The following is a 228,746-nucleotide window of genomic DNA, read 5'->3' on the forward strand; positions in this document are numbered from 1 at the left end:
GGTCCGGTGGGTGGGGGTGGTGCCCCTCCGGGGCGTCTCCTCGAAAATGGCGTGTTCACCCGGGTACGTGAGGGACCCGGGTCGTACGCCATTTCCTGCGGGGACTCCCCTGCACGTCCCCACCCCAGCATCGTGCGCGTCTGAACACCGGCGAAACGACTGTCGCAGACGCGCGACGAGTGGGTCCGGGGGCGTGCAGGGGAGTCCCCGCAGAAAATTGGCGTACTACCCGGCCCCCGCTACGTCTCCGGTCGCCACGCCAGTTTTTGAGGAGACGCCCCGGAGGGCCCCCGAACCCCCACCCACCGTGCAGGCGCACCCCGCACCCGGCGGAGCCCCCGCACCACCCAAGCCCGTCCGGCGATTGAGGACAAAACCCGCGCCAAGGAGAAGCGGCAACGTCACGCCGTCACCCGATGTCCGGCGGGTCCACCCTGATCCGTACCGGACCCCCGCCTCCCCCACGGGACATCCGCGCCGCCTGCGCGGACTTCAGCGCGGCCGCCAGCGCCGCCCCGCTGCCCGGACGCACCCGGACCAGGGCCCGCTCCCAGGTCTCCCCCGGCGGCGCGTCGAACGGCCTGCGGGGCCGTCCGGGCTCGGCGGAGGGGACCGGCACCGGACCGAGCACCTCCGCGTCCGCCGGCAGCTCCGCGGTGGCCAGGAACGCGGCGAGTGCCTGCGGCTCCCCCGTCACCGACGCCATCCGGGACACCGGCGGAAAGCCCAGCTCGGCCCGTTCCGCCAGCTCACGGCGGGCGTGACCGACCGGGTCCCAGCGCACCAGGGCCTGCACCGGACGCAGCGTCGGCTCCGCGACGATCACCACCGTGCCGCCCTCCGGCTGCCCCCGTACCAGCGCGGCGGCCGCCGTCCAGCGGCGCAGCGCCTCCTCACCGGCCCGCAGATCGGGGCGGCCGACCATCGCCCAGCCGTCCAGCAGCAGCGCGGCCGCGTACCCGCCCTCCGCGACGGGTTCTGCGCCGGGGGTGCTGACCACGAGCGCGGGCTGATCCGGCACCGAGTCCAGCACGTGGTCGCGTCCTGAGGTCCGCACCGGTACGGCGGGAAACGCCCGGCCGAGCTCCTCCGCCGTGCGGCGGGCCCCGACGATCTGGGCGCGCAGCCGGCGGCCCCCGCAGGCCACGCAGTGCCAGGACGTCTCGGGCAGGCCGCACCAGGCGCAGTTCAGGTCCCGCTGGTCGGGCGCCTCCAGCGGTCCCGCGCAGTGCCGGCAGCGCGCGGGCTCCCGGCAGCGCTCGCAGGCCAGCCGCGGGGCGTACCCGCGACGCGGCACCTGGACGAGCACCGGGCCGCTGCGCAGTCCGTCCCGGACGGTCTGCCAGGCGAGGCTCGGCAGCCTCGCGGCCCGTGCGGCGCCGTCCCGCGCGAGCTCGCCGTCCCCGACGGTACGCACCAGGGGCGCCGCGATCCTGGTCTGCTCCCGGTCGGCGCGCAGCGGCAGCGCCCAGCCGCTCTCGACCAGCTGGGCGGCCTCCACGGTGCAGTTCGTACCGCCGAGCAGGAAGCCGCACCCGCTGTGCGCCGCCCGCAGTTCGAGGACCTCGCGGACGTGCGGGAAGGGGGCGTTGTCATCGCTGTGGCTGGAGTCCCCGTCGTCCCAGACGGCGACCAGGCCGAGGTTGGCGACCGGGGCGAACATCGCGGCCCGCGTACCCACGACCGCCCGGACGGACCCGCGCCGCACGGCGAGCCACTCCCGGTACCGCTTCTCCGGGCCGGAGCCGGCGGTCAGCAGGGCGTGGCGGCCCTCACCGAGGATCCCGGTGAGCGCGGTGTCGGCCCGTGCCGCGGTCCGTCCGTCGGGGACCACCACCAGTGCGCCGCGTCCGGAGGCGAGGGTCGCGCCGACGGCCCTGGCGATCTCCTCCGGCCAGTGCGGTCCCGGCAGGGCGGTCCACACGGCCCTGGGCGCGCCGCCGGAGGCCAGCGCGTCCAGGAACGCCGCGCCCTGCCCGTAGCGCGCCCAGCTCCCCGGAGCGGGGGCCGGGGGCGGCGGCAGGGGTTCGGGAGAGGGCTTGGACTCGGCGCGGGCGTTCCTCGGCGGCACCGCGAGCTGCAGGACGTCCGCGAGACTGCCGGCGTACCGGTCGGCCACGGCTCGGGCGAGGCCGAGCAGCTCGGGCCCGAGGACCGGTTCGGGTGACACGACGGAGGCGAGGGCGGCCAGCGCCCCGCCGTAGTCGGACTCGGCCAGCCGCTCGACCAGGAATCCGTCGATCAGGCCGCCGCCCTCGCGCCGCCCGCCCCGGACATTGCGGCCGCCCGCGCCGAAGCGCACCCGCACCCGCACCCCGGGCTGCGCGACGGCGTCGAGCTCCTCGGGGACGGCGTAGTCGAAGTACTGGTCGAGGTGGAGCGCGCCCTTGTTCACCAGGACGCGGGCGACGGGCAGCTCACCGGCGAGGGCGGCGCCGCGCCAGGTCCTCGGTTTGGCGCGGGGCACCTTGGCCTGCCGCACCGTCTCCCGAATCAGCGCAAGCTGCTCCGGAGCCCCGGTGCCGGGCTCGTCGGACCCCTCGTTGTCGCTGCTCACAGCCAAATTCCTACCAGACGCCACTGACATTCCGGCCGGCTCCGAGCCCGGACGCAACGCCGGAGCCCGGACACCGATGGGGCGTCCGGGCTCCGGCGAAAGGGTGCCCGCTGGGCGGGGCCGGCCTGGGACCTACAGGCCCGCGGCCCCCCGCAGTGCCTCCACCCGGTCCGTGCGCTCCCAGGTGAAGTCGGGGAGCTCACGGCCGAAGTGGCCGTACGCGGCGGTCTGGGCGTAGATCGGGCGGAGCAGGTCGAGGTCCCGGATGATCGCGGCCGGGCGGAGGTCGAAGACCTCGCCGATGGCGTGCTCGATCTTCTCGGTCTCGATCACGGCGGTGCCGAAGGTCTCGACGAAGAGGCCCACCGGCTCGGCCTTGCCGATCGCGTAGGCGACCTGGACCTCGCAGCGGGCGGCGAGCCCGGCGGCGACGACGTTCTTGGCGACCCAGCGCATCGCGTAGGCGGCCGAACGGTCCACCTTGGACGGGTCCTTGCCGGAGAAGGCACCGCCGCCGTGACGGGCCATGCCGCCGTAGGTGTCGATGATGATCTTGCGGCCGGTGAGACCCGCGTCGCCCATCGGGCCGCCGATCTCGAAGCGTCCGGTCGGGTTCACCAGCAGGCGGTAGCCCTCGGTGTCCAGCTTGATGCCGTCCTCGATCAGCTGCGAGAGCACGTGCTCGACGACGAACTCGCGGATGTCCGGTGCGAGGAGCGAGTCGAGGTCGATGTCGCTGGCGTGCTGCGAGGAGACGACGACCGTGTCGAGCCGGACGGCCTTGTCACCGTCGTACTCGATGGTGACCTGGGTCTTGCCGTCGGGACGCAGGTACGGGATGGTCCCGTTCTTGCGGACCTCGGACAGCCGGCGCGACAGCCGGTGCGCGAGGTGGATCGGCAGCGGCATCAGCTCGGGCGTCTCGTCGCAGGCGTACCCGAACATCAGGCCCTGGTCGCCGGCGCCCTGCTTGTCGAGTTCGTCCTCATCGCCCTCGACCCGCTTCTCGTACGCGGTGTCGACGCCCTGCGCGATGTCGGGCGACTGCGCGCCGATGGACACCGAGACGCCGCAGGAGGCGCCGTCGAAGCCCTTCTTGGAGGAGTCGTAGCCGATCTCCAGGATCTTGTCGCGCACCAGCTGGGCGATCGGGGCGTAGGCCTTGGTCGTGACCTCACCCGCAACATGCACCTGACCTGTGGTGATCAAGGTCTCGACGGCAACGCGCGACGTCGGGTCCTCTCGGAGGAGTGCATCGAGAATGGTGTCGCTGATCTGGTCAGCGATCTTGTCGGGGTGACCCTCGGTAACGGACTCCGAGGTGAAGAGACGGCGGGACACATCGCTCCCTGGGGTTGCAGCGGCTGCTGGCTGATCATTGGCGGACGGGCCCGGGAGCTGCGCCCGGTACGGTCCTGGACCAGTTTATCGGTCGGCTCCGGCCGGTGGACAACGTGTCTCGCCCTTTGGGAGTTCTGTGACATGTGGCACGGCCGTCCGAAGGCCCCTCGGCGGCGTCTCCGGACGCCGTCCGGTGCCGTGTTCCCGGGGGACCGGGCCGTCGGAGCGGCGTCACGGGAAATTCACGCAAGTCGTGGCGACACGAGGTCCCAGACCGTGTCGGCGAGCGCCTCCTTGGGCCCGAACGGCACCGGGGTCTCGCCGCCGTCGGCCGCCAGCACCACCGCCTCGTTCTCCTCCGCGCCGAAGGTCCTGCGCTCCCCCACCTCGTTGACCACCAGCAGGTCGCAGCCCTTGCGGCGGAGCTTCTCGCGCCCGTTGGCCAGGACGTTGTCGGTCTCGGCGGCGAATCCGACGACGATCTGTTCCGGCCGGGCGCGCCGCCCGGCGACCTCCGCGAGGATGTCCGGGTTGCGGACGAGCGCGATCGGCGCGGGCTCCTGGCCGTCCTTCTTCTTGATCTTCCCGGCGGCGTACTCGGCCGGGCGGAAGTCGGCCACCGCCGCCGCCATCACCACGACGTCCGCGTCCGCCGCCGCCTTCAGCACGGCCTCGCGCAGCTGTGTCGCGGTGCCGACCCGGACGATGTCGGCCCCGGACGGGTCGGGCAGGCCGGTGTTGGCCTCGACGAGCGTGACCCGCGCGCCGCGGGCGACGGCGGTCCGGGCGAGCGCGTACCCCTGCTTCCCGGAGGAGCGGTTGCCGAGGTAGCGGACCGGGTCGAGCGGTTCGCGGGTGCCGCCCGCGCTGATCACCACATGGCGGCCCGCCAGATCGGGGGCGGCGGGCCCGCGGGCCAGCACGCGGCGGCAGACCTCGAAGATCTCCCCCGGATCCGGCAGCCTGCCCTTGCCGGTGTCGACGCCGGTGAGCCGGCCCACGGCGGGCTCGATGACGACGGCGCCCCGGCGGCGCAGGGTGGCGACGTTCTCCCGGGTGGCCGGGTGCTCCCACATCTCGGTGTGCATGGCGGGCGCGAAGACGACCGGACAGCGGGCGGTGAGCAGTGTGTTGGTGAGGAGGTCGTCGGCGAGCCCGTGGGCGGCCCTGGCCAGCAGGTCGGCGGTGGCGGGGGCGACGACGACGAGGTCGGCGTGCTGCCCGATGCGTACGTGCGGGACCTCGTGGACGTCGTTCCAGACCTCGGTCGAGACCGGGTGGCCGGAGAGCGCCGACCAGGTGGCCGCGCCCACGAAGTGGAGCGACGCCTCGGTCGGGACGACCCGTACGTCGTGGCCGGACTCGGTCAGCCGGCGCAGCAGCTCGCACGCCTTGTACGCGGCGATGCCGCCGCTGACGCCCAGAACGACCTTCGGCTTCTCCACTGCGTCTCCCCGCACTCGGGTACGTACTCGGATACGTACGCCTCCATGCTGCCTCACCGTCGCGGACGCCGGTCCGCCGCCCCGGACACACCACGGGCCCGGCGGTGGTGACCGCCGGGCCCGTGGTGAAGGTGCGTTCTCCTGCTACTGCGCGGGGCCCTCGATGGCCTCGGAGGTGAGCAGGCCCGCGTTGATCTCGCGGAGCGCGATCGAGAGCGGCTTCTCGTGGACGTGGGTGTCGACGAGCGGACCGACGTACTCGAGGAGTCCCTCACCGAGCTGCGAGTAGTACGCGTTGATCTGGCGCGCGCGCTTGGCGGCGTAGATCACGAGGCTGTACTTCGAGTCGGTTGCTTCGAGGAGCTCATCAATCGGCGGGTTGATGATGCCCTCGGGCGTGGTGATGGAAGAGGACACTCTCTGCCTTCCGAAGGGGGTGAAGATCAAAGAAATCTTTGACAGTCAGGGGCTGTGTGGTGCGGTCCCGTACCGGTGCGACCCGTTCGTTCAGTCGCCGGCGGCACGGTGGCCGGAAGCCTCCAGCATCAAGGCTAGCAGCTCACGTGCCACATCCTCGACGGAGGTATTGACGAGCGTCGTATCGAACTCGGATTCGGCGGCCAGTTCGATCCTGGCCGCGGCGAGCCGTCGGTCGATCACGGCGGGCGCCTCGGTGCCCCGGCCGGTGAGCCGGCGCACCAGCTCGTCCCAGCTCGGCGGTGCCAGGAAGACCAGCTGGGCGTCGGCCATCGACTGCCTGACCAGCCGGGCGCCCTGGAGGTCGATCTCCAGCAGCACCGGCTCGCCCGCCTCAAGACGCTCCTGCACGGCGCGGCGGGGCGTGCCGTAGCGGTTGCCCGCGAACTCGGCCCACTCCAGCAGCTCGCCGTTGGCGATCAGCTTGTCGAACTCCTCGTTGTCCACGAAGAAGTAGTGGACGCCGTTGCGTTCGCCGGGGCGGGGCTTGCGGGTCGTCGCCGACACGGAGAGCCAGACCTCGGGGTGGACCTTGCGCATATGCGCGACGACCGTGCTCTTGCCGACCCCCGAGGGGCCGGAGAGCACGGTCAGCCGCGGACGTGCGTCCGGGGGTACGGGGGACGTCCCCCGGGATGTTGCAGCCATGGAGCGATTATCCAGGTTCTCAGGAGTGCCTGAGAACGTCAGGCGGGACTGCCGCCGAACTCACGCTCCAGGGATGCGATCTGGTTGGAGCCGAGACCCCGAACTCGGCGGCTCTCGGAGATGCCGAGCCGTTCCATGATCTGTTTGGCGCGGACCTTGCCCACGCCGGGCAGGGACTCCAGCAGGGCGGAGACCTTCATCTTGCCGATGACGTCGTTCTCCTGGCCCGACTTGATGACCTCGTGGAGGGAGGCGCCGGAGTGCTTGAGTCGATTCTTGACCTCGGCCCGCTCCCGGCGAGCCGCGGCGGCCTTTTCGAGCGCGGCTGCGCGCTGTTCAGGGGTAAGGGGCGGAAGAGCCACGCCTACGTCACCTCGGATGTCGATCTGTCGGATACGGACCGGTGAGGCAGCGGGATCGCCCCTCACCTGGTGAGCAACGAACAACCTGTGTGCGTTGGCTCTCGACGGAGACTAGCGGCCAGGGCCGCCGGAGTCAGCGAGAACAGACGAAAAGTCCTGGTCAGCCTTTGCCGACCAGGACATTCCTGGCATAACAACCGAGTTTTTTGGTCAGGATTACGTCAACACGCTGTTACGTGGGATGGTCAGCCCTCCGAGACGGCCGCGCGGACCTCGTCCGCGAACCGCTCGGCGGCTTCGCGCAGCCCTGCCGCGTCCGGACCGTGGCGCAGCACGCCCCGGCTCACGCTGGGCAGCACCTCGCGTACCGCGTCCCCGAAGACCCCCGGCAGATCCGCGGGGGTCGCCCCCTGCGCGCCGATGCCGGGCGCGAGCAGCGGGCCGTTGATCGCGAGGTTCACGCCCGCGTCCCCGAGGGTGGCGCCGACGACCGCGCCGACCGAGCCGAGCGGGGTGGCCCCCTCGTTCTCCGCGGCCATGTGGTCGAGCATCAGCTGGGCCAGTGAGCGGCCGTCGGCCGCGGTGGCGCGCTGTACCTCGGCGCCCTCCGGGTTGGAGGTGAGGGCGAGCACGAAGACGCCCGCGCCGGAGATCGCCGCCGCGTCCAGCGCCGGCCGCAGCGAGCCGAAGCCGAGGTAGGGCGAGACGGTGACCGCGTCGGAGAACAGCGGCGAGTCCTTGTCCAGGTAGGTGGCGGCGTAGGCGCCCATGGTGGAGCCGATGTCGCCGCGCTTGGCGTCCATCAGGACCAGCGCGCCGGCCGCCCGTGCCTCCTCGACGGCCTTCTCCAGGACGGCGATGCCGCGCGAGCCGAAGCGCTCGAAGAACGCCGACTGCGGCTTGAGGACGGCGACCCGGTCCGCCAGCGCCTCGACGACCGTACGGGTGAACCGCTCCAGGCCCGCGATGTCGTCGTTCAGCCCCCAGGAGGTGAGCAGGGAGGCGTGCGGGTCGATGCCGACGCAGAGCGGGCCACGGGTGTCCATGGCGCGGCGCAGTCGTGCGCCGAAGGGTTCCGGGGTCATTTCACGGCCTTCCGGGTTTCCGCGCCGACCGCGTCGGTGAGGGTGGCGTACGGGGAGGCGGCCAGGCGCGCGGCCAGGCCCTTGTGGATCGACCGGGCGTAGAACGGGCCCTCGTAGATGAAGGCGCTGTAGCCCTGTACGAGCGTGGCGCCGGCCAGGATGCGCTGCCAGGCGTCCTCGGCGTTCTCGATGCCTCCGACGCCCACCAGGGTGATCCGGTCCCCCACTCGCGCGTAGAGGCGGCTCACGACCGCCAGGGAGCGTTCCTTGAGGGGTGCGCCGGACAGCCCGCCTGTCTCCCCGGTCAGGGACGGCGAGGAGTTCAGACCCAGGGTGTCGCGGGCGATGGTGGTGTTGGTGGCGATGATGCCGTCCAGGCCCAGTTCGACCGCGAGGTCCGCGACCGCGTCGATGTCCTCGTCCGCGAGATCCGGGGCGATCTTGACGAGCAGCGGGACCCGGCGCCCGGTGACGGTCCGGTCCGCTGCCTCGCGCACGGCGGACAGCAGCGGGCGCAGCGACTCGGTGGCCTGGAGGTTGCGCAGTCCGGGCGTGTTGGGCGAGGAGACGTTGACGACGAGGTAGTCGGCGTGGGCGGCGAGCCGCTCGGTGGACTTCACGTAGTCGGCGGCGGCCTCGGCCTCCGGGACGACCTTGGTCTTGCCGATGTTGACGCCGACCGTGGTCCGGAAGACCGGCACGCGGGCGGCCAGGCGCTCGGCCACGGCGGCGGAGCCCTCGTTGTTGAAGCCCATGCGGTTGATCAGCGCGCGGTCCGCGACGAGGCGGAACAGCCGCTTCTTGGGGTTGCCCGGCTGTGGTTCGCCGGTGACCGTGCCGATCTCGATGTGGTCGAAGCCGAGCATCGACATGCCGTCGATCGCGACGGCGTTCTTGTCGAAGCCGGCGGCGAGTCCGAAGGGGCCGTGCATCCGCAGGCCGAGGGCCTCGGTGCGCAGCTCCCGGTAGCGGGGTGCGAGCGCGGCGGCGACGAAGGTGCGCAGGACGGGCACGCGGGCGGCGAGGCGGATCCAGCGGAAGGCCAGGTAGTGGGCCTGCTCCGGGTCCATCCGCTTGAAGACCAGTTGGAAGAAGAACTTGTACATCACGGTGTCCTCATGAAGAGGGGGACACCGTTTCCGGTGTCCCCCTGCTGGGCTTCTCTAGTCGCGGGCCGCGGTCAGATGTTCCGCGTGTTCCTGGAGGGAACGGACCCCCACGTCGCCGTGGTTGAGGGCGTCGATGCCCTGGACCGCCGCGGCGAGCGCCTGGACCGTGGTGAGGCACGGTACGGAGCGGGCCACGGCGGCGGTGCGGATCTCGTAGCCGTCGAGCCGGCCGCCCGTTCCGTACGGCGTGTTGACGATGAGGTCGACCTCGCCGTCGTGGATCAGCTGGACGATGGTCTTCTCGCCGCCCGGGCCCTCGCCCTCGGACTGCTTGCGCACCACCGTCGCGTTGATGCCGTTGCGCTTGAGGACCTCCGCGGTGCCGGAGGTGGCCATCAGCTCGAAGCCGTGGGCGACCAGCTCGCGGGCCGGGAAGATCATCGAGCGCTTGTCGCGGTTGGCGACGGAGATGAAGGCGCGGCCCGAGGTGGGCAGCGGGCCGTACGCGCCGGCCTGCGACTTGGCGTACGCCGTGCCGAAGACCGAGTCGATGCCCATGACCTCGCCGGTGGAGCGCATCTCCGGGCCGAGGACCGTGTCGACGCCGCGGCCGTGGATGTCGCGGAAGCGCGACCACGGCATGACGGCCTCCTTGACGGAGATCGGCGCGTCCAGCGGCAGCGTGCCGCCGTCGCCGTGCTTCGGCAGCAGGCCCTCCGCGCGCAGCTCCGCCACGGTCGCGCCCAGCGAGATGCGGGCGGCGGCCTTGGCGAGCGGCACGGCGGTCGCCTTCGAAGTGAAGGGGACGGTCCGGGAGGCGCGCGGGTTGGCCTCCAGGACGTAGAGGATGTCTCCGGAGAGCGCGAACTGGATGTTGATGAGCCCGCGTACGCCGACGCCCTTGGCGATGCCCTCCGTGGAGGCGCGCAGCCGCTTGATGTCGTAGCCGCCGAGGGTGATCGGGGGCAGTGCGCAGGCGGAGTCGCCGGAGTGGATACCGGCTTCCTCGATGTGCTCCATGACGCCGCCGAGGTAGAGCTCGGTGCCGTCGTAGAGCGCGTCGACGTCGATCTCGATGGCGTCGTCGAGGAAGCGGTCGACCAGGACCGGCCGGGTGGGGCTGATCTCGGTGGACTCGGAGATGTACGAGGCGAGGCGGGTCTCGTCGTACACGATCTCCATGCCGCGGCCGCCGAGCACGTACGAGGGGCGTACGAGGACGGGGTAGCCGATCTCGTCGGCGATGGCCTTGGCCCCGGCGAAGGTGGTGGCGGTGCCGTGCTTGGGTGCGGGCAGTCCGGCCTCGGCCAGGACCTGGCCGAAGGCGCCGCGGTCCTCCGCTGCGTGGATGGCCTCCGGCGGGGTGCCGACGACGGGCACGCCGTTGTCCTTGAGCGCCTGGGCCAGGCCGAGCGGGGTCTGGCCGCCGAGCTGGACGATGACACCCGCGATCGGGCCCGCGAGGGACTCCGCGTGCACGATCTCCAGCACGTCTTCCAGCGTCAGGGGCTCGAAGTACAGGCGGTCGGAGGTGTCGTAGTCCGTGGAGACGGTCTCGGGGTTGCAGTTGACCATCACGGTCTCGTAGCCGGCGTCGCTCAGGGCGAAGGAGGCGTGGACGCAGGAGTAGTCGAACTCAATGCCCTGGCCGATGCGGTTGGGGCCGGAGCCGAGGATGATCACCGCGGGCTTGGTGCGGGGCGCGACCTCGCTCTCCTCGTCGTAGGAGGAGTAGAAGTACGGCGTCTTCGCGGCGAACTCGGCGGCGCAGGTGTCGACCGTCTTGTAGACCGGGCGGATGCCGAGCGCGTGCCGGACCTCGCGGACGACGTCCTCGCGCAGACCGCGGATCCCGGCGATCTGGGCGTCGGAGAAGCCGTGCCGCTTGGCGTCGGCCAGCAGTTCGGGCAGCAGCTTGTCGGCGGCGGCCAGCTCGTCGGCGATCTCCTTGATGAGGAAGAGCTGGTCGACGAACCAGGGGTCGATCTTCGTCGAGTCGAAGACCTCCTCCTGGGTGGCGCCGGCCCGGATCGCCTGCATGACGGTGTTGATGCGGCCGTCGGTCGGGCGGACCGCCTCGGCCAGCAGCTCGGCCTTGTCGCCGGGCTCGCCGGTGAAGGTGAACTGCGAGCCCTTCTTCTCCAGGGAGCGCAGCGCCTTCTGCAGTGCCTCGGTGAAGTTCCGGCCGATCGCCATGGCCTCGCCCACCGACTTCATGGTGGTGGTGAGGGTGGAGTCGGCGGAGGGGAACTTCTCGAAGGCGAAGCGCGGGGCCTTGACGACGACGTAGTCGAGGGTCGGCTCGAAGGAGGCCGGCGTCTTCTCGGTGATGTCGTTGGGGATCTCGTCGAGCGTGTAGCCGACGGCCAGCTTGGCGGCGATCTTGGCGATCGGGAAGCCGGTGGCCTTCGACGCCAGCGCGGAGGAGCGGGAGACGCGCGGGTTCATCTCGATCACGATGACCCGGCCGTCGACCGGGTCGATGGCGAACTGGATGTTGCAGCCGCCGGTGTCGACGCCGACCTCGCGGATGATCGCGATGCCGATGTCGCGCAGCCGCTGGTACTCGCGGTCGGTGAGGGTCATCGACGGGGCGACGGTGATCGAGTCACCGGTGTGGACGCCCATCGGGTCGAAGTTCTCGATGGAGCAGACGACCACGACGTTGTCGTTCCGGTCGCGCATCAGCTCCAGCTCGTACTCCTTCCAGCCGAGGATGGACTCCTCCAGGAGCACCTCGGTGGTCGGGGAGAGCGTGAGGCCCTGTCCGGCGATGCGGCGCAGCTCCTCCTCGTCGTGGGCGAAGCCGGAGCCGGCGCCGCCCATGGTGAAGGAGGGGCGGACGACGACGGGGTAGCCGCCGAGCGTGTCGACGCCCTTCATGATGTCGTCCATGGAGTGGCAGATGACCGAGCGGGCGGACTCGCCGTAGCCGATCTTCGCCTTGACCGCCTCGACAACACCCTTGAAGAGCTCGCGGTCCTCGCCCTTGTTGATGGCCTCGACGTTGGCGCCGATGAGCTCGACGCCGTACTTCTCCAGGACACCGTTCTCGTGCATGGAGATCGCGGTGTTCAGCGCGGTCTGGCCGCCCAGGGTGGGGAGCAGCGCGTCGGGGCGCTCCTTGGCGATGATCTTCTCGACGAACTCGGGGGTGATCGGCTCGACGTAGGTGGCGTCGGCGATCTCCGGGTCGGTCATGATCGTCGCCGGGTTGGAGTTCACCAGGATGACGCGCAGGCCCTCGGCCTTGAGGACGCGGCAGGCCTGGGTGCCGGAGTAGTCGAACTCGGCGGCCTGGCCGATGACGATCGGACCGGAGCCGATGACCAGGACGGACTGGATATCGGAGCGCTTAGGCACGCTGGCCCTCCATCAGGGATACGAAGCGGTCGAAGAGGTACGCGGCGTCGTGCGGGCCGGCGGCCGCCTCGGGGTGGTACTGGACGCTGAAGGCCGGCCGGTCGAGGAGCTGGAGGCCCTCGACGACCTGGTCGTTCAGGCAGACGTGGGAGACCTCGGCCCGCCCGTAGGCGGTGTCGGAGACCTTGTCGAGCGGGGCGTCGACGGCGAATCCGTGGTTGTGCGCGGTGACCTCGACCTTGCCGGTCGAGCGGTCCTGCACGGGCTGGTTGATGCCTCGGTGGCCGTACTTCAGCTTGTAGGTGCCGAAGCCGAGCGCGCGGCCCAGGATCTGGTTGCCGAAGCAGATGCCGAAGAGCGGGGTCTGCCGCTCCAGGACGCCCTGCATGAGGGAGACCGGGTGGTCCGCGGTGGACGGGTCGCCGGGGCCGTTGGAGAAGAAGACGCCGTCGGGGGCGACCGCGTACACCTCCTCAAGGGTGGCGGTCGCGGGCAGGACGTGCACCTCGATGCCGCGTTCGGCCATCCGGTGCGGGGTCATGCCCTTGATGCCGAGGTCGATCGCGGCGACGGTGAACTTCTTGGTGCCGATCGCGGGGACGACGTACGTCTCCTTGGTGGCGACCTCCGCGGACAGGTCGGCACCGCTCATCTCGGGGGCCTGGCGCACCCTGGCGAGCAGGGCGCCCTCATCCGCGATGGCGTTGCCGGAGAAGATGCCGACGCGCATCGCGCCGCGCTCGCGCAGGTGGCGGGTGAGGGCGCGGGTGTCGATGCCGCTGATCCCGACGACGCCCTGGGCCGTGAGCTCCTCGTCGAGCGAGCGCTTCGAGCGCCAGTTGGAGGGCGTACGGGCGGGGTCGCGCACGACGTAGCCGGAGACCCAGATGCGCTTCGACTCGGGGTCCTCGTCGTTCACACCGGTGTTCCCGACGTGCGGGGCGGTCATCACGACGACCTGGCGGTGGTACGAGGGGTCGGTCAGCGTCTCCTGGTAGCCGGTCATGCCGGTGGAGAACACCGCCTCGCCGAAGGTCTCCCCCACAGCCCCGTAGGCGCGGCCGCGGAAGGCGCGGCCGTCCTCCAGGACGAGTACGGCGGGAGCTTTGGCGGCTCCCCGGGTGGAGATCGTCATCGTGCGGTGCCTTCCGTAGAGCTGGTGAGGTGGTTGACGGCTTCGACCCAGGCAGCGTGTTCTGCCGAGTGGTCGGAGCGGAATCCGGAGTCGATCAGCTGGTCGCCGAGCGCCCAGGTGATGACGAGCAGGCCGCCCTCGGGGAGGACCTTGCCGGCGAGTGCCTTGTCGGTCCGGGCCTCGCGCAGGTCGGCGGCGGGGACGAAGAAGTCCGCCGCGCCGGGCCGTACGACGTCGAGGCCCTGCTCGGTGAGGGTGAGCTCGACGCGGCTGCGGGTGCCGAGGCCGTGGGCGACGATGCGGTCGAGCCACTGCCCGGCCGTCGTCGAGGCGTGGTAGCGCCCGGTCAGGGTGAGCAGTTGCTCACCGTCCGCGAAGCCGTCCGGGCGGGTCGCGAGGTCCGACAGTCCGGACTGGAGGCTGCCGCGCCACTTCCATCCCTGGCGCATCAGCCAGTAGACGAAGGCTACGAGGACGGCCAGTCCGATCACCCAGCTGATCCGGGCGGACCAGTCGGTGACCTCGGCCGACTTCCGCTCGGCGGCCAGTTGGTACAGCTGGAAATTGGGGCTGAGTGTTGTCACGCGAGCTTCCCGTCGACGACCGTGGCACGGCCCCGCAGGAATGTGTGGGTCACTCGGCCCGGCAGCTCGCGTCCCTCGTACGGAGTGTTGCGGCTGCGGGAGGCGAAGCCCGCGGGGTCCACCGCTCCACGGTATGCCGGATCGACCAGGGTGAGGTTGGCGGGTTCGCCGGCGGCGACGGGGCGGCCGTGGCCTTCGAGGCGGCCGATGGCGGCCGGGCGCAGCGACATCCGGTCCGCGACGCCCGCCCAGTCCAGGAGTCCGGTCTCGACCATCGTCTGCTGGACGACGGAGAGCGCGGTCTCCAGGCCCACCATTCCCATGGCGGCCGCGGCCCACTCGCAGTCCTTGTCCTCGTGCGGGTGCGGGGCGTGGTCGGTGGCGACGCAGTCGATGGTGCCGTCGGCGAGGGCCTCGCGCAGCGCCATGACGTCGGCCTCGGTGCGCAGCGGCGGGTTCACCTTGTAGACGGGGTTGTAGGAGCGCACGAGCTCGTCGGTGAGGAGCAGGTGGTGCGGTGTGACCTCGGCGGTGACGTTCCAGCCCTTGGACTTGGCCCAGCGGACGATCTCGACGGATCCGGCGGTCGACAGGTGGCAGATGTGCACCCGGGAGTCCACGTGGGCGGCGAGCAGCACATCGCGGGCGATGATCGACTCCTCCGCGACGGCGGGCCAGCCGCCGAGGCCGAGCTCGGCCGAGACGACGCCCTCGTTCATCTGGGCGCCCTCGGTGAGGCGGGGCTCCTGGGCGTGCTGGGCGACGACCCCGTCGAACGCCTTCACGTACTCCAGGGCGCGGCGCATGATCACGGCGTCGTCGACGCACTTGCCGTCGTCGGAGAAGACCCTCACTCCGGCGGCCGAATCGTGCATGGCGCCGAGTTCCGCGAGCTGCTTGCCCTCCAGGCCGACGGTGACGGCGCCGATGGGCTGCACGTCGCAGTAGCCGGACTCCTTGCCGAGCCGCCAGACCTGCTCGACGACTCCGGCGGTGTCCGCGACCGGGAAGGTGTTGGCCATGGCGTGCACGGCGGTGAAGCCGCCGACGGCCGCGGCCCTGGTGCCGGTCAGGACGGTCTCTGAGTCCTCGCGGCCGGGCTCGCGCAGGTGGGTGTGGAGGTCGACCAGGCCGGGCAGCAGGACCTGGCCCGCCGCCTCGACGACGGTGGCGCCGGCGGCGTCGAGGCCGGTGCCGACCGCCGCGATGGTCTCGCCGTCGATCAGGATGTCCTGCGGCTCGCCGCCGAGGACCTTCGCGCCGCGGATAAGGATCTTGCTCATGGTTACTTGTTCTCCTCGGTACGGGCGGCGGGCGACGGGTGGGACGGGGCGGCGGGTCCGGAGCCGCCCAGCAGCAGGTAGAGCACGGCCATCCGGATGGAGACCCCGTTGGCGACCTGCTCGACGACCGTGCAGCGGTCGGAGTCCGCGACCTCGGCGGTGATCTCCATGCCCCGGACCATCGGGCCGGGGTGCATGACGATGGCGTCCCCGGGCATCTTCGCCATCCGCTCGCCGTCCAGGCCGTAGCGGCGGGAGTACTCCCGCTCGGTCGGGAAGTACGCGGCGTTCATCCGCTCACGCTGCACACGCAGCATCATCACCGCGTCCGACTCCGGCAGCACCTTGTCGAGGCTGTAGCTGACGTCGCAGGGCCACTGCTCGACGCCGACCGGGACGAGGGTCGGCGGGGCCACCAGGGTGACGTGGGCGCCGAGGGTGGTCAGCAGGTGGACGTTGGAGCGGGCGACCCGGCTGTGCAGGATGTCGCCGACGATCGTGATCCGGCGTCCGGCGAGGTCCTCGCCGAGTCCGGCGTCCGCCCCGACCAGCCTGCGGCGCATCGTGAAGGCGTCCAGCAGGGCCTGGGTGGGGTGCTCGTGGGTGCCGTCACCGGCGTTGACGACCGCGCCGTCGATCCAGCCGGAGGTGGCCAGGCGGTAGGGGGCGCCGGAGGCGCCGTGCCGGATGACGACGGCGTCCGCGCCCATCGCCTCCAGGGTGAGGGCGGTGTCCTTGAGCGACTCGCCCTTGGAGACGGACGAGCCCTTGGCGGAGAAGTTGATGACGTCGGCGGACAGCCGCTTGGCGGCCGCCTCGAAGGAGATGCGGGTGCGCGTCGAGTCCTCGAAGAAGAGGTTGACGACGGTACGGCCGCGCAGGGTGGGGAGCTTCTTGATCGGCCGGTCCGCAACCCTGGCCATCTCCTCGGCGGTGTCGAGGATCAGGACGGCGTCGTCGCGGGTGAGGTCGGCGGCCGAGATGAGGTGACGCTTCATCTGGGTGTTCTCCGGGTGGCTGGAGGGTTCAGGCGTGCGGGCGTGCGGAAGCCGCCGTACGGCGGGTGAGCCGTACGTGAGGTGCGGTTACCGCTCGCCCGACGGGGCGGTCCGCCCGGCACCGAGCAGGACGGCGTCGCGGCCGTCCTCCTCGTCGAGCTGGACCTTGACCGTCTCCCGCAGCGACGTGGGGAGGTTCTTGCCGACGTAGTCGGCGCGGATCGGGAGTTCGCGGTGTCCGCGGTCGACGAGGACCGCGAGCTGCACCGCGCGTGGCCGGCCGATGTCGCCGAGCGCGTCGAGCGCGGCGCGGATCGTACGGCCGGAGAAGAGGACGTCGTCGACGAGGACGACCAGGCGGCCCTCGATGCCCTCGCCGGGGATCTCGGTGCGGGCCAGGGCCCGTGCCGGGTGCATCCGCAGGTCGTCCCGGTACATGGTGATGTCGAGGGAGCCGACCGGCATCTTCCGGCCGGTGATCTCTTCGAGCTTGTCGGCGAGCCGGCGGGCGAGGTAGACGCCCCGGGTCGGGATGCCGAGGAGCACCACGTCGTCGGCGCCCTTGGCGCGTTCGACGATCTCGTGGGCGATACGGGTCAGTACTCGGGCGATGTCGGGAGCCTCGAGAACGGGGCGTGCCGCATTGCCGGTGGCGTCGTGCTGTGCGTCCATAAGAAACGGACCTCCTTCTCCGCCTCACCGGACGGATCTTAAAGGACGTCGAAATTGCGTCATCCACGTTACCAGGGCTTGTGCAGGGCCCTCGACGCACCCCCGGGAGGTACCGGTCGGAACCTTTCAGCTTGACGCACCCAAGTAACGCTGCGTAACCTCACAGTGAGTTACCAGCCACGCGGCGGAGCCGCGAAATGTTCCAGCGTCCCGGGAGCCTTATGTCCAGCGAATACGCAAAGCAGCTCGGGGCCAAGCTCCGTGCCATCCGCACCCAGCAGGGCCTCTCCCTCCACGGAGTCGAGGAGAAGTCCCAGGGCCGCTGGAAGGCCGTCGTCGTGGGGTCGTACGAGCGCGGTGACCGTGCCGTGACCGTGCAGCGCCTCGCCGAGCTGGCCGACTTCTACGGTGTCCCCGTGCAGGAGCTCCTGCCCGGTACGACGCCCGGCGGCGCTGCCGAGCCGCCGCCGAAGCTCGTCCTGGACCTGGAGCGCCTCGCCCACGTCCCGCCGGAGAAGGCCGGACCGCTGCAGCGCTACGCGGCAACGATCCAGAGCCAGCGCGGTGACTACAACGGCAAGGTGCTCTCGATCCGCCAGGACGACCTGCGCACGCTCGCCGTGATCTACGACCAGTCCCCGTCCGTGCTCACGGAGCAGCTGATCAGCTGGGGTGTGCTGGACGCGGACGCGCGCCGCGCCGTCGCCCACGACGAGGGCTGAGCGCCCCAGCAGAAACGTACCGCCGGATCGGCGGGGCCCTTTCCCGGACGCCCCGCCGCTCCGGCGTTCCTGTTTTTCCGGCAGTCCGCCTTCTCGGGCGGGCCGCTCAGTACGACGAAGGGCCCGCGGTCTGCTGACCGCGGGCCCTTCGTCGTACTGAGCGGCGCCGGTGGCTACTGCTCCCGGCGGAGGTTCGGCTTGAGGTCCTTGAAGCGGGCCAGCAGGCCGTTCACGAAGGACGGGGAGTCGTCGGTGGAGAACTCCTTGGCGATCTGCACCGCCTCGTCGATCACCACCGCGTCCGGGGTCGCGTCCACCCAGATCAGCTCGTACGCACCGAGCCGCAGGATGTTTCGGTCGACGACCGGCATCCGGTCGATCTCCCAGTCCACGGCGTAGGTGACGATGAGGTCGTCGATGCGGTCCGCGTACTGCGCGTACCCCTCGACGAGCTCCATCGTGTACTCGGTGACCGGCGGCTGACGGGTGTCGGACCGCGAGTGCCGCACCCAGTCCGCGAGGACCGTCTGCACGGACTCACCGCGCTGGTCGGCCTCGAAGAGGATCTGGAAGGCGCGCTTGCGGGCCGTGTTCCGGGCAGCCACGGTTAGCTGTTCACCCGGCCGAGGTAATCGCCCGAGCGGGTGTCGACCTTGATCTTCTCGCCGGTCGTGATGAAGAGCGGGACACCGATCTCGTAACCGGTCTCCAGTGTGGCGGGCTTGGTGCCGCCGGTGGAGCGGTCGCCCTGGACGCCCGGGTCCGTGTGCTGGATGACGAGCTCGACGGCGGCCGGCAGCTCGACGTAGAGCACCTCGCCCTCGTGCTGCGCGACGGAGGCGGTGAAGCCCTCGATCAGGAAGTTGGCGGCTGCGCCGACGGACTTGCGGTCGACCATCAGCTGGTCGTACGTGTCCATGTCCATGAAGACGAAGTACTCGCCGTCCATGTACGAGAACTGCATGTCGCGTCGGTCAATGGTGGCCGTTTCGACCTTCACACCGGCGTTGAACGTCTTGTCGACGACCTTGCCGGAGAGCACGTTCTTGAGCTTGGTGCGCACGAAGGCGGGGCCCTTGCCGGGCTTGACGTGCTGGAACTCGACGACGGACCAGAGCTGGCCTCCGTCGAGCTTGAGCACCAGGCCGTTCTTGAGGTCGTTCGTGGAAGCCACGGTTGCGGAATCTCCTGGACTGAAGCTGGTGGAACGACCGAGGATGCGCGCTAGAGCGCGAGCAGCTCCTTGGTCGTAATGGTGAGTAGCTCGGGTCCGCCGTCCGCCTCGGGGCGCACGACGAGCGTGTCATCGATCCGGACCCCGCCCCGGCCCGGGAGGTGGACCCCCGGTTCGACGGTGACCGGCACACAAGCGTCCAGTTTACCCATGGCCGCAGGTGCCAGTTGCGGGTCCTCGTCGATTTCGAGCCCGACCCCGTGCCCGGTCCGGGTCACAAGGCCCTCACCATGGCCTGCGGAGTCCAGCAGGTGGCGGGCCGCGCGGTCCACGTCGCGGTAGGCGGCGCCGGGCACAAGTGCCTCCCGTCCAGCCCTCTGAGCGGCGAAAACCAGGTCGTAGAGCTCGATCTGCCAGTCGGCCGGAGCGGTGCCGATGACGAAGGTGCGGCCGATCTCGCACCGGTAGCCGCGGTAGTTCGCGCCGAGGCAGACGGAGAGGAAATCCCCTTCCTCCACCCTTCGGTCCGAGGGCCTGTGACGGCCCCGGCCGGAGTTGGGACCGGTGGCGACGGACGTGGTGAAGGCGGGGCCGTCGGCGCCGTGGTCCACCAGCCGGCGTTCCAGTTCCAGCGCGAGGTGCCGCTCGGTGCGGCCGACCAGGATCGATTCGAGGAGTTCACCGAGCGCCTGGTCGGTGATCTCGGCGGCGATCCGCAGGCAGCCGATCTCCTCCTCGTCCTTGACGATGCGCAACTGCTCGACGGTGACCCCGAGGTCGGCCAGCCGGAGCTTCGGGGCGACCGCGCCCATCGCCCGGTGCCGGGCCACGGTCAGATCGTGCTCCTCGACGGCCAGCGACTCCGCGCCCGCGGAGGTGGCCAGAGTGGCGGCGGCGACCACCGGATCGCCGCCGGTGACCGACAGCAGGTCCACCCGGAGCTGTTCGTCGGTACGTCCGTCGGCCGGGTCACCGGTCGGCGGACGGGGGCAGAGCAGAACGTCCTCGTCGGGGCCGAGCAGCAGCACGGCGCCCGGCGGCGCTCCCCCTGCCAGATAGCGGACATTGGCGGGGCGGGAGACCAGGGCGGCCGCGGATCCGACGGCGGCGCACCGGTCGCGGAGCAGCCCGCGTCGGACGGCGTACACCTCTGACATGCATCGAGCGTACGAGCGCGGCCCCGGGCCCGCGCGGTCAGCGCACCCGACCGGGGGGCGGTGCCCGGCGAGGAGGTGGGCCCCGGGCCCGGCTACCAGGCCGGGGGGCTGGCTATGGAGCGGGCGAGTATGTCGTCCAGGACGCGGGCGGTGGTCTCCACGTCGTACGTGGAGTTGTCGATGATCGGCAGCCCGGAGCCGTACCAGCCGGCCATCCGGCCGTGGATGCGGGCGACCTCCTCGTCCGAGAGGCGGCGGTTGCCGCTGCGGGCGGCGTTGCGCTCCAGGACGACCTCCAGGCCCGGCAGCAGGACGACGGGCAGCAGCCCGGGGCCGACGTGGCGCTTCCAGCCGCCGAGGCCGACCACGGGGCGGTCCGGGAAGACCGCGTCGTCGAGGATGCAGGAGATGCCGTTGGCCAGGAAGTTGCGGGCGGAGAAGCCGCAGGTGCGGCGCGCCAGCCGGTACTGGGCCTCCGACTGGTCGTTCCACCCCGCCTGCGGGTCCGCGAAGCCGGAGCAGACCCACTCCCGGACGTCGTCGAGGCTGACGTGGGCGGTGGGGACCCGGCGGCGGCTGGCCCAGAGCTTGGCCACGGTGGTCTTTCCGGCGCCCGCGGGGCCGATCAGGAGCACGGCGAGGGTCGCGGTACCGGTCCCGGGCTCTGCGGGCGGCGCGGGCAGCGGTACGGGCCCGCCCGGCGGCAGCTGGATGTGCCCGGTGCTCTCCCGGGAGACCGGCGCCGGTGCCTGGTGCGGTGCCGGTCCGCTCCAGCCCTGGCCCTGCGCCTGCTGGGCGGGCGGGGCCTGCGGCGGCGCGGCGGGGCGCCCGGCCGGCGGCGGGGGGGCGGGGCGGCTCGACGGGGGCGGGCCGGGGGGACCGGCCGGTGGCGGGACCGGCGGGCCGGGGTGGCCGGGGTGCTGGGCCTGCTGCGACCATCCGACAGGCCCGGTCCCGGGCCCGTGGGGCGGCGGCAGCGGTGCCCCCACTGCGTGCTGCATCCGGTGGCACTCCGTCTCGTACAGGCAACTGGCGCTGGTGGAACGGCAACCGTACAGTCCCCGGCCGCCACACAGGGAACGGCCGGGGACCGTACGAAGTGCCCCGATGGCCGAGTCGGGCCACGTCGGCCGTGCGGTGCGACGGTCCGTCAGTCCGTCAGCTCGTCCGCCAGGGCCCGCAGCGCGAGCCGGTAGGAACCGATGCCGAACCCCGCCACGGTCCCGGTGGCAACCGGTGCGACCACGGAGTTGTGGCGGAATTCCTCGCGCGCGTACGGGTTCGAGATGTGCACCTCGATCAGCGGGGCGGTGCGCTGGGCGGCAGCGTCCCGCATTCCGTACGAATAGTGCGTGAAGGCGCCCGGGTTGAGAACGACCGGAATCGAACCGTCCGCGGCCTCGTGGAGCCAGCGGATCAGCTCCCCCTCGTCGTTGGTCTCCCGGACGTCGACGTCGAAGCCGAGCTCCTTGCCGAGCGTGCGGCAGGCCTCGACGAGCCCGGCGTACGAGGTGGCCCCGTAGACGTCGGGCTCACGGGAGCCCAGCCGGCCGAGGTTGGGCCCGTTGAGGACGAGGACCCGTCGGGTCACGCCGACACCTCCCCGTAGGCGGCGAGCAGAACGGCCGGGTCGGGACCCTCCAGGACGGTGGGCTTGCCGAGGCCGTCCAGGACGATGAAGCGCAGCAGGTCGCCGCGGGACTTCTTGTCGACCTTCATGTTCTCCAGCAGCTTGGGCCACTGGTCGCCGCGGTAGGTGAGCGGCAGCCCGACGGACTCCAGGACGGCGCGGTGCCGGTCGGCGGTCGCGTCGTCCAGGCGCCCGGCCAGCCGGCCCAGTTCGGCGGCGAAGACCATGCCGACCGAGACGGCCGCGCCGTGCCGCCACTTGTAGCGCTCGTTCTTCTCGATCGCGTGCGCCAGGGTGTGGCCGTAGTTGAGGATCTCGCGCAGCCCGGACTCCTTGAGGTCGCTGGAGACGACCTCGGCCTTGACCCGGATGGCGCGTTCGATCAGCTCGGAGGTGTGCGGTCCGGCCGGTGTGCGCGCGCCCTGCGGGTCGGCCTCGACGAGGTCGAGGATGGCCGGGTCCGCGATGAAGCCGGCCTTGATGATCTCGGCCACGCCGCTGACGTAGTCGTTGACAGGCAGCGAGTCGAGGGCGGCGAGGTCGCAGAGCACTCCGGCGGGCGGGTGGAAGGCGCCGACGAGGTTCTTGCCCTCCGCGGTGTTGATGCCGGTCTTGCCGCCGACGGCAGCGTCGACCATGGCGAGCACGGTGGTGGGTACGGCGATCCAGCGCACTCCGCGCAGCCAGGTCGCGGCGACGAAGCCCGCGACGTCCGTGGTGGCGCCGCCGCCCACGCCGACGATGACGTCGGTGCGGGTGAAGCCGGTCTGGCCGAGCGCCTTCCAGCAGTAGGCCGCGACCTCGACGGTCTTGGCCTCCTCGGCGTTCGGCAGCTGGATCGCGATGGCCTCGTAGCCCTGGTCCGCGAGGTCCTGGCGGACGGCCTCGCCGGTCTCCGCGAGCGCCTCGGGGTGCAGGATCGCGACGCGCTTGACGCGGTCACCGATGAACGCGGGGAGCTCGCCCAGCAGTTGCCGGCCGATCACCACCTCGTACGGGTCGGTGCCCGCGCTGCCGGCGATCTGGATTCGGGTGGGTCCCTGCTCGGTCATCGTTGCGTTCTCCCGGCCGGACGACGGCGCGTCCGGCAGTTCCAGTGCTTCGAGGACCGCCTGGGCGACCTCGTGCGGTGTGCGCTCGTCGGTCGCGACGACCGCGCGGGCCACATCCGTGTAGAGGTGGCGGCGGGCCTCCATGAGTTCGCGCCACTGCCGGCGCGGATTCACGGCGAGCAGCGGGCGCGCGGTGTTCAGCCCGACCCGCTTGACCGCTTCGTCGACGTCCATCGAGAGGTAGACGACGGCGTGGCCGGCCAGCAGGTCGCGCGTCGCCTCGTCGAGGACGGCGCCGCCGCCGAGCGAGAGGACACCCGTGTGCTCCGCGACCGCGTCGTGCACGGCCCGGCTCTCCAGTTCGCGGAACCGCTCCTCGCCCTCGTCGTAGAAGATCTCCGCGATCGGTTTCCCGGCCGCGGCGACGACGTCCGCGTCGGTGTCCCGGTAGGTGGTGCCGAGCCGTTCGGCGAGCAGCTCGCCGACGGTGGACTTGCCGACGCCCATCGGGCCGACCAGGACGATCAGCGGGGCGCTCATCGGATCTGCAGGTGGTCGAGGTACGACTGCACGTTGCGGTGGGTCTCGGGGACACTGTCGCCGCCGAACTTCTCCGCGACCGCGTCGGCGAGCACCAGCGCGACCATCGCCTCCGCGACGATCCCGGCGGCCGGGACCGCGCAGACATCGGAGCGCTGGTGGTGGGCCTTGGCGGGCTCGCGGGTCACCACGTCGACGGTGGCCAGGGCGCGCGGCACGGTCGCGATGGGCTTCATCGCGGCCCGCACGCGCAGCAGCTCGCCGGTGGTGAGACCGCCCTCGGTGCCGCCGGAGCGCCCGGAGGCGCGCTTGATGCCGTCCTCGGTCACCAGGATCTCGTCGTGCGCCTGCGATCCCGGCACCCGGGCCAGATCGAAGCCGTCCCCGACCTCGACGCCCTTGATGGCCTGGATGCCCATGAGCGCGGCGGCGAGGCGGGCGTCGAGCCGGCGGTCCCAGTGCACGTGCGAACCGAGGCCGACCGGCACCCCGTACGCCAGCACCTCGACCACACCGCCGAGCGTGTCGCCGTCCTTGTGTGCCTGGTCGATCTCCGCGACCATCTGCTTGCTCGCGTCCTCGTCGAGGCAGCGCACCGGGTCGGCGTCGAGCTTCTCGACGTCGGCCGGCGTCGGGTAGACCCCGTACGGCGCCTTGGCGGCGGCCAGCTCGACGACATGGCTGACGATCTCGATGCCGGCCGTCTCCTTGAGGTACGACCGGGCGACCGCTCCGAGGGCGACGCGCGCCGCGGTCTCCCGGGCGCTGGCGCGCTCCAGGATCGGCCGGGCCTCGTCGAAGCCGTACTTCTGCATGCCGGCGAGGTCGGCGTGGCCGGGCCGGGGGCGAGTCAGCGGGGCGTTACGGGCCTGCGCGGCCAGCACGTCGGGGTCGACCGGGTCGGCCGACATGACCTGCTCCCACTTGGGCCACTCGGTGTTGCCCACCATCACGGCGACCGGCGAACCCATGGTCAGGCCGTGCCGGACCCCGCCCAGGAAGGTGACCTCGTCCTGCTCGAACTTCATCCGGGCGCCGCGGCCGTATCCGAGCCGTCGCCGGGCGAGCGCGTCCGCCACCATCTCCGTGGTGACCGGGACACCGGCGGGAAGACCCTCCAGCGTCGCCACCAGTGCGGGGCCGTGCGACTCCCCCGCGGTCAGCCAGCGCAACCTGCTCAACGGTGCTCCTCATGCTCGCGCCTGAAATCCGAACGGCGCGACCGGGTGCGCGGCCCTGGCCCGCCGCCCCCGATCCTCCCACGGACCGGACGGCCGACCCGCCGCCGGTCCAGCAGACGGACGGATCGAGCGGCGAGTAACGCGGTCAGCGAGCGGCCAGTGCCTGCTCGCCGGCCTGCCGCATGGCGGCCAGCGGCGCGGGCGTACGGCCCGTCATCTGCTCGACCTGGAGGACCGCTTGGTGCACCAGGAGATCGAGACCTCCGATGACCGCGCCGTCGTGGGCCGCCCAGGCGGCTGCGAGCCCGGTGGGCCAGGGCTCGTACAGCACGTCGAAGAGCGTGCCCGGAGCCTTGGGCAGCGCTCCGGTCAGCGCGTCCGTGGCTCCGGCCGGGGTGGTCGCGATGACCAGCGGGGCCCGCAGCGCCTGCTCTGCCTCCGCCCAGTCGGCGATCCGGACGTCGACGCCGAGCCGTTCGCCCCAGCCGCGCATCTCGTCACCGCGTTCCCGGCTGCGGACGTAGGCCGTGACCGGTCCCGTACAGATCTCGGAGAGGGCGGCGAGGGCGGAGGAGGCGGTGGCTCCGGCGCCGAGGACGGCCGCGGACTCCGTCTTCTCGACGCCCCGCTCGCGCAGCGCGGCGATCATGCCGGGGATGTCGGTGTTGTCGCCGGCCCGCCGGCCGTCCTCGGTGAGGACGACGGTGTTGACGGCCTCGACCGAGGCGGCGGTCTCGCTGATCTCGTCCAGCAGCGGGATGACCGCCCGCTTGAGCGGCATGGTCAGCGAGAGCCCGGCCCAGGTTCCGTCCAGGCCCTCGACAAAGCCGGGCAGCGCGGCCTCGTCGGTCTCGTACCGGTCATAGGTCCAGTCGTCGAGGCCGAGTGCGGTGTACGCGGCCCGGTGCAGGACCGGGGAGAGCGAGTGGGCGATGGGCGAGCCGAGAACGGCAGCCCTGTGACGCCCGTCAGTCGATGCCATGAATTTTATTGAATTTCTCTGTGAGTTTCGCGTGCTCTGCGGCCGTCTTCGTGAAATCGGTCTTCTTGCCGTCGAGCGAGATAAAGAACATCCACCCATCACCGGTGGGACTGAGCGTCGCACGCAGAGCCTCGTCCCCGGGATTACTGATGGGGCCCGGCGGAAGACCGGCGTGGTAATAGGTGTTGTACGGATCCGGGTTGGTACGGATCTCGGACAGGTTGATCTTGATCTTGCTCTGCTTGTTCAGGTAATTGAACGCGGAGTCGAATTCGAGCTTACGGTTCGTTGCCGTGTTGTCCGGCTTCAGGCGGTTGTAGACGACTTCGGCCATCTTGCGGAAGTCCTCATGCGTGAGACCTTCCGCCTGGACCAGGCTGGCCACGGTGAGCACCTGCCACGGGCCGTCCAGCTTGTACTTCTTGGCGGTTCCTTCGAGGTCGAGCTTCTTGTACTCGTCGTCGGACCGCGAGACCATCTTCTCGAGGATCGCCTCCGGCTTGGTCTCCTTCGTCACCGGATACGCGGCCGGGTAGAGGAAGCCTTCCAGCGGGTCCTTGATGTCCTTGCTCTTGCTCGCCCAGCCGGGCAGGCCCAGATCGGACTTCTTGGACTTGGCGATGCCCTCTGTCGTGCCCGCCTTGAGGCTCAGCTTCTTGTCGATCAGCGCGTAGACGGCGGCATTGCGAGAACCCTCGGGAATCACCAGCAGGTTCTGGCTCTTCGGGTCGAGCATCATCTTCAGGGCCTCGGACGCGGCCATCTTCTCGTGCAGGAGATAGACACCGGCCTGGATCGACTTGCCCTTGGGCTCCTCGCTCTGCGCGGAGACGAAGGCGTCGACGCTCTTGACCACACCCTGCTTCTTCAGGATGTTGGCGATGTCGTACCCGTACGAGCCCTTGGGGATCTCGATCTCGACGGACCCGGAGCCGCTGCCCGCGTAGTCCTCCGCCGGGCCGAATTTGTCCTGGTAGTACGAGTAGCCGAAGTAGCCCACTCCGCCTACGCCGCCGACCAGGACAAGAGAGATGACCAGGCAGGCGCAGCCGCTGCGGCCCTTCTTCTTCTTGCCCTTGCCCCGGCGCTCGTCCCCGCCCCCACGGCGGGAGTCGCGGGGGTCATCGTCGTCGTCGTAGTCGTCGTCCTTGCCGTCGCTGTCGTCCACACCCGTGAAGAAGGGGTGGGTCTCCTCCGGCTGGACCTCGGGGTCCCAGTCGGGGTTCTGCGCAGGCGTCTGTTCGGGTGCGTGTTCGGCCACTTGCTCGGGCGCCGCCCGGCGGCGGCCGGGGGGCTGCGGCGGCGGGTAGGCCTCGGGGGTGCCGTAGTAGTCGTTCGTCTCGCCGTAGCCGTACCCGGCGGCGGGCTGACCCTCGTACGGCATCGCGGCCGGCTGCTGCCCGGTGTCCCAGCCGCCGTTATAGGGAGGCTGCTGGGCGTACGGGTCCTGCTGGGCGCCGTACTGGGGCTGCTGCTGGTACTGCTGCTGCGCGTACGGGTCCTGCTGCTGTTGCTGGTGCTGCGGCTGCTGCGCGTACGGGTCGTGCTGCTGCTGCGGCTGGGCGTACGGGTCGTGCTGCTGTTGCTGCTGCTGTTGTTGTTGCTGCTGCTGCTGCGCGTAAGGATCCTGCGGCTGCTGGTGCTGCTGCGCGTACGGGTCCTGCGGCTGCTGCTGGGCGGCGTACGGGTCCTGCGGGTAGGGCTGCTGCTGGCCGCCGTACTGGCTCTGGCCGTGGGCAGGCTGCTGGCCTCCCCATCCCTGGTCCCCGTACAAGGGGTCCTCGGGATGCCACGGTTCGGAGCCGGGGCCCCGGCCATACTCAGTCATCGATCCCCTTGAGCCGCGAGACGACGTTCCGTCTCTTTGCTGTGCGGTGTTTGTTCGAACACCGCCGCATCGCGCGGAACGTTACCGTATCGCGATCAGACCACCACTTCGACGCCCTCGCCGGGAGGATTGCCCGAAGCCCGTTCGGACTCCAGAGCGTTCTGAAGGATCACCACAGCGGCAGCCTGGTCAATGACGGAACGGCCTTTTTTGGACTTCACGCCCGATGCGCGCAGGCCCTGACTCGCCGTCACTGTGGTCATCCTCTCGTCCAGCAAACGCACCGGAATGGGTGCGACCGCGCGGGCGAACACATCCGTGAAGGCGCGGACCTTGGCCGCGGCCGGCCCCTCTCCCCCACCGAGGGAGCGGGGCAGGCCGACGATGACCTCGATCGGCTCGTACTCCGCGACGATCTGGCCGAGCCGCCGGTGGGCGGCCGGGACATCGCGTCCCGGCACGGTCTCCACCGGCGTGGCGAGGATCCCGTCGGGGTCGCACGAGGCGACCCCGATCCGGGCGTCCCCGACGTCGATCGCCAGCCGGCGACCGCGGCGCATCCCCGTCATGTCCGGCGTCACGCCGTCTCGGTGACGAGGCGTTCGACAGCGGCGACGGCGTCACCGATGGCGTCCGGGTTCGTACCGCCGCCCTGGGCGACGTCAGGCTTGCCGCCGCCTCCGCCGCCGAGCGTCTTGGCGGCGGCGCGGACCAGGTCACCGGCCTTGAGGCCCCGCTCGCGAGCGGCCTCGTTGGTGGCGATGACGGTCAGCGGGCGGCCGTTGGCCGTGGTGAACAGGGCCACGACGGCCGGCCGGCCGCCCTGGATGCGCCCGCGCACGTCGAGGACGAGCCGGCGCAGATCGTCGGCCGAGGTGCCGTCCGGGACCTGGCCGGTGACCAGGGCGACGCCCCGGACGTCCTGGGCGGAGTCGACGAGTCCGGCGGCGGCCTGGAGGACCTTCTCCGCGCGGAACTTCTCGATCTCCTTCTCGGCGTCCTTCAGCTTGCCGAGCATCCCGGCGATCTTCTCCGGAAGCTCCTCGGGACGGCCCTTGACGAGCTCCTGGAGCTGGGCGACGACCGTGTGCTCCCTGGCGAGGAAGTTGTACGCGTCGACGCCGACGAGGGCCTCGATGCGGCGCACGCCGGAGCCGATGGACGACTCCCCGAGCAGCTTGACCAGACCGAGCTGGGCGGTGTTGTGGACGTGCGTTCCGCCGCACAGCTCCTTGGAGAAGTCCCCGATGGTGACGACCCGGACCCGCTCGCCGTACTTCTCACCGAACTCCGCGATGGCGCCCTGCTTCTTGGCCTCGTCGATGGACATGACCTCGGCCTGGACGTCGAGCTCGCGGGAGAGCACGGTGTTGATCTTCTGCTCGACGTCGGTGAGGACCGTGCCGGGTACGGCGGCGGGCGAGCCGAAGTCGAAGCGGAACCGGCCCGGGGAGTTCTCGGAGCCGGCCTGGGCGGCCGTCGGGCCCAGCGCGTCGCGCAGCGCCTGGTGCGTGAGGTGGGTGGCACTGTGGGCGCGGGCGATGGCCCGGCGGCGGGTGTTGTCGATGGAGGCGAGGGCGGCGGCACCGACCGTGACCTCACCGACCTGGACGACGCCCTTGTGGACGTGGACGCCGGGGACCGGCTTCTGGACGTCGCGGACCTCGATCACCGCGCCGGTGTCGAGCCGGATCCGCCCGGTGTCGGCGAGCTGGCCGCCGCCCTCGGCGTAGAACGGGGTGCGGTCCAGGACGACCTCGACCTCGTCGCCCTCCAGGGCGGCGGGCGAGGGGACACCGTCGACGAGGAGGCCGACGATCGTCGACTCGCCCTCGGTCATGGTGTAGCCGGTGAACTCGGTGGCGCCGGAGTTGTCCGCGACCTCGCGGTAGGCGGACAGGTCGGCGTGACCGGTCTTCTTGGCGCGGGCGTCGGCCTTGGCCTTGTCCCGCTGCTCCTGCATGAGGCGGCGGAACCCGTCCTCGTCCACGGACAGGCCCTGCTCGGCGGCCATCTCCAGGGTGAGGTCGATCGGGAAGCCCCAGGTGTCGTGGAGCAGGAACGCCTTGTCGCCGGCGATGACCCGGCCGCCGGCGGCCTTGGTCTCGGTGACGGCGGTCTCAAGGATGTTGGTGCCGCCCTTGAGGGCCTTGAGGAAGGCGGCCTCCTCCGCGAGGGCGACGGTCTCGATGCGCTTGCGGTCGGTGATCAGCTCGGGGTACTGGAGCCCCATCGTCTCGATCACGACGCCGACCAGCTCGTTGACGACCGAGCCGGTGGAGCCCATCAGCCTCATGTTGCGGATGGCGCGGCGCATGATGCGGCGCAGCACGTAGCCGCGGCCCTCGTTGCCGGGGGTGACGCCGTCACCGATGAGCATGACGGAGGTACGGATGTGGTCGGCTACCACCCGGAGCGAGACGTCCGTGCTCCGGGCGGCGCCGTAGCGCACCCCGGTCAGCTCGGTGGCCTTGTCCATGACGACGCGCAGGGTGTCGGTCTCGTACATGTTCTGCACGCCCTGCAGGATCATCGCGAGGCGTTCGAGGCCGAGGCCGGTGTCGATGTTCTTGGAGGGCAGGTCCCCAAGGATCGGGAAGTCGTCCTTGCCGTCGCCGGCGCCGCGCTCGTACTGCATGAAGACCAGGTTCCAGATCTCCACGTACCGCTCGTCGTTGACGGCCGGGCCGCCCTCGACGCCGAACTCGGGGCCTCGGTCGTAGTTGATCTCGGAACAGGGACCGCAGGGGCCGGGGACGCCCATGGACCAGAAGTTGTCCTTCTTCCCCAGGCGCTGGATGCGCTCGGCGGGGACACCGATCCTGTCGCGCCAGATCTGCTCGGCCTCGTCGTCGTCCAGGTAGACCGTGATCCACAGACGCTCGGGGTCGAGGCCGAAGCCGCCGTCCGCCACGGAGCCGGTGAGCAGCTCCCAGGCGTAGTCGATGGCGCCTTCCTTGAAGTAGTCGCCGAAGGAGAAGTTCCCGCACATCTGGAAGAAGGTGCCGTGCCGGGTGGTCTTGCCGACCTCTTCGATGTCCGGCGTACGGACGCACTTCTGCACGCTGGTGACGCGCGGGGCGGGCGGCTTGACCTCACCGAGGAAGTACGGCTTGAAGGGCACCATGCCGGCCGGGACCAGCAGCAGAGTCGGGTCGTCCGCGATGAGCGACGCCGAAGGGACGACGGTGTGACCGCGCTCCTCGTAGAAGCTCAGCCAGCGGCGGCGAATTTCAGCCGACTCCATCAGTGGTCCTCATTCCGGTTGTACGAGTTGTAGGGGAGCGTGCGGTTGCGGGCGGGCGCCCCGCGCCTGCCGGGCGGCGCCGCCTCGACGGCGAAGTGGGGCTGTACCGGGAGCTCCGGGTCGACCGGGGCTTCGAGCCCCAGCGCCTCGCCCAGCTCGGCCTCGCGCCTGACCATGCCCTCGCGGACGTCCAGCGCGAAGTCCTTGAGCTTGTGACCGGCCATCACCGCCTTGTCGGCGGCCTGCGCCGCGAGGCTCTCCGGGGTCAGCTGCTTGATCTTGCGGTTGACCTTGGCGGTGGCCCAGACCCCGGCGGCTGCGCCGGCGGTGAACCAGAACGTACGGCGGAACATCGCTGCGTCAGTCCTTCGATCCGCGGGAGTTTCTGCCGTTGCGCTTCCTGCCACGCGCGGACGGCACGGTCCGGCCGACGATCACCGATCGCCGGGAACGCGCTTCCGGTTCGGGGGCGGTCTTGCGGCCGATGGCCTGCCGGACCCCGTAGCCGAACGCGGCGACCTTGACCAGCGGGCCGCCGAACGTGGAGGCGACGGTGGTGGAGAGCGCAGAGGCGTTGGAGGTGACCTCCTGGACGTCCGTCGCGATCGCGTCGACCTTGTCGAGCTGGGTCTGCGCGGAACGTACGGTCGCGGAGGCGTCAGCGAGCAGCGGGACGGCCTGTTCGGTCACGTCCGCCACGAGTCTGGTGGTCGCCCTGAGCGTCTGCGCGAGCCTCACCAGTACGACGGCGAGGAACGAAACCAGGATCGCCCAGAAGACGGCCACCAGGATCCCGGCCACCTCACCACCGGACACAGTGCACCGCTCTCTCTGGCTTGTCGTCTGTCTCTGCGTTGTTCAGCGCGGTTACGCGCTGTTCCGCAGTGTTCTGCGTTGTTCTGCGTTGTTCTCTGCTTCTTCGGCGGCGGCCCGCGTCGCGGCCGTTCACCGCCTCCGAGCCTATCGCGCCGGGGCTCGCGCCCTGTACCGCATTACCGCCTGGCACGGCGGGAGTTCCCGCAACGAGATTGTACGGAGCGCTTTCGGGCCAGTACTCTGCGTGTTTCATGCGACGCTCTCAGCGCCCCTTCCCCTCCTCCGACGGTCCGGATACACCGCCCTCCGCCCGTGGCGGACCCGCACGCGGCCTTCCGGGCAATCTCCCGGCGGAACTGAACAGGTTCGTGGGACGTGACGACGAGTTGGCCGAGCTCACCGGACTCCTGGAGGAGTCCCGGCTGGTCACCGTCGTGGGCGTGGGCGGGGTCGGCAAGACCCGGCTGGTCACCAGGGCCGCGGCCCTCCTGGAGAAACGGTACTGCGACGGGGTCTGGCTGCTGGAGCTGTCCGACGTCCACGATCCGGAGCTGCTGGAACACGCACTCGTCGACGCGCTGGGCCTGACCGACCACACCAACAGGCCGCCGCGCGCCACGCTCCTCGATTACTGCGCCGGGCGCCGGCTCCTGCTGGTGATCGACGGATTCGAACATCTCGTGGACGCCTGTGCGGAGTTGGTACGGGACCTGCTGCGCCGGGCCCCCCGGCTGCGGGTACTGGCGGCCGGCCGGCTGCCGATGGAACTCGACGGCGAGGCCACCTATCCGCTCGCGACCATGACCGACCGGGACGCGCTCCGGCTCTTCGCGGAGCGGGCCACCGCGGTGCAGCCGGAGTTCCGGCTGACCGAGCACACCCGGGGCGCGGTCCAGGAGCTGTGCCGGCGGCTGGACGGGATTCCGCTCGCGCTGGAGCTGGCGGCCGGGCGGCTGCGGGCGCTCTCGGCCGAGCAGGTGCTCGAACGCCTCGACGACCGCTTCCGGCTGCTGACCGGCGGCAGCCGCAGCGCGCTGGCCCGCCATCAGACGCTCCGCACGGCCATCGGCTGGAGCCATGAGCTCTGCGTCCCGGAACAGCGGCTGCTGTGGTCACGGCTCTCGGTCTTCGCCGGGCAGTTCGACCTGGAGGCGGTCGAGTACGTCTGCAGCGGCTCCGAGCTGCCGGCCGACTCGGTGCTCGACGTGCTCTCCGGGCTGCTCGCCCAGTCCATCGTGCTGCGGGAGGACTCGGCGGCCGGCACCCGCTACCGGATGCTCGACACGGTGCGCGAGTACGGCGCCGAGTGGCTGGCGGCCACCGGGGAGACGGAGCGGCTGCGACGGCGTCACCGCGACTGGTTCCTGGGGCTGGCGACCTGGTGCGAACTGGACTGGTTCAGCCCTCGGCAGAGCGAGGTGGCGGCCCGGGTGGAGAGCGAACTGCCCAATCTGCGGCGGGCCATGGAGTGTTCGCTGGAGTGCCCGGAGGAGGCGCATCTCGCCCAGTACCTGGCGGGCACGCTCTGGTTCCTGTGGGTCGGCTGCGGGCGGCTCTCGGAGGGGCGGCACTGGCTGGACCACGTGCTGGAGGAGGAGACCCCGTACGACTCCTCAAGGCTGAAGGCGCTGTGGGTGCTCGGCTATGTCGCGGTGCTGCAGGGGGACCCGGTGGGGGCGATCTCGGCGCTGACCGAGTGCCGGGAGGAGGCGGAGGCGGCCGGTGACGCCACGGCCTCGGCGTACGCGCTGCACCGCACCGGCTGCCTGGCCCTCGTCACGGACGACACGGCGCGGGCGCAGGAACTGCTGCATGAGGCACTCGGCCGCTACCGGGAGCTCGGGGAGCTGAACAGCAACGTGCTGATGGCCCAGGTCGAACTGGCGATGTCGGTCGGGTTCCGGGGCGAACTGGACCGCGCGGTCACGATCTGCGAGGAGGTCCGGGAGATCTGCGAGGACCACGGGGAGCGATGGGCCCTCAGTTACGCGCTGTTCGTCCTGGCCTTCGCCGCCCTGGAGCGGGGCCGCCCTGCACGGGCCAGGGAACTCCTCGGGGAGTCGCTGTCCATCAGCCACGCCTTCCACGACCTGCTCGGCACCGTGCTCTCGCTGGAACTGCTGGCGCTGGTCACGGTGGTCGAGGGCGATGCGGACGAGGCGGCGCTGCTACAAGGGGCCGCCGAACAGATCTGGCCATCGGTGGGGCTGCCGCTGTTCGGCTCCGAGCACTACGGGGCGCCCAGGGTCCGGTGCGAGGAGCTGGCCCGCCGGGAGCTGGGCGAGGAGCGGTACGCCTCGCGGCGGCGGGCCGGCGCGGTGCTGGGCACCGACGCGGTGGTGGCCAGGGCGCTGGCCGGTCGCCCCGGGGAGCCGCCGGGCGACGCGGACACCGGCGCACCGGAGGTACCGGGGCCGCTTCCGGAGACCGGGAAGACGCGAAAGCCCGCCGCCTCCCCGGCTTCGGGAAGGGGCGGGCCTGAGCGCTGGTGAAGAGCGGCTACGCCTGAATCAGCGGGCGTAGTACTCGACGACGAGCTGCTCGTCGCAGATCACGGGGATTTCCTTGCGGTTCGGGTCCCGGTCAAGGCGGAAGGCCAGGGCCTTCAGGTTCACCTGCAGGTAGCGCGGGGTCTCACCGTCGGTGTCGTAACCACCCTCGCGGGCAACCTGGAAGGGGTACTTCTCGCGGCTGCGCTCGCGGACCATCACGATGTTGTCGGGACGGACACGGAAGGACGGCTTGTCCACCTTGTGGCCGTCGACCTCAATGTGACCGTGCACGACCATCTGGCGCGCCTGGTAGATCGTCTTGGCGATGCCCGAGCGCAGGACCAGCGCGTCGAGGCGGCGCTCCAGCTCGACGACGAGAGCCTCGCCCGTCTTGCCTTCGGCCTTCTTGGCGCGGTCGTAGGCGCGGGCCATCTGGCGCTCGCTGATGTCGTACTGGGCGCGCAGACGCTGCTTCTCCAGCAGACGGACCTTGTAGTCCGAGTTCTGCTTGCGGCCGCGGCCGTGCTCGCCCGGCGGGTAGGGGCGGGCCTCGAAGTACTTGACGGCCTTCGGCGTCAGCGCAATGCCGAGCGCGCGGCTCTTCTTGACCTTGGGACGCGACTGATTAGGCACGTTCTCCAGACCTCCGTTGTAGGTTAGGTTAGGCTCACCTTACTCAAGGAGATCGCATGTCTCGCCCTGGGAACACCACACACGTCACGGACAGCACAGACAGCGGCAGCACACATGAAAGTGCTGCTACGACGGAAGGCCGATCTGATCGTGGTCAGCCGCGTCCCAGCGGGCTTGAAAACACTCGGATGCCGTCAGCAGCCGAGCGCACACGAACTCTCGTACAGAGTACCTGCTCCTCGGTACTGCTCATCCCCGGCCTCGACTCGGCGGGCTCGGACCAGCTGATGCCGCTGTCCCGCAGCGTGGGCCCGGACGGGGATCTCTTCCTCGAATTCCCCGCGGAATCCCCGGCGGTACGGGCCGCGACACACGCCCAGGACGACGAGCTGACAGCTGTGCTGGAGATCACCGACGTGGCCCCGGTCTCCGTGCCGCACCGCATCCGCGGCCGGGCCCGGGTCTTCGGCTGGCTCACCACCGTACCGGGCATGGCGGGACCCGGCCGGATGCTCCTGCGGCTGGAGACGGGTGAGGCGTACGTCGACGACCTCTGGGGTGCGCAGAGCGTCGAGCCGGAGGAGTTCCGCGACGCGTCCGCCGACCCGCTCGTCATCCACGAGGCGGAGCTGCTGCAGCATCTGCACGCGGCGCACGGCGAACAGCTGGGCACGCTGTCCGGGCTGCTCGGCGAGCGGGCCGCGGCCGGCTGCGCCGCGCACCGGCCTGCCGTCGTACCGCTCGCGCTGGACCGGCTTGGGCTGCGGGTGCGGGTGTGCGAGCGGGACGGCCGGTGCTTCGACGCACGCTTCGAGTTCCCCGAACCGGTGCGTGATGTGAACGAGCTGCGGCACGCCATGCACACGCTCTTCGACGCGGCCGCACGCTGAGGGGCCGGGCCCCCGCTAGGTACCGGACGGGCCCGCTTCGCCGTCGCCGCCGGTACGGCCGAGCCGCTCGCGGACCCGGTCCGCCACGTCCGCGTAACGCGCCTCCGCGCCGTACCGGGTGGGCTGGTAGTAGCGCTTGTCGCGCACCGCGTCCGGGGCGTACTGCTGGGCGGCGATACCGCCGGGGACGTCATGCGGATAGACATAGCCCTGCGCGTGACCCAGCTTGGCGGCGCCCTTGTAGTGGCCGTCGCGCAGATGGGCCGGGACGGGTCCCGCCAGGCCCTTGCGCACGTCGTCCTGGGCGGCGGAGATCGCCAGCGTCGCCGCGTTGGACTTGGGTGCGAGCGCCAGGGCGATCGTGGCGTGGCTGAGGGTGAGCGCCGCCTCGGGGAAGCCGATCATCGCGACGGCCTGGGCCGCCGCGACCGCCGTGGGCAGCGCCGTGGGGTCCGCGAGGCCGATGTCCTCGCTGGCCGAGATCATCAGCCGCCGGGCGATGAACCGGGGGTCCTCCCCGGCCTCGATCATCCGGGCCAGATAGTGCAGCGCGGCATCGACGTCCGAGCCCCGGATGGACTTGATCAGGGCGCTCGCCACGTCGTAGTGCTGGTCGCCGTCCCGGTCGTACTTCACCGCGGCGCGGTCGACCGTCTCCTCCAGGGTCAGCAGGGTGATCTCCGGCTCCCCCTTGGACAGTGCCGCACCGGCCGCCGCCTCCAGCGCCGTCAGCGCACGGCGCGCGTCACCGCCCGCGATGCGCAGCAGATGCTCCTCCGCGTCCTCCGGCAGCGTCACCGCGCCGCCGAGTCCGCGCTCGTCGGCCAGGGCGCGGTGCAGCAGGTCGCGCAGGTCGTCGTCGGTCAGCGATTCGAGGGTCAGCAGCAGGGAACGCGAGAGCAGCGGCGAGATGATCGAGAAGTACGGATTCTCGGTGGTGGCCGCGATCAGCGTCACCCAGCGGTTCTCGACGGCCGGGAGCAGTGAGTCCTGCTGCGCCTTGGAGAAGCGGTGGATCTCGTCCAGGAAGAGGACGGTCTCCTTGCCGTAGCCGCCGGTGGCGCGCCGGGCGCCCTCGATGACCGCCCGCACTTCCTTGACGCCCGCGGTGATCGCGGAGAGCTCGACGAAGCGTTTGTTGGTGGCCTTGCTGACCACGTAGGCCAGGGTCGTCTTGCCGATGCCGGGTGGGCCCCAGAGGATCACGGACGAGGGACCGGCCGGTCCCCCGCTCCCCTCTCCGACGAGGCGGCGCAGCGGTGAGCCCGGTTTGAGCAGGTGCTGCTGGCCGACGACCTCGTCGAGGGTACGCGGACGCATCCGGACAGCGAGGGGGCTGCTGGACGGGTCCTTCTCCTGGCGGTCTTCGGCTGCTGCGGTAAAGAGGTCGGGCTCCACGCTTTGAAGCCTATGTCACCGGACTGACAACCCTGCCGGGCCCGGGTGGAGCCGCAGCGCGTACGGGTCGCTCAGCTGGTCCAGAAGTCCCACCAGCGGGTCAGGATGAGCATGCCGATGATGCCGACCCACAGGACCGGCGGCACCCAGTGGAACTCGGTCAGTCCGTTGCGCAGCCAGCTGGGCGCCGGAATGATCCGGTGCTTGATGTTGTGCGTGGTGACGTAGCAGAACATGAAGATCGTGGCGACCCAGGCCAGGCAGCACCACAGGCACAGGGAGTTGATGTTGTACAGCGACTGGTACTGGAGCCAGGTGCAGAAGCCGACACCGAACAGGGTGCCCGCGTTCATCCCCAGCCAGTACCAGCCGCGGAAGCGCGCTCCGGCGAGCAGCGCCAGGCCGATGCCCATGATCACGGGGTAGGTGGCGAGCCCGAGCCACGGGTTCGGGAAGCCGAAGGCGGCCGCCTGGTCGCTCTTCATGATGTTGCCGCAGGACACCACCGGGTTGAGACTGCAGCCCGGGACGAAGCTGGGGTCCTCCATCAGCTTGAGCTTGTCGAGCGTGATGACCCACGCGGCGAGGAGTCCGGCAGCGCCCGTGATCACCAGCAGCAGCGCGAACGCACGACTGCCGCCGATGGTCCTCTTCCCGCCGTCCTCGTCCTGGTCGGAGGAGGGATGGTCAACCGCTGCAGTCGTCATATCGCCATTCCGTCACTGAGTAGCCTGCTGGGCACGGTCATTGTGCCGCACCTGCGCGCCGGTCCTCCGTTCGATGAACATAAAGATGCGCGCGAAATCAGCGTGCGGTTCCGGGTGCGGAAGGCGTCGACGGCACTGAGGGCAGGCGCTCTTGGGCCCGGCCGGGCTGTCGGCCGCCAGGTGCCGGCACCGGCTCTCCCCGGCCGGAACCCCCCGGCAGTATGAATCCAGCTGCACCGAGTTGACGCGACGGGGCCGGGGCGCGGTGTCCCCGGCCGCGGGCGGACGGGGACACCGCCCGCCCGCGACCCGTGCGGGACCTACGCGAGGCGCGCCTTGATCGCCTCGGTCACCTCGGCCAGCGCAACGGCCGTCTGCTCACCGGACTCCATGTCCTTGAGCTGCACGACGCCCTCGGCCAGATCGCGCTCGCCGGCCACGACGGTGAACCGCGCACCCGACCGGTTGGCGCTCTTCATCGCGCCCTTGAGACCGCGGCCACCGAACGCGAAGTCCGCGGCCACCCCCTCGCGGCGCAGCCGCGTCACGACGGCGAACAGCTTGCGCCGGGCCTCCTCGCCGAGCGGGACGGCGAAGACGCTGGTGGTCGAGGGCAGTTCGAGCTCGATGCCCTCCGCCTCCAGGGCGAGCACCGTGCGGTCCACGCCGAGCGCCCAGCCCACCGACGGGAGCGCCGGTCCGCCGATCACCTCGGAGAGGCCGTCGTACCGGCCGCCACCGCCCACCGCGGACTGCGAGCCCAGTCCGTCGTGGACGAACTCGAAGGTGGTGCGGGTGTAGTAGTCGAGGCCCCGGACGAGCTTCTCGTCGTCCTCGTACACCACGCCCGCCTCGTTGAGGAGGTCGCGGACCTCCTCGTGGTACGCCTTGCAGGCGTCGCAGAGGTAGTCGCGCAGCACCGGGGCGCCGGTCAGCTGCTTCTGGACCTCGGGGCGCTTGTCGTCGAGGACCCGGAGCGGGTTGATCTCGATGCGGCGGCGGGTCTCCTCGTCCAGGTCGAGCTCGCGCAGGAAGCCCTGGAGCGCGTCGCGGTAGACGGGCCGGCACTCCTTGTCGCCCAGCGAGTTCAGCAGGATGCGGAACTCACGCAGGCCCAGGGTGCGGTACGCCTGGTCGGCCAGGATGATCAGCTCGGCGTCCAGCGCCGGGTCCTCCGCGCCGATGGCCTCGGCACCGACCTGCGAGAAGTGGCGGTAGCGGCCCTTCTGCGGGCGCTCGTAGCGGTAGTAGGAGCCGGAGTACCAGAGCTTCACCGGCAGGTTGCCGAGCTTGTGGAGGTTGGCCTCCAGCGCGGCACGCAGCACGGAGGCGGTGCCCTCGGGGCGCAGCGCCAGCTGGGAGCCGCCCTTGGTGGTGAGGGTGTACATCTCCTTGCTCACGATGTCGGTGGACTCGCCGACGCCGCGGGAGAAGAGGGCCACGTCCTCGAAGCCGGGGGTCTCGATGTAGCCGTAGCCGGAGTTCTTCAGCGGTGCGGAGATCGCCTCACGCACCGCGAGGTACTTCGCTGAGTCGGGCGGGGTCAGGTCGTACGTGCCCTTGGGGGCCTTGAAGGTGCTCACGATTTCGCTCTCGTCACATTCCTCGTCGGGGCGCGTCCATACCGTGCAGATACGGGTTGGTGGCGCGCTCGCGGCCGATGGTCGTCTGGGGGCCGTGGCCGGACAGCACCACGGTCGAGTCGTCGAGCGGCAGGCACACGCGGGCCAGCGACTCGAGGAGCTCGGCGTGGTCGCCGCCGGGCAGGTCGGTGCGTCCGACGGAGCCGGCGAAGAGCAGGTCGCCCGAGAAGAGAACCGGCGGAACCTCCGCGGCCTCGGGCATCCTGAACGTCACCGACCCCTTGGTATGGCCGGGCGCATGCGAGACACCGAACTCCAGACCGGCCAGCGTGAGCCGGGCGCCGTCGCCCAGCTCCTTGACGTCGTCCGGCTCCCCCACTGTCAGCTCGCCCATGAGCGGCATCCCGATGGAGCGGCCGAGGGCCTTCTCCGGGTCGCTCATCATGTATCGGTCCTCAGGGTGGATCCAGGCGGGGACATCGTGCGCGCCGCACACCGGGACGACCGAGGCGACGTGGTCGATGTGGCCGTGGGTGAGCACGACGGCGACGGGCTTCAGCCGATGCTTGCGCAGTGCTTCCTCGACGCCTGACGCGGCCTGGTGGCCCGGGTCGATGATCACGCACTCCTCACCCGCGGCGGGGGCGACCAGGTAACAGTTGGTCCCCCAGGCCCCGGCGGGGAACCCGGCAATGAGCACGATCGTCCTTAATGGTCGTCCGACGAGGGGTGGCGGCTGCACGGTCGCAGCAGTTCAGAGCCTACCGGCGCTCCTCATTCCACAGCTAACCCATATACGGTACGGGGCAACTCAGGCCCGAACACACGACGTACAAGGAGATCACCCGGTGGTCAGCAGCGATCAGCGGCGGCGGCAGCTCGCCAGGGAGAAGTTCGAGCGGCAGCAGCAGCGCCGGGAGGAGGCCCGTCACCGGACCCGGCGGCTGACGGTCATCATCACCTCCGCGGTGGCCGCGGTGGCCGTCATAGGCGGTATCACGTACTTCGCCACCGGCGACGACGGCAAGAAGGACAAGACCGACGCGGCGGCGAGCGCCAACCCGTCGGCGTCCCCCTCGGCATCTCCCTCGGCGAGCGAGAAGAGCGCGCCCGAGCCGGCGATGAAGATCGACAAGAAGGCGAAGTACACCCTGTCGCTCAAGACGAGCCAGGGCGACATCGCGTTCACGATGGACGCGGCGAAGACCCCGCACACCACGAACTCCTTCAAGTCGCTCGCGGACAAGGGCTTCTTCGACGGCACCAAGTGCCACCGTCTGACCACGCAGGGTATTTTCGTCCTGCAGTGCGGTGACCCCAAGGGCGACGGCACCGGCGGTCCGGGCTACACGATCCCGGACGAGAACCTCACCGCGCTGGGCAAGCCGGGCAAGGACAGCGCGGTGACCTACCCGGCGGGCACGGTGGCGATGGCCAACACGGGCCAGCCGCACACCGGTGGCAGCCAGTTCTTCCTGGTCTACAAGGACACCAAACTGCCGCCCACCTACACGCCGTTCGGCACGATGGACAAGGCGTCGCTGAAGGCCGTCGAGGCCATCGGCAAGGCGGGGGTCACCGGCGGCGCCGCCGACGGTGCGCCGAAGAAGGCCGTGAACATCTCGAAGGCCACCGTCGACAAGGCGTGAGCACCGCGGGCCCCGGCATGATCCGCACGGCGGCACCGGACGCGGGCCGGATAATTTCGGCCGCGCGGAGTGCGGACAGCCGGGTGGCCCGTCGCCTAGATTGGCGTTGTGCAGGGCGGGCGCTGCCCGCCCCAGGAAACTGTGGACGATGCCAGGGGGGTGAACCCTCTCGCGGGCATCAGGTGGAGGAGGCGCTGTGAGCAGCGACCCGTGGGGCCGTGTCGATGAGACAGGCACCGTGTACGTGCGTACCGCCGACGGCGAGCAGGTCGTCGGATCGTGGCAGGCCGGTTCTCCGGCGGAGGCCCTGGCCTACTTCGAGCGCAAGTACGAGGGCATTGTGGTCGAGATCGGCCTCCTGGAGCGGCGGGTGAAGACCACCGATCTGTCCGCGAAGGACGCGACGACCGCCATCGAGCATCTGCGTGCGCAGGTCGACGAGCACCACGCCGTCGGGGACCTGGACGCGCTGCGCAAGCGGCTGGACGCCCTGGTGGCGACGGTCGACTCCCGGCGGGAGGAGCGCAAGGCCCAGAAGGCGAAGCAGACCGACGAGGCGAAGCACGCCAAGGAGGCGCTGGTCGTCGAGGCCGAGGAGCTGGCGCAGAGCGAGCAGTGGCGCTCGGCGGGCGAGCGGCTCCGTGCGCTCGTCGACACGTGGAAGGGCCTGCCCAGGCTCGACCGCAAGTCGGACGACGAGCTGTGGCACCGCTTCTCCCACGCGCGCTCGGCGTTCTCCAAGCGCCGCAAGGCCCACTTCGCCTCGCTGGACGCCCAGCGCGAGGAGGCCCGCAAGGCCAAGGAGAAGCTGGTCGTCGAGGCCGAGTCGCTGTCCCGCTCGTCCGACTGGGGCACGACGGCCGCCCGCTACCGCGACCTGATGACGGAGTGGAAGGCCGCCGGCCGTGCCCAGCGCGAGGCGGAGGACGATCTGTGGAACCGTTTCCGCGGTGCCCAGGACGTCTTCTTCGCCGCCCGCAGTGAGGTGTTCGCGGAGCGTGACGCGGAGCAGGGCGAGAACCTCAAGGTCAAGGAGGAGCTCGCGGTCGAGGCCGAGAAGCTGCTGCCGGTGAAGGACCTGAAGGCCTCCAGGGCGGCGTTCCGGGCCATCAACGAGCGCTGGGAGGCCATCGGCCACGTACCGCGTGACGCCCGCCCGAGGATCGAGGCGCGGATGCACACGGTGGAGCGTGCGCTCCAGGAGGCCGAGGAGTCGGAGTGGCGCCGGACCAACCCGGAGGCCCGTGCCCGTGCCGCGGGTCTGACCGGGCAGCTCCAGTCGGCCGTGGACAAGTTGCGCACCCAGATCGACACGGCGCGCGCCTCGGGCAACAACGCCCGTGCGGACAAGCTCGCCCGCGAGCTGGAGGGCCGGCAGGCGCTCCTTGACCAGGCCCTGAAGGGCCTTGAGGAGTTCGGCGGCTGAGACCGGCCCGCCGGTTTCCGTAGGTGAAGGGCCCCTCCGCCGGTGGCGGAGGGGCCCTTCCACGTCACGCGCGGGGCTGTACGGCCCGTCGGGCGGCCCGGGTCAGGGCCGGCGGGCCGAGGTGACCCGGTAGACGTCGTAGACGCCCTCGACGCCGCGTACGGCCTTCAGGACGTGTCCGAGGTGCTTCGGGTCGCCCATCTCGAAGGTGAAGCGCGAGGTGGCCACCCGGTCGCGGGAGGTCTGCACGGCCGCGGACAGGATGTTGACGTGCTGGTCGGACAGGATCCGGGTGACGTCGGAGAGCAGCCTGGAGCGGTCCAGTGCCTCGACCTGGATGGCGACGAGGAAGACCGAGGACTGGGTGGGCGCCCATTCGACTTCGAGGATCCGCTCCGGCTCCTGCGAGAGCGAGTCGACGTTCACACAGTCCGCACGGTGGACGGAGACTCCGCTGCCCCTGGTCACGAAGCCGATGATCGGGTCACCGGGAACGGGCGTGCAGCAGCGGGCCAGCTTGACCCAGACGTCCTCGACTCCCTTGACGACGACGCCCGGGTCGGCGTTCGCCCGGCGCTTGTTGCGGCCGTGCGAGGGCGGGGAGCTCTCCGCGAGGTCCTCGTTGGCCTCGTCCTGGCCGCCGAGCGCCTGGACCAGCTTCTGCACGACACCGGCCGCCGCGACATGTCCCTCACCGATCGCGGCGTACAGGGACGAGATGTCGGGGTAGCGCATCTCGTGGGCGAGTGTGACCAGGGAGTCGCCGGTCAGGATCCGCTGGATCGGCAGGTTCTGCTTGCGCATGGCCCGCGCGATGGAGTCCTTGCCCTGCTCGATCGCCTCGTCGCGGCGCTCCTTGGAAAACCAGGCGCGGATCTTGTTGCGTGCCCGGGGCGACTTGACGAACCCGAGCCAGTCTCGGGAGGGACCCGCGCCGGCCGCCTTGGAGGTGAAGACCTCCACCAGGTCGCCGTTGTCGAGCGTGGACTCCAGCGGTACGAGCCGTCCGTTGACCCGCGCCCCTATCGTCCGGTGGCCCACCTCCGTATGGACGGCGTACGCGAAGTCGACCGGTGTCGCCCCTGCCGGGAGCGCTATGACGTCGCCCTTGGGTGTGAAGACGAAGACCTCGTTGCGCGAGAGGTCGAAGCGCAGGGACTCCAGGAACTCGCTGGGGTCCTCGGTCTCCTTCTGCCAGTCCAGGAGCTGGCGCAGCCACGCCATGTCGTTGACGGTGTCCTGGCCCCGGCCGGTGTTCCTGGGGACGTCGGTGCGCACCTTGGAGGCGCCCGCGACGGCCTCCTGCTTGTACTTCCAGTGCGCGGCGATGCCGTACTCGGCGCGGCGGTGCATGTCGAACGTACGGATCTGCAGCTCGACGGGCTTGCCGCTGGGCCCGATCACCGTGGTGTGCAGCGACTGGTACATGTTGAACTTGGGCATCGCGATGTAGTCCTTGAACCGGCCGGGGACCGGATTCCACCGCGCGTGGACGGTGCCGAGCGCCGCGTAGCAGTCGCGGACGGTGTCGACGAGGACGCGGATGCCCACCAGGTCGTAGATCTCCGCGAAGTCCCGGCCTCGCACGATCATCTTCTGGTAGACGCTGTAGTAGTGCTTCGGCCGGCCGGTGACGGTGGCCTTGATGCGGGCGGCGCGCAGGTCGGACTGCACCTCGTCGGTCACTATGGCGAGGTATTCGTCGCGCTTGGGCGCCCGCTCCGCGACGAGACGGACGATCTCGTCGTACATCTTCGGGTAGAGGATCGCGAAGGCGAGGTCCTCCAGCTCCCACTTGATGGTGTTCATGCCCAGGCGGTGGGCCAGCGGGGCGTAGATCTCCAGCGTCTCGCGGGCCTTCTTCTCCTGCTTCTCCCGCTTGAGGTAACGCATGGTGCGCATGTTGTGCAGCCGGTCGGCGAGCTTGATGACCAGGACGCGCGGGTCCTTGGCCATCGCGACGACCATCTTGCGCACGGTCTCGGCCTGCGCGGCCTCGCCGAACTTGACCTTGTCCAGCTTGGTGACGCCGTCGACCAGCAGGGCGACCTGGTCGCCGAAGTCGCGGCGCAGGGTGTCCAGGCCGTACTCGGTGTCCTCGACGGTGTCGTGCAGCAGCCCGGCCATCAGGGTGGCCGGATCCATACCCAGCTCGGCCAGGATCGTGGTGACGGCGAGGGGGTGGGTGATGTAGGGGTCGCCGCTCTTGCGCTTCTGGCCGCGGTGCCAGCGCTCCGCGACCTGGTAGGCGCGCTCGATCTGGCGCAGCGTGGAGGTCTCGATCTTGGAGTCGTTGCTCCGGACGGTACGCAGCAGCGGTTCCAGCACCGGGTTGTACGGGCTGGAGCGCTGGACGCCGAGCCGGGCCAGCCTGGCCCGGACCCGGTTGGAGGAGCCGCCGCCCGTACGGGCCACCGGGCCCGCGGGCGCCGCCGCGGGCTTGGCCGGGGGCTTCGGCGCCGTCGGGGGCGGCGAGGCGGGTGCGGCCGGCTGGGCGGGGGAAGCGGGCGCGGGCCCGTTGGCCTCCGCGGGGGCCGGGCCCGTGCCGGGCTCGGGCGCCGGAGGCTTCGGCTTCTCCGCGGGCTGCTTCTCCGCGGGCTGCTGCTTCGCGGGCGTGGCTGGGTCCGCCGCGGGCTGGTCGGGCTGCGGGGCGGCGACTGGCTGGGCCTCGTCTGGCAAGAGCGCTCCTCGTGCGGATCCGGACACCCGGAAAGGCCATCGTAACGACCCTGCGGCCGCTCCTCCCCCGGGGACCGTGAGAGCCCGCACAACGCGAAGCGGGCACCCGGTTGTTCCCGGGTGCCCGCTTCGGTGCCTGTCATGCGGTGCGACGTGCGGCCCGCAGGGGGTTCAGACCGTGATCAGGGCGTCCAGCGGAGCGCCCTTCAGGCTCTCCTCCAGGCGCGCCCGGCCGGCCAGGAATCCCAGCTCCATGAGGACGGCGACGCCCGCGACACCGGCTCCGGCCCGCCGGATCAGCTCCAGCGAGGCTGCGGCGGTGCCACCGGTGGCCAGCACGTCGTCGATGACCATGACCCGGTCCTCTGCGGACAGGTCCTCCGCATGGATCTCGATCTCGGCGCTGCCGTACTCCAGCTCGTACGTCTGGGCGAGCGTGGCACCGGGCAGCTTGCCGGCCTTGCGGACCGGGACGAAGCCGAGCCCGGCCCGTACCGCGACCGGTGCGGCCAGGATGAAGCCGCGGGCCTCCAGACCGACGATCTTCGTGGCGCCGTGCCGTACGCACAGCTCCGCCAGCGCTTCGGTGAGCGCGGTGAAGGCCACCGGGTCCGCCAGCAGCGGGGTGATGTCCTTGAACATCACCCCCGGCTTCGGGTAGTCGGCCACGTCACGGATCCGGCTGAGCAGGAGGTCCCTGGTGCTCGCGGTCGTGCTGCTGGTCATCGGCGCTTCCCCGGGGTCCGGCCATGGCCCCTGGGGGGCTCCTGGCGCTGTCCGACGACGGCACCGGCGGGTGCGGCGTCCTGTGCGGCGTCCTGTGTGACGCCCCGGTCCGCCCGGTCCGACTGCTCGGCCTCGGAGAGCTCGCCCTTGGCGGCGGCTGCCGCGCGCTTGGCGAGAACCCGCTTCTTCAGGGCCTTCATCTGCGGTTCGCGTTCCTTGAGGTCGGCGACGAGCGGAGTGGCGATGAAGATCGAGGAGTACGCACCGGCGGCGAGGCCGACGAAGAGCGCCAGGGAGATGTCGTTCAGCATGCCCGCGCCGAGGACACCGCCACCGATGAACAGCAGACCGGCGACCGGCAGCAGCGCGACGATCGTGGTGTTGATCGAACGGACCAGCGTGCCGTTGATCGAGCGGTTGGCGATCTCGCTGTACGTCCACCGGGTCTGCTTGGTGATCCCCTTCGTGCCCTCCTTCAGGCTGTCGAAGACGACGACCGTGTCGTAGAGGGAGTAACCGAGGATCGTCAGCAGACCGATCACGGTGCCCGGGGTGACCTCGAAGCCGACCAGGGCGTAGATGCCGACCGTGATGGTGATGTCGTGGATCAGCGCGACCAGGGCCGCGATGGCCATGCGCCATTCGAAGGCGATGGCCAGATAGATCACGACGAGGACCATGAAGACGCCGAGGCCGGTCCACGCCTTGTTGGCGATCTGCTCACCCCAGCTGGGGCCGACCAGGTCGGCGGCGATCTTCTCCTCGGGGACGCTGAGGCCCTTGGAGAGGTCGCCCTTGATCGCGTCCGACTTCGAGGTGTCCACCTCGGTGATCTGGATGCGCAGGCCGCCGTTGCCCAGCTTCTGGACGATGGCCTGGTGACCCGAGGACGTCGACGCCAGGTCTTCCGCCTTTTCGACGGAGACGCTCGTCTTCGGTGTGGTGAAGACGGCGCCGCCCTTGAACTCGATGCCCATGTTCAGGCCGCTGACCGCCAGGCCGACGATGGCCGTGATGGTGATCAGGATCGAGATGCCGTACCAGATCTTGCGGTTGCCGATGAAGTCGTAGCCGACCTCGCCGCGGTAGAGACGGGCGCCGAGATTGCCGAGTCGCGACATCTCACGCCTCCTTCGGGTCGGTGGGGGCGTTGACACGGCGTGAACGGCGCAGCGGCGGCTTGGCGCCGAGCCGCTTCGGGTCCAGACCGGACCACGGGTGACCGCTCGCGAAGAACTTCTTGCGGGCCATCAGCGTCATGACGGGCTTGGTGAAGAGGAACACCACGACCACGTCGAGCAGAGTGGTGAGCCCCAGCGTGAACGCGAAGCCCTGGACCTTTCCGACGGTGACGACGAACAGCACCGCCGCGGCCAGGAACGACACGAAGTCAGAGACCAGGATGGTGCGCCGGGCCCGCGGCCAGGCCCGCTCGACGGCGGGACGGAGCGTGCGGCCCTCGCGGATCTCGTCACGGATGCGTTCGAAGTACACGATGAACGAGTCCGCGGTGATTCCGATCGCCACGATGGCGCCGCAGACAGCGGGCAGGTTCAGCGCGAATCCGATGGCCGGGCCGAGCAGCGACATGATCGTGTACGTCAGGATGCCGGAGACCAGCAGGCTGAGGAGCGCGATGAGCGCCAGTCCGCGGTAGTAGGCCACCAGGTAGATGACGACCAGGGCCAGGCCGATGGCACCGGCGATCAGGCCCGCCTTGAGCTGCTCACCGCCGAGCGCGGCGGTGACGGTGGTGACGCTCTGCTCCTGGAAGGAGAGCGGCAGCGCACCGTAGGAGAGCACGTTGGCCAGGTCCTCCGCGGACTGCTGGGTGAAGCTGCCGGAGATCTCGGCGTCGGCGCTCAGCGCCTCCCTCACGGAGGGCGCCGAGACCACTTCGCCGTCGAGCGCGATGGCGAACTGGTTCTGCGGCTCCTGCTGCTGCGCGAGCGTGCCGGTGATCTTCTGGAACTTCTTGGCGCCGCCGCCGGTGAAGCCCATCTGGACGATCCACTGACCGGACTGCTGGTTGATCGCAGCCTTCGCACTGTCGACGTCCGTGCCGTCGACAGCGGCCGGGCCGAGCACGTACTTGGCGGAGCCGTCCTGCTCGCAGGCGACGACGGTGTCGGTGGCCTTGGAGCCCTGGGCCACCTTGGACCGGCCGGCCTTGGTGGAGCAGTCGAGCGCCTCGAACTTCTTCTGCAGCTTGGCGGCGGCCGCCTGCTCCTCGGCGGACGGCGTCGGCGTGCCGTTCGCCTTCGGGGTCTCGCTGGCGTTCGGAGTGGGCGTGGAGTCGGCCTTCAGGGCGCCGGTGACCGCGCGGCCCTGGGTGGTGGCGCTCGCGCTCGGCTTCCCGGACGGGCTCGACGCCTTGTCGGAGGCGGTGGAGCTCGGCGACGGAGACGGGCTGCCCTTGCCGGAGGACGAGGCGCTGGGCTCAGGGGTGGGCGTTCCCTGGGCGACTGTCAACACCGGCCGGAAGTACAGCTTGGCCGTCGTACCGACCTGCTGCCGGGCCTGGGCGGAGTTCGTGCCCTTGGGGATGTTGACGATGATGTTGCTCTTGCCCTGGGTCTGGACCTCGGCCTCGGAGACACCAAGACCGTTGACGCGGCGTTCCATGATCTGGACCGCCGTGTCCATGTTGGTCTTGTTGATCGCCGATTCCTGGCCGGGCTCGGCCTTCGCCTCTAGCGTGATGGACGTGCCACCCGCCAGGTCGATGCCGAGTCGCGGCGTCGGCTGATGGGCCAGGAACATCCCGCCGGTGAGCGCGACCATGGCGATCAGGATCAGAGCCAGGGCACGCCCCGGCCTGCCCTGACCGCCGGCCGGACCTCGGCCCTTCTTCGGTGCTGCCACCTTCTCGTTTCTCCCTGTCCAACCGCCACGCGCCGGTACGCGCCCAAGCGGCCACGAAGTGTAGTGGGGACCCGCCCCGCAGAAGACCGCACGGTCCGGGGACTGCCGGATGCCTGTGGGCTCACGGCATCCCCGGGTCGTGTGCTACTTCGCGTCGGCCTCGCCGTCGGACTTGCCGTCGGACTTCTTGTCGGCCGGCTCCGTGTCGTCCGCCTCGTCCTTCTTGCCGAGGTCGATCTTCGCGACGTCGTCGTCCGCGGCAGTGTCGTCGGCGTCGTCGAGCTCGGTCAGCGAGGAGGCGTCGTCGGGCACGACCGCGCCGTCGACGTCGAGCTCTTCCTCGTCACCGTGGACGATGCGGTTGTACTCCGCGTCGTCGAGGACGGCACCGATCGAGTTCTTGGCATAGACGGCGTGGACGCCGGGAGCGATCTCGAGGAGGACCGAGTCGTCGTGAAGCTCCTTGACGGTGGCGTACATGCCCCCGATCGTCCGGACGCCGGTACCGGGCTGCATTTCATTGCGCATGTTCGCAGCCGCCGCCTGCTTCTTCTTGGCGGACCGCGTCATCAGGAACATGGCCCCGATGAGCACGATGAAGGGGAGGAGAGTCACGGGATTCACGGGACGAGTTTCCTTCGCACGACCGCACTGGAGAGCGGCCTGGTCTACGGGGGTGGGTACACCGACCTTTAAGGGCGGCATCGGCGGAGTCTAAGCGAGTCCGCATCGATGGAACAACGCCCAGCATGGCACCCGGGTTCCGCTGCGGGCCAACCTGTGACTCATCACGCCCCGAACAGGCCCTGTTGTCCCTTTCCGCCCTGCTGCGGCGGAACCAGCCCGAGGTGGGCCCAGGCAGCCGGTGTGGCGACCCGGCCCCGCGGCGTCCTGGCCAGCAGTCCCTCGCGCACCAGGAAGGGCTCGGCGACCTCCTCGACCGTCTCGCGCTCCTCCCCCACGGCGACCGCGAGCGTGGACAGGCCGACCGGACCGCCGCCGAAGAGCTTCATCAGGGCGCCGAGCACCGCCCGGTCCAGCCGGTCGAGACCGCGGGCGTCGACCTCGTACACCTGGAGGGCGGCTCCGGCGATGTCCCGGTCGATCCGGCCGTCGGCCTTGACCTGGGCGTAGTCCCGGACGCGGCGCAGCAGCCGGTTGGCGATCCTGGGCGTGCCGCGGGAGCGGCCGGCGATCTCCGCGGCCCCCTCTGCGTCTATCTCGACGTCGAGGAGCCGGGCCGAGCGATGAATCACCCTTTCCAGTTCGACCGGCGTGTAGAACTCCATGTGCCCGGTGAAGCCGAAGCGGTCGCGCAGCGGGGGCGGCAGGAGTCCGGCCCTGGTGGTGGCGCCGACCAGGGTGAAGGGCGGCAGCTCCAGCGGGATGGCGGTGGCCCCCGGCCCCTTGCCGACGATCACGTCGACCCGGAAGTCCTCCATCGCCATGTAGAGCATCTCCTCGGCGGGCCGGGACATGCGGTGGATCTCGTCGAGGAAGAGGACCTCGCCCTCCTGGAGGGAGGACAGGATCGCCGCGAGGTCGCCCGCGTGCTGGATAGCGGGCCCCGAGGTGATCCGGATCGGGGCGCCCATCTCGGCGGCGATGATCATGGAGAGGGTGGTCTTGCCCAGTCCGGGGGCGCCGGAGAGCAGTACGTGGTCGGCGGTGGCGCCGCGGGCGCGGGCCGCCTTGAGGACCAGGTCGAGCTGTTCGCGCACCGTCTCCTGGCCGACGAACTCGTCGAGGTCCTTGGGGCGCAGTGCCGCCTCCACGGCGGTGTCCTCGCCATCCGCTCCGGCGTCGACGAGGCGCTCGTCGAGCAGCTCGTCGGTGTCGGGTCCGGTCTCGTCCCAGTTCATCTCGTCAGTCCCGCCTCGGGTGTCTCTGTGCCGGGCCGCGCGGTGCCCGGCCCGGGGTGGCGAAGGTGCCCTCGGGGTCCGCTCAGCGCGTGCGGTTGAGGGTCTGCAGGGCGGCGCGCAGCAACTGCGGCACCGGCGGCTGGGCGCCCTCCGCGAGGGCCGCCTCGGCCTGCGGGGCCACGGCGGAGACCGCTTCGTCGGCCTCGCGGGTGGCGTAGCCGAGGCCGATCAGGGCGGCCTGCAGCTGGTCCCTCCAGGAGGAGGAGACCGCGGTGCCGATGCCCTGCTGGCCGATGTGGGCACCGACCGGCTCCCCGAGCCTGTCCTTGAGTTCGAGCAGAAGCTTCTGCGCGCCCTTCTTGCCGATGCCGGAGACCGCGGTGAGCGCCTTCTCGTCGCCGGTGGACACGGCGATGCGCAGGGCGTCCGGGCTGTGCGTGGCGAGCATGGCCTGGGCGAGCCGGGGGCCGACCCCGCTGGCGGTCTGGAGCAGCTCGAAGGTCTGCCGCTCGTCGTCGTCGGCGAAGCCGTAGAGCGTCAGTGAGTCCTCCCGTACGACGAGGGAGGTGGCGAGCCTGGCCTCCTTGCCGATCCGGAGCGCGGCGAGGGTGTTCGGCGCGCACTGGACGGCCATGCCGATGCCGCCGACCTCGATCACGGCCGTGGTGGGGGCGATCGCGGCCACGGGGCCGGTGATGAAGGCGATCATCGGGGGACCTTCCGGACGGGGACTGCTGCGGTGCGCGGAACGCGCGGGATACGGGCCGCGGCCGCTGCCGCGTGCGCCTGCTGGAGGCGGTTGACGGCCGGGGCGCGCCAGATGTGACAGATGGCGAGGGCCAGCGCGTCGGCGGCGTCGGCCGGTTTCGGAGGGGCGTCCAGCCGCAGCAGCCGGGTGACCATGGCCCCGACCTGGGCCTTGTCCGCGCGGCCGCTGCCGGTGACGGCGGCCTTGACCTCGCTGGGCGTGTGCAGGGCCACCGGGATGCCCCGGCGGGACGCGCAGAGCATGGCGACCGCGCTGGCCTGGGCCGTGCCCATCACCGTACGGACGTTGTGCTGGGCGAACACCCGCTCGACGGCGACGTATTCGGGGCGGTGCTCGTCGAGCCACTCCTCGATGCCGCGCTCGATGGCCACCAGCCGGTGTCCGAGCTCCGCGTCGGACGCGGTGCGAACGACTCCGACACCGAGCATGGTCAGCGGGCGGCCCGCGACTCCTTCGACGACTCCGACACCGCACCGGGTCAGCCCGGGGTCCACACCGAGTACCCGCACGGGTCGCCCCCTCCCTGCCGATCGGTCAACTGTTCTGGCAGGCTATCGGCTCGCACTGACAATGCGACGGGCCGACAGGGGTGTGTCCCCGTCGGCCCGTCCGCGAAAGCTGCGCCGGTCAGCGGCGGTCGCTCAGGCGTCGACCTTCTCCATGACCTCGTCCGAGACGTCGAAGTTGGCGAAGACGTTCTGCACGTCGTCGCTGTCCTCCAGCGCGTCGATCAGCTTGAAGATCTTGCGGGCGCCCTCCTCGTCGAGGTCGACCTGCATGGTGGGCAGGAAGTTGGCCTCGGCCGAGTCGTAGTCGATGCCCGCCTCCTGGAGTGCGGTGCGGACCGCGACCATGTCGGTGGCCTCGCTGACGACCTCGTACGTCTCACCGAGGTCGTTGACCTCCTCTGCGCCCGCGTCGAGGACCGCGCCCAGCACGTCGTCCTCGGACAGCTCACCCTTGGGGACGATCACGACGCCCTTGCGGTTGAACAGGTAGGAGACCGAGCCCGGGTCGGCCATCGAGCCGCCGTTGCGCGTCATGGCGACACGCACGTCGGACGCGGCACGGTTGCGGTTGTCGGTGAGGCACTCGATGAGCACCGCGACGCCGTTCGGGCCGTAACCCTCGTACATGATCGTCTGATAGTCGACGCCGCCCGCTTCGAGACCGCCACCGCGCTTGACCGCGGAGTCGATGTTCTTGTTCGGGACCGAGCTCTTCTTCGCCTTCTGGATCGCGTCCACAAGGGTCGGGTTGCCCTCGGGGTCCACACCGCCGGTGCGGGCCGCGACCTCGATGTTCTTGATCAGCTTCGCGAAGAGCTTGCCGCGCTTGGCGTCAATCACGGCCTTCTTGTGCTTCGTCGTAGCCCATTTAGAGTGGCCGGACATCTGCCTTCTCCTTCGCGTCACCAAATTCCGTACGAACCCGAGAGATCCTACCGGGATCGAGTCAGCCCGATGCGCGCACCATGTCGACGAAGTACGCGTGGAGCCGGTGGTCACCGGTCAGTTCCGGATGGAATGACGTGGCAAGGGCGTTTCCCTGCCGTACCCCCACGATATGGCCGCCGTGCTCCGCCACGACCTGGGCCCGCGCCCCCACGGATTCGACCCAGGGGGCCCGGATGAAGACGCCCTCGACCGGTCCGCCCTCGATCCCGGCGACGTCGACGGCCGCCTCGAACGACTCGTTCTGCCGCCCGAAAGCGTTACGGCGCACGATCATGTCGATGCCGCCGATGGTCTCCTGGCCCGAAATGGGGTATCCCCTGCTCGAACGGAGTTGAGAGCTTGGGGAAGGGTCGAGGATCTTGTCCGCGAGCAGGATCATCCCGGCGCAGGTGCCGTAGACCGGCATCCCCGCGGCGACCCGCTCGCGCAGTGGTTCCAGCATCCCGAACAGGACGGCCAGTTTGGACATCGTGGTGGACTCGCCGCCGGGGACGACCAGTCCGTCGACCTCGGCGAGTTCCTCGGGCCGCCGGACCGGCCTGGCCAGGGCGTCCGCCGAGGCCAGGGCGATCAGGTGTTCCCGTACGTCGCCCTGGAGAGCCAGGACTCCGATCACAGGGGTGTCGCTCATCAGTGACTACCAGCCGCGGTTGGCGTAGCGCTCGGTCTCGGGCAGCGTGTCGCAGTTGATGCCGACCATGGCCTCGCCCAGGTTGCGGGAGGCATCCGCGATGATCTTCGGCTCGTCGAAGAACGTGGTGGCCTTCACGATGGCGGCGGCGCGCTTGGCCGGGTCGCCGGACTTGAAGATGCCGGAGCCGACGAAGACGCCCTCGGCGCCCAGCTGGCGCATCAGCGCGGCGTCGGCGGGGGTGGCGACGCCGCCCGCGGAGAACAGGACGACGGGCAGCTTGCCGAGCTCCGCGACCTCCTTGACCAGCTCGTACGGGGCACGGAGGTCCTTGGCGGCGGCGTACAGCTCGTTGTTGTCGTAGCCGCGCAGCCGGGCGATCTCGTTCTTGATCTGGCGCAGGTGGCGCACCGCCTCGACGACGTTGCCGGTGCCGGCCTCGCCCTTCGAGCGGATCATGGCCGCACCCTCGGCGATGCGGCGCAGGGCCTCGCCCAGGTTGGTGGCGCCGCAGACGAACGGGGTGGTGAAGGCGAACTTGTCGCTGTGGTTGACCTCGTCGGCCGGGGTGAGCACCTCGGACTCGTCGATGTAGTCGACGCCGAGGGACTGCAGCACCTGGGCCTCGACGAAGTGTCCGATACGGGACTTCGCCATGACCGGGATGGAGACGGCCTCGATGATCTCCTCGATCATGTTCGGGTCGGACATCCGGGCCACGCCGCCGTCCTTGCGGATGTCGGCGGGCACCCGTTCCAGGGCCATGACGGCCACGGCGCCGGCGTCCTCGGCGATCTTCGCCTGCTCGGCGTTGACGACGTCCATGATCACGCCGCCCTTGAGCTGCTCGGCCATGCCGCGCTTGACACGGGCGGTGCCGGTCGCCGGGGTGTCAGCGGACTGCGGGGTGGTGGGAAGCGTGGACACGGATCGACCTCACTGGGAGAAGGGGCGCTGAGCGTGCGGGGGTGACGCACTGCTGAGCAAACTCTCCGGAGCCGGTCCACAGCAAGGGCCAATAGCAGGCCGGTGGATCGTTTTGGCCCCGCCGACGCCCCGCCGACGGCCGCGTCGCGGGGCCTGAGTGCGCGGGTGTCAGCTGACCGGACGGGCGGCGAGGGCGACCGGCGGCTCGTCGTCCATCTCGAAGGCGAGCGGGAAGGGGGCGTGACCGGCCAGCCGGAACCAGCGCACCGTACGGTGGCGGCGCAGCGCGCGGGCGGCCCGCACCGCGTCGTTGTGGAACCGGCGCGCCATCGGGACCCGACGGACGGCGGCGGCCAGTTCGGACGCGGCCTCCTCACCGCCCGGGACCTCCTGCACCGCCGCCACCTGCGCCGGCTCACCGAACACCGCGCGCAGGGCGGTGCTCAGTTCGCTCTCGGCGACCTCGCGATGCTCCTCCTCCGCCTGACGGGCGGCGTGCGCGGCCTCGTACAGGACGATGGACGCGGCCGGGTCGAGGACTCCGGACGTGGCGAGTTCCTGGGTGACCGAGGCACGGCGCAGCAGTTGCGCGTCGAGCGCGGCGCGGGCCGCGTCGATGCGGGTGTGCAGCCGGTCGAGCCGGCCGGCGGTCCAGCTGAGGTAGAGGCCGATCGCGACGAGCACGACGACGGTCCAGATGAGGGATTCGGTCACGGGCCGAAGGCTACCGGTGACCGGGCACCGTCCGGCCCCGGTCACCCGCGTCGGCGTGGACAGCCGGACACGGCGTTCCACACTTCAGGAGCGTGTCCGTGGCCGGACCGCTCCCGCACCGAGGACGCCGAGCGCCGCGCACGCGAGAAACGCGAACGCGGTGCCCATGCGGTCGGCGAGCGCGCCGACGGCGGGGGAAGCCACGGCCTGTCCCGCGGAGATCATGAGGAAGCCCAGTGCGACCGCGGCAGCGGTGGTCCCGGGGTGCATGCGGGTGATCCAGAAGAAGATCACGGTGGTGAGCGTGACGTACCCGGCCCCGAAGACAGCGATCCCGGCGAAGGAGGCGACGGGGAGGCCCGGCAGCAGTCCGATCACGGCGCTCGCTGTTCCCAGCAGGGCGAGGGCGACGGTCCAGACGCGGCGGAGTCCGTGGCGTTCGATCAGGTCACCGGCGGACAGGCCGACTAGTTCGGCCGCGCCCAGGACCACCCACAGCAGCACGGAGACAGTGGTACTCGCCCCTCCGGCGTCCATGACATGTTCCCGGCCGAAGCTCCAGGTGGCCGAGCTCGCCGCTCCGAACAGTGCCGCCGCGCCCAGCGCCGGCCAGGACCTGCGGTCACGCGCCACGGCTGCCAGTGCGCCGAGCGGACGCACCGCGTCGGTGTCCGCGCCGGAGGCACCTCTGCCCGGCAGCAGCAGAGTGACCCAACACGTCACCACGACAGCTGTTACGGCGAAGGCCGCCCACGCGATGCGCCAGTGCCCAAGGGCGGAGAGCGCCACGAAGCCGGAAGCCACGATGCCGGCGGCGGGACCCGCGTTGACGATGGCCTGGGCGCGATCGTGATGGTGTCGCGGACCCCAGCGCCCTATCGCCTCGGCCAGTGGCGGGGATGCCACCCCGGTGCTGGCTCCTGCTATCAGCACGCCCACGGCCAGCATGCCCGCGTCCGTCGCGGCAGCGACCAGCGCCATACCCGCTGCCGCGGTCAGTCCGGCGGCAGCGGCGACGGGGCGCGGCCCGAAGCGCGTGACGGCCGCGGCCGCGGCGACGACGGTGACGCAGTACGCCGCGAAGCTGCCGCCGGCGATCACGCCGGACAGCGTGCCGCCCAAGTGGAAGGCGTCCTTGAACGCGGGCAGGAACAGTCCGTAGGCGAAGCGCGCGAGCCCGTAGCAGACCGCGATCAGAGCCAGCCCCGAGACGGTCAGTCCCCACGGGCGTACCACCGTCGACGATGGCGTCGCCATACCCTCACCTCAAAGAGGTAGAACGGTCACTCTCATTTGTAGAACGGTTGGTATCGTAGCCGATGTGGACAACGTGACGATCGACGGGCGCTCGGCCCGCAGCCGCCTCCTGGATGCCGCCGACCAACTGTTCTACGCCCACGGCATCAACGGCACGGGGGTGGACGCCGTCATCGAAGCGGCCAAGGTGGCCCGCATGACCTTCTACCGGCACTTCGGCGGGAAGGACGCCCTCGTTGCGGCCTACCTCCAGGCTCGCGATGCCCGCTGGCGGGCCACCGTGGAAGAGTCCGTCACCGCCGCCGGCGAGGACCCCGACGCCCGCCTCCTCGCCGTCTTCGACGCCCTGCGCACATGGCATGCGGACCCGCGCTTCCGCGGCTGCTCCTTCGCCAACGCCGCCGCCGAGCTCACCACGCCCGACCATCCGGCTCGCGCCGTCGTCACCGCCCACAAGCAGGCACTCCGCGTCCGCATCACCGAACTCGCCGGAGCCACCGCACATCCCGCACCCGACCGGCTGACCGATCAGCTGCTCCTCCTCATCGAGGGCGCCACCACGACCCAGGCCCTGGGCACTGTCAGCAACGCGGTGGACGAGGCCCAAGCCATGGCCAAGGATCTGGTCGATGCCCACGCGGCGACGCCGCAGAACGCCGGGCCCCTGCGGTAGACCCATGCGTTCACCTGCCCCTCAGCCGTGGCGCCGAGCGCGGTGGCGCGAACCGCGTCGGGAGCGGTACCTGGGGGTGGCGCGGGACGGCGTATCGCGCGGACACGGTCGAAGGGCGGCCTCTCCAGCCATCAGAACTCATTGGCCTAGACCTGTTGTGCGACCGGTGGGTGGCCGCTAGGTTCGTCCCGGCTGCGCAGCCGATATCACCGGAAAGGCCAGCACGACCCGTACATCACGCACCGACATGCTCTGCGTCGGAACTCCGACGCCTCTAGGAGGGCTTGCCATGTACCGTCGTATCGCCGCAGCCGCCGCCACCGTAGTGGCCGCATCCGCGCTCGCACTCGGGGGCGCGGCCACCGCAGAAGCCGCCCCGCCCGGGTTCTACGCCCGCAGCCACCACGCCTCACTCGCCGAGTGCAACGCGGCAGGCCAGGCGGGTCACGATGTCTGGGGCGCCCTGTACTTCTGCGAGCCGTTCGGCCCCTCGCGTCCGGACGTCTACGTCCTGTGGGTCCGCCCCTGACGTCCGACCCCGCGAGCGCCCGGAGTCCGCGAGGCGGGCTCCGGGCCCCGGACCGGGCGGTGACCGCCGAAAGGCCCTAGTCCCGCGCCAGCCCGAACCTGGCCCGCAGCCCCGTGCGTTCGTCCGCGGCCACCGATGCCGCGCCGTCCGCCACCGTCTCGTACACCGCGAGGATGTCCGCGCCCACCGTCGACCAGTCGAAGCGCCGCACATGTGCGCTGCCGCGCTCCCGCAGTTCCGCGCGCCGCTCCGGGTCGCCCAGCAGCCGGACCGCCGCCTCCGCCAGCGCGTCCGCGTCCTCGTTGGCGAACAGTTCGCCGGCCGCCCCCAGGTCCAGGACCTGTGCGAACGCGTCCAGGTCGCTGGCCAGGACCGGTGCGCCCGCCGACATGGCCTCGACCAGGATGATGCCGAAGCTCTCGCCGCCGGTGTTGGGCGCGACGTACACGTCGACGCTGCGCAGCAACCGCGCCTTGTCCTCGTCGCTGACCATGCCGAGGAACTCGACGCGCTCGCGCATCTCCTTCGGCAGCGAGGCGACGGCCTCCTCCTCGTCGCCCCGCCCTGCCACCAGGAGCCTGGTGTCCGGGCGGGCGGCCAGGATCGCGGGCAGCGCCCGCATCAGGACGGGCAGGCCCTTGCGGGGCTCGTCGATGCGCCCGATGAAACCGATCGTGCCGCCCTGCCACTCGGGCCTGGGCTCGGCCGAGGCGAAGAAGTCCACGTCGACACCGTTGGGAATGACCACCGCGTCACCGCCCAGGTGTTCGACCAGGGTGCGGCGCGCGTACTCGCTCACCGCGATGCGCGCGCTGATCTTCTCCAGCGCCGGCTGGAGGATCGGGTACGCGGCGATCATCGCCCGGGAGCGCGGATTGGAGGTGTGGAAGGTGGCGACGATCGGCCCCTGCGCCGCCCAGCAGGTCAGCAGCCCGAGCGACGGCGAGGTCGGCTCGTGGATGTGGATCACGTCGAAGGTGCTGTCGTGCAGCCAGCGCCGCACCCGCGCCGCGGACAGGAACCCGAAGTTCAGCCGGGCCACCGAACCGTTGTACCGGACGGGCACGGCCCGGCCCGCGGAGACCACGTACGAAGGGAGCGGCGTCTCGTCGTCCGCCGGGGCGAGCACGGACACCTGGTGGCCGAGCCGGATCAGGTGCTCGGCGAGATCGCGGATGTGGAACTGCACGCCGCCCGGGACGTCCCAGGAGTACGGGCAGACGATGCCGATTTTCACCCCTGGGCTCCAAGGGGTTCGAGGTCGGCGAGCCAGAGTCGTTGCAGCATGTGCCAGTCCTCCGGGTGCTCGGCGATGCCCAGGGCGAACGCGTCTGCCAGGGCCTGTGTCATCACAGACGTCCTTTCCGCACGGTTGCCTGAGCCGGGAACCTCGACGGGCGGATGGATCCGCGCCCTCATCACCGGCGTGTCGTCGTAGTTGAGCGTGACCGGCAGCAGCAGCGCCCCGGTCTGCTGGGCGAGCAGCGCCGGTCCGGCGGGCATCCGGGCCGTGTCACCGAAGAACGAGACCTCGACGCCGGAGGCCGACAGATCGCGGTCCGCGACCAGGCAGACCAGGCCGCCCGCACGCAGCCGCTGGGCCAGCGTGCCGAAGGCGGTCCCACCGTTGTGCGCCAGGACCTCCATGCCCAGTCCCTCGCGGTACGCGACGAACCGGTCGTACAGCGACTCCGGCTTCAGCCGTTCCGCGACCGTGGTGAACGGGACCTTCAGATCCGTGGTGACCCAGGCGCCCGCCAGGTCCCAGTTCCCCAGGTGCGGCAGGGCGAGGATGACGCCGCGGCCGGCGTCGAGCCCCTCGGTCAGCCGGTGGGCGTCCGTCACGTCGATGGAGTCCTTGATCCGCCGCGCACTCCAGGTGGGCAGCCGGAACGACTCCATCCAGTACCGCATGTACGAGCGCATCCCGGCCTTGGACAGCGCGGCGAGGCGGGCGGGGCTCGCGTCCGGCACGACCCGCGCCAGGTTCGACTCCAGCCGCAGCACGCTCTTGCCGCGACGCTTCCACACCTGGTCGGCGATGGTGCGGAAGAGGGCCCGTGCGGCCGGTTCCGGAAGTGTCTTGACCGCGGCCCAGCCGAGTCCGTACAGGGCGTCGCTGATCCGTTCCCCGGTGCCGGGCTTCGGGTCCCCGGTTGCGCGGCTCACTAGGCGGCCTCGCTCCCGGCCGCGTCGGCGGCCGCGGACTCGCGGCGCACCGTCACCACGCGCTGCACCAGCGTCACCAGGCTGCCCGCCGCGACGATCCAGAGCGCGATCGGCAGGAGCACCTGGATGCCGGGCACCCCGAACGTGTGCAGACCCGCCAGACCGGCCGCCACCAGCGAGATCACCAGCCGCTCCGCGCGCTCCACGAGCCCGTTGACCGCGACCGGCAGACCGATCGACTCACCACGCGCCTTGGTGTACGAGACGACCTGGCCGCTCGCGAGGCAGAAGATCGCGACGGCGCACAGGACGTTGTTGTCGCCGCTGCCCGCGTACCAGAGGGCGAAGCCGGCGAAGATCGCGCCGTCGGCCACCCGGTCGAGCGTCGAGTCGAGGAACGCGCCCCACCGGCTGGAGATGCCGGCCTGCCGCGCCATGTTCCCGTCGACGAGGTCGGAGAAGACGAAGATCGTGATGACGATCGTGCCCCAGAAGAACTCCCCCATCGGGAAGAAGACCAGCGCACCTGCCATCACGCCGGCCGTGCCGATCAGAGTGACCGCGTCCGGGCTGACGCCGAGACGGAGCAGCAGTGCGGCGAACGGTGTGAGGACACGCGTGAAGAATGCACGCGCGTACTTGTTCAGCATGGCCTTCCCGAGGGTTCGGTGGGCCGAGCGGCCCCATCGGCCACCGGCTGACCCATCGTAGTCACGACAGCCGCACTCCACCGTCCGGGCACCCCCGGCCTCCCGCGGCGGGCCGACCCGGTCGTGGAGCGGCGCGCGACGTATGGACGGGACCCCGACACAGTGGAAAGCTCGGAAGTACCGCGGGCGTCGCCGAAGCCGCCGCGGCGGCTCCCCTCTGCCCGTGCACACTCCCCACCCCGCGCCCGGCGGCTCTCCCGCCCCGCGCCATCACCTGGGAGGAACGCACCATGGGCGACAAGACACACGCACACACCGGGGCCGCCGCAGGAGTACCGACGGCCGGCCACCCCTCCTCCATACGGAACGTGGTGCTGGTCGGCCACAGCGGCTCCGGCAAGACCACCCTCGTCGAGGCCCTCGCACAGACCGCGGGCGCGGTCAACCGGGCGGGCCGGGTCGAGGACGGCAGTACGGTCTCCGACCACGACGGGATCGAGCACCGCTCGCAACGCTCCGTACAGCTGTCCCTGGTCCCGGTCGAATGGGGCGGGGTCAGGATCAATCTGCTGGACACCCCGGGATACGCGGATTTCGTCGGGGAACTGAGGGCCGGTCTGCGGGCGGCGGACGCGGCCCTCTTCGTCGTCTCCGCGGCCCAGGAGGCCGACGCGGTGGCCGGGGCCACCCGCGCCGTCTGGGAGGAGTGCGCCGCCGTCGGCATGCCGCGCGCCATCGTCGTCACCCACCTCGACACCGCCCGCACCCCGTTCGACGCCATGACGCGGATCTGCGGCGAGACGTTCGGCGGCGATGACCCGGACGCCGTGCTCCCGCTCTACCTGCCCGTGCACGGGCCCGAGGGCCCCGACGGACACGCCCCGCTGACCGGACTGACCGGGCTGCTCTCCCAGCGGGTCCTGGACTACTCCGGCGGCGAACGCGCGGAGAACCCGCCCGCGCAGGACCAGCGGGCCGCGCTCGCCGGCGCCCGCAACCGGCTCATCGAAGGGATCATCGCCGAGAGCGAGGACGAGACCCTGATGGACCGCTACCTCGCAGGCACGGACATCGACATCAGGACACTCGTCGACGACCTGGAGCGCGCCGTCGCACGCGGCACCTTCCACCCCGTCCTGACCGCCGCACCCGCCGCAGAGGGCGCCCGCCAGGGCATCGGCACCGTCGAACTCCTCGACCTGATCACCGGAGGCTTCCCGACCCCGCTCGAACACCCGCTGCCCGCCGTCACCACGTTGCACGGCGCCCCGCTCCCCGCCCTCGGCTGCGACGCCGGGGGCCCGCTGCTGGCCGAGGTCGTGAAGACGTCCTCCGACCCCTACGTCGGCCGGCTCTCCCTGGTCCGCGTGTTCTCCGGCACCCTGCGCGCCGACGACACCGTGCACGTGTTCGGCCACGGGCTCACCGGTCCCGGCCGCGAGGACCGCCCCTTCCACGAGGCCGAGGCCCGCGTCGGCGCGCTCTCCGCACCGTTCGGGAAGCAGCAGCGCCCCCTCACCGAGTGCATCGCCGGAGACCTCGCCTGCGTCGCCAGGCTGGGCACCGCGGAGACCGGCGACACCCTGTCGGACCCGGACCGCCCCCTGCTGATGGAACCCTGGACGATGCCCGATCCGCTGCTGCCGCTCGCCATCGAGGCACACGGCAAGGCGGACGAGGACAAGCTCTCCGAGGCCCTGGCCCGGCTCGTCGCCGAGGACCCCACGATGCGCCTGGAGCAGAACCCGGACACCCATCAGATGGTCCTGTGGTGCCTCGGGGAAGCCCATCTGGACGTGGCGCTGGACCGGCTGCGCAGCCGGTACGCGGTCCAGGTCGACGCCGTCCCGCACCGCGTCGCCCTGCGCGAGACGTTCGCGGGGCGCTCCACCGGACGCGGCCGGCACGTCAAGCAGTCCGGCGGCCACGGGCAGTACGCCATCTGCGAGATCGACGTCGAACCGCTGCCGCCGGGGTCCGGCATCGAGTTCGTCGACAAGGTGGTCGGCGGCTCCGTACCGCGCCAGTTCGTCCCGTCCGTCGAGAAGGGTGTCCGCGCGCAGGCCGCCCGGGGCGTCGCCACCGGTCACCCGCTGGTCGACCTGCGGGTCACCCTGCGGGACGGGAAGGCCCACTCCGTGGACTCCTCCGACGCCGCCTTCCAGACCGCCGGCGCCCTGGCTCTGCGCGAGGCGGCCTCCGACACCCGCGTCCAGCTGCTCGAACCCGTCGCGGAGATCAGCGTCCTCGTCCCCGACGACTGCGTCGGCCCGGTGATGAGCGATCTGTCGGGCCGCCGCGGCCGGGTGGTCGGCACCGAGCAGTCCGGTCCCGGACGCACCCTCGTACGGGCGGAGGTACCGGAGCTGGAGATCGGCCGGTACGCGGTCGACCTGCGCTCCCTGTCGCACGGCACCGGCCGCTTCGACCGCGTGTACGCCCGCCACGAGGCCATGCCCGCACACCTGTCGGACCGGATGAGCGGGCAGCGGGACAACACCGCGGACGATACGTAGCTCCCCGCCCCCACGGTTGTCCACAGGGCCGGACACCGTATCGATCCGGACGATACGCTGTGGTTCCAGCTCAGAAAGTGTGCCGGGCACGGCAGTTGGGAAACAGCCGCAGGAGCGGTTTCTCGGCAGGCGAGTGGGGGCGACAGTGGCCAACGACGGATTCGATTTCTCTCCCGGAGCGCAGATTCCACTCCAGGGAGCTGCGGGAGCGGCGGTGGCGACCAACGCCCTCGCCTCCGCGGCGTACCGCGATACTCCGGTGGACGAGATCCTCAAGGCCAACAGCGAGTGGCACAAGTCAGAGGTGAAGGCCGGCCGGTCCAAGTTCCTCAAGTCCGACTACTTCAAGCCCAACTTCGGCGAGGCCTTCTCCCGCGCCGTTCAGGAACGCACGCTGGGCGGCGCCCGCAAGGCTCTCATCCAGTCCTTCGGCAGCGATCCGCAGACCGTCGTCGAGCACTGCCTGTCCGCCTCGCGGCTCCGCAAGGCGCGCGACACCAAACTCACCGCCGTGACCGCCGTCTTCGGCTTCCTCTTCCTGCCCGGAATGCTGCTGTGGATCATCGCCTTCCGGCTGCGCGACATCCTCGCCAAGACCAAGGACAAGGCGCTCTCCGGCCTGGGCATGATCCTTTTGCCGGTCATCGGGATCGCCGCCGTGTACTTCCTGATCAAGATGCCCCTCACCGGATTCCTGGGGCTCTACCTACGGGCGGCGGCCATCGCCCCGGTCATCGGGTGGCTGATCGCCAAGCGGATCGCGGAGACCTCCGCCCAGGACCTGCGCGTCCGCTGGGAAGGGCTCCTCTCCGGCGGCGGTGTCATCGCCAAGATCCCCGAGGCCGTGCCGAAGAACCCGAGCGAGACCGCCCGGGAGGCACTCCGCCAGGGCCTGGAGAAGCTCTCGGCCGAACAGCAGTCCAACTCCGTCTTCTACGCGGGCCCCAAGGGCATCCTCGGCATGGGCACCCGCTGGGGCAGCTGGCAGCTCGCCGAGGATCTGGTGGCCAAGGATCCCGGCAAGGAGTTCCACCAGTTCCGCAGCTGGGACCTGATCCGCGTCATCCACGACCAGCTCAAGATGCTGGAGCGCGGCCCGCTGAACACCGGCGGCTTCCCGAAGCCCTCGGTCACCCACTGGATCGTGTCGCCCGTCGGTGAGAACGCCGACTCGGTCTCCCGCCCCGAGGGCGAGGACGTCGCCACCTTCCAGGTGAAGCCCCACGAGATACAGCGGATCTGCAACCACCAGCAGTTCGGCGGCGGCGACCGCCACTATCTCGGCGTCCAGTTCACCCTCTGGGACGGCCAGCTGGTCATCACCATGATGATCACCGTCACCGTGCTCTTCGAGACCCTGCGCATCGAGGTCACCGGACACGCCCTCGGACCGGTCCACTCGCTGTTCACCAGCAAGCCCTCCGCCAAGAAGAAGACGGTCAACAAGACCGTCAAGTTCTGGGAGACCCGCGACATCACGCTGGCGCTGGTCGAGTCCAGCGAGGTGGTCCGCCTCGCCCTGCGCGCCCCGTTCACCTGGTACCCGCCGCTGCTCGACTACCTCGGCGGCAAGATCGCGCTGCCGGAACCCTTCGGGCTCCGGCACGCCTGGGCCGAGAAGCCGTGGCGCCACCGCTTCATGGCGGACGACGCGATGCGCGCGGCCACACCCGTCCTGCGCGTGGTGCACAGCGCCGTCATCAAGGTGCTCGACGAGAACGGCGTCGACACCGAACGCTTCGGCAACCGCTCCTCGATACTGAGCGGAATGGTCCAGGACCCCTCCCCGCGCAAGGCCGACCTGTACGACGCTTAGCACACGTGTGGGGCGCCCCGGATTCCCCCGGAGCGCCCCACACGGATCAGACCGGCCACACGGATCAGACCGATCAGACCGATCAGACCGGCCAGGCGTCGGCCAGCATCTTCCGGGTGTCCGCCAGCAGCTGCGGCAGCACCTTGGTGTGGCCCACCACCGGCATGAAGTTGGTGTCACCGCCCCAGCGGGGCACCAGATGCTGGTGCAGGTGCGCGGCGATACCGGCACCGGCCACCGCGCCCTGGTTCATCCCGATGTTGAAGCCGTGCGCGCCGGACGCCGCACGCAGCGCGGTCATCGCCCGCTTGGTGAAGTCAGCGAGCTCGGCCGTCTCCGGACCGTCCAGCTCGGTGTAGTCCGCGACATGCCGGTACGGCACCACCATCAGGTGCCCGCCGGTGTACGGGTACAGATTCAGCACGGCGTAGACCTGCTCACCGCGCGCGACGACGAGCCCGTCCTCGTCCGACATCGGCGGAATGGCGCAGAACGGACAGCCGTCGCCGGCCTCCGGACCGGTCGGCTTGTTCTCACCCTGGATGTACGCCATCCGGTGGGGCGTCCACAGGCGCTGGAACGCGTCGGGCGTCCCCACTCCGATCTGCTGCTCCGGCTCACTCGTCATGCCGATCAGCATATTGCTTACCCCGCGCGGCGCGTGTCGCCGGGGCCGGACCGCTTCCCGCACCGCGATGCTTGGCCGATGAGCGACCGCACCCGGGCCCAGGCCCCGCCCGCCCTGACCCGATGGGAGCAGCGCACCGAGGTACCGCTCTTCGCCGCGTCCCTGCTGTTCCTGCTCGGCTACGCGGTCCGTGTCCTCGCCCCGCACGACGCCCAGCCGTGGCACGACATCTCCCTGGTCCTGGTGGGCGCCACGTGGCTGATCTTCGCCGTCGACTACGCCGTCCGCGTCCGGCTCAGCGGCCTCGGCCACCGCTTCGTCCGGGTGCGCTGGCTCGACACGGTCGTGCTCCTGCTGCCGCTGCTGCGACCGCTGCGCCTGGTGAAGGTCTACTCGGCCGTCCAGCAGCGCCGCGACGAACCCAGGCTGGGTCTGTACGCGCGCGTGATGACGTATGCGGGCCTGACGTCACTGCTGCTGGGCTTCTCGGCGTCGCTCGCCGTCTACCGGGTGGAACGCGACGCGCCGGGCGCCTCGATCCGGACCTTCGGCGACGCGGTGTGGTGGGCGTGCGCCACGCTCACGACGGTGGGGTACGGGGACGCCGCACCGGTCACGCCGACCGGCCGGGTCGTGGCGGCGGGCCTGATGGCCTGCGGACTGGCCCTGCTGGGTGCGGTCACGGGTTCGTTCTCGTCCTGGCTGATCCAGACGTTCCGCCGCGAGGGCGAGGAAGGGCCCCCGACGGGCCGATAGCTCACCGGGGGCCCTTTGCTCTGACCGGTCAGACCTGGACGCGGTCCTCGACGACCTTCGCGATCTTGGCGATGGCGTCCTCGACGGGGATGCCGTTCTCCTGCGAACCGTCGCGGTAGCGGAAGGAGACGGCACCGTTGGCCATGTCCTCGTCACCAGCGATGATCATGAAGGGCACCTTGGCCTTCTGCTGGTTGCGGATCTTCTTCTGCATCCGGTCCGACGAGGCGTCCACGTCGACCCGCAGCCCCTGCTTACGGGCCTTGGCCGCGAACTCCTGGAGGTACGGGATGTGCGCGTCGCCGATCGGGATGCCGACCGCCTGGACGGGCGCCAGCCACACCGGGAAGGCACCCGCGTAGTGCTCCAGGAGCACCGCGAAGAAGCGCTCGATGGAGCCGAACAGGGCGCGGTGGATCATGACCGGGCGCTGCTTGGTGCCGTCGGGGCCGGTGTACTCCAGGTCGAAGCGCTCCGGCAGGTTGAAGTCGAGCTGCACGGTCGACATCTGCCAGGTCCGGCCGATGGCGTCCTTGCACTGCACGGAGATCTTCGGGCCGTAGAACGCGGCGCCGCCCGGGTCCGGGACCAGCGGCAGGCCCTGCTTCTCCGCGACCTGCTGCAGCGTCGCCGTGGCCTCTTCCCAGGCCTCGTCCGAGCCGACGAACTTCTCCGGGTCCTTTGTGGACAGCTCCAGGTAGAAGTCGGTCAGGCCGTAGTCGCGGAGCAGGTTCAGGACGAAGGTCAGCGTCCGGTCCAGCTCCTCGGCCATCTGCTCCTTGGTGCAGTAGATGTGCGCGTCGTCCTGCGTGAAGCCGCGCGAGCGGGTCAGACCGTGCACGACGCCCGACTTCTCGTACCGGTACACCGTGCCGAACTCGAACAACCTCAAGGGCAGTTCACGGTAGGAGCGGCCGCGGGCGTCGAAGATCAGGTTGTGCATCGGGCAGTTCATCGGCTTGAGGTAGTAGTCCACCCCGTCGTCGAGCTGCATGGGCGGGTACATGCCGTCGGCGTACCAGTCCAGGTGGCCGGACTTCTCGAAGAGCTTGCCCTTGGTGGCGTGCGGCGAGTAGACGAACTCGTAGCCCTCCTCCTCGTGGCGGCGGCGCGAGTAGTCCTCCATGGCCCGGCGGATGACGCCTCCCTTGGGGTGGAAGACGGCGAGGCCGGGGCCGATCTCGTCCGGGAAGGAGAAGAGGTCCAGCTCGTTGCCGAGCTTTCGGTGGTCGCGCTTGGCGGCCTCCTCCAGGAACTCCAGGTGCGCCTTCAGCTCGTCCTTCGTCGGCCACGCGGTTCCGTAGATGCGCTGGAGCATGGGATTGCGCTCACTGCCCCGCCAGTACGCGGCCGCGTTGCGCATCAGCTTGAACGCCGGGATGAACCGGGTGGTCGGCAGGTGCGGGCCCCGGCAGAGGTCCTTCCAGCAGAGGTCCCCGGTCTTCGGGTCGAGGTTGTCGTAGATGGTCAGCTCGCCGCCGCCCACCTCGACGTCCGCGCCGTCGTCCGTGGAGGCGGAGCCCTTGATGCCGATGAGCTCCAGCTTGTACGGCTCGTCGGCCAGCTCCTCGCGGGCCGCCTCGTCCGTCACGACCCGGCGGGAGAACTTCTGGCCCCGCTTCTGGATCTCCTGCATCTTCTTCTCGATGGCCTTGAGGTCCTCGGGCGTGAACGGCTTCTCGACGTCGAAGTCGTAGTAGAAGCCGTCCTTGACCGGCGGGCCGATGCCGAGCTTGGCCTCGGGGTGGAGCTCCTGCACGGCCTGTGCCATGACGTGCGCGGTGGAGTGCCTGAGGATGTTGAGGCCGTCCTCGGACGAGATCAGGACGGGCTCGACGGTCTCGCCGTCCTTGAGCTCGTACGCGAGGTCCTTCAGTTCACCGGCGATGCGGGCGGCGACGACGGTGCGCTCGCCGGGGAAGAGCTCGGCTGCCGTAGTGCCCGTCGTCACCACGCGCTCTTCCCGCTCGGAATCGCGTTGGATGGCCACACGGACGTCTGACACCGGTCTCTCCTGACTCAGGGGGTGCGCCGCATTTCCATGGCGGACGCAAGGGGAATCGTACCGAGCCGACGGCCCCCATAGCGAAATGGGCCGACCGCGCCCCGCTACTCCCCCGTGCACGCCTCCTCGAAATAGTCGACGTTCTCCTGGAGCGACTTCATCAGCCGGTCCCGTTCCTCCTCGTCGACCTGCACCGGCACCACCTGCGAGGTCCTGGTCAGCCGCCGGAATCCGCCCCTGCTCTCCAGCCGTCCCTCCACCCGTACCGGCAGCCCCACCGGGTGGGCGTGGCCCGCGATCCGGTACGCCTCCTCGTCCAGCTCCAGCCGGACGTGGCGGCACCTCGGCGCCCGCCAGTACCCGCAGCCGTACGATTCCGGCGCCGCGCGGCCCCGAGCGGCGCATGCGGACGAGCGCGATGACGGCCTCGGCCAGCTCGCGGCTGATGCCCGCCGCGACCGCACTGTCGAGCGCCTCCATGCCGCCGGTGGCCCATTGGCAGTCCACGGCCTCCCGGGCGGCGTGCAGGGCGTGGTGGGAGCACCCCGCCGCGGCCGCGACCGCGTGCAGGTAGCCCACCTGGAGGGTCTCCATGCAGGCGGTGGTGGCGAGTGTGCCGCGCAGCGGTGCGATCCGCCGGGGCAGCAGCCCACTCGGTTCGGGCTGCGCGAGTGCCGTGGCTCCGTGTGCCTTCCGGGCCGTGCCAATGGGATCGGGGACGCGGAGGTCTCTGCCAACTGCCTTCCCCGTCATATGTGTTGTCACCGCAGAGGACTGTCCGCAACGGCGTATCAGGCAAAGGGCGCGGGTATCAACGAACCGGGCAGAGGAATCACGCCATCTGCCGCTCGGGCGCGAGGAGTTCGGGGATGACTCATTGGTACGAGGGGCCACTGGCCGCTTTTGACACCGAGACGACGGGAGTGGACGTGGAGGGGGACCGGATCGTGTCGGCCGCCCTCGTCGTCCAGGACAGCGCCGGCGGGCGGACGCGCGTCACCCGCTGGCTGGTGAATCCGGGGGTGCCGGTGCCCGCGGGGGCGACGGAGATCCACGGTCTGACCGATGACCACCTCCAGCGCAACGGGCGGTGGCCCGCGCCGGTGGTGGAGGAGATAGCGAGGGCGCTGGCCGAGCAGAGTGCGGCGGGCCGGCCGCTGGTGGTGATGAACGCGCCGTTCGACCTGACGCTGCTGGACCGTGAGCTGAAGCGGCACCGGGCGTCGTCGCTGGCCGGGTACCTGGGGAACGCGTCGTTGTGCGTACTCGATCCCCGGGTGCTCGACAAGCACCTGGACCGCTACCGCAAGGGCCGGCGCACGCTCACGGACCTGTGCGAGCTGTACGGGGTGGTGCTGGACGGCGCACATGACGCGACGGCCGACGCCTCGGCCTCGCTGGAGCTGGTCCGTGCGGTGGCGCGGCGGTTCGCCACCCGGCTGGAGCGGCTGACCCCGGCGGAGCTGCACACGCTTCAGGCCGGGTGGCACGCCGCCCAGGCGCGCGGCCTGCAGGCCTGGTTCACCAAGAGCGGCACGCCGGAGACGGTGGACCCGGCATGGCCGTTGCGTCCGGAGCTGCGCGCGGCCGCGTGAGCGGATCGGTCACGGACACGCGAAGGCCGGTCCGTCGGTGCTGCTGACGGACCGGCCTCTCCCGGGGTGGGCGATACTGGGTTCGAACCAGTGACCTCTTCGGTGTGAACGAAGCGCTCTCCCACTGAGCTAATCGCCCGGGAACGGGTTGAACCATACAGGGCCCTGCGGGTGCGGTTCAAACCGCTTCCAGCCGCGCCGCGAACCCGCGGCGCCCGGCCCGCATCATCAGCGCGTGATTGGCCCGGAACACCGGGCGTCCCGGCACCGCGAGCACCCGCAGCAGCCTCTTGCGCACCTCGACCTCCTGCTCGTACGTGGCCCGGCTCCCGGCGCCGTGCGGGGTGACGGTCCAGCGGGCCCAGCCTTCGAGGTCGCCGGTGATGGCCACTTCGAGGACCCCGGCGCGCGGATCGCGGCGCCGTTCGCGCACCGTGATGACGAGGTCGTACGGGAGCAGGGAGCGGATCCGGGTGGTGCCGGAGGTGTCGTCGGCGGGGGTGACCTCGCGGACCTGCGGCCACCATCGCGGGTATTGATCGACCTGTTCCAGCAGCCGGTACACGGCGCCGGGCGGGGCGGCGAGGTCCCAGACACTGACAAATCGGTAGTGACTCCAGTCCATGTGTCCAGGATGCGCATACTCAGCCGGGGAACTGAGTACCCGTGCGCATGCCGCGACGCGTGAGCGTCACCACACTCGCATTCATGGAACATCTGCCGCCGCCCGCCGAGGAATTGGCGCTCCTCGACCGTGAGCTCGCCGGGCTGGACCTGCGCCGGTCCCAACTGCTGCACCGCCGCGCCTGGCTGCTGAACGCCCTGCGGACGCCGGGCCCGCCGATGACCGCACCTCCCGCGCCCGCGTTCGCGGCGCCGTTCGCGGCTCCGGTCCGGCCGCCCGCCGTCGGGGTCCGCACCGGAGGTGCGCAGAACGTGCTGCTCACCCTCGGCGGACTGCTGCTGACGGTCGCGGCGATCGCGTTCACGCTGGTCAGCTGGGGTCAGATGGGGATCAGCGGCCGTACGGCGGTGCTGGCGACCGTGACGCTGGCGGCGCTGATCGCGCCCGCGGTGCTGCTGCGCCGGGGGCTGTCCTCGACGGCAGAGGCGCTCGCTGCCCTCGCGTCGGTGCTGATGGTGCTGGACGCCTTCGCACTGCACGAGCTGGCCGCGCCGGGGACGGGCGGTCTGGGCTTCGCCGCGACCGCTTCCGCGGTGCTGTCCGTGTTGTGGGCGGCGTACGGGCTGCTGCTCGGGGGGTTGCGGCTGCCGTTGCCCGCCTCGGTGCTCGGCGCGCAGTTGCCGTTGCTGCTGTGGGCGTGCGCGGAGCGGGCGGACGCCCTGGTCTTCTCCGCCGCGCTGCTGGCGACGGCGGCGCTGGACTGTGCGATCGCGGTGTGGAGCAAGGGAGTCGCGGTACGGGTGACGGCCTGCGCCGCGCTCTGTGCGACCGGTGGCGCGGGGCTGCTGATCGCGCTGGCGAGGTCGCTGGCGGCCGATGCCCCGTCAGGCGCGGTGCTGCCGGGGGCGCTGCTGCTGGCGGGGGCGGCGATCGCGCTGTCCGGGGCCCGCCGGGCGCCGGCGGCGGCTGCGGTGGCCGGGGGCCTGGTGGCCGGTCTGGCGGCGGTGGCCGCAGTCGGCGCGGTGGTGGCCGCGGGGGTGCCGGGTGGCTGGGTGGTGCCGGTGTATCTGCTGTGCGGGGGCGCGCTGTTGACGGGTGTACGGGCTCCGCTGGGGCGTCCGGCCGGGCAGGGTCTGGTGTGGGCGTCGGGGGCGGTGACGGCGGGCTCCGTGCTGTTCTCGCTGCCGCCGGTCGCGGTGTCGCTGGTGGGTCCGGTGTCGCAGCTGGGCCGGGTGTGGGCCGGTGCGCCGCAGGGCGGTGCCCGGGGTGCGGTGGGTGCGGCGGGGCTGCCGTGGACGGAGCTGGGCGCGGCCCCCGTCATCCTGCTCGTGATGGCCGGGGTGCTCGCGGCGGCGTACCGGTGGTGGGAGGCCGTGCTGCGGTGGGCGGGGCCCGTGCTCTCCCCCGGCCCCTCGGTGCGGGGCGCGGTCGGGGCCGGGGCTCCGGTGCTCGGCTGGGCGGGGATCACCGTGCTGCCCGCGGCGCTCGACGTCTCGTACGCGGTGGCTGTCACCGTACAACTGGTCCTGGTCGTAGGCGTGTTCGCGGTGGCGGTGGGCGGTCTGCGGCGCGGGACGACGGGTGTGGCGCTGACGGCTTCGGTGTGCGGGGCGGTCGGTGCGGTGGACGTGGCGCTGCTCTCGCTCACCTCCGAGCCGGCCACCTACGCGGTGTTCGGAGCGCTGCTGGTGCTGTGCGCGGCTGCGGCGGTCGCGCTGGACGCTTCCGTGACACGGAGCCCCGGGCCGGACCGGGTGGTGGCGGCCGTGCGGGCGGTGGCTGCGTGCGCGGCGGTGGGCTGCGCCGTGGTGCTGACGGTCGCGTGCGGCGCCTCGCTGGGGCTGGCCGTGCACCGGGCGGCTCCGCTGGTGCTGGTGGTCCCCGCGTCGACCGTGCTGCTGGGCGCCCGGCTGAAGGCGCACGCGGTCGCGCTGCCGGTGGAGCTGGCCGGGGGCGCGGCGGCGGTACCGGCGGTCGGTATGGCGGCGGGCGATCTGCCGTCCCTCGCCCTGGTGCTGTCCCTGTGCGCGGTACTGGCGGCGGGCACGGCGTTGCGTCCGGAGCGGCGGCCGGTGGCCGGATATCTGGCGACGGCGTGGTTCCTGGCGGCCGCCTGGGTGCGGCTCTCGGCGTCCGGGGTGTCCTCCCCCGAGGCGTACACCCTGCCGGTGTCCGTCGCGGCGCTGGTGATCGGGGTGCTGCGTCGCCGCCGCGATCCCGCCGCGTCCTCGTGGACGGCGTACGGGGCCGGCCTGGCGGTGACGCTGGTGCCCTCGCTCGTCACCGCCTGGGCCGATCCGCACTGGCTGCGGCCACTGCTGCTCGGTGCGGCGGCCCTGGTGATCACGCTGGCGGGGGCGCGGTGGCGGCTCCAGGCGCTGCTGGTGCTGGGCGGTGCGGCGCTGGCGCTGGACGCGGTGCACGAGCTCGCGCCGTACGTGGTCCAGGTGGCCGGCGCGCTGCCGCGCTGGGTGGCTCCCGCACTGGCCGGGGTGGTGCTGCTGGCGGTCGGGGCGACGTACGAGAAGCGGCTGCGCGATGCCCGGCGGCTGCGGAACGCCCTGGGCCGGATGCGGTGACGTGACCGCATCCGGCCGGAGGCGTACGCCTCTCATCCGGGCGTGGGCCCCGACGCGCGGCAGGTCTCAGCCGCCGCGGTAGTGGTCGGCAACCGCGGCGAAGGCGGCCTTGGGCTCCCAGGGCAGATCCGGGTACGTGTCGCCGTGGCGGTCTTCGAGGATCTTGACGATGCCGAGACTGGCGAGGTCGAGGTCGTCGCGGGGATCGCCGTCAGGCCGGTGCGGCAGGTTGTAGAGAGCGAAGAGGAACACGAAGGCGCTGTCGACGCCCTCGGTCTCGAAGATCTCCAGCAGCTCGCTCAGGTACGCCGCCTGGCCGGCTTCGTCGCGCTCGTACTCCCCGTTCAGCCGGAGCGGAGCGCCGGTGGCTTCGTCGGTTTCGAGGATTTCCATGCTGCGGGGTGCGACGTCGCCCGCGCCGCGCCAGGTGGCGGTGCCGAAGCCGGTGATGGCGACCGGTTTGGGCTGTGCGACAAGGCTGCGCACGGCGTCCCGGAATCGGTCTGCCACCTCCGCGGACCGGATGAGTTCGAAGGTCGTGAAGTCGAACACGTCCCAGTCGACGGCTTCGAACTGGATGGCGGCGTACGTGACCTTGCCGTGGAAGCGCTCGCGGACCAGCGCCACGGCTTCGCGGAGGAAGGCGTTGAGGCGAGTGCCGACCGCGGCGAATCGCTCGGGCCTTCGGGCCGGGTCACTCAGGAGCCGGCTGATCCGCTCTTCGGTGCTGTCGCCTTCGAGGAAGCCATGGTTCATGACGCTCAGCTCAGCGCCTGTGACGAACACGACCTCGGCTCCCTGCGCCCGGAGTTGCTCGGCCCGCTCTGCGCAGTCGGCGAGCAGGCCGAGGATCTCATCGGTCGTCAGCTCGAGCGGGTACGGCGAGAACCAGATCTCCAGGCCGAGTTCGGCGGCGTGGCGAGCGGCGAGGTCCAAGCGATCCGGGTCGCCGCCGGTGATGTGGACGGCGGTGCAGTGCAGATCGTCACGGATGATGGTCAGCTCCTTCTTGACCAGGTCGGGGTCGAAGCACTCCCGGGAGTTGCTGCCGTTGCGGATGAAGCCGGTGTCGTAACAGATGCCTTTGGCTCGCATGTGTCTGACCTCTCAGTAGGCGGCTGAGAGTAGAACGTAATATTGCGTGCACGCAAGTTTGCGTGCACGCACCTCAACTGGGATAGTGCGAGTGTGACAACAGGGCAGAACGGGCTGCGCGAGCAGAAGAAGCAGGCCACCCGGGTGGCATTGCGTGAGGCGGCACTGCGGCTGGCGCTCGCGCACGGGCCCGGCAACGTCCGCGTCGACGACATCGCCGAGGCGGCCGGGGTCTCGCCGAGGACCTACAACAACTACTTCTCCAGTCGCGAACAGGCGATCGTCGCCGCCGTCACCGCGGAACGGGAATCGCGAGTCGTCGCGGCGATGGCAGCGGCGCCCGCCCACGTCCGCCTCGCCGACGCCCTGACCGAAGCGGTTCTGGAGCAGTACACCGAACCGCGTGACCGCGACGAGCTGCTGCTGATCATCGCCAGCCCCGCACTGCGCGACACCTTCCTCGACACCACAGCGGCGATCGAACACCCCCTCGCCACCGCGATCGGCCGGCGTCTCGGCGACACCGACACGCCCACCGCCCGCGTGCTCGCGGCGAGCGTGGCCGCCGCTGTCCGGATCGCACTGCGGGAGTGGCTCCAGCCACCGGCCGCACCCCTCGCAGCCGGTGGGCTCGTCGTGCCGTCCAGCTCGCTGACCGAACTGCTCCGCTCCGCACTGGCCGTACTCGCACCCGCACTCGACGCCGCCGAGGAGGGGGTACAACCGGGCGCGCATCAGTCAACCCGTGCCACTGATGACGCGGCTTCGACGTCGCAGTAGATCCAGCACGAGGTGCGGGGCGCGGGCGGCGCACGCGAAAACGCCGACGGCCCGGAAGCTTCAGGAAGCTTCCGGGCCGTCGGTCCGGGGTGGGCGATACTGGGTTCGAACCAGTGACCTCTTCGGTGTGAACGAAGCGCTCTCCCACTGAGCTAATCGCCCCGGGCGCACGCCAAACATTACCCCATGTCAGCGGCGCCCCCCGACCAGCTCCGGGTCACTCGTGGATCTTCCACGGCATGACGATTCCGAACTTCCACACATAGACCCCCACCAGCACCGCGACGATCACCAGCCCGATCACGGTGAGCGCGATGTTGCGCCGCCGGACCCTGGGATCGAGGGCCCGCTTGGCGGCCTCCGTGACCTTCCGCCGCGTCCAGCGCAGCACCAGCTGGGCCCAGACGAACTCGGTCGCCCAGATCGCCATGCCGCCGAAGATCACCAGCCAGCCGGGGCCGGGCAGCGGCAGCATAATGATGCCCGCCACCACCACGGCGAGGCCGACCAGGAACACGCCGACCTGCCAGCTCAGGTGCAGCGCCCTGGACGCCTTGATGAACCCGGGCGCCCTGGAGCCGAGCTCCGGACCCTCCTTCGATACATCCTGCGTGACGTCCCCCGTCACGTCTCCCGCCACGTCCCCCGTCGCGGGCGCCGGATCCGCCGGTGCGGCGACCCCGTCCCGCTCGTCACTCTCCGCATTCATGGTGGCCAACCTACCGGAACGGCTCCCGTCACTGGAATGGCCGCATAACCCAAAGTTACACACCGCTGTACGAGCTACCTGAAGGATCACAAAACGGTCAGAGGGGTTTACAACGCCACCGTAGGTGGCATGTCGATTTCGCCGACGTGCGAATCCCCGAGCGCACACTGAGCGAAAGGCCCTGGCGCTTATGAACACCACGGTCAGCTGCGAGCTGCACCTGCGCCTCGTTGTGTCGAGCGAGTCCTCACTGCCTGTACCCGCGGGCCTGCGGTATGACACGGCCGATCCGTATGCCGTGCACGCCACCTTCCACACCGGAGCGGAGGAAACGGTCGAGTGGGTTTTCGCCCGCGACCTCCTTGCCGAGGGGCTGCACAGGCCCACCGGCACCGGAGACGTCCGCGTCTGGCCATCCCGTAGTCACGGCCAGGGCGTCGTCTGTATCGCACTGAGCTCCCCAGAGGGCGAAGCCCTGCTGGAGGCCCCGGCACGGGCCCTGGAGTCGTTCCTGAAGAGGACCGACGCCGCGGTCCCGCCGGGTACCGAGCATCGTCACTTCGATCTCGATACGGAGCTCTCACACATCCTGGCGGAAAGCTGAGCCAGGCCGAGAACTGCACGACGCCGTCCGACTCGGGGAGACGGCGTCGCGCGGACAACCTCATACGGCGGAAACCGGCGCCGTCACCACGGAATCCACCGTGGTGACGGCGCCGGTCCGCGTGCACGCCGCCGCACAGCACGGCCGTGCCAGTAGAGTCATCCGGCATCGGTGGGCGCCCCGCCCGCCGGAGGCCAGGGAGCGAATGCGTGCTGATCCCACACGACACCCGGATCGCCCTCGAAACGGTGGTCGCCCTGGTGAACACCGCGCCCGAGAGCGCGCAGCCGGAGCAGGGAGCGCCGGCCGACGGGCTCGCCGGCATCCCCGCACTTCACGCGTTCGCCGCCCGCCACCGCATGAGCGGGGTGACCGAGCTCGACGAGAAGGACCTGCGGGCCGTGCACGACGTACGGGCCCGGTTCGCCGCGGTCTTCGCGGCGCCCGACGCCCGGACCGCCGCCTCGCTCGTCAACTCCCTGGTCGCCGCCGCGGGCACCACGCCGCAGCTCAGCGACCACGACGGCTACGACTGGCACGTGCACTACTTCGCGCCGGACGCCTCGATCGCCGACCACCTGGCCGCCGACTGCGGGATGGCCCTCGCGTTCATCATCGTGGCGGGCGAGACGGAGCGGCTGCGGCGCTGCGAGGCGCCGGACTGCCGGCACGCCTTCGTCGACCTCTCCCGCAACCGTTCCCGCCGCTACTGCTCCAGCCGCACCTGCGGTAACCGCTTGCACGTCGCCGCGTACCGGGCGCGCCGCCGGGAAGCGGCCGACTGACCGTTCACAGCACTAAGAGATCGTGCAACGCGGCCATCAGCAGCAGGCTGCCGATCACCGTGAGGAAGATCATCAGAGGGGGCTGGGAAAGCGCGAAGAGGCAGCCACGCGGCTCTTCGGCGGGGGGTGCGGGGGCGTCGCCCCGGGAGGTGTCCACCATCTCGGGACGATCATGACGCAAGCCGGCCCCCTTGACGATCAACACTCGTCTTTGTGACGGGAGTTCACCCCTCACGTGGTGGCCGGAATCACTCGCTCGTCCGATCCTCCGTCACACGTTCGGGACCGCCCGGCGCTCCCTCCGCCGCGTCGCCGTCAGCCCAGGTCCCGCAGCATGCGCAGCTGCACGGCCCGGTGGGGCGAGCCGCCGCCCTCGTGACCGTTCCAGGGGTAGACCTCGATCTGCTTCGGGCCGGCCCAGTGGTTGTAGGCGGCGAAGACGGTGGACGGCGGGCAGACGGCGTCCATCAGGGCCACCGAGTACAGCGCGGGCACCGTCGCACGAGCGGCGAAGCTGACGCCGTCGAAGTACGAGAGGGTCCGGAACACCTGCTCGGAGAAGCCGTTCTGGGCGGACAGGAAGCGGACGATCTCCTGGTACGGGTCCCGGTCCGTGAGCTCCACGGCGCGCCGGTAGTGCGTCAGGAACGGTACGTCGATGAGGGCAGCCCTGACGTGGGGGCTGAGCCCCGCCACCGCCTGCGCGATGCCGCCGCCCTGACTGCCGCCGTGCACGACGATCCGCTCCGCGTCGACGGCCGGGTGGGTACGGGCCACCTCGACGGCGCGCACCGCGTCGGTGAACACCCGGCGGTAGTAGTACTCGTCGGGGTCGAGGATGCCCCGGGTCATGAAGCCGGGCGACTGCGGGTTGCCGCCGCCGTGCGGGTCCGCGGTGGAGCCCGGCGAGTTGTTGTTGACGGCGCCCTGCCCCCGGGTGTCCACGAGCAGGGTGGCCCATCCGGCGGCGGGCCACACCAGGTGGTCGTGCGGCAGCCCGCGCCCGCCGCCGTATCCCAGGTAGTGGACGACGGTGGGCAGGGGGCCCTCGGCGCCGGCGGGCACGTTCAGCCAGGCGCGTATGCGGTGGCCGCCCCAGCCGGCGAACGACACGTCATGGGTCACCACGTTGCTCAACGCCGCGTCGTACACGGTGAATTCGGCGTCCAGCGGGTGGACGGCCGCCTCTTCGAGGGTGCGCCGCCAGAAGGCATCGAAGTCGTCGGGTTCAGCGACCTCGGGACGGTAGGAGCGGAGTTGGTCCAGGGGCAGGTCGAACAGGGGCACGGCGTCTCCGTTTCGGGCCGGCCGAGAAAACGGCACAGGTGAATGACACAGCTGAATGACACAGGTGAACGGATCAAGGAAACAACACCGGGCGCGACGGGCCGCGCGGGGGCTCAGCGCGGGGTGGAGCTCGACGCGCGTACGACGAGTTCCGGCTGGAGCACCACGCTGCGGTGCTCATGGCGGCCGTCGTCGTCCGCCTCCTCCAACAGGAGTTCGGCGGCCATCCGGCCCATCACGACGGCGGGCTGGCGGACCGAGGTGAGCGGCACGGCAGCGGCGGCGGCGAACTCGATGTCGTCGTATCCGACGATGGCGATGTCCTGCGGGACCCGCACCCCGGCCGCGTAGAGGGCCTGCAGCACACCGAGGGCGAGCAGGTCGTTGGCGCAGAACACGGCGGTGGGGCGCGGCACCAGGCCGAGCAGCCGGGCTCCGGCGTCGCGTCCCGCTGCCACGTCGAGCCGGTCGGAGGGGATCTCGACCAGGGCCTCGGGCTCCAGCCCGGCCTCGGCCAGGGCGGACAGCGCGCCGGTGCGGCGGTCCCTGATCTGGTGCAGGTCGCCCGGTCCGCTGACGTAGGCCACCGAGCGGTGCCCGGCCGAGAGCAGATGCCCGACGGCCAGGGCGCCGCCCCGCACGTCGTCGACGGAGACCGCGCAGGTCCCGGTGCCGGACGCGACCCGGTCCACCAGGACGTAGGGAATCCGGTGCCGGCTGAAGGACTCGAGGTTGCGGCCCGTCGCGTCGGCCGGTGTGACCAGGACGCCGCAGACCCGCTGCTCCGCGAAGAGTCCGAGGTATTCGGCCTCTTCCGCGGGGCTCTGGCCGCTGTTGCAGACCATCACGCCGAGGCCCGCCTGCCGGGCGGCGCGCTCGGCCCCTCGGGCGACGTCGACGAAGAAGGGGTTGCCCATGTCCAGGACGAGGAGGGCCATGATCCGGCTGCGTCCCGCCCTGAGCTGACGGGCGGACTCGCTGCGGACGTAGCCGAGGTCCTTGATGGCCGCCAGCACCCGCGCCCGCGTCTCGGGGAGTACGGTCTCCGGCCGGTTGATCACATTGGAGACCGTGCCCACGGAGACCCCGGCCTGCCGGGCCACGTCCTTGATCCCTGCCACACGCGCCACTTGTCCTGCCCCACTGGTGCCCTTGGCCGCACTGGTGCAGCGGCGTCACCCCATCGTACGGACGGCGTGAGTGAATTGATTCAATCCGTTCGGGACGCTAGCCCTGATCCCAGAATACCGTCAAGGATCACGCGTGAATCGATTCAGGGGGCGCGGAACACCGCGCACCGGGCGCCGCGCACCGAGCGGGGGCGGACGTGACGTGCCTCAGATGCCGTGCTTCTTCAGGATCGCCTCGATGTCACTGAAGTCCTCACCCGATCCGCTCGCGGCGGACTGCTTCTTCGGCCTCTCCCGCTGCTGCGGCTGGGCCGCCGGGACACCCGCCCCCAGCGACGGCGCCGAGGCGGCCGGCTCCACCGCGCCGTCCCGCGCGGCACGGGCGGCGGCCTTGCGCTCCTTGCGGGTACCGCCTCCGCGCCGTTCGACCGCGCGGGTCGTGATGAACAGCAGCCAGGCCACTCCCAGCAGGCCGAAGCCCAGCCAGACGCTCGGCTTGAAGGCGATGTCCGTCACCCACTGGACGACACCGGTCAGCACCAGGCCGATCGGGACCAGGGAGTAGGCCGCGATCCTGGTCGCCGCGAGGAAGCGCTTCCGGTACGCGGTGACGGCGGCGATGCCCAGGCCCGCCGCGGACGCCGCGGTACAAATGGTCTCGGCAAGCATCGGTGCCTCCAGGCGCAGGGGAAACGTCCCTTCCATCCTGCACCTGTCCATGGGCCCGGGGCCACGTCCGGAGCCCACCTCAGGGACATATCAGGGCCGGGATCCTCCGCAGGTGCCGTGCGCACGGACAACCGGGGCCTTACCCGCCGATGCCGGTGCCGGTGCCGGTCCGGACTCTCCCCCGCACCCTGGGAGACTGGTCCCATGAGTGATTCCACCCCCGCTGCGCCGGTCGTCCTCGACATCTGGTGCGAGCTCCAGTGCCCCGACTGCCACCACGCCCTCACCGATGTGCACGCCCTGCGGGCCCGGTACGGCGACCGGATCGAGGTGCGGCTGCGGCACTTCCCGCTGGAGAAGCACAAGCACGCCTACGCCGCCGCACAGGCCGCGGAGGAGGCCGCGGCGCAGGGCAAGGACTGGCCGTACATCGAGGCGGTCCTCGCCCGCACCGCAGAGCTCGGCCGGACCGGCGAGCCGCTGCTGATCGAGGTGGCGGAGGAACTCGGTCTGGACGCGGAGGAGTTCGACACCGCCCTGATCGACGGCCGGCACCTGCTGATCGTCGACGCCGACCAGGCGGAGGGCAAGGCGATCGGGGTCACCGGCACCCCGACCTATGTGATCGGCGGAGAGCGGCTGGACGGCGGCAAGAGCCAGGAGGGTCTGCGCGAGCGGATCGAGGAGATCGCCGACCGGCTGCTCGCCGGACAGGGCTGAGCCCCCGCGGGCCGCAGGACCCGGCAGAAGCCGCCGGGACCCGCAGGAGCCCGGCAGAAGCCGCCGGGACCCGCAGGAGCCCGGCAGAAGCCGCAGGTCCCGGCGGGCGGCTACAGCTGCTTGGCCAGGTTGTACTGGGTCGGCCCGTAGCCCAGCGACTCGTACAGCCGGACCGCCGGGACGTTGGCCGTGACCACGTGCAGGCCCAGTCGCCCGTGCCCCGCCGCCAGTGCGATCCGCTCCGCCTGGAGCATCAGCGCCCGCCCGTACCCCCTGCCCCGGAATTCCTCGTGCACCTCCACGTCGAACACGTAGCCGACGAGCACTCCGGGGTGCATCTCGAACCGGGCCACCCAGACGTACCCCACGGTCCCGCCCTGGTGGATCAGGAGGTGCAGCTGGGCGCCCTCGGTCTCCAGACCGTCCGGAAGATGCCCGGCGTGGGAGGCGCGGGCGACACGCAGCGCGACCTCCTCCGGCATTCCCCGGGTGACCAGGCTTTCCGCGTAGCCCGCGACGGCCCCTTCCTCCCACCGGGCGAACTCGCCGGGCGTCATCGGGCGTGCGGTCAGCCCGTCCGGCAGGGCCGGAGGAACCGTCGGCAGCGACTTGATCATGTTCCTGCTGCGCTCGGTGTACCCGAGTGCGGCGGTCAGCCGCTGCGCCGCGACGGCTCCGGCGTCGACCGACGTACGCACCTGGGTGCAGCCCCAGCCGCGCAGTACCTCTTCGGCCGCCAGCGCGGCGATGGTCCCGCGACCGCGCCTGCGGACGGGTTCGTCGATCCGCAGGGAGCGCAGGACGCCCGCCCCGCCGGCCGACCGCGGCTCGACGGCGATCTCGACGGCACCGACGGGGCGCCCGTTGTCGCACACGTCGTACGCGCGGTCCTGCGCGCCGTCGGCGCCTTGCTGTATCGGCCCGGAGGGCCGGAGTGTCGTGGTCATCAGGGGATTTCTATCCCCCGCAGACGATGCCGTCATCCGCTTTTACGGGCATCCCGGATATTTTCACGGCTGCTTTCACGGCTCCCCGGCCGTGGAAGCAGCCGTGAAACACGCCGGCACGCACCGGCTACGGGTCCAGGTCGTCGCCGGCCCGCTCGCCGAAGACGCTCATGGCCTTGGCGGTCACCGGGCCGGGGCCGGCGGGCAGTTCCCTGCCGTCGACCCGGTGGACCGCCTGGATGTCGCGGAGTGTGGAGGTGAGGAAGATCTCCTCGGCCCGCTCCAGTACGTCGAAGGGCAGTTCGGTCTCCTGCGCCCCCGTCCACTCCACCGCCAGGGCCCGGGTGATCCCGGCCAGGCAGCCCGAGGCGACCGGCGGGGTGTGCAACTGCCCGTCGAGCACGACGAAGACGTTGGACCCGGTGCCCTCGCAGAGCTGCCCGACGGTGTTGGCGAAGAGCGCCTCTGTGGCGCCACTCTCGTGGGCGCGGGCGAGCGCGACGACGTTCTCGGCGTACGAGGTGGTCTTGAGCCCGGTGAGCGCGCCGCGTTCGTTGCGCGTCCAGGGGACGGTGATGACCGCCGTGGTGTCCGGTCGGCGCTTCACCTCCCCGAGCGCGACGACCAGACCGGGTCCGGCGGTGCCCCGGTCGGAGCCGAGCGGCGAGATGCCTCCGGTGTACGTGATCCGGAGCCGGCCGAGGACGGCGGGGTTGGCGTCGATGACGGCGGCGCAGGCCCGGCGCACCTCGTCCAGGTCGGGCGCCGGCAGGCCGAGGCCGCGGGCGGAGCGGGCCAGCCGGTCGAGGTGCCGGGTGAGCGCGAAGGGCCTGGCGCCGGTCGTCCTGACCGTCTCGAAGACGCCGTCGCCCACGGTGAGCCCGTGGTCGAGCACGGACACCCGTGCGTCATCGGCGTCGCGCAGTTCGCCGTTGACCCAGATCCTCATGGTGCGGTCCTTCCGGTTGCTTCGTATGCGCCCGACGCTACCGCGAGCAGCCTGGACGCCTTGAGTTCGGTCTCGTCCCATTCCCGTTCCGGATCCGATCCCCAGGTGATGCCGGCGCCGGTGCCGAAGCGCAGGACGGGGGCGGCCCCGGTGCGGTCGGTCCAGAAGGTGCGGATGCCCACGGCGAGCGACGCGGTGGCGCGGTCGGCGTCCACCCAGCCGATGCCGCCGCAGTACGGGCCGCGCGGGGCGGTCTCCAGTTCGCCGATGATCCTCAGCGCACTGGTCTTGGGGGCGCCGGTGACCGAACCGGGCGGGAAGGCCGCGGCGAGGATCTCCGGCCAGCCGGTCCCCTCCGCCAGCAGCCCGCGCACCGTGGAGACCAGGTGGACGAGTCCCGGGTGCTCCTCGACCGCGCACAGATCGGGAACGGTGACCGATCCGGTGGCGCAGACCCGGCCGAGGTCGTTGCGGACCAGGTCGACGATCATCACGTTCTCCGCGTGGTCCTTCTCCAGCAGATCGTCCTCCGTGCGGCCGGTGCCCTTGATCGGTCCGGACTCCACGGTGCGGCCGTCCCTGCGGAGGAACAGTTCGGGGGAGGCGGTCGCGATCTCCACGCCGTGCGCGGGCAGCCGGATCGTTCCCGCGTACGGGGCGGGGTTGCCGCGCGCCAGCAGCGCGGTGAGGGCGTCCACGTCGGCTGCGGACGGGTCGGGCAGCCGGGCCGTCATCACCCGGCAGAGGTTGGCCTGGTAGACCTCCCCCTGCGCGATGTACGCCCGGATCCGGCGCACGGCGGCGATGTACGCGGCGCGGTCCAGCGACGAGTTCCAGTCACCGGCGGCGGGACCGCGCCAGCCGCCCGGTACCGGGGCGGGCACGGCGGCGGTGCGTACGGTGGCGAAGCGGGCGCAGGTGAGCCGGCCCTCGAAATCGGCGGAGACGGCCCAGAAGCCGGACGAGTCGAGGGCTGCTGGGTCGCTGGTCACATCGCGCAGATCGGAGGCGACGAGGCCGCCGAAGCGGGCCATTGGGGCAAGGTCGTGCACGTCGGTGAGTCTAGGACGGCCCGCGGTGACCTGCGCCGGGGCGAGTGCACCTCAGCACGCTGCACAAACGCGTTTTTGTGCTGGCCCCGGAATCCGCTAGAGTTCATCACGTCGCCGGGACGCGCAAGTGGACCGGAACCGACAAGCGGACGTAGCTCAGTTGGTAGAGCGCAACCTTGCCAAGGTTGAGGTCGCCAGTTCGAACCTGGTCGTCCGCTCGCAGAAGGTGGGGGATCTTCCCGACCCCCCATCCCTGGTGGAGTGGCCGAGAGGCGAGGCAACGGCCTGCAAAGCCGTCTACACGGGTTCAAATCCCGTCTCCACCTCCAAGGACGATTAGCTCAGCGGGAGAGCACTTCCCTGACACGGAAGGGGTCACTGGTTCAATCCCAGTATCGTCCACCGGTCCGCATGGACCCCCGCGCGATTAGCTCAGCGGGAGAGCGCTTCCCTGACACGGAAGAGGTCACTGGTTCAATCCCAGTATCGCGCACGCAGTACACGCAGGGTCACCCTGCGCGATTAGCTCAGCGGGAGAGCGCTTCCCTGACACGGAAGAGGTCACTGGTTCAATCCCAGTATCGCGCACAGCCCGAAGCCCCGGTCGTCTCGACGACCGGGGCTTCGTCGTTGCCGTACGGGGCCGCGCCGTGGCCCGGACGGATGCCGTACGGGCCACGGCGCGGGGTGAGCCGGGTCAGGACGAGAAGAGCATCCGGCCGAAGCTCTTCTGCCGGTAGTGGCCGTGGTGACCGCCGCCGTGGTGCTGCTGGTGCTGCGGGGCGCCCCAGGCGGGTGCGGGGGCGGCCGGGTAGGCCTGCGGTGCGGACGGCGGGGGCGGAGCCTGCTGCGTCCACTGCGCTTCCATGCGGGTCAGGGACTCCAGCTCGCCGTAGTCCAGGAATATCCCCCGGCAGCCGCTGCACTGCTCGATCTGAATACCGTTGCGGTTGTACGTGTGCATCGGTGCGTGGCACTTGGGACACTGCATGTTCGGGCTCACTCCTCGCCGTCGGTCAGCCGTCGCCGGAATCCGTGCCCGCCGACGGTCGGTTCACCCTACGACGCGTTTCCGGTGGCCAACTCGGGTGGGAGAGTAGCAATTCGGGCACAGCTCCCGATCATCATCTGTTCCACCTCATCCGGATCCCGGCCCTCCGCCGCGGACTTGGCGAGGGCCAGTGCCGCGGTCTGTACGGTCAGGGCGCGGGCGGCGACGTCCAACTCCGGCCAGGGGTCGCCGTCTGCGGGCAGCGCGGGCCCGCCGGCGGCCCGGTAGGCGCCCAGGAAACGGAACCAGACCTCTGGCGGCAGCAGCCCGGCCGCGTACCAGGCGGCGGGCCTGGCCAGGTCCCAGGTGGCGTCACCGATGCCCGCGTCGTCGACGTCGATCAGCAGCCAGCGGCCGCGCGGAGCGGGATGCCGGACGAGCTGGCCCAGGTGCAGATCTCCGTGGCAGAGGAAGCGGGCGCGGTCCGCGGGGGCGGGGGTCTCGTCTCGCGCCCAGCCGGGCAGCCGCTGCCAGGCCGCGAGCACCGGCACGGTGGACGGGTCACCGGGACGCGCCGCCCGCATCCGGTCCACGGCCAGCGCCGCCTTCGCGGGCCCCCGCATGACCGGGAGCGCGGGAGCCGGGAGACCCGGAACCGGGAGCGCGGGAGCCGGAAGTGCGGGAGGTACCGGAAGCCCCGGAGCCGGATACGCGGAACGGTGGAGGCGGGCCAGGAGCGCGGCGGCCTCCTCCCACGGCGCCGCGTCCGGGTCACCCGGGTCCACGGGCTCCCCGTAGGGCCACAGGGTGACCGGACGGCCGTGGAGCTCGGTGAGGTACGACGACGGCCGGGCGGGACGCTCCGCGGCCGTCACGGGGGCTGTCGGCGGCTGTGCGGGCACGGGGAGGGGCGCGAGCAGGACGTCCGCCAGGGCGGGGCGGGCCGACAGCCAAAGGCGCGCCGCCAGGGCGGCGGTGTCCGTTCCGGGAGCATGGGCCTTGGCGACGACCGCACCACTGCGGACCACGGTGCCGTCCGCCCGGTCCGCGAGCACGACGGGCGGCGGGCAGTCGCAGCCGGCCGGGGCGGGGGTGTGGGCCGCGTCGTGGGCGAGGGCGCCCAGCGCGCGTATGACTGCGGTGGTCACGGTCTCCCCCGGTGGCGCAGGATCTGCGGGTCCGGCCGGCGCCGCACCCGCCGAGGAGCGTACGCGGGCCGCCCTGACCGGTCACGTCCCGGGCTCCGCCCCATGTGAGGAGCCCGGTGGCTCGAAGACCGCGGCCCCTGCTCGACGACCGCGGCCCCTGAAGGGCCCCGGACAGCGCGATGTCCGGTCAGCTCCCCAGCTGACCGGACAAACGCTGCCGTCCGCCGCACCCCCGTCCCCACGGGGTTGTTGGCCGGATGTCCCGGTCCGAACCGCTCTTCCGGACCCGGGGCGCCGCTCAGCGCCCCAGCATCACGCCCACGGACGACGCCTGTGTGACCACCGCGTCCCAGCCGCCGAAGACGACTACGAGCAGGGCCGCCAGAGGAAGAACCATGGCTGTCGCCACCAGCGGGTGGCGCTTGCCGGACGACGGACGGCTGCCGAACGAGGCGTACGCCTTGCGTCCCTGCGTGCGGATCATGGTCCGCGCTGCCGTGTCCGCCATGGTTCCTCTCCTGACCTGATGTGGAGCGGCGGGCGTGTGGCCTCGGGGGACGAGTGCGACGCCCGCCGCACAACTTCAACATTAGGGATTCGGCCGACGGGCGGCGTCATGCCCGCGTACCGAATGCCGGGCCTCCCGGAGGATGAGCCGGCGGTGGTCGGCTACTCCCCTGGGTGGAGACCGGCCCGGCGGACCTTGGGGTCATCCCCGAGGGGACGCTCGGAAGCCTCCTCCCTGGGTACCGGTTGTTCGACCAGGGCGAGCACCCTGGTCGCCATGAAGCGGGCGGTGCGCACCACTGATCCGCTCCTGGTGACTTCACTCACTTCGACCACCCCCCGACGGACCGCTGTCTCCACCCGGCGACCCGCTCTGGAGGCCACTACTTCGTAGGTACGGGTGGTGTCCCCCGCGTCCACGACTATCTCGACTCGATCGCCCTTCACTGATCCAATCCCCCTTCTGCGACGGACCTTTGAGATCTCGCACGGGCCGGGCAGCCTGGATCCGCGGCTCCCTGACCACTCCTCAAGTTTCCCATCCGGCACTGACAATCGATTCGACGGCGAGGGCGCGGCCTCTGAGCACCCCGGGCGGCGGGTACGTAAGCTGTGCCTCGTCAGGCGGACCAGGCAGCGGGGATGGGCAGACATGGCGATGATGCGGCTCCGGCGCGAGGACCCGCGTGTCGTCGGTTCGTTCAGGCTGCACCGGCGGCTCGGGGCGGGCGGCATGGGTGTCGTCTACCTCGGTTCCGACCGGCGCGGCCAGCGGGTGGCGCTGAAGGTGATCCGCCCGGATCTGGCGGAGGACCAGGAGTTCCGCTCGCGGTTCGCCCGTGAGGTGTCCGCCGCCCGGCGGATCCGCGGCGGCTGTACGGCCCGGCTGGTGGCCGCCGATCTGGAGGCGGAGCGCCCGTGGTTCGCCACGCAGTACGTCCCGGGGCCCTCGCTGCACGACAAGGTGGCGGAGGAGGGCCCCCTGTCGGCCGCGGAGGTGGCCTCGATCGGGGCGGCGCTCTCCGAGGGGCTGGTGGCCGTGCACGAGGCGGGGGTCGTCCACCGTGACCTCAAGCCGTCGAACATCCTCCTCTCCCCCAAGGGCCCGCGGATCATCGACTTCGGGATCGCCTGGTCGACCGGCGCCTCCACCCTCACGCACGTCGGCACGGCGGTCGGATCGCCCGGCTTCCTCGCCCCGGAGCAGGTGCGGGGCGCGGCGGTGACTCCCGCGACGGACGTCTTCTCGCTCGGCGCCACGCTGGCGTACGCGGCGATGGCCGACTCACCGTTCGGGCACGGTAGTTCCGAGGTGATGCTCTACCGCGTGGTGCACGAGGAACCGCAGTTGTACGACGTGCACGACGCGCTCGCCCCGCTGGTGAGCGCCTGTCTGGCGAAGGACCCGGAGGAGCGGCCGAGCACGCTCCAACTCTCCATGCGGCTCAAGGAGATCGCCGCGCGGGAGGCGCAGGGTCTGCACGAGAGCCGGCCCCCGGCCCAGCGCTCCGCCCAGGAGGCGGACCGGCCGACCGGCCGGCTCGACGGCCCGTACACCGAGCAGCAGACCCGCCGCGCACCCGGCCCCGCCCCGGCTTCGCGCCCGCAAAACCGGCAGAGCGCGCCGGCGCGTCCCTCCTCGCCGCGCACCGGGGGTTCGCGCCCGGAGCGGCAGCCGCGCAGCACGACGGGTTCCGGCAAGCGGTCGCAGGGCGCGAACGGGACGAAGGGCAGGCAGGGCACCCGGCCGGGGACGCGTACGACCTCGACCGGACGGCGTCCGGCCAATCCCCGGCTGCTGCGGCAGCGGCTCGTGGTCTTCGTCGTGGTGACGCTGCTGGTGGCGCTGGGCATCGCGGCGGCCCAGGGCTGCCAGGGACCGGCGCGCGGCCTCGGAGCGGGCCAGAGCCAGAACCCGGGCCAGAGCCAGGGCCTGAGCGAGCAGTAGTAGCCGCTGGAGCCCTTTAGCTCTCGGGGCGGCCGGTGGCCACCGCGTAGAAGGCGACCGCTGCCGCCGCGCCCACGTTCAGCGAATCGACGCCGTGGGCCATCGGGATCCGTACCCATTCGTCGGCGGCGACGAGGGCCTGGGTGGACAGTCCGTCCCCCTCGGCCCCGAGCATCAGGGCCACCTGGTCCATCCGGTGCGGCGCCGCCTCCTCGATGCTGCTGGCCTTCTCGTCGGGCGTCAGGGCGAGCAGCTTGAAGCCCGCCTCCCGTACGGTCTCCAGCGCCTTGGGCCAGGTGTCGAGCCGGGCGTACGGGACGGAGAAGACCGCGCCCATCGAGACCTTGACGGAGCGCCGGTACAGCGGGTCGGCGCAGTCCGGTGAGAGCAGGACGGCGTCCATGCCGAGGGCGGCGGCGCTGCGGAAGATCGCCCCGATGTTCGTGTGGTCGTTGACGGCCTCCATGACGACCACGCGGCGGGTGGTGCGCAGCAGTTCGTCGGCGGCCGGCAGCGGTTTGCGCTGCATGGAGGCCAGGGCGCCCCGGTGCACGTGGTAGCCGGTGACGCGCTCGGCCAGCTCCGGGCTGACCGCGTACACGGGGGCCGGTACCTCGTCGATGACGTCGCGCATCAGGTCGACCCACTTCGCCGAGAGCAGCATGGACCGCATCTCGTACCCGGCCTGCCTGGCGCGTCTGATCACCTTCTCGCCCTCGGCGATGAAGAGGCCCTCCGCGGGCTCTCGCCTGCGCCGGAGCTCGACGTCTGTCAGGCCGGTGTAGTCGCGCAGTCGGGGGTCGTCGGGGTCGTCGACGGTGATGAGATCAGCCACAGGTTGATACTGCCTTGTCCGGTGTGTGGTGCCAACGGTCTGGAGGAAGATCCGTTACCGATGGTTACTCGGCGGGACTTCCGGTGCCGGCCGTCCCGACGGCGACGACGTCACCGATGACGATGACAGCAGGCGGGCGCACATCCTCCGCCTCGGCCCGCTCGCCGACGGTCGCGAGTGTCGCGTCGACGCGGCGCTGGGCGGCCGTGGTCCCTTCCTGGACCAGCGCGACCGGGGTCTCGGGGTCCTTGCCGTGTGCGATGAGCGCGCGGGCGATGGCGCCGATCTTGTCGACGGCCATCAGGAGGACCAGGGTGCCGCGCAGCCGGGCGACGGCCGCCCAGTCGACCAGCGAGCGCTCGTCGTCGGGGGCGACGTGGCCGCTGACCACGGTGAACTCATGGGCGACCCCTCGGTGCGTGACCGGGATACCGGCCGCGCCCGGCACCGAAATCGAGCTGGAGATGCCGGGGACGACGGTGCAGGCGATGCCCTCCGCGGCGAGCGCCTGGGCCTCCTCCATGCCGCGCCCGAAGACGAACGGGTCGCCGCCCTTGAGCCGGACGACCGCCTTTCCGGCCTTCGCGTGCTCGATCAGCGCGTTGTTGATCGCTTCCTGCGCCATGTAGCGGCCGTACGGGATCTTGGCGGCGTCGATCACCTCGACGTGCGGGGGGAGTTCGTCCAGCAGGTCGCGCGGGCCGAGCCGGTCCGCGATGACGACGTCGGCCTCGGCCAGCAGTCGGCGGCCTCTGACGGTGATCAGGTCGGGGTCGCCGGGACCGCCGCCGACCAGGGCGACGCCGGGGGTCCGGGTGCGGTGGTGGGGCGCGGCGAGGGTGCCGTCGCGCAGGCCCTCGACGATGGCGTCGCGGACGGCGGCGGAGTGGCGCGGGTCGCGGCCGCCCTGCCCGTCGGTGGTGAGCACGGCGACGGTGATGTCCTCGCTGCGGCCGGTGGCGGGGGTCCAGGCGGTGGCGGCGTCCGCGTCGTCGCTGCGGACGCACCAGGTGCGGGTGCGCTCGGCCTCTGCGGAGGCGGCGTCGTTGGCCGCGGTGTCGTCGGACGCGACGAGCGCGTACCAGGTGTCCGTCAGGTCCCCGTCGGCGTATGCCCGGCGCTCCCAGCGGATCTCGCCCGCGTCCGCCATCGCCTCGACGGACGCGGTGGCGGACGGCGACACGAGGACGATGTCCGCGCCGGCCGCGATGAGGGCGGGGAGGCGGCGCTGAGCGACCTGGCCGCCACCGACGACGACTACGCGGCGCCCGCTCAGGCGCAGTCCGACGGGGTACGCGGGGTGAACGGCGTGCTCGGCCATGGCGGTGCGGGCTCCTCGTGCGGTGCGGTGTGCGGGCCGCTGCGGCGGTGGAGCGGCTGTGACGTGCGGGTTCACGATACGGGGTGGGGTGCGGGGGTGGGCGGGTGCGCCTGCGGCGGGCCTGTTCCCCGCCCCGCCCCTTCCCGTAACCGGGGCTCCGCCCCGGGCCCCGCTCCTCAAACGCCGGCGAGGCTGGGTATTGAAGCCCCTCCGGCGATCGAGGAGCGGGGGTCCGGGGGCAGCGCCCCCGAAACCCCCGCGGGCAGCGTCCTACTTCTCCGTGACGCCCGCCGAGTCGAACGTCGCCACCTCGTGCATCGCGCGGGCCGCGCTCTGCACGATCGGCAGCGCCAGCAGTGCGCCCGTTCCCTCGCCGAGGCGGAGGTCCAGGTCGACCAGCGGGCGCAGGCCCAGCTTGTTGAGCGCGGCGACGTGGCCGGGCTCGGCGCTGCGGTGGCCCGCGATGCAGGCGGCCAGGGCCTCCGGCGCGATGGCACGGGCCACCAGGGCCGCGGCGCCCGCGCTGACGCCGTCGAGGATGACCGGCGTACGGAGCGAGGCCCCGCCCAGGAGGAACCCGGCCATCGCCGCGTGCTCCAGGCCGCCGACGGCCGCGAGCACGCCGATCGGATCGGCCGGGTCGGGCCGGTGCAGGTCGAGCGCGCGGCGGACCACGTCGACCTTGCGGGCGTGCATCTCGTCGTTGATGCCGGTGCCGCGACCGGTCACCTCTGCCGCGTCCATCCCGGTGTACACGCAGATCAGGGCGGCCGACGCCGTCGTGTTGGCGATGCCCATCTCACCGGTGAGCAGGCCCTTGTTGCCGGCCGCGACCAGATCGCGTGCGGTCTCGATACCGACCTCGATCGCCGCGAGGACCTCCTCGCGGGTGAGCGCGGGGCCGGTGGTGAAGTCGGCCGTCCCGGCGCGCACCTTGCGGGGCAGCAGTCCGGGCGTCGCGGGCAGTTCCGCGGCCACGCCGACGTCGACCACGCACACCTCTGCGCCGACCTGGGCCGCGAAGGCGTTGCAGACCGCGCCGCCGCCGAGGAAGTTGGCGACCATCTGGCCGGTCACCTCCTGGGGCCACGCCGTGACGCCCTGGGCGTGCACCCCGTGGTCACCGGCGAAGATCGCGACGGCGGCGGGCTCCGGGATCGGCGGCGGGCACATCCGGGAGAGCCCGGACAGCTGCGCCGAGATGATCTCCAGCATGCCGAGCGCACCGGCCGGCTTGGTCATCCGCTTCTGGCGTTCCCAGGCCTCGCCGAGCGCCTTGGCGTCGAGCGGCCGGATGTTGGAGATGGTCTCCTGCAGCAGGTCGTGCGGCTCCTCGCCGGGCAGGGCGCGGCGGCCGTACGTCTCCTCGTGGACGACCCACGAGAGCGGGCGGCGCTTGGACCAGCCCGCCTGCATCAGCTCGGGCTCCTCCGGGAACTCGTCCACGTAACCGACACAGAGGTACGCGACGACTTCGAGGTGCTCGGGCAGGCCGAGGGAGCGGACCATCTCGCGCTCGTCGAAGAAGCTGACCCAGCCGACGCCGAGCCCCTCGGCCCGTGCGGCGAGCCACAGGTTCTCGACGGCGAGCGCCGAGGAGTAGGGGGCCATCTGCGGCTGGGTGTGCCGGCCCAGGGTGTGGCGGCCGCCACGCGTCGGGTCGGCGGTGACGACGATGTTGACCGGGGTTTCGAGGATCGCCTCGATCTTCAGTTCCTTGAACTGCTTCGCCCTGGCCTTGGGGAGCGACTTGGCGTACGCGTCGCGCTGGCGCTGCGCCAGTTCGTGCATGGAACGGCGGGTCTCCGCGGAACGGATGACGACGAAGTCCCAGGGCTGCGAGTGTCCGACGCTGGGCGCGGTGTGCGCGGCCTCCAGGACGCGCAGCAGGACCTCGTGCGGGACCGGGTCGCTGCGGAAGCCGTTGCGGATGTCGCGGCGCTCGCGCATGACGCGCAGGACTGCCTCGCGCTCGGCGTCGTCGTAACCGGGCGCGGGGGGCGAGGTGACGGGCGCCGCCTCGGTCTCAGTCTCGACCTTCGTCTCGGCCTCGGCCTCCGGAAGAACCTCGGGTGCTTCGGGCGCGTCCGCGGTCTGGATGTCGTCCACCGGCTCCGGCTGAACGGGCTCCGGCTGTACCGGCTCCAGCTGAACGGGCTCCGGGGCGTTCTGCGGTACGACCGGCTCGGGCTGTTCGGCGACGGGCTCGGCCTCCGGCGCCTGCACAGGCGCGGCTTCCGTGCTGTCCGTCAGGTCCGGGGTCTCGATGACCTCGGGACCCGTCTCGGCCTCCGGCGCGGGCTCCGCCTCGGCCGTCACGGCGGGCTCTGCCACCTCTGGGACCTCTACCGCCTCGACCGGCACGGGCTCCATGGCGAACGTCCGGACCTCGGGCGCGGCCTCCACAACCGCCTCGGGCTCGGCCGGCTCTTCGACGACGGGCGTCCGGTCCGGGTGCGGGGCGGTCGGCAGCGAGCCCACCGCGACGAACCGGCCCAGCGAGGCACCGTCCGGCACGGGCTCCACAGACGGCGCGTCCACCGGCGTCGCGTCGACCGGAGCGATGTCGGCCGGAGCCGCATCGGCCGCAGCCACGTCGATGGGCGCCACGTCGGCGGCTGCCGCGTCCACGGGTGCTGCCTCGACCGGTGCCGCCTCAGCGGGCGGCGCGTCGACCACAGCCTCGACCGGTGCCGGTACGGACACGGCCTCGGGCTCCGGCTCGTTCTCCGGCTCCGGCAGGGCCTCGACCGGGAGCTCCGCCGGGACCTCTGCCACCACCGGAGCGGCGGCGGGCTCCTCGGCCACGACCGGTGCGGGCGAGGGTACTGGTGCGGCTTCGACCGGCCGGGCGGCCGGTACGGGCTCTGCGGCCGCCTCCGGGACGACCGTTTCTGCTTCTGGCTGCGGCTCCTGGGCCACCGCCGGCTCTGCTTCCACGGCGACCGGCGCGGCGGCCTGCTGCGGCGCCTGGGCCGCCCACTGGTTCCCCTGCGGCGGGATCTCGCCGAGCTGCGGGCCCGGCAGCGCGGCCGATTCCTCGGCCGTCATCTCGAAGTACTCGGGTTCGGCGGTGACCGGTCCGGCGTGCCGTGCGGGCGCGGGAGCCGGAGCGGGCGCCCGGGTCTGGGCCTGCGGCGCGCCCGCCGGGCCCCGATCCGCGAGCGAACGGACCACGCCGCCGCCCGACGTGCCGCCGTAGCCCGGCTCGGGCGAGGCCGGTCCGCGGTGCAGCGGCCGGCGCACGGGTGCCTGGGTCTGGGTCTGGGCCACCGGTACCTGGGCCTGGGCCGGCGAGGGAACGGGCGACGGGATACGGACGCCGCTGAGGTCGACGGAGCCCGAATCGCGGCCACCGGACTCGTGGGTCCCCTGGCCGGTCCGCGGCAGCGGCTCTGCGGGAGCGTGCATCGCGTACGCGGGCACCTGGACCTGCGCCTGCTCCTGAAGCTGCACGGGGCCCTGGGTCTGCACGGGGCCCTGAGCCGGCGCCGGGCCCTGGTTCTGCGCCGGACGGTCGTCGCCCGGCGCACGCGACGGATAACCGCCCTGCTCGGGCAGGGCGGCCTGCGGCTCGCTCCAGGCGCCCTGGGGGCTGGGCATCAGCAGAAGGTCGTCGTCCTCTGGCGCTTGCTCGGAGGGATCGAGGAAGGTGTAGCCGTCCGGGGCGGGGACGCCCGGCTGCTCCACCATGCCTGCGTTCTCCGGCAGTCCCTCGCCCGGGATCTGGCCGGTGTCACTCATGCGTACCCCTCGCCCATCGTCAGTGCTCCTTCGGCCCTTCGCCCGGGTCGCCCGAACACGGCACACAGGCGCTCGTCCAGTGGAACGAGCCGGCGCGCCGCGCGGCACGAAACGGTCGCGGACATACTGCATTCTCGCGGTCGTTCGCCGCCGCGGCAGCTCATTTCGCCCCGGCTCGCTGTGGACTGCGCCACGTTGCGCGTCCCCCCGGTTCCGCCGTACCACAACGGGGGCCAAAACGGTCCCCTTTTCCGGACATTGACGAACGAAGCGACGATGATCCGGGCGCGGTGCAACGATCGGCCAGCCTACCTCCCACCGTGTGCCGACAGGGTCAGGGGGCGAGATCCGAACGCAGTGCGGACAGCAGGAAGACGACCGAGCGTTCGCGCTCCGACCATGCGGACGTGTCGAGTTCGACGGACTGCAGGAGCGAGCAGGCGACCGTGTATCCGTTCTCGGTGAGGGCGGCGCCCAGCGCCTCCGCCTCGTCCCGGGTCGAGGCATGGGTGACGATCCGCTCCGGCCTGCGGTCCGCGACAGCGGTGACGACGGGGACGCCGCCGCCCCCGATCCGCACGACGTCGGGCTCGGGCAGCCTTTCCAGCACGTGCGGGGCGCGGCCCTCGACCACCTGGAGCTGGACTCCGAAGGCCCGCGCCGCCGCCGCGGTGCGGTCGCATGCCTCCCGGTCGCTGTCCACGGCGAGGACCGCGGCGCCGAACCTGGCCGCCTCCACCGCCAGGGCGCCGCTGCCCGAGCCGATGTCCCAGACCAGGTCGCCGGTCCGGGGGCCGAGGTGGGCGAGCTGGGCGGCGCGCAGTCCGGGGGTCTCGCCCTCGCCGCTCTCCTCCACGGGTTCCGCGCCCTCGCTCCGGTAGGCGCCGGCGGGCAGCGCCCAGCCGCGTACGCCCTGGGGGTAGGCGGGGTGGCGGCCGGCGATCCACGCTCCGTCGGCCCGCTGTTCGGGGCCGCCGCCGATGACGATGACGACGTTGGGGTCGCGCCAGACGTGGTCGGCGGCCTTCTCCGAGGTGACGACGGTGACCTGTTCGCGGGCGGTGCCGAGCTCCTCGCAGATGACGAACGTGCGGTGGACGCCTTCGAGCAGCAGGGCCAGTTCGGCGGGGCCCGCGCCGGGCGAGGTGAGGACGGCGACCTTGTGGTGGGCGCGGCACACGTTCACCGCGCGGCGCAGGGTGCGGGGGTGCGCGACGACGGTCTGGGCGTCCTCCCACGGCATACCGGCGCGGGCGAAGGCGGTGGCGACGGCGGAGACGGCGGGCACCACCTCGACTTCGAGGCCGTGTTCGGGCGCGCGCAGGCTGCGTACGACTCCGAAGAACCCCGGGTCGCCGTCGGCGAGGACCACGGCGCTGCCGCGGTGGCCTGCGATCCGCCGGGCGGCCAGGTCGATCGAGCCGAGCCGGATCCGTTCCGCGCCGTGCGGCACTTCGGGCAGTGCGAGGTGGTGGGCGGCTCCGGCGACGAGCGTGGCGGCCGAGAGCGCGGCGGTGGCCGCTCGGTTGAGTGGTGAGCCGTCCCAGCCGATCACTGTGACCCGGTCGGCCATCTGTCGTCAGTCTCCTGGAATCGGTGCAGGCAGGGGATGGTCGCCCAGGGGCGGGCACGACGGGATCACCCGGTCTGTGCCGGTGCGGCGCCGAGCCGGGGTGGGGTCAGTTCCAGTCGTTGTACGTACCGTATCCACCGGCGTCGGCGAGCTGCTCGGCGACTCCCTCCAGATCCTCGGGGAGCAGGCCCCAGACGATCAGGTCGGTCCTGATGTCGGCCCATCCGCCGTCCTCGGTCTGCGAGCGGGCTATCCGGGCGTTGCGCAGGATCCCCTCGCTGATGCAGCCGAGTTTCTGGGCGACCTGCTGGGAGGCGGTGTTGTCGGCGGCGGTGCGCAGTTCTATCCGCTCGAAGCCCTGGTCGCGGAAGAGCCACTGGGCGAGGGCCAGCACGGATTCGGTGGCGTAGCCCTCGCCGCGTGCCCAGGGTGCGGTGATGTAGGCGGCCTCCGTGGCCAGCGTCCGCCAGTCGGTGTTGTGCAGCCGGACGGAGCCGACGAGGCGCTGGGTGAGGAACTCGGTGACGGCGAAGACGATGCCGTCGCCCTTGGTGCGCTGCGCCGGGGCGATCCTGCGGACCCAGCGTTCCGCGTCGACCTGGGTGTAGGGGTGGGGCGCCTCGGTCCAGGCCGTGACGAGTTCGTCGTTCATCATCTCGATGTACGCGGGGACGTCAGCCATGTCGAAGGGGCGCAGCACCAACCGATCCGTGCTGATGGAGATGTCCGGAAAGGTGGAAGTCATGCGCAGCTCCATGCCGAAGACCGTGTAAAGGCACAGCATGCAGCATCGGGCCGGGCCTGTGCATGGGCGGGTCCGCACGGCGGAGCCCCGCACACCCGGGCGGGGTGTGCGGGGCTCGTCGGGCAAATGCCGCGCGGGGGTCAGGACTTGGCCGCGGACCCGAAGGCCGGGATGACCGAGCCCTGGTAGCTGTCCTCGATGAACTTCTTGACCTCGTCGGAGTGCAGGAGCTTCACGAGCTTCTGGACGCGGGCGTCCTTCTCGTTGCCCTTCTTCACGGCGACGATGTTGGCGTACGGGTTGCCGTCGGCCTTCTCGATCGCGAGGGCGTCGGTGGCGGGCTTGAGCTTGGCCTCGATGGCGTAGTTGCCGTTGATGACGGCGGCGTCCACGTCGTTCAGGGCGCGGGGGACGGTCGCGGCCTCCAGCTCCTTGAACTTGAGGCCCTTCTTGTCGGTGATGTCGCTCAGCTTGGCGCTGGTGCCGACGCCGTCCTTGAGGGTGATCAGGCCGTTCTCGGCGAGCAGCTGGAGCGCGCGGCCCTCGTTGGTGGTGTCGTTCGGTACGGCGACGGTCTGGCCGGACTTGATGCCGTCCAGGTCCTTGACCTTGTGGGAGTAGAGGCCGAGGGGCTCCAGGTGAACGGTGCCGACGGAGACCAGGTGGGTGTTGTTCTTCTTGTTGAAGTCGTCGAGGTAGGGCTGGTGCTGGAAGAAGTTGGCGTCGACCTGGCCGGTCTCGGTGGCGGTGTTCGGCAGGACGTAGTCCGTGAACTCCTTGACCTCCAGCTTGAGGCCGGCCTTGGCCGCCAGGTTCTTCTTGACGAAGTTCAGGATGTCGGCGTGCGGCGTCGGGGACGCGGCGACGACGAGGGCCTTGGAGGTGTCGGCCTTGGCGCCGGTCTCGCTCTTGGACGCCGGGTCGGAGTCCGTGCCGCAGGCGGTGAGGCCGAAGGCGAGGGCGGCGGTGGCGGCGGCAGCTGCGGTGATCTTGATGTTCTTGCGCACGAAGAGTGCCTCTTTCAGGTGGTGATGGTGGTACGCCCGGACAAGGAGTGCGGGCTCGGAGGAGAGAAGTCTCAGGAGGTGGTGCGGCCCCGGCGGGCCAGCAGGCGTACGGCGGTGTCGCCGATCAGCTGGATCACGGTCACGATGACGATCAGGAGCGCGACGGTGATGAGCATGAACTGGTTGTCGAAGCGCTGGAATCCGTAGGTGACGGCCTTGGAGCCGAGTCCTTCGCCGCCGACCGCGCCGGCCATCGCGGAGTAGCCGATGAGCACGATGACGGTGGTGGTGACACCGGAGACGAGGGAGGGCAGGGCCTGCGGCAGGAGGACCTTGCGGACGATCGTCGGGATGGATCCGCCCATGGACTGGACGGCCTCGACGAGCCCGTGGTCGACCTCGCGGACCGCCGTCTCGACGAGCCTCGCGAAGAACGGGATGGCACCGACGGCCAGCGGCACGATCATCGCGGTCGGGCCGATGAAGGTGCCGACGACCCAGGTGGTGAAGGGGATCAGGGCGATCAGCAGGATGATGAACGGCAGTGAGCGTCCGATGTTCACGATCACGCCGATGACCTTGTTCACCGGGGTGTTCCGCAGCAGTCCGCCCTTGTCGGTGAGGACGAGCAGGACGCCGAGCGGCAGTCCGACCAGGACGGTGACGACCGCCGACCACAGGACCATGTAGAGGGTGTCGACGGTGCCCTGCGTCAGCAGCGGCTGCATTTCGGACCAGGTCACTTCGCCACCTCCTTGGTGAGCGGTGCGGGAATCGTTGCGGGTTCGGCGTCCGTGTTCTCGACGACCTCGGCCTGCAGGCCCTGCTCGCGCAGGAAGCCGATGGGCACGACGTTCTCCTCGAACCGGCCGGGCAGCTCGATGCGCATCCGGCCGACCTGCCGGCCGCCGACGGTGTCCATCGCGGCGCCCAGGATCGATATGTCGATGTTGTATGTACGGGAGAGCTGCGAGATCACCGGCCGGGCGGCGGCATCGCCGTGGAAGGTGACGTCGACGACCGTGCTGCCGGGTCCGGAGGCGCTGCCGCCGACCGGGAACAGCTCGTGGGCGAGTTCGGAGCCGGGGGTCGCGAGCAGTTCGCCCACGGTGCCGGACTCGACGATGCGGCCCCCGCGCATCAGCGCGGCGGAGTCGCAGGCGGTCTTGACGACGTCCATCTCGTGCGTGATGAGCAGGACGGTGAGGCCGAGCTGCTGGTTGAGGTCGCGCAGCAGCTGGAGGATGGAGCGGGTGGTCTCGGGGTCGAGGGCAGAGGTCGCCTCGTCGGAGAGCAGCACCTTGGGGTCGCCGGCCAGTGCGCGGGCGATGCCGACGCGCTGCTTCTGGCCGCCGGAGAGCTGGCCGGGGTAGGCCTTGGCCTTGTCGGAGAGGCCGACGAGGTCGAGGAGTTCGAGGGCCTTGCGGGTGCGTTCGCGGCCGGTGACGCCGAGAATCTCCAGCGGGAGTTCGACGTTGTCCCGCACGGTGCGGGAGGCCAGCAGGTTGAAGTGCTGGAAGACCATCCCGATGCGGCTGCGCGCCTCGCGCAGTTCCCTGCCCGCCCGGCGGCCCCGTCCCGCGAGGGCGGTCAGGTCCTGGCCGGCCACGGTGACGGTGCCGGAGGTGGGGCGCTCCAGCAGGTTGACGCAGCGGATGAGGGACGATTTCCCGGCGCCGCTCTGTCCGATGACGCCGTACACCTCGCCCTCGCGGACATGGAGGTCGACGCCGTCCAGAGCGGTGACCTCACGGTCGCGCGACTGGTAGACCTTCGTGAGGCCCGTAGTGGTGATCACAGGGGTTTCCGTCACTGTCGAGTGCGCGGCGCGGTGTCCGCCGGGCACGGGGCATTCGTCCGGTGGGGCTGTCCGGACTTCGATCGGACGTTTCGAGCGGGGTCTCGGCACGGCCCGGCGCGGTGGTGACCGCGGGGCGACGTGCCGGAGCAGGCTCGTTCCGCTGGGTGCGGACGGCTCGGGCTCGGTCTCGCTTCGGGGCGCGAGGCTCAGGCGGGGGCCCTCAGAAGGCGCGCATTCGACACATACAACGAGCACCGGGCGTCGTGATCGCCTCGGTCGCAAGGGTGCGGCTGCTCGTCGTGGTCATGTCCCAAGTAAAACAGACGTAACGGTCCACCCCGACCGGATGTCCGAATAGCGGACGGCCGTGGATGGCGCACGGGCCGCGCCGCGTCAGCCGTCTCGATTTCCCGCCGCACCGCTGTGACCTGCACTGATATGGGGATGGGACCCTCGGTGACGCGATCGGCCACCGGGACGGCCCGGTCCTGTCCTGTGGCCAAGGCCACGATCGCCGTGCGGGTACGGGGGCGCACGCGGCGGGCGGCCCGGCCCGTAATACCCTCGGCTCATGCTTGACGCCCTGACGATCGCGGTCGGCGTGGCCGCCCTGGCCCTCGCCGCCTGGTGCGGATTCGCCGCCTACCGGGACCAGCCGACCAAGGACTGGCACTTCATCGGGATGGCCGTTGTCTCGGTGCTCGCGCTGGCCCAGCTGGTGGTGGGGATCGTGCAGCTGGCCCGCGGCGAGCGGCCGGAGCAGGGCATGACCATCTTCATCGCGTACCTGGTCGGGGCCTTCCTCGCGGTACCGGCGGCTGGATTCCTGTCGCTGAGCGAGCGGACCCGGTGGGGTTCGGTGACGGTGGCGGCGGGCGCGGTCGTACTGGCCGTTCTCGAAGTACGGCTCTACGACATCTGGGGAAACTGACCGTGACCGACACCGATAGCACCCCTGCGGCGGACACCGGCGAGAAGAAGCCCTTCGACCTGGGCACCGGTCCGGGCCGGGTACTGGTCTGGTTCTACGGCGTGTTCACCGTTGCGGCGGCGTCCCGTTCGATCGTCCAGATGATCCTGGACTTCGGCAGGGCCCCGCTGGCCTACGTGCTGTCGGCGGTCGCCGCGCTCGTCTACGGCTTCATCACGTATTCACTGGTCCGCGGCGGGGAGCGGGCGCGCAGGACGGCGCTGGTGTGCTGCGCCGCCGAGCTCGCCGGGGTGCTGATCGTGGGTACGTGGACGCTGGCGGAGCCGTCCGCGTTCGCGGATGCCACCGTCTGGTCGGACTTCGGCGCGGGCTACCTGCTCATCCCGGTGATCCTGCCGGTCACCGGGATGATCTGGCTGCGCCGCGCGAGGACCGCGTAACCGCCGGACGGGTCAGGCGCTGTAACCGCAGGACGGGTCAGGCGCTGGTCACGTACGCGGCGGCCGAGGCCTCCTTCTCCAGCAGGATCATCCGGACGCCGTCGTGGCCGGTGGCGTTGCCCACGGGGGCGTAACCGGCCCGGCGGTAGAGCCGCAGGTTGCCCTCGCTGAGGTGCCCGGTGTGCAGCTGGAAGCGGGTGGCCGAGCGCTGGTCCGCGAGGCCGGATTCCGCGGCCCGCAGCAGCCGGGCGCCGAGGCCGTGTCCCTGGAGCCTGGGGTGGACGCAGAGCCGTCCGATCAGCCCGGTGCCGTCCTGGTCCGCGGAGCCGCGTACCGTACCGACGACTTCCTCACCGAGCCGGGCCACGAACACCAGGTCCGTGGAGATTTCGGCGCGCAGTGAGTCGAGGGTCTGGACGAGTGGGTCGATCCGGTAGTTCCCGTACAGCTCCGCCTCGCTCTGAAAGCTGAGGTATTGGAGCTTCAAGATCTGTTCGGCGTCCTGTGTGCCCGCCGCCGAGATGATCACGCTCATGCCCATCCGCGCACGCCTCCCGCTCATCTGATCCGCCGGTTGTCTACCGCTCCTTTCCCCGCGGTTCAGGAGCTACAACCTCCGCCGCCAGCATTCTGCGCAGACATCCAAGGCATCGGGAACGGATCGGACCCAAACTCCCCTGTGACATAGCCAACTCCCCTGCGATCTCCCGGTAGGTGGGATCGTTCGGGGCCAGCAGCGCAGTCAGCAGGCGGGCGCAGCGGGCCGGGAGCCGGTCGACCGCCGCACGCAGTAACCGGCGCTGGTCGGCGCCGGCGAAGGCCCGTTCCGGGCAGCCGGCCGGGTCGGGGGCCGTCTCGTCACGGTAGGGCCGTTCGTTGCGGACGGTGCGGCGGGCCCGGCGGGCCTCCCCGCGCACGGTGTCCCGGACCCAGCGGGCGGCGTCCTTCGGCGGTCCCTGCTCTGGCAGCCGTTCCAGCAGGCGCAGCCAGACGGACTGTTCGAGATCGGCGCGGTCGACGGCGGCGCCGGTGGCAGAGGCCGCCGCCTCGGCCCCGGCCTCGGCGCTGACCAGCGGGTACAAGGTCCGGACGACGGCTGCCGGGGCGGGCCGGGACGGCGTCGCGGAAAGATCGAGAAGCGTCATGCACCCACCCGACGCGGGTCCGTGGCGTCCGGTTGCCGAACCGGCCCCGCACCACCCGACCGGGGCACACCCCGGCCGGGTGCTGACGGGCCCGCGCCCCGCCGGATCCAAACGAAAGACCCTACTTCCCCGTGAAGTCCGCCGCCGCGAGCAGCGCCGTGTCCGGGTTGTCGGAGAAGATCCCGTCGATGCCCGTCGCGAAGTACGCGGCGAAGGCGCCGAACGCGTCGCCGTACGCGTTGGGGTCGCTGCCGCGCCGGAAGTCCGCGGGCAGGAAGGTGTTCTCGTTGCGCATCGTGTAGGGGTGCAGGATCAGCCCCTGGGCGTGCGCGTCGCGCACCAGGGTGGTGGGCTCCGCGAGCCTGCCGGACGCGTCCTTGGGAATGATCAGGTCCAGGGTCGGCCCGATGCCCTGGGCGAAGGACGCCATCCACTTCAGGCCCGCGGGCTTCACCAGGTCGTCGGTGGTGCGCGGGTCCCCGGTCGCCGTGAAGTCCCAGGGCTGGGTGCCGGTGCCGGAGAGCAGGACGACGCGCGGAGTGGCGACGAGCTTCGCCAGCCGCTGGATGCTGCTGGGCTCGAAGGACTGGAGGATGAGCGGCGACTGGGCGCGGTGGCGGTCGTAGCGGCGCAGCAGCTTGACGAGGCGTTCCTCGAGACCGAGGCCGAGGCCGCGGAAGTAGGTGGGGTGCTTGGTCTCGACGTACAGCCAGACCGGCTTCCCGCGCCTGCGGCCCTCGCGGTCGGCCCAGCGCAGGACCTCCTCGAAGGTGGGGATCTCCCAGCGGCCGTCGTACAGCGTGTTCTTCTGGCGGTTGCCCGGGATGCGTTCCTTGGCCCGCAGTGTCTTCAGTTCGGCGAGGGTGAAGTCCTCGGTGAACCATCCGGTGAGCGGGATGCCGTCGACGGTCTTGGTGGTCTTGCGGCTCGCGAACTCGGGGTGCGCGGAGACGTCGGTGGTGGCGGTGATGTCGTTCTCGTGGCGGCAGACGAGGTGCCCGTCCCGGGTCGGCACCAGGTCCTGCTCGATGACGTGGGCGCCCATGTCGAGGGCCAGCTGGTAGGAGCCGATGGTGTGTTCCGGGCGGTATCCGCTGGTGCCCCGGTGCCCGATGACGGTCGGCACCGGCAGGTCGAGGCGGTGTCCGGAGCCGCCGTGGCCGCCGGAGCGTTCGGCGGTGTTCCCGGCGGCCCGCGCCGTCCCGGAGAGGCCGACGGCCGCGGTCCCGAGTACGGCGGCTCCCACACCCATGACGGTCCGTCGTCCGGGTGTGGCGTGCGCACGCTCTGTCATGAGTGCTCCTCGCATATGATGTCCGGCATCTGTCGAGCGGGGCCCGAGCGTAGGCAGCTCGGCCGTCCGGACGGCGGCATCCGGGCCAACGTGGCGCAAACACACGTCAACACTGCGTATCCACTGCGTGAACCCGATGTGCGATCAGCGGGTACCCGCGAGTATCGTCCTCACCTGCATGGACCGCTCAATCCGTCGCTCGGCCGGCCCGGCCACTACACCGGAGGAACCGTTGTCCCGACACGCACTCATCAAGGCAGTGCTCGGACCGATCCTGCGCCTGATGTTCCGGCCGCGGGTGGAAGGCATCGAGAGCATTCCGGGAACCGGGCCGGTGATCCTGGCGGGAAACCACCTCACGTTCATCGACTCGATGATCATGCCGGTCTGCTGCGAACGGCCGGTGTACTTCATCGGCAAGGACGAGTACGTCACGGGCAAGGGCCTCAAGGGCCGCCTGATGGCCTGGTTCTTCACGGGCGTCGGCATGATCCCGGTGGACCGGGACGGCGGCCGCGGCGGTGTCGCGGCGCTGATGACCGGGCGCCGGGTGCTGGACGAGGGCAAGGCCTTCGCGATCTACCCGGAGGGGACCCGCTCCCCCGACGGCCGCCTCTACCGGGGCCGGACGGGCATCGCGCGGCTGACGCTGATGACGGGTGCGCCGGTCGTGCCGTTCGCGATGATCGGTACGGACAAGCTCCAGCCGGGCGGCTCGGGCCTGCCCCGGCCGGGCAAGGTCACGGTGCGCTTCGGTGAGCCGATGGAGTTCTCCCGCTACGAGGGCATGGACCGCGACCGCTATGTGCTGCGGGCGGTGACGGACTCCGTGATGGCCGAGGTGATGCGGCTGTCCGGTCAGGAGTACGTCGACATCTACGCGACGAAGGCGAAGGCCGCCTGAGCCGGCTCAGTCCTGCGGAAGGGTCCGTACCCCGGTCGGGGGTACGGACCCTTCCGCGTACCGGTTCCACCCGCCCGGCCCAGGGGCCGTTCAGGGCCCGACCGCGGCCTCCGGGGATCACCGGGCGGCCGTCAGTCGTGCACGATGCCTTCCTCCAGCTCCTGGCCGCGCAGCAGGAACCAGGCCGCGACCGCCGTCGCCAGCAGGACGACAGCGCCCACGGCGGAGGCGAGCCGCAGCCCGTCGACGAACGCGTCCTGGGCCGCGGAGACCAGGTCCGCCCCCTGCTGCCCCGTGAGGGTCTTGGCCGCCTCGACGGCGCCGCCCAGTGATTCGTGGGCGGCGGACGAGGTGGCGGCCGGTACCCCCGCCGGAGTGGCGAAGCCCTGGTAGACCCCGGTGACGACGGAGCCGAGCAGGGCGATGCCGAGCGCCGCGCCCAGTTCGTACGCCGTCTCGGAGACCGCGGACGCGGAGCCCGCGTGCTCCTTGGGGACGCTGGAGAGGATCACGTCGGAGGTCACGGTGAAGGCGAAGCCCGCGCCCACGCCCACGACCAGCAGCAGGGCGCCGATCAGCGGGTACCCGGTCTCCTTGTGGATCGCGGCGACCGCGGCCAGCGACAGGCCGATGGCCCCGAGGCCCCCGGACACCACGGACCGCACCGAGAAGCGGCGGGCGGTGGTCCCGGCCAGCAGGCCCGCGGTGACCGCGCCGACGGCGGCGGGCAGTTCGGCCAGCCCCGCCTCCAGCGGTCCCCGGCCCTGGACCAGTTGCAGGAACTGCGAGAGGAAGAAGACCAGCCCGGACAGGCCGAGGATGGTCAGCAGATCCGCGAGGACGGCGCCGGAGAAGCCCCGGTGGTGGAAGAGCCGCATGTCCAGCAGCGGCGCGGGGAGGCGGAACTGCCGGCGTACGAACCAGAAGAGCGCGGCCGCGCCGCCGACGCCCGCGAGGGCGACCGGCCAGCTGCCGCCGTGCGCCGCCAGCTCCTTGATGGCGTACACGACGCCGATCATGCCGACCAGCGAGAGGCCGACGCTGATCACGTCCCACGGTCCGGGCGCGGGGTTCTTCGACTCGGGGATGAGCTTGATCCCGACGACGACGAGCACCGCCATGACCGGCAGGTTGATGAGGAAGACCGAGCCCCACCAGAAGTGCTCCAGGAGGAATCCGCCGACGACCGGGCCGACCGCCGCACCGGCCGAGGCCGCTGCCCCCCAGATGCCGATGGCGAGGCTCCGCTCGCGGGCGTCGTGGAAGATGTTGCGGATCAGCGCGAGGGTGGACGGCATCAGGGTGGCTCCGGCGACCCCCAGCAGGGCACGCGCCAGGATCATCATCTCCGGCGTCATCGCGTAGGCGTTGAGCACCGAGACCGCGCCGAAGGCGGTGGCTCCGCAGAGCAGCAGCTTCTTGCGTCCGATGCGGTCACCGAGGCTGCCCATGGAGACCAGGAGTCCGGCGATGACGAAGGAGTAGACGTCACCGATCCAGAGCAGCTGGGTGCCGGTGGGCTCCAGGTCCTCGCTGAGGAACGGGGTCGCCAGGCCGAGCACGGTCGCGTCGACGGCGACCAGCAGCACGGCGAGCACGAGCACGGACAGCGCGATCCACCGCCCGGGGCGGCGCAGCTCGGTCGGGGGCTCCGGGTGCTGTTCGATGCTGCTCATTGCTCCACGCTCCGGCGTGCGCCGCCGAGCAGCAACTCGACGATCATGTACTGGAAGTCCTGCGCGGCCACCCGTCCCACCTGGACGGCCCAGGCGCCGGTGCCGATGAGCCCGTAGAGGGCCTCGGTCAGCCAGGCGGGGGTCAGGTCGATGCGGATCTCGCCACGCTCCTGGCCGCGCCGGAAGAAGGCGGAGACCCGTGCGTCCAGCCGGTCCCAGCCCTCGTTCACCTCGCCGCCCTCGAAGAGCTGGTTCTCGGTGACGAGGAAGGAGAGCAGTCCGGCGCTCGGCTCGACGGCCGCGACGAACCGGCGCAGCGCCTCCTCCGAGGTGCCTTCGTCGAGCCCGGCCCGGTCGAGCGCCGCCCCGAACTCCTGGATCCCCAGCTCTTCCAGGGCCCTGACCAGAGCGTCCCGCCCGGCGAAGTGCCGGTGCAGGGTGGCACGTCCGATGCCGGCGGCCTTGGCGACCTCGTCCATGGTGGCGGTCGATTTACGGGTCAGCAGGGCGGCGGCGCTGCGCAGCACCTGCTCACGATCGAGAGTCATGAGACGAGATTAGCCCACGCGAGACGACGATGTCTCATTCGGGTGCCGCACGGCGCCGTCATCCGGGCGCGGCCCGGGCGCACGAGGCGGCTGGTGCGGTGAGTGATCCTGGTGTCCGTCATCCGGCCATCGAGCCGGGTGGTGAGGAAGAGCGGGCAACGGGCCCGTATCGTGGTGACCGGCCACGGAAGTGCCGGGCTCCGGCCGGAGGGTCGTGAGCACGAACCCACTCCTTGCCACTTTTAACTTATAGCGCATGAGGGGGCTTGCCACAAGGCCCCGGTCATGGCGCAGAATCATCGGCCGAAGACCAGTATTTCGCGGAGACGGGTGAGTCACGAAGTGCGTGTGCTGTTGTCGGCCTGCGGGTCGCGCGGTGATACCGAACCGCTGACAGAACTCGTCCCGTCATGGCCACCAGGTACACCGCGCCGGTCCAGGCGCCCCGCCGCACGCACCGGCTGCGAGCGGCCCAGTTCGGAGCTGATGACGTGAACCCCCTGACCACCAGCGCGTTCGACCTTCCCGACCGCCTCTCCCCCAAGGCCGATCCGGCCCTGATCGCCGGCGACGAGGAGCACTTCGCGGCCATCGCCGAGTGCCTCGACGAGTCGATCTCCGAACTCACCGAGCGCCTCGCCGCGGAGCGCAGGACGCCCGGCGGCGCGGGCCGGCAGGCGATGGACCGGGACGTGGAGATCCACCGGCTGACCGCCCGCCTGCGCGCGCTGCGCCGCTTCGGCCTCGACCTGTGCCTGGGGCACATGGTCGCGGCGGACGACGGCGAGCCGCTGTTCATCGGACGGCTCGGCCTCACCGACAGCTCGGGCCGCCGGCTGCTCATCGACTGGCGCTCCCCCGCGGCCGAGCCGTTCTTCGGCGCCACCCACGCCAACCCGATGGGACTGGCGAGCCGCCGCAGGTACCGCTGGACCCGCGGCCGGATCAGCGACTACTGGGACGAGGTGTTCACCGCGGAGGGGTTCGCCGGGCACGCCGCGCTCGACGACCAGTCCGCGTTCATCGCCAGCCTGGGCAGCAACCGCTCGGCCCGGATGCGGGACGTGCTGGGCACCATCCAGGCCGACCAGGACGCCATCATCCGCGCGGGCTCGCGCGGCGCGCTCGTCGTCGACGGAGGCCCCGGTACCGGTAAGACGGTCGTCGCCCTGCACCGTTCCGCCTACCTCCTCTACTCCGACCCCCGGCTCGGCCACCGCCGGGGCGGCGTGCTGTTCGTCGGCCCGCACCAGCCCTACCTGGGCTACGTCGCCGACGTGCTGCCCAGCCTCGGTGAGGAGGGCGTGCAGACGTGCACCCTGCGCGACCTGGTGACCGAGGGAGCCGCCGCGGGGCCGGAGGCCGACCCGGAGGTGGCCCGCCTGAAGTCCTCCGGGAAGCTGGTGGCGGCGGTCGACGCGGCCGCCAGGTTCTACGAGGAGCCGCCCGCCAAGGGGATGACGGTCACCACCCACTGGTCGGACATCCAGCTGACCGCCGCCGACTGGGCCGTGGCGTTCGACGCGGCGGAACCCGGCACCCCGCACAACGAGGCGCGCGACCAGGTCCGCGACGAGCTGCTCACCATCCTGGTCGAGAAGCACGAGGGCGACGTCACGGACGCCGTACTGCGCAAGTCGCTGCTGAAGAACCGGGAGCTGCTCACCACCTTCGACCGCGCCTGGCCGCTGCTGGAGGCGGCCGACGTCGTCGGGGACCTCTGGTCGGTCCCCGCCTACCTGCGCAGATGTGCTCCCTGGCTCAGCCGCGACGAGGTGTCCCGGCTCCAGCGGGAGGACGCCCAGGCCTGGACGGTGTCCGACCTGCCGTTCCTGGACGCGGCCCGGCAGCGGCTGGGCGACCCGGAGGCGTCCCGCCGCAGCCGCCGGCACCAAGCGGCGCTCGCCGCCGACCGCGAGCACATGGACAAGGTCATCGACACCCTGCTCCAGGCGGACGACGACGGTGAGGGCGCCGTGACGATGCTGCACGGGAAGGACCTCCAGGAGGCCCTGGTCGACGACAGCGGCGCGCCCGGCACCGAACCGGACGAGCTCGCCGGACCGTTCGCACACGTCGTCGTGGACGAGGCCCAGGAACTGACCGACGCGGAGTGGCAGATGCTGCTGCTCCGGTGCCCGTCCGGCAGCTTCACCATCGTCGGGGACCGCGCCCAGGCCCGCCACGGCTTCACCGAGTCGTGGCAGGAGCGGCTGAGGCGGGTCGGGCTGGACCGGATCAACCTGGCTTCCCTGAGCATCAACTACCGGACGCCGGAGGAGATCATGGCGGAGGCCGAGCCGGTCATCCGGGCCGTGCTCCCGGACGCCAACGTGCCGGCCTCCGTCCGCAGCAGCGGGCTCCCCGTCACGCACGGCTCCACGGCGGACCTGGGCCCGGTCCTCGACACCTGGCTCGCCGCCAACGCCGACGGGATCGCCTGCGTCGTGGGCGATCCCGGGTTCAGGCCGACGGCCCGCGTCCGGTCGCTGGCCCCGGAGCTGACCAAGGGGCTCGAATTCGACCTGGTCGTCCTCATCGACCCGCAGACGTTCGGCGAGGGCATCGAGGGAGCCGTCGACCGCTATGTCGCGATGACCCGGGCGACCCGGCAGCTCGTCATCCTCACGAGCCCCTGACACCGGAGGGCGGGCGCCCGCTCCCGGTGGCAGGCCGGCCGCGCCGCCTCACTCGTCCAGGAGGACCAGATCGCGGCCGGCCAGCCCGGCCGGGTCGGTGATGACGAACAGTTCGACGACCTTCCCGCGCTCGATCGTGAACCGCATGACGGAGAAGCCCTCTCCCTCGCGCGCCGCGATGACCGCGGGGGCGCCGTCGAGCAGCGCGAACCGCACCGACCTGGCGTACGGCGCGAACATGATCGCCCGCCGCGCCACGTTCGCGGCCCCGCGCACCACCGTGGGGGCCTCGACGGCGCTGCCGCCGGACCGGGACACGACATCGGGGTCGAGCACGGCGACGAGCGCCTCGAAGTCCCCGCCGCGCGCGGCCGCCAGGAAGGCGTCCACGACCTCGCGGCGGACCGCCCCGGGGCCCGGCTCGGGCGCGACGCCCCGCACCCGGCGGCGGGCCCGGCTGGCGAGCTGCCGGGCGGCGGCCGGGGTGCGGTCCACGATGCGGGCGATCTCGTCGAACGGCACCGCGAACATGTCGTGCAGTACGAAGGCGAGCCGCTCGGCCGGGTCGAGCGTTTCGAGGACCACCAGCAGCGCGAGACCCACCGAGTCGGCGGTCAGCGCCTGCTGCTCCGGGTCCCCGCCGGGCTCGGGGACGGGCGCCGGACCGGGCTCGGGCGCCTCGGACGCCCCCGCTTCCAGGGGCTCCTCGCGGCGGACGCGGCGCGAACGGAGCATGTCCAGGCAGACCCGTCCGACCACGGTCGTCAGCCAGCCGCCCAGGTTCTCGATCGCCGCGCTGTCCGACCGGGAGAGCCGGATCCAGGCCTCCTGGACCGCGTCCTCCGCTTCGTTCGACGAGCCGAGCATCCGATGGGCCACGGCCTTCAGATGGGTGCGGTTCTCCTCGAACCGTGCCGCCAGGAACTCGATCTCGTCCACAGCCGTCCTCCCCGTGTCAGGTGTTCTCACCACGTTGACGTGGCAGCCCCGCCGGATGTGACCACCGTGCCCGGAGCCGTCGTGCGGGAAGCTGTCGTGCGGGGCGGACGGCTCAGCTCCACGGCAGCGACGCGCGGTGGCGCCAGTACGCCTCCGGCTCCTCCACCAGCGCGTCCAGCCGGGCGCGCCGCTCCTCGTCGAGGTCGAGGACGGCCGCGTGGAGGTTGCCGGCGAGCTGGGTGACGGTCGCGGCGCCGGAGAGCACGACCCCGGCCCACGGCTGGTGCAGCACCAGCGCCAGGGCCACCGCGTCGCTGCCCAGCCCCTCCTCCGTGGCGATCTCCCGCACCACGGCCGGGGCCTCCGTGCCCGCCAGCCGGCCGTTGGCCATGGCCTCCTTGACGATCACGGTGAGTCCGGCGGCGTGCGCGTCGGCCAGCGCCGGTCCGGCCGAGGTCTCCAGTGCGTTGTAGGTGGCCTGGACCGTACGGAAGAGGGGCTCGCCGTCGACCGTGACGGCGAGGGCGGCCCGGATGGCCTCGGCCTGCGCGGGCCCGCTGGTGGAGAGGCCGACGCTGACGCCTTCCGCGGCGAGCGCGGCGAGGCGGGCGTGCAGCTCCTTGTCCGTCAGGGCCGGGCTGTCCGCGGTGACGGAGTGGATCTGGTAGAGGTCGAGCCGGTCACCGAGCAGTTCGGCGGTCTCGGCGCGCTGACGCTCGTACGTGGCGAGGCTGTGGTCCTTGACCTCGTGCGCCTCGGCGTCGACATTCCAGTCGGCTGTGTAGGTGTAGCCCCACTTGCTCCCGATGACGACGTCGCGCACCTCGGGCCGGGCCGTCAGCCACTCGCCGAGGAACTCCTCGGAGCGGCCGTAGGAGCGGGCCGCGTCGAAGTAGCGGACGCCCTGGGCGTAGGCGGCGTCGAGCAGTTCGTGGGTGCGGGCGCGCAGCGCGTCGGCGGTGCGCTCGTCCGGCAGGTCGCGGTCACGGTGGAGATTGATGTAGCCGGGCCTGCCGACCGCTGCCAGGCCGAGTCCGATGTGGGCGGTCGGGGTGGTGGTGCCGGCCAGTCGGGCGAAGGGCATCGCGGGCTCCTCGTGTTCGGTGGGGCAACGCGGCCGGGGCCGTCCTGCCCCGGCCTGCCGCACAGGTCATGGGTGTTCACCTGCCCGGACCCGGCCCGGACAGGCCCCACCCGACCAACGTAGCCCGCGATGCCCGTCCGGCTACTTGCGGGCCGCGGCCCAGGCGTGCTGTGTCGCGAGGTCCTCCTTGACCTCGGCCAGCTGGACGGCGACGGCGGAGGGCGCTGTTCCGCCCCGGCCGTCGCGGGAGGCCAGCGCGCCGGCCACGTCCAGGACCGTGCGGACCTCGGGGGTGAGGTGCTCGGAGATCTTCGCGAACTGCTCGTCGGTCAGCTCGTCGAGCTCGATGCCGTGCCGCTCGCACTCCTTGACGCAACCGCCGGCGACCTCGTGCGCGACCCGGAACGGCACTCCCTGCTTGACCAGCCACTCCGCGATGTCGGTGGCGAGCGAGAAGCCGGCCGGGGCCAGCTCCTCCATGCGCGCGCGGTTGACGGTGAGCGTGGCCATCATGCCGGTGAAGGCGGGCAGCAGGACTTCGAGCTGGTCGCAGGAGTCGAAGACCGGCTCCTTGTCCTCCTGGAGGTCGCGGTTGTACGCGAGCGGCAGGGCCTTCAGCGTGGCCATCAGTCCGGTGAGGTTGCCGATGAGCCGTCCCGACTTGCCCCGTGCCAGTTCCGCGATGTCGGGGTTCTTCTTCTGCGGCATGATCGACGAGCCGGTGGAGAAGGCGTCGTGGAGGGTGACGAAGGAGAACTCCTTCGTGTTCCAGATGATGATCTCCTCCGCGATCCGGGAGAGATTGATGCCGATCATCGCGGTGATGAACGCGAACTCGGCGACGAAGTCCCGCGAGGCCGTGCCGTCGATGGAGTTGGCCACAGAGCCGCGCTCGAAGCCGAGGTCGGCCGCGACCGACTCCGGGTCGAGGCCGAGCGAGGAGCCGGCGAGTGCGCCCGAGCCGTACGGGGAGACGGCGGTCCGCTCGTCCCACTGGCGCAGCCGCTCGGAGTCCCGGGACAGGGGTTGCACATGGGCCAGGATGTGGTGGGCGAAGAGCACCGGCTGGGCGTGCTGGAGGTGCGTGCGGCCGGGCATGGCCACATCCGGGTGGGCCTCGGCGAGGCCGACCAGGGCGTCCTGGAGCTCGGCGAGGAGGCCGCCGATGATCCGGGCGTGGTCGCGCAGGTACATCCGGAAGAGCGTGGCGATCTGGTCGTTGCGGGAGCGTCCGGCCCGCAGCTTGCCGCCGAGGTCCGGGCCGAGCCGCTCCAGCAGGCCGCGCTCCAGGGCGGTGTGCACGTCCTCGTCCGCGATGGTGCCGGTGAACGAGCCGTCCGCGACGTCCGCCTCCAGCTGGTCGAGGCCGGCGGTCATCCGCTTCAGCTCGTCCTCCGTGAGCAGCCCCGCCTTGTTGAGGACCCGCGCGTGGGCGCGGGAGCCGGCGATGTCGTACGGCGCGAGGCGCCAGTCGAAGTGGACGGACGCGGACAGCCTGGCCAGCGCCTCGGCCGGGCCGTCCGCGAACCGGGCGCCCCAGAGGCGTACGTCGCTGTTGCCGTTGCCGTTGCTCACTGCGTGCTCCTCGGAAGAACAAGGGGGTGGATGTGCGACCGCCTCCCCGCGCGGGCGGCCGGGGAGGCGGTGACGTAACGGGGTGGGGTCAGTTCAGGTCACGTTGGGCGGCGATCTTCGACGAGAGGCCGAAGATCTCGATGAAGCCCTGCGCCTTGGACTGGTCGAAGGTGTCGCCCGAGTCGTAGGTGGCGAGGTTGAAGTCGTACAGCGACTCGCTGGACCGGCGGCCGGTGACGACGGCGCGGCCGGCGTGCAGGGTCATCCGGATGTCGCCGGTGACGTGCTGGTTGGCCTCGTCGATGAAGCCGTCCAGGGCGCGCTTGAGCGGGGAGAACCACAGGCCGTCGTAGACCAGCTCGCCCCAGCGCTGCTCGATCTGCCGCTTGTAGCGGGCCAGTTCGCGCTCGACGGTGACGCTCTCCAGCTCCTGGTGGGCGGTGATCAGCGCGATCGCGCCCGGCGCCTCGTACACCTCGCGGGACTTGATGCCGACGAGCCGGTCCTCGACCATGTCGATCCGGCCGACGCCCTGGCCGCCGGCCCGCTCGTTGAGCTGCTGGATGGCCTGGAGCACGGTGACCGGCGTGCCGTCGAGGGCGACCGGCACGCCCTCCTTGAAGGAGATGACGACCTCGTCGGCCTCGCGCGGGGTGGCGGGGTCGGCGGTGTACTCGTAGATGTCCTCGATCGGCGCGTTCCAGATGTCCTCCAGGAAGCCCGTCTCGACCGCGCGCCCGAAGACGTTCTGGTCGATGGAGTACGGGGACTTCCTGGTGGTCGCGATCGGGAGGTTCTTCTCCTCGCAGAAGGCGATCGCCCTGTCCCGGGTCATCGCGTAGTCGCGGACCGGGGCGATGCACTTCAGGCCGGGGCCGAGCGCCGAGATGCCCGCCTCGAAGCGGACCTGGTCGTTGCCCTTGCCGGTGCAGCCGTGCGCCACGACTCCGGCGCCGTGCTTCTCGGCGGCGGCGACCAGGTGCTTGACGATGGCAGGCCGGGAGAGCGCCGAGACCAGCGGGTAGCGGTCCATGTAGAGGGCGTTGGCCTTGATCGCCGGGAGGCAGTACTCCTCGGCGAACTCGTCCTTCGCGTCGGCGACCTCGGCCTCGACCGCACCGCAGGCGAGCGCCCGCTTGCGAATGACGTCCAGGTCCTCGCCGCCCTGGCCGACGTCCACCGCGACGGCGATGACCTCCGCGCCCGTCTCCTCCGCGATCCAGCCGATGGCGACGGAGGTGTCCAGGCCGCCCGAGTAGGCGAGTACGACGCGCTCGGTCACGGGTTTCTCCTCACGGTGCGCTCACTGACAGGTATAACTATGCGTTCCTCCGTATGGTTTGTCAAAGTTGCAGGTGAGGGGCGCCCCGAAAGCCCTCCTGGCATCGATATTCGCTGGTCGGCTGCCGCCGTCCCGCCTAGCATCGGCACCCGGCACACAGCAGGGGGCGGGCAGCCATGGCAACGGACTGGGCGGCGGCGGAACGACTGGCCCGCGGACTTCCGCTGCCGGAGGCCCTGGACGTCTCCTGCGCGCGGTCGTGGGTGACCCTCGACCTCGGGGTGCGCATCCTGGCGTGGGAGTTGCCGCACCTGCTTCCGGCGCACGCCTGGGCGGACGGGCGGCGGCTGCGGTGGGACCGGGACGCGCCCCTGCCGTCCGTCCGCCTGCGCGACCACCCCCCGTCCGAGAGCGAGCTGGCCCTCGCGCTGTGCCACCCGGACGGCAGGATCCGGGAGGCCGCCCTCGGCCGGGCGGCCGGGTCCGGGTCCCTGCTGCCCCTGGTGATCGTCCGGTGCGCGGACTGGGCGCAGCCGGTACGCGAACGGGCCAGGACCCTGCTGTCACGGGAGCCCGCGACCGCCCTCGTGCGGTGGGCCGGGCTGGTGCTGCTGCTCTCCGGGCGCACCCAGGGCCGATTCGCGCTGGACCTGCTCGGACGGGCGCTGAGCGAGGGGCCCGCCGCGTCGGTGGAGGCGGTGCTCGGCAGCGGCGACCGCGCCACCCGCCGGTTCGCCCACCGCATCGCGCTCGGCCGCGGGCTCCTCGCACCGGACAGGCTGGCCCGCATCGCGGCGAGCACCGACGACACGCCCCTCCAGGACCTGTGCGCGGACGAGGCGGTCGCCTCCATGGGTGAGGAGGACCAGGACGCCGTGGTGAACACGCTCCTGGCGGCCAGGGCCCCGCGCGTGCGCGCCGCGGGCGTCACCGCGCTGCGCCGCACCGGGCGGCACGGCGAGGCCCGCGACTTCCTCGCGGACCGGTCGGGCCCCGTCAGGGCCTGTGCCCGCTACGTGCTGCGGCAGGGCGGGGTGGACCCGCTGCCCCTGTACCGCGCGCTGTGCGCGGCTCCGGCCGAGCGCCCCGGGGCCTGCGCGGGGCTGGGCGAGTGCGGGGTGCCCGGCGACGCCGAGACGCTGTGGCCGCTGCTGGAGCATCCGCTGCCCGCCGTCCGCCTCCACACCGTCGCCGGTCTACGGGCCCTCGACGCCGTGACCCGCCAGCGGCTGACTCCCCTGCTCGACGACCCGTCATCCGCGGTCGTCCGCGCGGCCACCCGGGCGCTGCTGCCGGACGCGGCCGGCTTCTCCCGGGAGTGGCTGTACGACCGGGCGGCGGCGGGCCGGCCGCGTCCGGTGCGGGTGGCGGCGCTTCGGCTGCTGCGTGCGGCAGGCTACTCAGGTCCCACCGGCTGAAATCTCCCTGCCCGCGCGGGGCCCGGGGAAGATAATCGAACGCATGGGAAAGACATACGAACGCATCGACGGGCGGCTGCGGACCTTCATCGAGGAGCAGCACATCTTCTTCACGGCGACCGCGCCGCTGGACGGTGACGGCACGGTCAACCTCTCCCCCAAGGGCGTCAGCGGCTCCTTCGTGGTGCTGGACGAACAGCGCGTGGCGTACCTGGACTTCGCCGGGAGCAATGCGGAGACCGTGGCCCATCTGCGCGAGAACGGCCGGATCACCCTGATGTGGTGCGCCTTCCAGGGGCCGCCGACCATCGTGCGGGTGCACGGCAGAGGTGAGCCGGTCTTCCGCGACGACGACCGCTTCCCGGGTCTGCTCGGGAGGTTCGACGGGGTGGACGCCTCCCGGCACGGGCTGCGGGCGATCATCGTGGTGACCGCCGAGCTGATCCGGGACAGCTGCGGATACGCGGTCCCCTTCATGTCGTACAACGAGGACCGGCCGCTGCACGCCAAACGCTTCTCGCGTGACGACGACGACTCGCTCAGCGCCTACTTCGCCAAGAAGGACCACATCGCCACCAGCATCGACGGGCTGCCGGGACTGCCGCTCCCGCTGCCCGCCATGCCGCCCGCGCAGTGAGCGGTTGGGCCGTACGGAGCAGGCGCGCGGGTGGTGGCGCTCCGGCCGGTCTACGGTCCGGGACATGCGCAGATGTCTGGTCGCCGCTTCGGCACTCCTCGCCCTCACCGCCCTCGTCGGGGCCCGGCCGCCGGCGGACCCGCCGCTGCCCGGACGGCTGGCCGACACGGGCGGCGGCTCCCAGCTGATCACCGCGGAGGCCTCCGCCACCGGGGCCACCACGGGCACGGTCACCTGGTGGAGCAGGCGCTCCGGGCAGTGGGTGGCGGCCGGTTCCGCACCCGCCCGCTTCGGGGCCAACGGGCTGGCCGAGGGCGCCACGCGCAAGCAGGGCACGAACACCACGCCCACCGGGCTCTACGGACTGCCGTACGCCTTCGGGGTGGCGGCGGCCCCGCCCGGTACCCGCTACCCCTACCGCCGGGTCCACAACGGGTCCTGGTGGTGCCAGGACAACGCGGCGCGGGCGTACAACCGGTGGGTGGAGCCGCGGCCCGCCGACTGCCGCGCCTCCGAGGCCGAGCACCTGATCACGTATCCGGCGCAGTACGCCCGTGCGCTGCTCGTCGGCTTCAACTACGAACGTCCGGTGCGCGGGCGCGGAGCCGGAATCTTTCTGCACGTCAACGGGCGCGGTGCGACCGCCGGTTGCGTCTCCGTACCGGCGGCCGCGATGGACCGGATCCTGGCCTGGGCCGATCCCGCCCGTCATCCGCACCTCGCGATCGGGACCCGTTCCGGCCCGACCGCGATCACCCGCTACTGAGCCTCAGCGGTCGTTCTGCGCGAGCCGCAGCAGATGGTCGGCCAGCGCCTGTCCGCCCGCCGGGTCGCGGCTGATCAGCATCAGCGTGTCGTCCCCGGCGATGGTGCCGAGGATGTCGTGCAATTCGGCCTGGTCGATGGAGGAGGCGAGGAACTGGGCGGCGCCCGGAGGCGTGCGCAGCACCACGAGGTTGGCCGAGGCCTCCGCCGAGATGAGCAGTTCGGCGGAGAGGCGCCGCATCCGCTCCTCCTTCGCGGAGCCGCCGAGCGGTGCGTGCGGGGTGCGGAAACCGCCCTCGCTCGGCACCGCGTAGATCAGCTCGCCGCCGGTGTTGCGGATCTTCACCGCGCCCAGTTCGTCCAGGTCCCGGGAGAGCGTCGCCTGGGTGACGCTCAGTCCGTCGTCGCCGAGGAGCTTGGCCAGCTGGCTCTGCGAGCGCACCGGCAGCCGGTTCAGGATGTCCACGATCCGGCGGTGGCGTGCGGTGCGGGTCTGCGGCACGGACGGCCCGCCGTGCTCGGATTCCTGCGCCTCGGTCATCGTCGTCGCCTCATTCTCCGGAACGTCATTCTCCGGATCGTCCGTGTGCCGCGTCGAGTACGCCGGGAAGTGCCCGGAGGAACGTGTCCACCTCCGCGTCACCGATGATCAGGGGCGGCATCAGCCGTACGACATCGGGTGCGGGTGCGTTCACCAGGAGTCCGGCTCCCTGAGCCGCCTGCTGCACCTGGGGTGCGAGGGGCTCGGTGAGCACGATACCCAGCAGCAGCCCGGAGCCCCGGACATGGGAGACCAGGGGGTGTCCCAGTCCCTCCACGCCCTCGCGGATCCGCTCGCCGAGCCGCTTCACGTTGTCCAGCGCGCCATCGGCGGCCAGGGTGTCCAGGACCGCGAGTCCGGCGGCGCAGGCGACCGGGTTGCCGCCGAACGTCGTGCCGTGCTGGCCGGGCGACAGCAGCTCCGCGGCCGCGCCGAACGCCACGGTGGCGCCGATCGGCAGTCCGCCGCCGAGCCCCTTGGCGAGCGTGACGAGGTCGGGCTCCACGCCCTGGTGCTGCTGGTGCTCGAACCAGGTGCCGCACCGGCCGATGCCCGTCTGCACCTCGTCCAGGACCAGCAGGGTGCCGGTGGCCCGGGTGATCTCCCGGGCCGCCTCCAGGTAGCCCTTGGGCGGGACGACGACGCCGTTCTCGCCCTGGACCGGCTCGATGATCAGCAGCGCGGTCTCGGTGGTCACCGCGGCCCGCAGCGCCTCGGCGTCCCCGTACGGGACGTGCGTGACGTCGCCGGGCAGCGGGACGAACGGCTCGCGCTTCTTGGGCTGTCCGGTGAGCGCCAGGGCGCCCATCGTCCGGCCGTGGAAGCCGCCGTCGGTGGCGACCATGTGGGTACGCCCGGTCAGCCGGCCGATCTTGAACGCGGCCTCGTTGGCCTCGGCGCCCGAGTTGGAGAAGTAGACCTTCCCGGTGCGGCCGAAGAGCTGGAGCAGCCGCTCGGCGAGCGCGACGGGCGGTTCGGCGATGAAGAGGTTGGAGACGTGGCCGAGGGAGGCGATCTGGGCGGAGACCGCCTCGACGATCGCGGGGTGGGCGTGGCCCAGCGCGTTCACCGCGATGCCGCCGACGAAGTCGAGGTACCGGGTGCCGTCGGCGTCCCACACCTGGGCGCCCTCGCCGCGGACGAGGGACAGCTTCGGGGTGCCGTAGTTGTCCATCAGCGCGGTCTGCCAGCGCTGCGAGAGCTCGGCGTTGGTCATGCTTCCCCCTGTGCGTCGGGCACGACCATCGTGCCGATTCCCTCGTCGGTGAAGATCTCCAGCAGGATCGAGTGCTGGACCCGGCCGTCGATGACCCGGGCGGTCTCGACGCCGTTGCGCACGGCGTGCAGGCAGCCCTGCATCTTGGGCACCATGCCGCTGGAGAGCTCCGGCAGGAGCTTCTCCAGTTCGGTGGCCGTGAGGCGGCTGATCACGTCGTCGCTGTTGGGCCAGTCCTCGTAGAGGCCCTCGACGTCGGTGAGGACCATCAGCGTCTCGGCGTTGAGCGCGGCGGCGAGCGCGGCGGCCGCGGTGTCGGCGTTGACGTTGTAGACGTGGTTGTCCTCCGCCGAGCGGGCGATGGAGGAGATGACCGGGATGCGGCCGTCGTCCAGGAGTGCCTGGATGGCCCCGGTGTCGATGGCGGTGATCTCCCCGACCCGGCCGATGTCGACGGCCTCGCCGTCGATGACGGGCCGGTGCTGGATGGCGGTGATGGTGTGGGCGTCCTCGCCGGTCATGCCGACGGCGAGCGGCCCGTGCTGGTTGAGCAGGCCCACCAGCTCGCGCTGGACCTGTCCGGCGAGCACCATCCGTACGACGTCCATCGCCTCCGGCGTGGTGACGCGCAGTCCGGCCTTGAACTCGCTGACCAGGCCCTGCTTGTCGAGCTGGGCGCTGATCTGCGGGCCGCCGCCGTGCACGACGACGGGCTTGAGGCCCGCGTGCCGCAGGAAGACGACGTCCTGCGCGAAGGCGGCCTTCAGCTCCTCGTCGATCATGGCGTTGCCGCCGAACTTGATGACGACGGTCTTGCCGTTGTGCCGGGTCAGCCAGGGCAGCGCCTCGATGAGGATCTGCGCCTTCGGGAGTGCGGTGTGCTTCCGCGCGGTGGTCATGAGCTGTACGCGCTGTTCTCGTGGACGTAGTCCGCGGTGAGGTCGTTGGCCCAGATGACGGCCGACTCGGTGCCCGCGGCGAGGTCGGCGGTGATCCTGACCTCCCGGTAGCGCATGTCGACGAGGTCGCGGTCCTCGCCCACCCCACCGTTCTTGCAGACCCAGACGTCGTTGATGGCGACGTTCAGCTCGTCCGGCTCGAAGGCGGCCTTCGTCGTGCCGATGGCGGACAGCACCCGGCCCCAGTTGGGGTCCTCGCCGTGGATGGCGCACTTGAGGAGGTTGTTACGGGCGATGGAGCGGCCCACCTCGACGGCGTCGTCCTCGGTCGCGGCGTTGACGACCTCGATCCGGATGTCCTTGGACGCGCCTTCGGCGTCCCCGATCAGCTGCCGGGCCAGGTCGTCGCAGACGGTCCGCACGGCCTCGGCGAACTCCGCCTGCTCCGGGGTGATTCCGGAGGCGCCGGAGGCCAGCAGCAGCACGGTGTCGTTGGTGGACATGCAGCCGTCGGAGTCGACCCGGTCGAAGGTGGTGCGGGTGGCGGCGCGCAGCGCGGCGTCCAGTCCGGCGGTGTCCACGTCGGCGTCGGTGGTGAGCACGACGAGCATGGTGGCGAGGCCGGGGGCCAGCATGCCGGCGCCCTTGGCCATTCCGCCGACGGTCCAGCCCTCGCCGCCCGCGACGGCGGTCTTGTGCACGGTGTCGGTGGTCTTGATGGCGATGGCGGCCTTCTCGCCGCCGTGCTCGCTCAGGACCGCCGCGGCCTTCTCGATGCCCGGCAGGAGCTTGTCCATGGGGAGCAGCAGCCCGATGAGACCGGTCGAGGCGACGGCGATCTCGCCGGCGCTGTGGCCGCCCAGGACCTCGGCGGCCTTCTCGGCGGTGGTGTGGGTGTCCTGGAAGCCCTGAGGGCCCGTACAGGCGTTGGCGCCACCGGAGTTGAGGACGACGGCGGTCACCGCGCCGCCCTTGAGGACCTGCTCCGACCAGCGGACGGGAGCGGCCTTGACACGGTTGGAGGTGAAGACGCCCGCGGCGGCGCGACGCGGACCGTTGTTGACCACGAGGGCCAGGTCCGGGTTACCGCTGTCCTTGATTCCGGCGGCGATGCCCGCCGCCGAGAACCCCTGTGCTGCCGTGACGCTCACGGTGCGACTCCGATCGTGGAAAGACCTGTGTCCTCGGGGAGTCCGAGGGCGATGTTCATGCTCTGCAGGGCGCCGCCCGCGGTGCCCTTGGCGAGGTTGTCGATGGCGCTGATCACGATGACGCGGCCCGCCGCCTCGTCGTACGCGACCTGGATCTGGACGGCGTTGGAGCCGTACACGGCGGCGGTCGCGGGCCACTGCCCCTCGGGCAGCAGATCGACGAACGGCTCGTCCGCGAAGGCCTTCTCGTACGCGGCGCGCAGGGACTCGGCGCTCACGCCCGGCTTCGCCTTCGCGCTGCACGTGGCGAGGATGCCGCGGGGCATCGGCGCGAGGGTCGGCGTGAACGACACGGTGACCGGCTCACCGGCCGCCGCGCTGAGGTTCTGGATCATCTCGGGCGTGTGGCGGTGGACGCCGCCGACGCCGTACGGCGACATGTTGCCCATCACCTCGGAGCCGAGCAGATGCGGCTTGGCCGCCTTGCCCGCGCCGGAGGTTCCGGAGGCGGCGACGATCACGGCCTCGGGCTCGGCGAGCTGGGCGGCGTACGCCGGGAAGAGCGCGAGGGACACGGCGGTGGGGTAGCAGCCGGGCACCGCGATACGCTTGGTACCCGCCAGCCCGGCCCGCCCGCCGGGCAGTTCGGGCAGTCCGTACGGCCAGGTACCGGCGTGCGGCGAGGCGTAGAACTTCTCCCAGTCCGCGGCGTCCTTGAGCCGGAAGTCGGCCCCCATGTCCACCACGAGCACGTCGTCACCGAGCTGCTCCGCCACGGCGGCGGACTGCCCGTGCGGCAGCGCGAGAAAGACCACGTCGTGCCCGGCGAGCACCTCGGGCGTGGTCGGCTGAAGCACCCGCCCGGCGAGCGGCCGCAGGTGCGGCTGCAGCGCCCCGAGCGGCTGTCCCGCGTTGGAGTTCGCGGTGAGGGCCCCGATCTCGACCTCCGGGTGGACCAGGAGAAGACGCAGCAGTTCCCCGCCGGCGTATCCGCTCGCCCCTGCCACCGCTGCACGTACCACCATCGAAATCCTCCTCGTCGATGGCATGACTATACGCAGCGTCGCACTTTTATGCAAAGAATGAACCGGTTGGCGGATTCCCGGTGAGACTGAGCGTCCGAGTCGGCCCGCAGGGCAGCGGCTGCTCCATTGACCTGCTGAGCCTTCGGGGAAGTCGTACGGGAGGCGGGGCGAGCGGGCTGTTCCGGGGCACGAAGGTTGGGGTCCGTACTCCGGAAAACGAATCCCGGCCGGTGTGGTCGCACAGCTGCGCCCTGCGCTGGGTACTGCGCCACGGCGACCTTCAGGACGCCGGCTCTGTGGGCCTCTGACTTCGAGCCGCACTCCGACGTACGCCATGGCCACGAGCCCGGCTGTGCGCTGTCTCCGGACGGCCGGACGGTGTGGGTCTACCGGCCGGACGCGATGGCGGGACGCGGGGACGGGGACCAGTGGGTCGTGCACGATGCCGACAGTGGTGTGGTTGTCGCCCGCCGGGAGCTGGAGACGGTCGGGCACGGTGCCTTCCACCATGTGCATCCCGGGGACGGCAGCGTCTACCTCGACATCGGTGAGGGCCAGGACGGCTCCGTCATTCTCCGGGGTACGGGCGGAGCGGACAGTGAGCCGGAGTTCGTGACGTATCCGTGGCCGGACCGCTGCCTGATCGACCTCGCGCCGTCCGGGCAGCAGTTCATGACCGTGGACCACGGGCAGGCGGACGTCGCCTTCCACGACCACCCCGGCGGGGACGTGCTCTTCGTCCTCCCCGTGGAAGCCTTCGGGTACGACCCGGAGGAGTCCTTCGTGGAATGGAGCGGCGGCTACCTGACAGAGGACACGGCCGTCGTCACCCTGGGCGGTGAGGGTCAGGACGAGGATGAGTGGTTCCGCCACCACTTGGTCGACGTACGCACGGGCACGCTCAGCGGCGAACTCACCGTCGGGGTGAGCAACCCGTACGAGCTGGTTCTCCTGGGCGACGGCTCCTGGCTCACCGGCGGCCCCGGCGGCAGCCCGGTCCGTCGGTCCCGCGCTCCGCAGCCGTCCGCACCGGCGCGCCCGGCCGCATCAGCCCTTGCCCGCGAGAGGCAGAAGCGGTGACGGCGGATACCCGGGTGCCACTGACCCCTCGGGCGCCTGAAGGGCGCGTGGGGCCTGGGCAAGTAACACCGGACCGGCCATGAGCGTCAGCCACGCGCGGGAAGGGCGAGCCGGTCTCAGTTTCTGCGGTCGATCTTCTTCTCCCGCATCAGCTCCCGCAGCTCCGGCTCGGACAGCGGGTGCAGCGTGTCCAGGAGGCGGCGCAGCCCGGGTTCGTCCAGGGTCTGGCTGCTCACCTCGGCCTCCGCGCCGCGGAGGCGGCGGGTGAGGCTGATGGCGCTGCCGCCGGGGAAGGCGTGGACCGTGCGCATCCCGCCGTGCGCGTCCACCGTGCAGGAATCGCCCTTCCTCACCGGCTCTGGGCACCGGGCCGCAGGAGTGGGTGTCGGGCGCAGGTTGATGTCCGCGTACCCCGTGCTGTTCCGCCCGGTGGGGCGGTACTCGACCCTGAAGTAGCCGGGACCGGCCTCGGCGCGGGACAGCTCCATGCCGGCCGGCGCGGCGGCCAGGTAGAGCAGCTCAGCGTGTTCCCGGTAGCGCGCGACCTCCGCCTCGCGCTGCCGCTCCCGCGACTGTGCCGGACCGACGAAGCACCCGTAGGCCACCGCGGCCGCCAGCACGGCCACCGCCCCCAGCCGCACCCACCGGTGCGGCACGAAGAACGCCGCGGCCACCGCGTAGGGCACGCCCGTCAGCGCGAAGCGGGCGCCGGCGCTCCCGAAATCGACATCACGGCCGTAGGCGGCCAGCCCTGCCAGGACTCCGAGCGTGCCGAGGACGAAGACCGCAACCGCCCAGCCGAACCGCCGCGACGCGGTGTCGCACAGCGGCACCACGGCCCGCACCGGGATGCCCGTCACGGTCAGCAGGCCCACGGCGAGCGGCGCTCCGAGGACGAGGACCGGAACCGTCGCGGCGAACCCGCCGCCCCACGCCGAAGCCAGCAGCATGAACCCGAGCGCCGGCACCATAACCGCCATCGCCGCCCAGACCAGGAGGATATGAAGGGCCGTCAGCACGCGTCTGTCACTCGTCATGCCGCGGATCCTGGCAGGCGCCCCTCCCTCGTACATGAGTGCGCGTACTCAGCTCACACGCGACCGCCGGCAGACGCCGCTACTCGGTGAGGCTCTGGGTTCCCACGACGGACAGGAAGTCGAGGCGCTCCGCGTCACGGGTCCCGGGCTGTGCGGTGTAGACCATGACGCGCAGGCTGCTGCCCGCGACGTTCAGGACGTCGCAGTCGAGGGTGAGGGAGCCGACGTGGGGGTGATCGATGATTTTGCGGCCTGCTTCGTGTTCTGCGGCCGTGCCGCTTTCCCAGAGGCCGGCGAATTGGGCGCTGTGCGTGCGAAGTTTCTCAATCAGCGATTTCAGCGCGGGGTCGTGGGGGTATTGACCGCTGGTGCGTTTCAGATCGGCGGCCAGGAGTTCCCGGAGTTCTCCGTTCGACTGCGGAGTATGGCGCACGCGGGTTCTGGAACTGACGAAGGCCCGCCAGGCGGCATTCAGGTCTTCGCCGTGCCATTCGCCCATGAGGGCCGTGTAGAGGGGGTTGGCGAGGAGCTGGGTCCAGGCCGCGTCGTAGACGGCGACGGGGGTGGTGACGAGCCGGTCGAGGATGCGGTGAATGCCGGGTGTGAGGTGGCGGGGGATGAGGCCGGCGCCCGGCGGCGCCAGTCCTGCCAGGCGGAACAGGTGCTCCCGCTCACCCGGGGCGAGGCGGAGGGCGCGGGCGAGGGCCTCGACCACCTGGGAGGAGGGGTGGGTGGCCCGTCCCTGTTCGAGGCGGACGATGTAGTCGGCGGAGATGCCGGCGAGCTGGGAGAGCTCTTCCCGGCGCAGGCCGGGGGCGCGTCTGCGGCTCGTGGCGGGCAGGCCGACCGTTTCCGGGGTGACACGGTCGCGCCAGGCGCGCAGGGCCCCGCCCAGTTCTGTATGAACCATGTCGGCCATTGTGGCAAACCCGGACCGGCTCTTTCCTGGTACCGCGAGTCCCAGGAAAACGCGTCCGCTATCTGACAGCCGGAGAATGCCCCAGGCTGGTGGCACGGCGGAAACGCCGGCGGCGGAGAGAAACCCTGAGCCGGCAGCCGCAGACCGAAAGGAACACCCCCATGAGCAAGCTCGCTCTTGTCACCGGCGCGACCTCCGGCATCGGCCGGGCATTCGCCGAGCGCTTCGCCGCCGACGGCTACGACCTGATCGTCGTCGGCCGCCGCCGGGACCGTCTCGCGGCGTTCGCCTCCGGTCATCCCGGGGTGACGGTGCGCACGGTCGCCGCGGACCTGTCCACGGAGGAGGGCATCGACTCCGTCGCGGAGTACTGCGCCAATGAGCCACTGGACGTTCTGGTCAACAACGCCGGTGTCTCCCACTACATGCCGCTGGCCGAGCTGCCCGCCGACAAGGCCCGCGAACTGATCAACGTCAAGGTTCTCGCCCCCACCCTGCTGATGCGCGCCGCCGTCGGCGGGATGCAGCGGCGCGGCACCGGCGCCCTCATCAACGTCGCCGGGATGATCGCCTTCTCCGGCCCCGCCGACCCCTCGGTGATGCCGCGCCGCGCCGTGTACGCGGGTACCCTCGCCCACCTCGTGGCCATGACCCAGGCGCTCAGCGCCGAGCTGGCGGGCACGGGTGTCAGGGCCCATGTGGTCTGCCCCGGCGTCGTCGCCACCGAATTCCACTCCGCCCAGGGCCTGGACATGAGCACCGTGCCCCGCATGAGCGCCGAAGACCTCGTCACGGGCACTCTGCGCGGCCTGGAGCTCGGTGAGGTCGTCAGCGCCCCGGGCGTCGAGGATCCCGGGCTCCTCCAGGACGTCTTCGCCGCGGACCTGGCGGCCTTCGGTGGCCAGAGCCCGCAGCTGGCCACCCGGTACCGGAGCAGCTGATCCGGCACCCCGTCCGAGGTACGCGCCGCTCCCCGGCGGCCTCCGGGCCCCGTCAGGCCGCGGAGCGGGGGAGGCCGGTGGACCGGTACTCCTCCACGATCCGGTAGCCGACGCTCGTGTACAGGTTCATCGCCACCTCGTTGCCGCCCCAGACGGTGAACATCAGCACCGCGTCACCGGCCGCGAGCGTCGCCTGTTCGCCGGCCGCCATCGCGGCCCGGCCGTACCCGTTGCCCCGGTACCGCTCGTCGATGTGGAGCGAGTAGCCGTACGTGACTCCCGGGAGGTGCCCGTGCTTCAGCCAGCCGGTGCCGATCGGCTCACCCGCCACCTCAATGACCAGGAGCGTGGTCCCGGGCGTCGCCAGGCCCTCGGGAATCAGCTTCGCGAAGTCGTCGTCGGACTTGCGCGCGGCGTCCTCGGGGCTCTTGGCCCCCGACCGGACGATGTCATCGACGTAGGCGAGCTTCTCGGCGGCCAGCCACTCGGGGTATTCGGCCGGCGTCATCGGCCGTGCGCTGACGCCGTCGACCGGTTCCGGCGGGGAGGCGATGCGCCGCGCCCTGAGCTGACCCCGGACGCCGTACCCGTCGAACAGTGAGCCGACGGGCTCGGTGATCCGGATGCCCATCCGGCCCGCGCCGCGCTCCGCGCACCATTCCTCCGCCCAGTCCCTGGCGGCTTCCTCGTACCCCTGGCCCGCGTGGTCCGCCTCGACGCGGAGGTCGACTATGCGCCCCGTGGGCACCCCGCCGTCGTCCTCCACGGACACCGCGACGTATCCCACCCGCGTCCCGGCGTGGGTGATCCCGGCGACGGTCCGGTCGCCGGGCTTGCCGCGCATCTCCTCGATGGTCCGCTGCGTCGCCGCGTCACCGAGCCCGGCCGCCAGGAGCGTGGCGGTCAGCCGCCGCTCGAAGTCCTTCTGCCAATCCGCGCTGTCGCCAAGGGCGTTGAATTCTGTCACCCGGTCACACTAGGGCGTGCCCCCGCTCTCCTCGCCGCTCTCCCTGTTGGCGCGGTCGATCTCGGCCATGTGCTCCTCCGCCCAGGCACGCACCATGGCCAGCGGTTCCTCCAGGGACAGGCCGAGCGGGGTGAGCCGGTAGTGGACGCGTGGCGGCACCGTCGGCTCCACCCGGCGCTCGGCCAGACCGTCGCGGGTCAGCCCCTGGAGGGTGGCGGACAGCATCTTCTGCGAGATACCGGGCATCCTGCGCCGCAGCTCCGCGAAGCGCACCTCCCCCGGGGACGCCTCCGCCAGCACTTTGACGGCCATCGACATCCACTTCGTGCCGATCCGGTCGAGCAGGCCGCGGGTCGGGCACTTCGGGTCGAACAGGTCTCCGCGACCGCCCTGCGGGGACCGTCGCGCCGTAGAGGTCACCTGGAGCTCACCACCTGAGGCGGAAGTGCCGTCTTGGCACCCCCGTAGTAGTTACCTATCGTTTTGTAGTCACCAATAGTAACCACGCTCAGTGGCCCACGAGCCGCACCGCCCGAGCCGATCCGGAGTCCACCGTGCCCGTCCCGCCGAATCCCCTCCCCCGCCCCCACCGGCCCGGCACCGAGCTCCGGCGGGTCACGGCCAACGGCATCGAGATCAACGTGGCCATCGCGGGCAAGGGGCCGGCCGTCCTGCTGCTGCACGGGTTCCCGCACACCTGGCGGCTGTGGACCCACGTCATGGACGGCCTGGCGGACCGGTTCCGGGTCATCGCACCGGATCTGCGGGGGTTCGGCGCGAGCACCCGGGCCGTGGACGGCTACGACGCGGGCACGCTCGCCGCTGACGCCGAGGCCCTGCTCCACGCGCTGGGGGAGAGTTCGGCGGCCGTCGTCTCCATCGACGCGGGCGCGCCGCCGGCCTTTCTGCTCGCCATGCGCCGCCCCGGTCTCGTCCGGCAGCTGGTGGTCATGGAGTCGCTGCTGGGCACGCTTGCGGGCGCCGAGGAATTCCTCGCCCAGGGGCCGCCGTGGTGGTTCGGCTTCCACCGCGAGCCCGGTCTCGCGGAATCCGTACTCAGCGGGAACGAGGACCGGTACATCGACTGGTTCCTCGACGAGGGCACGCTCGGGCAGGGCGTGGAGCCCGCCCTGCGTGCGGCCTTCCTCGACGCCTTCAGCGGGAGCGAGGCCCTGCGGTGCGCCTTCTCGTACTACCGCGCGCTGCCGTCGAGCGCCGGGCAGATCCTGGACGCCACCCGCGGGGGCCGGCTGACCGTGCCCACCCTGGCCATCGGCGCCCGGCCCGTCGGCAGGGCGCTCGAACAACAGCTGCGACCGGTGACCGACCACCTCGTCGGCCGGCTCGTCGAGGACTGCGGGCACATCATCCCGCTGCACCGGCCGGACGAGCTGCTGCGCCTTCTGGATCCGTTCCTCATGTCAGCCGGAGCATCGGCCGGTGCGTCGGCCGGGGTACCCCTGGACACGACACGTCGCTGAGCTGTGACCCGTACCCGTGGGGTCCCGCCGCGTACCCTCGTTTCCCATGCCAGCCCCCCGCCTGCACCACGTCGCGGTGCTCGTCCTCGACGGCGCGAAGCCGCTCGACGTCGGCATTCCCGCCCAGGTGTTCACGACCCGCGCGAGCATGCCGTACGAGGTGCGGGTGTGCGGTGCGGCGCCCGGTCTCGTGGCCGGCGGCGACGGCCTCTCGTACTACGTCACCCACGGGCTCGACGCGCTCGGCTGGGCCGACATCGTCTTCGTGCCCGGCTACCGGCTCCCCGACCGTGACGACCCGCCGCGGCCGGTCATCGACGCGCTGATCGCCGCCCACGACCGGGGCGCGCGCCTCGCCGCCATCTCCACCGGGGCGTTCGCGCTCGCCGCCACCGGCCTCCTCGACGGCCGGCGCGCCACGACGCACTGGCACTACACGCGGGCGCTCGCCGCGAAGTACCCGCTCGTCCGGGTCGACGAGAACGTCCTGTTCGTCGACGAGGGCGGGGTGCTGACCTCTGCGGGCGCCGCCTCCGGCATCGACCTGTGCCTGCACGTGCTGCGCGGCGACCTCGGGGTGGCCGCGTCCAACCACGCGGCCCGGCGCCTGGTCGCGGCGCCCTACCGCAGCGGCGGACAGGCCCAGTACGTGCCGCGCAGCGTGCCCGAGCCGCTCGGGGAACGGTTCGCCGCCACCCGTGAGTGGGCGCTGCACCGGCTGGGCGAACCCCTCACCCTGGACGCGCTGGCCCGGCACGCGGCGGTGTCGCCCCGGACGTTCTCGCGGCGGTTCACCGAGGACACCGGGTACACCCCGATGCAGTGGGTCATGCGTGCCCGGATCGATGTGGCCCGCGAGCTGCTGGAGCGTTCGGAGCGGGGCGTCGAGCAGATCGCGGCCGATGTCGGGCTCGGCACCGGCGCGAATCTGCGGCTGCACTTCCAGCGCATCCTCGGCACCACTCCGAGCGAGTACCGGCGCACCTTCGCACCGGGCGAATAGCCCGCGCGGGGTCTGGCGGGATCCTTACGGACCATGGCGATCACGCCGCTGTCAGAGGGTTCCGGCGAGCGCGATGCTGGAAGCGAGGAGAAAGGGACTCTCACATGACTCGCATCGCCATCAACGGATTCGGCCGCATCGGACGCAACGTGCTGCGCGCGCTGCTGGAACGCGAAAGCGACCTCGAAATCGTCGCCGTCAACGACCTCGCGGAGCCCGCCGCGCTGGCACGGCTGCTCAGGTTCGACAGCACCGCTGGCCGGCTCGGACGTCCGGTGAGCGTGGACGGGGACACCCTCGTCGTGGACGGCCGCCGCATCAAGGTGCTCGCCGAGCGCGAACCGGGACAGCTGCCGTGGACCGAGCTCGGCGTCGACATCGCGCTGGAGGCGACGGGCCGCTTCACCTCCGCCAAGGCCGCCCGCGCGCATCTCGACGCGGGTGCGAAGAGGGTGCTCGTCGCCGCGCCGTCGGACGGCGCGGACGTCACGCTCGCCTACGGCGTCAACACCGACGCGTACGACCCGGCCCTGCACACCGTCGTCTCGAACGCGTCGTGCACCACCAACGCCCTCGCGCCGCTGGCTGCCGTGCTCGACGAGCTCGCCGGCATCGAGCACGCCTTCATGACGACGGTGCACGCCTACACGCAGGAGCAGAACCTCCAGGACGGCCCGCACCGCGACGCCCGTCGCGCCCGCGCCGCCGGGATCAACATCGTGCCGACGACGACGGGCGCCGCCAAGGCGATCGGCCTGGTGCTGCCCAACCTGGACGGCAAGCTGTCGGGCGACTCCATCCGCGTACCGGTTCCGGTGGGCTCGATCGTCGAGCTGAACACCACCGTGGCCCGCGATGTGACGCGCGACGAGGTGCTGGAGGCGTACCGGGCCGCCGCGCAGGGACCGCTGGCAGGGGTGCTCGAATACTCGGAGGACGCGCTGGTGTCGTCCGACATCACGGGCAACCCGGCCTCGTCGATCTTCGACTCGGCCCTCACCCGGGTCGAAGGCCGCCACATCAAGGTGTCCGCCTGGTACGACAACGAGTGGGGCTTCTCGAACCGCGTGATCGACACGCTGACGCTGCTCGCCACTCGCTGAGCCGGGGCGGGGAACGGGGGGCGGGGGCGGTTTCGGCCGCCCCCGTCAGCGCCTCGTGACGGCGCGCGTCGTCAGGACGTGACGGCGCCCGGTGTCAGGAGCGGCCCTGCTCCTTGCCGCTGCGCTCGGCGTTCCGCTCCTTGATGCGCACCGTCTCCTTGCGGACGTCGGCCTGGGTGGCGCGCTCCTTGCGCAGCCACTCGGGGTCGTCCTGCTTCAGGGCTTCGATCTGCTCCGTGGTGAGCGCGTCCGTGACGCCACCGCGCGCGAGACCGGAGATGGAGACGCCGAGCTTGGCGGCGACCACCGGCCGGGGGTGCGGGCCATTGCGTCGCAGTTCCTGCAGCCACTCGGGCGGATCGGACTGGAGGGCCGCCAGCTCGGCGCGCGAGACGACACCCTCCTGGAACTCGGCGGGTGTGGCTTCGAGGTACACACCCAGTTTCTTCGCCGCGGTCGCGGGCTTCATTGTCTGGGTGGTCTGGTGCGACGTCATGGGGTCAAGAGTATCGAGCGTGTGCGCCACCGCTGACCACGACCGGTAACCTGGCGGGGTGACAGGCTCGGAAGCAACCCCTTCGTTCCGGCTCGCGTACGTCCCCGGGGTGACCCCCACCAAGTGGGTGCGGATCTGGAACGAGCGCCTGCCCGACGTCCCCCTCTCCCTCGTCGCGGTGCCCGCCGCGGAGGCCTCTGGCCTGCTGCTCGACGGCGGCGCCGACGCGGGTTTCGTACGGCTGCCGGTGGACCGGGCGGACCTCAGCGCGATCCCCCTCTACACCGAGGCGACCGTGGTCGTGATCTCCAAGGACCACGTGGTGGCGGCGGTGGACGAGATCTCCGTCGAGGATCTGGCCGACGAGATCGTGCTGCACCCGCTGGACGACGTCCTCGGCTGGGAGCAGTTGCCCGGACGGCCCGCGATCGAGCGTCCCGCCACGACGGCGGACGCGATCGAGCTGGTGGCGGCCGGGGTGGGCGTTCTCGCCGTCCCGCAGTCGCTCGCCCGCCTGCACCACCGCAAGGACCTGACGTACCGGCCGCTCTCCGGCGCCCCCGAGTCGCGCATCGCGCTGTCGTGGCCGGAGGACCGGACCACCGATCTGGTGGAGGACTTCATCGGGATCGTCCGGGGCCGGACGGTGAACAGCACCAGGGGCCGCGGTACGCCGCCCGCGGAGAAGCCGAAGCGCAAGGCCCCGGAGACCGGTGGCGCCCGGCGCAAGCCCGCGGCCGGTGCGGGAGCGGGGAAGGGCGCCCGGGGCGGTTCCGGTGGCGCGAAGGGGGCCAGGGGCGGCACCCGGGGCGCGAAGGGCGCTGCGGGCGCCAAGCGCGGAAAGCCCCGCAAGCGGCCGTAACGCCCCGGTTGTCAGACCCGGCTGGCACGATCGGTGATCATGACGCACACCGAACGCGCGATGCCGCCCCTGAACGCCGACGAGCGCACCAATCTGGAGAGCTGGCTCGACTTCTACCGGGCCACCGTGGCAATGAAATGCGAGGGCCTGGCCGACGAGCAGGTCCGGGAGACCTCCGTCGCGCCGTCGTCGCTGACGCTGCTGGGGCTGGTCCAGCACCTGACCGAGGTCGAGCGGAACTGGTTCCGCCGGGTGCTCGCCGCGGAGGACGCCCCGCCCACGCACACCGCACCGGCCGGTTCCGGTGGGCACGACGGCGGTTTCGAGGTCTCCGCCGACGCCTCCTTCGCACAGTCCCTCGCGGCGTGGCGGGACGAGGTCGCCCTGTCCCGTGCCAACTGTGCGGCGCGGGCGCTGGAGGGCACCGTTCCCTTCATGGGCGGCGAGGTGAGCCTGCGGTGGATCTACACCCACATGATCGGCGAGTACGCCCGCCACAGCGGCCACGCCGACCTGCTGCGCGAGCGGATCGACGGCAGTACCGGGGTGTGACGGCGAGGCACGGCGGCGGGTCCGGGGCCGCCGCCGCGTGGGCCGTACGCGTGGACCACATGCACCCGGCCCGTCACCCGTGAGCGGTCCTTGACCGCGCCCGCCCGTCGGGGCCGCGCGGCCGGATGTCAGGATGGTTCCATGACGAGCAAGGTTTACTTCGACATCACCATTGACGACCAGCCCGCCGGGCGGATCGTCTTCAACCTGTACGACGAGGTCGTTCCCAAGACCGCGGAGAACTTCCGCCAGCTGGCGACCGGCGAGCACGGCTTCGGCTACAAGGGTTCGTCCTTCCACCGGGTCATCCCGGAGTTCATGCTCCAGGGCGGCGACTTCACCCGGGGCGACGGCACCGGCGGCAAGAGCATCTACGGCCCGAAGTTCGCGGACGAGAACTTCAAGCTGGCGCACACCAAGCCCGGTCTGCTCTCCATGGCGAACAGCGGCCCGAACTCGAACGGTTCGCAGTTCTTCATCACGACCATCGTGACCTCGTGGCTGGACGGCAAGCACGTGGTGTTCGGCGAGGTCGCCGACCAGCAGAGCATGGACCTGGTCACCAAGATCGAGGGGCTCGGCTCGCAGAGCGGCCGGACCAAGTCGAAGGTCACCATCGCGGACTCCGGGGTTCTCTGATCCCGACCCGCTGGCTGAACAGCTGACCGGACGCGCCGGCCGACGAACACCGTCGGCCGGCGCGTTCGTCGTATCCGGGACCCACCGCACCCCACTGTCAACGGAAGGTTGACACCTCCCCCACTGTCAACCTAAGGTTGACACATGACGAAACCAGTCGGCCCCACGCATCCGGTCCGCCTCGACGACCTCATCGAAGCCATCAAGAAGGTCCACCCCGACGCCCTGGACCAGCTCCAGGACGCCGTCATCGCCGCCGACCACCTCGGCGACGTCGCAGACCACCTGATCGGCCACTTCGTGGACCAGGCCCGGCGCTCCGGCGCCTCCTGGACGGAGATCGGCAAGAGCATGGGGGTCACCCGGCAGGCGGCGCAGAAGCGGTTCGTCGCCAAGAATCCCGGCGAGCCGAGCGAACTCGACCCGAGCCAGGGCTTCGGCCGCTTCACCCCGCGCGCCAAGAACGTCGTGATGGCCTCCCAGAACGAGGCGCGCGCCGCGGGCAACAGCGAGATCGGCACGGAGCACCTCGTACTCGGGCTGCTCAGCGAGCCGGAAGCGCTCGCGGCGGCGTTCATCAAGGCGCAGGTGGTGACCCTGGACACCGTCCGCCAGGCCGCCACGGCCGCGCTCCCGGCGGCCTCGGAAGAGGAGCTGCCCGAACTCCTCCCCTACAACGCCGACGCCCGCAAGGCGCTCGAACTCACCTTCCGCGAGGCGCTGCGACTGGGGCACAACTACATCGGGACCGAGCACATCCTGCTCGCCCTGCTGGAGTACGAGGACGGCGCCGGGCTGCTGACCGGCCTCGGTATCGACAAGGCGACCACGGAGGCGGCCGTCGTCGAGGCGCTCACACTCATCGTCGCCGCACAGGAAAAGGACTGACCTGCGGGGTCCGGCCGGCCACGGCTGACCGGCCGGACCGGGCGGCGCGTACCGGGCGGCGCGTACCGGCCGTGCGGCGGAACGGGCAGCTCCGCCGCACGTGTCGCGGCCCCGGCTCCCGCGGCTCCCTCTACGTTCTCGAATTGGACACAGGGGACGCGGCGCCGTTGGACACGGGGGACGCGGCGCGCCCCGGCTGAACGGCCCGTCCCTTCCTCCGGGAGAACGCATGGCCCCGCCCAGCAGCAGCACGTACGCGGCACCGGCGAAACCGCGCGGAGGGTGGCTGCTCAGGCTGGGCGAATGGTGCGCCCGCCACTTCGTCGTGGTGATCATCGCCTGGCTGATCGCCCTCGGCGGGCTGCACGCTCTCCAGAGCGCGTTCGGGGGGACGTACTCGGACGACTTCAACCTGCCCGGCACCCAGTCGAACACCGGGGCCGAGCTGCTGAAGGCGCACGATCCGGCCGCGGGCGGCACCGGTGCCCAGGTGGTCCTGCACGATGCGGCCAAGCCCCTGACCGACGACCGGAGCCAGGTCGACCAGGTGGTGGGCAGCCTGCAGAAGCTGCCGCACGTGCTGTCCGCCCAGAACCCGTTGCCGTCGTCGTCCTCGTCGACGTCGACGTCGACGTCGCTGTCCAAGGACGGCAATACCGGGTACATCACCGTGCGGTTCGACGTGAACCCGACCTCGCTGGGCGACAGCTACCTCCACCGGGTCGACACGGCGGTGAAACCGCTGCGCACCGCCGGGGTCGACGTCGAGTACGGCGGGCCGCTGGGCGAGCTCGCCCGGCCCGAGACCAAGGACCTGACGAGCGAGGCGATCGGTTTCGCCGTCGCGGTGGTCGTGCTGCTCATCGGGTTCGGCAGCGTCATCGCCGCCGGAGTCCCGCTGTTGACCGCGCTCATCGGCGTGATCGTCGGGCTGAGCGTCCTGTCGCTGGTGGCCGCGGCCACCACGTTCGCCGGCGTCTCCCCCACGCTCGCCACCATGATCGGGCTGGGGGTCGGCATCGACTACGCCCTGTTCCTGATCACCCGCCACCGCCAGCTCGTCATGGACGGCCGCGACCCGGTCCGGGCCGCCGGCCGGGCCGTGGCCACCAGCGGGCGCGCCGTGCTGGTCTCCGGCTGCACCGTCATCGTGGCGCTGGCCGGGCTGTACGTGTCCCGGGTGAGCTTCATCGGCAAGCTGGGGGCGGCCGCCGCGGTCACCGTCATCACCGCGGTCATCGGTGCGATCACCCTGGTCCCCGCCCTGCTGGGCCTCATCGGCAGGCGGATCGACCGCTACCGGGTCCGGCCGACGGTCGCGGAGGGCGGGGCCGTGCCCGGTACCCCGTCACAGGGCGGCTGGCACCGCTACGCCCGGCGGGTGGAACGGCGGCCCTGGTGGTTCCTGCTCGCGGGGCTCGTCGTGGTCGGAGTCCTGGCGGTCCCGCTGTTCTCCATCCGCCTCGGGCACATCGACGACGGGGCCGATCCGGCGAGCTTCACCGACCGGCGCGCCTTCGACCTGATCTCCGCCGGTTTCGGGCCGGGCGCCAACGGCCCCTTCACCCTGGTCGTCGACCAGCGGGGGGTGGCCGACGACGACCGCGCGGCGCTGGCGGACAACCTCCAGAAGGCGCTCACCGGCGTCCCCGGCGCGGCCGACGTGAGCCCGCTCACGGCGACGCCGGACGGTGACCTCCTCGTCGGCACCGCCGTCCCGGCGCGGGCCCCGCAGGACGCGGGCACGACCAGCCTCTTCAACCACCTCAAGGACGACGTGCTGCCGAAGGGGGTGTCCGGCACGAACGCCTCCACGTACGTGACCGGTACGACCGCCGCCCAGGAGGACTTCCTCGACATCATCGTCAGCCGGCTCCCGCTGATCATCGCCGTCGTGGTCGCGCTGGCCTTCGTCATCATCCTGATCGTGTTCCGCGGCGTGCTGGTCGCGCTGAAGGCCGCCGTCCTCAACCTGCTGTCGATCGCGGCCTCCTACGGGGTGGTGGTGGCGGTCTTCCAGTGGGGGTGGGGAGGGCCGTCGCTGGGCGTGTCGGGGACGGTGCCCATCGAGAGCTACGTACCGATGATGATGTTCGCGATCGTCTTCGGCCTGAGCATGGACTACGAGGTGTTCCTGATCACCCGCGTGCACGAGGCCTGGCAGCGCACGGGGGACAGCAAGGACTCGGTGGCGCACGGGCTGGAGATCACCGCCCGGGTGATCACCTGTGCCGCGCTCATCATGGTCAGCGTGTTCGGCGCCTTCATCCTCAGCGACACCGTCGTCATCAAGATGCTGGGCCTCGGGCTGGCGGTCAGCGTGCTCATCGACGCCACGGTCGTCCGGCTGCTGCTGGTGCCCGCCGTGATGACACTGCTGGGCCGCGGCGCCTGGTGGATTCCCGGATGGCTGGACCGGGTGCTTCCGCACATCGACACCGAGGGCGAGCCGGCCCCACCGCCGGCCGCACCGTGACGGGCGACGGGCGACGGGCGACGGGGCACGGGCGACAGGTCACGGTGACACGTCCCGGACGGGCCGGGAGGCCGGTGCCCCGACGCCGTCATCGGGCCCCGGTTTCGAGGCAGAGGCTCCAGCGGCGGGGCAGGCCGGTCAGCGTGACGGTGGAGAGCGGGCGGACGTCGACGTTCCAGTACGTCGAGGGCGGCGCCCGCAGCGCGTACACCAGGGCGGCCCGTACGACGGCGGGTTCGGCGACAGCGACGATCAGCCCGTCGCAGGCGGGCCGGGTGTCGAGCCAGCCGCCTATCCGGGAGATGAACGCGAGCAGCGTCTCCCCGCCGTGCGGCGCGGAGCGCGGGTCCGCGAGCCAGGCGTCCACGGCCGCGGGCTCGCGCGCGGTGACGTCGGCGAGGGTGAGTCCGCGCCACCGGCCCATGTCGCAGTCGCGCAGGGCGGGCTGGACCATCGGCGCGAAGCCGAGTGCCTGTCCGGTGGCACGGCTGCGGGCGGTCGGCGAGCAGTAGCGCAGCTCGGCCGCCCCCAGGGGCAGCAGGGTGGGGGCGGCGAACTGCACCTCGTGCCAGCCGGTCTCGTCGAGCGGCCGGTCGTCTTCGAAGCGCTCACCGAGCAGGGAGGAGTTGCGCGCCGCGGCGACGAGTGAGACTCGAACACTCATGGCCGCGATCGTGGAGCCGTTCGCCCGGCAGGTCAAGAGCGCGGCCGGAAGCGCTTCCGGATCAGCCGAGCTTCAGGGACATCCACTTCTCCGGGCTGTCCAGCGGCTTGAAACCGACCTTCTCGTACACGCCGTGGGCGTCGTCCGTGGCGAGCACGATCGTCCGGACGCCGGCCTCGGCGAGGTGATCGCGCGCCGCCTTGACCATGCTCGCGCCGAGTCCGTGGCCGCGGGCTGCGCGGTCGACGTACACGTCGCAGACCCAGCCGAAGGTGGCGTGGTCGGTCACCACCCTGGCGTAGCCGACCTGTTCGCCCGACGTGAGGTCGTAGGCGCCGAAGTTGAGTGAGCCGGCGATGGCCAGATCCTGGCGCTCACGGGGCCGCCCGAGTGCCCAATATGCCTCGTTGGACAGCCAGTTGTGAATCCTGGCGGCGTCCAGCCGGGACGGTTCGGACGATATCTCGTAACGCTGCTGGGGAGTTTCCGTCATCCTCCGAGCGTAGCCTCCGGCGCGTCGAGGGCGTCCTCCCAGGCGGTCCGCAGCCGTCGCACGCCCTCCGCGATCTCGGCCGTCCCGGCGACGGCCGCGTAGCTCAACCGGACGTGGGGCGCCGGTGGTTCGGCGCAGAAGTACGGCCGTCCCGGCGCGATGGCGACGCCCGCCCGCAGGGCCGCCGAGACCATGGCGGACTCGTCGGCACCGCCCCCCGTGCCGGGCAGGCCCACCCAGAGGCTGCCGCCGCCCGCCGGGATGTGCGGGACCGCGAGCGCGGGCAGCTCACTGCGCAGCGCCGCCGTCAGCGCGGTGCGGCGGGTCCGCAGCTCGGTGGACAGCGACCGCAGATGACGGCTCCAGGTCGGTGTGCCGACGAGTTCGAGCGCGGCCTCCTGAATCGGCCGGGGGACGAAGAAGCTGTCGACGACCTGGATCGCGCGCAGCCGTTCGAGTACCGGGCCGCGCGCGGCGAGGGCTCCCACCCTGAGGCTGGGTGAGGTCACCTTGGTGAGGGAGCAGACATGGACGACGACTCCGTCGGGGTCGTCCGCGGCCAGCGGCGGCGGCAGCGGTCCGGCGTCGTCGTGGACGAGCCGTCGGGCGAAGTCGTCCTCGACGATGAACGCTCCCGCCTCCCTGGCGATCCGGACGGCCTCGGCGCGCCTGGCGCGGGCGAGGACGGCGCCGGTCGGGTTCTGGAACAGCGGCTGGCAGACGAAGACCCGCGCGCCGGTGGCCCGGAACGCGGCGGCGAGCAGATCGGGCCGCACCCCGTCGGTGTCGGCCGGTACGGGTACGGGCCGCAGTCCGGTGGCCCGCGCCACCGCCAGCATGCCCGGGTAGGTGGGCGATTCGACGAGCACCGGGGCGCCTGGCGGGGCGAGCGCCCGCAGCGCGGTGGCCAGCGCGCTCTGGCCCCCGGCGGTGATCAGCACGTCGGCGGCGGTGAGTGCGGGCCCGATCTCGTGGGCGAACCAGGCGCGCAGTTCGGTCAGCCCGTCGGTGGGCGGGCGGCCCCAGGCACCGGGACGCCGGCCGGCCCGCGCGAGGGCGGCGGCGAGGGCGCGTTCCGGCTGGAGCGAGCTGTGCAGATAGCCGCCGTTGAACTCGACGACGCCGGTGGCCGGTGCCGCCAGGGTGGCCAGTACGCCGGAGGCGTCGACGCTGCGGGGTACGGCCTCGGGGCCTCCGTCGCCGCTGAGTGACACCTCCTGCCACGAGGTGTCGCCGGCCGGCGGCGCGGCGCCGCGGGGCTGCGCCCGGAACGCGCCGGAGCCGGGACGGGTGACGACGAGCCCTTCAGCGGCGAGCTGCGCGATGGCTCGCGAGACGGTCACGGGACTCGCCCGGAAGCGCTCCACCAGGGCACGGCTGGACGGCAGCTTCTCACCGGGTGAGTAGCGGTTCAGCTCGCTCCGCAGAGAACCGGCCAGATCAGCCACGCTGCTACGCTCACGCATGAAAGCAGAGGATAGCGCTACTCCCAGCAGCACGATAGCGGTCGGATCCCCGGCGGACGGCACGGACCGCGCCCACGCACCGGACACACCGGACGCTCCGAACGCGCCGGACACACCGGTCGCACCGGGCAGCGGCCCCGGGGCACGGCGGGCGGGGCTGAACGGCACGGTGCTCGCCGGGCTCGGGGTGCTCGCCTTCTCCCTGACCTTCCCCTCCACCGCGTGGGGCCTGGAGAGCTTCGGCCCCTGGTCCCTGGTGGCGTTGCGCAGTCTGCTGGCCGCCGCGATCGCGGGCGGCGTGCTCCTCGCGACGCGGGTGCGGGTGCCGGAGCGCCGGCACTGGGCCGGGCTCGCCGTCGTCGCGGGCGGGGTGGTGGTGGGGTTCCCGCTGCTGACCACGCTCGCGCTGCAGACCTCGACGACCTCGCACGCGGCCGTGGTGGTGGGGCTGCTGCCGCTGACCACGGCGGTGTTCTCCTCACTGCGGACCGGATCGCGGCCCTCCCGTACGTTCTGGACCGCGGCGGTGACCGGCGCCGGTGTGGTGATCGTCTTCACCGTGCTGCAGAGCGGCGGCACGGTCTCGGCCGGGGACCTCTTCCTGTTCGGCGCGCTGCTGGTGTGCGCGGCCGGGTACACGGAGGGCGGCAGGCTGGCGAAGGTCATGCCGGGCTGGCAGGTGATCGGCTGGGCGCTGATCCTCACGCTGCCGCTCGCCGTGGCGGGCACCGCGCTCGCGCTGCCGTACGAGCCGGTGCGGCTGACCGCGCACGGGGTGATCGGCGTGGTCTGGGTCGCGGCGTGCTCGACCTTCTTCGGGCTGTACGTCTGGTACCGGGGCATGGCGGAGATCGGAGTCGCGCGGGCCAGTCAGCTCCAGCTCGCGCAGCCGCTGCTGACGCTGGTCTGGTCGTACTTCCTGCTCGGCGAGGAGGTCTCGGCGGCCGCACCGGTGGCTGCGGTCGCGGTGCTCCTGTGCATCGCGGCGACCCAGCGCGCGGGCCGCGCCGGGCGCGGCCGGTGACCGCCCCGGCGAATCGGCCGGCCGCGACCCGTCCGGACATAGACTTGTCGACATGGACCGCCACCCGTGAGGAGGTCAGTCCCGATGGAGGCACACACGGGCGACCGGCTGGTGACGCACGGCAGGACCGTGGGGCAGCAGGACCGGGTCGCAGAGATCGTCGAGGTGCTCGGGGACGGGGGCACTCCCCCGTACCGCGTCCGCTTCGACGACGGACATGAACATCTCCTGGCGCCCGGCCCCGACAGCGTCGTCCGGCACGACGACGCTGTCGGGCTCCGGGACGGCGGAGCGCCGTGAGTCAGCCGGGCGGGCGCACCCGCGAGCGGTAGTGCTCGTCCACCAGCCGCGACATGGCGCCGATCCGGTCCGCGACCACGGCCCGCCCCGAGAAGTAGGCGTGGCCGCGGACCTGGTCGTACCGGGCGGCGAGGTCGATGTGCCGGGACAGTTCGGCCGGGTCCCGCCAGGCCGCCGGCTGGGCCGGGTCGCCGGCCTTGTAGAGCGCCTCACCGATGAAGAGGTCGACGCCCGTGCCGCGTACCACCTCGTTCCACCAGGGCACCAGCACGGCGTAGTCGGCGGCGGCGAGGCCGATGTTCCAGTAAATCTGGGGACAAACGTAATCAATCCAGCCCTTCTTGATCCAGCCGCGGGTATCGGCGTACAGATCGTCGTAGGTCTGCACCCCGGCCGCGCTCTTCGAGCCGAGCGGGTCGGTCGAGGCGTTGCGCCACACCCCGAACGGGCTGATGCCGAACCGGACGCCCGGCCGGACCGCCTTGATCCGCCGAGCGGTCTCCTGCACCAGCTTGTCGGTGTTGGAACGCCGCCAGGCCGCCTTGCTCGCGAAGCCCGCACCGTACTTCTCGTACGCGGCCCCGTCCGCGAAGGACTGCCCGGCCACCGGGTAGGGGTAGAAGTAGTCGTCCCAGTGGACCGCGTCGATCTCGTAGCGGCGCACCGCGTCCAGCATCGCGTCCTGCACGAAGCTCCGGACCTCGGGCAGGCCCGGGTTGTAGTAGAGCTTCCCGCCGTACGGCAGCGCCCAGTCGGGGTGCACCCTGGCGGGGTGGGTGGCGGCCAGCCGGGAGCGGTCGGTGTGGTTCGCGACCCGGTACGGGTTGAACCATGCGTGGAGCTCCAGTCCGCGGCTGTGCGCCTCCCGCACCGCGGTCCCCAGCGGGTCCCAGCCGGGGTCCTTGCCCTGTACGCCGGTGAGGCACCTGGCCCACGGCTCGTACGGGGAGGGCCACAGCGCGTCGGCGGACGGGCGGACCTGGAGGATCACCGCGTTCAGCCGCCGGTCGACGGCCTCGTCGAGGTAGGCGATCAGCTCCGCCTCCTGGGCCGCGGCGGAGAGCCCCGGTTTCGAGGGCCAGTCGAGGTTGTCGATCGTTCCCACCCACATGCCTCTGAGCTCACGCCGCACCGCGTCGCGGGGCGCGCCCGGCCGCTCCGCGCGCGCCTCGCCCGGCGGATCCGCGGCGGCCTCCGCCGCCACGGCGCCCGGGACCATCACAGACGCCACCGTCCCGGCCGCACCGGCCACAAAGCTCCTTCTGGCGATTTGCCGCATTTCCTCGCACCTGCCGTTTCTCTGTCCTCTTCCGGCCCCCGGGTTCGCAGGCCAGGGCCGCGCATGCACGCCCCGGCCTGCGAACCCGTGCGGGACGCGGAGTAACGTCGTGGGGTCGAGGCGGAGCCCGGAACCGAACGGAAGCCGCCGCACGGAGAACAGTGAAAGGCACGAGGTGACGGACTCTATGGCGGACATCGCACGCGTCGGAGTGGTCGGCTGCGGCCAGATGGGCGCAGGCATCGCGGAGGTGTGCGCCCGCAGCGGCCTCGATGTCCGCGTGGCCGAGACCACCGGCGAGGCGCTGGAGATCGGCCGCACCCGGCTCTACAACTCCCTCTCGAAGGCCGCCGAGCGCGGCAAGATCACCGAGGAGGAGCGCGACGAGACCCTCGGCCGCCTCAGCTTCACCACCGACCTCGGCGAGTTCGCGGACCGCGATCTCGTCATCGAGGCCGTGGTGGAGAACGAGCAGGTGAAGACCGAGATCTTCCAGGTGCTGGACCAGGTGGTGACCCGGCAGGACGCGATCCTCGCCTCCAACACCTCATCGATCCCGCTGGTGAAGCTGGCCGTCGCGACCTCTCGCCCCGACCGGGTCATCGGCATCCACTTCTTCAACCCGGCCCCGGTGCAGAAGCTCGTCGAGCTGATCCCCGCGCTGACCACGTCGGACGAGACGGTCAAGCGTGCCGAGGCCGTGGTGCAGGACATACTGGGCAAGCACCCGATCCGCGCCCAGGACCGGTCCGGCTTCGTCGTCAACGCGCTGCTGATCCCGTACCTGCTCTCCGCGATCCGGATGTTCGAGTCGGGCATCGCCAGCCGCGAGGACATCGACAACGGCATGGAGATGGGCTGCGCCCACCCGATGGGCCCGCTCAAGCTCGCCGATCTGATCGGCCTGGACACCGTGGCCTCGGTCGCGGACTCGATGTACGACGAGTACAAGGAGCCGCTGTACGCGGCTCCCCCGCTGCTCCAGCGCATGGTGGACGCGGGCCGGCTCGGCCGGAAGACCGGTTCGGGCTTCTACGCCTACTGATCGTCCTGACGGCGGGCCCGGCGCTGATACCGCCGGGCCTGTCGGGGGCACGTTGCACCAGGTCGGACCTGGTTACAGCCCCGCAGCGCCTCGTCTCCTGCTGCCGGCCCAGCGCCGTGCCGGAGCCGTGCGGGGCAGTTACTGGTCTTGAGCCTTTCAGCACCCTCTCGTCACGGCTGACAGTCACAAGTAGGGCCTGCGTCGAAAGCGGCCTGGCCGAGTGGACCGAGGCCGGTGTGTGGCCCCGGCTCCATGAAGCACTCTTGGCCAAGCTCCGGAGCGCGGACGCCCTGGACTTCTCACGGGCGGCCGTCGACGGCTCCCACATCCGGGCGCCAAAAGGGGCCCCAAGACGGGACGAAGCCCTGTTGATCGGGGCAAACCGCTCAGCCGCCCGAAGCCGTAACTCCTCGCGCATGCACTGCCGTTCAGCGGTCATCCCGCCACCCTGTGGGTAGCTCATCCTCCGGCGATACCGCGGGCAGGCACCAACCGTCAGCCCCTATGACTTCAGAGTTCAATCTCAGTAACCATGCTGACCGGGACCGCGGGCGGCTTTGCCGGTCCTCTGGACGACCTGCTGCAGGAGATCTTCGGTGGCCACTGGGACATAATCGGCGGCGACCTCGACCAAGAGGTAACCCGGCAGGCGCAGCAAGCACGATGGGGGGTTCTCCATGCAGCGTTCCGACTGGCCGCTCCTTGAAGGCCGAACGCGGCCTCTCAAGACAAAGGAGTGGGGCGACCTGACCGTCATGGACCCCGACGCCGGCAAGGAGCCGCGCGGACGCGGGTTCCTGGTTGCCGAGCGGGACTGGCTGCGCATCGACGCCGGCGACGCCCTGGAGAACGCCATCGTCACCCTCTATGCCGGAGACGACCCGGGGGTGGAGAGCGGCTGGGTCACGGTCGAAGAGATCACCGTGACCTCCACGACCGGGTTCCTCGCTCTGTGCGACAGCGGATACGAGGCGCTGCGCAAGGTGAATCTCGCCACCGCAGGTGCCGGCCCCTACCTGGTCCGCGTCCACGCCAGTGACCGGTCGGTAGACGGCAGGAAGCCCCGCTTCCTCATCCAGGTCATCCCCGGCGAGCGTACGGGGGCCGAACTCGAGCCGCCCCGCACCACGATCGAGGATTCCACCGGCCCGCTTCTGGTGCGGACATCCTTCGCGCACTCAGATGAGTGGGCACGTCTGCTCCAAGCCCTCGAAGGAGGCAGCGACGCATACGACTCGCTCACCGTCATCGACGACCAGGCCTACGCGGGGTTCACGGCGGACCAGATCAAGGCACGGATCGGACGCCACGACGAAGGCCGGCCCGACAGTCGGCTCGTCCTCATCGCCGACGAGCGGGCACTGGCCTCTACAGAGCTCCCGCTCCTGGCCGTGAACAGTCTGCCCGACGATAACAACGAGCCGTTCAGGATCACCCTTGCAGCGGCCGGGTCCCTCATCGTCAACACGGAACTCGCAAACACAAGCCTCGCTGACTGGGGCCACGGAGCCGAATCCGACGGCGTCTACCGCGAAGAGCACTACTGACAGACGCTCCAGCGCATCCTCGGCAAGGCCACCGCCATGATCGAGCGGCAGGTACGGCAGGCGCTGGAACGCGATGGAGACGGCACGATGGCAGGGATAGGGATCTACCGGGGCCGCCGCCGAGTGCGGCCCACGGGCCGGATGATCCTGCATCACCTCGGTGAGCTCCAGCTACGCATCCGCGGAGCCACCGACCCGCCCACCATCATCCTCAGCCAGGTCGTCCAGGTCGACCTTCTCGATCTGCTGGGACTCGACGTGCGACGCCCACGCCGGCTGCAGACCGGCACAGCACCCGCAGCGACCCGCGAAACGCGAGGGTAGGACGTCGCTGGGCAGCGGCCATGCCGCGGGCCCCGGTGACGGAGCCCGCGTCGGCCGGCCGGTCCGGTCTCACTTCCGCCAGAACAGGTGGTGCGTCACGCCGCTCGGGCTGGGCACGACGTCCTGGTGGAACCGGTCGAGCAGCTCATCGGGGGACTCCCACAGCCGGGCCCCCGAGCCGAGCTTCGTCGGCGCGACCGCCACATGCAAGGTGTCGAGAAGGTCCGCCTCGAGGAACTGCCGGATGATCGTGGCCCCACCGCCAAGCCGGACGTCCTGGCCCTGCGCTGCCTCCTTCGCCTGGGCGAGCACCGCGGCCGGGTCGCCGTCGACGAAGTGGAACGTGGTGTCGGAGAGCGTGAACGACGGGCGCTTGTGGTGCGTCATCACGAACACCGGCGTGTGGAACGGGGGCTCGTCACCCCACCATCCCTGCCACTCGTGGTCCTGCCAGGGCCCGCGCTGCGGCCCGAACTTGTTGCGGCCCATGATCTCGGCGCCGATGTTGCGGGCGTAGTCCCGCGTGAAGTAGTCGTCCAGGCCTCGGCCACCGGGTGCGGAACGCTTGATGGGTGGGTGGTCGGTGGCAAAGGCCCAGGCGAGCAAGTTCCCCGGATCGGCATGGCCGAACGGCTTCTCGAGGCTCTGGCCCTCGCCGGCGCCGAACCCGTCGCTCGAGACGGTGAAGTTCTGGACCCGCAGCAACTGGCTCATGTCGCTCCTCCTGCTTCGCGCTTTCTGATCACCTGACGAACCGTAGACCGGACGGGCCGGGAAAACTCATCGCCGCATCGTGCGGTTCTCATCGAGCTCCCGCCGCCGCGCGCAGGGCGACGACTCCCCGTGGTCATCCCCCGGCGCGGCCGCGCACCCCGCACCGGGCGGGCGTCCAGCGGAAGCGGGGACTTCCGGCCCGTGCCATCCAGCCGGCCCGGAAGCTCGGCAGCGACGGGCAGAGCGCCCAAACGCTTGGTCACCACGGACTCGATCACGCACTCCATACGGGGGCGTTCCGTTCGTGGCCGCGGGGACCGGGAAGTCATCGGCACACCCGATCGAACGTTGACAGGCCCGTGCCGGACACTGCCCGGCCCCGCTCTCCAGCCGAATCAGCCGCGAAATACGGGACTAGCAGGGGCTGAGGTACCAGACCCACCGCCAGTCCGCGGAGGCGTCCTCGCTGTAGCCCCCCGGCGAGGTCCAGCGCAGAACCTTGTCCTCACTGTAGAACTTCGCGTACAAGGTGGACTTCTGGGCGTTCCTCCAAGATCCGGTCGTGTTCCAGGTGATGCGGTTGAGTGTGCCGCAGGTGAAGAAGTTCAGTTGGGTGCCGGTGAAGTTCTCCCCCTTGTACGCGCACACGTAGGTGCTGGGGCAGCTGCCGGCGGCCAGTGCACCGCCCCTGGCGCCGAGGTCTCGGGCGTACTTCTCTCCCGGTAGCGCGAGCGTCAGGTCCCCGCCGGTCAGCTCGATCTTGTTGGCGGACACCTGCTTCCCGCCCCACTCGGCCAGGTTGGCGTCGACCTCGGCTTGCAAGGCCCTGGCCTCCACGCCGCTCAGCCCGGCCTCCCTGGCCTGAGCCGAGAAGCCAGGCCGGGCGTCCGCGGCGGCCGAGCTCACGGTGGCCACGCACGCGGCCATCGCCATCAGCAGGGCTACGACCACCCGCCCCACTCCGGTGGATCTGTAGGTCCGCTGTCGGGTCCGAGTCACTGGGTTTCCCCTCCGTTTGACGTTCCCCCCATGGGGATCAATCCAACTGTGGGGTGCGGGCGCCGTCCCGGTCGTTAGCGCTGAGCGCAGGGATCCTGTGCAGGGAGTGCATGGAACTCCGCCGCTCCCCGGGCGTGATCCCGTACGCGGCACGGAACATCCGGCTGAACGCCGCCCCGTTCCCCAACCCCCACCGCACCCCGATGTCCTGGATCGACAGCCCGCGTAGCCGTGGCTCGGCCAGATCCGCGAAACAGCGCGCCAGCCGCTGCCGCCGCACGGAGGCGGCCACCGTCTCCTTCCGCTGGCGGAAGAGCTGGTGCAGCAGCCGTACGGAGATGTGGTGCCGGGCAGCGATGGCGCCGGGCGTGAGTGCCGGGTCGGCCAGGTTGTCCCGTATGAAGACGTCTATGCGGGCCAGCAGCAGCCCGTGCCGCGCCTCCGGGGACAGGAATTCCTGCGCGTCGAGCCGTTGGGCGAGGAACCCGGTGGCCAGGTCGAGCCCCGTCTCGCCGAGCCGCGCCAGGCTTTGCTCGTCCAGGACCGCCGCCTGCCCCATCAGCGAGCCGAGGAAGTCGGCGAGTACCTTCCCGACCCCGGTCCGGGCGGACAGACCCTGCGCGAGCAGGGAGTCGATCCGGGCCTCGGGCAGCGGCACCAGCGCACGTGGCAGATGCAGGATGAGCGCCCGTGACGCCCCGATCACCGGCCCGCTCATCGCCTGACCGCTGTACGGCCGGGAAGACGTCCACATGCTGAGGTCACCGGCCGCGAGCCGGGTCGTGTGACGGTCCTGCGCGACCCCCATCGACCCGCCGAGGATCAGGGTCAGTTCGTACGTCTCGGGGTCGGCCCGCCGGATGAGCTCCGCCGTGCGTTCCGACCGGAGGCCGGGGAACGACATCTTCGTCAGCTGAATCCGCCCCAGGCCGAGCGAGCCCACGCTCCCCACGAAGTCGGACGCGAAATCGCTGGTGATGCGGGTTGGGGCGACCCCCTGCCCGACGAGCTGCCGCCACCAGTCGAAACGCTGGTCGCCCGGCAACAGCAACGTGTCGAACTCCGCGAACGCCATCGACTCCCCCACCCGAGCGGCACGTGCTCACACCGCTCAGAGTGGCCGTCGGGACCTGAGACGCGCAATCGCGCCTCGGCGGTACGGCAGTGGGCGAGGCCGGAAACGAGCGCAGTTGGAGGCAGGCGAGTCCATTGATGGTGGACGCGGGCCGGCTCGGCCGGAAGACCGGTTCGGGTTTCTACGCCTGCTGATCGTCCTGACGGCGGGCCCGGCGCTGATACCGCCGGGCCCGCCCTCCTGCCAACTTCCGCACATGGCCGGGCGAGGGCAGCGCTCAGGCGTCGGCCGGGGCTGCGGCGTGCGGTCCGCCGACGAGCATGCGGTCCACGACCCGCGCTGTCGCGAGACCGTCCCCCGGCTCGCAGAAGTCCCTCTTGAACTGTGTGTACTTCTCCCGGTAGTCCGCTTCGACGGCATCGACGTCGCGCAGGGCCTTGACCAGCTCTTCGGAGGTCTTCAGCAGCGGGCCGGGGGCCCGGGTGGTGAAGTCGAAGTACAGGCCACGCAGCGAGTCCCGGTAGTGCTCCAGGTCATAGGTGAAGAACAGCATCGGCTTACCCGAGTGCGCGAAGTCGAAGAGCGCCGAGGAGTAGTCGGTGATCAGGACATCGGCGACGAGGTACAGATCGGCGATGTCCGGGTAGCGGGTCACATCCCACACGAAGCCCCGGCCGGCACCCGGTACGTTGTCGTGGACCCTGGGGTGCTTGCGGAAGAGCAGCACGTGGTCGTCACCGAGTTCGGCCTGGGCCGCGGCCAGGTCGATCCGCAGATCGAGTTTGTACAGTTTGCTCGCGTGCTTCTGGTCCTCCCGCCAGGTGGGAGCGTAGAGCACCACCTTCTTGCCCTCGGGCAGGCCGAGCCGCTCCCTGACCCGCGCGGCCCGTGCGTCACGGTCGGGGGCGTGGAAGGCGTCGTTGCGCGGATAACCGCTCTCGAGCATGTCGCTTTCGATCGAGTACGCCCTGCGCATGATCTCCGTGGTGTACGCGTTGGGCGACACCACGAAGTCGAACTGCCGATAGCTGTGCGGCAGGCCGGCGATATAGGCGGGACTCGACTGGGGAGAGCCGAGCAGGTCCTTACCGATCTTCTTCAGCGGCGTGCCGTGCCAGGTCTGCACGACCCGTTGTCCGGGGCGGGTGACGAACCAGTCGCCGACCGCCGTGTTGACGACGACGTAGCGGCTGCGCGCCAGTGCCGCGTACCACTCGCGGCTGCCCCAGCCCACCACAGTCGCTTCCGGCGGCATCTCGGGCAGCCCCGTGTCCTGGGTCCAGATGTGCTCGACGTCGACCCCTCGGCGCACCAGCTCCTCGTAGACCGCGCGCGGGGAATCCGAGAACTGCTTGCCCCCGAGGCTGATGTAGAGGACCGCGTCGCGCAGGGGGAGCTCGCGCTGCTCGTTGAAGTACGTCTCGCGCAGGATGCGCTGCCGGTAGGCGCCGTGTTCATCGGGGCCGAGCAGCCGTTCCGGCTCGATGAAGATGCGGTCGAAGTAGCGGCGGTCCACGGTGTAGCCACGCTGCGGGCCGCTCAAGGACATGGGCAGCTCCTGCACCTGCTCCGGACGCAAGGTCACCGGGACGTCCCCGGACTTGTCCCAGGCGTCCGCGTCGCGGAAGAACAGGTACCAGCGACCGGGGCACAGGGGAAGCTCGGGACCGTGCGTCTGGGGGGCCGCCTCGGGCTTGATCCGAAGGGTGAACCGCCCGTCGGTGAGCTCGACCGGCAGCTCCTTCTCCTCGAAGCGGACGCCGTGCCGCAGGATGAACTTCTTGCCGGCCGCCGCCTCACCGGGATACGTGCCCTCGAGTACCAGCTCCCCCGGCCCCGTCACGGTCATCGTGTCGACAACGGGTCGTACGGCTCGCGTTGCGAGCATCAGCCTGCCTGGCCCGTCGCGGTGGACGGCCAGCTCGCGGCCGGGGCCGAGCCCGTGCCTCGCGGTCGTGAAGCCCTCGGCGAGGGGGGCCTCCTGGGCCCGCCCGTCGTCTCCGCGGAAGGTCACTTTGAATTGGCGGGTCTTGGTTCCCGGCAGGTCGTTCTCGGCCAGCCGGGCAAGGCTGAAGACCGCTTGGTGGCGCAGGAAAGCGTCGGAGGAACCCGGCAGGGGAGTGAGCGGGCTGTCGAGTCTGTTGTCGCCTTCGACGATGCTCACGGCGGTGGGGGCCTTGGCGCCGCTCCGCGCCCTGGTGACGAGTCGCAGTTCGCCGCCCGCGACGGTGCAGGACTCGACCTCGGCAGCGGGCTGCTGCACCGTGATGCTCACGGCGTCCTTGATGAAGCCGACCACGAGGCGTGAGCCGTCCGCCAGATGACGGACCTGGTTGTGCCCGGCCGTGCCCGCGTCGCGCTGGCGCACCCTGGCGCCGTAGGTCCCGCCCGGTCCCGGTATCCCGATGTGGAGGAACCACTGGCCGGCACCGAGCCCGGCGAGCTCGCGCAGCCGGCGAGCGGGGACGACGACTTCGAAGCCCGACTGGTCGTAGCAGTGCAGCGCCTGTCCGGAGGCGGCGGTGGCCTGCTCGTTCGTGGTGCGGCGCATGCGCAGTTTGATGCGGCGGCCGGTCTCGCCGTGCTCCAGCACCGCGAACCGGCCGATGACGCGGCCCGATGGGCGCGGCAGGTTCGCGACAAACGCGTACCCTCCCCACACCAGATCGTCGCCGCGCCAGTCGACCGAGGTGAGCTGCGCCGTCACCGGAAGATCGCGAGGCTTGAGCGCGGTTATCCGCTCGGGCAGCGCAAGGCGCTGCAGCCCCGGCAGCACCAGGCGGGGGCGCCGGACGCCTGCCACGAGAAAGGCGCCGGGGTCCCTGCGCTGGCCCCGGACCACCTCGACGAGGTCCTCGGCACGCCCCTCGGCAGCGAGGTGCCAAATGACACGCGCGGCCGGACGGAGGCCGGTGAGCGCCCCCTCGCCGTGGGTGTCGAGCAGTTCCCGCGCCGTGGCACTCAGCTCTTCGCGCTCGGCCTGCGAGCTCTCGGGGAAGAAGCGCAAGATCCTCTGCACTCTTGCCGATGCGAGATCGGCGAGAGACTGCGCCATGAATAACGCCCTTCTTCAATGTGGCAGTTGACTTTGAGCCGTCACGCGTTAACCGAGTCTGCCTGCGATTGATGCGGATTTATCGTACGCACCCAATGAGAGGCGCTTGCCAGAGTTGCGCGCCATCGGCCGGGCCCGGAGGCGAGGGTATCCGCAGCCCGGAAGACGTAAAGCCCCGTACCGTCGAGATCAAACCCATTGTCGTCATTGCGAACCCCGAACGCTTTAAGTGCGTTTCGCCTGGATTATACCGAACGGGTTGCGGCGGAGCAGGCGCTCGCCGTACCTGCCGGCACCCCGGATTGTGGATAGTTGTACGGAACTTGTAAAATTTTCTGTGATGTAAATTACACCCTTCTGAACCGAAGGGGCGATTTAAGGCAGGGTTCACTCCCCCTTGGCTCGGCCGTCATGCATCCAATATCGGACTTCCTTTCCGAAAGATGCGTTATGTCCAACATTCACGCGCTGCCAAGTCGGCATTCCTGGCATTGGAAATCCCCAGGGCGTACGGCATCCGGACCAAAGGAGATCCATTGGATGCGACTCTCCTAAAGGCCCGTGGCACGCCCATTGTTATCAATGCGCGAGCGGGCACATTCGCCGGTTACGCGCCAATAGGAACCACGCCAGTAGCGCTTCGGGTAAAGACGGACGCGCCCTTCTCCTGACCCCAGCCGATTACGCACAGGGGAAAGCCGGTACACCGCTCCCCTACTGCTCCGGCGCGAGGGACCGACGGGTCCCTCGCACCGGAGCAGGCCGGCTCGGCCCGGCCGTGATCAGCCCAGCCGTAAGTGGTGCAGCATCATCAGCCCGGCCGCCATGCCCGCGGCCGGCACCTCACCGCGGGCGATCATGTCGGGCACCAGCTTGAGCGGTATCCACTCGCGGCGCGAGGACTCGAAGGCGTCGCAGGGCTCGCCGGTCCATTCGGCCTGCTCGCCCCAGTAGAAGTGGTGCCGGGCGTCGGTGAGCCCGTTCGACGGCTCCACGGTCAGCAGCGGGCGCAGCGGTCCGGGACGCCAGCCGGTCTCCTCCTCCATCTCCCGCGCGGCCGCCGCGGCGAGGCCCTCACCGTCCTCGACGACGCCCGCGGCGAGTTCCCAGCCCCAGCTGTCGGTGATGAACCGGTGCCGCCAGAGGAGCAGCACCTCGTTCGCCTCGTTGACGACGGTGGCCGCGGCGACGGGGCGGAGCCGGATGACGTAGTGGTCGAGGTGGTCGCCGTCCGGGAGGACGACGTCGGCCAGATTGACCCGGAACCAGCGATTCTCGTACACAGTCTGTTCGTTCAGGTTCGTCCACTGCACAGTTCTGCCACCTTCTGACTAGTAGGTGGCCATATCGCAGCAGACCGGCGCTCACAGTGGTACGCGCAGCGATCCGTCGATCAGCTCCGCGGCCCGTTCCGCCTCCGCGCTGCCGCTCACGACCAGGTGCTCGCGCACGGAGCGCAGCCGGTCGCGCAGCCGCTGCGACTCCATGCCCCTGGCACGGTCCGCCATCTCCGCGGCCGTGACCGCCGCCCGGTCGGCCTCGCCCTGCCGCAGCTCGATGGTGGTCAGCATGGCCAGCCGGTGCACCCGGCCCCGGTCGTGCGCGGGCGTGCGCACCGCCGCCACCGCGTGCTCCCTGGCGGCGGGCAGGTCTCCGAGGCTCAACAGCGCCTCCGCCACCTGGACGTTGACCAGTCCCGGCTGGACGTACCCCGTCTCGTCCGGCTCCTTGCCCGGCCGGATGCGCTCGGCCTCCGACTCGGCGCGCCGGATGGACTTCAGGGCGCTCCCGCCGTCGCCGAGATGGGCGTATGCCTTGGCCTGCATCGCGTGCAGATCGGCGGCGAGCGCGGGAGTGATGTCGCGCCCGGCGGCCCGCAGCGCCGCCTCCGCGAACGCGACGGACTGCCGGTAGTCGGCCAGGAACAGCGACTGGTTGACCAGCAGCGCGATCACATAGCCGCCCAGCCCCCGGTCCCCGCTCGCCTTGGCGAGGCGCAGCGCCTGGTGGAAGTAGCGCTGGGCGAGCCCGTGCGCGTCGGAGTCGTAGGCGCAGATGCCCGCGACGGCCACCAGCCCGCCCGTCGCCCGGTGCAGCTGACGCCCCATCGCGTCGCTGTAGCCGCCGCGCAGCAGCGGGGCGGTCTCGGTGTTGAGGAAGCCGACGATGCGCGAACGCGTCGCGATACCGCCCGCCCTGCGGTACATCAGTTCGTAGTGGGCGCGGGCAGCGCGCAGTGTCGCTATGTCGGCCATGCTGACCCGGCTCGTACCGGCACGGGACACGTCCGCGTCCTCCGGCGGGTTCTCCCACTCCCACACCGGCATCACCGCGGTGGTCCCGGTGACGGCCGGGGCGGCGACGACGTGCGGGCGCTGCTGTTCGTCGGAGCGCCACAGCGCGGTGGCCCGTTCGACGAATCCGGTGAGCGAGGACCCCTGCCCTGGAGCGCGCCCGCCGTGGGCCGCCATGCCGATGTCGTCGAGCGAGAGCGCCCTGCGCAGGCGGGTACCGAGGACTTCGCAGATCAGGTCGGGCACCTGGCCGCGCGGGCGCTGGCCCTTCAGCCAGCGGGCGACGGCGGTGTGTTCGTACCGCAGGCACAGGCCCCGGCCGCGGCCGGCCGAGTTGACGTGCGCGGCGAGCCCGGCCCGGGAGACACCCGCCTCGTCGATCAGAGCCTCTAGCAGAGTGTTGGGCTCCATTGCCCCCATTGCCCCCTCCGGTGGGTCGGCACGCCAGGACGTGTCGCCCCAGTGGAGCACGATTCACACGGGGTGTGAACGGAATGCCCGAACCGTCCCGCTGCGCACGCTGTTGCGCGGGCCGGCGAATGGCTTGACTGGGTCCCTCGCAAGAGGCGGCCGGGTCGTCTGCTCCCCCTCGTACAGCACGACGACCCGCACCCGCGCCGTCCGCTCTGCCGACCTGCCCGACACTCCGCGGCAGCGCGGACGGCGCCGGATCGCACGACCCACTGCCCACGGATCGGAGGGTGGCCGCGGGTCGGCCGGCGCCGGGTTCCCCCGGACCCGGCCAGGGCCCGTGTGCGGTTCCCCGCCTCCGTGCGAGTACGCGGGAGGGGCGTGTCCGGTGGCCGGACGCTGTTGGCGAATGCCCCTTCACTCCGTCCCATCGGATTTATCCGGTGGGACGGAGTGCTGCGAAGTGTGAGGTGCGTGTTGGGGCGAGTGGGGTGCCTGTGAGCCAGGCGTCGAGGCGGGTGAGGTTCATTCCGGCTGCGGTCAGCAGGTGTTGCAGGTGGGTTTTGGGATGGCCTCGGTAGCGGGACCTGCGCAGCCCGAAGGCGCGGACGCCCTGGGAGATGGTGCCTTCGATGCCGGCTCGGTGCTTGTAGCGTTGTTTCCATGGGTCGGTTTGCTGGTCGAGCCGGGCTGTGCGGAGGGCTTCGTGTTCGTCGCGGTGCCGCAGGGTGATCTCGCGTCCCATGTAGGCGACGCCGCGGGTGCACTGGTCGCGTGAGGGGCAGGGGCGGCAGTCCGCGGGTGAGAATCGGGCGCGGATCACGGGGCCTGACGAGCGTCGCCCGTCGTGCTGCCACTGTCTGCTGGTCCTGCCGTTCGGGCAGGTCACCTGCTTGTTGTCCCAGTCGACGGCGAAGGCGTCGATGCTGTAGCCGTTGTTCGCGGCGGCCTGCCAGCCGGTGTTGGCCCCGACCGGTCCCACCAGTTCGATGCCATGGTCACGGCGGGCGGCGACCAGGTGTGCGGCATCGACGTAGCCGGCGTCGACCAGATGGACATCAGGCAACAGGTCCCGGCGGGCGAGAGCGTCGTGGATCTGGTCGGTGACCTGGACGTCGGCAGTGGCAGCGGTGGTGGTGATGACCTCGGTGATCAGGTGTGGGGCATCGGGTTCGCAGGTTTCGGTCAGATGAACCTTGTAGCCGCACCAGGCCCGGTCGCGTTTGGCCCCGTTGCGGGCGTCCGGATCATAGGCCGAGCGGATCCGTAACTGCCCAGGCGGGCAGTCCTTCGGCTTGCGCCAGCTCACCTCACCGCCGCTGACCTGGTATTCCTGCACCCACATCCGCCGTAGGAACTCCACGGCCGGCAGCTCCCGCAGCCAGGCAGGCGCGTCAACGGACCACACAGCTTGCAGGAGCGTCATGCCGTCCTGGCCGACCTGTTCGGCGTGGCTGAGCCGGGCAGCCCAGCGGCTGGGGAACTTCGTGTCCTCCGGCCGGGCGGAGTACCGGTCGAACCACTCCGGCGGCGTCCGCTCGGCCAGCCACTGCGGAGCCGCGACCGCCAGTGCGTTCAGTGCCGCTCGCATCGCCTCGACGACGGACTCCAGCCGGTTCACCTCCCGCACCGCCGCCAGCACATGCGTGGCATCACTGCGCTGACGTCCACCGGCCTTGAGCAGCCCGGCCGCCGAAACGCTCTCCAGGACCGCATCCAGCACCCCGGCCTCGACGCCACCGGCGATGAGCCGTCCACGGAACTCGCTCAGCACGGAGAAATCGAAGCCCGGATCGGTCAGCTCCAGCCCGAGCGCGTATTTCCAGTCGATCCTGGAGCGCACCGCGTGAGCGGCCTGCCGGTCCGACATCCCTTCGGCGAACTGCAACACCAGCACCATCGCCAACCGGCCCGGCGACGCCGCAGGCCGCCCCCGACCCGAGAAAAGACCCGCGAACTCCACATCGGTGAAGACCGGCCCGAGCACATCTCTCACCCGGACTGCCAAGCACCCCTTCGGGAAGGCCGCGCGGGCCACCCTGACCGTCTCCGCCGGCACCTCGCCAGGCACACCAGGACGCAACGACATCTGCCCACCCCAAACACAACGTCGGCCTGACCCACCAACGAGATGGATCAGGCCGACGTCACGACGAAGGGGCATTCGCCAACAGCATCCGGTGGCCGGACACGCCCCTCCTCGCTGTGCGTTTGAGCCGTTACGCGCCGCGCAGCACCGCGCCCGTGCGCTCGGCGGCCAGCGCCACCGCGGCGTCCCGGGCGGCGGTGGCCTCGTCGACGGTGAGCGTGCGGTCCGCGGCACGGAACCGCAGCGCGTACGCCAGGGACTTGTGGCCCCCGCCGATCTGCTCACCCGTGAAGACGTCGAACAGCCGCAGCGATTCGAGGAGTTCGCCCGCGCCCTCGCGCAGCGCCTGCTCCACCTCCGCGGCGGGCACGTCCTGCGCCACGACCAGCGCGACGTCCTGGGTCGCCACCGGGAAGGTGGAGATCCTGGGCGCCTGGAGCGCGCCGTCCACGGCCTGCTCCAGGACGTCGAGCTCGACCTCCATGGCGCAGGTGCGCTCGGGCAGGTGGAGCTCCTTGATGACGCGCGGGTGCAGCTCACCGGCGTGCCCGAACAGGGTCTCCTCGCCGTTGACGTTCACGTACAGCGCGGCGCAGCGGCCCGGGTGCCACGGCGCGTGCTGCCCGGCGCGGACCGTGAGGTCGACACCGGCCTCACGGGCGATGGTGCGGGCGGCCTCGACGGAGTCCGCCCAGTCGGCCGGGCGGCCCTTGCCCCACCAGCCGGCCTGCTCGCGGGCGCCCGCGAGGACGACGGCGGCGCGGCGCGGCTGACGCGGCAGCGCGGCGTCGAGCGCGGCGATCTCCTCGTCGGAGGGGCGCCGGTCGACGGGCAGCCGGACGGGCTTGGTCTCCTGGCCGGTGGGCCTGAAGACGAGACCGGTCTCGAAGAGCGCGAGGTCGTGGCTGCCCCGGCCGTCATTGCGCCGCAGTGCGCCGAGGAGGCCCGGCAGCAGCGTGGTGCGCAGCGACGGCTCCTCGTCGGAGAGCGGGTTGACGAGCCTGACCGTGCGGCGGCGGGCGTCGTCGGCCGCCAGGCCCAGCTGGTCCAGGACCGCTTCGCCGGTGAACGGGTAGTTCAGCGCCTCGACGTAGCCGGCCCCCGCGAGGGCCCGGCCGACGCGGCGGTGCAGCCGCTGGCGGTCGGTGAGCCCGCGGCCGGAGGGCGGCGTCGGGAGCGTGGACGGGAGGTTCTCGTAACCCTCCAGCCGGATGACCTCTTCGGCCAGATCGTTCGGCTCGTTCAGGTCGGGCCGCCAGGACGGCGCCGTGACGAGGAGCTCGTCCTGCCCGTAGACGTCGCAGCCGACCTCCTGGAGGCGGCGTACGACGGTCTCGCGGCCGTAGGCGACACCGGCCACCTTGTCCGGGTGGTCGGCCGCCATCGTGATGGTGCGCGGGCCGGACGGGGCGGTCACCTCGGTGACCCCCGCCTCCGCCGTGCCGCCGGCGAGCAGCACCAGCAGGTCCACGGTGCGCTGCGCGGCAGCGGCGGCGGCCTGCGGGTCGACGCCGCGCTCGAAGCGCTTGGACGCCTCGGAGGCCAGCTTGTGGCGGCGCGCGGTGCGGGCGATCGAGATCGCGTCGAAGTGCGCGGCCTCGATGACGACCTCGGTGGTGCGGGTGTCCTCCTCGGCGTCCGCGATCTCCGTGTTGGCCCCGCCCATGACACCGGCCAGGCCGATCGGCCCGCGGTTGTCGGTGATGACGAGGTCGGCCGGGTCCAGGACCCGGACGGCGCCGTCGAGGGTGGTGAGCTTCTCGCCGCGCTCGGCGCGGCGCACCCCGATCGGGCCGTCGATCCGGGTCCGGTCGTAGGCGTGCAGCGGCTGGCCGAGTTCGAGCATCACGTAGTTGGTGACGTCGACCGCGAGCGAGATCGGCCGCATCCCGGCCTTCTGGAGCCGGCGCCGCAGCCAGATCGGGGAACGGGCCTCGGGCTGCAGGCCGACCACGGTGCGCGCGGTGAAGCGGGAGCAGCCGATCGGGTCCGCGACCTGGACCGGGTAGCCGTACGCGTTCGGCGCGGGCACGTCCAGGAGGGCCGGGTCGCGCAGCGGCAGACCGTAGGCGATGGCGGTCTCACGGGCGACGCCGCGCATCGACAGGCAGTAGCCCCGGTCGGGGGTGACGGCGATGTCGAGGACCTCGTCGACGAGCTGGAGCAGCTCGATGGCGTCGGTCCCGACCTCGTGCTCCGGCGGCAGCACGATGATGCCGCCACTGCCGTCGTCGCCCATGCCCAGCTCGTCGCCGGAGCAGATCATGCCGTGCGAGGTCTTGCCGTACGTCTTGCGCGAGGCGATCGCGAAGTCGCCGGGCAGCACCGCGCCGGGGAGGACCACGACGACCTTGTCGCCGACGGCGAAGTTACGGGCGCCGCAGACGATCTCCTGCGGTTCGCCGGTGCCGTTCGCGGCGCCGACGTCCACCGTGCAGAAGCGGATGGGCTTCTTGAAGCCCTCCAGCTCCTCGATGGTGAGCACCTTTCCGACGACCAGCGGGCCCTTGAGGCCGGCGCCGGTCTGCTCGACCGTCTCGACCTCGAGGCCGACGGCGACGAGCTTGGCCTGTACATCACGGCCGGTCTCGGTGGCAGGCAGGTCGACGTACTCCCGCAGCCAGGAAAGCGGGACGCGCATCAGATCTCCATCCCGAAGGGCCGGGTGAACCGGACGTCGCCTTCGACCATGTCTCGCATGTCTTCTACGTTGTGGCGGAACATCAGCATCCGCTCGATGCCGAACCCGAAGGCGAATCCGCTGTACTTCTGGGGGTCGACGCCGCAGGCGATGAGCACCTTGGGGTTGACCATGCCGCAGCCGCCGAGCTCGATCCAGCCCTCGCTGCCGCAGGTGCGGCAGGGGCGGTCCGGGTTGCCGACGGACTCGCCGCGGCAGACGTAGCAGACCATGTCCATCTCGGCGGACGGCTCGGTGAACGGGAAGAAGTTCGGCCGCAGCCGGGTCTTCATGTCCGGGCCGAAGAGCGCCTGGACCATGTGGTCGAGGGTGCCCTTCAGGTCGGCCATGGTGAGGCCCTCGTCGACGGCGAGCAGCTCGATCTGGTGGAAGACCGGGGTGTGCGTCGCGTCCAGCTCGTCGGTCCGGTAGACCCGGCCGGGGCAGACCACGTAGACGGGGGGCTCGCGGTCGAGCAGCGTGCGGGCCTGGACCGGTGAGGTGTGGGTGCGCAGGACGACACCGGACTCGTCGTTCTTCGCGCCGTCGGCGCCCTCGACGAAGAAGGTGTCCTGCATCTGCCGGGCCGGGTGGTCGGGCACGAAGTTCAGGGCGTCGAAGTTGAACCACTCGGCCTCGGCCTCCGGGCCCTCCGCGACCTCGTAGCCCATGGCCACGAAGACGTCGGCGACGCGCTCCATGATCGTCGTCAGCGGGTGGCGGGCGCCGGCCGGGGTGCGGTCGTAGGGCAGCGTGACGTCCACCGCCTCCTCGACCAGGACCCGGGCGTCCCGCTCGGCCTCCAGCTCCGCCTGGCGGGCGGCGAGCGCCCTGCCCACGGCGGCGCGGGCCTGGCCCACGCGCTTGCCCGCCTCGGCCTTGGCCTGCGGCGGCAGCGCGCCGATCTCGCGGTTGGCGAGGGACAGGGGCGAGGTACCACCGGTGTGCGCGGTCTTCGCCTGGGCGAGCGCGTCGAGGTCGCCCGCGGCGGCGAAGGCGGCGAGCGCCTCGTCCCGGATGCGCTCGATCTCTTCCGGTTTCAGTGCCTCGACCTCGACTGGGTCGTACGACTTGTTCGGTGCCGACATCTCTTCCCGTACTTCCGATTGGCTGGTGGCGCGACCCCGCTCGACGACTGGAGGACGCAAAGGTGCCAATGGTCGAGTCTAAGGGCCACAAGGTGTGGGAGGCGCCCGTGGGCCGCTCGGCCCCTACTTCATGTAGGCCGGCGTGCTCACGGGCAGGATAAATCGGAATTCGGCGCCGCCGCCGGGGCCGCGGCCGACGGTGATCGTGCCGCCGTGCGCCTCGACGATGCCCTTGACGATGTAGAGGCCCAGGCCCGTGCCACCGCGCTTGCTGCCCCGCCAGAAGCGGGTGAAGACGCGGCCCATCGACTCCTCGGGGATGCCGGTACCTTCGTCGCTCACGGTGACGGCCGTTCCCTTCTCGTCGCTCTTGGCCGGTGCGGGTGCCACCTCGATGGTGACGGTTCCCTCGCCGTGGCGCACCGCGTTTTCCAGCAGGTTGCCCAGCACCTGGTCGACCTTGTCCGGGTCGGCCCAGACGGCGGGCAGCGGCTGGCAGGTGCGGACGAGGAAACGGTCCGGCTCCTGGCCGTTCGCGGTGAGCGCCTGGATGTGGCGCTCCACGGCCGCCGAGAGGTCCACGGGCTGGCGGCGCAGTTCCAGGCGGCCCGAGTCGATCCGGGAGATGTCGAGCAGTTCCGTGATGAGCCGGGTGACTCGGTTGGCGTCGGCGTAGACCGTCTCCAGCATCAGCCGCTTCTGGTCGTCGGTGAACCGCTCCCATTTGGCCAGCAGCGTGGCGGTGAAGCCCTTGACGGAGGTCAGCGGCGAGCGCAGTTCGTGTGCGACGGTGGCGATCAGCTCGGCGTGGCTGCGCTCGCTGCGGCGGCGGGCCTCGGTGCCGCGCAGGCTGATCACCAGCTTGCGGACGGGCCCGGTGGGGCTCTCGCGTACGTAGCGTGCGGAGACGAGGACCTCGCGGCCGCCGGGCAGCAGCAGATTGCGTTCGGGCTGGCCGACCCGGGTGGCGAGGCCGCCGTAGGGGTCGGTCAGCTCCCACCAGCGGCGGCCCTTGAGGTCCTCCAGCGGCAGCGCGTGCTCCAGCGGGCGGCCGAGGGCGGCGGCCCTGGGCACGGCGGTGATCCGTGCGGCGGCGGCGTTGAAGCAGATCACCCGGCCGGTCTCGTCGGCGACGACGAGCCCGTCGGGAAGGTCGTCGGGGTCAAGACCCGGGCCGGCGGGGCCGGCGTCCGGGTCCGCGTCCACGCGCACGACGGCCGCGTCCGTCGCCTGCGGTCCGCTCATGCCGACAGCCATATTCCCGTACCCCACCTCTCGAACCGGTGCAGTGGGCCCCCGAGTTCGTCACCCTACTAGTCGTCGGTGACGGAGCGACACCCTGCGTCGCTCCGAGAGACGACCGGCCGGGTCAGCCCGTGCCGCGGGGCGGGCGCTGGGCGCGCGCGGAGGCGTACAGGCAGACGGCGGCGGCGGTGGCGAGGTTGAGGCTCTCCGCCTTGCCGTGGATCGGCACCCGCACCACGGCGTCGGCCAGCGCCCGGGTCTCCTCCGGCAGGCCCCAGGCCTCGTTGCCGAAGACCCAGGCGGTGGGGCCGCCCATGGTGCCCGCGTCGAGTTCGTCGTCGAGGTCGTCCTCGCCCGCGCCGTCGGCGGCCAGGATCCGAGAGCCCGCGTCCCGCAGCCCCCGTACGGCCTGCTCGACGGGCACCCCGACGGCGACCGGCAGGTGGAAGAGCGAACCGACGGAAGCGCGCACCGACTTGGGGTTGTAGAGGTCGACCGAGGCGTCGGTGAGGACGACGGCGTCGGCGCCCGCCGCGTCGGCGCAGCGCAGCACCGTACCGGCGTTCCCGGGGTCCCGGACGTTCGCCAGGACGGCGACGAGCTTCGGCCGCCCGGCGAGGACCGACTCGAACGGCGAGTCGAGGAAGCGGCAGACGCCGATCAGGCCCTGCGGGGTCACGGTCTGCGACACATCGGCGAGCACCTCGCTGTCGGCCAGGTGCACCCGTGCGCCCGCCGCGAGGGCCGCGTCGATGATGGCCTCGTACCGCTCGGCGGCCTCCACGGTGGCGAACAGCTCGACCAGGGTCGCCTCGCCGTCGTCGCCCCGGTGGGCCGCGGCCTCGCGCACGGCCTGCGGTCCCTCGGCGATGAACCTGCGCTCCTTGCCGCGGAAGTTGCGCCTGGCCAGCCGCCGGGCGGCGGCGACCCGTGGCGATCGCGGGGAGATCAGTTCAGGGATGCCCATGATCGGCGGCGAGCCTCTCTGCGTACGAAGGTGCGGGTCGTGACAGGTGGTGACGGGGGTGCAACGCACCGGACCCGCAGACGGCGAGCGCCTGCGGGTCCGGCTCAATACCAGGAAGTGCGGCCCTGAATCAGGCGGCCTTCGGGGCGTTGACGTCGCTCGGGAGGGCCTTCTGGGCCACCTCGACGAGGGTCGCGAACGCGTTGGCGTCGTTCACCGCGAGCTCGGCCAGGATCTTGCGGTCCACCTCGATGTTGGCGGCCTTCAGACCCTGGATGAGGCGGTTGTACGTCATGCCGTTCTGGCGGGCAGCGGCGTTGATGCGCTGGATCCACAGCTGACGGAAGTCGCCCTTGCGCTTCTTGCGGTCGTTGTAGTTGTAGACCAGGGAGTGGGTGACCTGCTCCTTGGCCTTGCGGTACAGGCGCGAGCGCTGACCGCGGTAACCGCTGGCGGCCTCGAGAATTGCCCGGCGCTTCTTGTGGGCGTTGACTGCCCGCTTGACGCGTGCCACTTGTTAACTCCTTGTAGCGGGGCCGTGGTCGTACTCACACGGCCCGGAAACGAATTGGTCCCGGTCGGATCGAGGGCGCGCCCCCGGATTCACCGGGGGCGACGGCCTCACTTGCCGAGAAGCTTCTTGATCTTCTTGGCGTCGGCCGGAGCCACGACGACCGTGCCGGTCAGCGAGCGGGTCTTCTTGGACGACTTGTGCTCGAGAAGGTGGCGCTTGCCGGCCCTCTCGCGGAGCACCTTGCCGGAGCCGGTGATCTTGAAGCGCTTGCTGGCACCGCTGTGCGTCTTGTTCTTCGGCATCGCGCCGTTCTCTCCTCGTCAGTGGCGCCCCTCCCGGTGCGGGCACCGGGCTGCAGGGGCGTCAGATCTTGATGGGATTCCGGGGGGACCCGGGGGCGCCTGGATGGCGGCCCCCGAAGGTCACGCCTCGGAAGGTGTCTCGGCCGGAGCCTCTGAGGACGCCTCGGCCGGAGCCTCGGCAGCCTCGTCCGCGGACTCGGCGTCGTCGGGGCTGTACCCCTGGCGCTCCGCCTTGCGGGCGGCCTGGGCCTCGCGGGCCTCGGCCATGGCTTCGGTCTTCTTCTTGTGCGGGCCAAGAACCATGATCATGTTCCGGCCGTCCTGCTTCGGGTTGGACTCGATGAAGCCGAGTTCCTCCACGTCCGAAGCGAGACGCTGGAGCAGTCGGAAGCCCAGCTCGGGGCGGGACTGCTCACGACCACGGAACATGATCGTGATCTTGACCTTGTCACCCTGCTTGAGGAACCGGACGACGTGACCCTTCTTGGTGTCATAGTCGTGCGGGTCGATCTTCGGCCGGAGCTTCATCTCCTTGATGACCGTGTGCGCCTGGTTCTTGCGCGCCTCACGGGCCTTCATGGCCGACTCGTACTTGAACTTCCCGTAGTCCATGAGCTTGCACACGGGCGGACGGGCGGTAGCCGCCACCTCGACCAGGTCGAGGTCGTACTCCTGTGCAAGTTCCAGGGCCTTGGCAAGCGGGACAATCCCGACCTGCTCGCCGCTGGGACCGACAAGTCGCACCTCGGGTACGCGAATCCGGTCGTTGATGCGGGGCTCGGCGCTGATGGATCCTCCTCGGTAGCACCACGCGGCCGCCTGGCGGACAGCCACGTAACGTCTGTTTCGACAGACCAACCGTTGCGGAGGCAAGAAAAATGCCCCGGACGGGACACAGGCGGGGCTCCTGGAAAACCGGAGCACCGTCGCGGTCAACCGCGGGGCGCATCGGGCGGCTCCATCGTCCGTACGGAACGATGGGCGCCACCTGACCGGTGACCCGCCGTCCTGGGGACGGTCAGGTGGGAGATCGGAGCCTCCACTTGTGGGCCGGGCACATAGATGCCCAGCCGGTCGTTACACAAGGTTAGCAGCTCGCCCGGGGTAGTGCGAACCTCGCGCGACGGGCCCCCGAGGCCGGGGCGGAGGCCACCGGTCCGTGGGCCTATCGTATGAGGCATGAGCGACGCGACCCCCACCACTGATTCCCCCGGCTTCGACGAGATGGCCCGCGACATCGCGGAGGTGCCGGCGGTCGAGGTCATCGTGACGGTCGCGGTCAACCTGATGAGCGCCGCCGCCGTGAAACTCGGACTGACCGAGGACGGCGACGAGCACAAGGACCTCGACGAGGCCCGCAAGCTGGTCCACGCGCTGGCCGGCCTGCTGGACGCGAGCACCACCGAGATCAGCTCCTTCCACGCGGCTCCGCTGCGCGACGGCCTGAAGTCGCTCCAGCTGGCGTTCCGCGAGGCCTCGCTCGTACCGGACGAGCCGGGCAAGGGCCCCGGCGAGAAGTACACCGGACCGGTCTTCGGCTGAGCCGGTACACCCCTTCCCCCTCTCTGACGAACGTGAGCCCCCGCCCTTTTGTGGGCGGGGGCTCACGACGTGCCGGGGCCGGGATCAGGCCTCCGCGGTCTCCGCGGTCTGCTCGTCCCGTCCGGGGACGGGGTGGGTCACCCGGTGGGCGAGCGCCGCGATGACACCGCCGATCAGGGGCGCCACCAGGAACAGCCAGAGCTGGGAGAGCGCCGCACCTCCGGCGAAGATCGCCGGGCCCAGGCTCCGCGCCGGGTTGACCGACGTGCCGGTGAGCGGGATGCCGACCAGGTGGATCACCGCGAGGGAGAGACCGATGGGCAGCCCGTCGAAACCGACGACGGCGAGCTTGTGGGTCACCGCGAGCACGACGAACACCAGCAGGAAGGTGAGTACCACCTCTGCCAGGAACGCGCCGCCCATGTTGATGTGCACGTCCGACCGGTCCCCGTAGCCGTTGCTGCCGAACTTGCCGCTCGTCTTCAGTCCGGGCACCTGCTTGGCCAGCAGGAACAGCAGAGCGGCACCGGCGATTCCGCCGAGGAACTGCGCGATCCAGTACGTCACCGCGGTGCGTACGTCGATCCGCCGGGCCGTCAGCATCCCCAGGGTGACCGCCGGATTGAGATGGCAGCCGGAGATCGGGCCGAGTGCGTAGGCCAGGGCCAGAAGTACGAAGCCGAAGGCCAGCGCGATACCGACGGTCCCGATGTACTGGACACCGAGGACCGCTGATCCGACGGCGAAGAAGACCAGCAGGAGGGTGCCCAGGAACTCCGATGCCGCCATTCGCGTCTGCATACAACCACCTCGCGAAGATCGTCCGCTTTCTTCGCAATTCTCCGACTCCGCACTCTATTGCGCGCGTTGAGCCGAGGGGGTGATCAGCGAGTGAACAGGACGTCACCCGGTGCGTTCGCGTCGGCCGGGAGCAGCGCGAGGTCCAGACCCCGCACCAGCCGGGCCCGCAGCACCTCGCTGGCGGCCAGCGACCGCGCGACCCGGCCCGCGGCCTCCGCGGGATCGGCGTCCGCCGCCAGCACCAGGGCGAGAGTGCCGTCGGCGCGGCCCGGACCGAGGTGGGCGCGGAGCACCGCGGGTTCGGCGGCGACGGCGTCGCGTACCGCGGAGGTGACCGCGGGGTCGTCCAGCGGGTCGGCGCTGGTGCGGCCCTCCGCGAGGGCCAGCAGCGCGGAGCCGGTCACCTCGAAGGCCACCGGGCCCGCGAGGTCGAGCACCAGGGTGTCCGCCTTCTCGTGCACGGCCGCCTGGAGCGCCTGGTGGAGGGGGACGGCGACGGGGCGGGCCTGCGGGTCCCAGCGGGCCAGCGAGGCGGTGGAGGTGAAGGCGGGCAGGGCGCGGCGGTCACCGGCCTGGAGGGTGGGGACGGCCATATCGCTGGTCTTCTCCCGGCGGAGCCCCTTCTCGTCCTCCTCGACCTCGCCGAGGACGGCGACCACGGGGACCAGCAGCCGGGCCCCCCTGAGGGCTTCGAGCACCGGGCCGACGGCCTCGCGGTTCTCGGCCCAGGCGGACAGTGCCGAGGTCAGGGCGGGGTCGGCCGTGCCGTCGTCGTCGGAGTATCCGGGGTCCGGAATGTTCTTCTGCGCCACAGGGCGAGCGTAGTGCCTGGCCGCAGTCGTCCCGCCGACAGGTCGGACCCGGCCGCCGGCCGCCCGTGCGGTGCGCCGGTCAGCGGCGCGGGAACACCGGCCGGCCGTTGCGGCCGCGCCACAGGACCACGGCCAGTGCGAGCAGGAGTGCGCCGAGGCCGCCCGCGACCGGGGCCAGCCAGCCCGCGGGCCCGCGGTCCTCACGGGGCGGGGTGGGGCCGGATCCGAAGTACTTCTCGCGGTAGCCCGCCGCGGCGGAGTCCGGGCGCAGACCGGCCGGACGGAGCTTGCCGCCCGCCTTGATGGCCGCGGCCGGGTCGACCATGCCGTAGCCCCGGGAGTCGTCCCGGCCGCCCTCCGGGGAACTGCGCGCGGTGTCCGTGAGGAGCTTCTTGATCTGGGCGGGCGTGAGGCCGGGGTGGGCGGCACGGACCAGGGCGACCGCGCCGGAGACGAAGGCGGACGCGGCCGAGGTGCCCCACTCCACGTAGTACTGCCGGTCCGGTGCGGGGACGACGATGTCGTCGCCGGGGGCGCTCACGGCGGCGTACCAGCGGCGGGTGGAGAACGAGGCGTGCGTGCCGTAGCGGTCGACGGCGGCGACCGCGATCACGCCGGGGTAGGCGGCGGGGTACGAGATGTGATCGCCCTTCTCGCCACTGTTGCCGGCCGACGCGACGACGACCGCGCCCTTCTTCAGCGCGTACTGGACGGCCGCGTCCTCGCCCGGCTCCGGGTGGGCGGACTCGCTGTCGTCGCCCAGCGAGAGGTTGATGACGTCGGCGCCGTGGTCTGCGGCCCAGCGGATGCCGTCCGCGAGGGCCGTGCCGCGGGACTTGCGGGCCTTGGCCCGGTCCGGGTCGCTCGCCTCCAGGATGACCCGGACGGGGAGGACCTTCGCCCGGGGCGCGATGCCGAGCACCCCGTCGTCGTCCGAGACCCCGTGGCCCCGGCCCGCGATGATCGCGGCCATCGCGGTGCCGTGCCGTGCCCAGGAGTGGTCACCCCGTCCGGCGCCGAAGCCGATCATGTCCTTGCCGGGGAGTACCTGGCCGGCGAGGTCGGGCAGGCTGTCGTCCACCCCGGTGTCGACGACGGCGACGGTGATGCCCTTGCCCCGGGTGGTCTGCCAGGCCTCGTCGGTGTGGAGCGCGTCCAGGCCCCACTGCTGGGCCCGGATGGTGTCCGCCCGCGCCGGTGACGCGGGCAGCAGCGCGAGCGCGGTCGCGGCGCAGACCGCGCCGAGGGCGCGGTGGCGGCGGGCACGGCGGATCGTTCCGGGCACTCGGGTCACTCCGGCTTCTCCGTGCGGTCCGTGACGGTCCTGCGCAGACCGCGTTCGACCAGGTCCGCCAGCCCCTTGGCCTCGTGGCCGAGCCCGGCCTGGGCGGCGGGGGTCGTGGCGTTCGCGGCCATGGCCGCGGCGGCCGGCTGCGGTGTGGTGACCGCCCGCCCGTCGGCGAATCCGGAGACCGCGAACACCACGACGGGGACCTCGGTCAGGACGTGCACGCTCCAGCTGGCGCGCTGCTTGTCGCCGAATCCGGCGGCCGGGGTCCCCTTCACGGGATAGGCGCGGGGCATCAGGTCGGTACGCCCGTCCAGGTGCTGGTCGGTGAACCTGGTGCTGAGCGCGCGCATGGCATCGGTGTCGCCCTCGGTGAAGAGCAGCCCGACGGTGGTGACGCTGCTGGACGTCGCGTCCGTGTACGTGGCGCGCAGCAGCCGGGCGCAGCCGGCCGGGCGCACCGTCTTGAGCAGCAGCGGGTCCAGGGCCGCCGTGCAGCCGCTGTCCGGGGCGACGGCGAGTCTGGTCCAGACCCGGTCGGCGCCGCCGGGCCCCGCGCCGTCCCCCTTGAGGGTGCGCGGGAAGAGGGTGTCCACGGGCACGCTGTGCCAGGCGGCACGGCCCACGGTGTAGGCGCTGTGGGCCGCCGGATCCGCCGAGGAGTCGCTGATCAGCCAGCTGCCGGTGGCCGCGCCGCCGATCAGGCCGAGCCCGAGCACGACGCAGACGGCTGCGGCCGCGGTCCTGAAGGCGCTCCGGGTCCGCACGGGGCGGAGCCTGGTGGTGGTCTCGGCGGGCGTCTCGGCCGGGAAGACGTGCGGCGGGAAGAGGTGCGGCGGCCGGTGGGCGGGCGGAGCGGCGGGACCGTCGCCGTCGGGCCGCCGGGGCGGTGCGCCGAGATCCACGGCGCCCACCGGGCGGCGCCGGGTCGCCGCGGGCGGCGTCGCGGGGCGGGGCGGGAAGGCCGGAGCGGCAGGGGGCCCGGCGGGGCGCTGCGGGGCCGGTGGCACGGGCCGGAGCCGGGCGGTCGACTCCACGGCGGGCGGTGCGGCGGCGGGCGGCTTCGCTGGGGCAGGGGCTGCGGTTGTCTCGGGTGCAGGCGGTGCGGGTGCGGCGGCCGATGCGGACGCGGCAGATGGTGCAGGCACGGCGGCCGATGCAGGCGCGGCAGATGGTGCAGGCACGGCGGCCGATGCAGGCGCGGCAGATGGTGCGGGTGCGGCGGGTCCTGGAGGCGTGGGCACCCTGCCGTCCGGCGGGGTGGCCGGGCGTGGCGGGACGGGAGCGCGCTGCGCCTCGGTACTCATCAGCCCCCCTGGTCCGTTCCGTACCGCACGCGGATCGCCGCCACAGGCAGGCTCGTTGCGCGCCGCGTGCCCGTCACTCTACGGGCTGCGGTGCCCTTGATGGGAGCGGGCCGCCGGGCGCCGGACCGATCTGCGCAGATCATCCCCCTACCCAGCGGTACAGGTGTCTGGCAAGCTGCGGCCATGACTGCCCGCGCCGCTGACCGGACCCGCTACAACCGGGCCACCGCCCATCTCGATGCCCCGATCGCCGTCGTCGATCTGGAGGCCTTCGACGCCAACGCCGACGACCTGGTACGCCGTGCGGCCGGGAAGCCGGTCCGGGTGGCGAGCAAGTCGGTGCGCTGCCGCGCCCTGCTGGAAAGGGTGCTCGCGCGGCCCGGCTTCGCCGGGATCATGTCGTTCACGCTGGCCGAGTCGCTGTGGCTGGCCCGTGCCGGGTTCGAGGACGTGCTGCTGGCCTATCCGTCGGCCGACCGGCCGGCGTTCGCGGAGCTCGCCGCGGACCCGAAGCTGGCCGCCGCCGTGACGGTGATGGTGGACGACCACGCGCAGCTGGAGCTGATCGACGCGGCGCGTGCCGGGGGCAGCGAGGAGATCCGGGTCTGCCTGGAGCTGGACACCTCGCTGCGGATGCTCGGCGGCCGGGTCAGGATCGGGGCGCTCCGCTCACCGCTGCGCTCTCCCGCCCAACTGGCCGAACTGGCACGGTCCGTGGCCCGCAGGCCCGGTTTCCGGCTGGTGGGGCTGATGGCGTACGAGGGCCATATCGCCGGGGTCGGTGACTCGGTCGCGGGGCGGCCGCTGCGGTCCCGGGCGATCCGGCTGATGCAGGCCTCCGCCCGCCGGGAACTGGCGGTCCGGCGGGCCGAGGTGGTGCGGGCGGTACGGGCCGTGGCGCCGGACCTGGAGTTCGTGAACGGCGGCGGCACCGGCAGTGTGCAGCACACCGCCGCGGAGCACGCGGTGACGGAGATCGCGGCCGGTTCCGGGCTGTACGTGCCGCGGCTGTTCGACAACTACACGTCGTTCACGGCCCGTCCGGCGGCCCTGTTCGCCCAGCCGGTGGTGCGCAGGCCCGGGGTGGGCGTGGTGACGGTGCTCGGTGGCGGCTACCCGGCGTCCGGTGCGGCCGGTCCCGACCGGCTGCCGGTCCCGTACCTCCCGGAGGGGCTGCGCTACGACCCGCAGGAGGGTCCGGGCGAGGTGCAGACCCCGTTGCTCGGCGCCCCTGCCGACGATCTGCTGATCGGTGACAAGGTGTGGTTCCGGCACGCCAAGGCCGGTGAACTGTGCGAGCGGTTCGACGAGTTGCAGCTGATCGAGGGGGACCGGATCACGGCGACCGTGCCGACGTACCGGGGCGAGGGCCGCACCTTCCTCTGAGTCCGGGGCGGCGTCAGGGGGCCACGGAGCTGCCGACGCCGCCGTTCGTCGCGCTGTCGCCGATCGGCCGGATGCCCTTGGTGAGGGTGTCCATGAGGGAGAGCGGGGGCCCGTCGGGGCCGGCGTCGAAGGCGTAGCGCACGACGACGAGCGACTCGCTGCCGACGCTCGACGGGAAGGCGAGCGACTGCACGTAGCCACCGGGCCCCTTGCCGGTGACGACCCTCCAGCGCACCTCGTAGCCGGTGCGTCCCGCCACGCTCACCGAGGTGGCGGCGAGCTGCTTGTGGGACGTGATGCCGCCGTGGATACGGGTGCCGACGGCGTTCTCCTCATAGGCGGCGTCCGCCGCGTCGGCTATGTCGTCCCTGGCGAGCTTCTCGGCGGTGTCGGCGTCGCCGGCGCTGGGTGTCCGCGTGGTCACCGTGCCGTGGTAGCAGAAGTCCGCGGAGCTGCCGGGGCAGCTGTAGGAGCGGGCGGTGCGCATCGTGAGCACCTCCTCGACGGTGTTCTCCGGCTTCTCCCAGCCGTCGGGGACCGGCAGGGTGATGCCGTTGAGCTGGTCCACCAGCACGGCCGGGTCGCCGCCGTCGGCGGGGGCGTCCGGCGAGGGGCTGTCGCCGGGGCCGCCGTGGGTGGCGGTGTCCGGTGGCGGGCTGCTGCTCGACCGGGCCACCGGCGGCGTGCCGTCGTCGTCCCTGCCGAGCAGCAGCGCTCCGGTCACCGCCGCGCCGACGACGACCGCGCCGGCCACCACCATGGCGACGATCCGGCCGCTGCCGCCGCCGCTCCCCCGGCCGGGCGCGGCGGGGGAAGCCGACGGCGCGGGGGCGTACGGCTGCGCGGGGGCGTACGGCTGCGCCGGGGCGGCGTACGGGCGGGTGTGGGCGGTCCACGCCGTACCGTCCCACCACCGCTCGTGGCCCGGTGCGGCCGTGTCCGGATACCAGCCGGGCGGTGTCGCGTTGCTCATCGCCCCACTGTAGGTTCCGGACCTTGCGACAGACCCTAGAGAGGCGTGACGTAGGCGCCTGAGATGCCGCCGTCGACGAGGAAGTCCGTCGCGTTGACGAAGGAGGAGTCGTCGCTCGCCAGGAAGGCGACGGCGGCCGCGATCTCGGTCGCCTCCGCGAACCGGCCGAGCGGGATGTGCACCAGCCTGCGGGCCGCGCGCTCCGGGTCCTTGGCGAACAGCTCCCGGAGCAGCGGGGTGTTGACCGGTCCCGGGCACAGCGCGTTGACCCGGATGCCCTCGCGCGCGAACTGGACGCCCAGTTCACGGGACATCGCGAGCACCCCGCCCTTGGACGCGGTGTAGGAGATCTGCGAGGTGGCGGCGCCCATCCTGGCGACGAACGAGGCGGTGTTGATGATCGAGCCGCGTCCCTGGCGCCGCATGTAGGGCAGGGCCGCCTTGCAGCAGAGGTAGACGGAGGTGAGGTTGACGTCCTGGACGCGTTTCCAGGCCTCCAGGCCCGTGGTGAGGATGGAGTCGTCGTCGGGCGGTGAGATGCCGGCGTTGTTGAAGGCGACGTCGACGGAGCCGTAGGTGTCGTGCGCCGCCGCGAACAGCGCCTCGACCTGTCCGGGGTCTGTGACGTCGACCTGTACGAAGGTGCCGCCGACCGCTTCTGCGGCCGCCTTGCCCGCGCTCTCGTCGATGTCGCCGCAGACCACGTGCGCGCCCTCGGAGGCGAGCCGGTGGGCGGTGGCGAGGCCGATGCCGCTGCCGGCGCCGGTGATGACGGCGGTGCGGCCGACGAGGCGGCGGCAGATGTTCCCGTTGTCCGTGGTCATACCGGTTCAGGCCTCCGTACTGAGGAAGACGTTCTTGGTTTCGGTGAAGGCGGTGAGGGCGTCGGGCCCGAGTTCGCGGCCGAGGCCGGACTGCTTGAACCCGCCGAACGGGGTCCAGTAGCGGACCGCGGAGTGCGAGTTGACGGAGAGGTTTCCCGCCCGGACGGCCTGCGAGACGCGCAGCGCGCGCCCCATGTCCCGCGTCCAGAGGGAGCCCGCGAGGCCGTAGCGCGTCGCGTTGGCGAGCCGCACGGCGTCCGCCTCGTCGTCGAAGGGCAGCACGACCGCGACCGGCCCGAACACCTCCTCGGTGGCGACGGGCGAGTCCGCGGCGGCGTCGGTGAGGACGGTCGGCGGGAACCAGAAGCCGGCGCCCCCGGGCGCGCTGCCCCGGATCGCGGCCGCGCCCTCGGGGACGTATCCGCGCACCCGGTCCAGCTGGGTACGTGAGATGAGCGGGCCCATCTGCGTCTTCTCGTCGGACGGGTCGCCCACGACGACGGCGGCGACGGCCGGGGCGAGCAGCTCCAGGAAGCGGTCGTACGCGGAGCGCTGGACCAGGATCCGGGTGCGGGCGCAGCAGTCCTGGCCCGCGTTGTCCAGGAAGGACATCGGGGCGGCGGCAGCGGCGGCTTCGAGGTCGGCGTCGGCGAAGACGATGTTGGGGCTCTTGCCGCCGAGTTCGAGGGTGATCCGTTTCACGTGCTCGGCACACTTGGCCATGATCCGCTTGCCGACCCGGGTGGAGCCGGTGAAGACGATCTTTGCGACGTCCGGGTGCTCGACCAGGGCGTTGCCCGCTTCGTCGCCCGCGCCGGGCAGCACCTGGAAGAGGTGTTCCGGCAGTCCGGCCTCCAGGGCGAGGGCGGCGAGCCGGAGCGCGGTCAGCGGGGTGGTCTCCGCGGGTTTGAGGACGACGGCGTTGCCCGCCGCGAGGGCGGGGGCCAGGCCCCAGGCGGCGATCGGCATGGGGAAGTTCCAGGGTGCGATCACGCCGATGACGCCGAGGGGTTCGAGCAGGGTGATGTCGATGCCGCCGGGTACGGGGATCTGCCGGCCGTTCAGCCGTTCCACTCCCCCGGCGGCGTAGTCGAGCAGATCGCGGACGTTGCCGGCCTCCCAGCGGGCGTTGCCGATGGTGTGGCCAGCCTCGCGGACCTCCAGCCGGGCCAGCTCCTCGGTCCGGCCGTCCACGGCGGCGGCGAACCGGCGCAGCAGCCGGGCCCGGTCGGCGGGGGCGAGCGCGGACCAGGCCCGCTGGGCGGCCACGGCCCGGGTGACGGCGGCGTCCACCCCGGCCGCGGTGGTGGCCGGCACGGTGGCGACGATCTCCTCCGTCGCCGGGTTCAGTACCTGGTGCTCACGGGTCAAGGAAGTCCTCACAGACGTTCGAAGGAGCGCTTGATCTCCCAGTCGGTCACCGCCGCGTCGAAGGCTTCGAGCTCGACGCGGGCCATGTTGGCGTAGTGCGCGACGACCTCGGCCCCGAAGGCGGCTTCGGCGATCTCACTGTGCTCCCAGCGCCCGGCGGCCTCGCGCAGGCTGGTGGGGACGTGGTCGTATGCGGCGGTGTAGGCGTTTCCGGCGCAGGGCTCGGGGAGTTCGAGCCCGTGCTCGATGCCGTACAGGCCTGCGGCGACGAGTCCGGCGACGGCGAGGTACGGGTTGACGTCGCCGCCGGGGAGCCGGTTCTCGAAGCGCAGCGACTGCCCGTGCCCGACGACCCGGAGCGCACAGGTGCGGTTGTCGGCCCCCCAGGCGACGGCGGTCGGGGCGAAGGAGCCGGGCTGGAACCGCTTGTAGGAGTTGATGTTCGGCGCGTAGAGCAGTGAGAAGTCGCGCAGGGCCGCGAGCTGTCCGGCGAGGAAGTGCCGCATCACCGGGGACATGGCGCCCTCCCCGTCCGCCATGACGCTGCGGCCGGGCTCCTCGGTGGAGCGGAGCGAGAGGTGAATGTGGCAGGAGTTGCCCTCGCGCTCGTTGAACTTGGCCATGAAGGTGAGCGCGACGCCTTCCTGGGCGGCGATCTCCTTGGCGCCGGTCTTGTAGACGGCGTGCTGGTCGCAGGTGACCAGGGCCTCGTCGTAGCGGAACACGATCTCGTGCTGGCCGGGGTTGCACTCGCCCTTGGCGGATTCGACGGTGAGGCCCGCGCCCGCCATCTCGTTGCGGATGCGGCGCAGCAGGGGTTCGACGCGGCCGGTGCCGAGGACGGAGTAGTCGACGTTGTACTGGTTGACCGGGGTCAGGTCGCGGTAGCCGCGGTCCCAGGCCTGTTCGTAGGTGTCCTTGAAGACGATGAACTCGAGTTCGGTGCCCACGTGGGCGGTGTAGCCGTGCCCGGCGAGCCGGTCCAGCTGGCGGCGCAGTATCTGGCGGGGCGCGGCGACGACGGGTGAGCCGTCGCTCCACGCGAGGTCGGCGGTGACCATCGCGGTGCTCTCGTTCCAGGGCACCCGGCGCAGCGTGGCGAGGTCGGGGAGCATGGCGAAGTCGCCGTAGCCGCGTTCCCAGGACGACATGGCGTAGCCGTCCACGGTGTTCATGTCGGTGTCGACGGCGAGCAGGTAGTTGCAGCCCTCGGTGCCGTGCGGCACGACCTCGTCGAGGAAGAAGCCGGCGGCGAAGCGCTTTCCCTGGAGCCGCCCCTGCATGTCGGGAAAGGCCAGGACCACGGTGTCGATCTCGCCGCTGTCGACGAGGACGCGGAGTTCCTCGACGGCGAGCGGGGCTGTTCGGTCGGACACGGATGGATCCTCTCCTCGCGGGCCGACAGATGATCCGGATCTATGGACAGCTGATCCAAATCTATGGGCAGAGCAAGGGATTTGGATACGGTGCCGATGCGTTCCGCGTGCCGTGCGAGAGGGAGATCCGATGAACAGCCCGCTGATCGGGATCAGTACGTATCTGGTGGATTCGGCGCGTTGGGGCCTCTGGGACCTGCCCGCCACCCTGCTGCCCGCCGGTTACAGCCGGCTGGTCCGTGAGGCGGGCGGCCTGGCCGTGCTGCTGCCGCCGGACTCCCCGGAGCTGGCGGCGTCGGTGGTGGCGCGGCTGGACGCGGTGGTGGTCGCGGGCGGTCCGGATGTGGATCCGGCGCGGTACGGGGCCGGGCGTGATCCGCGGACCGGGCCGCCCGCCACGGAGCGGGACGGCTGGGAGGCGGCGCTGATCGGGGCGGCGCTGGAGTCCGGCACCCCGCTGCTCGGCATCTGCCGGGGGATGCAGCTCCTCAACGTGGCCCTCGGCGGGACGCTGACGCAGCACATGGACGGGCACACGGGCCCCGAGGGGACGACCGGCGTGTTCGGCTCCCATACGGTGACGCCGGTGCCGGGGACCGGGTACGCCTCCGTGGTGCCCGGCGACTGCGCCGTGCCCACCTACCACCACCAGGCGGTGGACCGGCTCGGCGCGGGTCTGGTGGCCTGCGCGCACGCGGCGGACGGCACGGTGGAGGCGGTCGAACGGCCGGGCCCCGGCTGGGTGCTCGGGGTGCAGTGGCATCCGGAGATGGGCGACGACGTGCGGGTGATGGCGGCGCTGGTGGCGGCGGCGCGGCGGACCCCGCTCCCTGCCCCGGCCTGACCCGGCCTCCGCGGACGGAACGCCTAGAGCCGGTTCCGTAGCCAGCCCAGGGCGGCCGCGCCCTGGGCCGCCTGGAACGCCCGCAGCGTGGGCAGGCCCGGCGGACCGGGCCGCAGTGAGTGCGCGACGAAGTAGCCGGCCAGGGCGGCGAGCACGGCGGTGACCGCCGCGGGCTCGGCGTCGCGGCCGAGCGGGTGGGCCGTGAAGACGGCCTCCGGGTCCGGGCCGCCCTGCGCCGCGACGCACGGCAGCATCGCCAGCAGGTCGAACCAGGGCGCGGCGCGCACCGCGTGCGGCCAGTCGACGAAGACGACCCGGTCCTCGGTGAGCAGGATGTTGTCCGCCCGCAGGTCGGCGTGGGCGAGGCTGTCGCCCTCTGCCGCCTCCGCCCAGCCGGCCTCCAGTTCCGCCAGTGCGCCCAGACGCGACGCGGCCCAGGGGTCGAGGCGGGCGTCGCCCCCTGCCGCGTGCAGGGTCCGCCAGCCGGTGAACATCGAGGCCTCGCGGCGGGCGACGGAGGGCGCGTCGATCGGCGCCGGGGTGAGGGAGCGGGTGAGCGCGGTGACGGCGGCCAGGACCCGGTCCAGTTCGGCCGGGTCCCAGGGGACGGCGGGCTGACGGCCCTCGATGTCCTCCAGGACGAGCGCGACGTGGGTGCCGTCGTCGTACGAGCCGAGCAGCCGGGGCACCGGGGCGTGCGGCGGCAGGGCGGCGGTGTGGCGGGCCTCGGCGCGGTGCAGGTCCGGGGCTCCGGCGTTCACCTCGGCGCTCACCGCCTTGACGAACGCCCGGCCGCCGTCCGCGAGCCTGACCCGGGCGGCGACGCCGGGCGAGAAGCCGCCGCTCTGGCTGCCGGCTTCGACGACGGGCGAGCCGAGGATGTCCTCGACGGCGCGGCGCACGGCGGCCGGCAAAGCGGCCCAGTCGTGGCGGACACCGGAGGCGGGCGGTGCGATGACGGTCATCCGCGTATCCTTCCCGGCCGCCCGGGGCACGGGCCAGCGGTTTTGCGCGGACTCGGACGCGGGCGCGGCCACCGTGGTGGTGCCGGCGGTGCGGTGGTGGGCGCCGTTCAGCCCAGCGCCGCCCGCAGCGCCTCGGGCGCCCGTACCAGTGACGGCCCGTACCAGGTGAGGTAGCGCCCGTCGACGAGGACGGCGGGCAGCGCGGGGAAGGCCTCGGGCCCGTCGGCGGCGGTGAACCGGTACGGCTCGTCGGGCAGCACCACCAGGTCCGCGCCGGCCGCGTTCAGCTCGTCGAGCGGGATGCGGGGGTAGCGCTCGGCGTGGTCCGCGTAGGCGTTGCGCACGCCGAGCCGGCTCAGCAGGTCTCCGGCGAAGGTGTCGCGGCCCAGGACCATCCAGGGCTTCCGCCAGACGGGGACGACCGCTCGGCGTGGGACGGACGGCCGCTCCAGTGCCGCCCAGGCGGCCTCGGCCTCGTCCAGCCAGCGGGGCCTCGGCAGCCCGCAGGCCCCGGTCAGCAGCCGGTCCAGCTCCGCGAACGCGTCGTCCAGGGTGCGGACGGTGGTGACGAGCACCTCGGTCCCGGCCTCCCGCAGCGCGGCCAGGTCGGGTTCCCGGTTCTCCTCCTCGTTGGCCACGACGAGATCGGGGCGCAGGGCGAGGATCGCGGGCACGTCGGGGTTCTTGGTGCCACCGACGCGGGCGGCTCGCAGCCCGGCGGGGTGGGTGCACCAGTCGGTGGCGCCGACGAGCAGCCCGGGGCCGCTCTCGGCGACGGCCTCGGTGAGCGAGGGGACGAGGGAGACGACCCGCACGGCTGTTACCTCCTGTACACCCTGACGGCCGGCCCTATGCCTCAGCGGCGCGGGTCGAACGTCGCGTCGATGTGCTCGGCCACCGCGACGAACAGCAGCCGGGTGCCGGGGGCCGTGGCCCGCCAGCGGTGGCGCACCCCGCCGGAGAGGAACAGCGTGTCCCCGCGCTCCAGCCGGTACGCCTGGCCCTCCGCCTCCACCTCCGCGGCGCCCTCCGCCACGTACAGCACCTCGTCGTTGCGGTGCTGGAACTCGCGCCCGAGGTCGAGCTCACCGGTGAATTCGAGGGCGCTGAGCTGATGGCGTCCGCGCACCACCCGGCGTACCCCGTCCCCGTCCTGCGGCGTGCCGCGCACGACGTCGACGGCGCGCGCCGAGTCGGCGGCGGCCCGCAGCCGCGCGGTGGTGGTCTCCAGCGCGTCCGCGACCCGGTCCAGGGACCGGGCGCTGGGTCTGGCCCGTTCGTTCTCGATCTGGCTGAGGAACGGTACGGACAGGCCACTGCGCGTCGCGACCGCGGCCAGCGTGAGCCCCAGCGACCTGCGCTGCCGTCGGACCGCCGCGCCCACCCGGAGTGTTTCCTTGTCGTCCATGTCCGGCTCCCTCCCGACTCCCCATCCTTCCGGCTGCCAGCACCTTACGCACATGGTTACGCGAGGACGGCCGGTAATGAGACGTCCGGACAGCCCGAAAGGGGTGGTCACCGCCACTGGCGGTGACCACCCCTTCCTGTGCCGCGCCCCTGGTGGGGCACGACAGGGTTACTGCTGCGGAGCCATCTTGTCCGCGATGCCCGGATTCTTGTCCATCCAGGCCTTCACGGCTTCTTCCTCGTGTCCCGTACCGCGCTTCTGGATCTCGTTCTCCAGGCCGCCGAGCTGGTCCTCGCTCAGCTTGAAGTTCTTGAACCACTTGGTGAGCTGCGGGTAGTTCTTCGGGAAGTCCTTGGAGGCGATGGTGTGCAACCGGTCGCCCTCACCGAAGGCCTTCTTCGGGTCCTGGAGCTTGGTCATCTTGTACTCGTTGTAGGCCCAGTGCGGGGTCCACAGGAGTACGGCGATGGGCTCCTTCTTGGCGTACGCGCGCTTCAGCTCGGCGAGCATGCCGGGCGTCGAGGAGTCGACGACCTCGTACTCCTTGTCCAGGCCGTACTTCGGCAGCACGTTCTTCTTGAGGTTCTCCATCGTGGCCGTGCCCGGCTCGATGCCGATGATCCGGCCCTTGAACTCCGAGCTCTTGCCCTTGAGGTCGGCCAGGGTCTTGACGTCCTTGACGTAGCTGGGCACCGCGACCTCGATCGAGGTGGGGCCGTACCACGAGCCGACGTCCGTCAGCTTGGAGCCGTACTTGTCCCAGTAGTTCTTCTGGGTGTACGGAAGCCAGCCGTCGAACTGCACGTCGAGCTGGCCGCGGGACATCGCGGTGTACATCGGGCCGACCTCGAACTGCTTGAGGTTGATCTTGTAACCGCGGTCCTCCAGGACGGCCTTCCACAGGTACGTGGCGGCGATGTCCTCCTCCCACGGGAACCAGGCCATCTCGACGGCGCGCTCGCGCTCGTCCTTGCCGTTGGCGCCCTTGGAGGTCTTGGCCTTGGCGACCGGAGCCGCCTTGTCGGCAAAGCCCGGGTTGGCCTTGAGCCAGGTGCGGACGGCCTCCTGCTCCTTGCCGGATCCGCTCTTCTGGATCTGCGCCTCAAGACTGGTGAGCTGGTCCTCGGTCATCTTGAAGTTCTTCAGCCACTTGCCGACCTCGGGGTTCTCGTCGGAGAAGCCCTTGCGGCTCAGCGTGTGGATGCCGTCGCCCTTGCCCCAGAGGTTCTTGGTGTCCTTGAGCTTGGTCAGGTCGTACTGGTTGTACGCCCAGTGCGGCGACCAGAGCGGAACCACGATGGGCTCCTTCTTGGCGTACGCGCGCTTCAGCTCGGCCAGCATGGACGGCGTGGAGCCGTCGACGACCTTGTACTCCTTGTCCAGGCCGTAGCCCGGCAGGATCTTGTCCTTGAGCAGGCCCGTCTCACCGGCGCTCGGCTCGATGCCCACGACGCGGCCCTTGAACTTGGAGCCCTTGCCCTTGAGGTCGTCCAGGGTCTTGACGTCCTTGACGTACGAGGGGACGGCCAGTTCCAGAGTGGTGGGTCCGAACCAGGAGCCCATGTCGTCCAGGCGGTCCTTGTACTTCTTCCAGTACGCGGCGTGGGTGACCGGCAGCCAGGAGTCGGTCTCGAAGTCGATCTGGCCGTTGGCCATACCGGTGTACAGCGCGCCTGCCTCGTACTGCTTGGCGTCGACCTTGAAGCCGCGCTGCTCCAGCAGCTCCTTCCAGAGGAAGGTGGAGGCGATGCCCTCGTCCCACGGGATGTAACCCATGCTGACCGTCTTGCCGGCGCCGATGTTCTTCGGGTCGGACTTCGCGGTGTTGTCCGAGTCCGAGGAGCCGCCGAACAGGCTCATGCTTCCGGCGACGAGCGCCAGGACAACGATGCCGGCCACGGCGACGACGGGCTGCGGGCGGTAGTTCCACACCTTCAGTCCGCCGGCCACGGCCTGCGCCTTGGCGAGCGCGCGGCGGGCCAGCGGGGAGACCTCGCGGCCCAGGGCGCTGGTCATCCGGTCCAGGTACATCGCCAGGATGACGATGGAGATACCGGCCTCGAAGCCGAGGCCGACGTCGACGTTGCCGATGGCGCGGTAGACGGAGCCACCGAGGCCGCCGCCGCCGACCATGCCGGCGATGACCACCATGGACAGGCCCAGCATGATGACCTGGTTGATGCCCGCCATGATCGTGGGCAGCGCGAGCGGCAGCTGCACCCGCAGCAGGGTGTTGCGCGAGGTGGTGCCGAAGGCCTCTGCCGCCTCGACGAGCTCGGCGTCGACCTGGCGGATGCCGAGCTCGGTCATCCGGACGCCCGGGGGCAGCGCGAAGATGATGGTGGCGATGATGCCGGGGACGACACCGACGCCGAAGAAGATGACGCCGGGGATCAGGTAGACCATGGCGGGCATGGTCTGCATGAAGTCGAGGACCGGCCGGGTCACCGCGCTCACGGTCTTGGAGCGGGACGCCCAGATGCCGAGCGGAACGGCCAGCACCAGCGTCACGATGGTCGCGACGAGTACCAGGGTGAGCGTGTCCATCGCTTCGTCCCACAACTCGACCGAGTCGATGAGGGCGAAGCCTACGAACGCGAGCACACCGGCGAGCAGACCGCGCAGCCACCAGGCGATGACGGCGACGATGCCCGCGAAGAGCAGGGGTGCGGGGGCGGAGAGCACGGCGGCTATGCCGTCGAACATGCCGCTGACTATGGAGCTGATGGCGTCGAAGAGCCAGGCCAGATGGGTCTGGAGCCAGTCGACGGCGGAGTCGACCCAGTCGCCGAGGTGGAGCCTAAACACTGGCCACCTTCTTCAGCGAGGCCGCGGCGTCCTGGGGAGCCTCGGCGGGGGTCATCGGCTCACCGAGCACGGCGAGCAGCCGTGACCTGGGCACGACGCCCACGAGCTTGCCCTTGTCGTCGGTCACCGCGACCGCGACACCGCTCTGCGAACAGGGCGTGAACAGCTCGATGATCGGGGTGTCCTCCGTGACGGTGGCCGGGGCCTCCCGCAGGACGTCCTCGGGGGTGCGCAGTTCCTTGCCCGCGTCGGTCTTGGTACCGATCGCGGTGTCCGGCTCCGCCATGATCGCGCCCGCGGTCAGCACCCGGGAGCGGTCCACGTCCTGGGTGAAGGAGGCGACGTAGTCGTTGGCCGGGGTGACGAGGATGTCCTCGGCGGTGCCGAGCTGGACTATCTCCCCGTCGCGCATCACGGCGATACGGTCACCGAGGCGCATGGCCTCGTTGAGGTCGTGGGTGATGAAGACGATGGTCTTCTTCAGCCGCTTCTGCAGTTCCAGGAGCTGGTCCTGCATATCGCGGCGGATCAGCGGGTCGAGTGCGCTGAAGGACTCGTCCATGAGGAGCAGGTCGGCGTCGGTGGCCAGCGCGCGGGCCAGACCGACACGCTGCTGCATACCGCCGGACAGCTCGTCGGGCCAGGAGTTCTCCCAGCCCGCCAGGCCGGTCATCTCCAGGGCCTCGGTGGCACGCCGGTTGCGCTCGTCACGCGAGACGCCCTGTACCTCCAGGCCGTAGCCGGCGTTCTCCAGCACGCTGCGGTGGGGGAAGAGGGCGAAGTGCTGGAACACCATGCTGATCTTCGTGGACCGGACGTGGCGGAGTTCGGCGGGAGTCAGGGCGGTCAGGTCCTGGTCGTCGAACAGCACCTTCCCCGCGGTGGGCTCCAGCAGCCCGTTGAGCATCCGCAGCAAAGTGGACTTGCCGGACCCGGACAGACCCATCACCACGAAGATCTGTCCCGGTTCCACGGTGAACGATGCGTCGATCACCGCTGCGGTCGTTCCCTCGGCGCGCAGCTCGTCGCGGCTGGAGCCGCCTTCGAGTTTCTGCACGGCTTGATCGGGTCGTCTGCCGAAGACCTTGTACAAGTGTTCGGCTTGCAGCCTTGACACATACACCTCACGCGTTGAACCGGAAACGGTCTGCCACCCCCTCCGGCAGACCGTGGAGCGCGCGGATTCGGTCCGCATGGCACGTGCACTAGTTGAAAATGCGACGTAGTCCGCTCCAATGCCGCGCCTGCCCCCGCTTACACAACCCAAACACGAGAGTGACCCAGCTCACACAGAAGTGGCCCGGGATCGGGAACCGCGTCCTCTGCGGCCACTGTCGGTGGGGTGCGGCATCATCAGGGGGGTGACGCGACGCCTGATGCTCCTCGACACCGCTTCCCTCTACTACCGCGCCTACTTCGGAGTCCCCGACTCGGTGCGCGCACCGGACGGCACCCCGGTGAACGCCGTGCGCGGACTGCTCGATTTCATCGGCCGGCTCGTGCAGGACCACCGGCCGGACGAGCTGGTCGCCTGCTGGGACGCGGACTGGCGGCCACAGTGGCGGGTCGACCTCATCCCCTCGTACAAGGCGCACCGCGTCGCGGTGGAGACCGGCACGGGCCTGCCCGACGAGGAGGAGACGCCCGACACGCTGGCCCCGCAGGTGCCGGTCATCGAGGACGTGCTCGACGCCCTGGGGATCGCCCGGGTCGGCGCCGCGGGGTACGAGGCGGACGATGTGATCGGCACCCTGACCGGCCTGGCGACCGGTCCGGTGGACATCGTCACGGGCGACCGGGACCTCTACCAGCTGGTGGACGACGCCCGCGGGGTGCGGGTGCTCTACCCGCTGAAGGGCGTCGGCTCACTCCAGGTGACGGACGAGACCTGGCTGCGCGAGAGGTACGGGGTGGACGGCTCCGGCTACGTGGACCTGGCGCTGCTGCGCGGCGACCCGAGCGACGGGCTGCCCGGCGTGCCCGGCATCGGCGAGAAGACGGCGGCCAAGCTGCTGGACGCCTTCGGCGACCTCGCCGGAATCATGGCGGCGGTCGACGACCCGGCCGCGAAGCTGACGCCCTCGCAGCGCAAACGGCTCGACGAGGCCCGCGACTACCTGGCCGTCGCGCCGACGGTGGTACGGGTCGCCGGTGATGTGCCGCTTCCGGAATTCGACCCCGCGCTGCCCGCGGAGCCGCTCGACCCGGCGGCCCTCGAAGCCCTCGCGGAGCAGTGGGGGCTGGGCGGCGCCCTGCAACGGCTGCTCTTCTCGCTCCGGAACTGAGGTGTTAGGTTAAGTTAGGTAACCCTAAATCGATGGTCCGGGTAGACCTAACAGGGAGAATTTCTGTGGCAGAACGACCGGCGCGGCAGGCCCCCACGGCGCAGGGTGCGCAGGTCCTGCGCACCGAGCAGATCACTCCGCACATGATCCGGGTGGTGCTCGGCGGCGACGGTCTCGCGGACTTCGCGCTCTCCGGTTACAGCGATCACTACGTCAAGCTCTGCTTCGCCCCCGAGGGCGCCGACTACGCGCACCCCTTCGACATGGCCCGCATCCGCGAGGAGTTCCCGCGCGAGCTGTGGCCCACCACCCGTACGTACACGGTGCGCTCCTGGGACCCGGCCGCCCGGGAACTGGCCATCGACTTCGTGGTGCACGGCGACGAGGGACTGGCGGGCCCGTGGGCGGCCCACGCCAAGGCCGGTGACCAGGTGACGTTCCTGGGGCCCGGCGGCGGCTACGGCCCGGACGCCTCGGCCGGCTGGCACCTCCTGGTGGGCGACGAGAGCGCGCTGCCGGCGATCGCCGCGGCGCTGGAGCAGATGCCCGCGGACGCGGTGGTGCGCGCCTTCATCGAGGTCGCGGACGCCGCGGAGGAACAGAAGATCACCACGCCGGACGGCGCGGAGGTGACCTGGCTGCACCGGGGCGACCGCCCGGTCGGTGAGGCGCTCACCGCCGCCGTGAAGTCCCTGGAGTTCCCGGCGGGCGAGGTGCAGGCGTTCGTCCACGGCGAGGCCGGCTTCGTCAAGGACATCCGCCGCCACCTGCGGCTGGACCGAGGCATCCCGCTGCCCCAGCTGTCGATCTCCGGCTACTGGCGCCTCGGCCAGAACGACGACGCCTGGCGCTCGGTCAAGCGCGAGTGGAACGCACAGGTGGAGCGCGAGGAGAGCGCCGTCTAGGCGGCGTCCGCGTAACGCGCATGGCTGTGCCCCGGTCCGTGGACCGGGGCACAGCCATGCGTGCGGGAGAGATCCGGCCGGTCAGACCGACTTCTGGTACAAGCGGAAGGTCCGGGTCGACAGCCACACGGCGACCGCGGCCAGCACCAGCAGCGCTCCCCCGCGGCTGAGCACCAGCCACCGGTCCGGGTCCGCGCTCAGCGCCGAGCGGCCCGCCACCATCGCCCAGTTGACCGGGTTGAAGTCGGCGATGTGGCGCATCCACGACGGCATCTGGCTCGGGGCCATGAAGGACGAGGACAGGAAGGTCAGCGGCAGCAGCAGGAACGTGTTGATGCCGATGATCGACTCCCGTTGGCGCACCAGCATGCCCAGGGCGTTGGAGAGCGCGCCGAAGACCGTGCCGAGCAGGATCGAGGCGACGACCAGGACCAGCAGTCCGCCCGCCCCGCCCGGGTAGTCGGCGCCCGCCGCCCGGCCGAGCAGCACGATGACCACGGACTGCGCGGCTGTACTGATGCCGTTCTGCACGACGTTGGCGTTCATCAGGGCGTTGCGGCTGACCGGTGTCGTCAGGAAGCGGTTGAGCGTGCCGCGCTCGATCTCCTCCAGGGTGCCCATGCCGGCCCACATGCTCGACCCCAGGGCGCTCATCACGACGATGCCGGGGATCAGGTAGTCCAGGTACGACGTGGTGCCGAACCCGCCCAGCTCGACGACCTTCTTGAAGAGGTTGCCGAACAGGAACAGCCAGATCACCGGCTGGATCAGCGAGATCACCAGGAAGACCGGCTGCCGCAGGATCGCCATCAGCTGGCGCCGGGTCATGTACCAGGTCTGGGAGAGGGTCTGACCGCTCATCGGGTACCTCCCGCGGCGACCGGGGCGTGGGCTCCGTGTGAATCGGGGGACTCCGCCTCGGCGAAGCGGCGCCCGGCGTAGCGCAGATAGACGTCGTCCAGGGAGGGGCGGGCGACGGTGGCAGAGGCGACGGCCGAACCGGCCCGCTCCAGGGCGCCGAGCAGCAACGGCACGGCCGCTGCTCCGTCCTCGGCGCGGACGCTGACCCGGCGCCCCTCGACCAGTGCCTCGTACACGCCGGGCAGGCCGGCGAGTGCGGCGCCGACGGCGTCGCGGTCCGCCTCGGCGCGCAGCTCCAGGTGGACGGCGTCGCCGCGCAGTTCGCCCTTGAGTTCGTCGGGGGTGCCCTCGACGACGATCCGGCCGCGGTCGACGATCGCGACGCGTTCCGCGAGCCGGTCCGCCTCCTCCAGGTAGTGCGTGGTGAGCACGATGGTCAGGCCCTCCTCGCCGGCCAGCCGGGAGATCTCCTCCCACATCGCCGTGCGGGCCTCGGGGTCGAGGCCGGTCGTCGGCTCGTCGAGGAAGAGCACCTCGGGACGGTGGACCAGGCCGAGTGCCACATCCAGGCGGCGCTGCATCCCGCCCGAGTACCCCTTGACCTGGCGGCTCGCGGCGTCCGCGAGGCCGAAGCGGTCCAGCAGTTCGTCGGCCCGCCGCTGGACGGCGGCGCCCCGCATCCCGTACAGCCGGCCCTGGAGCAGCAGGTTCTCGCGGCCGGTGGCGACCGGGTCGGCGCCGGACTTCTGGGCGACCACGCCGATGGCCCGGCGGACCCGGTCGGGGTGGCGCAGGACGTCGTGCCCGGCGACCGACGCGTGGCCGGAGTCGGGGCGGGCGAGTGTGGTGAGGATCTTGACGGTGGTGGACTTCCCCGCGCCGTTGGGCCCGAGGAGCCCGAAGACGGTGCCGGCCGGGACGGTGAGGTCCATGCCGTTCAGCGCGGTGACGTCACCCGGGTAGGTCTTGATCAGCTGTCGCGCCGCTACGGCAGGCGCACGGGTGCTCATGACAGAGCTCTCCTGTGGTCGGCGGGGCACCCGGTTCTCCGGGTGCCCGGTACGCCGGTCCGTTCCGCGTGAGGAGTGCCGGGCTATCCTGGGTGTGCCGCACCTCGATGGCCTGGCCCGCTTCACGGCTTGTCCGGTCCGGGGTTCGAGACCCTGGTGGGCGCTGCTCCAACAGCGCCTGCCGGGGTCTTTTCTTCTCTGTGCTGCCCGTCCTCCTCCCGTCACACCTCGCGCGCGGGATCGAGGACGATGTCCTGCTGGTCCATGTCCTGCCAGTCCTGGGGCACCTCGCCCGTCTCGTGGAACGACTTCCATTCCTCGATGCCGCTGATGGTGGCGTCACCGAGTTCCCTGCGGAAATTCCTGATCCATTCGAGCTGTGCCTCGATCATGTGGACCTGGTACTCGGTCTCCACGACGAAGATCCGGGGAAGGGCGCCGCCCAACTGGCCGAGCACCCCCCGGAGCGCCGCCGCCTGCACGGCCAGGGCCTGCTCCCTGTCGGCCAGCAGCTCGGTCACCTCGTCCGGCGGCAGGACGGGAAGCAGCGACAGGGCGGTGTCGAAGGCGGGGAACTCCGCGGCCGGGACCGCGATGAGATCGGACAGCCAGTCCAGCATCTCGATCCGCCCGGACTCCGTGATGCCGTAGAGCGTGCGCTCGGGGCGGTTGCCCTCCCGCTGTACGCCCGCGACCTCCACGTAACCGTGCTTCTCCAGGTTCTGGACCACGGTGTAGAGCGAGCCGAAATTGATCTTGACGCTGTGCTGCTTGCCCCGACGGCGCAGGGTCTGGGCGATCTCGTACGGGTGCATCGACCGCTCGGCGAGCAGCACCATCACCGTGAGTGCCAGAGGATTACTGAGCTTGCGCCGCTTTGGCCACCGCCCCCACCACCCTTCGCTCGCCACCGAATACTCGTCAACGCACATATCGCGAGTTCTCAGAACCCGTCAACCGCGATGTATCGCGAAATCCACAGGGTGCGGAGGCGGGGCGTGGAAGTATTCGCACACTTTCCCGTCCGCCGACCAATCCGCACCGCCATCGGCTCCGAATCACCAGTGGAGACCGATGACCGTCCCGGGAGGAAGCCCGCGTGAAAGAAGCCGTGCACATCAGCGGACTGGCCTCGGCCGGACCCGACCTCCAGGAACTCCTGGGGATGGTGGCCAGAGGTGATCAGGACGCTTTCGCCCAGGTGTACGAAGCTGTCTGCGGCCCGGTGCTCGGGCTGGTGAGAAGTGTCCTGCGCGATCCCGCCCAGTCGGAGGAGGTCGCACAGGAGGTGCTGGTGGAGGTGTGGCGCACCGCGCCCCGCTTTCAGGCGGCCCGCGGCAGCGCCATGAACTGGGTGCTGACGCTGGCCCATCACCGCGCCGTGGACCGGGTGCGCTCGGTGGAGGCGACGACGGCACGTGAGCACAAGGCGGCGCTGCTCGACCGCACCCCCGCCTTCGACGACGTCACCGAACAGGTCGAGAGCCGGCTGGAGCGGGAGCAGGTCCGCCGCTGTATGCGGACGCTCTCGGAACTGCAACGGGAATCCGTCACACTGGCGTACTACCGCGGACTGACCTATCGCGAGGTGGGCGAGCTGCTGGCGGTACCGCTCGGAACGATCAAGACTCGACTGCGCGACGGGCTGATCCGGCTGCGCGACTGCCTCGGGGTGAGCGCATGAGCAACGCCGGACTTCACACACTGACCGGGGCCTACGCCCTGCACGCGCTCCCGGAGACCGAGCGCCGGGAGTTCGAACGCCACCTGGGCGACTGCGAGGCCTGCTCCGTGGAGGTGCGGGAGCTGTCGGAGACCGCCACCCGGCTCGGCCTCGCCGTATCGGCCACGCCCTCGCGGGATCTGCGCGAGCGGGTGCTGCGGGAGATCACGACCGTACGCCAGGAGCCGCCGTCCAGCGGTCACCGCGCCCGCTCCGGCGGTACGGCGGGGCGGAACAGCGCGGCCAGGGCCGGGCGGTGGTCGAAGTTCGCGCTGGCCGCGTGCCTGGCGGCGGCGGCCGGATTCGGCGGCGTCGCCGTCTGGCAGAACCAGGAGGCGCAGGACGCCCGGTCCGAAGCCCGTGCCGGCGAGCAGCGGAGCGCCCAGGTGGCCGAGGTCATCTCGGCGCCCGACGCCCGTACGGATTCGGCCACGCTGAGCGACGGCGCGAAGGGCACCGTGGTGGTCTCCAAGAGCCAGAACCGGGCCGTGTTCCTGGCCTCGGGGCTGGCGGAGGCTCCCGGCGGCAAGGTCTACCAGCTGTGGTTCGAGGACAGCGGCACGATGCGCTCGGCAGGGCTGATGCAGGCGACCGGCCCCTCCTCGACGACGTACGCGACCCTGCTCGACGGGCCGGTGGACGGCGCGACCGGGATGGGCGTCACCGTCGAGCCGGCGGGCGGCTCCGAACAGCCGACCTCCACACCGCTGGCACTGATGAAGCTGCCGGCCTGAGACGGTGGCCCGGATCCGGCCGGAACAGAGCGTTCCGGCCGGATCCGGGCCGCATGAGCCGGGCCACTACGGGAACATGTCGTGAGCGGGACCGCCGGCCGCCACGCGGCGCGGGTCCCGCCCCCGGACGCGGTGGTCTCCGTACTCGCCCAGGGCAGGGTCGTCCCGGCGGGCCGGGGCCACTTCGCGGTGCTCACCCCGTACCTCCGCCGTTGGGAGGCGATGGAGGTACGGGGCCCACTGCACCGCGCCACGATCCCTAGGGCCTCCGTGGCGGCCGGGGGAAGAATCCGCTCGTCCTGGCGGTGTACTCGGCGAACCCGGGGCGCTCGGCCATATGCCGCTCCAGCAGGGCCTTTCCGCTGCCGCCGATGAGCAGGAAGCTCATCAGCACGGGCGCCACGACGGTGGCCGCGGCCGCCGCCGGTGCCTCGCAGACCATCAGGAACAGGCCCCACCACACGCAGAAGTCACCGAAGTAGTTCGGATGCCGGGTCCAGGACCACAGCCCCCGGTCCATGATCCGCCCGCGGTTGGCCGGATCCGCCTTGAACCGGGCCAGCTGGTGGTCCCCCACCGCCTCGAAGCCGAGCCCGACCGCCCAGAGCGCGGTCCCCGCCCACACCAGGACCCCGGCCGGCCCCCGCACGTACCCGGCCGCCTGCACCGGCAGCGAGATGAGCCAGACCAGCGCCCCCTGAAGCAGGTACACCTTCCGCAGGGCGTACAGCGCGGGGCTGCCCGGTGCTCTGGCAAGCATCGCCTCGTAGCGCGGGTCCTCCCCGTGCCCCCTCCCCCGGCGGGCGATGTGCCAGGCCAGCCGCAGCCCCCAGACCGCCGTCGCCACCGTGACCAGCAGCCGCCGGGTACCGTCCCCGCCGCCGCCCGCCGACATGGCGTACGAGACCAGCGCGACGGCGGTGAAGCCCAGGCCCCACGCGATGTCCACGACGCGGTGCACGCCCTTGCGCAGCGCGACGGCGAAGGTGGCGAGCATGACGGCGAGGGCGGCGCCCGCGGCGGGCGCGAGGCCCTGTGCGAACGCCGCCCATCCGAAGCCGTTCATCCGGTGGCCCCGGCCGTCATGCCGTCGCGGGCGGGCGGTACCGCCGCCGGATCGGCGTACCAGCCCCGCCGGGTGGCGGGCATCCCGGCGGTGCCGGTCTCCTCCGGCCGTACGGAGAGGATCTGGTCGACGCCCATCCGCCGTTCCTCGAAGACGAGGGCGCCACCGGCCAGGTAGAGCCGCCACACCCGTACGGTCTCCTCGCCGACCAGGTCGACGAACTCCTGCTGCTTCAGCTCCAGGGTCTCCCGCCACGCGTCGATGGTCCGTACGTAGTGCTCACGCAGCCCCTCGACGTCACGTACTTCGAGTCCGGCGCCCTCCAGCAGCGCGACTGTCTCACCGAGCGGGCGCATGTGCATGTCGGGTGCGATGTACGACTCGATGAACGCGCCGCCGCCCGGGGCGTCGCGGCCCCGGGACATCTGCTGGACCAGCACCCGGCCGTGCGGGCGGACCATGGCGTGCAGCGTCGCGGTGAAGGCGGGGTACTCGGCGTCACCGACGTGTTCGCCCATCTCGATGGTGGACACCGCGTCGTATCCGCCCTCGTGGCCCGGGGTTCGGCCGATGTCCCGGTAGTCGCAGCAGCGGACCTCCACCAGGTGCTCCAGGCCCCGTGCCGCCACCTGCGCGCGGACGTGGGCGGCCTGCTCCCGGGCGAGGGTGACGGCGGTGACGCGGACGCCGTGCCGCTGGGCGGCGTACAGGGTCAGCGATCCCCAGCCGCAGCCGATGTCGAGCAGCCGCGCCCCGGGGCGCAGGTCCAGCTTCCGGCAGATGAGTTCGAGCTTGTCGTGCTGGGCGTCGACGGCCGCGTAGCCGGGTGCGTCACTGGTCCAGTAACCGCAGGAGTAGGCCATCGTCTCGTCGAGGAGCAGGGCGTAGAAGTCGTTGGAGAGGTCGTAGTGGTGGCTGATCGCCGCCCGGTCTCGGGACTTGCTGTGCAGGGCGCCGTGGAGTCCCGCGCGGGCGGCGGGGACCGGCGGCCGGGGGCCCACCGCGCCCAGGCGCAGTGCGGTGCCGGCGGCCCGGAGCCGGTCCCCGACACCGGGCCGCGGCGCGCGCAGTCCGCGCTCGCGTACCGCGTGGCGGATCGCCCGCAGGGCCTCGGCCAGGTCGCCCTCGACCTCGACGTCACCGGTGATGTACGCCTCGGCGAGGCCCAGTTCGCCCGGTGCCCAGAGCAGCCGGCGCAGCGCCCGCCGGGACCGGACGTGGACCAGGGGGCCGTCGGCGGCGCCGGTCTCGCTGCCGTCCCACATCCGCACCCTGACCGGGAGGGGTCCGCCGAGCAGCTGTTCGACGAGGGGTTCGAGGCGCTGGGCGGCGCCGGTCGTCTGCTGGTTGCCGGTAAGAGTCATCACGCCGTTTCCTGACGGGTCAGCAGCAGTTGCCGCACATGGAGGTAGCCGGAGCGGAATCCCGCCTCGGAGTAGGCCAGATAGAAGGTCCACATGCGGCGGAAGACCGCGTCGAAGCCGAGTGCGTCGACTTCCGCCGTCCGTTCGGTGAACCGTTCGCGCCACAGCCGCAGCGTCTCGGCGTAGTGGGTGCCGAAGTCGTCGCACCGGTCGATGCGCAGGCCGGTGTGTTCGGCCGTGACCTCCGCCATGGCCTCGACGGACGGCAGGAGTCCGCCGGGGAAGATGTACTTGTGGATCCAGGTGAAGGTGGTCCGGGAGGCGCGCATCCGGTCGTCCGGCATGGTGATGGCCTGGAGGGCGATGCGGCCGCCGGGGGCCAGCCGCTCCTCCAGCGTCCGGAAGTAGACCGGCCAGTACTCCGCGCCGACCGCCTCGATCATCTCGACGCTGACCACCGCGTCGTAACTCCCCTCGACGCTGCGGTAGTCGCAGAGCCTGACCTCGGCCCGGTCCGCGTACCCGGCCTCGCTGATCCTGCGGCGGGCCAGGTCCCGCTGTTCGGCGGAGAGGGTGACGGAGAGGACGCGAGCCCCTCGGGCGGCGGCCCTGATCGCCAGTTCTCCCCAGCCGGTGCCGATTTCGAGGAGTTCGGTGCCGGGTCCGACCCCGGCCAGGTCGAGCAGCCGGTCGATCTTGCGGTGCTGTGCGGCGGGCAGCGCCTCGGCGTCCGCGGGGAAGCTGCGGAAGACGGCGGACGAGTAGCTGAGGGTCTCGTCGAGGAAGAGCGCGAAGAGTTCGTTGGACAGGTCGTAGTGGTGGCTGATGTTGTCCCGGGCGCCTTCCGGGGTGCCGAGCTGTTCGGCGGGCCGGCGTCCTGCCCAGAGTCCGCGCAGCTTCTGGAGGGGCTGCGGGATCAGGGTGGCGACGTGCCCGGCGAGGACCGTGAGGACGCCCACCGGGTCGGGCGAGTCCCATTCGCCCGCCATGTACGACTCCCCGAAGCCGATCAGGCCGTTCACGCCGATCCTGCGGAAGAAGGCGTCGGGGTCGCGGATGTCCATCAGGGGGCCGCCGAGGCCGATGTCCTCCTGTCCGGCGAGCCGGGCGCGCAGCGGGAGCCGGGCCAGTGCGTGGCGTACGAGCCGGCGCGCGACGGCGGTCCGCAGCCGGGACGCGTGCGGCGGCCGGGCGATGTCCGGCCAGCGCTCGGGGTCGGCGTCCGGGACGTGCGCCGGGGACGGGGCGGGGAATACCGATGACGGGGCGGCCGCCGGGGGCGAGGTGGCCGGGGACGACGGGGAGTGGGACGTGGACACGCTCACTGCATTCCTTCCTGAACGGTGTGGCGGGGACGGGGCCGCACGGGCAGTCCGCGCAGCAGGAGGCGGATTCCGTGCAGCCGGATGGCGATCGAGACGACCGCCGTGGACCAGGGGTGGCGCAGCGCCAGGCGGAGCAGTACGCGCGGGGTCACCGGGCGTCGCACTCCGCGCACGGTGGCGGTGAAGGGCCGCATGCCGGACCGTTCCAGATGCACCGCCAGTTCGAGCCGGGGTCCGGGCTCCGGGAGCCGCATCCGGTAGGCGCCGTCGACGCCGAAGAACGGCGAGACGTAGAACTCCTTCTCGGTGGAGGCCCGTCCGGCGGTGTCGGGGCGCAGCAAGTAGCAGTGCCGTTCGCCGTAGGTGTTGTGCACCTCCGCGACCGTGCAGAGCGGGGTGCCGTCGGCGCGGCGGCACCAGTAGACGGTCAGCGGGTTGAAGACGTGGCCGAACACCCGGGCCTGGGTGAGCATCCGCACCGTTCCGTCGGCGAGGTCGACGCCGTTCGCGGCCAGGAAGCGGCTCAGACCGGCCCGGATGGTGGGGGCCGTGCCGCCGAAGTGGTCGCGCGGGTCGAAGCGGGCCAGGACGCGCAGGGCCGCGGGCAGCGGCGGCGGTCCGTCCGGGTCGATCAGCCACAGGTAGGTGCGGTGCCGGAAGGCGTACGTGACGGGCGCGGACCGTACGTGGGCGATGGTGCACGGGTAGAGGGCGTTCACCAGTCCACCCCCAGGCTCCTGGCCGCGTCCGCCCCCGAGCGGCAGCCGTCCTCGTGGAATCCCCAGCCGTGGTACGCCCCCGCGTAGGCGGTGCGCGGTCCTGACAGGGCGGGCAGCCTGCCCTGCGCCGCGACCGACTCCGGGGTGTAGACGGGGTGTTCGTACACCATGCGGGCGCGGACCAGTCCGGGGGCGACGCGGTCCGCGCCGTTCAGCGTGACGACGAAGGTCTCCGGGGCGTCGAGCCGCTGGAGCCGGTTCATGTCGTAGCTGACGGTGACATGGTCGGGGCTCGCGGTGCAGGACGGCATCAGGTAGTTCCAGGAGGCGCGGGCCCCTGGGGCACTCGGCAGCAGCCGGGTGTCGGTGTGCAGGAGGGTGGGGTTGCGGGAGTAGCGGAACGCGCCGAGGGTGTCGCGCTCCTCGTCCGTGGGGTCTGCGAGCAGGCGCAGCGCCTGGTCGGGGTGGGTGGCGACGACGACGGAGTCGAACTGCTCCGTGGTGTCGTCGGCGGTGGTGATCTCCACGCCGTCGGGGTGCCGGCGCACCGAACGGACCGGGGTCGAGGTGCGGACGGCTCCGAGCTCCTTGGTGACCCGTTCCACGTAGGCGCCCGATCCGCCGGTGACGGTCCGCCACACCGGGGAGCCGCTGACCGAGAGCAGCCCGTGGTGGTCGAGGAAGCGGAAGAGGTAGCGGGCCGGGTAACGCATCGCCGTCACCGGGTCGCAGGACCAGACCGCGGAGACGAGCGGGGTCAGGAAGTGGGCCGTGAAGTAAGGCGAGAAGCGGCCCCGGGCGGCGAACTCGCCCAGCGTCATGGTGTCCGCGCCGGGTCCGCCGTCCGCCAGCAGGCGCCGGGCGGACCGGTGGAAGCGGGGCACCGCCGCCAGCATCCGCAGGTAGGCCGGATTGCGGACCGCCCCCGGCCGGGCGATGAGGCCCGCCGCGCCGCGGGCGCCCGCGTACTGAAGTGCGCAGCCCTCGCACCGCACGGACATGCTCATCTCCGACTCCTGCGTGGCGACGCCGAGTTCCGCGAAGAGCCGCAGGAGGTGCGGGTAGGTGCGCCGGTTGTGCACGATGAACCCGGAGTCCACCCGGTGGACGCGGCCGTCCGACGCGGGCAGTTCGTGGGTGTGCGCGTGGCCGCCCACCCGGCTGTCCGCCTCGAACAGCGTCACGTCGTGGGCCGTCCGCAGGATGTGGGCGGCCGTCAGTCCGGCCACCCCGCTGCCCACCACGGCTGTCCGTCGCCGCATCCCTGTCATACCGCTCCCTTCGAGCACCGGCGCCATCACCCGTCCTTCTGTTTCCGGGGCAGCGGCGGATGCCTCTCGCGTGTGATTCGTTGCAGGTCGCACCGTGGATTGGCGGTGATCCGCTCTCATCCATTCGGGTGAGGGACCAATCCGCCGGGCGACCGGCTCCGAATCCCCGGTGTGAGCGAAGATCAGAACGATGCGCAGGACGGGGCCCATGGGTCCCGGCGATCCCGCTGGGCGCGAGCCGCTCTCGCCGCGCTCAGCGGTCTGATCGCCGGGTTCAGCGCCCTGGCCGTCGCCGAGTTGGCAGCGGCGGCGGTCCGTCCGGAGGCGGGTCCGGTCACGGCGGTGGGCGGTGCGGTCATCGACCGCACTCCCCCGGCGCTGAAGGACTTCGCCGTCCGGCACTTCGGCACCAACGACAAGCTGGTCCTGGAACTGGGGATCCTGGTTCTGCTGGCCGGATTCGCCGTGGTGGTCGGAGTGCTGGCGCTGCGGCACCGGCTCATCGGCTCGGCCGCGGTCCTGGTCTTCGGTGTGGTCGGGGCAGTCGCGGCGGTGGGCCGGCCGGAGGGGCAGCCGGCCGACGCGCTGCCCTCTGTGGTGGGTGCCGTACTGGCCGCAGGAGTGCTGTATCTCCTGGTCGGACGGCTCGCCCTGGTTCCCGGTCCCTCCCCCGCGGCTGGCGGGAGGGGCGGGGGGCCGGCGCCTCGCACCTTCGACCGGCGGGGCTTCGTCATCGCGGCGAGCGCCGCGGCGGCGGCCTCCGCGGGCGCCGGGGTGCTGGGCCGTCGGCTCACCTCCGCCGTCCAGGCCGGGGCGACCGCCTCACGTCACGACCTGGTGCTGCCCGTACCCGCCTCCGCGGCGCCGGCGGTACCGGCCGGCGCCGATCTGCGGATCCGGGGGCTGGGCTCGTTCATCACGCCGAACAAGGACTTCTACCGGGTGGACACGGCCCTGGTCGTCCCGCGCATCGACGCGAACGACTGGAAGCTGAGGATCCACGGCAAGGGCGTGAAGCGCCCGGTGGAGCTCACCTTCAAGGACCTGCTGCGCCGCGAGATCATCGAGCGCGACATCACCATGACGTGTGTGTCCAACGAGGTCGGCGGACCGTATGTCGGCAACGCCCGCTGGATCGGGGTGCGGCTGGCCGATCTGCTGCGCGAGGCGGGGGTGAAGCCGCCGTCCCGCGGCGGACCCGCCGACCAGATCATCACGCGCTCGGTGGACGGCATGACCATCGGCACCCCGGTCGAGACGGTGATGGACGGCCGCGACGCGATCCTCGCCCTCGGCATGAACGGTGAGCCGCTGCCCTTCGAGCACGGCTTCCCGGTCCGGATGGTCGTTCCCGGCCTGTACGGATATGTGTCGGCGTGCAAGTGGATGAAGGACATCGAGCTCACCACCTTCGCCGACTACGACGCCTACTGGGTCAAGCGGACCTGGTCCCAGCAGGCCCCCATCAAGACCGAGTCCCGGATCGACACCCCCCGCCCGTTCGCCTCACCGAAGCCCGGCACGATCCCGGTCGCCGGGGTCGCCTGGGCCCAGCACCGCGGGATCTCGCGGGTCGAGGTCCGGGTGGACGGCGGACCGTGGCACACCGCGCGGCTGGCCGCGGAGGACAGCCGGGACACCTGGCGCCAGTGGGTGTGGGAGTGGCCGGCCACCTCCGGCAACCACACCCTCGAGGTCCGCGCGACGGACCGTACCGGCGTCACCCAGACCGACAAGCGGGTCGGCACGGTGCCCAACGGGGCGACCGGCTGGCACTCGGTGGTGGTCGACGTGTCCTGACCGGACACCCCCCCGCCACATCGCCCGGCTTCCGTGCGGAGCACGGCCACGGGCTCGCACACTCCCCCTTGCTCACTTCACGTAATCACCCCGTTACCCTTACCGACCCAGGAGAACATCATGAACACCCTCCACATCCGCCGCGCCGCCCTCGCCGTGTCCGCGGCAGTGGTGCTCCCGCTCGCCCTCACCGCCTGTTCCAGCGACTCCAAGGACAGCGCCTCCGGCTCCACCGCCAGCTCCGCGAAGGCATCGGCCTCCGCCTCCGCCGGCGACTCGATGAACATGGACAAGCCCTTCGGACCGGGCTGCGCGTCCGTGCCGAAGAGCGGCTCGGGCTCCTTCGACGGCATGGCGAAGGACCCGGTCGCCACGGCCGCCTCGAACAACCCGGCGCTCTCCACCCTCGTCACCGCCGTGAAGAAGGCCGGGCTGGTCGACACCCTGAACAACGCCCAGAACATCACGGTGTTCGCCCCGACCAATGACGCCTTCGCCAAGATCCCGAAGGCCGACCTGGACAAGCTGCTGGCCGACAAGGCCGAGCTGACCAAGGTGCTCACGTACCACGTGGTGGGCGAGAAGCTGGCGCCGAAGCAGCTGGACAAGGGCTCCTTCGAGACCCTGGAGAAGGGCAAGCTGATGACGTCGGGTTCGAACATGGAGTACACCGTGAACGACTCCTCGAAGGTCGTCTGCGGCAATGTCCCGACCGCCAACGCGACGGTCTACATCGTCGACTCCGTCCTGATGCCCCCGAAGTAGCCTCACTGCTGAACGACGCGCGCCCCCGGTGGATGCCGGGGGCGCGCGTCGTCGCGATTCCCGACGAAATTCAGCTGCCTGGAAACTACACATAAGGCACAAATAAGAGCAGAATGGCATAGCAGGCCGCTCATCGCACAAGGCGCTACTGGCCTGCGGGAGCGAAGGAGACGAACCTCATGTCAAACGTCTCGCACGCCGGCCATGACCTGGCCGGACACCCCGACGCCTCCGAAATGCGCGATCGTTACGCCCGGGTGATGGGTGGTCGCGATGTGGCGCTCGTGGACGGACCGGTGTTCCTGGTCGGCCTGTACTGCGCCATCTCGCCCTGGGTGCTGCACTTCACGACAAGCCAGACAACCCTGGTGAACCACAACCTGATCATGGGTATCGCGATCGCCGTGCTGGGTCTCGGGTTCACCGTGATGCCGCAGAGGATGTATGGCCTGAGCTGGGCCATCTGCGCCATGGGCGCCTGGATGATCGTCTCGCCCTGGGTGGTGGGCAGCAGCCCGGACATGGGCGTCGTACTCAACAACGTCATCATCGGCGGGTTGACGGTCCTGCTCGGGCTGGTCTGCGCGGGGGCGTCGCTGAGGAGCAGCCGGGACCGGTCGTAGAACGCGCCCCTGGGCTCTGACGGCCTGCACCGCGGATCGTCCACGGTGCGGGCGTCGGCGTGCCCGGAGCAGGACGCGCGGGCACCCCCCTCTCCCGCCGGTCTTCGCGACGACCGCAACTATTCATGCCCCTCACGGGTCTTGTGGGTTGACGGCAGCTACCTGTGGCCCCTCGGGCAGCCGGTAGCGGCATTCGGGAAGTACTGGACGGGAGTGGGCACATGGCGCGGCATCTGATGGCGTGTACGGCTCTGGCGACAGCTGTGGCGGCGGGGGCTCTGGTGGCACCAGCCGCCTTCGCCGCACCGGTTCACGGGGCGGCGGCGTCGTCGAAGACCCCGCGGAAGGCGGCCGCACCCGCACCGGGCGACGTGGACGGCGACGGCTTCGGCGACCTCGCCGCGGGCTCTCCGGAGGGCACCATCAAGGGTTACGCGAAGGCGGGTTACGTCTCCCTCGTCTACGGCACGGACCAGGGCGTACGGGTCACCCGGCACAAGGGCATCACCCAGGACACGGCCGGAATCCCCGGCGAACCAGAGGCAGGTGACCGGTTCGGTTCCTCGGTGGCCATGGGCGACGTGGACGGCGACGGGTACACCGACCTGGTGATCGGATCCGGCGGCGAGGCCATCGGGACGGTGGCGGGCGCGGGCGCCGTCACCGTCGTCTTCGGCGCCAAGGGCGGACTGGGCAGCGACGCCATCGCGTTCCACAACCCGAAGCCCTCCTCGCGTGAGGCCTTCGGCGACAACCTGACGGTCGGGGACTTCGACCACGACGGCCGGGACGACATCGCGGTCGCCACCGACACGAAGGTGAACGTCGTACGCGGCGCGAGCAACCTGCGGGACGTCGCCAAGCCGGCGATGACCGCGTACGCCCCGCCGGGCGGCGGCGCCGGAATGGGGCCGATCTCCTCGGGCGACATCAACGGCGACGGCTACACGGACCTGGTCACACAGGCCAACTTCGACGACGGGGCCGACGAGGGGACCTTGGGTGTGCTGCCGGGCTCGGCGCAGGGCCTCAAGACGCAGCCGATCGGCCGGGTCGGGCTGCCCTTCAACGGCTACAGCGTCGTGACCGGTGACATCACGGGCGACGGCCGGGACGACGTGGTCGTGGACACCAACTATTCCGACGGCCCCGACGAGTTCCTGCTGCGCATGTTCCCGGGCACCGCCGCCGGGCTGGGCGCGGGGGTGCCCTACGGCGGCGCGGTGGAACCGGGCAGCGTGGGCGTCCTCGCGGACACCGATGGCGACGGGCATGCCGACCTGGTGACCACCGTGATCGATGAGCCGGACTCCGACGGCATCCAGAACGCGGGCGCCCTGACCGTCGTACCGGGGGCGACGACCGGGCTGGACGCGGCCCGCGCCCGGAAGCTGACCCTGGACTCGCCGGGGGTGATGGGCGTGATGGAGGGCAACGACCAGTTCGGCTGGTCCGTGACGGCCGGGGACTTCGACGCGGACGGGCGCGCGGACCTGGCGGTCGGCGCGCCGGGGAAGTACCTGGCGACGGGCGCGATAAGCGTCATCCCCGGTTCGAAGACGGGACCGACCGGGACGGGCTCGATCCTCTTCACCCCGGAGTCGCTGGGCCACCCGACCGCGAAGGCCCGATTCGGCTCAGCCGTCAGCGCGCGGACCGCGCGCTGAGGACCACCGGCTGACGACGATACGTATGGGTGCGGGGAGGGCATCGCCCTCCCCGCACCCATACGGCTCACCCCACGGAGCTGTAGGCCACCACTCCCCGCAGCACCTCGTCGACGGCCTTCCGTGCGTTGCGTCCCACCGAACTGCCCTCGCGCGGCGCCGCGGCGGCCACCTGCCCCAGCACATCGATCACCTGCTTGCACCAGCGCACGAAGTCGCCCGCGGGCATCTCCGCCTCGCGCAGCACCTCGTCCAGCGTCCGGCCGGACGCCCACATGTACACCGCCCAGGCGAAGCCGAGATCGGGTTCGCGCTGTCCGACCCCCTCCGCCTGGTTGATCTTGAAGTCCTCCTCCAGGGCATCGAGCCGCCCCCAGATCCGGACCATCTCGCCCATCGCCGTCTTCGCCGGACCGGACGGCAGCTTGGGCGCCACCGCGTCGTCGGACTGCCGGGCCTCGTACACCAGCGCCGAGACGCACGCGGCGAGTTCGGCGGGGTTGAGCCCCTCCCACACACCTGCGCGCAGACACTCGCTCGCCAGCAGGTCCAGCTCGCCGTAGAGGCGGGCGAGCCGCTTGCCGTGCTCGGTGACCTCGCTGCCGCGCAGGTAGTCGAGCTCGGTGAGCAGCGCGACGATCCGGTCGAAGGTGCGGGCGATCGTGTTGGTGCGCCCCTCGATGCGGCGCTCCAGCTGCTGGGTGTCCCGCTGCAGCCGGTGGTAGCGCTCGGCCCACCGCGCGTGGTCCTCGCGCTCGTCGCAGCCGTGGCAGGGGTGCGCGCGCAGCTCGGCCCGGTAGCGGGCGATCTCGCGGTCGTCGGCGGCGCCGGAGCGCTCCTTGCGGTGCCGCTCCGGCACGATGTGCCCGGCCTTGGTGCGCAGCGCGGAGGCCAGATCGCGGCGCGACTGCGGTGAGCGCGCGTTGAACGACTTGGGGACGCGCATCCGCTCCAGCGCCTCCACCGGCACCGGGAAGTCGATCGAGGCCAGCCGCTTGACCTGCCGTTCGGCCGTCAGCACCAGGGGGCGCGGCCCGTCGTGGTACTCCATGCCCCGGTGTCCGTGCCCGTTGGTCCGCCCTGCGGGCAGTCCGGGGTCCAGGACGAGTGCCAGTCCGGCGAACTTCCCGGTCGGCACATGGATGACATCGCCGGGCTTGAGCTTCTCCAGGGAGGCCGCCGCCGCGGCCCGCCGCTGCGACGCGCCGTGCTTGGCGAGCTCGGTCTCCCGGTCCTTGAGGTCGCGGCGGAGCCGCGCGTACTCCTCGAAGTCACCGAGGTGGCAGGTCATTCCCTCCTTGTAGCCCTCCAGGCCCTCCTCGTTCTTCTGGACCTGGCGGGAGATCCCGACCACCGAGCGGTCCGCCTGGAACTGTGCGAACGAGGTCTCCAGCAGTTCGCGCGAGCGGTGCCTGCCGAACTGCTGCACCAGATTGACGGCCATGTTGTACGACGGCCGGAAGCTGGAGCGCAGCGGATACGTGCGCGTACCCGCGAGTCCGGCGAGCGCTCCGGGGTCCATGCCGCGCTGCCAGAGCACCACCGCATGACCCTCGACGTCGATCCCGCGCCGCCCGGCCCGGCCGGTCAGCTGGGTGTACTCGCCGGGGGTGATGTCGGCGTGCTGCTCGCCGTTCCACTTGACGAGCTTCTCCAGGACCACGGAGCGTGCGGGCATGTTGATGCCGAGGGCCAGCGTCTCGGTCGCGAAGACCGCCTTGACGAGCCCGCGCACGAAGAGCTCCTCGACGACCTCCTTGAAGGTCGGCAGCATCCCCGCATGGTGCGCGGCGATGCCCCGCTCCAGGCCTTCGAGCCATTCGTAGTAACCGAGGACGTGGAGGTCCTCGGTGGGGATGGACGCCGTGCGTGCCTCGACGATCTCCCGTACGAGCCGGCGCTTGTCCTCGTTGTTGAGCCGGAGCCCGGCCTGCAGGCACTGCTGCACGGAGGCCTCGCAGCCGGCCCTGCTGAAGATGAACGTGATGGCGGGAAGCAGCCCCTCGGCGTCCAGCCGGTCGATGACCTCGGGCCTCGACGGGGTCCAGATCCGGCTGCGCTGGCGCCGCTCGCGCTCGCGGTCCGCCTCGCGCACCATCTTTCCGCGCCGGCGCTCGCGCGGGTTGTATCCGCGCTGGTTCTCCATCCGGGCGAGCCGGACGAGGTCGGGGTTGACCTCACGGCGGCCGACGCCACGGCCGCCGTGGTCGCTCTCCTCCTCGAAGAGGTCGTACATCCGGCGTCCGGCCAGCACGTGCTGCCAGAGCGGTACGGGACGGTGCTCGGAGACGATCACGGCGGTGTCGCCGCGGACGGTGTCCAGCCAGTCACCGAACTCCTCGGCGTTGGACACGGTCGCCGACAGTGACACCAGCGTCACGGATTCGGGGAGGTGGATGATCACTTCCTCCCACACCGCGCCCCGGAAGCGGTCGGAGAGGTAGTGCACCTCGTCCATCACCACATAGCCGAGCCCGTTCAGCGCCTGGGAGCCCGCGTACAGCATGTTCCGCAGGACCTCGGTGGTCATGACGACCACCGGGGCGTCGGCGTTGACGCTGTTGTCGCCGGTGAGCAGGCCCACCTTGTCCGCGCCGTAGCGCTTGACGAGGTCGGCGAACTTCTGGTTGGAGAGGGCCTTGATCGGTGTGGTGTAGAAGCACTTACGGCCCTGCTCCAGGGCGAGGTGCACGGCGAACTCGCCGACGATCGTCTTGCCCGAGCCGGTCGGCGCCGCGACGAGGACGCCCTTGCCGGCCTCCAGCGCCGTACAGGCCTCGATCTGATAGGGGTCCAGATCGAATTCGTACATCTCGCGGAACGGCCCGAGCGCGGTCGCCTGCTCGGCGGCTCGGATCCGGGAAGCCTGGTAGCGCTCAGCTGGTGAGAGGTCCTCTGTCATCTTGTCCACGAGCCTACCCGCCGGGTCCGACAGTGACGCGATCTTTAATTCACCGTGGCAGAACCCGCCCCGAGCACTCCGACGGCGCCCCTTACGCAGGTCGCGGTCAGCGGTAGCGCCCCGAGCGGTTCGCCGTCCGCGTACGCGGTGACGCCGACCGCTTCGAGCGCGATCGAGGAGACCCGGTGCACGGTGACGACCGGGTGGCCGAGATGGGTGCCCTTGTAGACCTTGGGGAACACCTTGAGCAGGGTGGTGCGGCTGCACTCGCCCACCACGGTCACGTCGAACAGCCCGTCGTCCATGACGGCGTCCGCGCAGATCCGCATGCCGCCGCCGTACGTCGATCCGTTGCCGACGGCTATGAGGGTCGCCGCGACCTCCTGGACCGGGCCGCCGTCGAGGCTCATCCGGTAGGCGATGGGCCGGAACGCGGCGAGCTCGGCGAGGATCGCCAGGTCGTACTTGAACCGGCCGCCGACCCAGCGCATCCGGTTCCCCCGGTCGTTGACCCGGGAGTCGAAGCCGGAGGCGAGCACGGACCCGAACCACCGGTCCCCGGCCCGGCCGAGGTCGATCTCGCGGACGAGGCTTCCCTTGAGCGCCTGTGCGGCCAGCCGGCCGGCCGCGGCCGGATCCCGTATCGGCAGGCCGAGCGCGCGGGCGAAGTCGTTGCCGGTGCCGACGGCCACGACGCCGAGCGGCGTCCGGGTGCCGGCCACGGCCTGCAGGGCGAGCGACATCATCCCGTCCCCGCCGACGGCCACGAGCGCGCCGGTCCCCCCGGCCACGGCGTCCCGGGCCCGCCGCAGCGCGTCTTCGGCGTCCTCACCGAGGACCGTACGGACGGAGAACCCGGCGTCCCGCAACGCGGAAGCGGCCGGCTGCGCGGCGTGCGCGCCCCGGCCGCGTCCCGCGGTGGGATTGACGAAGAGAGTGATCTCGCTGGTCACCCGGGGGACCCTACAAGGTCAGGTGATGTCGTCGTAACCGTTCGACCGGGGCGATCGTCCGCCGTCCCGTTCCCCGTCGGCCTGTTCGGGCAAGGAGGGCCGCGACGCCGAGACATTCTCCATGTCACCGATGTCCTCGGGGGTGAGGTCCAGATCCGACGCCTCGTCGTCGTCCAGCTCGGCGTCGGGGTTGTTCCGCCGCCTGCGCCGGTCGTTGACCAGGCAGATACCGAGTGCCAGGAAGTAGAGCAGCACGATCGGAGCCGCCAGCGTGATCATCGTCAGCGGGTCACCCGTGGGCGTGGCGACCGCGGCGAAGATCGTGATGCCCATGACCATGCCGCGCCACCAGCCCGCGAGCCGCTTGGCCGTGAGCACCCCAGTGAAGTTCAGCAGGACGAGCAGGAGCGGGAGCTCGAAGGCGAGACCGAAGACGACCACCATGCGCGTGACGATGTTGAGGTAGTCGTCGACGGGCAGCAGGTTCGTCGTGTTGTCCGGGGTGAATTCGAGCAGGACCGCGGCCGTCTGCGGCATCAGCTTGTAGGCGAGCGCGGCGCCCACCAGGAACAGCGGCACACCCGCGCCGACGAAGCTCAGCGCGTACTTCTTCTCGTTCTTGTGCAGACCCGGTGCGAGGAACGCCCAGAGCTGGTAGAGCCAGACGGGAGTGGAGAGCACCACGCCCGCCATGAGGGAGACCTTGAGCGCGATGGAGAACGGAGCGACCAGACCGTTCACCGTCATCTCGGCGCACGGGTGACCGTTCTCCTGGACCTTCCTGCCGTCGGTGCAGCCGACCGACTTCAGGATGGGGCGGATCAGGAAGTCGATCAGGTCCTTGTAGAAAAAGGCCGTGACCGAGGTGATGACGATGACCGCCAGGACCGCGATCAGCAGTCGGTTACGCAACTCACGCAGGTGATCAGCGAGAGGCATCCGCCCCTCGCCGTCCTTCTCCTGCTTGCGGGCAGACTTGAGCAACCCACTTCCCTCGTCTCGTGCGGCAGCTGCGGGGAATTCGGCAGCTGTCAGCTCTGGGTGGTGGGCTTCGCTTCACTCACGGGGCGGGAGCTCGTCACATCGCCGGGGGAGGCCTGAATGGTGCGCGCGGCGGCGGGCTGCTGGGCCGCCTGGTCCGCGGCGGCCGCGTCCGTCGGGGTCGCCGGCTCGTCGTCCTTCTTCATGGCCTTGGCCTCGCTCTTGAGGATGCGGGCCGACTTGCCGAGCGAACGGGCCATGTCGGGAAGCTTCTTGGCACCGAACAACAGGAGAACGACAGCAATGATCAGAACGATCTCTAGAGGCTTCAGATTGCCCATGATGTGCTTCCTTCTCGCTGAGACGGCTGGAGGTGGGCTCGCTGCCCTTGGGTCGGACTGCCCTTGGACCGGACACTCGTCCGACCTATTCGCTGGGAGCGATCGTAACCCGCAGGAGTAAACGCGAGGCAATGCCCGTGCATACTTTGGATAGCGGCCAGCACCTCCCTGCCCAGGCCGCCACCAGCAGCGTACCCCCCGCAACTGAGAAACAGGAGGCCGCGCCCGTCCGGATCGAACAGGCCGCCTACCTCAGGGTTTCACCCGTGGCCGCGAGATCGGTGGCCGCGTGCTCCAGATCCTCCGCGGCCCGGTTGATCCGCTCCGTGGTACGCGTCACCTGGTGACCGAGGCGCTGGGCCTCGATGAACACCCGGATGGCCAGCACGCCCAGGACGGCGATGCCGAGGAATCCCAGGGCGATGGCGAGCATGGGCCAGAACATCCGCAGAGCCTCGATGTTTCTCGTGTCCGGGTCCAAAGGACCGATGTGATCTGTCTGAGGGGAGCCCGCCGCCGCCCGGCTTCTACCGGCCGGTGTGCAGGCGCAGTGTCCGTACGCCGCCGTCGGTGAGCAGCTCCACTATCCGCTCCCCCGCCGTCCTGCGGACGGCGGAGTCGCACTCGGGGCAGGTGAAGGAGTAGAACGTCGTCCGGCTGGTGGCACCGATCGCGAGCCGGATGGCGCCCGCCGTCAGCTCGAACCGTGCGCGGCAGTCCGGGCAGGCGGCCCTGAACCGTACGGACTCGGGAACGACGACGGTCGCAACGGATGAAACATCCGACACCACGGACAGGTTGCTCATATCTCCTCCGCCGGCCCCTCAGGCCGGGCCGTCGTAGGCGGTGAGTGCCGCCCGCGCCGCCCGCCGCGCGCTCTGCGCCAGCTCCGGCGGTGAGACGATGCGCCCCTCCCGGCCGAGCCGGAGCGCCAGGCGGCGCAGCGAGGCCGGATCAGGCGTCCGCAGGGTGATCCGCATGCCGCCGTCGGGCAGCTCGTGGGCGCTGTCGTGCGGGTAGTACTCCGCGACCCAGCGCCCGCCGGGGCCCACCTCCACCACGACCTCCGGATCCTCTGCGGCGGGCTGGACCAGCCCCTCCGACAGGTCCCGCAGTTCCAGCTCGGGCGGTGCGGCAGGCTCGTCGAGCAGCCGGATCTCGGCGACCCGGTCGAGGCGGAAGGTGCGCCGGTCCTCGGAGGAGCGGCACCAGGCCTCCATATAGGTGTGCCCGACGGCGAACAGCCGGATCGGGTCCACCTCGCGCTCGGTGAGCTCGTCGCGGGCGGGCGAGTAGTAGCGCAGCCAGAGCCGGCGCCGCTCGGAGATCGCCCGGTCCACATCCGCGAAGACGCCACCCTCGGACTCGAAGGTGACCGAGAGCCGGGAGCTGGCCGCCCCCACCTCACCGGCCGCGGCCTCCAGCTTGGCGGTGGCGCGCAGCAGCGCCTGCCGGTCGCTCTCCCGCAGTCCGGGCAGCGTCGCGACGGCGCGGGCGGCGACCAGCAGGGCCGTCGCCTCGTCGGCGGCGAGCCGCAGCGGCTCCGCGACGTCGTCCGGGTTGTGCCACCAGATCCGGTCGCCGTCGGTGTCGATGTCCAGCAGATCGCCGCCGCGGAAGCTCGTCCCGCACATGGGCAGGACGTCGAGGTCCGAGATGAGCTCGTCCTCGGTGATCCCGAAGGCCCGTGCGACGTCCTGGACGTGGGCGCCGGGGCGCTCCCGCAGATACGTCACCAGCGAGAGCATCCGGCGGGTCTGGTCGATGGCGTTCGTGGCCATGAGTACGGGTCCCCCTCAGTCCTTGGCCACGGCGCGCAGCCGGTCCACCACATCGGCCCGCAGATCCGCGGGTTGCCGCACGACCACGTCCGGACCGAACTCGACGAGCCAGGCGTCCAGACCGTGTCCGTACGGGATCTCCAACTCCTCCCACCCGTCTCCGAGTTCCCGGACCGATATGGCCCGTGCCCGAAGCGGGTAGCCGGAGCCGGTCCGCAGCCTGATCAGCGCGGTACGGGTCGCCGTCTCCCCCGCCCAGCTCTCGACGGTCTCGCGGACGGTGACGACGTCGGGCACCTCGGCGGTGAACGCGCCGGCCCGGGAGCGCACCTTGCCGGCGATCCGGGAGAGCCGGAACACCCGCTCGGCGCCCCTGCCGCGGTCCCAGCCGGCCAGATACCAGTGCCCGCGCCAGCACTCCAGCGTCCAGGGCTCGACCTGGCGCTGCTCGGGGCGGGCGGCGTTGGCCTTGCGGTAGTCGAAGGTCACGGGGCGGCGGTCCCGGCAGGCCAGCATCAGGGGTTCGAACGCGGCCTCGTGCACCGGGATACGGGGTTCGAGGGCGCTGTGCACCTCGTACGCGTCCTCGGCCTCCGGCATGCCCGCGGCGCGCAGCTTCTGCAGGGCGCCGCTGGCCGCACCGGCCAGCCGGGCCTGCTGCCAGACCTTGGCGGCCAGCCCCAGTGCGGCGGCCTCCTCGGCGTCCAGCGTGATCGGGGGCAGCCGGTTGCTGTCGCGACGGGCGAGGTAGCCGGTGTCGCCGTCCAGGTTCTCCACGGTCTCGATGACCAGACCGAGCTCGCGCAGATCGTCCTTGTCGCGCTCGAACATCCGGTTGAAGGCGTCGTCGGAGCCCGCTTCCAGGTAGGCCTCGATGGAACCGCGCAGTTCGCGCTTGCTGAGCGGGCGCCGGGTCCCCAGCAGACACAGTGCCAGGTTCATCAGCCGCTCGGCCTTGGCAATCGCCATCGACGCCCTTTCTGTTTTGCTCTACGACCCTCGACCGTACCGCTCCGGGGGCTCCGGAAGAAAGCGAGGGCCCGCGCCTTGCGGCACGGGCCCTCGCGACACACGGGTGCGGATCAGACGGCGACCAGGTCGCAGACGAAGATCAGCGTCTCGCCCGGGGCGATCTTGCCGCCGGCGCCGCGGTCACCGTACGCGAGGTGCGCGGGGATGGTCAGCTGGCGACGGCCGCCGACCTTCATGCCCTGCACGCCCTGGTCCCAGCCCTTGATGACCTGACCGCCGCCGAGCCGGAACTGGAGCGGAGAGCCGTGGTTCCAGGAGGCGTCGAACTCCTCACCGGTGGAGAAGGACACGCCCACGTAGTGGACGGAGACGGTCTGGCCGGCCTCGGCCACCGGGCCGTCGCCTTCCCAGATGTCCTTGATCTCCAGGTCGGCCGGCGGCTCGCCACCCGGGAAGTCGACCTCGGGCTTCTCGATGCTCACTGACTTTGCTCCTCTAAATGATGAACTGGGCAACCGGGACAGTCTTACATCTTCGCCAGGATGTCCACGGCGAAGACCAGCGTCGAGTTCGCCGGGATGGACTGCTGCGCCTTGCTGCCGAAGGCCTGGTCCGGCGGGACGACGAGCAGCACGCGGCTGCCGATCTTCTTCCCGATCAGGCCGTTCTTGAGCCCCTTGAGGGTCACCTGGGCCAGCGGGAAGGTCTGCGTCTTGCCCGTCGCGTAGGTGCTGTCGAACGTCTTTCCGTCCTTCCACAGCAGCCCCACGTAGTTCACGACGACGCTGTCGGTCCCCTTGACGACCTCGCCCTTGGACTCCAGGACGTAGTTGGAGACCAGCTTCTTGGGCGGGGTGGACTTGCTGGGGATCTTGACGCTCGGCGCCTTGCCGTCCGTGTCGGTGCCCACCTTCGGCAGGTCGACGTTGTCCTGGGCGACCTCGCTGCCCTTCGGGGACTTCGGTACCGGCTTTCCACTCACCACGTCGACGACGAAGACGAGTGTGGCGTTGGGCTTGATGTCCTGGCCCTGGCCGTTCGCGCCGTAACCGAGATCCGGCGGGATGACCAACTCGACCCTGCTGCCGACCTTCTGGCCGACGAGGCCCTTGTCCCAGCCCTGGATGACCATGCCGGCGCCGAGCGTCAGGTCGAACGGCTGCTTGCGGTCGTAACTGTTGTCGAACGGCTTGGTGGAGTCCCAGGCCTGCCCGAGGTAGTTGACCTGGATCGCGTCACCGTTCTTGAGCTTCGCGCCGTCGCCCTCACTGACAACGTTGGTCTTGAGCTCCTTGGGCGGTGTTCCCGAGCCCTTGGCCAGGGTGGGCTTCTCGCCGAACTTCGCGCCCGCGGTGATGGCGGGGAATCCGCTCTTGGAGGGGGCGGACGCGGAGGCGGAAGCGGAGTCGGAGCCCTTGTCGTCGCTACCGCAGGCGGCTGACAGCAGCAGCAGGGGGACGACTAGAAGGCCGGCAAGTCGGCGCACTGGTTCCTCAGATCTCAGACGACACATGTGTAGGGGGGTCCCGGACACTCTAGGGCGTGCGCAGGGCACCGTACGAGGAACGTACGGTGCCCGAGTCGCACGAGGGCCGAGGCGCGTCCTGCGTCGGCTCACATACCCGCGGTCAGCTTCTCCTCTCGGTCGTCCACGGAATGGAACGGGTCCTTGCACAGGACCGTGCGCTGCGCCTGGTCGCTGAGCTTGAGCCGGACCCAGTCGACAGTGAAGTCCCATCGCTGCCCTTGGGCGCGGTGGATGAGATGGCCACGCAGCCGCGCCCTGGTCGTCCTCGGGGGCACCGACTTGCCCTCGAAGATCTTCAGGTCGTGGCAGATGCGGGCGATCTGTCCCTTAGGCTCCAGGAGGTAGTGGAGCCCGCGCCGCCGGTGGATGTCGCGGTAGGGGAGGTCTATCTGAGCGCCCCTCGGATTCGACATGGTCATGTTTCGCTTCGCCCGGTACCGCTCGATGAGCTGGTACTTCATGCCCCAGTCGATCTCGATGGAGACCGGCCCGTCGAGCGCCCGCGAACCCGCATCGCCAGCGCGCAGAGCCCCTAACCAGCATCTTCGCACCCTGCGGCTGACCCTACCGCTCGTGAAATCGTTAGCCTCGCGCTTTCACGAGGGCTGTCCAAGAGTTCATCAGGAACTCGAAAAGTTCCCTTGACCTGCAACGATAGGACTTGCTGAGGGTTCTGGTGGCTGGAAGAAAAGAGCACTTTCCAGGTGAGAGAGCCTCTCTCGTCGTACCCGCGTGTCCGTGTCCAGGGAGACGGTCGGCAGGTGGTCTCGCAGGCCGGTGCGGTCCTGCTACTACAGACAGTCCGCAAGACGGGCTTGACCAGGCGGTATCCGCAGCCCTGGCGCCTTGGCGGAAGCCGCAGGCCGTCTCCGACTCCGGGAAGATCCTGCTGGACGTGGCGCTGGCGGTCGCGGTGGCTGCCTGGCCGATGTCGGGACGCTGCGGGCCCCGTCGGCCATCGTCACTTCGGCGTCACACCGTCTGGCTCGCAGCCTCACGACGATCGACCTGCTGGCCTGGGCCCGCGTCCTGCTGCTGGACGGCGAACTGGCCGCCGCCTGGGCTTACGAATATCGGCGACCTGGCCCTGGAGACCCGAACCGACCAGCACCTTCCTTCGCCTCGCCGCGTTACCCCGTCCCGCCAGCTGACCGGCGAACCCCGGCCCGCCACGACCCGAAGGACCTTGGAGAACCCGACCCCTGCGCCGGGACTCCGCCATGACCGAGCACCGAGATCCCGTCGACCACCCGCAATGGCCCCTCAGCGACGCCTCATCACCTCAACCGAAACGGCGAGGTAGGGCCCCGAATTAGATCGGGTGGCCAGTCATCCATGCAGATAAACCAACCCAGACACCCCTGAACCTCCCATTCCAAACAGTTCCGCTGTCGAGGGATCCAGATGGGGGGAGACACACCGGTCACTCACCAGACAACGCCAGACTGCAGAACCCAACCGGATTAAACGAACCTGCCTCATGAGATAGTTGCGTATCCTCCTTATACTCTGATTGGATAACTGTCGCGAGCCACGACCCCCGAGACCACAAACACTCCTAGGAGGAGTAGATATGTCCAGATCTACAATCGCACGAAACATTGCCAGAGCAGCCGTGACGACAACTGCCGCCATCGGCGTCACCCTCGCGACTGTCAGCATCGCATCGGCGGCGGACAAGGACGGCACCCTCAACGACGGGGAGTTCGGCCTCTACTACAACTCCAACCAAAAGGGGTGCGTATTTGACCACAACCAGCCCGGCGTCGCGATCGCCGATGGAGACTTGAGCCAGGACTATTATAAATCGTCCAGCATCTACGTCAGCTGCGCAGGCCAGGGGCAGAGCGTCAACAATAACGCCGCCGCGTACTGGAATCGCACTCACGGGACTATTTGGGTCTATACCGGAGTGAGGGGTGGCGGCCTCGAAGGATCACTTCCCGCAGGATACGCAGGAAACGCCTCTCTAAATTACAAGAATGCCATTACTTCGTTCGCAGATTCTACATACCGGGCCATCTGGAAGGGTTAATCTCCCCCGTGTACTCAGGGCCGCCATTCTGTCCGAGTTTTCGGATCAGAATGGCGGTTCCGCTTTCTGCTCTATTACAGGAATCCGCATGCGCTCTTATTGGTATTATTTTACGCGGTCAACTTCTGTCGCGTGTATGTCTGCCCTCCTCATGAGTTGTTCGACCCACGGCCCGGTGAATGACGAAACGGATCATCACCCAGTGACGGCCCCTAAGATTACAACAACAGAGGGTTTGGAGTTCCCCCTTGACGAATACCAAGCGTCAGAACAGGAGCAAGAGAAATTTGACAGGGCCCAGGCGATTCTGACGGATCAATGCATGGAGCGATTTGGATTCGAGTATGCTCCCCCCGAAAAAACTTCCACCTCCACGGATCACGGGCATGCGGGGGTTTTTGGAATTCTCGACATGGAGATCGCCGCTCGACACGGATATGGACGCAAGGTCGAGACGGACCCTCAAGCCGAGGGCGCGTCACCGCGTAGTGAAACTGAGCGTGTCGCCCTGACCGGAGCGAACGATTTGACTCTCGAAGATCTGCCGATGAGCCAAGAGGAAGCCGAAAAGCAAGGTGGCAGCGAGCAAAAAATCAACGGTCGGCGGGTACCTGTCGGGGGCTGCACCAGAGAATCGTTTCTAAAGCTCTACGCTCGCACACCAGACAGTGTTGATCTCCTGTACGTCTTCAGCCTCCAGAGAGATGCCGAGTCTGCAGCCCTGAATGACTCCCGGATCAAGAATGTCAACAAGCTTTGGTCTGCATGCATGAAGAAGCAAGGATTCACCGCAAGTGATCCGATGAAGGCGGCCACGCAACTGGGATTCGATAAGGATCCATCCTCCCCTCGCGCCATAAACGCCGCAAAGAAAGACGTCAAGTGTAAGCAAAAGGTAAATTTGGCGGGTGTCTATTTTGATGTTCAATCCATCTATCAGAATAGAACAATTCACACCAATATCAAGACACTCGATCTCGCTAAACGTCAGCTTAAAGAGAGGATCAAGCTCGCCGAATCGCTCACCCGTTAACGGTTCACGGAAGCTCGACCAAGTCGAGATCGCCACAGAAATTCTCAAGCGGATCGAATCTTGAATCAATTTCTGTCAAACCTGCCGTCAAGCCGCCCCCACACTTCCGCCTCCCCTTACCGGAGCACTTGATCGCATCCTATCCCTCTACACAGCTTGACCACCCGCGAGAAGGAGGCCTTTTCACTCCTATCCAATGCACCCATCTTTGATGATCTCACCGAATCCCTCAACGTCACCAAACGGACAGTAAAATTCCATGTTTACGGCATGCGTGAACGACTCGGAGGGATCGCTTATACGCAACTCTGCATTGTTTCGTACTTGCACGCCACTAACAACGGCTAACACAATGAGTTGATCTGTCGGCGGGTGATCAGGCAGCAGGCGAGCTTGAGGAAGGCTTCGTGGATGTCGGCTCGGCGTTCCCAGCGGATGCGGAGGCGTTTGAAGCCATGGAGCCAGGCGAAGGTGCGTTCCACGACCCAGCGGTAGGTGCCCAGTCCAGTGCCGTGGAGGGTGCCGCGGCGGGCGATGGCCGGCACGATCCGGTGTTGGCGGACCTCGTCGCGGTAGATTTCGTGGTCGTATCCGCGGTCGGCGAAGAGGGAGTCGGGCTTGCGTCGTGGGTGACCGACCCCGCCTCTGACCGGCGGGATGGCGTCGATTAGAGGCAGTAACTGGGTGACGTCGTTGCGGTTGCCGCCGGTGAGGATCACGGCGAGCGGAGTGCCATGGCCGTCCGGATCAGGTGGTGTTTCGATCCGGATCGGGCACAATCGACCGGTCTCGGTCCCGTATGGCCCCCCTTTTACGGCTCGCACGTGGCTGGAATCGACGACGGCCCGCGACCAGTCGAGGCGGGCAGCCGCGTTCAGCTCGGCCAGAGCACTTCGTGCAAGCGCTGCCAGACGCCGGCCTCGTTCCAGTCCCGCAGCCGTCGCCAGCACGTCATGCCCGACCCGAATCCCAACTCCTTCGGCAGGAACTCCCATTGAATGTCCGTGTGGAGCACGAAGAGGTTGCCGCACAGCACCCCTCCCGGTCGGGCAGTAGCTTCCGGCCCGGGTGCCGGAACCGACGCTCCTTGCGCGGCAGGAGCGGCTCGATCCGCTCCCACAAGTCATCCGACACGATCCACGGCGAAGTCCCCCATGCACCGCCAACGCCCAAATCATGATGCGGACACGGCCACCAAGGCCCAGCCACCTCATTGTGTTAGCCGCTGTAACAACGAATAACACAATGACGCGCAGAGGTCCGTCCCTAGAGGTATCCCGGCCCACCGCTGTTGACGAACCGGTCAGGCCTGCTCTAGCAACTCCGGAAACTGCTGCAGGTCATCGGCCACGCGGTCGAGCTCAGGCTCGTCCAGCGATGCTGTTCGCGTCCGGTAGATCGCCCCGCCAGGGCCAGCGATGTGGGACTGGCCTCCTACGTTCGACCCAATGGCCAGACCGCAGGACTTCTGGTCCACGCCCATATCGACAGCTCAATACTCCTTGAGCTGCAGAAAAACATCCCCTGCAGGGGCGACGAAGTAGCCGTTGCCGACGTCCGCCCAAGTGACGTCACCAATGCTGTCGTAGAAAGTAACCAGGTCAGCAGGGGCGACACTCACTGGGACAAGCATGCGAGCGGTGGCCTGATCGTCGTGGCCGGCCGGACCACATTGGTCCCTGGTGCGAATCCGTGCTCGTGCTCGAACTCGTTGGTCATTGCCTTCAGGTCCTCAGATACCGTGCTCATCTACAAAGCCAACCAGGCGTACGAAAGCGAACGGTCACTCATGAGCGTGGATCATGAAATGCGCCGCAGCCATCTACGGGATGACCGACAATCTTGCTGGTGAAGGTTGGAGCACTGCCCTGAACAGTCGGTGGGTGATGAGGCAGCAGGCGAGTTTGAGGTTGGCTTCGTGGATGTCTGCTCGTCGTTCCCAGCGGATGCGGAGGCGTTTGAAGCCGTGGAGTCAGGCGGTTGGGTCGGCCGCGCAGTGAGGTGCTTGCCGTGGCAGGTCCTGTTCCGCGCGGCCTCCCGCCGAACCGAACATGAAGGATTCCTGTCATCCGGCTCTCCGGTGACTACTGCGTGAGTGGTCTGGTCGGCCCTTCCGAATGGATACGGTCGTGGCAGGTATCGCAGGCCACAACCGCTTTGCGGCGCCGGTGGAGCGTGGCGCGCGCCCAGTCGGAAGACTGCAATCCGGCATCTGCGAGAGCGCGGATGTGGTGCACTTGCACGTTGCCCTCGCTTCCCCAGATCTCGCACGTATCCGCCAGGAGTCTCGCGATGAGTTCATTCTGCGGATAGTCCACCCGGATCGGTTTACGATCGGCGAGTTCGGCCGCTCACTGCCGTCGGTCCGCCGCACCGTGCCACCAGGGACTTCGTGTCCTTCCGTTCGATTCAGCCCTCGAACAGACGCGGGATCCATTGGAGGTATCGATTCCGACCTTGTGCTTGGCGGCCATCTTCGGTACTGACGAACGGTGCCTTGCGGCAAGGGCCTTGGTCATGGATGTCTCCATGACCCGTTGCAGCCGGAAGAAATCTCCGGCGAGCAGGTAGTGCTGGGCCATGCCCCGGCAAACGGTCCCGAAACGTCGCCACGATCGCATGATCGCCGCTGTTGATCAAGGCCATGAGAGGTGCCCCCAGGACCGGCAAGTCCTGGGGGCCGTGGTGCGTGCCACCGGCTCACATACCCGCGATCAGCTTCTCCACTCGGTCGTCCACGGAACGGAACGGGTCCTTGCACAACACCGTGCGCTGCGCCTGGTCGTTGAGCTTGAGGTGGACCCAGTCGACGGTGAAGTCCCGGCGCTGCTCCTGGGCCCGCCGGATGAAGTCGCCGCGCAGCCGGGCCCTGGTGGTCTGCGGGGGCACCGACTTGCCCTCGAAGATCTTCAGGTCGTTGCAGATGCGGGCGGCCTGCCCCTTGCGCTCCAGCAGGTAGTACAGACCTCGGCGGCGATGGATGTCGTGGTAGGCGAGGTCTATCTGGGCGACCCGCGGATTCGACATGGTCATGTTGTGCTTGCCCCGGTACCGCTCGATGAGCTTGTACTTCATGACCCAGTCGATCTCGGTATCGATCCGGTCGAGGTCCTCGGCCTCGATCGCGTCCAGCGTGCGGCCCCACAGTTCGAGGACCTTCTCGACGTTGCCCGTGCGGATGCCTCGGCGGTCGACGAAGTCCACGGCCTTCTCGTAGTACTCGCGCTGCACCTCGATGGCGGATGCCTCGCGGCCGCTGGCCAGGCGCACCTTGCGCTGTCCCGTGATGTCGTGGCTGACCTCCCGGATCGCCCGGATCGGGTTCTCCAGCGTCAGATCCCGCATCACCGTGCCCGCCTCGATCATGCGGAGCACCAGATCGGTGGCGCCGACCTTGAGCAGCATGGTCGTCTCGGACATGTTGGAGTCACCGACGATGACGTGGAGGCGGCGGTACCGCTCCGCGTCCGCGTGCGGTTCGTCCCGGGTGTTGATGATCGGACGGGAGCGTGTCGTCGCGGAGCTGACGCCCTCCCAGATGTGCTCGGCACGCTGGCTGACGCAGTAGACGGCGCCCCGCGGGGTCTGCAGCACCTTGCCGGCGCCGCAGATCAGCTGCCTCGTGACGAGGAAGGGAATGAGGATGTCCGCGAGCCGGGAGAATTCTCCGTGCCGGGCCACGAGGTAGTTCTCATGGCATCCGTAGGAGTTTCCGGCCGAATCGGTGTTGTTCTTGAAGAGATAGACGTCGCCCGCGATTCCCTCCTCGTGCAGACGGCGTTCGGCGTCGACAAGCAGGCCTTCGAGAATGCGCTCGCCGGCCTTGTCGTGAGTGACCAGCTCGGTCAGGTTGTCGCATTCGGGGGTTGCATATTCCGGATGCGATCCCACGTCGAGGTAGAGGCGGGCGCCGTTCCGCAGAAAGACATTGCTGCTGCGGCCCCATGACACAACACGGCGGAAGAGGTAGCGCGCCACTTCATCAGGAGACAGTCGGCGCTGTCCCCTGAACGTGCACGTGACGCCGTACTCGTTCTCCAGCCCGAAAATGCGGCGGTCCATGACTGAACATTACGCCTGATGGCCCGAGCTGAAACCGGGTTCGACGGCACCGTTTCGATCATTTTCCGATCCTCGCACCGCGACAGCACTACGCCCGGGAGCTGCGAGGACCCTTCCGGTGGCCAGCAGAACCAGCAGCGCCGCCACTCCACCGGCCCCCGCCACCGCGAAGCTCCACGCCGTCCCGCCCAGTTCCACGGCCGGTCCCGCCACCGCCGTCCCGGCCGCCGCGCCCACCCCGAAGGTCGTCACCAGCCACGAAAAGGCCTCCGTCACCGTGCCCCTCGGAGCGTGCCGGTCGACGACGATGAACGAGCAGGCGATCGCGGGCGCCAGGAACACTCCCGCGACCCCGGCCAGCACGGTCATCGCCACCACACCAGGGGTCAGCGTCAGCGGCAGGTAGCCCAGCGCGAGCAGCGCCACGATCACCCGCAGCCGGCGCTCGGGCGGCCCCGACCACTGCCGCGCCCCGTAGGCCGCGCCGCCGATCAGCGCGCCGAGCCCCAGGGCGGCCATCAGCCAGCCGTAGACGGACTCCTGGCCCTGGTCGTCGGCATAGGCGACGCCCGCCACCGTGATGGAGCCCAGCGCCAGACCGACGAAGAAGAACGAGCCGAGCAGCGCCAGCAGCCCCGGCGAACGGAGCGCACCGAGCCAGTGCGCCTCGCGCGGCGCGGAGCGCCAGGTCCTGGACGGCTCGGACAGGACGACGGACAGCGCCCCCAGGACCCCTATCGCGTTGATCACGAGGAGTGCGGCTGCGGGCGACCAGAGGGAGACCAGCAGGGTCACCAGCAGCGGCCCCACCGTGAACATGACCTCCTGCGCGACCGCGTCCATGGCGTACGCCCGGTGCACCCGGTCCTCACTGCCGAGGACGCTCGGCCACAGGGCGCGCAGACCGCCCTCCAGGGGAGGTGTGGCCACGCCTGCGAGTGCCACGGCCCCGTAGGCGAGCGGCAGCGACCCGAAGCCCACCAGGGTGAGCAGGGCCATCCCGATGGCGGACAGGACGGCGGCGGGCAGTTGGACGCGCGGCTGGCCGTACAGATCCACGGCGCGGCCCAGCAGCGGCTGTCCGACCGCCGTGCCCAGCCCGTACACCGCGGCGAGCGCGCCCGCGAGCGCGTAGCTGCCGCCCTCCGCACGGGTGAACAGGACGATCGCGATGGGGGCGGTGCCGTTCGGCAGCCGCCCCACGAGGGTGCCGGTCAGCAGCCGGGCGGCATGCCGCGCCCGGAGGATGTCCAGATATCCCGCGGCCATGTCCCGCCCCTCTCCCCGGGACGCCTTCCGGCCACCCTAGGTGTTACGTATAACTTCCTGGATCATACGTACCATGTGACCAGCCCGCAGGTCCACCTCACGGCGCCTGCCCCGACCGGCCCGGAGGCCCGAGTGACCAGCCCAGCACAACCCGCCCCCTCCCGGCCCACCAGCCGTGACGTGGCACGGGCCGTCGGCGTCTCGCAGGCCACCGTCTCCCTGGTCCTCGGCGGCAAATGGCGCGGCCGGGTCTCCTCCGCCACCGCGGAGCGCGTGCGGGAGGCCGCCCACGAGCTCGGGTACCGGCCGAATCTCGCCGCCCGGAATCTGCGCCTGGGCCGCACCAGGACCGCCCTGCTCGTCGTCCCGGCCCTCACCAACGAGTTCTTCGCCCGGGTGTACACCGGGGCCGCCGCCGTCGCCGCCGAGCACGGCTTCGGCGTCGTCCTCTACCCCTCGCCCGACGGCACCGGCCCGGCCCGGGACCCCTTCGCCTCGGCCCGCGCCGCGCTCGACGGGGTCATCGCCTCATCGATGGCCGCCGACGCGCTGGGCGCCCTGCACGGGGCCGACCTGCCCCTGGTCATGCTCGACAGCGACCCCTCGGCCCCGGGTCCGGCGGCCCGCGTCAACCTCGACGTCGCCGACGGGATGCGTCAGGTGACGGAGCATCTGCTCGCCCTCGGCCACCGCCGCTTCGTCCATCTCGCCTCCGCCGTCGACACCTGGACGTTCGCGGTCCGCGCCGAAGCCGTCCGGGACACCCTGCGCGGCGTGCCCGGCACCGACGTACGCACCGTGCCGGCGGCGCTGGACGTACGGGCCGGCCACGCGGCCGCGGAACACGCACTGGCCCTTCCCGGCCCCCGGCCCACCGCCATCGTCTGCGACGACGACATCCTGGCCGCGGGCGCCTGCAAGGCGGCACGCCGGCTCGGACTGCGGGTACCGGACGACCTCTCCGTGACAGGCTTCGACGATCTGGCCCTGGCCACGGCCGTGGAGCCCGAACTCACCACGGTGCGGCTGCCCGCAGAACAGGTCGGTGAGCGCGGTATGAGCGCCCTGCTGGCCGTTCTGGACGGCCGCACGGCCGAGACCGGCAGCCTGCCGGTGCACCTGGTCGTCCGCGGCTCGTCCGCTCCCCCGCGCCCGGACCGGCCCGCATGACAGAGCCCCGGCCCGCCGGGGAGGCGGACCGGGGCAGAGCCCTACGGCGGAACGGACTACTCCACGTCCCCACCGGAATCGGTGGAGCCGGAGCCGGTCGAACCGGCCTCGGTCGAACCGGAATCCGCGGAATCGCCGGAGTCGGTAACGGCCTTCTTGCCGCTCGACTTGCCACTCGACTTGCCGGTGGCCGTCGCCGTGGTGCTGTCGTCGCCGTCCTCCGTGTCCGAGGGGGCGTCCGTCGGCGTCGAGCCGGCGCCGTCGGCCTCCAGCAGCCGCGCCAGCTGCCGGCCGACGATCCGCTTGAACTTGCGCTGCTGCGGCCTCGTACGGTCCAGGACCGCGACCTCAAGCCGGTCTGCGGGGATCTCCCGCTCACTGCCGTTGGGATCGCGGGACAGCGCCTGCACCGCCAGCTTCAGCGCCTCGGCCAGTGACATCCCGTCACGGTGCCGCTGGTCCAGGAAGGTGCTGATCTGCTCCGCGTTGCCACCGACGGCGACCGAGCCGTGCTCGTCCACGATCGAGCCGTCGTGCGGCAGCCGGTAGATCTGGTCACCGTCCGCCGCCGCGCCCACCTCGGCGACGACCAGCTCCACCTCGTACGGCTTCTCGGCCGCACTGGAGAAGATGGTGCCGAGCGTCTGCGCGTAGACATTCGCCAGTCCACGGGCCGTCACATCGTCACGGTCATAGGTGTATCCGCGCAGATCCGCATAGCGCACGCCGCCGATGCGGAGATTCTCGTACTCGTTGTACTTACCGGCGGCGGCGAAACCGATCCGGTCATAGATCTCGCTGAACTTGTGCAGCGCGCGGGACGGGTTCTCGCCGACGAACACAATGCCGTCGGTGTACTGCAGCACAACCAGGCTGCGACCACGGGCGATGCCCTTCCGGGCGTATTCCGCCCGGTCGGCCATGGCCTGCTGAGGTGAGACATAGAACGGCGTCGACACCGGCTATCCGTCCCTTTCTGTCAGTGACAAGAGCATCGAAGGAGCCTGGGCACGGGGGTCAGAGCAGCTCGGCGCGCGGGCCGTCGGGCTGTTCCATCCTTCGTTCCAGAACCGAGCGGGCGATGTCGGCGGATTCCGTCTCGGCCAGTTTCCGGAAACCCTCGTCGGTGATGACGGTGATGATCGGATAGATACGCCGGGCGACGTCGGGCCCACCGGTCGCCGAGTCGTCGTCCGCCGCGTCGTACAGCGCCTGCACGACCAGGGTGAGTGTCTGCTCCTGCGTCAGGTCCTCGCGGTAGAGCTTCTTCATCGAGGTGCGGGCGAAGATCGACCCGGAGCCCGTGGAGGCGTAGCCCTGCTCCTCGGAGCGGCCTCCGGTGACGTCGTACGAGAAGATCCGGCCCCGCTCGCGGTCGACGTCGTAGCCGGCGAAGAGCGGCACCACGGCGAGCCCCTGCATGGCCATCGCCAGATTGCTCCGGATCATCGTGGAGAGCCGGTTCGCCTTGCCCTCCAGGGAGAGCTGGGCACCCTCGACCTTCTCGAAGTGCTCCAGCTCCAACTGGAAGAGCTTGACCATCTCCACGGCCAGCCCCGCCGTACCGGCGATACCCACCGCCGAGTACTCGTCGGCCGGGAACACCTTCTGGATGTCGCGCTGCGCGATCATGCTGCCCATGGTCGCCCGCCGGTCACCGGCCAGCACCACGCCGCCGGGGAACGAAGCCGCAACGATGGTCGTCCCGTGCGGGGCCTCGATGGCCCCCTTCATGGGCGGCAGCTGCCGGTTACCCGGCAGCATCGCGGGCGACTGGTCGGTCAGGAAGTCCATGAAGGATGACGATCCCGGCGTCAGGAAGGCAGCTGGTAGACGCCCGGTGCTACGAGTGTTGGCTTCCACGCGTTTCCCTCCAGGTAAGCGATGGCCCTGCGCAAGGTGTCAGGATCATCCCCCAACTTGCCGATGGCCGAATTGCAGTTGAAGCACAGTACGCCTCGGACCCTACCCGTCTCGTGGCAGTGATCCACATGTACGGCGGGAGCAGCTGAACCGATGCGCCTGCCACCCGCCACGGGATGCCCTGCTGTCCGCAGAGGCACCCCGTGGTGGGGAACGTGGCTACGTGATCAGCTCTTCGAGCGGTTCACGTCGGGCACCGCGTCCTACTCGCCACCCTTTTGAACAAATGATCGAACGAAGTCCTCGGCATTGGCCTCGAGGACGTCATCGATCTCGTCGAGGACGTCGTCGACGTCGTCGCTCAGCTTCTCCTGTCGCTCCTGGAGGTCGTCGGAAGCCTGCGCGTCCTGTGCCTGCTCCTCGGTCCCCTCGGTGGAGCGCGTCGCCTTCTGCTGTCCGCCACCGGTGTCCTTGGTCGCCATATAGCTCACCCCGCTCGGTTCGAAGCACTTGATCAGACCCTACCTACGGGGTCCGACATTGGCCCGGTACTTGTCTCAACGTCCGGAGGTCATCGGAATGATTCCCAGCCGACGGCCCTTTCAGCCGCCCGCGAGCACCCGGACCAGCTCTTCCGCGGTACGACAGCGGTCCAGGAGGTCCTTGACGTGCTCACGGGTGCCCCGGAGCGGTTCCATTGTGGGTACCCGCTGCAGGGAGTCATGGCCCGGAAGATCGAAGATGACCGAATCCCAGGAGGCCGCCGCGACGTCGTCCGCGTACTGCTCCAGGCAGCGGCCGCGGAAATACGCCCTGGTGTCCTCCGGTGGCGCCGTACGGGCCTGCTCGACCTCGTTCTCGTCCAGCAGGCGGTTCATCCTGCCGCGGGCCGCCAGACGGTTGTACAGGCCCTTGTCGGGCCGTACGTCGGCGTACTGGAGGTCCACCAGGTGCAGGCGGGGCGCGTCCCAGTCGAGGCTGTCCCGGCGGCGGTAGCCTTCCATGAGCTCCCGCTTGGCGATCCAGTCCAGCTCGCGGGACAGGCTCATCGGATCGTTCTCCAGCCGGTTGAGCGTGTCCTCCCAGCGGATCAGGATGTCCTTGGTCTGCTCGTCGGCGTCCGCCCCGTACCGCTCCTCGACGTATTTGCGGCCGAGCTCGAAGTACTCCATCTGGAGCTGTACAGCGGTGAGTGTCCGTCCGCTGCGCAGAGTGACCAGCTGCTGGAGATCCGGGTCGTGGGACACCTGGTGCAGCGTGCGCACCGGCTGGTCGACGGCCAGGTCGACGTTGATGAAGCCGTCCTCGATCATGGAGAGGACCAGCGAGGTGGTGCCCAGCTTGAGATAGGTGGAGATCTCCGAGAGATTCGCGTCGCCGATGATCACATGCAGTCGGCGGTACTTCTCGGCGTCCGAGTGGGGTTCGTCGCGGGTGTTGATGATCGGCCGCTTGAGTGTGGTCTCCAGGCCGACCTCGACCTCGAAGTAGTCGGCGCGCTGGCTGATCTGGAAGCCGTGCTCGTGGCCGTCCTGGCCGATTCCGACCCGTCCGGCTCCGGTGACGACCTGGCGCGAGACGAAGAACGGGGTCAGGTGGCGCACGATGTCCGAGAACGGGGTCTCCCGCTTCATCAGGTAGTTCTCGTGCGTGCCGTACGAGGCGCCCTTGTTGTCGGTGTTGTTCTTGTAGAGGTGGATCGGCAGGGCGCCGGGCAGCTGGGCCGCGCGTTCGGCGGCCTCGGCCATGATGCGCTCGCCGGCCTTGTCCCAGAGGACCGCGTCCCTGGGGTTGGTGATCTCCGGGGAGCTGTACTCGGGGTGTGCGTGGTCGACGTAGAGCCGTGCCCCGTTGGTGAGGATGACATTGGCCAGGCCGATGTCCTCGTCCGTGAGCTGACTGGAGTCGGCGGTCTCGCGGGCGAGGTCGAAGCCTCGCGCGTCTCGCAGCGGGTTCTCCTCCTCGAAGTCCCAGCGGGCGCGGCGCGCCCGGTGCATCGCCGCCGCGTAGGCGTTGACGATCTGGGACGAGGTGAGCATGGCATTGGCGTTGGGATGGCCGGGCACGGAGATCCCGTACTCGGTCTCGATGCCCATTACTCGCCGTACGGTCATGCGGCCCTCCTTGCCCGGCGGCGCTCCCTTCCGGGAGCGGCGCTCAAGTACCGCTGCTTGTCCGGTGCGTGCGCGGTTCTGCCTGTACCCGCACTGCGCGACCGGGCGGTATGCATGAGCCTAGAGCGCCTCTGTGCTGGTGGGGAGATCAATTACGTCATTGCTGCGGTGTCGTCGCAGCTGTCCGGAAAGCAACCGGCTGCGGATGCCCGGCCGGGCATCCGCAGCCGGTCTGCGTTCTACAGGTACTGCCCGGTGTTCGCCACCGTGTCGATGGACCGCCCGGTGTCCGCGCCCTGCTTTCCGGTGACGAGTGTGCGGATGAAGACGATCCGCTCACCCTTCTTGCCGGAGATCCTGGCCCAGTCGTCCGGGTTGGTGGTGTTCGGCAGGTCCTCGTTCTCCTTGAACTCGTCCACACATGCCTGGAGGAGATGGGAGACGCGAAGGCCCTTCTGGCCCTGGTCGAGGAAGGCCTTGATGGCCATCTTCTTGGCCCGGTCGACGATGTTCTGGATCATCGCGCCGGAGTTGAAGTCCTTGAAGTACAGGACCTCCTTGTCGCCGTTGGCGTACGTCACCTCGAGGAAGCGGTTCTCCTCCGACTCGGTGTACATCCGCTCGACGACCGACTGGATCATGGCGTGCGCGGCGGCTTCCTTGGAGCCGGTGTGCTCGGCGAGGTCGTCGGCGTGCAGGGGCAGCGAGGGTGTGAGGTACTTCGCGAAGATGTCCTTCGCGGCCTCCGCGTCCGGACGCTCGATCTTGATCTTCACATCGAGGCGGCCGGGCCGCAGGATCGCGGGGTCGATCATGTCCTCGCGGTTGGAGGCGCCGATCACGATGACGTTCTCCAGGCCCTCGACGCCGTCGATCTCGGCGAGCAGCTGGGGGACGATGGTGTTCTCCACGTCCGAGCTGACGCCGGATCCCCGGGTACGGAAGAGCGACTCCATCTCGTCGAAGAAGACGATGACGGGGGTGCCCTCACTCGCCTTCTCGCGGGCACGCTGGAAGACCAGGCGGATGTGGCGCTCGGTCTCACCGACGTACTTGTTGAGGAGTTCGGGGCCCTTGATGTTGAGGAAGTAGCTCTTGCCGGCGGGCTGGCCGGTGACTTCGGCGACCTTCTTCGCGAGGGAGTTGGCGACGGCCTTGGCGATGAGCGTCTTGCCGCAGCCGGGCGGGCCGTAGAGCAGGATGCCCTTCGGTGGCCGCAGTTCGTGCTCCTTGAAGAGGTCCGGGTGCAGATAGGGGAGCTCGACCGCGTCGCGGATGAGCTCGATCTGGTCGCCCAGGCCGCCGATCTTGTTGTAGTCGATGTCCGGGACTTCTTCGAGGACGAGTTCTTCGACCTCGCTCTTGGGAACGACTTCGTAGACGTAGCCGGACCTGGGTTCGAGCAGCAGGGCGTCGCCGGGCCGGATGGTGATGTCCAGCAACGGCTCGGCGAGCCGCACCACCCGTTCCTCGTCGGTGTGCCCGACCACCAGGGCTCGTTCGCCGTCCTCAAGGATCTCCTTGAGGGTGACGATGTCCCCGGCCCGCTCGAATTCCATGGCGTCGACCACGTTGAGCGCTTCGTTGAGCATGACTTCCTGGCCGCGCCGGAGGTCTTCGAGCTCAACGCTGGGACTGACGTTCACCCGGAGCTTGCGGCCCCCGGTGAAGATGTCGCAGGTGCCGTCCTCGTTGGCCTGCAGGAACACACCGAAGCCGGCCGGTGGCTGTGCCAGCCGGTCGACCTCTTCCTTGAGGGCCACGATCTGGTCGCGGGCCTCGCGCAGTGTGCTGGCGAGCCGCTCGTTCTGAGCGGACACGCCTGCGAGGTTGGTCTGGAACTCGACGATCCGCTCTTCGAGAATCCTCGTATGACGCGGAGAGTCGGCGAGCTTACGTCGCAGGACGGCGATTTCCTGCTCAAGATAGGCGACCTGGCCGGCTGGGTCATCGGACCCCCGCCCGGGCCGGATGCCGCGGTTGGTGTCGTCGTCGTGGGCTGCCACGGTCCTCACCTCCTCCAAGGGGAGCTGGACGCTTCCTGACCCTACCTGGGTGGGTGATGATTGAAACCCCTAGATCACAAAGACTGTGAGGCGTGTCCGATCTTCACCCTTGCGCTCTCCCTCGTGTCAGGGGAATACCCACCCTTCAACATCGGAAAGCGGCCGGTTGTATCGTCGAAGTGTTCAACACCCGTCAGGGCTGGCTTTTTTTGGTTCGGATACGCAGGAAACGGCAGGCGAAATGACCGCGCAGCAGGACGCTCCCACCGGTGGCGACACGCAGGACCTGGAGGTCTGGATCGATCAGGACCTCTGCACGGGGGACGGCATCTGTGTGCAGTACGCGCCCGAGGTCTTCGAGCTGGACATCGACGGACTCGCCTATGTGAAGAGCGACGCGGACGAGCTGTTGCAGGACAAGGGGGCGACCACCCCGGTGCCGTTGCCGCTTCTCCAGGACGTGGTCGATTCGGCCAAGGAGTGTCCCGGCGACTGTATTCATGTACGACGCGTTTCGGACAGGGTCGAGGTCTTCGGTCCCGAGGCCGCCTGAACCGTCGGCCGTAGCGGCCGGCGGCTGCGGGAGGGGCGACCGTCAGGCGTTGCCGCCGGCCGAGCCGTCGGAGTCGTCGGAGTCGTCGGACAGGCTGTTGCGCACGAAGGCCCCGTTCTGCCACTGCCAGGTGACCTTCTCCTGCTTGTCGGGGCAGCAGGACGGGACCGAGGACGAGGAGTAGCCGAGGAGCGTCGCGGAGACGATGCCCTCACGCACGGTGAAGTCACCGACGCTCATCTTCTGGGCGGGGTCGACCAGGGTCGCGACGATCCTGGGTGCGGCCCCGCTCTCCTGTGTGAGGACGTAGACGCCACTGGGCGGTGTGCCCAGTCCGGCCGCGCAGTGGACCACCGCGACGGTTTCCGGGCGGCCGTCGCCGTCGAGGTCTCCGGGGGCCTCCTTGGCGACCGTGTTGCCGGTGTCGCCGCACTTCAGGGGGAACGCCGCGCGGGCGGGGTCGGGCGGGGCCACGGGGGCCGTGCCGTGCTGCACCGCGGTGCGGTGGGGCGTGGTGGAGGCAGAGGCGGCCGTGTCGGGCTGGAGCAGGCCGGCTGCCGCGACGACGGCGGCCATGGCAGCCGCGGTGGCGAGCCAGTGCAGCGTCGTGCTGTCGGTGTGCGCGAGGTCCGGGAGCGCGGAGGTCTGCACGCGGGATGTCTCCTGTGGTTCCTTTGGTGCGGAATGCCTGAGAGGCAGTGCCGTCGGCAGGGTGTCGGCGGCCGGGTGGCGAGTGGCCAGCATCGTGCCACACCTCACACATCAGCGGAACGGTGGGGTCCCGGGGATTGCCCGCCCGCGGTGCGCCGGTACCGGACACAACGAAGAGGCGCCGCCGCCGAGTTCCCGGGTCTGCCCGGGAACTCGGCGGCGGCGCGAACGCGTTGCCGGGTCAGCCGGCGGCGGTGCCGCTCTGGCTGCCGGGTCCGCTGTAGTCGTCGCCGTAGGCGCCCTTGGAGGGGCGGCGGCGGCGCGGCGGGGCCTGGACCCCGTCGGCCAGCCGGCGGGCGGTGACGAGGAAGCCGGTGTGGCCGATCATCCGGTGGTCCGGGCGGACGGCGAGGCCCTCGACATGCCAGTTGCGGATCATCGATTCCCAGGGCTGCGGTTCCGCGAAGCAGCCGATCTCACGGATGGACTCGACCGTGCGGGAGAGCTGGGTGGTGGTCGCCACGTACGCGCAGAGGATGCCGCCCGGGACGAGCGCCTTGGAGACGGCGTCCAGGCACTCCCAGGGCGCGAGCATGTCCAGGACGACGCGGTCGACGTCGGTCTCCGTCAGGTTGTCCTGGAGGTCTCCGACGGTGAGCTGCCAGGCGGGGTGCGGGCTGCCGAAGTAGCGCTCGACGTTCTGCTGGGCGATCTCGGCGAAGTCCTCGCGGCGCTCGTAGGAGTGCAGCATGCCCTGCTCACCGATGGCGCGGAGCAGGAAGGTGGAGAGGGCGCCGGATCCCACGCCGGCCTCCACGACGCGGGCGCCGGGGAAGATGTCGCCGAAGGCCAGGATCTGCCCCGCGTCCTTGGGGTAGACCACGGCGGCGCCGCGGGGCATGGACAGGACGTAGTCGGGGAGCAGGGGGCGCAGCGCGAGGTAGACGACGTTCCCCGTGGTGCGGACAACACTGCCTTCGGGAGCACCGATCAGCTCGTCGTGCGAGAAAGAACCCTTGTGGGTGTGGAAGTTCTTTCCGGCTTCGAGCGTGAAGGTGTAGTGGCGTCCCTTGGGATCGGTGAGCTGGACCTGGTCCCCGACCTTGAAGGGCCCACGTCGGCGGGCGGCACCGGTCGGTTCAGACATGTGACCAGCGTACCGGTGTTTCCGTGGGCTCCGACCGCGTGTCCGGGTGCGGGCGCGGGGTCAGGCGGCGGGTCGGGCCATGGCGGCGACGAATGCGCGTTCGACGTCGGCCGTGGACAGCACGCCGTAGATCTCACCGGTGTCCTCGACGACGAGGTACTCGGTGGCGGGGCTGGCCTTGAGCCGGTCCAGGAGGGCTTCGCCGGCGAGTTCGGCGGAGACCTTCATGCCGTCGGTGAGGTCCTGGGCCAGGCCGCTGACGGCGACCCAGGGGCGGCGGTGTTCGGGGACGGCGACGATGGCGGCCTCCCGGACGACGGCCTTGGGATCGCCGCTTCCGTCGACGACGACGAGGGCGCGGGCGCCCGCCTCGTTGGCGCGCCGCAGCGCCTCGGAGAGCGGGGTGGCGGCCTCGACCGGTACCGCGCGCCTGGTGAGGGCGCGGGCGCGCAGGTCGGGCAGGTGCTCGCGGAGCCGGGCCATGCGCAGGCTGTTGCCCGCTCCGGTCCAGATGATGGCGGCGAGGACCGCGGCGAGCAAGGCGTCGATGACGGTGTCCATGCCGCTGAGGCTGTCGGTGTCGTTGCCGAAGGACCCGGTGCGGGTGAGGAGGGGGAGGCCGATGAGGGTGCTGACGGCGAGGGCGCGGCCGACCCAGGCGGCGGCGACGGTGCCGCTCATCGGGCGGCCGGTGATCTTCCAGACGACGGCGCGGAGCATCCGGCCGCCGTCGAGCGGGAGGCCGGGCAGCAGGTTGAAGACGGCGACGATGAGGTTGGAGATCATCAGTCCGCCAAGGAGCACTCCGGGGACGGTGCCGCGTTCGACGAAGTTCAGCGGGATGTAGAAAAGACCGGCCAGGACGAGGGAGAGCAGCGGGCCGACGAAGGCGAGGACGAATTCGCGGCCGGGGGTCTCGGTTTCCTTCTCGATCTCGGAGACGCCGCCGAAGAACTGGAGCTGGATGCGGCGTACCGGCAGTTTGTAACGCAGTGCGACCACGGTGTGCGCGAGTTCGTGGACGAGCACGGAGGCGTAGAAGGCGATGGCGAAGAAGAGCGCGACGAGGTAGCGCGCCGCGCCGAGGCCGGGCAGCACCCGGTCGAGCTGGCCGCCGAAGACCCAGGTGATCAGGGCCGCGACGAGGAACCAGCTCGGTGCGACGTAGACGGGTACTCCGAAGGGGCGGCCCATCAGGATGCCGCCTCCGGGCTCTTCGCGGCGCGGCGGTTTGCCCTTGCCGGGGCCGGCGGCGGGGTCCGATCCCCCTTCGCCGGGCTGCGGCCGCCCGCTGTTGCCGCTCTCGTCCACGAGGTCCCTTCGGTCGGTGCCGTCCGGCACGATCATGCAGTGTTCGGGGGTCTGTGGTCGATGGTATGCCGGTTGTTGTCAGTGGCGGGTCGTAGGGTCTTCGTCATGACCTCAGTGCCGCGGCCGCCTCAGCCGCCCTCGTCCCTTTCGCCGTCGCGGGCGAGCGACTTCATGCAGTGTCCCCTGCTGTACCGCTTCCGGGTCATCGACAAGCTGCCGCAGAAGCCCAGTGAGGCGGCTACCCGGGGCACGCTGGTCCATGCGGTGCTGGAGCGGCTGTTCGACAATCCGGCGACGGAGCGGACGGCCGGCCGGGCCACGGCGCTGATCCCCGGCCAGTGGGACCGGCTGCTGGAGTCGAAGCCTGAGCTGTCGGAGCTGTTCGCGGAGGATCCGCGGGGTGAGCGGCTGTCGCGGTGGCTGTCGGAGGCGGAGCGGCTCGTGGAGCGCTGGTTCTCGCTGGAGGATCCGACGCGGCTGGAGCCGGCCGAGCGGGAGCTCTTCGTCGAGACGGAGCTGGACTCCGGGCTGCGGCTGCGCGGGGTGATCGACCGGATCGACGTGACACCGGCCGGTGATGTCCGGATCGTCGACTACAAGACGGGGAAGGCGCCGCGTCCGGAGTACGCGGAGGGTGCCCTCTTCCAGATGAAGTTCTACGCGCTGGTCATCTGGCGGCTGAAGGGTGTGGTGCCGCGCCGCCTGCAGCTGGTGTACCTCGGCAGTGGGGACGTGCTGACGTACGACCCGGTGGTGGCGGATCTGGAGCGGGTGGAGCGCAAGCTGCTGGCCCTCTGGGAGGCGATCTCGCTGGCCACGGAGACCGGTGAGTGGCGGCCGCGGCCGACGAAGCTGTGCGGCTGGTGCGACCACCAGGCGCTCTGTCCCGAATTCGGTGGTACTCCCCCGGTCTATCCGCTGTCGGTACGCCCGGCGGAGCCCGATCAGGACGTCCAGGGCAGAATGGACCCGGTCCGCGCTGAGGCCGGCCGGCCTGTGGCCCTCGAAGGACCTTAAGGAGACTCCGTGGCGATCCGCGTCCTACTGGTTGATGACCAACCCCTGCTGCGCACCGGCTTCCGGATGATTCTGGAGGCTGAGGGTGATCTCGCGGTGGTGGGTGAGGCCGGTGACGGTCTCCAGGCTATCGACCAGGTGCGGGCGCTGCAGCCCGATGTGGTGCTGATGGACATCCGGATGCCGCGGATGGACGGTGTGGAGGCGACGCGCCAGATCAGCGGCCCCGGCAAGGACGGTCCGGCGAAGGTGCTGGTGCTCACGACGTTCGATCTCGACGAGTACGTGGTGGAGGCGCTGCGCGCGGGTGCCAGTGGTTTCCTGCTGAAGGACGCCCCGGCCAATGAGCTGGTGCAGGCGATCCGGGTGGTCGCGGGCGGCGAGGCGATGCTCGCCCCGAGTATCACGCGCCGGCTGCTGGACAAGTACGCGGACCATCTGCCGTCCGGCGAGGAGCCGGTTCCGGACACCCTCAACACGTTGACGGACCGCGAGGTGGAGGTCCTGAAGCTGGTGGCGCGCGGCCTGTCCAATGCCGAGATCGCCGCCGACCTCTTCGTCAGTGAGACGACGGTCAAGACGCATGTGGGCCATGTGCTGACGAAGCTGGGACTGCGTGACCGGGTGCAGGCGGCGGTGTACGCCTACGAGAGCGGGCTGGTGCGTCCCGGCGCCCAGTGACCCCGCCGGACGACCGCCGGGGGTTGGATCCGGGGCACGGTCCGGGGCTCAGTCGGTGCCGCGGCCCAGTTCCCAGAGCTGGAGGTCGGCGGAGGAGTTGACCGCCCACTCCACGCCGGTGAGGCCGTCGAGGGAGGCGACGTACTGCTTCCCCTGCCAGACGGGGAGGACCGGGACGTCCTCCGCGACGATGTCCTGGAGCTGCTTGAAGGTCTTGGCGGCGACGCTGCGGTCGGCCTCGCGGCGGGACTGCGGGATGAGCGTCTTCCGGGCGAGAGCCGACTTGTAGGGCGAGTTGAGGAAGTTGTTCCTGTCGAGGAACGGCGCCGTGTAGTTGTCCGGGTCCGGGAAGTCGGGGAACCAGCCCATGCCGTAGACGGCGTACTCGCCGCGCAGTTCGGCCGGGCGGTACTTCTCCCAGGGGGTGCCCTCGACGGTCACGTCGAACAGGCCCGTGCCGTTGAGCTGCTCGCGCAGGGTCCTGAACTCGGCCGCGGTGGCGTCGCCGTAGTGGTCGGTCGTGTAGTGCAGGGTGAACTTCACCGGGGTGCGGATCCCGGCATCGCGCAGGATCGCGGCGGCCTTGGCCGTGCTGGGCTCGCCGTACTTGTTGAAGAACGAGTTGGTGTGTCCGGCGATGCTGGACGGGATCAGCGAGTACAGCGGTTCGGCCGTGGTGCCGTACACCTCGCTCGCGATCTGGCCCCGGTCGATGACCTGGGCCATGGCCTGGCGGACCGCTTTGTTCTTCACGGCGGGGTTTTCGGTGTCGAATCCGAGGTAGCTGATGGCGAGGCCGGGCATCTCGGTCAGCTTGATGCCGTCCCGGGGGTGCTCCAGCATCTTCTGCGACTGCTCGGGCGACATGGTGCGGGTCATCATGTCGATCTTCTTGTCGTCGAGCGCCCTGCCCATGGCGGTGGCGTCGGGGAAGAGATCGAGTTCCACCTTGTCGTTCAGCACCTTGAGATCCCCCTTGTAATGGGGATTCTTCGTGAAGACGACTTTCACAACCTGATCGTTCTTCACTTCCGGCTTCATCGTGTACGGTCCCGAGCCGTCCACCTGGAATCCGTCGCGCGGGGAGCCCGCCGGGTATTTGGCGGGCTGGATTATTCCGGCGGGCGGGGTGGCGAGCTTGTAGGGGAAGGTCGCGTCCGAGGTCCGGAGATGGAATATGACCTCGCGCTCGCCCTTGGTCTCGACGGTGTCGATGTTGTCGAGGAGCGCGACGGGTCCATTGGTGGACTTGATGCGGATGACGCGGTCGATGGAGTACTTGACGTCCTCCGCGGTGACCGCGCTGCCGTCGGCGAATTCGAGGCCGCTGCGCAGCTTGCAGCGGTAGCTCTCGTTCTCCGTGTCGGTGAAGGTGCAGCTCTCGGCGGCCTCCGGTACCGGCTCGCCGCCGCCGCGCGGGACGTGCATCAGGGTCTGCACGGTCTGCCGCAGCACGTTCCAGACGCCGGCCTCGTAGCCGATGG

At 70.8% G+C, this 228,746-nt stretch carries 210 protein-coding genes, 7 tRNA genes and 6 pseudogenes (1 of these 223 cut by a window edge); 63 read left to right on the plus strand and 160 right to left on the minus strand.

Annotated features, from left to right (window positions below):
* Nucleotides 1–409 precede the first annotated feature (409 nt).
* From OG892_RS05735 to pyrR, 14 genes are all read right to left on the minus strand, one after another.
* Complete coding sequence (locus OG892_RS05735; RefSeq protein ID WP_371628613.1) at nt 410–2,557, minus strand: primosomal protein N'; 2,148 nt, start codon at nt 2,555–2,557, stop codon at nt 410–412.
* A gap of 132 nt (nt 2,558–2,689) precedes the next feature.
* Complete coding sequence (gene metK / locus OG892_RS05740; RefSeq protein ID WP_073737560.1) at nt 2,690–3,898, minus strand: methionine adenosyltransferase; 1,209 nt, start codon at nt 3,896–3,898, stop codon at nt 2,690–2,692.
* 242 nt (nt 3,899–4,140) lie between these two features.
* Complete coding sequence (coaBC, locus tag OG892_RS05745) at nt 4,141–5,343, minus strand: bifunctional phosphopantothenoylcysteine decarboxylase/phosphopantothenate--cysteine ligase CoaBC (protein WP_371628614.1); 1,203 nt, start codon at nt 5,341–5,343, stop codon at nt 4,141–4,143.
* Between the two features lie 144 nt (nt 5,344–5,487).
* Complete coding sequence (gene rpoZ / locus OG892_RS05750; RefSeq protein ID WP_003970369.1) at nt 5,488–5,760, minus strand: DNA-directed RNA polymerase subunit omega; 273 nt, start codon at nt 5,758–5,760, stop codon at nt 5,488–5,490.
* A gap of 90 nt (nt 5,761–5,850) precedes the next feature.
* Nucleotides 5,851–6,468, minus strand: a complete 618-nt coding sequence (gene gmk, locus OG892_RS05755; protein ID WP_073737558.1) for a guanylate kinase — start codon at nt 6,466–6,468, stop codon at nt 5,851–5,853.
* A 38-nt stretch (nt 6,469–6,506) separates the two neighbouring features.
* Nucleotides 6,507–6,830 carry an integration host factor gene (locus tag OG892_RS05760; RefSeq protein ID WP_024490957.1) on the minus strand — a complete coding sequence of 108 codons (324 nt, stop codon included), beginning with the start codon at nt 6,828–6,830 and terminating at the stop codon, nt 6,507–6,509.
* A gap of 245 nt (nt 6,831–7,075) precedes the next feature.
* Complete coding sequence (pyrF, locus tag OG892_RS05765; RefSeq protein ID WP_328867716.1) at nt 7,076–7,915, minus strand: orotidine-5'-phosphate decarboxylase; 840 nt, start codon at nt 7,913–7,915, stop codon at nt 7,076–7,078.
* Nucleotides 7,912–9,021, minus strand: a complete 1,110-nt coding sequence (locus OG892_RS05770; RefSeq protein WP_371628615.1) for a quinone-dependent dihydroorotate dehydrogenase — start codon at nt 9,019–9,021, stop codon at nt 7,912–7,914. The genes pyrF and OG892_RS05770 overlap by 4 nt, the downstream gene beginning before the upstream one ends.
* Before the next feature lie 57 nt (nt 9,022–9,078).
* Nucleotides 9,079–12,387, minus strand: coding sequence for a carbamoyl-phosphate synthase large subunit (gene carB / locus OG892_RS05775; RefSeq protein WP_327335972.1), 3,309 nt, complete (start codon nt 12,385–12,387; stop codon nt 9,079–9,081).
* The gene (gene carA, locus OG892_RS05780) at nt 12,380–13,522 is read right to left on the minus strand and encodes a glutamine-hydrolyzing carbamoyl-phosphate synthase small subunit (RefSeq protein WP_073737554.1); all 1,143 of its coding nucleotides are present in this window, start codon (nt 13,520–13,522) and stop codon (nt 12,380–12,382) included. Before carA ends, carB begins: the two co-directional genes overlap by 8 nt.
* Nucleotides 13,519–14,106 (minus strand): hypothetical protein, encoded by a 588-nt coding sequence (locus OG892_RS05785; RefSeq protein ID WP_073737553.1) that lies wholly within the window; start codon nt 14,104–14,106, stop codon nt 13,519–13,521. The genes carA and OG892_RS05785 overlap by 4 nt, the downstream gene beginning before the upstream one ends.
* Nucleotides 14,103–15,389 carry a dihydroorotase gene (locus OG892_RS05790; protein WP_073737552.1) on the minus strand — a complete coding sequence of 429 codons (1,287 nt, stop codon included), beginning with the start codon at nt 15,387–15,389 and terminating at the stop codon, nt 14,103–14,105. Before OG892_RS05790 ends, OG892_RS05785 begins: the two co-directional genes overlap by 4 nt.
* Before the next feature lie 2 nt (nt 15,390–15,391).
* Nucleotides 15,392–16,387 (minus strand): aspartate carbamoyltransferase catalytic subunit, encoded by a 996-nt coding sequence (locus OG892_RS05795; protein ID WP_073737551.1) that lies wholly within the window; start codon nt 16,385–16,387, stop codon nt 15,392–15,394.
* An 87-nt stretch (nt 16,388–16,474) separates the two neighbouring features.
* A complete protein-coding gene (pyrR, locus tag OG892_RS05800; RefSeq protein WP_073737550.1) occupies nt 16,475–17,059 on the minus strand; it encodes a bifunctional pyr operon transcriptional regulator/uracil phosphoribosyltransferase PyrR in 585 nt (194 codons plus the stop codon).
* 221 nt (nt 17,060–17,280) lie between these two features.
* On the opposite strand from pyrR, the gene bldD reads away from it, so the two are divergent.
* Complete coding sequence (bldD, locus tag OG892_RS05805; protein WP_014157378.1) at nt 17,281–17,781, plus strand: transcriptional regulator BldD; 501 nt, start codon at nt 17,281–17,283, stop codon at nt 17,779–17,781.
* A gap of 173 nt (nt 17,782–17,954) precedes the next feature.
* Here bldD and nusB read toward each other — a convergent pair whose 3' ends face one another.
* The 13 genes from nusB to OG892_RS05870 form a co-directional block, all read right to left on the minus strand.
* Nucleotides 17,955–18,386: a transcription antitermination factor NusB gene (gene nusB / locus OG892_RS05810; protein ID WP_024490948.1), complete on the minus strand. Its 432-nt coding sequence runs from the start codon at nt 18,384–18,386 to the stop codon at nt 17,955–17,957.
* Nucleotides 18,387–18,388: 2 nt separating this feature from the next.
* Complete coding sequence (gene efp, locus OG892_RS05815) at nt 18,389–18,955, minus strand: elongation factor P (protein WP_073737549.1); 567 nt, start codon at nt 18,953–18,955, stop codon at nt 18,389–18,391.
* Between the two features lie 50 nt (nt 18,956–19,005).
* The gene (locus OG892_RS05820) at nt 19,006–20,112 is read right to left on the minus strand and encodes an aminopeptidase P family protein (protein WP_073737548.1); all 1,107 of its coding nucleotides are present in this window, start codon (nt 20,110–20,112) and stop codon (nt 19,006–19,008) included.
* Nucleotides 20,113–20,204: 92 nt separating this feature from the next.
* Nucleotides 20,205–21,113: a Pro-rich N-terminal domain-containing protein gene (locus OG892_RS05825; protein ID WP_328867714.1), complete on the minus strand. Its 909-nt coding sequence runs from the start codon at nt 21,111–21,113 to the stop codon at nt 20,205–20,207.
* Between the two features lie 149 nt (nt 21,114–21,262).
* The gene (gene aroQ / locus OG892_RS05830; RefSeq protein ID WP_024491791.1) at nt 21,263–21,703 is read right to left on the minus strand and encodes a type II 3-dehydroquinate dehydratase; all 441 of its coding nucleotides are present in this window, start codon (nt 21,701–21,703) and stop codon (nt 21,263–21,265) included.
* Nucleotides 21,700–23,334, minus strand: a complete 1,635-nt coding sequence (aroB, locus tag OG892_RS05835) for a 3-dehydroquinate synthase (protein ID WP_371628616.1) — start codon at nt 23,332–23,334, stop codon at nt 21,700–21,702. Before aroB ends, aroQ begins: the two co-directional genes overlap by 4 nt.
* Complete coding sequence (aroC, locus tag OG892_RS05840) at nt 23,331–24,515, minus strand: chorismate synthase (protein WP_073737544.1); 1,185 nt, start codon at nt 24,513–24,515, stop codon at nt 23,331–23,333. Before aroC ends, aroB begins: the two co-directional genes overlap by 4 nt.
* Before the next feature lie 145 nt (nt 24,516–24,660).
* Nucleotides 24,661–25,497, minus strand: a complete 837-nt coding sequence (locus OG892_RS05845; protein ID WP_073737543.1) for a shikimate dehydrogenase — start codon at nt 25,495–25,497, stop codon at nt 24,661–24,663.
* Nucleotides 25,484–27,325 carry an endolytic transglycosylase MltG gene (gene mltG, locus OG892_RS05850; protein WP_371628617.1) on the minus strand — a complete coding sequence of 614 codons (1,842 nt, stop codon included), beginning with the start codon at nt 27,323–27,325 and terminating at the stop codon, nt 25,484–25,486. Before mltG ends, OG892_RS05845 begins: the two co-directional genes overlap by 14 nt.
* A 95-nt stretch (nt 27,326–27,420) precedes the next feature.
* Nucleotides 27,421–27,894: a Holliday junction resolvase RuvX gene (ruvX, locus tag OG892_RS05855; RefSeq protein ID WP_199884485.1), complete on the minus strand. Its 474-nt coding sequence runs from the start codon at nt 27,892–27,894 to the stop codon at nt 27,421–27,423.
* Nucleotides 27,895–27,902: 8 nt separating this feature from the next.
* Nucleotides 27,903–30,572, minus strand: a complete 2,670-nt coding sequence (alaS, locus tag OG892_RS05860; protein ID WP_073737540.1) for an alanine--tRNA ligase — start codon at nt 30,570–30,572, stop codon at nt 27,903–27,905.
* Nucleotides 30,572–30,925, minus strand: coding sequence for a DUF6167 family protein (locus tag OG892_RS05865; RefSeq protein WP_371628618.1), 354 nt, complete (start codon nt 30,923–30,925; stop codon nt 30,572–30,574). The genes alaS and OG892_RS05865 overlap by 1 nt, the downstream gene beginning before the upstream one ends.
* 7 nt (nt 30,926–30,932) lie before the next feature.
* Nucleotides 30,933–31,373 (minus strand): DUF948 domain-containing protein, encoded by a 441-nt coding sequence (locus tag OG892_RS05870; protein WP_073737538.1) that lies wholly within the window; start codon nt 31,371–31,373, stop codon nt 30,933–30,935.
* Nucleotides 31,374–31,639: 266 nt separating this feature from the next.
* Between OG892_RS05870 and OG892_RS05875 the strand changes: the two genes are divergently transcribed.
* The gene (locus OG892_RS05875) at nt 31,640–33,880 is read left to right on the plus strand and encodes an AAA family ATPase (RefSeq protein WP_073737537.1); all 2,241 of its coding nucleotides are present in this window, start codon (nt 31,640–31,642) and stop codon (nt 33,878–33,880) included.
* A gap of 18 nt (nt 33,881–33,898) precedes the next feature.
* Here OG892_RS05875 and rpsD read toward each other — a convergent pair whose 3' ends face one another.
* Complete coding sequence (gene rpsD, locus OG892_RS05880; protein WP_073737536.1) at nt 33,899–34,513, minus strand: 30S ribosomal protein S4; 615 nt, start codon at nt 34,511–34,513, stop codon at nt 33,899–33,901.
* Nucleotides 34,514–34,701: 188 nt separating this feature from the next.
* On the opposite strand from rpsD, the gene OG892_RS05885 reads away from it, so the two are divergent.
* Nucleotides 34,702–35,403: a DUF2470 domain-containing protein gene (locus OG892_RS05885; protein ID WP_107421833.1), complete on the plus strand. Its 702-nt coding sequence runs from the start codon at nt 34,702–34,704 to the stop codon at nt 35,401–35,403.
* Between the two features lie 15 nt (nt 35,404–35,418).
* Here OG892_RS05885 and OG892_RS05890 read toward each other — a convergent pair whose 3' ends face one another.
* From OG892_RS05890 to OG892_RS05905, 4 genes are all read right to left on the minus strand, one after another.
* Nucleotides 35,419–36,801 (minus strand): replication-associated recombination protein A, encoded by a 1,383-nt coding sequence (locus tag OG892_RS05890; protein ID WP_073737535.1) that lies wholly within the window; start codon nt 36,799–36,801, stop codon nt 35,419–35,421.
* Nucleotides 36,802–36,872: 71 nt separating this feature from the next.
* On the minus strand, nt 36,873–37,508 hold the full coding sequence (locus OG892_RS05895) for a vitamin K epoxide reductase family protein (RefSeq protein WP_073737534.1): 636 nt from the start codon (nt 37,506–37,508) through the stop codon (nt 36,873–36,875).
* A 320-nt stretch (nt 37,509–37,828) separates the two neighbouring features.
* Nucleotides 37,829–39,091 carry a histidine--tRNA ligase gene (hisS, locus tag OG892_RS05900; protein ID WP_371628619.1) on the minus strand — a complete coding sequence of 421 codons (1,263 nt, stop codon included), beginning with the start codon at nt 39,089–39,091 and terminating at the stop codon, nt 37,829–37,831.
* Between the two features lie 13 nt (nt 39,092–39,104).
* Entirely contained in the window at nt 39,105–39,791 is a 687-nt protein-coding gene (locus OG892_RS05905; RefSeq protein ID WP_371628620.1) for an MBL fold metallo-hydrolase, read from the minus strand.
* 148 nt (nt 39,792–39,939) lie between these two features.
* On the opposite strand from OG892_RS05905, the gene OG892_RS05910 reads away from it, so the two are divergent.
* Nucleotides 39,940–40,740, plus strand: coding sequence for a peptidylprolyl isomerase (locus OG892_RS05910; protein WP_073737531.1), 801 nt, complete (start codon nt 39,940–39,942; stop codon nt 40,738–40,740).
* A gap of 196 nt (nt 40,741–40,936) precedes the next feature.
* Nucleotides 40,937–42,166 carry a DUF349 domain-containing protein gene (locus OG892_RS05915; RefSeq protein ID WP_073737530.1) on the plus strand — a complete coding sequence of 410 codons (1,230 nt, stop codon included), beginning with the start codon at nt 40,937–40,939 and terminating at the stop codon, nt 42,164–42,166.
* A 102-nt stretch (nt 42,167–42,268) separates the two neighbouring features.
* Here the strand turns inward: OG892_RS05915 and OG892_RS05920 are convergent, their stop codons facing one another.
* From OG892_RS05920 to OG892_RS05980, 13 genes are all read right to left on the minus strand, one after another.
* Entirely contained in the window at nt 42,269–44,845 is a 2,577-nt protein-coding gene (locus OG892_RS05920) for a bifunctional (p)ppGpp synthetase/guanosine-3',5'-bis(diphosphate) 3'-pyrophosphohydrolase (RefSeq protein ID WP_073737529.1), read from the minus strand.
* 171 nt (nt 44,846–45,016) lie between these two features.
* Nucleotides 45,017–45,571 carry an adenine phosphoribosyltransferase gene (locus tag OG892_RS05925; protein ID WP_073737528.1) on the minus strand — a complete coding sequence of 185 codons (555 nt, stop codon included), beginning with the start codon at nt 45,569–45,571 and terminating at the stop codon, nt 45,017–45,019.
* Nucleotides 45,568–46,692 (minus strand): protein translocase subunit SecF, encoded by a 1,125-nt coding sequence (secF, locus tag OG892_RS05930; protein ID WP_073737527.1) that lies wholly within the window; start codon nt 46,690–46,692, stop codon nt 45,568–45,570. Before secF ends, OG892_RS05925 begins: the two co-directional genes overlap by 4 nt.
* A 1-nt stretch (nt 46,693) precedes the next feature.
* Nucleotides 46,694–48,436, minus strand: a complete 1,743-nt coding sequence (gene secD, locus OG892_RS05935; protein WP_073737526.1) for a protein translocase subunit SecD — start codon at nt 48,434–48,436, stop codon at nt 46,694–46,696.
* A 144-nt stretch (nt 48,437–48,580) separates the two neighbouring features.
* Nucleotides 48,581–49,060 (minus strand): preprotein translocase subunit YajC, encoded by a 480-nt coding sequence (gene yajC, locus OG892_RS05940; RefSeq protein ID WP_371628621.1) that lies wholly within the window; start codon nt 49,058–49,060, stop codon nt 48,581–48,583.
* A gap of 164 nt (nt 49,061–49,224) precedes the next feature.
* Nucleotides 49,225–50,298, minus strand: a complete 1,074-nt coding sequence (ruvB, locus tag OG892_RS05945; protein WP_073737524.1) for a Holliday junction branch migration DNA helicase RuvB — start codon at nt 50,296–50,298, stop codon at nt 49,225–49,227.
* Nucleotides 50,299–50,380: 82 nt separating this feature from the next.
* Nucleotides 50,381–51,007, minus strand: a complete 627-nt coding sequence (gene ruvA, locus OG892_RS05950; protein WP_073737523.1) for a Holliday junction branch migration protein RuvA — start codon at nt 51,005–51,007, stop codon at nt 50,381–50,383.
* Nucleotides 51,004–51,576: a crossover junction endodeoxyribonuclease RuvC gene (gene ruvC / locus OG892_RS05955; RefSeq protein ID WP_073737522.1), complete on the minus strand. Its 573-nt coding sequence runs from the start codon at nt 51,574–51,576 to the stop codon at nt 51,004–51,006. Before ruvC ends, ruvA begins: the two co-directional genes overlap by 4 nt.
* 132 nt (nt 51,577–51,708) lie before the next feature.
* Nucleotides 51,709–52,461, minus strand: coding sequence for a YebC/PmpR family DNA-binding transcriptional regulator (locus OG892_RS05960; RefSeq protein ID WP_024492903.1), 753 nt, complete (start codon nt 52,459–52,461; stop codon nt 51,709–51,711).
* Between the two features lie 61 nt (nt 52,462–52,522).
* A complete protein-coding gene (gene pdxT, locus OG892_RS05965) occupies nt 52,523–53,155 on the minus strand; it encodes a pyridoxal 5'-phosphate synthase glutaminase subunit PdxT (protein WP_327335993.1) in 633 nt (210 codons plus the stop codon).
* Nucleotides 53,156–53,161: 6 nt separating this feature from the next.
* A complete protein-coding gene (gene pdxS / locus OG892_RS05970; RefSeq protein ID WP_073737520.1) occupies nt 53,162–54,082 on the minus strand; it encodes a pyridoxal 5'-phosphate synthase lyase subunit PdxS in 921 nt (306 codons plus the stop codon).
* Between the two features lie 168 nt (nt 54,083–54,250).
* The gene (locus OG892_RS05975; protein ID WP_073737519.1) at nt 54,251–54,796 is read right to left on the minus strand and encodes a hypothetical protein; all 546 of its coding nucleotides are present in this window, start codon (nt 54,794–54,796) and stop codon (nt 54,251–54,253) included.
* Between the two features lie 84 nt (nt 54,797–54,880).
* Nucleotides 54,881–56,053: an MFS transporter gene (locus OG892_RS05980; RefSeq protein ID WP_371628622.1), complete on the minus strand. Its 1,173-nt coding sequence runs from the start codon at nt 56,051–56,053 to the stop codon at nt 54,881–54,883.
* A 64-nt stretch (nt 56,054–56,117) separates the two neighbouring features.
* Here OG892_RS05980 and OG892_RS05985 point away from each other — a divergent pair, with 64 nt between their 5' ends.
* Nucleotides 56,118–56,726, plus strand: a complete 609-nt coding sequence (locus OG892_RS05985; protein ID WP_328867706.1) for a TetR/AcrR family transcriptional regulator — start codon at nt 56,118–56,120, stop codon at nt 56,724–56,726.
* Nucleotides 56,727–57,015: 289 nt separating this feature from the next.
* Nucleotides 57,016–57,255 (plus strand): hypothetical protein, encoded by a 240-nt coding sequence (locus OG892_RS05990; protein WP_073737516.1) that lies wholly within the window; start codon nt 57,016–57,018, stop codon nt 57,253–57,255.
* A 76-nt stretch (nt 57,256–57,331) separates the two neighbouring features.
* Here OG892_RS05990 and OG892_RS05995 read toward each other — a convergent pair whose 3' ends face one another.
* The 3 genes from OG892_RS05995 to pgsA are packed head-to-tail and all read right to left on the minus strand — an operon-like array spanning nt 57,332 to nt 60,074.
* Nucleotides 57,332–58,492 (minus strand): glycosyltransferase family 4 protein, encoded by a 1,161-nt coding sequence (locus tag OG892_RS05995; protein WP_371628623.1) that lies wholly within the window; start codon nt 58,490–58,492, stop codon nt 57,332–57,334.
* Nucleotides 58,489–59,424, minus strand: coding sequence for a phosphatidylinositol mannoside acyltransferase (locus OG892_RS06000; protein ID WP_073737514.1), 936 nt, complete (start codon nt 59,422–59,424; stop codon nt 58,489–58,491). The genes OG892_RS05995 and OG892_RS06000 overlap by 4 nt, the downstream gene beginning before the upstream one ends.
* Nucleotides 59,424–60,074 carry a phosphatidylinositol phosphate synthase gene (gene pgsA, locus OG892_RS06005; protein WP_073737513.1) on the minus strand — a complete coding sequence of 217 codons (651 nt, stop codon included), beginning with the start codon at nt 60,072–60,074 and terminating at the stop codon, nt 59,424–59,426. The genes OG892_RS06000 and pgsA overlap by 1 nt, the downstream gene beginning before the upstream one ends.
* 290 nt (nt 60,075–60,364) lie before the next feature.
* Here pgsA and OG892_RS06010 point away from each other — a divergent pair, with 290 nt between their 5' ends.
* Nucleotides 60,365–62,590, plus strand: a complete 2,226-nt coding sequence (locus OG892_RS06010; protein WP_371628624.1) for an elongation factor G-like protein EF-G2 — start codon at nt 60,365–60,367, stop codon at nt 62,588–62,590.
* 145 nt (nt 62,591–62,735) lie between these two features.
* Nucleotides 62,736–64,406 carry a hypothetical protein gene (locus tag OG892_RS06015; protein ID WP_073737511.1) on the plus strand — a complete coding sequence of 557 codons (1,671 nt, stop codon included), beginning with the start codon at nt 62,736–62,738 and terminating at the stop codon, nt 64,404–64,406.
* An 82-nt stretch (nt 64,407–64,488) separates the two neighbouring features.
* Here OG892_RS06015 and OG892_RS06020 read toward each other — a convergent pair whose 3' ends face one another.
* On the minus strand, nt 64,489–65,046 hold the full coding sequence (locus OG892_RS06020) for an HIT domain-containing protein (protein WP_311306748.1): 558 nt from the start codon (nt 65,044–65,046) through the stop codon (nt 64,489–64,491).
* A 66-nt stretch (nt 65,047–65,112) separates the two neighbouring features.
* On the opposite strand from OG892_RS06020, the gene OG892_RS06025 reads away from it, so the two are divergent.
* Nucleotides 65,113–65,790, plus strand: coding sequence for a potassium channel family protein (locus OG892_RS06025; protein WP_371628625.1), 678 nt, complete (start codon nt 65,113–65,115; stop codon nt 65,788–65,790).
* A gap of 28 nt (nt 65,791–65,818) precedes the next feature.
* On the opposite strand, the gene thrS is transcribed toward OG892_RS06025, so the two are convergent.
* A complete protein-coding gene (thrS, locus tag OG892_RS06030; protein ID WP_073737508.1) occupies nt 65,819–67,795 on the minus strand; it encodes a threonine--tRNA ligase in 1,977 nt (658 codons plus the stop codon).
* A gap of 104 nt (nt 67,796–67,899) precedes the next feature.
* A pseudogene (locus OG892_RS06035) lies at nt 67,900–68,329 on the minus strand (hypothetical protein); the annotation flags it as partial.
* 335 nt (nt 68,330–68,664) lie between these two features.
* On the opposite strand from OG892_RS06035, the gene OG892_RS06040 reads away from it, so the two are divergent.
* Nucleotides 68,665–69,390 carry a 3'-5' exonuclease gene (locus OG892_RS06040; protein WP_073737507.1) on the plus strand — a complete coding sequence of 242 codons (726 nt, stop codon included), beginning with the start codon at nt 68,665–68,667 and terminating at the stop codon, nt 69,388–69,390.
* A gap of 67 nt (nt 69,391–69,457) precedes the next feature.
* On the opposite strand, the gene OG892_RS06045 is transcribed toward OG892_RS06040, so the two are convergent.
* Together OG892_RS06045 and OG892_RS06050 are read right to left on the minus strand one after the other, a co-directional pair.
* A tRNA-Val gene (locus OG892_RS06045) sits at nt 69,458–69,529 on the minus strand.
* Nucleotides 69,530–69,568: 39 nt separating this feature from the next.
* A complete protein-coding gene (locus tag OG892_RS06050) occupies nt 69,569–70,015 on the minus strand; it encodes an SRPBCC family protein (protein ID WP_073737506.1) in 447 nt (148 codons plus the stop codon).
* 83 nt (nt 70,016–70,098) lie between these two features.
* Here OG892_RS06050 and OG892_RS06055 point away from each other — a divergent pair, with 83 nt between their 5' ends.
* Nucleotides 70,099–72,594 carry an SCO7613 C-terminal domain-containing membrane protein gene (locus OG892_RS06055; RefSeq protein WP_371628626.1) on the plus strand — a complete coding sequence of 832 codons (2,496 nt, stop codon included), beginning with the start codon at nt 70,099–70,101 and terminating at the stop codon, nt 72,592–72,594.
* Nucleotides 72,595–72,660: 66 nt separating this feature from the next.
* Here OG892_RS06055 and OG892_RS06060 read toward each other — a convergent pair whose 3' ends face one another.
* Entirely contained in the window at nt 72,661–73,689 is a 1,029-nt protein-coding gene (locus OG892_RS06060) for a hypothetical protein (RefSeq protein WP_371628627.1), read from the minus strand.
* A gap of 93 nt (nt 73,690–73,782) precedes the next feature.
* Here OG892_RS06060 and OG892_RS06065 point away from each other — a divergent pair, with 93 nt between their 5' ends.
* The gene (locus OG892_RS06065; RefSeq protein WP_371628628.1) at nt 73,783–74,469 is read left to right on the plus strand and encodes a TetR/AcrR family transcriptional regulator; all 687 of its coding nucleotides are present in this window, start codon (nt 73,783–73,785) and stop codon (nt 74,467–74,469) included.
* A 90-nt stretch (nt 74,470–74,559) separates the two neighbouring features.
* Here the strand turns inward: OG892_RS06065 and OG892_RS06070 are convergent.
* Together OG892_RS06070 and OG892_RS06075 are read right to left on the minus strand one after the other, a co-directional pair.
* Nucleotides 74,560–74,631, minus strand: a tRNA-Val gene (locus OG892_RS06070).
* A gap of 55 nt (nt 74,632–74,686) precedes the next feature.
* Complete coding sequence (locus OG892_RS06075) at nt 74,687–75,178, minus strand: TIGR02611 family protein (RefSeq protein WP_328867697.1); 492 nt, start codon at nt 75,176–75,178, stop codon at nt 74,687–74,689.
* 190 nt (nt 75,179–75,368) lie between these two features.
* Here OG892_RS06075 and OG892_RS06080 point away from each other — a divergent pair, with 190 nt between their 5' ends.
* Both OG892_RS06080 and OG892_RS06085 read left to right on the plus strand, forming a co-directional pair.
* Nucleotides 75,369–75,782, plus strand: a complete 414-nt coding sequence (locus tag OG892_RS06080; RefSeq protein WP_003959770.1) for an SsgA family sporulation/cell division regulator — start codon at nt 75,369–75,371, stop codon at nt 75,780–75,782.
* Between the two features lie 209 nt (nt 75,783–75,991).
* A complete protein-coding gene (locus tag OG892_RS06085) occupies nt 75,992–76,567 on the plus strand; it encodes a CGNR zinc finger domain-containing protein (RefSeq protein WP_328867696.1) in 576 nt (191 codons plus the stop codon).
* Nucleotides 76,568–76,571: 4 nt separating this feature from the next.
* Here the strand turns inward: OG892_RS06085 and OG892_RS06090 are convergent, their stop codons facing one another.
* The 4 genes from OG892_RS06090 to OG892_RS06105 form a co-directional block, all read right to left on the minus strand.
* Nucleotides 76,572–76,748, minus strand: a complete 177-nt coding sequence (locus OG892_RS06090) for a hypothetical protein (protein ID WP_371631763.1) — start codon at nt 76,746–76,748, stop codon at nt 76,572–76,574.
* A gap of 134 nt (nt 76,749–76,882) precedes the next feature.
* Nucleotides 76,883–77,854 carry an acetylxylan esterase gene (locus OG892_RS06095; RefSeq protein ID WP_371628629.1) on the minus strand — a complete coding sequence of 324 codons (972 nt, stop codon included), beginning with the start codon at nt 77,852–77,854 and terminating at the stop codon, nt 76,883–76,885.
* A 113-nt stretch (nt 77,855–77,967) separates the two neighbouring features.
* Nucleotides 77,968–78,984 (minus strand): LacI family DNA-binding transcriptional regulator, encoded by a 1,017-nt coding sequence (locus OG892_RS06100; protein ID WP_371628630.1) that lies wholly within the window; start codon nt 78,982–78,984, stop codon nt 77,968–77,970.
* Between the two features lie 207 nt (nt 78,985–79,191).
* Nucleotides 79,192–79,653, minus strand: a complete 462-nt coding sequence (locus OG892_RS06105) for a hypothetical protein (RefSeq protein ID WP_371628631.1) — start codon at nt 79,651–79,653, stop codon at nt 79,192–79,194.
* A 204-nt stretch (nt 79,654–79,857) separates the two neighbouring features.
* Between OG892_RS06105 and OG892_RS06110 the strand changes: the two genes are divergently transcribed.
* A complete protein-coding gene (locus OG892_RS06110) occupies nt 79,858–80,373 on the plus strand; it encodes a DsbA family protein (protein ID WP_327336014.1) in 516 nt (171 codons plus the stop codon).
* A 110-nt stretch (nt 80,374–80,483) separates the two neighbouring features.
* On the opposite strand, the gene OG892_RS06115 is transcribed toward OG892_RS06110, so the two are convergent.
* The 3 genes from OG892_RS06115 to OG892_RS06125 form a co-directional block, all read right to left on the minus strand.
* On the minus strand, nt 80,484–81,320 hold the full coding sequence (locus OG892_RS06115; protein ID WP_371628632.1) for a GNAT family N-acetyltransferase: 837 nt from the start codon (nt 81,318–81,320) through the stop codon (nt 80,484–80,486).
* Between the two features lie 127 nt (nt 81,321–81,447).
* Nucleotides 81,448–82,269: an aminotransferase class IV gene (locus OG892_RS06120; RefSeq protein ID WP_073737495.1), complete on the minus strand. Its 822-nt coding sequence runs from the start codon at nt 82,267–82,269 to the stop codon at nt 81,448–81,450.
* The gene (locus OG892_RS06125) at nt 82,266–83,303 is read right to left on the minus strand and encodes a chorismate-binding protein (RefSeq protein WP_371631584.1); all 1,038 of its coding nucleotides are present in this window, start codon (nt 83,301–83,303) and stop codon (nt 82,266–82,268) included. Before OG892_RS06125 ends, OG892_RS06120 begins: the two co-directional genes overlap by 4 nt.
* Before the next feature lie 163 nt (nt 83,304–83,466).
* Here OG892_RS06125 and OG892_RS06130 point away from each other — a divergent pair.
* The 5 genes from OG892_RS06130 (at nt 83,467) to OG892_RS06150 (ending at nt 83,909) form a co-directional block, all read left to right on the plus strand.
* Nucleotides 83,467–83,539: transfer RNA gene (locus OG892_RS06130), tRNA-Gly, on the plus strand.
* A gap of 37 nt (nt 83,540–83,576) precedes the next feature.
* Nucleotides 83,577–83,650: transfer RNA gene (locus OG892_RS06135), tRNA-Cys, on the plus strand.
* Between the two features lies 1 nt (nt 83,651).
* A tRNA-Val gene (locus OG892_RS06140) sits at nt 83,652–83,723 on the plus strand.
* A 19-nt stretch (nt 83,724–83,742) separates the two neighbouring features.
* Nucleotides 83,743–83,814, plus strand: a tRNA-Val gene (locus OG892_RS06145).
* 23 nt (nt 83,815–83,837) lie between these two features.
* Nucleotides 83,838–83,909, plus strand: a tRNA-Val gene (locus tag OG892_RS06150).
* A 109-nt stretch (nt 83,910–84,018) separates the two neighbouring features.
* Here OG892_RS06150 and OG892_RS06155 read toward each other — a convergent pair.
* The 4 genes from OG892_RS06155 to OG892_RS06170 all read right to left on the minus strand — a co-directional run bounded on the left by OG892_RS06155 (nt 84,019) and on the right by OG892_RS06170 (nt 86,414).
* Complete coding sequence (locus OG892_RS06155; RefSeq protein ID WP_328867692.1) at nt 84,019–84,312, minus strand: zf-TFIIB domain-containing protein; 294 nt, start codon at nt 84,310–84,312, stop codon at nt 84,019–84,021.
* A gap of 68 nt (nt 84,313–84,380) precedes the next feature.
* Nucleotides 84,381–85,460, minus strand: coding sequence for a phosphotransferase (locus OG892_RS06160; RefSeq protein ID WP_371628633.1), 1,080 nt, complete (start codon nt 85,458–85,460; stop codon nt 84,381–84,383).
* Between the two features lie 298 nt (nt 85,461–85,758).
* Nucleotides 85,759–85,968, minus strand: coding sequence for a hypothetical protein (locus OG892_RS06165; protein ID WP_073737491.1), 210 nt, complete (start codon nt 85,966–85,968; stop codon nt 85,759–85,761).
* Between the two features lie 161 nt (nt 85,969–86,129).
* On the minus strand, nt 86,130–86,414 hold the full coding sequence (locus tag OG892_RS06170) for a hypothetical protein (RefSeq protein ID WP_073737490.1): 285 nt from the start codon (nt 86,412–86,414) through the stop codon (nt 86,130–86,132).
* Nucleotides 86,415–86,619: 205 nt separating this feature from the next.
* Here OG892_RS06170 and OG892_RS06175 point away from each other — a divergent pair, with 205 nt between their 5' ends.
* Nucleotides 86,620–87,915: a protein kinase gene (locus OG892_RS06175; RefSeq protein WP_371628634.1), complete on the plus strand. Its 1,296-nt coding sequence runs from the start codon at nt 86,620–86,622 to the stop codon at nt 87,913–87,915.
* Nucleotides 87,916–87,931: 16 nt separating this feature from the next.
* Here the strand turns inward: OG892_RS06175 and OG892_RS06180 are convergent, their stop codons facing one another.
* From OG892_RS06180 to OG892_RS06215, 8 genes are all read right to left on the minus strand, one after another.
* Nucleotides 87,932–88,750, minus strand: coding sequence for an RNA methyltransferase (locus OG892_RS06180; RefSeq protein WP_024490659.1), 819 nt, complete (start codon nt 88,748–88,750; stop codon nt 87,932–87,934).
* Between the two features lie 64 nt (nt 88,751–88,814).
* Nucleotides 88,815–90,071 (minus strand): uroporphyrinogen-III C-methyltransferase, encoded by a 1,257-nt coding sequence (cobA, locus tag OG892_RS06185; protein WP_371628635.1) that lies wholly within the window; start codon nt 90,069–90,071, stop codon nt 88,815–88,817.
* A 270-nt stretch (nt 90,072–90,341) separates the two neighbouring features.
* Nucleotides 90,342–93,815, minus strand: coding sequence for a nicotinate-nucleotide--dimethylbenzimidazole phosphoribosyltransferase (cobT, locus tag OG892_RS06190; protein WP_371628636.1), 3,474 nt, complete (start codon nt 93,813–93,815; stop codon nt 90,342–90,344).
* Between the two features lie 334 nt (nt 93,816–94,149).
* Entirely contained in the window at nt 94,150–95,388 is a 1,239-nt protein-coding gene (gene cbiE, locus OG892_RS06195; protein ID WP_371628637.1) for a precorrin-6y C5,15-methyltransferase (decarboxylating) subunit CbiE, read from the minus strand.
* A 106-nt stretch (nt 95,389–95,494) separates the two neighbouring features.
* Nucleotides 95,495–96,172, minus strand: coding sequence for a GNAT family N-acetyltransferase (locus tag OG892_RS06200; RefSeq protein ID WP_024488847.1), 678 nt, complete (start codon nt 96,170–96,172; stop codon nt 95,495–95,497).
* A 101-nt stretch (nt 96,173–96,273) separates the two neighbouring features.
* A complete protein-coding gene (locus OG892_RS06205; protein WP_371628638.1) occupies nt 96,274–97,140 on the minus strand; it encodes a MetQ/NlpA family ABC transporter substrate-binding protein in 867 nt (288 codons plus the stop codon).
* A gap of 71 nt (nt 97,141–97,211) precedes the next feature.
* On the minus strand, nt 97,212–97,883 hold the full coding sequence (locus OG892_RS06210) for a methionine ABC transporter permease (RefSeq protein WP_024488849.1): 672 nt from the start codon (nt 97,881–97,883) through the stop codon (nt 97,212–97,214).
* Nucleotides 97,880–98,938, minus strand: a complete 1,059-nt coding sequence (locus OG892_RS06215; RefSeq protein ID WP_371628639.1) for a methionine ABC transporter ATP-binding protein — start codon at nt 98,936–98,938, stop codon at nt 97,880–97,882. The genes OG892_RS06210 and OG892_RS06215 overlap by 4 nt, the downstream gene beginning before the upstream one ends.
* 574 nt (nt 98,939–99,512) lie before the next feature.
* On the opposite strand from OG892_RS06215, the gene OG892_RS06220 reads away from it, so the two are divergent.
* Complete coding sequence (locus tag OG892_RS06220; RefSeq protein WP_073737483.1) at nt 99,513–99,872, plus strand: hypothetical protein; 360 nt, start codon at nt 99,513–99,515, stop codon at nt 99,870–99,872.
* Between the two features lie 2 nt (nt 99,873–99,874).
* A complete protein-coding gene (locus OG892_RS06225; protein WP_073737482.1) occupies nt 99,875–100,312 on the plus strand; it encodes a hypothetical protein in 438 nt (145 codons plus the stop codon).
* 37 nt (nt 100,313–100,349) lie between these two features.
* Here the strand turns inward: OG892_RS06225 and OG892_RS06230 are convergent, their stop codons facing one another.
* The 3 genes from OG892_RS06230 to OG892_RS06240 form a co-directional block, all read right to left on the minus strand.
* Nucleotides 100,350–100,853 carry a GNAT family N-acetyltransferase gene (locus OG892_RS06230; RefSeq protein ID WP_073737481.1) on the minus strand — a complete coding sequence of 168 codons (504 nt, stop codon included), beginning with the start codon at nt 100,851–100,853 and terminating at the stop codon, nt 100,350–100,352.
* Nucleotides 100,854–100,890: 37 nt separating this feature from the next.
* Nucleotides 100,891–101,457, minus strand: coding sequence for a sigma-70 family RNA polymerase sigma factor (locus tag OG892_RS06235; protein WP_073737480.1), 567 nt, complete (start codon nt 101,455–101,457; stop codon nt 100,891–100,893).
* 121 nt (nt 101,458–101,578) lie between these two features.
* Nucleotides 101,579–102,751, minus strand: a complete 1,173-nt coding sequence (locus OG892_RS06240) for a glycerophosphodiester phosphodiesterase (protein WP_371628640.1) — start codon at nt 102,749–102,751, stop codon at nt 101,579–101,581.
* A 232-nt stretch (nt 102,752–102,983) separates the two neighbouring features.
* Here OG892_RS06240 and OG892_RS06245 point away from each other — a divergent pair, with 232 nt between their 5' ends.
* Nucleotides 102,984–103,655, plus strand: a complete 672-nt coding sequence (locus OG892_RS06245) for a 1-acyl-sn-glycerol-3-phosphate acyltransferase (RefSeq protein WP_073737478.1) — start codon at nt 102,984–102,986, stop codon at nt 103,653–103,655.
* A 131-nt stretch (nt 103,656–103,786) separates the two neighbouring features.
* On the opposite strand, the gene OG892_RS06250 is transcribed toward OG892_RS06245, so the two are convergent.
* Both OG892_RS06250 and OG892_RS06255 read right to left on the minus strand, forming a co-directional pair.
* Nucleotides 103,787–105,331 (minus strand): MFS transporter, encoded by a 1,545-nt coding sequence (locus tag OG892_RS06250; protein WP_073737477.1) that lies wholly within the window; start codon nt 105,329–105,331, stop codon nt 103,787–103,789.
* Complete coding sequence (locus OG892_RS06255; RefSeq protein ID WP_073737476.1) at nt 105,328–105,879, minus strand: TetR/AcrR family transcriptional regulator; 552 nt, start codon at nt 105,877–105,879, stop codon at nt 105,328–105,330. Before OG892_RS06255 ends, OG892_RS06250 begins: the two co-directional genes overlap by 4 nt.
* A 491-nt stretch (nt 105,880–106,370) precedes the next feature.
* On the opposite strand from OG892_RS06255, the gene helR reads away from it, so the two are divergent.
* Nucleotides 106,371–108,518, plus strand: coding sequence for an RNA polymerase recycling motor ATPase HelR (helR, locus tag OG892_RS06260; protein WP_371631585.1), 2,148 nt, complete (start codon nt 106,371–106,373; stop codon nt 108,516–108,518).
* Nucleotides 108,519–108,566: 48 nt separating this feature from the next.
* On the opposite strand, the gene OG892_RS06265 is transcribed toward helR, so the two are convergent.
* The 4 genes from OG892_RS06265 to OG892_RS06280 all read right to left on the minus strand — a co-directional run bounded on the left by OG892_RS06265 (nt 108,567) and on the right by OG892_RS06280 (nt 113,398).
* Nucleotides 108,567–109,457 (minus strand): sigma-70 family RNA polymerase sigma factor, encoded by an 891-nt coding sequence (locus tag OG892_RS06265; protein ID WP_073737475.1) that lies wholly within the window; start codon nt 109,455–109,457, stop codon nt 108,567–108,569.
* A gap of 112 nt (nt 109,458–109,569) precedes the next feature.
* Nucleotides 109,570–110,541 (minus strand): aldo/keto reductase, encoded by a 972-nt coding sequence (locus OG892_RS06270; RefSeq protein WP_073737474.1) that lies wholly within the window; start codon nt 110,539–110,541, stop codon nt 109,570–109,572.
* Nucleotides 110,542–110,682: 141 nt separating this feature from the next.
* The gene (gene argH, locus OG892_RS06275) at nt 110,683–112,116 is read right to left on the minus strand and encodes an argininosuccinate lyase (RefSeq protein ID WP_371628641.1); all 1,434 of its coding nucleotides are present in this window, start codon (nt 112,114–112,116) and stop codon (nt 110,683–110,685) included.
* An 88-nt stretch (nt 112,117–112,204) separates the two neighbouring features.
* On the minus strand, nt 112,205–113,398 hold the full coding sequence (locus tag OG892_RS06280; protein ID WP_073737472.1) for an argininosuccinate synthase: 1,194 nt from the start codon (nt 113,396–113,398) through the stop codon (nt 112,205–112,207).
* A gap of 176 nt (nt 113,399–113,574) precedes the next feature.
* Between OG892_RS06280 and OG892_RS06285 the strand changes: the two genes are divergently transcribed.
* The 3 genes from OG892_RS06285 (at nt 113,575) to OG892_RS06295 (ending at nt 116,219) form a co-directional block, all read left to right on the plus strand.
* Nucleotides 113,575–114,816 (plus strand): hypothetical protein, encoded by a 1,242-nt coding sequence (locus OG892_RS06285; RefSeq protein WP_371628642.1) that lies wholly within the window; start codon nt 113,575–113,577, stop codon nt 114,814–114,816.
* 43 nt (nt 114,817–114,859) lie between these two features.
* Nucleotides 114,860–115,453, plus strand: a complete 594-nt coding sequence (locus OG892_RS06290; protein ID WP_371628643.1) for a pyridoxamine 5'-phosphate oxidase family protein — start codon at nt 114,860–114,862, stop codon at nt 115,451–115,453.
* A 64-nt stretch (nt 115,454–115,517) separates the two neighbouring features.
* Nucleotides 115,518–116,219 carry a L,D-transpeptidase gene (locus OG892_RS06295; protein WP_073737469.1) on the plus strand — a complete coding sequence of 234 codons (702 nt, stop codon included), beginning with the start codon at nt 115,518–115,520 and terminating at the stop codon, nt 116,217–116,219.
* Between the two features lie 3 nt (nt 116,220–116,222).
* Here the strand turns inward: OG892_RS06295 and OG892_RS06300 are convergent, their stop codons facing one another.
* Genes OG892_RS06300 through argC form a run of 5 tightly spaced genes read right to left on the minus strand, consistent with a single transcriptional unit; the run spans nt 116,223 to nt 121,050 of the window.
* Entirely contained in the window at nt 116,223–116,759 is a 537-nt protein-coding gene (locus tag OG892_RS06300; protein ID WP_073737468.1) for an arginine repressor, read from the minus strand.
* Nucleotides 116,760–116,784: 25 nt separating this feature from the next.
* The gene (locus OG892_RS06305; RefSeq protein ID WP_328867681.1) at nt 116,785–117,975 is read right to left on the minus strand and encodes an acetylornithine transaminase; all 1,191 of its coding nucleotides are present in this window, start codon (nt 117,973–117,975) and stop codon (nt 116,785–116,787) included.
* Nucleotides 117,972–118,874: an acetylglutamate kinase gene (gene argB, locus OG892_RS06310; protein WP_073737466.1), complete on the minus strand. Its 903-nt coding sequence runs from the start codon at nt 118,872–118,874 to the stop codon at nt 117,972–117,974. The genes OG892_RS06305 and argB overlap by 4 nt, the downstream gene beginning before the upstream one ends.
* A complete protein-coding gene (gene argJ / locus OG892_RS06315; protein ID WP_073737465.1) occupies nt 118,871–120,025 on the minus strand; it encodes a bifunctional glutamate N-acetyltransferase/amino-acid acetyltransferase ArgJ in 1,155 nt (384 codons plus the stop codon). Before argJ ends, argB begins: the two co-directional genes overlap by 4 nt.
* On the minus strand, nt 120,022–121,050 hold the full coding sequence (gene argC, locus OG892_RS06320) for an N-acetyl-gamma-glutamyl-phosphate reductase (protein WP_371628644.1): 1,029 nt from the start codon (nt 121,048–121,050) through the stop codon (nt 120,022–120,024). The genes argJ and argC overlap by 4 nt, the downstream gene beginning before the upstream one ends.
* Nucleotides 121,051–121,344: 294 nt before the next feature.
* On the opposite strand from argC, the pseudogene OG892_RS06325 reads away from it, so the two are divergent.
* Nucleotides 121,345–122,130, plus strand: a pseudogene (locus OG892_RS06325) (hypothetical protein); the annotation flags it as partial.
* Nucleotides 122,131–122,246: 116 nt separating this feature from the next.
* Here OG892_RS06325 and OG892_RS06330 read toward each other — a convergent pair.
* Both OG892_RS06330 and OG892_RS06335 read right to left on the minus strand, forming a co-directional pair.
* The gene (locus OG892_RS06330; protein ID WP_371628645.1) at nt 122,247–123,167 is read right to left on the minus strand and encodes a hypothetical protein; all 921 of its coding nucleotides are present in this window, start codon (nt 123,165–123,167) and stop codon (nt 122,247–122,249) included.
* A 79-nt stretch (nt 123,168–123,246) separates the two neighbouring features.
* Nucleotides 123,247–124,077 (minus strand): helix-turn-helix transcriptional regulator, encoded by an 831-nt coding sequence (locus OG892_RS06335; RefSeq protein ID WP_371628646.1) that lies wholly within the window; start codon nt 124,075–124,077, stop codon nt 123,247–123,249.
* Nucleotides 124,078–124,247: 170 nt separating this feature from the next.
* Here OG892_RS06335 and OG892_RS06340 point away from each other — a divergent pair, with 170 nt between their 5' ends.
* On the plus strand, nt 124,248–125,027 hold the full coding sequence (locus tag OG892_RS06340) for an SDR family NAD(P)-dependent oxidoreductase (RefSeq protein WP_371628647.1): 780 nt from the start codon (nt 124,248–124,250) through the stop codon (nt 125,025–125,027).
* 52 nt (nt 125,028–125,079) lie between these two features.
* Here the strand turns inward: OG892_RS06340 and OG892_RS06345 are convergent, their stop codons facing one another.
* Nucleotides 125,080–125,994: a GNAT family N-acetyltransferase gene (locus OG892_RS06345; RefSeq protein ID WP_371628648.1), complete on the minus strand. Its 915-nt coding sequence runs from the start codon at nt 125,992–125,994 to the stop codon at nt 125,080–125,082.
* 9 nt (nt 125,995–126,003) lie between these two features.
* Nucleotides 126,004–126,414, minus strand: a complete 411-nt coding sequence (locus tag OG892_RS06350; protein WP_371628649.1) for a winged helix-turn-helix transcriptional regulator — start codon at nt 126,412–126,414, stop codon at nt 126,004–126,006.
* 134 nt (nt 126,415–126,548) lie between these two features.
* Here OG892_RS06350 and OG892_RS06355 point away from each other — a divergent pair, with 134 nt between their 5' ends.
* From OG892_RS06355 to gap, 3 genes are all read left to right on the plus strand, one after another.
* On the plus strand, nt 126,549–127,475 hold the full coding sequence (locus OG892_RS06355) for an alpha/beta fold hydrolase (RefSeq protein ID WP_371628650.1): 927 nt from the start codon (nt 126,549–126,551) through the stop codon (nt 127,473–127,475).
* A gap of 46 nt (nt 127,476–127,521) precedes the next feature.
* The gene (locus OG892_RS06360; RefSeq protein WP_371628651.1) at nt 127,522–128,478 is read left to right on the plus strand and encodes a GlxA family transcriptional regulator; all 957 of its coding nucleotides are present in this window, start codon (nt 127,522–127,524) and stop codon (nt 128,476–128,478) included.
* Nucleotides 128,479–128,582: 104 nt separating this feature from the next.
* Nucleotides 128,583–129,581 (plus strand): type I glyceraldehyde-3-phosphate dehydrogenase, encoded by a 999-nt coding sequence (gene gap / locus OG892_RS06365; protein WP_073737457.1) that lies wholly within the window; start codon nt 128,583–128,585, stop codon nt 129,579–129,581.
* A gap of 94 nt (nt 129,582–129,675) precedes the next feature.
* Here the strand turns inward: gap and OG892_RS06370 are convergent, their stop codons facing one another.
* Nucleotides 129,676–130,077: a DUF5997 family protein gene (locus OG892_RS06370; protein WP_073737456.1), complete on the minus strand. Its 402-nt coding sequence runs from the start codon at nt 130,075–130,077 to the stop codon at nt 129,676–129,678.
* A gap of 58 nt (nt 130,078–130,135) precedes the next feature.
* Here OG892_RS06370 and OG892_RS06375 point away from each other — a divergent pair, with 58 nt between their 5' ends.
* The 5 genes from OG892_RS06375 (at nt 130,136) to OG892_RS06395 (ending at nt 135,494) form a co-directional block, all read left to right on the plus strand.
* The gene (locus tag OG892_RS06375; RefSeq protein ID WP_371628652.1) at nt 130,136–130,939 is read left to right on the plus strand and encodes a LysR family substrate-binding domain-containing protein; all 804 of its coding nucleotides are present in this window, start codon (nt 130,136–130,138) and stop codon (nt 130,937–130,939) included.
* Between the two features lie 39 nt (nt 130,940–130,978).
* Complete coding sequence (locus OG892_RS06380; protein ID WP_371628653.1) at nt 130,979–131,491, plus strand: DinB family protein; 513 nt, start codon at nt 130,979–130,981, stop codon at nt 131,489–131,491.
* Between the two features lie 141 nt (nt 131,492–131,632).
* The gene (locus OG892_RS06385) at nt 131,633–132,130 is read left to right on the plus strand and encodes a peptidylprolyl isomerase (RefSeq protein WP_073737453.1); all 498 of its coding nucleotides are present in this window, start codon (nt 131,633–131,635) and stop codon (nt 132,128–132,130) included.
* 144 nt (nt 132,131–132,274) lie between these two features.
* Nucleotides 132,275–133,018: a Clp protease N-terminal domain-containing protein gene (locus OG892_RS06390; protein WP_073737452.1), complete on the plus strand. Its 744-nt coding sequence runs from the start codon at nt 132,275–132,277 to the stop codon at nt 133,016–133,018.
* Between the two features lie 229 nt (nt 133,019–133,247).
* Nucleotides 133,248–135,494 carry an MMPL family transporter gene (locus tag OG892_RS06395; protein WP_079193565.1) on the plus strand — a complete coding sequence of 749 codons (2,247 nt, stop codon included), beginning with the start codon at nt 133,248–133,250 and terminating at the stop codon, nt 135,492–135,494.
* An 88-nt stretch (nt 135,495–135,582) separates the two neighbouring features.
* Here OG892_RS06395 and OG892_RS06400 read toward each other — a convergent pair whose 3' ends face one another.
* The 3 genes from OG892_RS06400 to OG892_RS06410 all read right to left on the minus strand — a co-directional run bounded on the left by OG892_RS06400 (nt 135,583) and on the right by OG892_RS06410 (nt 138,117).
* On the minus strand, nt 135,583–136,158 hold the full coding sequence (locus tag OG892_RS06400; protein ID WP_073737578.1) for a histidine phosphatase family protein: 576 nt from the start codon (nt 136,156–136,158) through the stop codon (nt 135,583–135,585).
* Between the two features lie 61 nt (nt 136,159–136,219).
* Entirely contained in the window at nt 136,220–136,651 is a 432-nt protein-coding gene (locus tag OG892_RS06405) for a GNAT family N-acetyltransferase (RefSeq protein ID WP_073737451.1), read from the minus strand.
* Nucleotides 136,648–138,117 carry a PLP-dependent aminotransferase family protein gene (locus OG892_RS06410; protein ID WP_371628654.1) on the minus strand — a complete coding sequence of 490 codons (1,470 nt, stop codon included), beginning with the start codon at nt 138,115–138,117 and terminating at the stop codon, nt 136,648–136,650. The genes OG892_RS06405 and OG892_RS06410 overlap by 4 nt, the downstream gene beginning before the upstream one ends.
* On the opposite strand from OG892_RS06410, the gene OG892_RS06415 reads away from it, so the two are divergent.
* Together OG892_RS06415 and OG892_RS06420 are read left to right on the plus strand one after the other, a co-directional pair.
* On the plus strand, nt 138,116–139,141 hold the full coding sequence (locus OG892_RS06415; protein WP_371628655.1) for a DMT family transporter: 1,026 nt from the start codon (nt 138,116–138,118) through the stop codon (nt 139,139–139,141). The two genes, OG892_RS06410 and OG892_RS06415, sit on opposite strands and share 2 nt — an antisense overlap.
* Nucleotides 139,142–139,225: 84 nt before the next feature.
* Nucleotides 139,226–139,441 carry a DUF1918 domain-containing protein gene (locus OG892_RS06420; protein ID WP_371628656.1) on the plus strand — a complete coding sequence of 72 codons (216 nt, stop codon included), beginning with the start codon at nt 139,226–139,228 and terminating at the stop codon, nt 139,439–139,441.
* A gap of 1 nt (nt 139,442) precedes the next feature.
* Here the strand turns inward: OG892_RS06420 and OG892_RS06425 are convergent, their stop codons facing one another.
* Nucleotides 139,443–140,720: a glycoside hydrolase family 10 protein gene (locus OG892_RS06425; RefSeq protein WP_199884481.1), complete on the minus strand. Its 1,278-nt coding sequence runs from the start codon at nt 140,718–140,720 to the stop codon at nt 139,443–139,445.
* A gap of 187 nt (nt 140,721–140,907) precedes the next feature.
* Between OG892_RS06425 and OG892_RS06430 the strand changes: the two genes are divergently transcribed.
* The 4 genes and pseudogenes from OG892_RS06430 (at nt 140,908) to OG892_RS06445 (ending at nt 143,636) form a co-directional block, all read left to right on the plus strand.
* The gene (locus tag OG892_RS06430) at nt 140,908–141,765 is read left to right on the plus strand and encodes a 3-hydroxybutyryl-CoA dehydrogenase (protein WP_073737446.1); all 858 of its coding nucleotides are present in this window, start codon (nt 140,908–140,910) and stop codon (nt 141,763–141,765) included.
* 212 nt (nt 141,766–141,977) lie between these two features.
* Nucleotides 141,978–142,159: pseudogene (locus OG892_RS06435) on the plus strand (IS5/IS1182 family transposase); the annotation flags it as partial.
* A gap of 361 nt (nt 142,160–142,520) precedes the next feature.
* Complete coding sequence (locus OG892_RS06440) at nt 142,521–143,312, plus strand: hypothetical protein (protein WP_371628657.1); 792 nt, start codon at nt 142,521–142,523, stop codon at nt 143,310–143,312.
* Between the two features lie 36 nt (nt 143,313–143,348).
* Nucleotides 143,349–143,636: a hypothetical protein gene (locus tag OG892_RS06445; protein ID WP_371628658.1), complete on the plus strand. Its 288-nt coding sequence runs from the start codon at nt 143,349–143,351 to the stop codon at nt 143,634–143,636.
* 69 nt (nt 143,637–143,705) lie between these two features.
* On the opposite strand, the gene OG892_RS06450 is transcribed toward OG892_RS06445, so the two are convergent.
* The 14 genes from OG892_RS06450 to infC all read right to left on the minus strand — a co-directional run bounded on the left by OG892_RS06450 (nt 143,706) and on the right by infC (nt 161,903).
* On the minus strand, nt 143,706–144,350 hold the full coding sequence (locus tag OG892_RS06450) for a dihydrofolate reductase family protein (protein WP_371628659.1): 645 nt from the start codon (nt 144,348–144,350) through the stop codon (nt 143,706–143,708).
* 414 nt (nt 144,351–144,764) lie between these two features.
* Nucleotides 144,765–145,349 (minus strand): peptidase inhibitor family I36 protein, encoded by a 585-nt coding sequence (locus OG892_RS06455; protein WP_371628660.1) that lies wholly within the window; start codon nt 145,347–145,349, stop codon nt 144,765–144,767.
* Nucleotides 145,350–145,386: 37 nt separating this feature from the next.
* On the minus strand, nt 145,387–146,424 hold the full coding sequence (locus OG892_RS06460) for a helix-turn-helix domain-containing protein (RefSeq protein WP_371628661.1): 1,038 nt from the start codon (nt 146,422–146,424) through the stop codon (nt 145,387–145,389).
* Between the two features lie 277 nt (nt 146,425–146,701).
* Nucleotides 146,702–149,479: a CDP-glycerol glycerophosphotransferase family protein gene (locus OG892_RS06465; protein WP_371628662.1), complete on the minus strand. Its 2,778-nt coding sequence runs from the start codon at nt 149,477–149,479 to the stop codon at nt 146,702–146,704.
* Nucleotides 149,480–150,261: 782 nt separating this feature from the next.
* Nucleotides 150,262–150,792 carry an NUDIX domain-containing protein gene (locus tag OG892_RS06470; protein ID WP_073737434.1) on the minus strand — a complete coding sequence of 177 codons (531 nt, stop codon included), beginning with the start codon at nt 150,790–150,792 and terminating at the stop codon, nt 150,262–150,264.
* A gap of 51 nt (nt 150,793–150,843) precedes the next feature.
* Entirely contained in the window at nt 150,844–152,184 is a 1,341-nt protein-coding gene (locus OG892_RS06475; RefSeq protein ID WP_073737433.1) for a transcriptional regulator, read from the minus strand.
* A gap of 436 nt (nt 152,185–152,620) precedes the next feature.
* The gene (locus OG892_RS06480) at nt 152,621–154,273 is read right to left on the minus strand and encodes an IS1182 family transposase (protein ID WP_328867654.1); all 1,653 of its coding nucleotides are present in this window, start codon (nt 154,271–154,273) and stop codon (nt 152,621–152,623) included.
* 130 nt (nt 154,274–154,403) lie between these two features.
* Nucleotides 154,404–156,914, minus strand: coding sequence for a phenylalanine--tRNA ligase subunit beta (gene pheT / locus OG892_RS06485; protein ID WP_371628663.1), 2,511 nt, complete (start codon nt 156,912–156,914; stop codon nt 154,404–154,406).
* Nucleotides 156,914–158,041, minus strand: a complete 1,128-nt coding sequence (gene pheS, locus OG892_RS06490; RefSeq protein WP_073737431.1) for a phenylalanine--tRNA ligase subunit alpha — start codon at nt 158,039–158,041, stop codon at nt 156,914–156,916. Before pheS ends, pheT begins: the two co-directional genes overlap by 1 nt.
* A 123-nt stretch (nt 158,042–158,164) precedes the next feature.
* Complete coding sequence (locus OG892_RS06495) at nt 158,165–159,298, minus strand: PAS domain-containing sensor histidine kinase (RefSeq protein ID WP_073737430.1); 1,134 nt, start codon at nt 159,296–159,298, stop codon at nt 158,165–158,167.
* A gap of 112 nt (nt 159,299–159,410) precedes the next feature.
* Nucleotides 159,411–160,253 carry an RNA methyltransferase gene (locus OG892_RS06500; protein WP_073737429.1) on the minus strand — a complete coding sequence of 281 codons (843 nt, stop codon included), beginning with the start codon at nt 160,251–160,253 and terminating at the stop codon, nt 159,411–159,413.
* Nucleotides 160,254–160,383: 130 nt separating this feature from the next.
* The gene (rplT, locus tag OG892_RS06505; RefSeq protein ID WP_073737428.1) at nt 160,384–160,767 is read right to left on the minus strand and encodes a 50S ribosomal protein L20; all 384 of its coding nucleotides are present in this window, start codon (nt 160,765–160,767) and stop codon (nt 160,384–160,386) included.
* 107 nt (nt 160,768–160,874) lie between these two features.
* A complete protein-coding gene (gene rpmI, locus OG892_RS06510) occupies nt 160,875–161,069 on the minus strand; it encodes a 50S ribosomal protein L35 (RefSeq protein ID WP_003970213.1) in 195 nt (64 codons plus the stop codon).
* 120 nt (nt 161,070–161,189) lie between these two features.
* The gene (infC, locus tag OG892_RS06515) at nt 161,190–161,903 is read right to left on the minus strand and encodes a translation initiation factor IF-3 (RefSeq protein ID WP_242436804.1); all 714 of its coding nucleotides are present in this window, start codon (nt 161,901–161,903) and stop codon (nt 161,190–161,192) included.
* A 345-nt stretch (nt 161,904–162,248) separates the two neighbouring features.
* On the opposite strand from infC, the gene OG892_RS06520 reads away from it, so the two are divergent.
* Complete coding sequence (locus OG892_RS06520) at nt 162,249–162,611, plus strand: DUF1844 domain-containing protein (protein ID WP_073737426.1); 363 nt, start codon at nt 162,249–162,251, stop codon at nt 162,609–162,611.
* Between the two features lie 84 nt (nt 162,612–162,695).
* Here the strand turns inward: OG892_RS06520 and OG892_RS06525 are convergent, their stop codons facing one another.
* From OG892_RS06525 to OG892_RS06540, 4 genes are all read right to left on the minus strand, one after another.
* A complete protein-coding gene (locus tag OG892_RS06525; RefSeq protein WP_073737425.1) occupies nt 162,696–163,412 on the minus strand; it encodes an MIP family channel protein in 717 nt (238 codons plus the stop codon).
* Between the two features lie 83 nt (nt 163,413–163,495).
* Nucleotides 163,496–164,224 (minus strand): SseB family protein, encoded by a 729-nt coding sequence (locus OG892_RS06530; protein WP_371628664.1) that lies wholly within the window; start codon nt 164,222–164,224, stop codon nt 163,496–163,498.
* 79 nt (nt 164,225–164,303) lie between these two features.
* Entirely contained in the window at nt 164,304–165,497 is a 1,194-nt protein-coding gene (gene mycP / locus OG892_RS06535; RefSeq protein WP_371631586.1) for a type VII secretion-associated serine protease mycosin, read from the minus strand.
* A gap of 17 nt (nt 165,498–165,514) precedes the next feature.
* On the minus strand, nt 165,515–166,279 hold the full coding sequence (locus tag OG892_RS06540) for a hypothetical protein (RefSeq protein ID WP_371631587.1): 765 nt from the start codon (nt 166,277–166,279) through the stop codon (nt 165,515–165,517).
* Nucleotides 166,280–167,002: 723 nt separating this feature from the next.
* Here OG892_RS06540 and OG892_RS06545 point away from each other — a divergent pair.
* Nucleotides 167,003–168,205, plus strand: coding sequence for an amino acid deaminase/aldolase (locus OG892_RS06545; protein ID WP_073737422.1), 1,203 nt, complete (start codon nt 167,003–167,005; stop codon nt 168,203–168,205).
* 13 nt (nt 168,206–168,218) lie between these two features.
* Here OG892_RS06545 and OG892_RS06550 read toward each other — a convergent pair whose 3' ends face one another.
* The 4 genes from OG892_RS06550 to OG892_RS06565 are packed head-to-tail and all read right to left on the minus strand — an operon-like array spanning nt 168,219 to nt 172,749.
* The gene (locus OG892_RS06550; protein ID WP_371628665.1) at nt 168,219–169,178 is read right to left on the minus strand and encodes a DUF2510 domain-containing protein; all 960 of its coding nucleotides are present in this window, start codon (nt 169,176–169,178) and stop codon (nt 168,219–168,221) included.
* A 35-nt stretch (nt 169,179–169,213) separates the two neighbouring features.
* Nucleotides 169,214–170,002 carry a 3-oxoacyl-ACP reductase gene (locus tag OG892_RS06555; protein WP_073737420.1) on the minus strand — a complete coding sequence of 263 codons (789 nt, stop codon included), beginning with the start codon at nt 170,000–170,002 and terminating at the stop codon, nt 169,214–169,216.
* Between the two features lie 6 nt (nt 170,003–170,008).
* Nucleotides 170,009–171,373, minus strand: coding sequence for an aldehyde dehydrogenase (locus OG892_RS06560; protein WP_371628666.1), 1,365 nt, complete (start codon nt 171,371–171,373; stop codon nt 170,009–170,011).
* 8 nt (nt 171,374–171,381) lie between these two features.
* Nucleotides 171,382–172,749 (minus strand): glutamine synthetase family protein, encoded by a 1,368-nt coding sequence (locus OG892_RS06565; RefSeq protein ID WP_371628667.1) that lies wholly within the window; start codon nt 172,747–172,749, stop codon nt 171,382–171,384.
* A gap of 130 nt (nt 172,750–172,879) precedes the next feature.
* Here OG892_RS06565 and OG892_RS06570 point away from each other — a divergent pair, with 130 nt between their 5' ends.
* Entirely contained in the window at nt 172,880–173,593 is a 714-nt protein-coding gene (locus OG892_RS06570; protein WP_371628668.1) for a gamma-glutamyl-gamma-aminobutyrate hydrolase family protein, read from the plus strand.
* A 23-nt stretch (nt 173,594–173,616) separates the two neighbouring features.
* On the opposite strand, the gene OG892_RS06575 is transcribed toward OG892_RS06570, so the two are convergent.
* From OG892_RS06575 to OG892_RS06595, 5 genes are all read right to left on the minus strand, one after another.
* Nucleotides 173,617–174,558 (minus strand): aminoglycoside phosphotransferase family protein, encoded by a 942-nt coding sequence (locus tag OG892_RS06575; protein WP_073737416.1) that lies wholly within the window; start codon nt 174,556–174,558, stop codon nt 173,617–173,619.
* Between the two features lie 107 nt (nt 174,559–174,665).
* The gene (locus OG892_RS06580) at nt 174,666–175,373 is read right to left on the minus strand and encodes a helical backbone metal receptor (RefSeq protein ID WP_371628669.1); all 708 of its coding nucleotides are present in this window, start codon (nt 175,371–175,373) and stop codon (nt 174,666–174,668) included.
* Nucleotides 175,374–175,414: 41 nt separating this feature from the next.
* Entirely contained in the window at nt 175,415–175,966 is a 552-nt protein-coding gene (locus OG892_RS06585; RefSeq protein WP_073737414.1) for a helix-turn-helix transcriptional regulator, read from the minus strand.
* Nucleotides 175,967–176,134: 168 nt separating this feature from the next.
* Nucleotides 176,135–178,774 (minus strand): ABC transporter permease/substrate binding protein, encoded by a 2,640-nt coding sequence (locus OG892_RS06590; RefSeq protein WP_073737413.1) that lies wholly within the window; start codon nt 178,772–178,774, stop codon nt 176,135–176,137.
* Nucleotides 178,767–179,831 carry a glycine betaine/L-proline ABC transporter ATP-binding protein gene (locus OG892_RS06595; protein WP_371628670.1) on the minus strand — a complete coding sequence of 355 codons (1,065 nt, stop codon included), beginning with the start codon at nt 179,829–179,831 and terminating at the stop codon, nt 178,767–178,769. Before OG892_RS06595 ends, OG892_RS06590 begins: the two co-directional genes overlap by 8 nt.
* 319 nt (nt 179,832–180,150) lie before the next feature.
* On the opposite strand from OG892_RS06595, the gene OG892_RS06600 reads away from it, so the two are divergent.
* Together OG892_RS06600 and OG892_RS06605 are read left to right on the plus strand one after the other, a co-directional pair.
* The gene (locus OG892_RS06600; RefSeq protein ID WP_073737411.1) at nt 180,151–181,059 is read left to right on the plus strand and encodes a 5'-3' exonuclease; all 909 of its coding nucleotides are present in this window, start codon (nt 180,151–180,153) and stop codon (nt 181,057–181,059) included.
* A 65-nt stretch (nt 181,060–181,124) separates the two neighbouring features.
* Nucleotides 181,125–181,964 carry a siderophore-interacting protein gene (locus tag OG892_RS06605; protein ID WP_328867645.1) on the plus strand — a complete coding sequence of 280 codons (840 nt, stop codon included), beginning with the start codon at nt 181,125–181,127 and terminating at the stop codon, nt 181,962–181,964.
* An 81-nt stretch (nt 181,965–182,045) separates the two neighbouring features.
* On the opposite strand, the gene OG892_RS06610 is transcribed toward OG892_RS06605, so the two are convergent.
* The 3 genes from OG892_RS06610 to OG892_RS06620 all read right to left on the minus strand — a co-directional run bounded on the left by OG892_RS06610 (nt 182,046) and on the right by OG892_RS06620 (nt 184,674).
* A complete protein-coding gene (locus OG892_RS06610; RefSeq protein ID WP_371628671.1) occupies nt 182,046–182,825 on the minus strand; it encodes an ABC transporter permease in 780 nt (259 codons plus the stop codon).
* Entirely contained in the window at nt 182,822–183,835 is a 1,014-nt protein-coding gene (locus tag OG892_RS06615; RefSeq protein ID WP_371628672.1) for an ATP-binding cassette domain-containing protein, read from the minus strand. Before OG892_RS06615 ends, OG892_RS06610 begins: the two co-directional genes overlap by 4 nt.
* A gap of 221 nt (nt 183,836–184,056) precedes the next feature.
* The gene (locus tag OG892_RS06620; protein ID WP_371628673.1) at nt 184,057–184,674 is read right to left on the minus strand and encodes a PadR family transcriptional regulator; all 618 of its coding nucleotides are present in this window, start codon (nt 184,672–184,674) and stop codon (nt 184,057–184,059) included.
* A gap of 260 nt (nt 184,675–184,934) precedes the next feature.
* On the opposite strand from OG892_RS06620, the gene OG892_RS06625 reads away from it, so the two are divergent.
* Nucleotides 184,935–185,519 (plus strand): sigma-70 family RNA polymerase sigma factor, encoded by a 585-nt coding sequence (locus tag OG892_RS06625; protein ID WP_073737408.1) that lies wholly within the window; start codon nt 184,935–184,937, stop codon nt 185,517–185,519.
* Nucleotides 185,516–186,292 (plus strand): anti-sigma factor domain-containing protein, encoded by a 777-nt coding sequence (locus OG892_RS06630; protein WP_073737407.1) that lies wholly within the window; start codon nt 185,516–185,518, stop codon nt 186,290–186,292. Before OG892_RS06625 ends, OG892_RS06630 begins: the two co-directional genes overlap by 4 nt.
* 259 nt (nt 186,293–186,551) lie before the next feature.
* Here OG892_RS06630 and OG892_RS06635 read toward each other — a convergent pair whose 3' ends face one another.
* From OG892_RS06635 to OG892_RS06655, 5 genes are read right to left on the minus strand one after another with little or no spacing between them, the layout of a single operon-like run.
* Complete coding sequence (locus OG892_RS06635) at nt 186,552–187,358, minus strand: DUF1295 domain-containing protein (RefSeq protein ID WP_371628674.1); 807 nt, start codon at nt 187,356–187,358, stop codon at nt 186,552–186,554.
* Nucleotides 187,355–188,722 (minus strand): class I SAM-dependent methyltransferase, encoded by a 1,368-nt coding sequence (locus tag OG892_RS06640; protein ID WP_371628675.1) that lies wholly within the window; start codon nt 188,720–188,722, stop codon nt 187,355–187,357. Before OG892_RS06640 ends, OG892_RS06635 begins: the two co-directional genes overlap by 4 nt.
* Nucleotides 188,722–190,047, minus strand: a complete 1,326-nt coding sequence (locus OG892_RS06645) for a class I SAM-dependent methyltransferase (RefSeq protein WP_371628676.1) — start codon at nt 190,045–190,047, stop codon at nt 188,722–188,724. Before OG892_RS06645 ends, OG892_RS06640 begins: the two co-directional genes overlap by 1 nt.
* Nucleotides 190,044–190,769 (minus strand): DUF1365 domain-containing protein, encoded by a 726-nt coding sequence (locus tag OG892_RS06650; protein ID WP_073737572.1) that lies wholly within the window; start codon nt 190,767–190,769, stop codon nt 190,044–190,046. Before OG892_RS06650 ends, OG892_RS06645 begins: the two co-directional genes overlap by 4 nt.
* A complete protein-coding gene (locus OG892_RS06655; protein ID WP_371628677.1) occupies nt 190,763–192,037 on the minus strand; it encodes an NAD(P)/FAD-dependent oxidoreductase in 1,275 nt (424 codons plus the stop codon). Before OG892_RS06655 ends, OG892_RS06650 begins: the two co-directional genes overlap by 7 nt.
* Nucleotides 192,038–192,208: 171 nt before the next feature.
* Here OG892_RS06655 and OG892_RS06660 point away from each other — a divergent pair, with 171 nt between their 5' ends.
* The 4 genes from OG892_RS06660 to OG892_RS06675 all read left to right on the plus strand — a co-directional run bounded on the left by OG892_RS06660 (nt 192,209) and on the right by OG892_RS06675 (nt 196,892).
* A complete protein-coding gene (locus OG892_RS06660; protein ID WP_371628678.1) occupies nt 192,209–193,837 on the plus strand; it encodes a molybdopterin-dependent oxidoreductase in 1,629 nt (542 codons plus the stop codon).
* Between the two features lie 120 nt (nt 193,838–193,957).
* On the plus strand, nt 193,958–194,602 hold the full coding sequence (locus OG892_RS06665) for a fasciclin domain-containing protein (RefSeq protein WP_371628679.1): 645 nt from the start codon (nt 193,958–193,960) through the stop codon (nt 194,600–194,602).
* Nucleotides 194,603–194,781: 179 nt separating this feature from the next.
* Nucleotides 194,782–195,225, plus strand: coding sequence for an SPW repeat protein (locus tag OG892_RS06670; RefSeq protein ID WP_328867637.1), 444 nt, complete (start codon nt 194,782–194,784; stop codon nt 195,223–195,225).
* A 221-nt stretch (nt 195,226–195,446) separates the two neighbouring features.
* Nucleotides 195,447–196,892 (plus strand): FG-GAP-like repeat-containing protein, encoded by a 1,446-nt coding sequence (locus tag OG892_RS06675; RefSeq protein ID WP_371628680.1) that lies wholly within the window; start codon nt 195,447–195,449, stop codon nt 196,890–196,892.
* A 67-nt stretch (nt 196,893–196,959) separates the two neighbouring features.
* Here OG892_RS06675 and OG892_RS06680 read toward each other — a convergent pair whose 3' ends face one another.
* From OG892_RS06680 to OG892_RS06730, 11 genes and pseudogenes are all read right to left on the minus strand, one after another.
* Nucleotides 196,960–199,794, minus strand: coding sequence for a DEAD/DEAH box helicase (locus OG892_RS06680; protein ID WP_327340512.1), 2,835 nt, complete (start codon nt 199,792–199,794; stop codon nt 196,960–196,962).
* A gap of 44 nt (nt 199,795–199,838) precedes the next feature.
* On the minus strand, nt 199,839–200,747 hold the full coding sequence (locus tag OG892_RS06685) for a diacylglycerol kinase family protein (protein ID WP_328867635.1): 909 nt from the start codon (nt 200,745–200,747) through the stop codon (nt 199,839–199,841).
* Nucleotides 200,748–200,765: 18 nt separating this feature from the next.
* A complete protein-coding gene (gene tatC, locus OG892_RS06690; RefSeq protein WP_371628681.1) occupies nt 200,766–201,731 on the minus strand; it encodes a twin-arginine translocase subunit TatC in 966 nt (321 codons plus the stop codon).
* A gap of 47 nt (nt 201,732–201,778) precedes the next feature.
* Nucleotides 201,779–202,072: a Sec-independent protein translocase subunit TatA gene (gene tatA / locus OG892_RS06695; RefSeq protein ID WP_073737567.1), complete on the minus strand. Its 294-nt coding sequence runs from the start codon at nt 202,070–202,072 to the stop codon at nt 201,779–201,781.
* Between the two features lie 244 nt (nt 202,073–202,316).
* Nucleotides 202,317–202,514, minus strand: a complete 198-nt coding sequence (locus tag OG892_RS06700) for a hypothetical protein (protein WP_073737398.1) — start codon at nt 202,512–202,514, stop codon at nt 202,317–202,319.
* 82 nt (nt 202,515–202,596) lie between these two features.
* Nucleotides 202,597–202,875 carry a hypothetical protein gene (locus OG892_RS06705; RefSeq protein ID WP_073737397.1) on the minus strand — a complete coding sequence of 93 codons (279 nt, stop codon included), beginning with the start codon at nt 202,873–202,875 and terminating at the stop codon, nt 202,597–202,599.
* Between the two features lie 18 nt (nt 202,876–202,893).
* Nucleotides 202,894–203,850, minus strand: a complete 957-nt coding sequence (locus OG892_RS06710) for a YafY family protein (RefSeq protein ID WP_073737396.1) — start codon at nt 203,848–203,850, stop codon at nt 202,894–202,896.
* A gap of 15 nt (nt 203,851–203,865) precedes the next feature.
* Entirely contained in the window at nt 203,866–204,819 is a 954-nt protein-coding gene (locus OG892_RS06715) for a helix-turn-helix transcriptional regulator (RefSeq protein ID WP_371628682.1), read from the minus strand.
* Nucleotides 204,820–204,932: 113 nt separating this feature from the next.
* Complete coding sequence (locus OG892_RS06720) at nt 204,933–205,304, minus strand: FKBP-type peptidyl-prolyl cis-trans isomerase (protein WP_073737394.1); 372 nt, start codon at nt 205,302–205,304, stop codon at nt 204,933–204,935.
* A gap of 44 nt (nt 205,305–205,348) precedes the next feature.
* Nucleotides 205,349–206,308: an FKBP-type peptidyl-prolyl cis-trans isomerase gene (locus tag OG892_RS06725; protein ID WP_371628683.1), complete on the minus strand. Its 960-nt coding sequence runs from the start codon at nt 206,306–206,308 to the stop codon at nt 205,349–205,351.
* Nucleotides 206,309–206,436: 128 nt separating this feature from the next.
* A pseudogene (locus tag OG892_RS06730) lies at nt 206,437–206,904 on the minus strand (proteasome accessory factor PafA2 family protein); the annotation flags it as partial.
* Between the two features lie 150 nt (nt 206,905–207,054).
* On the opposite strand from OG892_RS06730, the pseudogene OG892_RS06735 reads away from it, so the two are divergent.
* From OG892_RS06735 to OG892_RS06745, 3 genes and pseudogenes are all read left to right on the plus strand, one after another.
* Nucleotides 207,055–207,367 (plus strand): annotated as a pseudogene (locus OG892_RS06735) (transposase); the annotation flags it as partial.
* Between the two features lie 598 nt (nt 207,368–207,965).
* Entirely contained in the window at nt 207,966–208,385 is a 420-nt protein-coding gene (locus OG892_RS06740) for a hypothetical protein (RefSeq protein ID WP_371628684.1), read from the plus strand.
* Between the two features lie 175 nt (nt 208,386–208,560).
* The gene (locus OG892_RS06745; protein ID WP_371628685.1) at nt 208,561–209,418 is read left to right on the plus strand and encodes a hypothetical protein; all 858 of its coding nucleotides are present in this window, start codon (nt 208,561–208,563) and stop codon (nt 209,416–209,418) included.
* Between the two features lie 344 nt (nt 209,419–209,762).
* On the opposite strand, the gene OG892_RS06750 is transcribed toward OG892_RS06745, so the two are convergent.
* The 6 genes from OG892_RS06750 to OG892_RS06775 all read right to left on the minus strand — a co-directional run bounded on the left by OG892_RS06750 (nt 209,763) and on the right by OG892_RS06775 (nt 214,749).
* Nucleotides 209,763–210,368, minus strand: coding sequence for an IS5 family transposase (locus OG892_RS06750; RefSeq protein WP_371628686.1), 606 nt, complete (start codon nt 210,366–210,368; stop codon nt 209,763–209,765).
* Nucleotides 210,293–210,538 (minus strand): transposase, encoded by a 246-nt coding sequence (locus OG892_RS06755; protein ID WP_371628687.1) that lies wholly within the window; start codon nt 210,536–210,538, stop codon nt 210,293–210,295. The genes OG892_RS06750 and OG892_RS06755 overlap by 76 nt, the downstream gene beginning before the upstream one ends.
* Nucleotides 210,539–210,910: 372 nt before the next feature.
* A complete protein-coding gene (locus OG892_RS06760; protein ID WP_371628688.1) occupies nt 210,911–211,039 on the minus strand; it encodes a hypothetical protein in 129 nt (42 codons plus the stop codon).
* 463 nt (nt 211,040–211,502) lie between these two features.
* Entirely contained in the window at nt 211,503–211,736 is a 234-nt protein-coding gene (locus tag OG892_RS06765) for a hypothetical protein (protein ID WP_371628689.1), read from the minus strand.
* A gap of 382 nt (nt 211,737–212,118) precedes the next feature.
* Nucleotides 212,119–213,480 carry a Pup--protein ligase gene (gene pafA / locus OG892_RS06770; RefSeq protein WP_024493415.1) on the minus strand — a complete coding sequence of 454 codons (1,362 nt, stop codon included), beginning with the start codon at nt 213,478–213,480 and terminating at the stop codon, nt 212,119–212,121.
* A gap of 9 nt (nt 213,481–213,489) precedes the next feature.
* Nucleotides 213,490–214,749, minus strand: coding sequence for an MFS transporter (locus OG892_RS06775; protein ID WP_371628690.1), 1,260 nt, complete (start codon nt 214,747–214,749; stop codon nt 213,490–213,492).
* A gap of 132 nt (nt 214,750–214,881) precedes the next feature.
* Here OG892_RS06775 and OG892_RS06780 point away from each other — a divergent pair, with 132 nt between their 5' ends.
* Nucleotides 214,882–215,919, plus strand: a complete 1,038-nt coding sequence (locus OG892_RS06780; protein WP_371628691.1) for a LacI family DNA-binding transcriptional regulator — start codon at nt 214,882–214,884, stop codon at nt 215,917–215,919.
* Nucleotides 215,920–215,975: 56 nt separating this feature from the next.
* Here OG892_RS06780 and prcA read toward each other — a convergent pair whose 3' ends face one another.
* From prcA to arc, 6 genes and pseudogenes are all read right to left on the minus strand, one after another.
* On the minus strand, nt 215,976–216,878 hold the full coding sequence (gene prcA, locus OG892_RS06785) for a proteasome subunit alpha (RefSeq protein ID WP_079193561.1): 903 nt from the start codon (nt 216,876–216,878) through the stop codon (nt 215,976–215,978).
* 58 nt (nt 216,879–216,936) lie between these two features.
* Nucleotides 216,937–217,782 (minus strand): proteasome subunit beta, encoded by an 846-nt coding sequence (prcB, locus tag OG892_RS06790; RefSeq protein WP_073737390.1) that lies wholly within the window; start codon nt 217,780–217,782, stop codon nt 216,937–216,939.
* A pseudogene (locus OG892_RS06795) lies at nt 217,734–217,925 on the minus strand (endonuclease VII domain-containing protein); the annotation flags it as partial. The pseudogene OG892_RS06795 and the gene prcB, both read right to left, overlap by 49 nt.
* 120 nt (nt 217,926–218,045) lie before the next feature.
* Nucleotides 218,046–218,264, minus strand: coding sequence for a ubiquitin-like protein Pup (locus OG892_RS06800; RefSeq protein ID WP_073737565.1), 219 nt, complete (start codon nt 218,262–218,264; stop codon nt 218,046–218,048).
* Nucleotides 218,265–218,384: 120 nt separating this feature from the next.
* Nucleotides 218,385–219,896 (minus strand): depupylase/deamidase Dop, encoded by a 1,512-nt coding sequence (dop, locus tag OG892_RS06805; protein WP_199884478.1) that lies wholly within the window; start codon nt 219,894–219,896, stop codon nt 218,385–218,387.
* A gap of 239 nt (nt 219,897–220,135) precedes the next feature.
* Nucleotides 220,136–221,902, minus strand: a complete 1,767-nt coding sequence (gene arc / locus OG892_RS06810) for a proteasome ATPase (RefSeq protein WP_073737389.1) — start codon at nt 221,900–221,902, stop codon at nt 220,136–220,138.
* 241 nt (nt 221,903–222,143) lie between these two features.
* Between arc and OG892_RS06815 the strand changes: the two genes are divergently transcribed.
* Nucleotides 222,144–222,455, plus strand: a complete 312-nt coding sequence (locus OG892_RS06815; protein WP_073737388.1) for a ferredoxin — start codon at nt 222,144–222,146, stop codon at nt 222,453–222,455.
* 42 nt (nt 222,456–222,497) lie between these two features.
* Here the strand turns inward: OG892_RS06815 and OG892_RS06820 are convergent, their stop codons facing one another.
* The 3 genes from OG892_RS06820 to OG892_RS06830 all read right to left on the minus strand — a co-directional run bounded on the left by OG892_RS06820 (nt 222,498) and on the right by OG892_RS06830 (nt 225,564).
* Entirely contained in the window at nt 222,498–223,106 is a 609-nt protein-coding gene (locus OG892_RS06820) for a hypothetical protein (RefSeq protein WP_371628692.1), read from the minus strand.
* Between the two features lie 241 nt (nt 223,107–223,347).
* Nucleotides 223,348–224,253, minus strand: a complete 906-nt coding sequence (locus OG892_RS06825) for a tRNA (adenine-N1)-methyltransferase (RefSeq protein ID WP_073737386.1) — start codon at nt 224,251–224,253, stop codon at nt 223,348–223,350.
* Nucleotides 224,254–224,313: 60 nt separating this feature from the next.
* Nucleotides 224,314–225,564 carry a site-2 protease family protein gene (locus tag OG892_RS06830; RefSeq protein ID WP_371631588.1) on the minus strand — a complete coding sequence of 417 codons (1,251 nt, stop codon included), beginning with the start codon at nt 225,562–225,564 and terminating at the stop codon, nt 224,314–224,316.
* A gap of 171 nt (nt 225,565–225,735) precedes the next feature.
* Between OG892_RS06830 and OG892_RS06835 the strand changes: the two genes are divergently transcribed.
* Nucleotides 225,736–226,581 carry a PD-(D/E)XK nuclease family protein gene (locus tag OG892_RS06835; RefSeq protein ID WP_242436801.1) on the plus strand — a complete coding sequence of 282 codons (846 nt, stop codon included), beginning with the start codon at nt 225,736–225,738 and terminating at the stop codon, nt 226,579–226,581.
* 9 nt (nt 226,582–226,590) lie between these two features.
* Nucleotides 226,591–227,262 (plus strand): response regulator transcription factor, encoded by a 672-nt coding sequence (locus OG892_RS06840; protein ID WP_073737385.1) that lies wholly within the window; start codon nt 226,591–226,593, stop codon nt 227,260–227,262.
* Between the two features lie 48 nt (nt 227,263–227,310).
* Here OG892_RS06840 and OG892_RS06845 read toward each other — a convergent pair whose 3' ends face one another.
* Nucleotides 227,311–228,746, minus strand: the 3' portion of a protein-coding gene (locus OG892_RS06845) for an ABC transporter substrate-binding protein (RefSeq protein WP_371628693.1). It continues 166 nt past the right edge of the window; the window shows 1,436 of its 1,602 coding nt (coding positions 167–1,602); its start codon lies off the right edge, out of view; its stop codon occupies nt 227,311–227,313.

The sequence above is a fragment of the Streptomyces sp. NBC_00341 genome, from assembly GCF_041435055.1.
Lineage (GTDB): Bacteria > Actinomycetota > Actinomycetes > Streptomycetales > Streptomycetaceae > Streptomyces.

Coding starts and splice junctions, on each gene's coding strand:
- gmk (WP_073737558.1), bottom strand. CDS start 6,468: ATGGCTGCAACATCCCGGGGGACGTCCCCCGTACCCCCGGACGCACGT.
- pyrF (WP_328867716.1), bottom strand. CDS start 7,915: ATGACCCCGGAACCCTTCGGCGCACGACTGCGCCGCGCCATGGACACC.
- OG892_RS05770 (WP_371628615.1), bottom strand. CDS start 9,021: ATGTACAAGTTCTTCTTCCAACTGGTCTTCAAGCGGATGGACCCGGAG.
- carA (WP_073737554.1), bottom strand. CDS start 13,522: ATGACGATCTCCACCCGGGGAGCCGCCAAAGCTCCCGCCGTACTCGTC.
- OG892_RS05790 (WP_073737552.1), bottom strand. CDS start 15,389: ATGAGCAAGATCCTTATCCGCGGCGCGAAGGTCCTCGGCGGCGAGCCG.
- OG892_RS05795 (WP_073737551.1), bottom strand. CDS start 16,387: ATGAAGCGTCACCTCATCTCGGCCGCCGACCTCACCCGCGACGACGCC.
- pyrR (WP_073737550.1), bottom strand. CDS start 17,059: ATGGACGCACAGCACGACGCCACCGGCAATGCGGCACGCCCCGTTCTC.
- bldD (WP_014157378.1), top strand. CDS start 17,281: ATGTCCAGCGAATACGCAAAGCAGCTCGGGGCCAAGCTCCGTGCCATC.
- OG892_RS05820 (WP_073737548.1), bottom strand. CDS start 20,112: ATGTCAGAGGTGTACGCCGTCCGACGCGGGCTGCTCCGCGACCGGTGC.
- OG892_RS05825 (WP_328867714.1), bottom strand. CDS start 21,113: ATGCAGCACGCAGTGGGGGCACCGCTGCCGCCGCCCCACGGGCCCGGG.
- aroB (WP_371628616.1), bottom strand. CDS start 23,334: ATGAGCGCCCCGCTGATCGTCCTGGTCGGCCCGATGGGCGTCGGCAAG.
- OG892_RS05845 (WP_073737543.1), bottom strand. CDS start 25,497: ATGGCATCGACTGACGGGCGTCACAGGGCTGCCGTTCTCGGCTCGCCC.
- mltG (WP_371628617.1), bottom strand. CDS start 27,325: ATGACTGAGTATGGCCGGGGCCCCGGCTCCGAACCGTGGCATCCCGAG.
- ruvX (WP_199884485.1), bottom strand. CDS start 27,894: ATGACGGGGATGCGCCGCGGTCGCCGGCTGGCGATCGACGTCGGGGAC.
- alaS (WP_073737540.1), bottom strand. CDS start 30,572: ATGGAGTCGGCTGAAATTCGCCGCCGCTGGCTGAGCTTCTACGAGGAG.
- OG892_RS05865 (WP_371628618.1), bottom strand. CDS start 30,925: ATGTTCCGCCGTACGTTCTGGTTCACCGCCGGCGCAGCCGCCGGGGTC.
- OG892_RS05875 (WP_073737537.1), top strand. CDS start 31,640: ATGCGACGCTCTCAGCGCCCCTTCCCCTCCTCCGACGGTCCGGATACA.
- OG892_RS05885 (WP_107421833.1), top strand. CDS start 34,702: ATGCCGTCAGCAGCCGAGCGCACACGAACTCTCGTACAGAGTACCTGC.
- OG892_RS05895 (WP_073737534.1), bottom strand. CDS start 37,508: ATGACGACTGCAGCGGTTGACCATCCCTCCTCCGACCAGGACGAGGAC.
- OG892_RS05925 (WP_073737528.1), bottom strand. CDS start 45,571: ATGACCAGCAGCACGACCGCGAGCACCAGGGACCTCCTGCTCAGCCGG.
- secF (WP_073737527.1), bottom strand. CDS start 46,692: ATGTCGCGACTCGGCAATCTCGGCGCCCGTCTCTACCGCGGCGAGGTC.
- ruvB (WP_073737524.1), bottom strand. CDS start 50,298: ATGAACTGGGACGAGACCGGACCCGACACCGACGAGCTGCTCGACGAG.
- ruvA (WP_073737523.1), bottom strand. CDS start 51,007: ATGATCGCCTTCATCACCGGCCCCGTGGCCGCGATCGCCCCCACCACG.
- OG892_RS05960 (WP_024492903.1), bottom strand. CDS start 52,461: ATGTCCGGCCACTCTAAATGGGCTACGACGAAGCACAAGAAGGCCGTG.
- pdxT (WP_327335993.1), bottom strand. CDS start 53,155: ATGAGCGACACCCCTGTGATCGGAGTCCTGGCTCTCCAGGGCGACGTA.
- OG892_RS05980 (WP_371628622.1), bottom strand. CDS start 56,053: ATGGCGACGCCATCGTCGACGGTGGTACGCCCGTGGGGACTGACCGTC.
- OG892_RS05990 (WP_073737516.1), top strand. CDS start 57,016: ATGTACCGTCGTATCGCCGCAGCCGCCGCCACCGTAGTGGCCGCATCC.
- pgsA (WP_073737513.1), bottom strand. CDS start 60,074: ATGCTGAACAAGTACGCGCGTGCATTCTTCACGCGTGTCCTCACACCG.
- OG892_RS06010 (WP_371628624.1), top strand. CDS start 60,365: ATGGGCGACAAGACACACGCACACACCGGGGCCGCCGCAGGAGTACCG.
- OG892_RS06020 (WP_311306748.1), bottom strand. CDS start 65,046: ATGCTGATCGGCATGACGAGTGAGCCGGAGCAGCAGATCGGAGTGGGG.
- OG892_RS06025 (WP_371628625.1), top strand. CDS start 65,113: ATGAGCGACCGCACCCGGGCCCAGGCCCCGCCCGCCCTGACCCGATGG.
- OG892_RS06040 (WP_073737507.1), top strand. CDS start 68,665: ATGACTCATTGGTACGAGGGGCCACTGGCCGCTTTTGACACCGAGACG.
- OG892_RS06050 (WP_073737506.1), bottom strand. CDS start 70,015: ATGGACTGGAGTCACTACCGATTTGTCAGTGTCTGGGACCTCGCCGCC.
- OG892_RS06055 (WP_371628626.1), top strand. CDS start 70,099: ATGGAACATCTGCCGCCGCCCGCCGAGGAATTGGCGCTCCTCGACCGT.
- OG892_RS06060 (WP_371628627.1), bottom strand. CDS start 73,689: ATGCGAGCCAAAGGCATCTGTTACGACACCGGCTTCATCCGCAACGGC.
- OG892_RS06075 (WP_328867697.1), bottom strand. CDS start 75,178: ATGAATGCGGAGAGTGACGAGCGGGACGGGGTCGCCGCACCGGCGGAT.
- OG892_RS06080 (WP_003959770.1), top strand. CDS start 75,369: ATGAACACCACGGTCAGCTGCGAGCTGCACCTGCGCCTCGTTGTGTCG.
- OG892_RS06105 (WP_371628631.1), bottom strand. CDS start 79,653: ATGCTTGCCGAGACCATTTGTACCGCGGCGTCCGCGGCGGGCCTGGGC.
- OG892_RS06110 (WP_327336014.1), top strand. CDS start 79,858: ATGAGTGATTCCACCCCCGCTGCGCCGGTCGTCCTCGACATCTGGTGC.
- OG892_RS06115 (WP_371628632.1), bottom strand. CDS start 81,320: ATGACCACGACACTCCGGCCCTCCGGGCCGATACAGCAAGGCGCCGAC.
- OG892_RS06120 (WP_073737495.1), bottom strand. CDS start 82,269: ATGAGGATCTGGGTCAACGGCGAACTGCGCGACGCCGATGACGCACGG.
- OG892_RS06125 (WP_371631584.1), bottom strand. CDS start 83,303: ATGGCCCGCTTCGGCGGCCTCGTCGCCTCCGATCTGCGCGATGTGACC.
- OG892_RS06155 (WP_328867692.1), bottom strand. CDS start 84,312: ATGCAGTGTCCCAAGTGCCACGCACCGATGCACACGTACAACCGCAAC.
- OG892_RS06165 (WP_073737491.1), bottom strand. CDS start 85,968: ATGGCGGACACGGCAGCGCGGACCATGATCCGCACGCAGGGACGCAAG.
- OG892_RS06175 (WP_371628634.1), top strand. CDS start 86,620: ATGGCGATGATGCGGCTCCGGCGCGAGGACCCGCGTGTCGTCGGTTCG.
- cobA (WP_371628635.1), bottom strand. CDS start 90,071: ATGGCCGAGCACGCCGTTCACCCCGCGTACCCCGTCGGACTGCGCCTG.
- cobT (WP_371628636.1), bottom strand. CDS start 93,815: ATGAGTGACACCGGCCAGATCCCGGGCGAGGGACTGCCGGAGAACGCA.
- cbiE (WP_371628637.1), bottom strand. CDS start 95,388: ATGGCCGACCGGGTCACAGTGATCGGCTGGGACGGCTCACCACTCAAC.
- OG892_RS06200 (WP_024488847.1), bottom strand. CDS start 96,172: ATGCTGTGCCTTTACACGGTCTTCGGCATGGAGCTGCGCATGACTTCC.
- OG892_RS06220 (WP_073737483.1), top strand. CDS start 99,513: ATGCTTGACGCCCTGACGATCGCGGTCGGCGTGGCCGCCCTGGCCCTC.
- OG892_RS06230 (WP_073737481.1), bottom strand. CDS start 100,853: ATGGGCATGAGCGTGATCATCTCGGCGGCGGGCACACAGGACGCCGAA.
- OG892_RS06235 (WP_073737480.1), bottom strand. CDS start 101,457: ATGACGCTTCTCGATCTTTCCGCGACGCCGTCCCGGCCCGCCCCGGCA.
- OG892_RS06240 (WP_371628640.1), bottom strand. CDS start 102,751: ATGACAGAGCGTGCGCACGCCACACCCGGACGACGGACCGTCATGGGT.
- OG892_RS06250 (WP_073737477.1), bottom strand. CDS start 105,331: ATGAGCAGCATCGAACAGCACCCGGAGCCCCCGACCGAGCTGCGCCGC.
- OG892_RS06255 (WP_073737476.1), bottom strand. CDS start 105,879: ATGACTCTCGATCGTGAGCAGGTGCTGCGCAGCGCCGCCGCCCTGCTG.
- OG892_RS06270 (WP_073737474.1), bottom strand. CDS start 110,541: ATGCCCTTCGCCCGACTGGCCGGCACCACCACCCCGACCGCCCACATC.
- OG892_RS06285 (WP_371628642.1), top strand. CDS start 113,575: ATGGCAACGGACTGGGCGGCGGCGGAACGACTGGCCCGCGGACTTCCG.
- OG892_RS06290 (WP_371628643.1), top strand. CDS start 114,860: ATGGGAAAGACATACGAACGCATCGACGGGCGGCTGCGGACCTTCATC.
- OG892_RS06295 (WP_073737469.1), top strand. CDS start 115,518: ATGCGCAGATGTCTGGTCGCCGCTTCGGCACTCCTCGCCCTCACCGCC.
- OG892_RS06300 (WP_073737468.1), bottom strand. CDS start 116,759: ATGACCGAGGCGCAGGAATCCGAGCACGGCGGGCCGTCCGTGCCGCAG.
- OG892_RS06305 (WP_328867681.1), bottom strand. CDS start 117,975: ATGACCAACGCCGAGCTCTCGCAGCGCTGGCAGACCGCGCTGATGGAC.
- argB (WP_073737466.1), bottom strand. CDS start 118,874: ATGACCACCGCGCGGAAGCACACCGCACTCCCGAAGGCGCAGATCCTC.
- argC (WP_371628644.1), bottom strand. CDS start 121,050: ATGGTGGTACGTGCAGCGGTGGCAGGGGCGAGCGGATACGCCGGCGGG.
- OG892_RS06330 (WP_371628645.1), bottom strand. CDS start 123,167: ATGACGAGTGACAGACGCGTGCTGACGGCCCTTCATATCCTCCTGGTC.
- OG892_RS06335 (WP_371628646.1), bottom strand. CDS start 124,077: ATGGTTCATACAGAACTGGGCGGGGCCCTGCGCGCCTGGCGCGACCGT.
- OG892_RS06340 (WP_371628647.1), top strand. CDS start 124,248: ATGAGCAAGCTCGCTCTTGTCACCGGCGCGACCTCCGGCATCGGCCGG.
- OG892_RS06360 (WP_371628651.1), top strand. CDS start 127,522: ATGCCAGCCCCCCGCCTGCACCACGTCGCGGTGCTCGTCCTCGACGGC.
- gap (WP_073737457.1), top strand. CDS start 128,583: ATGACTCGCATCGCCATCAACGGATTCGGCCGCATCGGACGCAACGTG.
- OG892_RS06370 (WP_073737456.1), bottom strand. CDS start 130,077: ATGACGTCGCACCAGACCACCCAGACAATGAAGCCCGCGACCGCGGCG.
- OG892_RS06380 (WP_371628653.1), top strand. CDS start 130,979: ATGACGCACACCGAACGCGCGATGCCGCCCCTGAACGCCGACGAGCGC.
- OG892_RS06385 (WP_073737453.1), top strand. CDS start 131,633: ATGACGAGCAAGGTTTACTTCGACATCACCATTGACGACCAGCCCGCC.
- OG892_RS06390 (WP_073737452.1), top strand. CDS start 132,275: ATGACGAAACCAGTCGGCCCCACGCATCCGGTCCGCCTCGACGACCTC.
- OG892_RS06395 (WP_079193565.1), top strand. CDS start 133,248: ATGGCCCCGCCCAGCAGCAGCACGTACGCGGCACCGGCGAAACCGCGC.
- OG892_RS06400 (WP_073737578.1), bottom strand. CDS start 136,158: ATGAGTGTTCGAGTCTCACTCGTCGCCGCGGCGCGCAACTCCTCCCTG.
- OG892_RS06405 (WP_073737451.1), bottom strand. CDS start 136,651: ATGACGGAAACTCCCCAGCAGCGTTACGAGATATCGTCCGAACCGTCC.
- OG892_RS06415 (WP_371628655.1), top strand. CDS start 138,116: ATGAAAGCAGAGGATAGCGCTACTCCCAGCAGCACGATAGCGGTCGGA.
- OG892_RS06410 (WP_371628654.1), bottom strand. CDS start 138,117: ATGCGTGAGCGTAGCAGCGTGGCTGATCTGGCCGGTTCTCTGCGGAGC.
- OG892_RS06420 (WP_371628656.1), top strand. CDS start 139,226: ATGGAGGCACACACGGGCGACCGGCTGGTGACGCACGGCAGGACCGTG.
- OG892_RS06425 (WP_199884481.1), bottom strand. CDS start 140,720: ATGCGGCAAATCGCCAGAAGGAGCTTTGTGGCCGGTGCGGCCGGGACG.
- OG892_RS06430 (WP_073737446.1), top strand. CDS start 140,908: ATGGCGGACATCGCACGCGTCGGAGTGGTCGGCTGCGGCCAGATGGGC.
- OG892_RS06440 (WP_371628657.1), top strand. CDS start 142,521: ATGGACCCCGACGCCGGCAAGGAGCCGCGCGGACGCGGGTTCCTGGTT.
- OG892_RS06445 (WP_371628658.1), top strand. CDS start 143,349: ATGATCGAGCGGCAGGTACGGCAGGCGCTGGAACGCGATGGAGACGGC.
- OG892_RS06450 (WP_371628659.1), bottom strand. CDS start 144,350: ATGAGCCAGTTGCTGCGGGTCCAGAACTTCACCGTCTCGAGCGACGGG.
- OG892_RS06460 (WP_371628661.1), bottom strand. CDS start 146,424: ATGGCGTTCGCGGAGTTCGACACGTTGCTGTTGCCGGGCGACCAGCGT.
- OG892_RS06465 (WP_371628662.1), bottom strand. CDS start 149,479: ATGGCGCAGTCTCTCGCCGATCTCGCATCGGCAAGAGTGCAGAGGATC.
- OG892_RS06475 (WP_073737433.1), bottom strand. CDS start 152,184: ATGGAGCCCAACACTCTGCTAGAGGCTCTGATCGACGAGGCGGGTGTC.
- OG892_RS06480 (WP_328867654.1), bottom strand. CDS start 154,273: ATGTCGTTGCGTCCTGGTGTGCCTGGCGAGGTGCCGGCGGAGACGGTC.
- pheT (WP_371628663.1), bottom strand. CDS start 156,914: ATGCGCGTCCCGCTTTCCTGGCTGCGGGAGTACGTCGACCTGCCTGCC.
- pheS (WP_073737431.1), bottom strand. CDS start 158,041: ATGTCGGCACCGAACAAGTCGTACGACCCAGTCGAGGTCGAGGCACTG.
- OG892_RS06495 (WP_073737430.1), bottom strand. CDS start 159,298: ATGGCTGTCGGCATGAGCGGACCGCAGGCGACGGACGCGGCCGTCGTG.
- OG892_RS06500 (WP_073737429.1), bottom strand. CDS start 160,253: ATGGGCATCCCTGAACTGATCTCCCCGCGATCGCCACGGGTCGCCGCC.
- rpmI (WP_003970213.1), bottom strand. CDS start 161,069: ATGCCGAAGAACAAGACGCACAGCGGTGCCAGCAAGCGCTTCAAGATC.
- OG892_RS06520 (WP_073737426.1), top strand. CDS start 162,249: ATGAGCGACGCGACCCCCACCACTGATTCCCCCGGCTTCGACGAGATG.
- OG892_RS06525 (WP_073737425.1), bottom strand. CDS start 163,412: ATGCAGACGCGAATGGCGGCATCGGAGTTCCTGGGCACCCTCCTGCTG.
- OG892_RS06545 (WP_073737422.1), top strand. CDS start 167,003: ATGACTGCCCGCGCCGCTGACCGGACCCGCTACAACCGGGCCACCGCC.
- OG892_RS06550 (WP_371628665.1), bottom strand. CDS start 169,178: ATGAGCAACGCGACACCGCCCGGCTGGTATCCGGACACGGCCGCACCG.
- OG892_RS06555 (WP_073737420.1), bottom strand. CDS start 170,002: ATGACCACGGACAACGGGAACATCTGCCGCCGCCTCGTCGGCCGCACC.
- OG892_RS06570 (WP_371628668.1), top strand. CDS start 172,880: ATGAACAGCCCGCTGATCGGGATCAGTACGTATCTGGTGGATTCGGCG.
- OG892_RS06575 (WP_073737416.1), bottom strand. CDS start 174,558: ATGACCGTCATCGCACCGCCCGCCTCCGGTGTCCGCCACGACTGGGCC.
- OG892_RS06585 (WP_073737414.1), bottom strand. CDS start 175,966: ATGGACGACAAGGAAACACTCCGGGTGGGCGCGGCGGTCCGACGGCAG.
- OG892_RS06600 (WP_073737411.1), top strand. CDS start 180,151: ATGCTCCTCGACACCGCTTCCCTCTACTACCGCGCCTACTTCGGAGTC.
- OG892_RS06610 (WP_371628671.1), bottom strand. CDS start 182,825: ATGAGCGGTCAGACCCTCTCCCAGACCTGGTACATGACCCGGCGCCAG.
- OG892_RS06615 (WP_371628672.1), bottom strand. CDS start 183,835: ATGAGCACCCGTGCGCCTGCCGTAGCGGCGCGACAGCTGATCAAGACC.
- OG892_RS06620 (WP_371628673.1), bottom strand. CDS start 184,674: ATGGTGCTGCTCGCCGAGCGGTCGATGCACCCGTACGAGATCGCCCAG.
- OG892_RS06630 (WP_073737407.1), top strand. CDS start 185,516: ATGAGCAACGCCGGACTTCACACACTGACCGGGGCCTACGCCCTGCAC.
- OG892_RS06635 (WP_371628674.1), bottom strand. CDS start 187,358: ATGAACGGCTTCGGATGGGCGGCGTTCGCACAGGGCCTCGCGCCCGCC.
- OG892_RS06640 (WP_371628675.1), bottom strand. CDS start 188,722: ATGACTCTTACCGGCAACCAGCAGACGACCGGCGCCGCCCAGCGCCTC.
- OG892_RS06655 (WP_371628677.1), bottom strand. CDS start 192,037: ATGACAGGGATGCGGCGACGGACAGCCGTGGTGGGCAGCGGGGTGGCC.
- OG892_RS06665 (WP_371628679.1), top strand. CDS start 193,958: ATGAACACCCTCCACATCCGCCGCGCCGCCCTCGCCGTGTCCGCGGCA.
- OG892_RS06670 (WP_328867637.1), top strand. CDS start 194,782: ATGTCAAACGTCTCGCACGCCGGCCATGACCTGGCCGGACACCCCGAC.
- OG892_RS06675 (WP_371628680.1), top strand. CDS start 195,447: ATGGCGCGGCATCTGATGGCGTGTACGGCTCTGGCGACAGCTGTGGCG.
- OG892_RS06680 (WP_327340512.1), bottom strand. CDS start 199,794: ATGACAGAGGACCTCTCACCAGCTGAGCGCTACCAGGCTTCCCGGATC.
- OG892_RS06700 (WP_073737398.1), bottom strand. CDS start 202,514: ATGTTCTGGCCCATGCTCGCCATCGCCCTGGGATTCCTCGGCATCGCC.
- OG892_RS06705 (WP_073737397.1), bottom strand. CDS start 202,875: ATGAGCAACCTGTCCGTGGTGTCGGATGTTTCATCCGTTGCGACCGTC.
- OG892_RS06710 (WP_073737396.1), bottom strand. CDS start 203,850: ATGGCCACGAACGCCATCGACCAGACCCGCCGGATGCTCTCGCTGGTG.
- OG892_RS06715 (WP_371628682.1), bottom strand. CDS start 204,819: ATGGCGATTGCCAAGGCCGAGCGGCTGATGAACCTGGCACTGTGTCTG.
- pafA (WP_024493415.1), bottom strand. CDS start 213,480: ATGGACCGCCGCATTTTCGGGCTGGAGAACGAGTACGGCGTCACGTGC.
- OG892_RS06775 (WP_371628690.1), bottom strand. CDS start 214,749: ATGGCCGCGGGATATCTGGACATCCTCCGGGCGCGGCATGCCGCCCGG.
- OG892_RS06800 (WP_073737565.1), bottom strand. CDS start 218,264: ATGGCGACCAAGGACACCGGTGGCGGACAGCAGAAGGCGACGCGCTCC.
- dop (WP_199884478.1), bottom strand. CDS start 219,896: ATGACCGTACGGCGAGTAATGGGCATCGAGACCGAGTACGGGATCTCC.
- OG892_RS06815 (WP_073737388.1), top strand. CDS start 222,144: ATGACCGCGCAGCAGGACGCTCCCACCGGTGGCGACACGCAGGACCTG.
- OG892_RS06825 (WP_073737386.1), bottom strand. CDS start 224,253: ATGTCTGAACCGACCGGTGCCGCCCGCCGACGTGGGCCCTTCAAGGTC.
- OG892_RS06835 (WP_242436801.1), top strand. CDS start 225,736: ATGCAGTGTCCCCTGCTGTACCGCTTCCGGGTCATCGACAAGCTGCCG.